The following is a 230,686-nucleotide window of genomic DNA, read 5'->3' on the forward strand; positions in this document are numbered from 1 at the left end:
TTTCAGACGCTGAAGAACCCCGTGCAACGGGGTTTATATATTTGTCAACTTCACGGTGTAGATGCCAAGCTAGAAACCAATACTGCAATGCCAGCTGCTTTTTTGATGAAGCAAATGGAATGGCGTGAAAATCTCGATGAGCAGGCTGAAGATCTGCCGGCCTTGGAAGAGCTGATGGATGAGGTGCAATCCTCTAAGCAAGATACCCTTTCTGAAATTGTTCAAGCAATCGATGGCGCCAAAAATTATCAACGTGCCGCTGAACTTCTCAGGGGCCTCCTTTTTATTGATAAGTTCGCTATTGAGCTTGATGATGCTATCGCGGCCTTGGTCTAGTCTGCGTCGAATTAAACTCTAACTCTTATGGCTTTATTACAAATCTCCGAACCCGGTAAATCACTAGCGCCCCATCAGCGCAGGATTGCTGTTGGCATTGATTTGGGAACCACAAACTCACTCGTTGCTATTGTGCGCGATGCTTTGCCAAAAGTGTTGCCTGATGCTCAAGGTAGAGAGCTGCTTCCTTCGGTAGTGCGCTACTTAGCAAATGGTAGAACGCAAGCTGGTTTTGAAGCACTTGAGAGCATAGTCATTGACCCAAAGAACACGATTGTTTCTGTCAAGCGTTTCATGGGCCGCGGAATTCAGGATGTGGAGCATATTGAGAGCGCTCCTTATGATTTTGTTGATCAGCCTGGGATGCTCAAACTCAGAACAGTTGCTGGCGACAAGAGTCCGATTGAGGTTTCTGCTGAAATCTTGGCGCGTTTGCGTCAGCTAGCAGAAGACTCTGTATCTGATGAGATTGTAGGTGCCGTCATTACAGTACCCGCTTATTTTGATGATGCTCAACGTCAAGCGACTAAAGATGCGGCTAAGTTAGCGGGCATTGAAGTGCTGAGATTGCTCAATGAGCCTACTGCTGCAGCGATTGCTTATGGTTTGGATAATGCTTCCGAAGGTGTTTATGCAGTTTATGACCTAGGCGGCGGCACTTTCGATATCTCTATTCTCCGAATGAGTAGAGGTGTATTTGAAGTGCTCTCTACTGGCGGTGATTCTGCTTTGGGTGGCGATGACTTTGACCACCGTTTATATTGCTGGGTCATTGAACAGGCTAAATTACCTCCACTCTCTATTCATGACCATCGCACGCTTTTACAAGCTTGCAAACATGCAAAAGAATTGCTTAGCCATAACCCTTTAGCTAGAGTTCACGAGACTCTGGCAGACGGTACCGTAGTCAATGTTGGGGTTAGTCAGGCGCAATTCTTTGAGATTACTCAGAACTTGGTTGCCAAGACTCTCGCCGCCTGCAAAAAAGCTTTGCGCGATGCAGGTTTAAAAGCCGAAGATATTAAAGGCGTAGTGATGGTGGGCGGCTCTACCCGTATGCCAAATGTTCAGCGTGCCGTCGGTGAGCTATTTGGAACACAACCACTCAATAATTTAAATCCAGACCAAGTGGTTGCTCTGGGTGCTGCTATGCAAGCCGATTTGCTGGCTGGCAATCAAAGTAAAGATGATGAGTGGCTCTTGTTAGACGTCATTCCACTTTCGCTTGGTATTGAAACCATGGGTGGCCTGGTTGAAAAGATTATTCCGCGCAATACGCCGATTCCGGTAGCAAGAGCGCAAGACTTCACCACCTTTAAAGATGGTCAAACTGCATTGGCAATTCAAGTGGTGCAAGGTGAGCGTGAACTTGCCCAAGACTGTCGTTCTTTAGGGAAGTTTGAGTTACGCGGTATCCCAGCAATGGCTGCAGGTGCTGCACGAATTCGGGTCACTTTCCAGGTAGATGCAGATGGCCTATTGTCTGTAAGCGCTATGGAGCAGGGCTCTGGTGTCCAAGCCTCAATTGATATCAAGCCTTCTTATGGTTTAACGGATGCTGAAATTACTCGTATGTTGCAAGATGGTTTTGCTTCTGCCAAAGAGGATTTGCTCTCGAGATCATTGCGCGAAGAACAAGTCAATGCACAGCGTTTATTAGATGCTGTACAAACTGCTCTAGCAAGTGATCGCAATCTCCTGGATGCGAAAGAGCAAGCTGCAATTGACCAAGAGATGGCATATCTACAAAAGATTTTGAATGAAGAAGTCGATAGCGACATAGTTCGCAAAGCAGTTGATCATGCTGCGAAGGCTACCGATGACTTTGCACAAATGCGCATGAATGCCAGTATTCAGAAAGCATTGTCTGGTAAAAATGTTGCAGAGATCTAAAATAATCAATATCAAACCAATAGAAAAGAATCATGACTCAAATCGTTGTCCTACCGCATAGTGAGTATTGCCCCGAAGGCGCAGTGGTTGAAGTGACGCCAGGTACATCGATTTGCGAAGCGCTGCTAGAAAATGACATTCCGATTGAACATGCCTGCGATATGGTTTGCGCTTGCACTACTTGTCACGTGATCGTGAAAGAGGGTTTTCAGAGCCTAAACCCCCCCGATGAGAATGAAGAAGATATGCTCGATCGCGCTTGGGGACTCAATCCTCAATCCCGGTTATCTTGCCAAGCCATTGTTGCTAAACAAGATTTGGTGATTGAAATACCCAAATATTCAATTAACCACGCCAAAGAGAATCATTAATGCACCAAGCTTGAGCATTATGGCTCTTAAAGAGGCAATCCCCACAAAAGTGAGATTTTGAGAGGGCTAATATGAACCTGTAGTTTGTTCTTTAAGCAGTACCTCCAAAAATCTCTTTTAAGCCATCCTTTGGGATGGCTTTTTCTTTATTGGGCTGTTGCCTCACGAATCATTCCAGCAGCAACAGTGTGATTGGTGCATTCATCAATGAGGATGAATGCACCAGTAGGCTGGGATTGATTAAACAGATCGGCTGCAATTGGTTTTTGCAACACAAAATCCACGCGACCGATTTCATTGGTGGTCAGTGCATGAGCATGGCTGGCATGCGAGAGGGTTTCGACATCTAGCACTGTTTGAATCACTTTTACTTTAGCCCCAACAGTATTGCTAGTGTGACGCAATGCATATTTACGACTTAGGGAGAGAGGCTCGCTATCTAACCAGCAAAGATCAGCAGAAATTTGCTTGCTAAGTGTTGGTATAGCAAGATCATCGGCGCTAACGAATAATGATCCACGAGATACATCAATGTCTTCTGCTAACTGAATAGCAACAGCTTCCCCGGTCTGTGCAGACTCAACAGCATTATTGCTACCTGCCTTAGATCGATTACTTAAATAGATCTCAGCAACTGTCGCCTCAACATTACCTGGTAAGACTCGAATCTTTTGACCCTTTCGAATGCTGCCAGACTCAATTTGGCCGAGATAGCCACGGAAGTCATCAGAGACGCTACCATCCTGACGTGCTACGTATTGCACGGGGAAGCGTAGGGCGAGTTTTTCAGACTCGGGGCTGGTGTCCAAACTCTCCAACCACTCCAGTAGGGTTGGGCCTTTGTACCAAGGCGTATGTTTACTGGCGGTAACTACGTTAGCACCAAGCAAAGCGGAGATTGGAATCGATGTTGGTTTAGGTAAGCCGATCTTTTGGGTTAAGTCTTCAATAGATTCTTTGATGGTGTTGAAAATCTTTTCATCAAACCCAAATAAGTCCAGCTTGTTAATCGCAAACACCACATGACGTAAACCCAATAAATGTACTATGGCTGCATGACGTTTGGTTTGTGCCAGCAAGGTAGCCGGGCTTGTATCGAGATCAACGCGGGTGGCATCCACTAAGATCACTGCTACATCTGATTGGGATGCGCCAGTAACCAAGTTACGGGTGTATTGCTCGTGGCCTGGCGCGTCAGCTACGATGAACTTGCGCTGAGGGGTCGAGAAATAACGATAGGCCACATCAATCGTGATACCTTGCTCACGCTCAGCCTCTAAGCCATCAGTTAGCAGGGCTAAATCAACACCAGCATCAGAAGAAGTGACGCGGGCATGCTTAGTTTTAGATAAAGATTCGAGTTGATCCACCAAAATCGATTTGGTGTCATATAGCAGGCGACCAATCAAGGTGCTCTTGCCATCATCAACGCTACCTGCGGTGATGAAGCGAACAACATTTTGATGAGTAGATGACATTAGAAGTAACCTTCTTTCTTGCGGCGCTCCATCGAGGCCTCATTGGTTTGATCATCCATACGGGTAGCCCCACGCTCAGTGATTTCAGTAATCGCAGTTTCTGCAATGATTTCGAGAGGAGTGGCGGCAGTACTCAGAACGGGGCAGGTACAACTAATATCGCCAACGGTACGAAAACGCACGCTGAGAATCTCGCTAATATCACTAGCTGCCTTAGGTGTCACATCAGTGACAGGCACTAGTAAATTATTTTTCTTCACTACTTCACGTTGATGTGTGTAGTAAATACTTGGTAAAGCCAGGTTTTCACGGGCAATGTATTGCCAGATATCAAGCTCTGTCCAATTTGAGATTGGGAATACGCGCATATTTTCGCCTTTAGCGATGCGGGCGTTATATAGATTCCATAGTTCTGGGCGTTGAGCCTTTGGGTCCCATTGGCCAAATTCGTCTCTGAAAGAGAAGATGCGCTCTTTAGCGCGAGCCTTCTCTTCATCACGGCGTGCGCCACCCATCAAGGCATCGAATTCATATTCAGCAATGGTTTCTAGCAGAGTCACGGCTTGTGCGGCATTGCGTGAGTCGGTTTCTTTACGCAAACGCACGGTACCTTTTTTGATCGAGTCTTCCACATGCCCAACAATCAATTTCACACCCGTTTTTTCAACTACAGAGTCACGGTAGCTAATGACTTCAGGATAGTTATGACCAGTATCGATATGCAAAATGGGGAAGGGCAGCTTCACGGGGCGATTGCCAAATTGAAAAGCCTTGCGAGCTAAGTGAAACATCACAATCGAGTCTTTACCACCGGAGAACAGCATGGCTGGGTTGGTGCACTGAGCTACCACTTCACGAATGATGTAGATCGATTCAGCCTCAAGCCAATCCAAGTGATCATCAAGCAATTTTTGTTCTGACATTCTGTAAGTTATTTCTACCAAGTTTTAATGATGAATTTGATTATTGATTAACGTGTAAGCCACATTCTTTGCTATCGCTTTGTAACCACCACCAGCGACCTGCGCGGATGTCTTCACCCTTCTTTACCTGACGGGTACACGGTTCGCAGCCAATACTAGGGTAGCCTTTGAGATGAAGTGGATGAATCGGAAGGTTTTCTTGTTTAATGTAAGCCCAGATATCTGCTTCACTCCAATCAAACAAAGGATTGAACTTGGCAATACCTCTCGCATCATCTAATTCTTCTAAATTAAGTTCAGTGCGCGTAGTTGATTGCTCGCGCCGTTGACCAGTAATCCAGGCATCAGCGCCAACTAATGCTGCATTGAGCGGTTTGATCTTGCGGGCGCCACAACAAGCCTTCTTAGGCTCTTCGCCGTCGTAAAATCCATTCATGCCATATTGACTTACAAAAGCCTGTACATCGGAATCCTGTGGATGGATCTTTTCAATCGCTACACCGTAATGATCTTCCGTAATCTTGACCATATCAATAGTTTCTTGGTGAAGACGGCCAGTAGCTAAAGTAAATAATTTGATATTCGCCTTGGCTTTAGAAATGGCATCAGTGATCACCATATCTTCTGCAGCCAAGCTAGTTGCAAAGCGCACATCAGAGAAACGATTAGAGATGTCGACTAAACGCTGCTTCAGAATACTGGACTTTGCAGCAAGCTCTACTGGTGTGAGCATGCTTGGTGGGATGGACCACAATTCTTGAGCAATCATGATGAAACTAATTTGATGCCAACTAGAAATAGAGTGCCAGCAAGTGTGGTTCGAGTAGCTTTTTCTGAAAGGGTGCTTGAGAGTTTTGCCCCCAACCATATTGCTGGTACTGAGCCAAGCAATAAGCCAAAGAGTAAGTCAAAGTGGACATTGCCTAGCCACCAATGACCTAATCCAGCTAGTGCTGTAAGTGGGACTGCATAAGCAATATCAGTGCCAGCAACTTGCGCGGGTTTGAGATGAGGGTAGAGCACTAATATCAAGGTTGCACCAATTGCGCCGGCACCAATTGAGGATACGGTGACTAAGACGCCAATAATGGCTCCAACAATAATGGTTGCGGCCTTCAAATTTGTCCCACTGGGTAAGAAGTTTGGATTTTCTTGTACCCACTTCAAAATCTTCACTCTAAAGAGTAAAGATGCGGCAGTTAATAACACGGAGATCCCGATTGAAACGCTAATTAAATGATTGAAATTTTTGGAAACTGGGCCAACATATTTCAAGGTGAGGATGGAGAGAATTGCAGTTGTTAGACTTCCAATGCAAAGTAGACGAACAATATCCCAGCGAACATTGCCATGGAGCCTATGAGCGACAGTACCAAAGCCTTTGGTAATGGCAGCAAATGCTAAATCAGTACCCACTGCAGTAGTTGGAGTCACACCAAAAATAATGGTGAGCAATGGCGTCATCAGAGAGCCACCACCAACACCAGTCATACCAACTAAGAGACCAACAAGTGCTCCAGAAATAATGAATTGAGATGAATCTAGAAAAAATTGCAGCATTACTTATCTCCGGTTAGTTTAAGCAAATGATTGCTCAAACTCTTCGAGCTTGATGGCGTTCATGAGGAAAAGAATTTGACGTTGGAAACTTTTGCGCTCTGCGACCTTGTCATGTGGCAGGCGATCATGTTCCCGCAATAGCTGAGTGATAACAGGGTTGAAATGCTCGCGGACGGGGGACATCGAATTTCCTTGGTAAATATCTCGTTAAAAGAGAATGTACCAAGGGGTCTATATATCTACAAGGAATATATAGCGATATCTAAATTACTTTTAGGTATAAAGAGATTGTCTACTTATTTCTCAACAAAAGCACGTTCGAAGACGTAGTCGCCTAATTGGCCAAGACTTGGAGATACTTTGAAGCCCTTGGCATCCAGCATCTCAGCGGTCTCTTTCAGCATAGAGGGGCTCCCGCAGATCATTGCTCTATCTACAGCTGGATCTAATGGAGGTAAGCCTATATCTTTGAAGAGTTGTCCAGATTCAATAGCAGTCGTAAGGCGGCCAGTATGTTTGAATGCCTCACGCGTTACGGTTGGGTAGTAGATGAGTTTTTCACGAATGATTTCGCCGATGTATTCATCTTGAGTGAGTTCATCTTTAATGTAATCACCATAAGCGAGTTCGCTCACCAAACGTACGCCATGAATCAAGACCACTTTCTCAAACTTCTCATAAGTATCTGGGTCACGAATGATGCTCATGAATGGCGCTAAGCCTGTGCCAGTGCTAAATAAGTAAAGATGTTTGCCAGGATTTAAGTCGTCGATGACCAGGGTGCCAACAGACTTCTCGCTGACAAGAATGGGATCGCCAACCTGAATTTTTTGTAAGCGCGATGTCAATGGACCGTCTTGAACCTTAATACTCAAGAATTCCAAATGTTCTTCATAATTTGGGCTGGCAACGCTGTACGCTCTGACTAAAGGCTTGCCTTCAACCTCAAGACCAATCATCAAGAAGTGACCACTACGAAAGCGCAGACCCTTATTGCGAGTGGTGGTAAAGCTAAAGAGAGTGTCGTTCCAGTGGTGAACGGTGAGAACGGTTTCGGTGTTGTATGCGGCCATAAATGCTTGTAATGAAAAAAACTCAGTTTTAAGGAATCGTTGATTATCCCATTCCTGGAGGCCAATTTCTGGGCAAATCCCTCATAAATAGGACTAAGTAGTGATATGCATCAAATTTTTGGTAATAAGTCCCGTTCTAAATTCAGGTTTATTGAAAAGGCTATGATGTCCTATGAGCTCAGTACGCTACTTATTTATTTCCCTATTCAGTCTTGGACTGGTTATTTTCGCAGTGATCCTCCAGCAGGTGGGGTACCAGGAAGTCAGTTTCTTGCCATGCCCTTTATGTATTTTACAAAGAGTCGGCTATCTTGGAGTTGCCATCTCCTGCTTTTTAGCGGTTGGCATTGCCCCTTTAAGAAAGTTGTTTCATGGTCTAGCAGCATTGTCTGCGGCATATGGCGTATCTGTGGCTGCCCATCAGGTTTGGCTTTTATCTCACCCGGAAACATCCTGCGGCATCGATCCACTAGAGACTTGGATTAATCAATTTCAATTAGCGCAAGGATTGCCTTGGTTATTTAAAGCAGACGGTCTTTGCTCAGCAAAGTTACCTGCAATTTTGGGGCTACAAGTACCTGAGTGGTCTTTATTCTGGTTTACTGTTTTATTTCTTCTTCTGACTGTTACCTTCTTTAAAAAACAACAGTGATCCCACTTGATCTTGGCGAATAAAAAAGGCACCCTAGGGTGCCTTTTGTTTATTTCGGAAATGATTGCTCTTCTTCTCGACGCAAATGAGGAAAGAGGATCACATCACGAATGTTTGGCGCATCTGTGAGCAGCATCACTAAACGGTCGATGCCAATACCGCAACCACCGGTTGGAGGCATACCATACTCGAGTGCGCGGATAAAGTCATGATCGAAGTACATTGCTTCTTCGTCGCCAGCTTCTTTTTGCTCTACTTGTTTGCGGAAACGATTAGCTTGGTCTTCAGCATCATTGAGCTCTGAGAAACCGTTGGCGATCTCTCGACCAGTAATAAAAAGTTCAAAGCGCTCAGTAATGCCTGGGCGGGAATCAGACTCTCTAGCGAGTGGACTTACTTCGATTGGGTAATCAATGATGTAAGTTGGCTCCCAGAGGTGTTCTTCAGCAACCAATTCAAATAAAGCTAATTGCAAAGCACCGATACCAGCATTCTTGAGTGTTGGGGCATCTGGATTTTCGCCACCTTTTTTCAATTCGGCGCGGATGAAATTGATATCGTCTAATTGTGTTGCTTCATAGTTTTTCCCGGATTGGCCACAATACTTCAGAATGGCTTCAGTAATCGTGAGGCGTTGGAATGGTTTGCTCAAATCCAATTCACGACCTTGATGAGTCAATACTGCCGTGCCTTGCGCATCCATTGCTGCTGCACGAATCAAGCCTTCAGTGAAGTCCATTAGCCAACGGTAATCCGTATAGGCCGCATAAAACTCCATCATCGTAAATTCTGGATTGTGGCGTGGACTGACACCTTCGTTACGGAAGTTGCGGTTAATTTCGAAGACGCGTTCAAAGCCACCAACTACTAGGCGCTTGAGATAGAGCTCAGGCGCAATACGCAAGAACATCTGCATATCGAGTGCGTTGTGATGGGTAATAAAGGGTTTAGCTGCTGCGCCACCAGGAATCGGGTGGAGCATTGGTGTTTCAACCTCCATGAAGTCAGCATCGAGCATGTGACGACGCAAGGAGGCGATTGCATTGCTACGTGCTTTGAAAGTATTGCGACTTTCTGGGTTAACAATGAGGTCTACATAGCGCTGACGATATTTAGTCTCAAGATCTGAGAGGCCATGGAACTTATCTGGCAAAGGACGTAAAGACTTGCTCAATAGACGTAAGTTGCTACTCTCTACTGAGAGCTCACCTTTGTTGGTCTTGAACAGATTGCCCTCGGCAGAGATAAAGTCGCCCATGTCCCAGTGCTTAAAGGCGCCATGGGTATCAGTACCACTGAGTTCATCGCTAATGTAGAACTGAATCTGACCGCTACGATCCTGAATGGTTGCAAAGCTCGCTTTACCCATCACGCGTTTGAGAACCATTCGGCCCGCAACCTTGACATGTACCTTCTTGGCGGCGAGCTCTTCTTTGGTGAGGCTATCGTAGTGGGCGTGAAGATCAGCAGCTAAATGGGTTGGAACAAAGTCATTTGGAAAAGCAATGCCGCCTTCGCGCAGCTTAGCGAGTTTTTCGCGGCGCTCCGCAATAATGTGGTTTTCATCAACCGCTTCGGTGGCTGGTACTGGCGTATTGCCTGAGTTGGTTTTATCGTTCATATTCGTGAGTAATTAAACGCCTTGCTTCAGGCTGGCTTCAATAAAGGCATCAAGATCTCCGTCTAATACTTTTTGAGTATTAGAGATCTCAACGTTAGTACGTAAATCTTTAATGCGGCTTTGATCTAAAACATAAGAGCGGATTTGATGACCCCAGCCCACATCCGTTTTGCTCGCCTCTAATTTATCCTGTTCTGCGCGACGCTTTTGCATCTCATGTTCGTAGAGGCGTGACTTGAGCATGGTCATGGCTTCCGCACGGTTGCGGTGTTGACTACGGTCATTTTGGCACTGGACCACAATACCTGTGGGTAGGTGGGTTAAACGAACCGCAGAGTCAGTCTTATTAATATGCTGACCGCCGGCACCAGAGGCGCGGTAGGTGTCTGTCCGAATATCAGCAGGATTGACATCAATCTCAATGGAGTCATCAATCTCTGGGTATACATAAATAGATGCAAACGAAGTGTGGCGACCATTGGAGGAGTCAAAAGGTGACTTGCGCACTAAGCGATGTACACCAGTCTCAGAGCGAAGGTGTCCGTAGGCATACTCACCGTCGACCTTGATAGTTGCACTCTTAATGCCAGCAACATCACCGTCAGATTCTTCGAGGATTTCTGTTTTATAGCCTTTGCGTTCACAGTATTTGAGATACTGACGATAAAGCATGCTTGCCCAATCGCAAGCCTCGGTACCACCGGCACCTGCTTGAATATCGATAAAGCAATTGCAAGAATCCATCTCATTGTGGAACATGCGACGGAACTCTAGATCGCCGATGACCTTGCTATAACTTTCCACGTCTTGTTCGATGGCAGAAATGGTTTCAAAATCACTTTCTTCTTTAGCCATATCGAATAGCTCAAGAGCACTGGTGATATTGGTATTTAAATCTGTGAGAGTGGCAACTACGCCGTCGAGCAATTTTTTCTCTTTGCCCAGCGCTTGCGCTTTCTTTTGATCATCCCAAATGGTGGGATCCTCAAGGATTGAGTTAACTTCAGTAAGGCGACGCGACTTTACTTCGAAGTCAAAGATACCCCCGAAGAGCTTGCTCGCGGGTGAGCAGATCGGACAAGGTATTAGAAATAGTGTTTAGTTGTTCAGCTTCCATCCCCTGATTATAAGGGGGTTATTGCTCTTTACCTTGAGGTCTCGGCACTCTCGTCATGGGCCTCAATCATCAGTTGGACGCGAGCTTGCCCTTGATAGCGATCTGTCACTAGGCGATAAGCCAATTTGGCTTTGGCGGGCAGGCTTTGGGTGCGATTGAACCAAACGCCAGTGATAGGCTTATTACCAGAGGCTGCCCCAACCGGAAGGAGCATCAGTCGCAAGTGCTTTTCTTTCATAAGGCTTTGCTGGGCAATCTCAAATTCCCCATAAAAGACTGGCTGTGGAAAGCCTTGACCCCAGATTTCTTCTGCAAGTAGGTCGCCAATTTCAGGGGTGAGCTCAGAGACTTCAAGAGTGCCATCGTGAGTATGACGACGCTCCAATAATTCATCCGTCAATAGACTATTAGCGACCTCCTGAAAGCAGGCATCAAACTTTTCAAAATCACTTTTACGAATCGTTAGGCCAGCTGCCATAGCGTGGCCGCCAAATTTGAGGATGAGTCCTGGCTCACGCTTAGAAACTAAATCTAAGGCATCTCTTAAATGAAATCCCGTCAATGATCTGCCGGAGCCGCGCAACTCTTCGCCAGTGTTGCCGTCAGGAGCAAAAACAATGGCGGGGCGATTAAAACGTTCTTTTAGGCGAGATGCCACAATTCCGACGACACCTTGATGCCATTCTGGATTCCACAGACAGATGCTCGTACGCTGCGCCATTGTTCCAGCCAGCTGATCTTCAGCCAGGTGAGCAAGGGCTGCTTCTTGCATACCTGTTTCAATCACGCGACGTTCACGATTAATGCGGTCGAGCTCTTGAGCAAGCGTCATCGCCTCATCTGTACTATCAGTTAATAGCAAACGAATGCCGAGCGTCATATCAGCCAGGCGCCCAGCAGCATTGAGGCGCGGGCCAATAGCAAAGCCTAAATCAAAAGTGTTTGCTTTACGAGGATCTCGTGCTGCCGCTTGAAATAAGGCCTGTATACCGGACTGAGAAATTCCGGCTCTAATACGTTTTAAGCCATTCGAAACAAGCACGCGATTATTGCGATCCAACTGCGCCACGTCTGCAACAGTTCCTAAAGCAACGAGGTCTAATAAGTTTTCTACTTTAGGTTGGGTCTCATTTGTAAACTTGCCACGCTGGCGCAACTCTGCCCGAAGTGCAACGAGTAGGTAGAACATCACACCAACACCAGCAAGCGCTTTGCTAGGAAAGCTGCAGCCAGCTTGATTGGGATTGACTATAGCAGTTGCCTTGGGAACTCGGTCGCCAGGGAGATGATGATCTGTAACAATCACTTCCATGCCAAGCTCACGGGCGCGATCTACACCAGCCTCACTCGCAATGCCGTTATCAACCGTAATGAGATATTTGGGTTTAGGGTTTTGTTCAGCAGCAAGCTCCACCACTTCAGGGGTAAGGCCGTACCCCATAGTGAATCGATTTGGAACCAGAAACTGAATGGGTGTCTCAGGGTCACCCAGCATACGTAAGCCCCGCAATCCAACAGCACAAGCGGTAGCGCCGTCGCAGTCATAGTCTGCAACGATGAGCATAGGCTCTTTACGCTCAAGAATGTCTGCTAATAAAGATGCCGTGCTGATGCAATTTTTTAGCTCTGTTGGCGAGAGTAATTGCTTTAAATCGAGTGAGAGTTCATCAGGTGTCTGAAGACCACGTGCTGCATATAGTCTTGCAAGCAACGGATGGAGGCCACTTTGCTGTAACCAGTTGGCAGTGCGTTCGGAAAAAGGGCGCTGAGAAAATAGACTCATGTGGAAATGATTTCTTTCCAGGTGAGGGGCTCTGTTTTTTTCCAGAGCATCCAGGATTTTTTATGTAAATGTTTGGCTCTGAAGATGCGCTCACGAGTTTTACCTTTGGGAAAGTCAATGATCATGACTTCATCTAACTCTTTCTTCATCAGTGCGGCACTCAATGTGGGCCATACCACCTCAGGGTTGTCTAGCCAAGCAAAAGATCCTGCTACGGGGGTGTTGAATTCTTTTGAATGGGGGGTATGGAGTAGTTTTGCCAACCCAGCCAGCAGGTGGTGTGATCCATAGAGGTGCTGCGACTGTTGAACTGCCAGTGGTACTTGCGCATCACTCAATTTACCAATACCACTAATCCACAAGGAGTTAATGCTTGGCATGCCGCGTTGTTGGCGCTCTTCATTAACAGAGCCGATATGCCAGAGCATCTGAATTTCATTCTGTAATTTACGCCAACGTTTTGCGATACCCTCCTCGCTGCTATCACGCGGCATCCACCAATCAATATTACGACCATGTGCTTGATCAACGCTATAGCTTGCCAGACTTGCAAATGGGCCTGCTGAAATGAACCAGTAGTGCTGTCCTTGAAACAGGATCGGATTTTGAAAATCCTCTTCGATATATGGCAGAGCAGTTTTTAGAAGTTCGGCAGATTCAGTTTGCGTCAGATCGATCTGGTTTTGCCCCATCAAAATAAGGTGATCGCGCGTAGCATGGAGATGAATGGGCTGTAAGCAGGCGATGACTTCAGAGGGATTTACCACTTGGGATGTTTGGCCTAACAGCAAGACTGGTGCCAGTGGCACTAGATTTCCTAATAAATAGCGTTCATGCGGGAGTCCCTTAACTGGACAATCACCCATTGCCTGCTCTTCCTCAGAGTCAAGGGCATCCTCGCCTGATAGCATCAGGGTAAAGCGCCGTAAGGTACTCTGGGCGCCTTGAAGGGAGGTGGGATTTGCAGACATTCCCCTGATTTTAGGTGGCATTTCAGTATTCCATCAGTTTGCCTTGGTAATTCACTAAACTGTGGCTATGTTGAGACTTCCTATAGAGCTAGAAATTGGCCTGCGCTACACCCGATCCAAGCGTCGCAAGACGGTGGGTAAGCGCGATGGTTTTCTATCCTTTATCTCCGGAATCTCAACCGCCGGCATTGCTCTAGGGGTTGCTTCTCTGATCGTGGTGCTCTCCGTCATGAATGGTTTCCAGAAGGAGGTTCGTGACCGTATGCTGTCTGTCCTCTCTCATGTGGAAATTACTGCGCCAGAAGGGTTGGCCAATTGGGAGCCGCTTGCTCTTAAAGTTGCTACGCAGTCGCATGTCGTTGGTGTTGCGCCAATGGTGAGCTCTCAAGGTTTACTCAGTCGCGAGAACGTGATGCGTGGCGTGGCTATTCGAGGCATCCTGCCTAGCGAAGAAGGAAAAGTTTCTGATCTACCAAAACAATTTGTTGCTGGCAGTATTAACGATCTCCAGCCAGGCGGATTTGGTGTTGCCTTAGGCGCTCAACTTGCAGCGCTGGTTGGTGCTCACGTAGGTGACCGTATTAATTTAATTGTTCCCGAGAGTGACTTAACGCCGGCTGGTGCAATGCCGCGGATGCGCACGCTACAGGTGGTCGGTATCGTGGATAGCGGGCATTATGAATATGACAGCTCCCTAGCGATTATGCATTGGAAAGATGCTGCTGCCTTACTACGCTTACGCGATCCATCTGGCTTGCGCGTTAAGGTAGATGATATGCAGCGCGCACCTGAGATCGCTAACCAACTAGCCGCTGTAGTACCTCAAGCCTTATGGGTCACTGACTGGTCACGCTCTAATCGCAATTGGTTTGCTGCGGTTCAAACTGAAAAGAAGATGATGTTCATCATTCTGACTCTGATTATTGCAGTGGCGGCATTCAATCTAGTCTCTACATTAGTGATGACTGTGAATGAGAAGCAAGCGGATATTGCAATTTTGAGAACAATGGGCGCGAGCCCCGGATTAATTCAGAGAATATTCTTAATTCAAGGTCTGGCAATCGGCATACTCGGTTCTTTAGCTGGTGTTGTCTTGGGTTTATTGATCGCGCTGAATATTGATGTCATCGTCCCTGCCATTGAGGCAGTCTTTCGCGTGCGCTTTCTGCCGCGTGAGGTGTACTTTATTAGTGAACTGCCTTCGGATGTCAGATTGAATGACGTGTTAACTGTGGGCTTCATGGCTTTTGGTTTATCCGTACTAGCCACCATCTACCCAAGTCGTCGTGCTGCCAAAGTGCAACCTGCGGAGGCCTTACGCTATGAATGAGCTTATGAAGAATCAAAGTAATGTAGTTCTCATGGCTAGAGATTTGGCTAAGACCTATGGTCAAGGCCTTACCGCAGTAGAAGTTCTTAAGGCAATTGACTTGGATGTCGCACCTTCAGAGAAGGTAGCTATTGTGGGCTCATCTGGCTCAGGCAAAAGCACCTTGCTACATTTGCTGGGTGGTTTAGACACCCCAAGTGCTGGCTCAGTAGTCCTTGCCGGATCGAATTTAAAGCAGTTATCTGTCAAAAAGTTAGATCAACTGCGTAATCAAAGTCTTGGTTTTATTTATCAGTTCCATCATCTCTTGGATGAATTTAGTGCTGTTGAGAATGTAGCCTTGCCCCTACGTATTCGTGGTTTGGGTAATGATGAATCCATGGATCGTGCCAGCAAAATATTGAAGGCGGTTGGTTTGACTGCGCGTGAGTTGCACACACCAGGTGAATTGTCTGGCGGCGAACGACAACGCGTGGCAGTAGCCAGAGCTTTGGTCGGTAACCCCGCATGTGTTTTAGCAGATGAGCCAACGGGTAATCTTGATACTGAAACTGCTGATGGTGTATTTGACTTGATGTTAGATATCGCGCGCGATCAGGGTACCGCCTTTGTTATCGTGACGCATGACCCGGTGCGCGCTAAACGTTGCGATCGTATTTTGCATTTAGAGCGCGGAGTACTAAAGACTTTTTCGCAATGATCATGGGAGTAACGCATCCCATGTGGATTGACACCCATTGCCATCTAGATGCGCCTGAGTTTGCCAAGACTTTGACTGAAGTCATTCAGGCTGCTGTCGATAAAAATGTGCAGGCAATCCTATTGCCTGCAGTCAAAGCGGGTGATTGCCAGCAAGTGCGTGAGCTTGCAAATCAATACGGCCAGCAAATTCCGGGGTTGGCCTATACGCTTGGTATTCATCCCCTGTATACCAATCAGGCTCAAGAGAGCGATATCGCCATTCTTGAACAAGCAATTACCCAATCTCTTTCTGATCCTCGCTTTGTTGGTGTTGGTGAGATTGGCCTTGATTATTTTGTAGAGGGCTTGGATCCCCATAAGCAAGAATATTTTTTGAATGCGCAATTGGATTTAGCGCAACAGTTTCAACTACCAGTGATTCTGCATGTGCGCCGTTCGCAAGATGCTATTTTGAAAGCACTGCGTCGTCGTAAAATACCGGGTGGGATTGCGCATGCATTTAATGGCAGCTTTCAGCAGGCCGAGCAATTTATTGAGCTAGGTTTTAAGTTGGGATTTGGTGGCGCCGCTACTTATGGGCGGGCTTTGCAAATACGAAGGCTCTTGGCTGAATTACCGCTTGATAGCATCATTACAGAAACTGATGCGCCCGATATACCTCCAGCATGGTTGAGAGAAGAGCATATTGCCTTCAATGAACCTGCTTTTTTGCCTCGTATTGCGAGGGAGCTGGCATCTATTCGGGGGATAAATGAGCTTGAGTTTGCTTCAGCAGTTTGGCGCAATGCCATGCAAGTATTACCGCGTTGGTCAGCACTCTGCGCTGGCTTCCCTCACTCTAAGCTAGCCTCTTAAACCCTTGCGCTTTGCAATTACGGCGTTCATCGCCGGGGGGTCACTTCTTTTCTTTTTACCAAACATTCCGCCTCACTGGATGTTGGGAAGTTTTTTTCTTGGCACAATCTGCTCTTGCATTATTTATATCAGTCTGCCATCGAGCCGAATTCGTCAATTAGCAATCATCATTTTGATGCTCACGCTTGGATTTGCCTGGAATGCACGTTATGCCGAGAATCGATTGGGAAATATCCTTCCGTCAGAAATGGAAGGTAAAGACTTAACCATAGAGGGCCGTATAGCAGCATTACCCCAAGGGAATTTTCTTGGCGCTAAGTTTGCATTTGAAGTGGATGATTCTGCAGCACAGCTTCCTCACCGAATTTATTTAAGTTGGCAACCTGCCTGGAGAAATCCACAGGAAATCCCTGAGATCTTTCCAGGACAACGTTGGAGGCTAAAGGTAAAGCTCAAACGACCTTACGGATCCCTTAATCCTTATACATTTGACTTTGAGCGATGGTCCTTTCATCAAGACTTTGGTGCTAGCGGCTCAGTGCGGTCAGGCGAACTTTTGCTGTCTCAAGATATTGGATTAGCAGAATTTGAGTTACGCATGGAGCTTGCCCGCTGGCATCTGCGCAACAAGATTCAAGCAATGTTGCCAACAGATGCTCGCTATGCTGGGGTAATTGTTGCCTTGGTAATGGGTGATCAAAATGCGATTGATCAAGATGACTGGCGAATATTTAATGCAACGGGTATTGGTCATTTGATTTCAATCTCAGGACTGCACGTCACCATGTTGGCCGGGGTTGGGGCATCCTTAGCTGCATTCATTTGGGGGCGTCGTTCTTTGCCATTATTGATTCCAGTTGGTAAGGTTGCTGCTAGCGTTGGATTTGTGACTGCATTTATCTACGCTTGGTTGGCGGGTTTTCAGATTCCAGCACAAAGAACGATGTATATGGTTGGTGTTGTTGCATTTGCACTGTGGTCTGGCAGAAATCCCAGATCATTCGATATATGGTGGTGGGCTTTAGCATTTATTTTGCTGGTTGATCCAATGGCGCCATACACCCCAGGATTTTGGTTATCGTTTGGCGCAGTCGCCGCAATCTTGTACGCCATGGGGGATTCAGCTGGTTTGTTAGGCATCCCCACTGGCAAAGCGTTCGAGGTTCATTGGACTCATCGTTTAATACAAGCCCTTCGTGAAGCTTGCCGAGTTCAGGCGGTTGTTACTATTGCCTTGCTACCATTTACTTTATATTGGTTTTATCAAGTATCGGTAGTTTCGCCATTGGCCAATGCTTTTGCTATTCCCTTGGTTAGTTATGTTGTTACTCCTCTAGCAATTGCGGGGGCATTGTTACCAGAATTTATTGGTAGGTGGCTGTTATTGCCCGCTCATTTGGCAATGGAATATTTGGCGATTGCCTTGGGCTGGATGGCTAGCTGGAACTGGTCAGTAGTTTGGGCGCGGCAACCCGAGTGGTGGATCGTGCTGTTATCTAGTGTTGGCATTGTTTACGCCATTCGTCCCGGAAGTGTGGTTCACGACTGGGGCTTACGCACTTTAGCGTTGTCCTTATCGACTCTTTTATTTGTACCGCAATTTGGTTTTGCTCACAAGCACTCTTTAGCTTTTGGTGAATTCAGGGCAACTGTTTTAGATATTGGTCAAGGTACCGCAGTGTTGCTTGAGACAGCAAATAGAAAATTACTCTATGACACTGGGCCTATACAGGGAAAAAAGGATGATGCAGGCCAGCGCGTGATCTTGCCTTATTTACGGGGCAGGGGCATTGATCAAATTGATCGAATGGTGATTAGTCATAGCGATAGCGACCATATTGGTGGGGCTGCTTCGCTCATAAAGCATATTCAGTTTGATTCAATGATGGGCTCATTACCCCGTAACAATCCTTTACTACAAAATCTCCAAGATAGAAAAGTTCCCAGCATTCCTTGTCGGTTTGGGCAGCATTGGATTTGGGATGGCGTTGAGTTCATGGTGTGGCATCCACATGAAGAAACGCTTTTTGAGAAGCAATATTCTAGAAAACCAAATGAAATGAGTTGTGTCCTTGAGGTGCGTAACCAGAACTCCTCTTTCTGGTTAACTGGCGATGTAGAAAAGCAGGGTGAGGCTGAGATGGTGGAGCGTCTAAATCAGACAAGACTGAGAGAGCTTGGTGATAAGCAATTAATTTTGATGGCACCACATCATGGAAGCAAAACCTCTTCGTCACTCGACTTACTTAGCAATTTAGAGCCTGATCAGGCGTTTGCACAGAATGGATATCGTAATCGCTATGGCCATCCACATCCCACTGTTAGCGCAAGATATCGCGATTTAAGAATCCCTTTTTATCAAACCCCTATAACGGGGGCGCAAATTTGGACGTTTAAAAATAAGTCTAATTTTTCAACTCAATTTTGGCGACATGATATAAATCGTTTATGGCATAGGGGTTTAGAGAATGATCCTTAAACCCCTGGTTAATTCAGTAGAAAGGTAATGAATATGAATAAGCTATTGGCATTATGTTCTTTAGTTGCTATTGCAGCAGTCGGCTGTGCGGGTGCTGATGTTCGTCCAATCGTGGATATGAAGGGCGTCAACGAAGCTGCTTATGAAAAGGATTTGCAAGAGTGTCAGACGTATGCCAAAGAGCAGTCAGGAATGGGTGAGACTGCTGCAAAAGGCGCAGGTGCGGGAGCGGTTATTGGCGGCTTATTAGGGCTGGTTACAGGCGGCAATAAGACTGGCATCGTTCAGGCTGCTGGTGCTGGCGCAGTGATTGGTGGTGCAGGTGGGGCATTTACTGGTAACCAAGCGCAAGAAGCGGTTGTTAAGCGCTGTTTAGGAGGCAGGGGTTATAAGGTTTTAAATTAAACCTTTAATATAGAGTAAAGCTAAAAATGGAGATGCTTATCGCAGGCTTTCTAGCGACATTAGATCCCTCTTTAGTCGGTCGATAGTATGATTTCCAGACTTAAGGGGATTTAGATATGTACAGAATCATTTTTTTACTCGTTGTGAGTTTTGGTTTACAAGCATGTAGGGGCAACGACAAAGTTGTTGGTGCTTGGGAAGTGAATGATGTTTACCGCTCAACCATCATTAGCACTAATCCGAGTGATGGTGGAAAGATCTATCAAGGCCCTCCGATTAATACAATGGATGCCGCTAATACCTATGAAATGTTTAGTCTCAGAGCTGAGCAAACTAACCAGGGCGCAAAAACATACGAACTATTGGTTTTATTGACTTACTTCTCCCCATGGCGTTATTACGAATCGGCGAATTTGCTCAATAAACCTGCGAGCACTTTTAAAGTGGTGTCCCGAGAGGCTGGCGTTTGTGAGCAGCAGGGATGTGTTTATAAGGAGTTGATGGCCATTCAAGTGACCGATACTTTCTTACGCGAGCACCTGGATAAGGGATTCCAGGTCACGATCTCTTCAAAAACTGGTGTGAGTAGTGATTTATTTGTACCAGCCCAGTACATCAAGGGTTATTTGCAGGCTGTTGACGGCCCTAAGAACTAATAAGCAGTGCTAAAAGCAAAAAGCCCTTAAAAATTAAGGGCTTAGTACTGAATTACTGGTTGCGGGGGCAGGATTTGAACCTACGACCTTCGGGTTATGAGCCCGACGAGCTGCCAGACTGCTCCACCCCGCGTCTGAGTCTTAGATTCTAGCATTTTTTGGGGGTCTCTGTCGAGGTATTCCTGCAAAAGGAATATAAAAAAGCGGTTTTTGAGGATGTAGTTCGTCATTTAAGAGGGGTTCATAAGGAGTAACATATTGCGACACAACATTGCAATAAGGTCTATTAATGTCGGTTAGTAATCCTGAGTTTTCCGAATCATCCTTGCTAAGGCCCGTTGAGATCTCTCGCGGTGATCACCCTCATAAAAAAGGCGCTTCAGTAGCCTTGATGTTTGCTGCGATTGGTGTGGTCTTTGGCGATATTGGCACCAGCCCTTTGTATGCGCTTAAAGAATGTTTTAGTGCAGAGCATGGCATTCCATTTTCCACTGATGCTGTTTACGGCGTTATTTCAATGGTCTTCTGGGCTTTTGCCGTTGTGGTTTCCTTAAAATATGTTTTGTTTGTGATGCGTGCAAATAATCATGGTGAGGGCGGAATCTTAGCGCTGATGGCGCTTGCATTGCGAACAGCGCCCTCTGGATCAAAGCGCTCTTATCTTATTGTAATGGCGGGTGTCTTTGGTGCCTGCATGTTTTATGGTGACGCCATCATTACCCCAGCCATCTCAGTGCTTTCTGCAGTTGAAGGTTTGGAAGTGATATCCCCCGATCTGGCCCGCTATGTCATGCCAATCACCATTTTTATTCTGGTAGCACTCTTTGTGATTCAGAAAACAGGCACCGATGTTGTGGGTAAACTGTTTGGCCCGATCATGATGGTCTGGTTTCTGACTATCGGGCTAATGGGTGCGTATCAAATTATTGAGAATCCCGCTATTTTTGCTGCGGTTAACCCAATTTATGCCATTCGATTTTTGATTGAGCATTCATTGCAAGGCTTCATTGTTTTGGGCGCTGTATTTCTAGTATTGACAGGTGCTGAGGCTTTATATGCCGACATGGGCCACTTTGGGCTGAAGCCCATTCGCATGGGTTGGTTCTTTATTGTCATGCCGAGTTTGCTCTTAAATTACTTTGGCCAAGGCGCTATGTTTTTGAGTAATCCAGAAACGATTGGCAACCCCTTCTTCTTGATGGTTCCAGAGGCATTTGTTTTCCCACTGGTTATTTTGGCTACCTTGGCAACAGTCATTGCCTCTCAAGCCGTTATCTCAGGTGCTTTTTCAATGACTAGTCAAGCTATTTTGCTTGGCTTTGTGCCGCGAATGAAAGTGCGTCACACTTCGGATCGAGAAATCGGTCAGATTTACATGCCCTTGGTTAACTGGGCCTTGTTGGTCTTGGTGATTGTTGTCGTTTTGGCATTCAAGAAATCCGAGAACTTGGCGGCCGCTTATGGCATTGCTGTGACCACCACAATGATCATTACTACCTTCTTAGCTGCGATTGTGATGCGTGTAGTGTGGCGTTGGAATACTTTCCTGGTTACTTTCGTCATCAGCGCTTTCTTGGTGGTTGACTTTGCTTTCTTGACTGCAAATCTGCTGAAGATTATGGAGGGTGGATGGTTCCCATTACTCTTAGGCGCCGTTTGCTTTATGTTCTTGATGACTTGGTATCAGGGTCGCAAAATATTGCGTCAGAATGCAATGAGCAATGGCATTGAACTCAAAGGCTTTATTGACGCCCTGATGATGCATCCACCGCATCGTGTGGAGGGCACAGCAATTTTTCTAACGGCGCACGTTGATTACGTCCCAGTTTCCTTCATGCATAACCTGAAGCACAACCATGTACTTCATGAAAGAGTCTTCTTCTTGAAGGTAAGCATTTGGGATGTGCCATACGTAAAAGATGAGGAGCGCATTACCTTGCGCGATCTTGGAAATGGCATCTATGTAGTGCGCGCAGTTTATGGTTTTAATGAAACGCCAGACATGGGTCAGATTATCGGGTTGATTGAAAAATCTTCCAGTCTGAAGTTTGACTTAATGAGTACCTCATTCTTCTTGTCTCGTGACACTATTGTTTCAACAGAAATTCCAGGTATGGCGATGTGGCGTGAGCGTTTGTTTTGTTGGATGTATCAAAATGCGGGTCGTCAATCAGACTTCTTTAAGATTCCTGCGAATCGCTTGGTTGAATTGGGCGCGAAGGTGGAAATTTGAGAAGTCTTGTTCTGCGCTCAAAAATATTCCTCGGAATTTTTCTAATAGTCTGCTCTTTCAGTGGCTTAGTCTTGGCGACCCCGGCTGAAGAGGCGGAGCTAGAGCAGCTGGACAAAATTGAGCAAGAACTGGAATTGCAGCGTGAGTGGGCTAAGTACCGCTGGGGTAAGGCATCCGCTGAGTGCTATCAAAACTACTGGGTCAACTATTGCTTAGGTAGTGCTAGAACTCAATATCGCAAAGAGATCGATCCCATTACCCAGCAAGAAGTTGCATTGCATGAAGTGCAAAGAAAATTACGTAAGAACTTAAAAGATCAAGAAGACATTAAGCGTGCTGCTGAGCGTGCCTCTCCTGAGAAGGCGGCTGAGCGAGCAGATAATCAGCGTGAGTTTACCGAGAAGCAACAAGATGCAGCTCAAAGGGCGGCGGATTTAGAGCAACGTCGTAAAGATGCACCTAAGCGTGCACAAGAAAATAAAGCTGGTACACAGCTCGATTAATTTCTGATTCATTACCTTTCAATTTAATTACTAGGCAACTCTTGGCTAAAGTCAAAACGGTTTATATCTGCCAGTCTTGTGGCGGCACTTCTGCAAAGTGGCAAGGACAATGCCCATCTTGCCAGGCGTGGAACACGATGGAAGAGGGCTTGCCTGAAACAACATCTAATTCTCGTTTTCAGGGGTTGGCGCAATCTTTGCCTAGGCAAAAACTTTCTGCTATTACTGCTGAGGACTTGCCAAGATTCAGTACCGGCGTTGAAGAGTTTGATCGCGTCTTGGGCGGCGGCTTAGTTCCTGGCGGCGTGGTTCTTTTGGGCGGCGATCCTGGTATTGGAAAATCAACCTTGTTATTGCAAGCCTTAGCAGAGATGAGTTCTGCCGGTATGAATGTGCTCTACAGTAGTGGTGAAGAATCGGCTGCCCAGATTGCCTTGCGTGCAAAACGAATTGCATTAGATGCTCCGCAATTGGAAGTCTTAGCAGAAATTCAGTTAGAAAAACTCATTTCGATTATGGATACCGTTAAGCCACAAGTATTGGTGGTGGATTCTATACAAACTTTGTACTCCGAAGTGCTCAGCTCTGCCCCTGGATCTGTAGCGCAAGTGCGTGAGTGTGCTGCGCAATTGACAAGAGCCGCTAAATCCAGTGGTATCTGCGTGCTGATGGTGGGTCACGTTACCAAAGATGGTCATCTAGCTGGTCCAAGGGTCCTAGAACATATTGTGGATACTGTTTTGTACTTTGAGGGTGATACCCATTCTTCGTTTCGACTGGTGCGCTCGATTAAGAATCGTTTTGGTGCCGTTAATGAGCTGGGTGTATTTGCAATGACCGAAAAAGGTTTGCGCGGCGTCACCAACCCTTCTGCAATTTTTCTCTCTCAGCACGAGCAGATGGTTCCAGGAGCATGCGTTTTAGTGACGCAAGAAGGTAGCAGACCATTGCTTGTAGAAATTCAGGCGCTAGTAGATACCGCTCACGTTCCTAATCCAAGGCGCTTGGCAGTTGGTTTAGAACAAGCTCGCTTAGCAATGCTCTTAGCTGTCTTGCATCGTCATGCGGGTATAGCTTGCTTTGATCAAGATGTATTCCTGAATGCGGTGGGCGGCGTCAAAATCTCTGAGCCTGCAGCTGACTTAGCGGTATTGCTAGCTATTCAGTCATCGATCCGAAATCGCGCTCTACCTAAAGAGTTGATTGTGTTTGGTGAGGTTGGCTTAGCAGGGGAGATTCGTCCATGCCCGCGTGGTCAAGAACGTTTAAAAGAAGCGGCCAAGCTGGGTTTTACAGTAGCCATTATTCCAAAAGCGAATATGCCTAAGGCTAAGATTCCAGGATTAAAGCTTATTCCGGTGGAGCGTATTGATCAGGCTATTGCTGCCGCAGCAGAATTGAACTGATTATTTTCTAACGCAGGTCTTCTGCCTGAATCAATAGGACTTGTTCTTCACCAGCAGAAACTTCCATCCAGATCACTGGAATTTGGGGAAAAGCTTTTTTGAAGTTCTCATATTCGTTACCAATCTCAATCAGAATAGCGCCACGCTCAGATAGATAATCAGGCGCATGCGCAATTATTCTTCTGATTAAATCCATACCATCATCTCCACCTGCCAGCGCCAGGACTGGCTCAGCATGATATTCAGTAGGAAGCGTACTCATTGAGTTGGCATTTACATACGGTGGGTTGCAAATGATCAGATCGAACAAATTGTCTTCATTGGGCTCAGGCAATGCGTTCCATAAATCGCCATCCATTAATTCCACTTGAGAGCTGAGGCCATGGCGATCTACATTACGCGCAGCAACAGATAAAGCTGGCATGCTGATGTCGCATGCACTCACATGAATATCGGGGCAAGAGAGTGCCAATAGAACCGCTAGTGAGCCATTGCCCGTACATAAATCAAGCGCTTTGCCGTCTGCAGGTAACCAAGGCTCCAAAGAGCCATCCACAATCAGTTCTGCAATCCATGATCGGGGAACAATGCTTTGCTCGCTGCAAAAAAAAGGCACACCCATTAGCCAAGCTTCACCCAAGATGTAGGCAAGTGGTTTGCGTGTGGAGATTCTTTCGTCAGCAACAGCAATCGCTTTTTGCTGTTGCTCGTTTGTGATGGAGTCTTCTAAGTGATCCAGTGTTTCAGTTGGACTTAACCCCAGTTGCTTGCTAACAAGCCACAAGGCTTCACTTTGTGCATCAATAGCGCCATGCCCATAATGCAAGTTTGCTGCTTCAAGTTTTTGTGCAATTTGATCAATGCACTGATTGACTGTAAGAGATTGCTGAGGCTCAGGGTCCATAATGAATTGGGTTGGTTAAAAAGAATCTATTCGCAATTAAGCAATAAGTTGCTCAAGTGTTTTGCGATAAATATTTTTGAGCGGCTCCACATCATCAACAATGACGCACTCGTCGATTTTGTGGCTAGTAGCATTAAGGGGGCCAAACTCGACAACTTCTTTGCAAATCTTTGCAATAAAACGACCATCGCTGGTGCCGCCAGTGGTTGATAGCTCTGTATCAATACTGGTCTCCGCTTTAATCGCTTTGCGTAAAGCGCCTGCTAGGTCACCATCACCCGTAATGAATGGACTACCACCCAATACCCAATCGATTTCAAAATCAAGACTAGCGTTACTTAAAACTCTCTCAAGGCGCTCACGCAATTGCTCTGGCTTACTCTCGGTAGAGAATCGGAAGTTGAAATCAATCGTCAGCTCACCAGGAATCACATTATTGGCACCAGTGCCAGCGTGAATATTGGAGATTTGAAAGCTGGTGGGTTGAAAATACTCATTACCCTTATCCCATTCGGTTTCTACTAACGCGGAAATTGCGGGGGCGGAGAGATGAATAGGGTTCTTGCCCAAGTGGGGATAGGCGATGTGCGCCTGAATACCTTTCACTTTTAGCTTTCCAGATAAGGAGCCACGACGACCGTTCTTAATCATGTCGCCGAGTTGATCTACAGAAGTGGGTTCGCCAATCACACAATAGTCCAGACGTTGTCCGTGTTTTTGTAAACGCTCGCACATAATGACCGTGCCATCATTCGCAGGGCCTTCTTCATCACTTGTGATTAAGAAGGCAATAGAGCCTTGATGATCTGGGTGAGCCGTGACAAACTCTTCAGCGGCAACCACAAAGCCAGCAAGAGAAGTTTTCATGTCTGCCGCGCCACGGCCATAAAGCATGCCATCACGGATTGTTGGTGAGAATGGGTTGCTGGTCCACTTTTCTAATGGCCCGGTTGGCACAACGTCAGTGTGACCTGCAAACATGAGTACTTTGCCCTGGTCACCAGCTTTACCTTTTTTAATAGCCCACAGATTGGTCACCTGAAAGTGATCGGGACCACTCACAACGCTCTCAGTATGAAAGCCGAGGGCTTGTAAGCGTTTTGCGATTAATTCTTGGCAGCCGCCGTCTGTCGGGGTAACCGAATGACAGGCAATCAGAGCTTCTGTGAGCTCAAGGGTGGCGCTCATCAATGTTTAGTCGCGAAGTAGTTCGTTGATGGCAGTCTTCGCTCTTGTTTGAGCATCAACCTTTTTCACGATGATTGCAGCATACAAACTGTATTTACCGCAAGCAGAGGGCAGGGAGCCTGGAACTACTACAGAACCTGCTGGAACGCGGCCGTAATGCACTTCACCAGTTTCACGGTCATAAATTTTTGTGCTTTGGCCAATATAGACGCCCATAGAGAGAACAGCATTCTCTTCTATGACCACGCCTTCAACCACTTCGGAGCGAGCTCCAATGAAGCAGTTATCTTCAATAATTACTGGACCAGCCTGGATGGGCTCCAAAACACCGCCGATACCTACTCCACCAGAAAGGTGAACGTTTTTGCCGATTTGTGCGCAAGAGCCTACGGTTGCCCAGGTGTCAACCATGGTGCCTTCCCCTACATAAGCGCCAATATTGACGTAAGAAGGCATTAAAACTGCATTTTTACCAATAAATGAGCCACGACGGGCTACAGCAGGGGGTACCACCCGAAAGCCGCCGGCAGCAAAGTCAGCCGCGGTGTAGTTCTGGAACTTGCTGGGTACCTTGTCGTAAAACTGGGTGTAGCCACCTGCGCCCATAGGGACGTTGTCCTCAAGTCGGAAGGAGAGCAAAACAGCCTTCTTAACCCACTGATTTACCTCCCATTTTCCAACGCTACGACGTTCAGCTACGCGAATAGTGCCGTTATTCAGGCCCTCTAGGACGGCATTGACGGCGCCGCGGACATCGCCCGGCACTCTATCTGGTGAGAGGTTTGCGCGGTTTTCCCAGGCTTGTTCGATGATGCTTTGTGGTGATTGGCTCATGCTTTTTAGTTAACTATCAGATTGTTAAGGGATTTTGCCCCTGGAGGTAGATTGATCATTATATCGGTGGGGAGAAAACACGTCTAAGAGGCTCCAAGCTTGCTATCATCTTCCCACTTCAGCTTTAATTAATACCCCCTATTTAAACCCCTTTTTTCCCTGCAAAGTACGCCGTGCAACTGAAATCGATCAAACTTTCCGGCTTCAAGTCTTTTGTTGACCCAACCCATTTTGAAATGCCTGGCCAATTGATTGGCGTTGTAGGTCCTAACGGTTGCGGAAAGTCGAACATTATTGACGCCGTCCGTTGGGTTTTGGGTGAATCCCGCGCGAGTGAACTGCGTGGCGAGTCTATGCAGGACGTTATTTTTAATGGTTCTGGTTTGCGCAAGCCCTCTGGTCGTGCCAGCGTGGAACTCCTTTTTGACAATTCAGACGGAAGAGCTCAGGGTCAATGGAGCGCATTTACTGAGTTGGGTGTGAAACGGGTTCTGACGCGTGATGGTAACTCTAGTTACTACGTCAACAATCAGGTGGTGCGTCGTAAGGATATTCAAGACATTTTCTTGGGTACTGGCATGGGCCCTAGAGGTTACGCCATTATTGGACAGGGTACGATCAATCGTATCTTGGAAGCAAAACCAGAAGAATTGCGCGTTTTCTTGGAAGAGGCTGCTGGTGTTTCTAAATATAAAGAGCGTCGCAAAGAAACTGCATCCCGTTTAGAAGACACTGTAGAAAACTTAACACGTGTTGAAGACATCTTGCGTGAGCTCGATCAGCAATTAACTCGCTTGGAGAAGCAGGCCACTGTTGCCGAACGTCATGCTGAGCTTTCCACTCAAATGAAATCGCAACAGCAGTTACTTTGGTTTGTTCGTCAGACCGAGGCTGGTAAAGAGCAAGAGCGTCATGCTAATGGTATTCGTGATACCCAGGTGAACTTGGAGGAGCAGACTGCCAAGCTGCGTCATGCTGAAGCCGAACTAGAGACTATGCGTACCCAGCAGTACGCCTTACAAGATAAGGTTTCTGAGGCGCAAGGTGATTTGTATCAAACTAACTCTGATGTTAGTCAAGTTGAATCACAGATTCATTATGTGCAAGAAGCGCGCCAGCGTTTGCAACAGCAAACTCAAGATTTACAAGCGCAGCTACAGCGTTGGACCGTTCAAGAGACGGATGCTGCCCAAGCGCAACGCACTACCGAGCATGAATTAAGTGAGGCAGAAGAAAAAGAACAATCCTTATTGACCAATCTAAATGGTTTGCAAGAGCAAATGCCAAGCCGTGAAGAGGTTTATCAAACATCTGCGCGCGAGCTAAACAATGTGCGTGAGAGTTTGGCGTCGATTGAGCAGCGCTTAGCAAGTTTGGGTGAGCGTATTCGTGCGATGTCTGCACAATCCGATGAATTAAAAGGGCGCGAGACTCGTCTCACTAGTGAGTTAGATGGTATGCGTAGACCTGATGCTGAGGCTTTGCAAATGGCAATTGATCGCCAAGCTATGGCTCAGCGCAAGGTTGATGAGGCTAAGCAGCGTGCAGCCGATACTCAACAACGCGTACCAGCTGCTGACGAGGCGCGGAATGCCGCTCAACAAAAGATTCAGTCTGCAAATCAGGATCTCGCACAAACTGAGGCGAAATTAACGGCGCTCACGGCGCTGCAAGCAAGCGTACAAGCCCAAGGCAAGATTGGCCCTTGGTTAGAAAGCAAGGGTCTAAAAGAGAGTAAGCGCCTTTGGCAAGAGTTGAAAGTTGAAAGTGGCTGGGAAGCTGCTTTGGAATCGGTATTGCGTGAGCGTTTAGCTGCAGTTACCGCAAAGAGTGTTCAAGAAACATTGGCCTTGGCTAATGACGCACCCCCAAGTCGTTTGGCAATTTTGCTAACCGAAGAAATTACGCCTGCTCATACGGTAGTTCCTGCAGATTTCACACCATTACTCACTCGTGTTCAAAGTTCTGGTGCAGCACGCCTGACTTCAGTACTGCAAGAGTGGTTAGATAATATTTACATTGCGAGCAGTCTTGAGGATGCTTTGCATCGTCGTGAGAAATTACCAGTTGGAGGCGCTTTCGTCACCCAGCAAGGCCATCTGGTTAGTCGTGTAAGTGTTCAGCTTTATGCCGCAGATTCTGAGCAAGCTGGCATGTTGGCTCGTGCGCAAGAAATGGAAAGTCTCGAGAAGCAATTGCGCGCTCAAAAACTAATGCAAAGCGAGTTGCAGGGCGATCTAGACCAATGTGTAGCGAATTATCAGGCAGCGCATCAAGCAGCAGAACAGGCTCGTATTCATGCTGAGCATGCTGTTCAAGAGGCGCATGGTTTTGAAGTTGAAAGAATGCAGCTGACTCAAGCTGAAGAACAATATAGCCAGCGTGCCGCACAAATTCAGAGTGAGCTGTCAGAGTTGCGTCAGCAAATGGAGCAACTCAGCACAAACCAAGAGCAGTCTGCTGCAGAGTTTGCGCAATCAGAGCAATCAAAACAGGGGCTTCAAGAGTCTCTTCAGTCAGCTCAAGAGAAATTAGAGCTTTCTACTCAAGAGCGTGATCGCTTGCGTGAATCTCTACGTGCTGCCGAGATGGCTGCGCAGGAAGCGGCATTTGCAACTCGCTCATTACAGCAGCGCATTGCTGATTTGCAACGCGATCAAAGCACAGCGCGTACTCAGATCATGGAGATTCAGGATAAACATGACTTGGCTTCCCAAGAATTAGCAACCTTAAGCGATGAAGAGGCGCAAGATAAATTGCAAGGTTTGCTGCTAGCGCGTAGCGCACGTGAAGCTGCTTTAGCAAATGCTCGCACAGAACAGGATGCTTTATTGCATCAACTGCGCGAGGCTGATGAGGCCCGCATGCAGGTTGAGCGTGGCTTGCAACCAATGCGCGATAAGGTGGTTGATTTGCAGTTGCGGGAACAGGCCGCACGCTTGAACTTCGAACAATTTGCAACTTTGTTATCAGATGCAGAGGCAGACCTGACTGCACTCGAGGCAAATTTCAGTCCAGACTTAAAAGTGGGCGCGCTTCAAACCGAAGTGAACCGTTTGAATGCTGAAATCCAATCCTTGGGCCCGGTGAACATGGCGGCTCTTGATGAGCTATCCAGCTCAAGAGAGCGTAAGCAGTTCTTGGATGCGCAATCTGCCGACTTGAATGAGGCCATGCAGACTCTGACTGATGCGATTGCGAAGATTGATGCTGAAACCCGTGATTTATTACAGGGTACTTTTGATCAAGTTAACGGTCACTTTGGCAAACTCTTCCCAGAATTGTTTGGTGGTGGTCACGCTGAGTTAGTAATGACAGGTGAAGAGATTTTAGATGCCGGCGTTCAAGTGATGGCTCAACCTCCTGGTAAGAAAAATAGCTCTATTTACCTTTTGTCAGGCGGCGAAAAAGCTTTGACTGCGATTGCCCTTGTATTCTCACTATTCCTTTTGAATCCGGCCCCATTCTGCTTGCTCGATGAGGTGGATGCACCATTGGATGATGCAAATACCTTGCGCTATGCTCAGCTAGTCGCGAAAATGTCAGATAAGACACAGTTTTTGTTTATCTCACATAACAAGATCACTATGGAAATTGCCCATCAATTGATTGGTGTGACCATGCAAGAGCAGGGCGTATCCAGAATTGTGGCTGTAGATATCTCATCTGCCGTATCGATGGTGGAGGCCGCTTAAGTGTACGTAGAACAAATCATGACGATGTTGGGCCTGTCTGATTTGCAATTCGCATTGGCTGTAATTGGGCTAATGATTTTGGTGCTAGTTGCCATCCTCAATTTTAAATACGCACGTGCACGTCGTAAAGCTAAAGAGCAATTTGAATTTTCAGATGATCGCTTGGGTCGTGATCCTGGTTTTGCCGATTCTGATTCGGGCCGTATAGAGCCAACCTTTAGAGTCACCTCGGTCGCAAACTCCACCGCCCCAGGAAAATTTTCCATTGATCCCCGCATTGATTGTGTAATCACACTCCGCTTTGACGAAGCGATTGCTGGAGCAGAGATTTTAGAAGAGATCAGCGAGTGGACGGATTCGCAAGTGCAAGCTACCGCAAGATGGATATGCGAAGGCTTAAATGCAGATCAGGATGCTGCAGAGGATTGGGAAGAACTTCAGCCGGGGTCTACTTATTCAGAGTTACAGCTAGCGATTCAGTTGGCGAGTCGCCGTGGGGCGATTGGCGTACTGGAGTTATCTGATTTCTGTTCACGCGCACAAGCGCTTGCCGATACTCTTGGGTCTCAAATTGATATGCCTAGCGTGAACACTATGCTAGAAAGCGCAAAGGACTTAGATGTGATGGCCGCTGATAGCGATATTCAGTTGAGTATTAATGTCTTATTCGATGAGTCATGCCCATGGGGTAACTTTGATGCTCTGATGCGTCAGCGTGGTTTCAAACTGGCTCGCAACGGCAGGCAATATGAATTCTATAGCAATGGAACGCTCATTTTTAATAGCGCTGATTTAGATCCAAATAAACCGGTATCGCAATTTACATTGTTACTTGAGGTTCCATTGGTTGCTCAAGGAGAGCGCGCTTTTGAAAGGATGCTGGGTGAGGGTGTTGAGCTTGCTCAGGCTTCACACGGTCGCTTGGTTGATGACAATGGTATTAATTTGAGTGAAGCCGCTGTCGTTAGTATTCGTCAGCATCTCGATGTCCTTTATGCCAATCTTGAGAAGTCTGGTATTCCTGCTGGATCTTCAACAGCTAATAGACTCTTTAGCTAGGAAATCATCTTGTCGTCCAATAGTCCGACAAATTTAGCGGAGCGTTACGCATTCTTGCAATCTGAGCTTGCTCGCCTAGAGCACGCTTACTATGTTCTTGACAACCCACTTCTTCCTGATATCGAGTATGACCGACTCTATCGCGAGCTCTTGGAGATTGAGGCGGCCCATCCTGAATGGATTACTCCAGAGTCTTTATCCCAAAGGGTGGGGGGCTCCGCTTTAAAAGAGTTTGATTCAGTTACTCATGAACTGCCGATGCTTTCCCTGAATAACGCATTCGAAGAGGCTGAGCTTGTCGCCTTTGATCGTCGTTGTCGCGAAGGCTTGCACTTAGATCATGTTAATTATGCCGGCGAGCTGAAGTTTGATGGCCTGGCGATCTCACTGCGTTATGAAAACGGCTCTTTAATCACGGCAGCAACTCGTGGTGATGGTGCCAGTGGTGAGGATGTCACAGCTAATATCAAAACCATTCGTACTATTCCGCTCAAGTTGACCGGAAAGAATATTCCTAAAGTATTAGAAGTACGTGGTGAAGTCTTTATGTATCTAAAAGACTTTCAAAAAATGAATCAACAAGCTGCAGTGAATGGCGAGAAAGAATTTGCCAACCCAAGAAATGCTGCGGCCGGTAGCTTGCGTCAATTAGATTCCAAGATCACAGCAAAAAGACCCCTTTCTTTCTTTGCTTATGGCTTAGGTGCTCTCGAGCCACAATCCTGGCTACCCAAAACCCATGAAGAATTACTTAATACCTATGTAGAGTTGGGTTTGCCTGTTTGCTCAGAGCGCCGACTGCTGAATTCAGTACAAGAAATTCTCAATTTCTATAACGAGATTGGTGAAAAACGGGATTCTCTCCCATATGACATTGATGGTGTTGTCTACAAGGTGAATTCATTTGCAGAGCAGGCTAAGCTCGGTTTTGTATCAAGAGCACCCCGATTTGCATTGGCTCACAAGTATCCGGCACAAGAAGCGCTCACCATGGTTTTAGGTATTGATGTGCAGGTGGGACGCACGGGCGCAATTACCCCAGTGGCCAGATTGGCGCCAGTTGAGGTAGGTGGGGTTACCGTTACGAATGCCACGCTTCATAATGAAGATGAAGTCAAGCGTAAGGATGTACGCATTGGCGATACAGTTTCAGTACGCAGAGCGGGTGACGTAATTCCAGAAGTAGTTTCTGTAATCAAAGATCGCAGACCTGCCAATGCAACAGAATTTGTGATGCCAACAAACTGCCCAGTATGCGATTCGCATATTGAGCGTTTGGCAGATGAGGCGGTAGCACGTTGTAGTGGTGGATTATTCTGCGGGGCACAGCGCAAGCAGGCATTAATTCACTTTGCCCACAGAAGAGCGCTCGATATCGAAGGTCTAGGAGAAAAGATAGTTGATCAATTGGTCGATCAAAATCTGGTGAGAACGCCTGCAGACCTGTATAAATTAGGATTTACAGCTCTCGCCAATCTTGAGCGCATGGGCGATAAGTCTGCTGATAACCTCATTCAGGCAATCAACCAATCCAGAAATACCACCCTAGCTAGATTTATCTTTGCTTTGGGTATCCGCCACGTTGGCGAGACCACGGCCAAAGATCTGGCTAATCATTATCAGTCTATGCATGCTCTCATGGGTGCTAGCGTGGAAGATCTGCTCGCCGTTAAAGACGTTGGGCCAGTAGTGGCTGATTCGATCATGAGCTTTATGCAAGAAGCGCATAACCGTGAGGTGATTGAACAGCTTCTCGCATCCGGAATGCAGCTTGCCGTAGAAGAAAAAATCATTAGTGCAGTAATAGTAGGGAAAACATTTGTTCTTACAGGTACCTTTCCAACGATGACCAGAGATGAGGCCAAAGATCTCCTAGAGAAGGCGGGAGCCAAGGTAGCCGGATCTGTTTCCAAGAAAACTGACTATGTTGTAGCGGGTACAGATGCTGGAAGCAAGCTTACTAAAGCTGAAGAGTTGGGTGTACCGGTCATTGATGAAGTTGAAATGTTGAGGTTACTGAAGTAGATTTTGAAAAATGTACGGGTTTCTTAAGCCCCTAAGGCCTCAAGTAACTCCGTCTCAAGCTGAATCTGTAGTTTCGGATTCTTGCCCAAGTTAGCCGCATCCAATAGTAGTACGTCTTCTACCCTTTCTCCTAGCGTATTAATTCTGGCGGTATGAATCGATACCTGATGCTTTGCTAGCACTCTAGAGATTGTGTAGAGAAGTCCCGTGCGGTCGCTAGCAGATAGTGCGAGTGTGTAATATCTGCCCCGATCGTCTGGAACCATGTGTACCCTGGGTTGAATTGGGAAGGTGCGCGACTGCCTTGAGAGTCTGCCCATACTTGGAGTTGGCAATGGCTCAGTGTTGGTGAGTGCTGATGTCAGTTCAAACTCCACTAGCTGAATGATGTCGCGATAGCTGCCGCCTTCATCTACTAAATTGCTACCAGCAATTTGGAAGGTATCTAAAGCGTAGCCATGTCGTGTAGTGTGAATGCGTGCATCCCATATTGAGAAACCATGCCTTTCAAAGTAGGCGCAGATTCTGGCGAAGAGATCTTCTTGGTCTTTAATGTAAACAGCAACTTGTAAACCTTCACCGATTGGTGACAGTCTCGCTCTCACGATAGGCTGATCATTATTCACCTTGTTATAGAGGTGGCGTGTGAGCCAAGCAATATCAGATGAGTCTTGCCTTAAAAAGAATGCAACATCTAACTGTCTCCAGAGATCTTCATAGGACTCATCATCAATGCCGTAAAGGCGCAATTTAGTTTTGGACTCCTCTTGATGCTGAGCTAACTCTGAAGAGGCATCGGGTTTAGCGCCACCTAGGACTCTCAGCGTTGCACGATAAAGGTCTTCGAGTAATTTGCCTTTCCAGGCATTCCAAACTTTGGGACTGGTGCCACGTACATCAGCTACAGTCAACAAGTAGAGTGCAGTGAGATGGCGTTCATCACCTACTTTTTTGGCAAATGCCCTCACAACATCTGGGTCAGTGATGTCTTGTTTCTGTGCTGTCTGGCTCATATTGAGATGCTCAGCAACTAACCAAATCAATAACTCAGTATCTTTTTTATCTAAACCATGGTCTTTAGCAAACTTACGCATGTCTGCTTTGCCAAGTTGCGAGTGATCGCCACCGCGCCCTTTGGCAATGTCATGAAATAAAGCGGCTATTACTAGCAGCCAAGGCTTTTCAAAGTGGGCAATGAGACTGCTGCAAAATGGAAACTCATGTGTGTGCTCGACCACCATGAACCGGCGGACATTTCGCAACACCATTAAGATATGTTGATCCACTGTGTAAACATGAAACAAATCATGCTGCATCTGGCCAACAATTCTTCTAAAGGCAGGCAGGTATCGGCCCAAGACGCTACTGCGATTCATTAGGTGGAATGCACGGCTCACACCTTCAGGTTGCTTTAGAAGCTCCATGAAGAGTGCTTTATTAACAGGATCTGCGCGCCATTTGCTATCCATCTTTTGGCGGGCGTTATACAGGGCTCTAAAAATAGTTGCCGAGAGACTCTTGACGTTCGCTGTTTGAGAAAACACCAAGAAGGTTCGCAAAATCTGCTCAGGATGTTTTTGGTAGAGCTGTGGATCAGTAATATCCAAAACACCTTGCCGCTCAATAAAATGCTCGTTACCTACTCCAGAAATTGGGCGTGTAGTTTTTGACTCCTGTGGAAAGAGAAGGGCTTCAATATTCTGCAACAGCACATCGTTTAGTTGGTTCACGGCCTTTGCTGCCCAGTAGTAGCGACGCATGATCGCTTCACTGGCTTGCCGCGAGGATTCTTCTTCAATACCCATCGTTTTTGCTAAAGCAGTTTGCAAATCAAAAGCTAAAACATCTTGCCTGCGCCCAGCCAGCAAATGTAAATTAGCCCTTAATGTTTCTAAAAAACGTTGATTACGGTTGAGCTCAGTGAGTTCACGTTGCGTGACCAAGCCCGCTTCATTTAAGTCTTTAAAGGTGTTACCAAGCAATGCCGCTTTACTGACCCAAGAGATGACTTGTAGATCCCGCAATCCACCGGGACTTTCCTTGCAGTTAGGCTCCAGAGAGTAGGGCGTATTTTGATATTTGTAATGCCGCTGAATTTGTTCGGCTTGCTTTGCCTGGAAGAATGCTTTCGGATCCATCGCAGCTTCGAAAGCCTTTGCAAATTCTGTAAAAAGTTGTTTTTTGCCGCACAGGAGACGTGACTCAAGCAAAGAGGTGCGGACTGTAATATCTTGCTCTGATTCTGAGATACACTCAGCAACCGTTCTCACGGATGAGCCGATCTCCAGTCCTGTATCCCAGCAACTGGCTACAAACTGCTCTACTTTTTTGGAAAGTGATGTCGCTATTTTTTCATCTGCTGGCATTAATATCAAGATATCAATGTCTGAATAGGGAAATAAAGCGCCCCTACCAAATCCGCCTACCGCAACTAGAGCTGCCTCATTATTTAAGCCGCAGCTATTCCAAAGATGCGTGAGTAGTTGATCGCTTAATTTACATAGTTGTTTTGTTAACTTTCTAACGGCTTGAGTTTTTTTAAACTCAGCGTAAGCGATTTCTCGTGCAGCACGCAGGCTTGCTGAATCAGTAATCTTATTTGGCGCTTGATGCAAGTCACTCATGGATTTAGATGCGAGCTAGCTCTGGTCTATAAGAAAGATCTTTTACGCAATCAGGTGGAGGATTGCTGCCTTCCGACCAGGTTAAGACTTCAACTCCCGTTTGCGTAACTAGGAGTGTATGTTCCCACTGCGCGGATAAGCTGCGATCCTTGGTTTTTACGGTCCACTGATCGGGCATCGTACGAATGTCACGTCGGCCAGCATTGATCATTGGCTCAATAGTGAATGTCATGCCTGCTACCAGTTTTTCACCGGTACCAGGTCTACCATAGTGAAGAATTTGTGGATCCTGATGAAACACTTTACCAATGCCATGGCCACAATACTCACGCACAACAGAGTAGCCTGCATTTTCAGCATGGGTTTGAATGACGTGACCAATATCACCAAGCGAGGCACCAGGTTTAACTTGGGCAATGCCAAGCCACATGCATTCGAAAGTAATTTGGGTAAGACGTTTTGCCATGACTGAAACCTCGCCAACCATAAACATGCGACTGGTGTCGCCATAGTAGCCATCAGGAGTGATGACGGTGATATCTAAATTAACAACATCACCAGCCTTTAGCACTTTGTCACCGGGAATACCATGACAAATCACATCATTCACTGAGGTGCAAATTGATGCTGGAAATGGTGGGTAGCCCGGAGGTTGATAGTTGAGTGGCGCAGGAATGGTTTTTTGGACATCACGCATGTATTCATGACAAATGCGGTCTAGCTCGCCGGTGGTTACACCAACTTTGACATGGGGCGCCACATGATCCAAAACCTCGCTGGCCAAACGACCGGCTTCTCGCATCCCAAGGATGTCTTTTTCTGCAGTAAATACACTATTCATGCCTTGATTATCAACGACTTGGACAGTTTTAGCTTGGTCTGGTTGCCTAAAAATTAGGCAACCTTCTTGTTTAGGGGGTCCCCAAGGGCGCTTTTCTGGATGCACCTCCTTTCTGAAGCGGGGGTAGGGCTAGCTAGATCATTGATATTTAAGCTATAATTTTGGTCTCAGGTCTGTTTTGGATCTGAAATCGCGAGTTGAGCCTTCCAGGGTGGCGCTTTTTAGCGCAGCTAGGATTCAACTTTAGAACCAACCCTTAGGAGAAGTTATGTCAGTAACCATGCGTCAAATGCTGGAAGCCGGTTGCCATTTTGGGCACCAAACACGCTTCTGGTCCCCAAAGATGGCCCCATTTATTTTCGGTCATCGCAATAAGATCCACATCATCAACTTGGAAAAAACATTGCCAATGTTTCAGGACGCCCTGAAATTTGCAAAACAGGTTGCTGCTAATCGTGGCACGATTTTGTTTGTTGGTACTAAGCGTCAATCACGCGAGATTATTGCCGAAGAAGCTGCTCGCGCTGGTATGCCTTACATCGACAGTCGTTGGTTGGGCGGTACGCTCACCAATTTCAAAACGGTTAAAGGTTCACTCAAGCGTTTGAAAGATATGGCAGTTGCTAAAGAAGCTGGCGACTGGGAAAAGCTTTCTAAGAAGGAAGCTTTGACTAATGACCGTGATCTCGATAAATTGCAAAAAGCACTTGGCGGTATTCAAGATTTGAATGGCGTTCCTGATGCGATTTTTGTGGTGGACGTTGGCTATCACAAGATTGCTATTACTGAAGCGAACAAGCTGGGCATTCCAGTAATCGCTGTTGTGGATACCAACCACTCACCAGAGGGTGTTGATTACATCATCCCTGGTAACGATGACTCTAGTAAGGCTGTAACCCTCTATGCACGTGGTATTGCTGATGCAATCCTCGAAGGCAAAGCAAATTCTGTTCAAGAAATCTTGACAGCGGTTAAAGAGGGTGAAGAAGAGTTCGTTGAAGAAGGGAAAGCTGAATAATGGCCGCTATTACCGCTGCAATGGTTGGCGAATTACGCGCCAAAACTGATGCTCCGATGATGGAGTGCAAAAAAGCCTTGACTGAGGCTGATGGTGATATGGCTCGTGCAGAAGAAATTCTGCGTGTAAAGCTTGGTAGTAAAGCTGGTAAAGCCGCTTCTCGTGTAACAGCTGAAGGTATTGTTGCCTCCTTTATCAATGGCACTAATGGCGCCTTGCTTGAAGTGAACTGCGAAACCGATTTCGTTTCTAAGAACGATGACTTCTTGGCATTCACAAACGAATGCGTGAAGTTGGTTGCTGAAAAGAACCCGGCTGACGTTGCTGCTTTGTTGGCATTGCCAATGAACGGTCAAACTGTTGATGAAGTTCGTAGCGCATTAATCGGTAAGATCGGCGAGAACATCATGCCGCGTCGCTTCAAACGCTTCGCAGATGGCAGTAAGTTGGTTTCTTACCTCCATGGCACTCGTATTGGTGTGATGGTTGAGTTCGAGGGTGATGAGACTGCTGCTAAAGATGTTGCAATGCACATTGCTGCGATGAAGCCTGTGGCTTTATCTACAGCCGATGTTCCTGCTGAATCTATTGCGATTGAGCGTAGCGTTGCTGTTCAAAAGGCTGCTGAATCTGGCAAGCCACCAGAGATCGTTGAAAAGATGGTCGAGGGTTCAATCCAGAAGTACCTTAAAGAGGTTTCTTTGTTGAACCAAACTTTCGTGAAGAACGACAAGCAAACTGTTGAGCAAATGCTCAAGGCTGCCAATACAACAATCAAGGGTTTCACTATGTTTGTTGTAGGTGAGGGCATTGAGAAGCGTCAAGACGACTTTGCAGCTGAAGTTGCTGCTCAGGTTGCGGCTGCCTCTAAAGCCACTGCCTAATTAGCGATTTTGGGGTTTGCCCCAGATAGTTGGTAATACCCAAAAGGGCATAGAAACCTGAGTTTCTATGCCCTTTTGTTTGATCTTTCCCAAGCCCTTTATAATTTGGCGAAGATATTAAAAAGTGCTTAAAGATCAATAAGCTAAGTAAGTAAATTACTTGGCAATTACGGAAAAATATAAATATGCCAGCCTACAAACGCGTCCTCCTCAAACTTTCTGGTGAAGCCCTGATGGGTGACGATGCTTTTGGCATTAATCCAGTCACCATTGATTCCATGGTTTCGGAAATCGCCCAGGTGGTCAGTAGCGGTATTGAGCTTGCTATCGTTATTGGTGGCGGGAATATTTTCCGCGGTGTTGCTGGTGGCGCTGCCGGTATGGATCGAGCTACCGCAGACTACATGGGTATGTTGGCAACAATGATGAACTCACTCGCATTGCAAGATGCTTTGCGCCAAAAGGGTGTTGAGGCGCGAGTGCAATCCGCACTGAGAATGGATCAAGTAGTTGAGCCGTATATTCGTCCGCGTGCGATTCGTGCGATGAGTGAGGGTAAGGTGGTGATCTTTGCAGCTGGAACAGGCAACCCTTTCTTTACGACTGATACAGCAGCCGCTCTCCGCGGGGCTGAGATGGGTGTTGATGTCATGCTCAAGGCAACCAAGGTCGATGGTATTTACAGTGCGGATCCAGTAAAAGATCCAACAGCCACTCTATACAAGACCATTACTTTTGATGAAGCAATTATTAAGAACTTACAGGTCATGGATGCAACTGCCTTTGCGTTGTGCCGTGATCGTAAATTACCGATCAAAGTATTTTCAATACTCAAGCCGGGCGCTTTGATGCGTGTAGTACAGGGTGAGTCTGAAGGTACTTTGGTACACGTTTAATAGGAGGCCCGATGTCTGCAGCAGAAATTAAATCTACAACCGATCAAAAGATGCAAAAGTCTCTCGAGTCTTTGAAGAGCAGTTTGGCAAAAATTCGTTCTGGACGTGCTAACCCCGGAATTTTGGAACATATTCAGGTGGACTACTACGGCAATCCAACCCCCTTGAGTCAGGTCGCTAGCTTGGGTTTGGCGGATGCGCGCACTATTAATGTTCAACCATTTGAGAAGACGATGGTTGCAGTCATTGAAAAAGCGATTCGGGATTCTGATTTGGGTTTAAATCCTGCATCTCAAGGTACGGTGATTCGTGTGCCAATGCCTGCTCTGACTGAAGAGCGTCGTCGCGAGCTTAGCAAAGTTGTCAAGAGTGAAGGTGAAGATGCCAAGATTGCCGTTCGTAATTTACGCCGCGATGCGAATGAGCATCTTAAGCGCCTAACAAAAGACAAAGAAATTTCTGAAGATGACGAGCGTCGTGCGACAGATGACATTCAGAAGATGACTGATAAAGCAGTTGTAGATATCGACAAAATTATTTCTGAAAAAGAAAAAGAGATCATGACGGTTTAAACACCCGATTGAATTTTTGCTTCTTATGACCCAACACCCTAGCTCAACCCAGGATATTCCAGAGGTAAGCGCTATTCCTCGCCACGTGGCAATCATTATGGATGGCAATGGTCGTTGGGCTAGTAAGCGCTTAATGCCTCGAGTAGCTGGTCACTCTGAAGGTTTGGGCGCTGTACGTAAAATTGTTCAAGAGTGTCGTCGCATTGGCGTTGAGTACTTAACGGTATTCGCTTTTAGTTCTGAGAATTGGCGCCGCCCACCAGAAGAGGTGGGCTTCTTAATGAAGCTGTTTCTAAAGTCTCTGAAGGGTGAGGTCTCACGCCTTGCTGAAAACGATATTTCATTACGCTTGATTGGCGACCTGAGTCGTTTTGACTCTGCCATTCAAGAGATGGTGCAATTCTCGGAAGAAAAAACTGCAGCTTGTAAGGCGCTTACTTTTACGATTGCCGCTAATTACGGCGGACGTTGGGATATCTTGCAGGCGATGCGCCGTTGTGTAGAGGCAAATCCTAATTTGAAGCCAGAGCAGGTTACCGAGGAGTTACTTCAACCCCATCTTTCGATGGCTTATGCTCCAGAGCCAGATTTGTTTATCCGAACTGGTGGTGAGCAGCGTGTGAGCAACTTCTTGTTGTGGCAGCTCGCATATACGGAGCTCTATTTCACTGATGTTTTATGGCCCGACTTTGATGAGGCTGAACTTCACAAAGCGTTTGATTGGTTTAGTCAGCGCGAGCGCCGTTTTGGGCGCACCAGTGCTCAGCTTGCTTCGCAAGCTATGAGTGACGCAGTCTGATTCTTTAAACACATCACTACATGCTCAAAACCCGAATAATTACTGCCCTTGTTCTTTTGGCAGTGCTTTTAGCCATCCTATTTTTATTGCCACCAGTTTACATAGGCGCATTCTTCTTGGTGGCCCTGTTGGCAGCTGCATGGGAGTGGAGTAGTTTACTTGCTCCACATGCTTCGCGCGCGGCTTATCTGTATGCATTGTTTTGCTTGGCAATCATTCTATTTTTGCTTGGCATGCAAAATACATCCTGGCAATTTGCATTATTACTCTTGGCAGTTATTTTTTGGTTCTTTGTGGCGCCATTCATTTTGGCAAAGGGCATGAATCTTTCTTTGCAAAAACTGCGCCCCTTTTATGTGGTACTTGGTTTAATTCTCTTGCCGGCAGCTTGGTTTTCCTTGGTATTCTTGCGCGAACTCGGTTTAGTATTTTTGTTAACAAGTATGGCTTTGGTTTGGGTTGCAGATATTGGTGCTTACTTTGTTGGTAAGGCATTTGGCAAACGCAAATTGGCAGTACAAATTAGTCCCGGTAAATCGGTTGAGGGTGCTATTGGTGGCCTTCTGCTTTGCTACGGCTACGCCTTGCTCTGCGTAATTTATTTGCCTTTTGAGTCCACCCTTTTTGGTGCTTGGGCAATTCGTTTTGGTTGGGTGCCAATGTTTTTGATGGTTACTGTGCTGACTTCTTTTAGTATCTTTGGCGATCTATTCGAGTCTCAGTTAAAACGTTTGGCTGGAGTGAAAGACAGTAGTCATTTATTGCCTGGTCATGGTGGCGTGCTTGATCGCGTTGATGCATTGATTCCAACAATGCCAATTGCAGCATTGTTGGCTGGATTTGTTTAATGGCTATTAAGCAAGTTGCCATTCTGGGTTCTACAGGCTCTATCGGAGTTAACACACTCGATGTTATTCGTTCACATCCAGAGCGATTTAAGGTTGTTGCGCTGACAGCCGGAAAACAAGTAGATCGCTTGGCGCAGCAGTGTGCAGAATTCAAGCCTGCCATCGCAGTTGTTTCTGATGCTGATGGCGCGGCGCGCCTAGAGCAGTTGTTGCGAGACCAAAAAGTCTTTACCCAAGTGCTCTATGGTCCGCAAGCCCTGGTAACTGCTGTTACAGACTCGGACTGTGACACTGTCATGGCTGCCATAGTAGGTGCAGCTGGCTTAGTCCCTACTTTGGCTGCAGCCAAGGCGGGTAAGAGAGTATTGCTGGCAAATAAAGAGGCTTTAGTGATGTCTGGCAATTTGTTTATGCAAGCTATGAAGCAGGGCGGTGGCGAGCTACTACCAATTGATAGTGAGCACAATGCAATTTTTCAATGTCTACCTAGTCAATTTACTAAAGCACCAATGCCTAGTCTGGGCGTTGAGGAGCTGTGGCTAACCGCTTCTGGCGGCCCATTCCGAGATGCCCCCTTGGACCAATTGAAAAGCATTACGCCTGAGCAAGCTTGCGCCCATCCAAATTGGGTGATGGGCAGAAAGATTTCGGTTGATTCGGCAACCATGATGAACAAGGGACTTGAAGTGATTGAGGCTTTTTGGTTATTTGGCTTGCCGCTGGAAAAAATTAGAGTATTGATTCATCCGCAAAGCGTGGTGCATTCGATGGTGCGCTACCGCGATGGTTCTGTCATTGCGCAATTGGGTCAGCCTGATATGCGTACACCTATTGCTTATGGCTTGGCTTGGCCAGAGCGAATTGAGGCAGGTGTTGCACCCTTAAGCTTGACTCAATTAACTTCACTCGGCTTTAGCGAGCCAGATTCGGATCGCTTTCCTTGTTTATCTTTGGCTTTCGCTGCCGCAAAAGCTGGGGGCACTGCACCTACAGTCTTGAATGCGGCTAATGAAATAGCGGTAGCGGCGTTCTTGGATGAGGGCATGCCTTATTTGCACATTCCTTTGGTGGTAGAGAAAGTGTTAAATGCGATGCCAACTGCCGCAGCGGACTCAATAGAATATATTTTAGAGGTTGATGCTCAAGCTAGAAAAGCGGCGCGTCAATATATTCAGACTCTCAACCTTTAATTTGTAAAAGTCATTAGGAATTTATTTGCAGGCACTTATTACTCTTGCTTCATTTTTAGCTACCCTGGGTATTCTCGTGAGCTTTCATGAGTTTGGACATTTTTTAGCTGCGCGCTTGTGTGGCGTACGCGTACTCCGATTTGCAATTGGATTTGGCAAGCCCTTATTTACTCATGTAGCGAGCAATAAAACAGAGTGGGTTATTGCCTCTATTCCCTTGGGCGGCTACGTAAAGCTCTTAGACGGTCGAGACCGTCAGCAAGCGATTGCCCTGGCGGATGAATCAGAGGCTTTTGATCACAAACCGCTCTGGCAACGCTCTTTGATTGTTGCAGCCGGCCCGTTTGCTAATTTTTTCCTGGCGGTTCTCCTGTTCGCTGTGATTTATGTTTCTGGTGCGCCGCAATTGCCTGCTGTGTTAAAGATGCCGCCTGAAAATTCAGTTGCTGCCAAATTAGGTGTACTCGAAGGGGATAGGGTTATTGGCTGGCAGGCTCTATCGAATTCAAATTCTGTGCCCCTTTCTAGTGAATTTGAGCCTATTCCAAGTTGGAATGCTTTGCGCTGGACTCTTTTGAATGCGCTTACTGCTGAGACTGGCTTCGCCCTGGAAATGCAGACTCCCTCAGGAAGTCGCTACATTAAGACCTTTTTGTCTAAAGATTTACCCCAATTAAGCCACGAAAGTGACCCCATGTTAGCCCTCGGCATTCTGCCAAAGCCAGTGCCGCTTGCGGAGTGGACTGAGCTGAAATTGGGCCCACTTGACGCGATCGGGTTTGCCTCAGATAGGGTATGGGTAATCACCAAGATCTCCGTACGGTTAATGGCTGGAATATTTACTGGAAACACCTCCTTGAAGCAGCTTGGAGGGCCATTGAGTATTGCGGATATGGCGGGCAAGTCTGCTCAGGTAGGTTGGCAGCCGTTTTTTGCGTTTTTAGCACTTATAAGTATTAGCATTGGCCTGTTGAATTTGCTGCCTTTTCCCATGCTTGATGGGGGTCAGCTACTGTATGATGCATGGGAGTTAGTCGCCGGTAAGCGGATATCGGTTTCGATACAGGAACAGTTCCAGAAAGTGGGCTTTCTTTTATTGATTTCCTTGTCTCTTCTGGCCTTGTTTAACGATTTACAACGCTATTTATCGCCTTGAATTTTCTGATCTCACCTTTCCGCATTTCTGCCCGTCTCACTGTTCATCTCTTGTTGGTGATGGCAGTTGCGCTGAGCCTCAACGCGCATGCGGCCGAGTCTTTTGTTGTCAAGGACATTCGCGTTGAAGGATTGCAGCGCGTCGAGCCCGGTACGGTATTTAGCTATCTACCCGTGCAAGTCGGGGATACCTTTACAGAAGAAAAGGGTGCAGAAGCGATTAAAGCTTTGTATAGCACCGGTTTTTTTAGGGACGTGCAAATTCAGGCTCAGGGCGATGTTCTCATCGTGATCATCGAAGAGCGCCCAACAATCTCTCGCATCGAATTTACGGGCATGAAAGAGTTTGATCAAGAGCTTGTGCGTAAGTCTTTGAAGGCCGTAGGTGTGGCTGAGGCACGCTTTTATGACAAGGCCATTATTGATAAGGCGGAGCAAGAGTTAAAGCGTCAGTACGTTGGCAAGGGCATGTATGCAGCTGAAGTGGTTGCTACCGTTACTCCAGTGGAGCGCAATCAGGTAGCAGTCTATTTCAATATTGATGAAGGCCCAGTTGCCAAAATTCAAGAAATTAACTTTATTGGCAATGAAGTCTTTAGTGAAAGCACCCTAAAAAGTGAGATGCAGCTAAAGACGGGCGGTTGGTTATCTTGGTATAGCAAAGATAATCTATATTCCAAGCAAAAGTTGACTGCTGACCTGGAAACCATTCGCTCTTATTATTTAAATCGTGGATATCTTGAGTTTGTTATTGAATCCACTCAGGTATCGATTACTCCTGATAAAAAAGGCGTTTACCTCACTATCAGCATTAATGAGGGTAAAAAGTTCACCGTTAAGGCTGTCCGTGTAGCGGGCGATACTTTGGGTAAAGAGGCTGAGTTGATGCAGCTGATTACCCTGAAGCCAGGCGACACCTTTTCTTCTGCCAAGTTGACAGAAAGTACTAAGGCTATTGCTGAAATATTGGGCTCTTATGGTTATGCTTTTGCTACCATTAACCCACAACCAGATGTGCGTCGCGAACTTGCTGAAGTCGACCTAACCTTGGTGGTTGATCCAGGGCGTCGTATCTATGTTCGCCAAGTAGCAATTTCTGGCAATGCAAAAACCCGTGACCTAGTTATTCGCCGTGAGATGCGTCAATTTGAGAGCTCATGGTTTGATAGTGACAAAATTGACTTATCTAAGAAGCGTTTGGGTCGTCTTGGATACTTTACCGAAACAGACATCACATCCGAGGATGTTCCGGGCTCACCCGATCAGGTGGATGTGAAGGTAAAGGTTACTGAAAAACCAACTGGCGCAGTAACGGTAGGTGCAGGCTTCTCCTCTACTGAAAAATTAATTTTGTCTGCCGGCATTAATCAAGACAATGCATTTGGAACCGGTACAGCAGTTGGCTTGAATTTTTCTTTAGGCAAGGTAAATCAAAACTTAACCCTATCGAACTATGACCCTTACTTTACAGAGGATGGTATTAGTCGCTACACCGACGTCTACTATCGCTCCTCCAAACCTTTGTATTACGCAGGTGATCCTGATTACCAAATTAAATCAGTGGGCTCAAGCATCAAGTTTGGCGTCCCTTACACCGAGGTGGATCGAGTCTTCTTTGGTTCTGGTATTGAGGCCTTCCGCATTAACACTACCGTCAATACGCCGCAGCCTTACTTAAATTATGCTGAAACCTATAATATTGCTGCCCCAGGCTATCCTGCAACTTTGACAACCTACAACGTGCCATTAACAGTGGGTTGGGCGCGCGATGGTCGTGATAGCGCGCTGATTCCATCGGAAGGTTCCCTGCAGCAATTATCTGGCGAGGTGGGAACACCGGTGGGTAATATGACTTTCTATCGCCTCTACGGCCAGTACCAGAAATATCACTCGTTTTCAAAGGGGAATATTCTTTCGTTTAACGGTGAGGTTGGCTATGGCGAGGCGTATGGCTCGCACTCCTTCCCAATTACTAAAAATTACTATGTTGGCGGCATTGGCTCGGTTCGTGGATATGCACCAGGCTCCCTGGGTCCTCAGTACTACAACAGTACTTATGGCACCTACCAGCCTACGGGTGGGCAGTCCAAGATTGTGACGAATGTGGAATACACGGTGCCAGTTCCTGGTTCTGGGACGGATAAGACCCTGCGTATGTTTACTTTCGTTGATGGCGGTAATGCTTACGGAACGAATATCAATTTGGTCTTAAAATATTCCTACGGCTTGGGTATATCATGGATCTCACCGTTAGGACCGTTAAAGTTCAGTTACGGCCTGCCGTATAAGGCGCAGCCGACGGATAACATCCAACGTTTGCAGTTCCAGGTGGGTACGGCGTTTTAATTGTTTAAGGAAAGTTTTATGAGGTTATATCAATCTTCAAAATGGATTCAGATGGGCTTAGTTGCTGTAATCACAACTATGTCTGCAACTCAGGCATTCGCACAAGATGCTGGCACTCGCGTAGCAGTGGTGAACTCAGAAAAAGTATTTAATGAGTCTAACCTGGCTAAAGCAATGCAAACCCGCCTGCAAAATGAATTTACTAAACGTCAAAATGATTTGCGCGATAGTGCGCAAAAGATTAAGACTGCCGCTGAAAAATTAGATCGTGATGCTGCTGTCATGAATGAGGCAGAACGTATTCGTCGTCAACGGGAGTTAGCTGACCAGGATCGTGAATTACAACGCAAGCAACGCGAGTTCACGGAAGATCTCAATCAGCGTACATTTGAAGAGCGCGCTAAGATTGCTGAAAAAGCAAATTCAGTGTTACGCCAAATTGCTGAGCAAAGAAAAATTGACGTCATTGTTCAAGAGGCGGCTTATGTTAGTCCTAAGGCTGATGTGACTGATGATGTCATCAAGGCTTTGAATAGTCTTAAGTAAGTTTTATGCCCACCGCCATCGAGCTGGCCGAACAGTTTCAAGCAAGCTTGGTGGGGGAGGCCTCCTCCGTATTAATTGGTCTTGCCCCATTAGAGCGGGCGCAAGTCAACCAAATATCCTTTTTATCGAATCCACTGTATCGTCAACAGGCTAGCGATAGTCTTGCAGGGGCACTGATTGTTGACGAGTCTGACTTAGCGTTTTTGCAGGCGAACCCAGGGGTTGGCATATCAAAGCGGGTTTACTTTGTCTCCAAAAATCCTTATGTCACTTTTGCCAAAATGGCTCAGCACTTTGCAAAAGCAAGTGCACCAAAATATGCCCCAGGTATACACTCAAGTGCCGCAATAGACTCATCAGCCATTATTCCGTCTTCATGCCATATTGGCCCTTTTGTGCAAATTGGTGCTGGAGTAAAGCTGGGTGAGCGTGTGACGATTTTAGGCAATACTAGTGTTGCGATGAATAGTCAGATTGGAAGCGATACCCTGCTTTACCCCTCCGTTTCTATTTATCATGACACCCACATTGGTGAGCGCTGCATTATTCATAGTAGTGCGGTGATAGGTGCGGATGGCTTTGGATTTGCACCAGATTTTTCTGCAACCGGAGGGGAGTGGGTCAAGATTCCACAAACTGGTCGTGTGGTGATTGCTAGTGATGTTGAAATTGGTGCCTCTACCACGATCGATCGTGGTGCTATGAGTGATACAGTGATTGGCGCGGGTACTAAAATTGATAATCAAGTACAAATCGCGCATAACGTCACTATTGGTAACTGCTGTGTAGTTGCGGGATGTGCCGCTATCTCAGGTAGTACAAAAATTGGTAATTTCTGCATCATCGGCGGGGCCGCCAATTTTGCCGGCCACCTCAGCATTGCCGATCGAACTACTGTTTCTGGCAACACTTCTATTATTCGCTCTATTACTGAGCCAGGACAGCATTTTACGGGGGTTTATCCCTCGATGCTGCATAGTGCTTGGGAGAAAAATGCTGCCATCTTGCGTGGTCTAGATAAAATACGCCAACGCTTGCGTTTGCTGGATAAAGGCAAGCGCTCAGAGTCTTAAAAGTCTTTGGCAATTTAATATTCACTTTTCAGTAGGTAATTTATGAGTAAAGCTAACGCGATCGATATCAATAAGATTCTGAAGTTATTGCCGCATCGCTATCCATTTTTGTTGGTTGATCGAGTGCTTGAAATTACGCCTCAAGAAAGTATTACCGCGCTCAAGAATGTGACGATGAATGAGCCATTCTTTCAAGGGCATTTTCCTGATTTCCCAGTGATGCCGGGTGTTCTGATTATTGAAGCCCTCGCTCAAACAGCAGCGTTGCTGACCTTCTCTGAAGAGCGTCCAGAAGATGCTGTCTACTATTTCGCGGGCATTGATGGGGCACGCTTTAAAAAGCCAGTCCTGCCGGGCGATCAATTAATCATGACTGCAAAGCTAGAGCGGGGTCGTGCTGGTATTTATAAGTTTTCAGTGCAAGCAACTGTCGATGGTGAAATTGCTGCAGAGGCAAATATTACCTGCGCAGTTCGTTCGAAAGGCGCGTAATGACTCGGATTCATGCATCCGCCGTGGTAGATAGCAAGGCTGAGCTTGCTAGTGATGTTGAGATTGGTCCTTTTTCTGTTATCGGCCCTAATGTGAAGATTGGTGCAGACACAAAGGTGGGCTCACATACTGTCATTGAAGGCTTCACGACCATCGGCAAAGAAAATAGTTTTGCGCATTTCGCCTCAGTTGGTGGAGCCCCACAGGATATGAAATACCGTGGCGAGCCTACTCAGTTGATTATTGGTGATCGCAATACTGTTCGTGAGTTCACAACCATTCACACAGGCACGTCGCAGGATGAAGGTATTACCCGAATTGGTAGTGATAACTGGATCATGTCTTATGTGCATATTGCGCACGATTGCAAGGTTGGTAACCACACTATCTTTTCTAGTAATGCCCAAATTGCTGGTCACGTACAAGTGGATGACTGGGCCATTATGGGTGGCATGTCTGGCGTTCATCAGTTTGTGCGAGTAGGACAGCACGCGATGTTGGGTGGTGGTTCGATCCTGGTGCAGGATGTCCCACCATTTGTTATTGCTGCTGGTGACAAAGCTGCTCCTCACGGAATGAACGTTGAGGGTCTGAAGCGCCGTGGATTTTCCAGCGAAACAATTTCTGCTCTACGTCAGGCATATAAGGTTCTTTATAAGGATGGCCTGAGCTTTGAGGATGCTAAAGTGGAGCTCAAAAATATGATCAGCGCAAATGCAGCTGATGCTGCTACCGCAGAAAAACTGACGCAGTTTCATGATTTTATTGCCGCCTCTACGCGCGGCATTATTCGGTAAGGCCTTGCTTTGCCTAAGTTAGCTTGTGTAGCTGGTGAACCTTCTGGTGATTTACTTGCTGCACCGGTGTTGAGTGCGTTAAATCAAATTCCAGAGATGGCTAACTTAGAGGTTTACGGTATCGGTGGCCCTCGTATGCAAGCTGAAGGTATGCGCTCTGATTGGCCTATGGAGACTTTGAGTGTTCGGGGTTACGTTGAAGCAATTAAACAGCTTCCCGCCATTCTGAAGGTGCGCAAGGAGCTCATCCAAAATCTTACTGGCGAAGGTCGCCCTGATGTTTATTTGGGGGTAGATGCACCAGATTTTAATTTAGGTGTTGAGCTCCATTTACGCAAAGCAGGCATTCCAACTTTGCATTTGGTTTCTCCATCCATTTGGGCGTGGAGAGCAGGGCGTATTCAGAAAATTTCCCAAGCGGTTGAGCGTATGCTCTGCATCTTTCCGTTTGAAACGGAAATCTATGATCGAGCAGGTGTAGCCTCAACTTATGTGGGCCACCCTTTGGCAAGTGAAATCCCGCTCGAACCAAATGTAAACCAAGCTCGAGAAAAAATCATTCAAGCTTTAAAGCTTTCCAAGAATTCGCTTCATGGAATTGTGATTGCAGTTTTGCCAGGTAGCCGTAGTTCAGAAATTGAACTCATAGCGCCAGTGTTCTTTGAGACGATGGAGCTTCTCTCCAAGCAGCTTCAGGGCCAAAAGCTTAGTTTTTTGATTCCAGTAGCCACGCCAAAGTTGCGCGCACCGCTTGAGGCACTTTTACTTAAAACTAGCAATGGTAATCCTGATGTTGAGATTCATTTACTCGATGGCATGGCCGATGAAGTGTTGGAAGCTTCTGATGTAGTCTTGATTGCCAGTGGCACCGCAACTTTACAGGCTGCCCTCTGGAAAAAGCCAATGGTAATTTCGTATAAGGTGCCTTGGCTGACTGCGCAAATCATGAAGCGTCAAGGTTATCTGCCTTATGTAGGTTTGCCCAATATCCTGTGTGGTGAATTTGTGGTTCCAGAGTTACTGCAAGACAATGCTACCCCTGATAAGTTGGCCAAGGCATTGCAAGAGTGGCTCAATAACCCTGGTAAAGTCGCTCAACTAAAGACGCGCTTTGCTCAAATGCATGAGACACTCCGCCGTCCAACTGGTCTTTTGGTTGCACAGGCAGTTGCACAAACGATTGCAAGTAGTCGTCAGAAAAGAGTCAATTTGTGAGCGTGATTTTGGTATGCGGCATTGATGAGGCAGGGCGTGGCCCACTGGTTGGTTCGGTAGTGGCTGGCGCAGTGGTGCTTGATCCCAATAATCCTATTGCGGGCTTAAAGGATTCTAAAAAGCTTACTGCAGCGCGCCGCGAGTTTCTGTTCGAGCAAATCATAGAAAAAGCCAAGGCCTGGGGTGTTGGTGAAGCCAGCCCTGCAGAAATTGATGATATGAATATTCTGCAAGCTACTATGTTAGCGATGCGTCGTGCCGTTGAAGATTTAACTGGCAGATTGGGTGCATGGCCAGATAAAGCGCTTGTAGATGGCAATCGTTGCCCTGAGCTGCCTATTCCTGCTCAAGCAATCATTAAGGGAGATGCTACAGAGCCAGCGATTTCAGCGGCATCCATCATCGCCAAGGTAACTCGTGATCGCCAGATGCAAGAATTAGACAAGAGACATCCACAGTATGGATTTGCGCAGCACATGGGTTATCCAACCGAAGCACATTTTGCAGCGCTAAAAAAATTTGGTGCGTGTGATGAGCATCGTAGAAGTTTTTCCCCTGTACGAAAAGTGCTAGAAGGCATTGCAGGCTAGCGATGAACTTTGACCTCATTACATCCAAAGAGAATTCACTTTTTAAAGAAATTCGTTTGCTACAAGCTGCTGGCTCTAAGGGGCAGAAGTCGAGGCTAGCGAGTGGTCGGGCTTTGCTGGAGGGCATTCATCTGGTGCAGACCTGGGTTGGCGATCCTGCATTAAAAATTCTGCTTACTTCTGAGCTTGGCCTCAAGAATGTGGAAATCTCACGGGCGGTCTACGAGCACATAGAAATATGTCCCGATACTAAGGTTTATCAGCTTGATAGCGCGCTCTGGAATTTGCTGAGCGATTTGGTGAATGCACCCCATATCACAGGACTACTCGATCTTCCAAAATCTTGTTTAACTTTGCCACAATCGATTGCTACTCTGAACGGAGATGTTGTGATCTTGGATTGTATTCAGGATGCGGGTAATGTGGGTTCGATATTACGCTCTGCGGCTGCCGCAGGTTTTACCCAAGTTATTGCGACAATAGGTTGCGCGCATTTGTGGTCTAGCAAAGTACTGCGTGCTGGTATGGGGGCACACCACTTATTGGATTTATATGAAGGTTGGTCTAATCAGCAGGTGCTAAGCGCAGTGACAGGCTCAATGCTGGCCGCCACCGCAGACGCAGACCAAGAACTGTTCTCTTTGGGTAAGGAGTTATTGCACCCCGTAGCTTGGATTATGGGTAGCGAAGGACAGGGGGTTTCAGAAGATCTTCTAGCTCAGGCTAAAGGAGTATCGATTCCGATTGATCCAAGAGTGGAGTCCCTGAATGTTTCTACGGCTGCTGCTATTTGCCTATTTGAGACGATGCGCGTCAGACGTAGTTAAGGAGCACTAGCCTAGGATTGTTTTATCGGATTTGATTCCTTGTAAAACAGTCGTCGCAATCTCTTCAATCGATTTACTCGTAGTCAAAATCCAGGGAATAGATTGCTTTTTCATCATTGCGGTGGCTTCGTTAATTTCGTAGCGACAGTTTTCCAGTTTGGCGTAATTGCTGCCTGGACGCCGTTCATTCCGAATCTCTGAAAGTCGTTCAGCATCAATCATGAGGCCAAAAATCTTTTGCCGATAAGGCATTAAGTCTTTGGGTAGCTGTCCCCGTTCAAAGTCTTCGGGAATGAGTGGGTAGTTTGCTGCCTTCAATCCATATTGCATTGCCAAGTAAAGGCTAGTCGGCGTTTTACCAACGCGGGAGATGCCAATCAGAATAACATCGGCTTCGGCAAGATTTTGGTTGGATTGCCCGTCATCATGAGCCAAGGAGTAGTTGATAGCCTCAATACGGTTCTTGTAGGCCTCGGTATCCGCATTGTGGTGCAGGCGATTCATGGCATGGGTGGATTTCATGCCCAAGGCAGCCTCAAGGGGTGCCACAAAGGTCTGGAACATATCCAAAATTAAGCCATTAGCCTTGGCGACAATGTTATTGAGCTCGGTATTCACCAAAGTAGTGAACACAATAGGCTGGACCCCATATTTACTGAATGCCTGGTTAATGCTGCTAACGGCCTCATGGGCTTTATCGACGCTATCCACGAAAGGGATGCGGATGTGCTTAAAAGTAGCCTCAAATTGGGCCAAAATTGATTGGCTGAAGTTCTCGGCGGTAATGCCGGTTCCATCAGAAACAATAAAAACTATACGGGTTTCGGTAGACATGGATTTGGCCTAAAAGTCAGGGTCAGCACTACAATATGCTTTATTGAAGTATGCCCCATTTTGAGGGGCCGCTTGACCAGTTTTCCTACCCTTAGAGAGTATTTTATGTCCAACCAACAGCAACAAAATAGCAGTATGGCAGATGCCTATGTTTTGCCTTTTGAGCAGCTTCGCATGACTGATGTTGAATCAGTCGGCGGTAAGAATGCATCACTCGGAGAAATGATTTCTCAACTGGCTTCCACGGGAGTTCGTGTACCAACGGGTTTTGCGACTACTGCCTTAGCTTTTCGTGATTTTCTGACGCACAATAATCTGACTGACCGTATTCAAAAGCGATTAGAGGGATTGAATATTGATGACGTGCGCGCATTGGCAGAAGCTGGTGCCGAGATTCGTCACTGGATTGAAACGGCGCCGTTTCAAGCAAAGCTTGATGAAGAGATTCGTAGAGCATTCGCTGTATTAGACGATTCTGGTAAAGGTTCTTTTGCTGTTCGTTCATCCGCCACTGCAGAAGACTTGCCGGATGCTTCTTTTGCTGGACAGCAAGAAACATTTTTGAATGTTGAGGGTATTGACGATGTTCTCAAGAAGATCCGTGAAGTATTCGCCTCCCTCTATAACGATCGTGCTATTTCCTACCGTGTTCACAAGGGCTTTGCCCATGCCGAAGTGGCTTTATCTGCGGGTATTCAGCGGATGGTGCGCTCTGACCTAGGTGCTGCTGGCGTAATGTTTACTTTAGATACGGAATCAGGTTTTGAGGATGTCGTTTTCATCACCTCAAGCTACGGTTTAGGTGAGACAGTGGTGCAGGGTGCCGTTAACCCGGATGAGTTCTATGTTTTTAAAACAACCTTGGCTCAAGATAAAAAAGCCATTATTCGTCGCTCTTTAGGCTCTAAATTAATTCAGATGCAATTTGCGCCAAAAGGTTCTGCTGACAAGGTGCAAACAGTGGATGTCACGCCAGAAAAGCGCAATCGTTTTTCTTTAGAGGACTCTGATATTACTGAGTTGGCTAAGTACGCAGTGATCATTGAAAAGCACTACGGTCGTCCAATGGATATTGAATGGGGTAAGGATGGTCAAGATGGCCGTATCTACATCCTGCAGGCTCGTCCTGAGACAGTAAAGAGCCAAGCTGCCGGTCAAGTCGAGATGCGCTACAAGCTGAAGGGTAGCTCTAAGGTGCTGGCCAAAGGTCGTGCGATTGGCCAAAAGATTGGTGCTGGCCCTGTCAGAATTATTCGTGACCCTAGCGAAATGGATCGCGTTCAGCCGGGCGACGTCTTGGTTGCTGATATGACTGATCCTAACTGGGAGCCCGTGATGAAGCGTGCTTCTGCGATTGTCACTAACCGTGGTGGACGCACTTGCCACGCAGCCATTATTGCGCGTGAGTTAGGTGTGCCTGCGGTAGTGGGTTGCGGTGATGCTACTGAGCATTTACAAGATGGCATGATGGTAACGGTTTCATGTGCAGAGGGCGATGAAGGTCACATCTATGATGGCTTGATCGAGACAGAAGTAACTGAAGTATCTCGTGGTGTATTGCCAGAAATTCCAGTGAAGATCACTATGAACATCGGCAATCCCCAGTTAGCGTTTGACTTCTGTCAGATTCCGAATGCTGGCGTCGGTTTAGCGCGTCTCGAGTTCATTATCAATAACTATATCGGCGTACATCCACGTGCAGTATTGGAGTATCCAAACGTTTATCCTGATCTGAAGCGTGCAGTAGAGAGTGTGGCTCGTGGTTACGCTAGCCCACGTCAGTTCTATGAAGATAAATTGGTTGAGGGTGTAGCAACGATTGCAGCTGCTTTTTATCCAAAACCAGTGATCGTGCGTTTATCTGACTTCAAGTCGAATGAGTACAAGAAGTTGATTGGCGGCTCACGCTATGAGCCCGATGAAGAAAACCCAATGTTGGGCTTCCGCGGGGCATCACGTTATGTATCTGAGGACTTTGGTGAAGCCTTTGCTCTTGAGTGCGCTGCGATGAAGCGTGTGCGCGAAGATATGGGTCTTGATAACGTAGAGATCATGGTGCCATTTGTGCGCACCATTAATCAAGCGAAGCGCGTGATCGATATGATGGAGAAGTTTGGTCTGAAGCGTGGTGTGAACGGCTTGCGTCTCATCATGATGTGCGAGATTCCATCCAATGCGATTCTGGCTGATCAATTCCTGGAGTATTTTGATGGCTTCTCCATCGGCTCTAACGATATGACTCAGCTAACCCTGGGCTTAGATCGTGACTCCGGTATGGAATTGTTGGCTATTGACTTTGATGAGCGCGATCCTGCGGTTGAGTTCATGATTGCACGTTCGATTGATGCCTGCCGCAAGCAGAACAAGTATGTTGGCATCTGCGGCCAAGGTCCATCAGATCACCCAGACTTTGCACGTTGGTTGGTAGAGAAGGGCATTACCTCGATCTCATTGAATCCAGACAGCGTAGTGGAAACTTGGGAAATGTTGGGTAAGAGCTTAAAAGCCTAAGTAAACAAAGCGGTACATAAAAAGCCTAGATTGACTCTAGGCTTTTTTGTATCTATCACTTTATTTTTTCTTGGCGACCACTTTTTTGCTTGCTAACTTCTTCACCGGCTTACTTGTCTTGCTGGCGGTTTTGAATTTAGCCATCTGTGCTCTTGAGGGGGGATGGTTGATTGGTACGGCCCCCATTTTTTTTGCTGGGACTGAGATATCGCTAGATTTATGAGCCCCGCTCCAACTTGGCTCGGCAATCGAGTTAAAGGCCTCGCGTAGCTTTTCTCCCCATGATTGATGAATCATGGCGAAATAAGGATTTGCATCATCTAAGGTCACTAACTTGCTAGCCTTGAGAGAGTTCTTTTCATAAACCAGCATGTCTAATGGCAGCCCAACTGAAATATTACTTTTTAAGGTCGAGTCCATTGAGATCAAGGCACACTTGGTGGCTAGATTGAGGGGTGTCGTGAAATTGAGCACTCGATCCAAAATCGGTTTGCCATATTTAGATTCTCCAATCTGGAAGTAGCAAGTCTCGGGGGTGGCTTCAATAAAGTTTCCGGCCGAGTAAATGTTGAAGAGGCGCGGGCTCTCACCCTTCACCTGTCCACCAAAAATCATATTGCAATTAAACTCAAGACCAGCTTTTTCAAGCGCCAAATGATCACGCTCATAAACTTGTTTGATGGCATCACCCACAACAACTGCGGCTTCATATGAGTTGTTGGCCGTCCAAAGATTCTTGCCCTTAAAAAGTTGCCCTTGAAGCAGGATCTCTTTAACAGACTGAGTAATGGCAAGATTGCCAGAGCTCATGACTGCAAAAAAACGGTCATGATCTTTTTGGAAAATACTCATTTTTCTGAAGGTGCCGATTTGATCTACGCCGGCATTTGTGCGGGTATCTGAGAGAAAAACCAGGCCGTCTTTGAGACAAAGTCCAACACAGTACGTCATACCCTAACCCCTATTCATCGTTTCCTGGAATTATCTCTTAATTATCCAGAATGGGCTGCTAGGGCAGTTGTTGGATGGAAATGCTTGCACTTAGCTCCTCGCCACCACCCCCTGAGCGCACCCCTTTAACAGGTGCCGCAGAGTAGTAGTCACGACCAATAGCTAAACGAATATGACGCGCATCAATGAGGCAGGCATGTGTAATGTCAACGCTGGTCCAGACCCCCTTGTCGATGTCACTACAAAAGTCTATCCAAGCATGGCTTGCAAGATTTGGGGATTCTTCGGCAAAGAAATAACCGCTCACATAGCGGGCCGGGATATTGGATGCACGACATAGCCCGAGCATGATATGGGCGTGATCTTGGCATACGCCAGATTTCATGGCAAATGATTGGGCTGCAGTGGTGGCAAAGTTAGTTTGTCCTGGTGAGTATGCAATCAAGCCTTGAATTGCTTCAGTTAATTTCAGTACTTGATCAACTGAATTTTTCTTTGGAAGGCTATATGCAAAATACTCCAGCATTTCTTCGTTGGGTTCGGTTAGATGAGTTTGCTGAAGTAGGTAATAGGGTGAAACGGATTTTGCATCATCCTTAAACTCAAAAGCATCTTGTGTATACACCTCGCCCTCTGCCTCAATCATCATAGAGGTGTATGGGCTCTCTTGAACAAAAACGTTGCAAACGTTACCGAAGGTATCGATTGAACTCGTTGCTTTAATAGGAGTGCTAACCTTCCATTTATGAATTTCTTGGCCTATAAGGGAGGGCGGCGTGAGGCGCAACTCCTGGATGGAGTAACGCACGGGAGTTTCATAGCGGTATTCGGTACGATGACGAATTTTTAAGCGCATATTGTTTACTAACTCTTAGTTAGTGGCTAAAGGTATGAGATAAGCGTTACTAAACTCATCGGCGATATGATTGATGCGCTCCAGGAAGACTTCGATAAACTCTTCCAGACCTTGCTGAAAAACTTCATCAATATCGGAGTAATCCAAGCTGGCCTTGAGTTTACCGAGTAAACGCTCAATTTCTTTCGATTGTTGATTCTTGACTTCAGAGATCAAAGGAATGAGCTCATTCACGCAGCAGATCAATGAGCGCGGCATTTGTTTATTAAAGATCAGCAGTTGAGCAACCTGCTTTGGTGTGACTTGATCAGAATAGATTTGACGATAAATTTCAAAAGCAGAAACTGAGCGCAGCAGTGCAGCCCAGTGATAAAAGTCAAAGAACTTGCCATCGGCGCCTTCATCAGAACCTTTGTGTCTGAAGCTTTTCAGTGCTGCTTGATCTTCATACTTAGTTTCAAGAATACGAGCGGTGTTATCTGCTCGCTCTAAAAGAGTTCCAACGTTGATAAAGTAGAAAGCTTCATTCTTTAACATCGTGCCGTGCAATACCCCCCTAAAGAGATGGCAACGGTGTTTCACCCACTCGAGTAGTCTGCTGGGATCAGCTTGATGTCTTGCCTCTAGAATGCGTTGCAACTCTAACCAAGTGGTATTTTGGGTTTCCCACACCTCGGAAGTGATCTTCCCGCGAATCACACGGGCATTTTCACGCGCAGCGTATAAGCAAGAAACGATACTCGATGGGTTGCTAGTCTCATAGATCATGAAATCCAAGACATTTTCACGATTCACTTCATCATATTGGCTCAAAAAGGCATCTTCAAGCTTTGAAATAGTAAGCAACTTCTTCCAGCTTTGCTCAAGAAACTCTTTGGGCTGCGGGAGTAGAGAGGTTTGATGATTGACGTCGAGCATGCGGGCAGTGTTCTCTGCGCGTTCGGTGTAGCGGGCCATCCAATAGAGACAATCAGCGGTACGACTTAACATTTTTTATCCCTTTTACTCTTCTAAGACCCAGGTGTCTTTAGTTCCACCGCCTTGGGAGGAGTTCACTACTAAAGAGCCCTCTTTGAGGGCCACCCTGGTTAGGCCGCCTGGCACCATCTTGATGGTTTTGCCGGAGAGCACAAAAGGTCGTAAATCAATATGTCTTGGAGCAACACCTGACTCAACAAATGTTGGGCAGGTTGATAGTGCCAAGGTTGGTTGGGCAATATATTTATCGGGATTAGCAATGAGATGTTTTCTGAATTCTTCGATTTCAGCTTTGGTGGAGGCTGGTCCAACCAGCATGCCGTAACCACCTGCACCATGAGTCAGCTTAACAACCAACTTATCTAAATTCGCTAAGGTATAGGCCAAATCATCAGTCTTGCGACATTGGAATGTGGGCACGTTATTAAGAATCGGCTTTTCACCAAGGTAAAACTCAATCATTTCTGGAACGTAGGGATAGATAGATTTGTCATCAGCAATGCCAGTGCCAATCGCATTGGCTAAGGTCACGTTACCAGCGCGATGCGCCGATAGGAGTCCCGCAACACCCAAGGTGGAGTCAGAGCGAAATGCTAATGGATCCAAGAAGTCATCATCTACGCGGCGATAAATCACATCTACCCGCTCAGGCCCTTGAGTCGTTCGCATGAAGACTTGCTCGTTTTTCACAAACAAATCTTTACCTTCTACGAGCTCAACACCCATCTGTTGGGCAAGATAGCTGTGTTCAAAGTATGCTGAGTTGTACATGCCCGGCGTCAACACCACTACGTTTGGCTTCTTGACATCGTCGGGCTTAACAGACTTCAGACATTCCAATAAAAGATCTGGGTAGTGCTCAACAGGCGCAATGCGATATTTTTGGAAGAGATCGGGAAAGAGGCGCATCATCATCTTGCGATCTTCAACCATGTAAGAGACGCCAGATGGAACACGCAAGTTGTCCTCCAGCACATAGAACTCACCTTCACCTGCACGCACAATATCAATACCAGCAATTTGTGCGTAAATATCGCGTGGCACACTCACATTCCGCATTTCTGGGCGATATTGTGCGTTGTTATAAATTTGCTCTGCAGGAACGATGCCTGCTTTGATAATTTCTTCGTCGTGATACACGTCGTAAATAAAGCGATTCAATGCTTTAACCCGTTGACGCAACCCTGCCTCAAGCTGCTCCCATTCTTTAGCAGTAAAGATGCGGGGTACTTGATCAAATGGAATCGTTCTCTCTGATCCGAGGTCATCTCCATATACGGCGAAAGTGATGCCTACTCGTCTAAAGATGAGGTCGGCTTCGGCGCGCTTCAGACCCATGAGGGTGTCGCTCTGCTGCTTTAACCAATGATGAAAAATTTGGTAGTGGGGGCGTGCTTTGCCAGCGTCGTCGAGCATTTCATCAAAAGGCAGTTTCATAGTTATAAAACTAATGCCTTTAAGAAAGCTGGTTATGGTGATTTGAAGCAGCTTGGTGCTGTATTGCACCATATAAGTGCAAAGAGCTGAGTTCTGACCTATTGGGGCAGTTTAGCTCAGTTTTTGGGCTACTAAGCGTTTAAGTCACCCCTAGCAATCCGTCCTTTTTGTACCTCCCACTCACGCTCTTTGGTGGCGGCACGTTTGTCATGTTGCTTTTTACCCCTGGCAAGCCCAATTTCGCATTTCACATTTCCTTTGGAGAAATGGAGATTGAGTGGAACCAAGGTATAGCCTTTTTGCTCTACCTTACCAATCAATTTGCGTATCTCAATGGCATTGAGTAGAAGTTTTCTGGTACGGGTGCTGTTGGGAACAATATGCGTCGAAGCTGAAAGCAAAGGGGTGATATGACAGCCGATCAGAAACAGCTCCGCTTGGCGAATGACGACATACGCTTCTTTGACGTGCACGCGACCTGCGCGGATGGCTTTGACCTCCCAGCCCTCCAGAACAAGCCCTGCTTCAAAGCGTTCCTCAATAAAATAATCAAAGAAGGCTTTTTTGTTATCGACGATACTCATAGTTATTTAGCTTCCAAGATCGATTATGGCAGACGTCTACAAGACCGTTTTAATTGGCCAATCAGCCGACCGAATGTATGGCTTGGTAACTGACGTAGCGCGTTATCCCGAGTTTTTGCCTTGGTGCGGCGGAGTTGAAATTTTTGAGCAGAATGAGACAGTTCTGGATGCCAAAATCAATATCCATTTCAAGGGTATTAATCAGTTCTTTCATACGCGCAATATCAATCACCGCCCAGAAACGATTGATATGGTCTTTGTGGATGGCCCCTTTAAGCATTTTTCAGGGCAGTGGAATTTTATTCCCTTACGTGAGGATGCTTGCAAGGTCGAATTTAAGCTCCATTGGGAATTTAAGAGTGCCATTCTAGATAAGATCATCGGCCCTGTTTTTAGTCATATAGCCGGTACTTTTGTGGATTGCTTTGTGAAAAGGGCGGAGGAGCTTGATGTCTAGTCCTAGCCTAAATCTATTGCTATGCGATGCCAGAGAGGGTGAACCTGTTTTAAGTATGTTTACCTTAGAGTTAAAAGAAGGTGAGCTTGCGACCGTGGGTTTGGTTTTGGTGAGGGCTGGAATTGCCACCGGTCAAGATGATCCGCTCATAGCCCAAAAAGGCTGTTTTGGAGTCTTTGGGAAGCGCAAAGACTGGGATAGCCCTATTTACCCAGGGGATCGTTTAGAGCTCTATTCCCCCCTCTTAATTGATCCTAAGAGCATTCGGCGTAAGAAGGCCAATCAGAATCAGGATGCCAAATTTCAGGCTGCCGCAGCTAAAAGAAAGGCTAGGAGGCTATAATCTGTTTTTGCGACTAGGGGTTTTGCATGCGACTCATTCAAAAAGCACTCACTTTTGACGATGTGCTCCTTGTACCGGCTTATTCTTCGGTACTTCCTCGAGATGCCAATCTGGCAAGTAAGTTAACTCGAGAAATTTCTCTCAACACACCACTGGTGTCTGCGGCTATGGATACCGTGACCGAAGGTCGTTTGGCAATTGCCATGGCCAGCGAGGGTGGTATTGGAATCATTCATAAAAACTTAACGCCAGCCGAGCAAGCCCGCGAAGTGGCCAAAGTGAAGCGTTATGAATCTGGCGTTCTGCGTGATCCAATCACCATTGCTCCAGAAGTCACGCTACGCCAAGTCATTCAGCTTTCTCGTGAACATGGCTTCTCTGGATTCCCGGTGTTGGTTGGTAAAGAGGTTGTGGGGATCATCACCAATCGCGATTTGCGTTTTGAAGAGGATTTAGATGCTCCGGTAAAAACCAAGATGACTCCACGCGAGCGTTTGATTACCGTTAAAGAGGGCTGCTCATTAGAGGAAGCAAAACGCTTAATGAGTCAGCATCGTTTGGAACGCGTATTGGTTGTCAACGACAAATTTGAATTACGCGGTCTGATTACTGTCAAAGATATTCTGAAAGCCACTGAACACCCCAACGCCTGTAAAGACGGCGAAGGTAAACTCCGCGTGGGCGCAGCGGTTGGTGTGGGCCCTGATAATGATGAACGAATTGAGCTTCTAGTTCGCGCAGGCGTTGATGTGATTGTGGTGGATACCGCTCATGGTCATAGTCAAGGTGTTTTAGATCGCGTTAAATGGGTTAAGAAAACTTTCCCTCATGTTCAAGTGATTGGCGGCAATATTGCTACTGGCGATGCTGCTAAAGCTTTGGCTGATCACGGTGCTGATGGTGTCAAAGTTGGTATCGGTCCTGGATCAATTTGTACAACCCGTATTGTTGCGGGTGTTGGTGTTCCTCAAATCTCTGCGATTGTTAACGTAGCTGCTGCGCTGAAGGGAACAGGTATTCCTCTCATCGCCGATGGCGGTGTTCGCTACTCTGGTGACGTTGCTAAAGCATTAGCGGCTGGTGCCAGTGCTGTAATGATGGGGGGCCTTTTTGCTGGTACTGAAGAAGCTCCTGGAGAGGTGTTCTTGTATCAAGGTCGCTCATATAAGAGTTACCGTGGCATGGGCTCATTGGGCGCGATGGCTGATGGCTCTGCAGACCGCTATTTCCAGAACGATATCGTTGCAAATGCAGAGAAGCTCGTTCCAGAGGGTATTGAAGGTCAGGTACCTTACAAGGGCAGCGTACTAGCAATCTTGCATCAACTCACCGGAGGTATCCGTTCCTCGATGGGTTACCTCGGCTGCAAAACAATTGACGAGTTACATGAAAAAGCCAATTTTGTGGAAATCACTTCAGCGGGTGTACGCGAGTCACACGTTCATGATGTGAAGATCACCAAGGAAGCGCCGAATTACCACATTGATTAAGGCTGTTTCTTTCGTGCACGACAAAATTCTGATTCTCGACTTTGGTTCACAAGTTACTCAATTAATTGCTAGGCGTGTGCGTGATGCACGGGTGTATTCAGAGATTCACCCTTTTGATTGCGATCCAGAATTTATTCGCAAATTTATTCAAGAGCAGGGCGGCAAGGGAATTATTCTCTCTGGTGGTCCAAGCTCTGTTACTGAAGATGGTAGTCCTCGTGCACCTCAAATTGTTTTTGAATTGGGCGTCCCAGTTCTTGGTATTTGCTATGGCATGCAAACTATGGCAACCCAGTTGGGTGGTGCGGTAGCTTCTGCAGAGTCATTGGGTAAAGCGCGAGAGTTTGGCTATTCAGAAGTGCGCGCTCATGGCCATACCAACTTACTCAAAGGCATTCAGGATTTTTCTACTAATGAAGGCCACGGCATTTTGAAGGTATGGATGAGTCATGGCGATTCTGTAACGACCTTGCCCCCGTCATTTAAGTTAATGGCCTCTACCGGATCTTGCCCGATTGCTGGTATGGCTGATGAAGAGCGTCGTTTTTACGCTTTCCAATTTCATCCAGAAGTGACTCATACCATCCAGGGCACCGCAATCATTGAGCGCTTTGTACATGAGATTTGCCAATGTAAGCCAGATTGGGTGATGGGCGATTACATCAGTGAGGCAGTTGAAAATATCCGTAAGCAAGTTGGGGATGAAGAGGTCATTCTTGGCTTATCTGGCGGGGTTGACTCTAGTGTTGCCGCAGCCTTGATTCATCGTGCGATTGGCGATCAACTCACTTGCGTGTTTGTTGACCATGGTCTGCTTCGCCTGAATGAAGGCGATATGGTCATGGAAATGTTTGCGCGTAATCTAGGTGTTAAGGTTATTCGTGTTGATGCTAAAGAGAAGTTCATGGGTGAGCTGGCTGGTGTTGCTGATCCAGAGGCAAAGCGCAAGATCATCGGCAAAGAATTCGTAGAAATTTTCCAAACTGAGTCTGGCAAGATTCAAAATGCTAAGTGGCTTGCACAAGGAACCATCTATCCGGATGTGATTGAGTCTGCTGGTAAGGGAAAAAAGGGCGCGCATACGATTAAGAGTCATCACAACGTTGGTGGCTTACCAGAGGATATGCACCTGAAGTTGCTTGAGCCCTTGCGTGAGTTGTTCAAAGACGAAGTGCGTGAGCTTGGCGTGGCATTAGGTTTGCCACGAGAGATGGTCTATCGCCATCCATTCCCAGGCCCAGGTCTAGGTGTGCGCATTCTGGGAGAGGTAAAAGCAGAGTTTGCAGAACTCTTGCAACGCGCCGATGCTATTTTTATTGAAGAATTGCGCAATACTATTGATGAGCCAAGTCAAAAATCATGGTATGACTTAACCAGTCAGGCCTTCGCAGTCTTTTTGCCTGTCAAATCCGTTGGTGTGATGGGTGATGGCAGAACCTATGAGTATGTTGTTGCCTTAAGAGCGGTGCAAACACAAGATTTTATGACTGCACATTGGGCACATTTGCCTCATGAGTTATTGGGCAAAGTCTCAAACCGAATTATTAATGAAGTACGCGGTATTAATCGCGTGGTTTATGACATCAGTGGAAAACCACCGGCTACGATTGAGTGGGAATAACATTTTGGTTTGCATATTAGATGCTGGAACTACGTCAAACCGCTCTTGAAATACTGGCAATCACTGATCCGAAAACAAAGGTTGATCGGGTTAAGCAGTTATTTTCTGATTATCATCAACAGAGTATTACTCTAGATGTATCAAGCACTCTAAATTCGGAAGACCTTGCGCTTCCAGGGCGTCCACAAAAGCCAGAGTTGGTACCGCCATTGACTGTTCCCAAAAGAAGAATGGATACCGTTGATGGCAGGCTTTCCTTGCTGCACTCACTCGCTCATATCGAATTCAATGCCATGAATCTTGCACTTGATGCAATCTGGCGATTTTCTGATATGCCTGCGCAATACTATGAAGATTGGTTAAAGGTTGCTAAAGAGGAGGCTTATCATTTCAGTTTGATAGAGACCCACCTTCAATCTGTTGGAGTTGCTTACGGCGATTTTCCTGCGCACAATAGTTTGTGGGAGATGGTTGAAAGAACTTCAGACGCCGTCATTGCCAGAATGGCGCTAGTGCCGAGAACAATGGAAGCCAGGGGCTTAGATGCGGTTCCTGCTATTCGGGATCGCTTTAAGCAAATTAAGGATGCTAAGGTGGTTGAGATATTGGAAGTTATTCTGAGAGACGAAGTAGGGCACGTACTGATTGGTAATCAATGGTTTAATTTCTTGTGTACTAAGGAGGGCTTATCTCCTACTAAAGTGTATAAAGAGTTAGCTCGAGCTTATCGCGCTCCAGTATTAAGAGGGCCATTCAATTTAGAAGCCCGCAGACAGGCCGGATTTACCGTAGAAGAGTTAAGCTTACTTGGAACATAACTATAAAACTGGGAAATTTATGAACCTAACACGTCGAACATTGATTACAGCTGCAGCTTTATCTCCTGTTGCTTGCGGTGTACCGCTTTCTTATGAGCGTGGGGTTCCGATTGCAGCTCCTAGGCCAACCCCTACAGTGCGACCTCCGCAATTTGGTCAAGAGTGGTCCTACATTAAAAAAGATATCTTTAATGGAAAAACACTTGGCTTAATTACGGAGCGTATTTCCAAGATTGGATCAAATATCGTCATTGAACGCAGTACTGAAGACGGTGGAATGTTGCCCAGTGAAATTCAAACCTCTTGGGGTATGGTCGCAACCGATACCCAATGGCCTCGTTTGCTGAACTTTAGCCCCTCATTACCCCTATGGCCTCTAGAACTCTCCACAGATTGGAGTAGGCAATTTAATACTAAGTACAGTGTTGCTGGCTACCCTGATTCAAGATTGAATTGGCAGGAATATATGAGTGTTCAGGGCTGGGAAAAAATTACCGTTCCTGCAGGTACTTTTATTGCATTGCGCTTTCAAAGTCTCATTAACTACGAGAACTCAGATCCAAATAAAGTCGACTGCATTCGCAAAGAAACAGTTTGGTTTGCTCCACAAATCGGTCGTTGGGTTGCTCGCGAAGCCTCTGGCTCCTATCAAATTCAAGGACAGATCGGAAACGAAAGCCTAGAAGGAAGCTATCAATGGCAACTTACTTCTTATAAGTAGGTCTCATGCGTAGGTTATTTCTATTTGCATTGCCAGCATTTTTGGTGATTGCTCTAACGGGATGCATTTCTTCCCAACCCTATCCTAAGGGAGTTGTTTTACCTTCGCCCGAGACTACCCCTAAGGTTAGAGCGCCCAAAGTAGGGCAGGAGTGGGTATATATCGTTCGCAATGTTTTTAATCAGGCTGTGGTCGACACGGTTACTGAAAGGGTTGTAGCAGTTAATAAAGAAATACTAATAGAGCGCACTGGTATCAAGGCGGGACGTTTGCCTGATGAAATTCAGTCCCCCTGGGGCTATGTGCTGCAGGACCCTCGTTGGAGTCCTCCGCAGTTATTTCAACAGGTAATGCCTTTATGGCCCGAGCAATTGATTCCAAATTGGACGGGCTTTTATCGAACCCGTTACCAAGTGCCAGGCTATCCAAGTTCTACTTACTACTGGGGCTTGAATATCACTGCAGTCCAGTGGGAGCAGATGTCTGTTCCGGCAGGGCAGTTTTTAACTTTTAAATATCAATATGAGGCGCCCTATTTTGAGAGCAACGATCTTTTTAGGGTAGCCAATTACCGGAAAGAAGAATTATGGCTGTTCCCGGAAATTGGTCGTTGGGTCATCCGCAGGGGATATGGTCGGTACATAACCCCTGGGGTCTTTTGGGGTGATGCTTACTGGGAAGACAATCTTGAGTGGGAGCTTATCTCCTGGAAGTAAGCAAAGCGCTTAAAATAAGTGCATTGCTATGTATATTGTTAAAGAACTCTTTCCTACGCTGCAAGGCGAAGGCACTCATGCTGGACGTGCTGCGGTATTCTGCCGTTTTGCTGGCTGCAACTTATGGAGTGGTCGCGAAGAAGATCGAGCAACTGCGGTTTGTAAATTTTGCGATACCGACTTTGTAGGTAGCGATGGCGATGGGGGTGGAAAGTTTGCCTCTGCTCAAGATTTAGCAAACGCTATCGAATCCTCCTGGAAAAGTACTTCAGCGGGCCCTCAACAGCGCTATGTTGTTTTTACTGGCGGTGAACCACTTTTACAGTTGGATGAAGAGTTGATTGCCGAATTGCATCAAAAAGGTTTCGAGGTCGCCATTGAAACAAATGGCACCATCAAAGTTCCCAAGGGTGTTGATTGGGTTTGCGTTAGCCCAAAAGCAGGCTCTGATTTGATTGTCCTTCAAGCAAATGAGCTTAAGCTAGTAATACCCCAAGAGGGGCATGATCCATTAGAGAAGTTATTGGCGCGTTTTGAAAAGATGGATTACCGTAATCGCTTCTTGCAGCCCATGGATGGGGCAAACCTTAAAATGAATACTGAACTAGCTGTAAGCCTCTGCCAGAGGCGCCCGCTTTGGCGATTAAGCCTCCAATCCCATAAATTGATAGGTATTCGATAAAGTATTCGATAATCTGGCTAATCCCAGCAATACTATTCATTAGATCTGAATGACAAGTAAACAACCCGCAATCTCTATTACCCGTCGTCTTGAATTTGATTCAGGACATCGCATTCCCAATCATGATGGGCAATGCAAGCACTTGCATGGGCATCGCTATGCTATTGAGGTTACTTTGACTGGTGAGGTCGCCGACCATCCAGGTAAGGCTGATGATGGCATGGTTCTCGACTTTGGAGATATCAAGCGCTTAACCAACGAATATATTGTTGATCTTTGGGATCATGCATTTTTAGTTGCTAAAGAGGATGAAGGTCTTGTTGCTTTCTTGGCAACGCTACCTAATCACAAAACGGTTGTTTTGGAGCAAGTCCCTACTGTGGAAAACTTAGCCAACACTGCCTTTGCTATTTTGCAGCCGGCGTTCAGTAAGGCCTTTGGCGGACGCCTTGAACTCTCTGCTCTGCGCTTATACGAGACACCCAATTGCTGGGCTGACGTGCATCACCTCTAAATGAAGCAAGCAGAGCTTGACCGCCAGTTTATGCAGCAGGCTCTAGAGCAAGCTCAACTAGCTGCTCTTGCTGGTGAAGTTCCAGTTGGTGCTGTAATCGTGCGTGATGGCGAGGTAATTGCTAGAGCGTTTAATAAGCCAATTACCAATCATGATCCTAGTGCACATGCAGAAATGCTGGTATTAAGACAGGCTGCTCTCTCTGAAGAGAATTACCGACTGCCCGGGACTACTTTGTATGTCACTTTAGAGCCTTGCACAATGTGTGCGGGTGCAATGCTCCATGCCAGAGTTGATCGTATTGTTTTTGGGGCCTCAGATCCAAAAACAGGTGCCGCTGGCAGCGTTTTGGATGTATTCTCATCAAAACAAATCAATCATCAAACCACTATTGAAGGCGGCATGATGGGCGAAGCGTGCGGTCAATTGCTGCGTGATTTCTTTAAGGAGCGACGTTGAAATCCATTCACTTGATTGCTCCTTCTGGAGCAAGCTTAGATGATAAAAGTCCTTTAGCTGGTATCGATTGGCTCAAGAGCCAAGGAATTGCAATTCAGAATGCAGAGTGTGTGCAGCGGGTTCATGAGCGTTTTGCTGGAAGTGATGAGGCACGCTTAAGTGAATTAAATTGCCTGGCTAGACTCAAATCTAAAACTATTGTGATGGCAATGCGGGGTGGTTATGGCATTCATCGTTTGCTTCCCGATATTGATTGGGCTGGTATTGCTCAATCCATTAGCAATGGTTTGCAAGTTTGTGGTCACAGTGATTTCACGGCCTTTCAACTGGGTTTATTGGCCAAGACTGGCGCCATCACTTTATCTGGGCCAATGCTAAATTATGATTTTGGCAGAGCGGATGAGAGCGGTAGAACAATCCCTCCCGATGAATTTATGTGGAGGCATTTTCAGACCGCCATTCAAGAGCAAACACTTGATTGCAGCGTATCTGCACCACAGTCGTATTTAGCTAAAGCGAGTTGCAATAAAATTATAGGGATTTTATGGGGTGGTAACTTGACCGTCCTAGCGGGCTTAGTCGGAACCCCCTATTTACCATCTGTGCACCAAACTAAAAATGGCATCTTCTTTTTAGAGGACGTAAATGAGCATCCGTATCGTATAGAGCGTATGTTGATGCAATTGCTAGATGCTGGAGTGCTCGAGAATCAAGCTGCGATTGTCTTAGGTGGATTTTCTGCCTATCGCCTCTATGATCACGACAAAGGGTACTCGTTGGATCGAGCTATCGAAGTTATTCGTAAGCGTTTGCCCGAGAACATTCCCATTTTGACGGACCTGCCTTTTGGTCATCAAGCCAATAAGCTAACTTTACCCGTGGGCGCTCAAGCTACTTTAGATTACAGTGCCTCCGGCTTTACCCTCAAAGCGAATTGGTAGATGTGTATAAGACCACTTCTTGTAAGAATCAGCATAGGGGTTGTTGCACTTACTTTTGCGGGGGCGTTAATGGCAACCGAAGAACCTAAATTTTCCATCTTAGAAAAAACGCCCCCATTTGAGCTGAGATCTTATGCGCCGATGATTTTGGCTGAGGTGCAGGTTGAGGGCGACTTAGACGAGGCCTCAAGTCAGGGTTTTCGACTGATTGCTGCTTATATTTTTGGGCAGAACCAGGTGAGCGAAAAGATTGCTATGACCGCACCTGTAGCTGTTGAGGAGCAATTACCTAAAAGCGCGAAGATTGCAATGACTGCCCCGGTCAATATTGAATCGAATTCTGGTAAATGGACTGTTTCATTTGTGATGCCTTCTGAGTACGCCATGGAAAGCTTGCCAAAGCCTCTGAATTCGAAAGTGCAACTTCGCCAGATTCCGGCAGTGAAACGAGCAGCCATCACTTTTTCCGGCTTTTACAATGAGAGCAAGGTTGCTGAAAGAACTCTAGAGCTAGAAGATTGGATGAGGACTAAAAATCTTCAGGCGGTTGGCTCACCAAAATTCGCTCGCTACAACCCACCCTGGACATTACCCTTTATGCGCCGTAATGAGATCATGATTGACGTTCGTGACTAGAAGTCCCTCGAGCTTAATTATTTAAGCCTCAAAACTTTTCAGTAAAAACTGAGCACCACCATCTATACCTAATGCCTTGGTAAGAATAGGTAAGGCTTCTGCTAAATGCTTCTCAAGAGTCCATGGCGGATTGATGATAAACATTCCGCTAGATTGTAAGCGTCGCTCCCCAGGAGCATTTTCAACGCGTAACTCTGCGTGTAACCATGAGCGTTTATGGTTTACGGCGATTTTCTTCATGCGATCTGGAAGTGCTGCTGATTCTCTTCTGGAGAGTGTTGGGTACCAAATCGCATAGCAACCAGTAGCAAAGCGTTGGAGGGCCTCTTCCATTGCCTCCTCAAGATATCGGTAGTCTTGTTTATCCTCATAAGAGGGATCGATCAACACTAGACCGCGTCTGCTAGGCGGAGGAAGCAAGCCCTTCAGTCTGTTAAAGCTATCTTCAGCATAAATATCAATTTGCTTGGCCTGTTTTAGTTCACCAATATTGTGTCGCAGAATATCGATCTCTTTAGGGTGGAGCTCAAAGAGTTTGAGGCGGTCTTGTGGTCTGAGTAGGCGAGCTAAGATAAAAGGGGAGCCAGGATAGGCGTCAAGCTGATCACCAGTATTTTCCGTCTGAACGATTTCCAAATACCTTTGGATGCCCTCTGAGATGGGCTTACCTTGTTTAATAAACTCCAAGAGACGAACTATTCCGCCTTCAGCTTCCTTGCTCACTGCGGCAAAGCCATCTTTGAGGCTGTAAATACCTGCTCCAGCATGAGTATCAACAATCGTTAATGCGCCAGGTTTTTCCTGTAGATATTCCACTAGATGAATTAGGGTAAGGTGTTTCAGAATATCGGCATGACTGCCGGCGTGAAACGCGTGTCGATAACTAAACATGGTGAATCACTCTGACTTTGAGGGTGATATATTCAATTGGGCTTTAATAAATAAAGCTAAGGTAATCAACAGAATCGCTATTGATGCGTACTGTAGTGGCAAATTGAATTCATGGTCCATGATTTGCGTGAGATGGGCATAAATTGCAGCTATACCGCCAATGGCTACAAGACGCAGCCAGATACCCTTAATTAAAAGGTATTGCTCTGGAATGCGATTGGCAAATACAGCCCCCAATATTCCGCACCAGATGCCAAATCCAGCTCCGCCTAATACATCAGTTAACCAATGGGCCCCAACTGCGCTGCGTGAGAGACCTACCAGGGCTGCAACAAAAAAGAGAAGCAACATGGGTGTACGTTTCTTTTTATCGCAGGAAAAGTACAAGGCAGTGGCGATTGCAAAAGCCGTTAGAGTGTGGCCAGATGGAAATGCTTTATGAAGTAAGGGCTCACCAAGACGATAAAAACTACCTTCTGCCAGAACACCGGCTGGTCTCGGTAGGTCAAAGTAATTTTTTAATATGGGACTAGTAATCGCAGACAGGGCACCAGCAATGATTCCGGCTGTTAATACACGGGGCGCTAGTAGGATGAGTGGAAATGCTATGGCGAAAGTGCCCCAACCATTACCTAGAAACGTTAGCCATGCCCAAAGTGTATTGGGCAATAAATGGGTAAGTTCATTAATAAATAAAAAACTACTCGTTTGTAGTTCTCCAAAATAAATTGCAAGTGCGAGCCCTAGCGGGGCCAGTGGAACAAACCAAGCGAATGTCGGAATGACTTTTTTGTTCATTACGCCTAGCGACCTTTGGTCTTATCTGCATCTTGTAGCTGGATGCTGACTTTTTCTAAGACCTGAGCAACGGTGATCGCTTGCATACAAACATTATCGTGACACGGTGTTTTGCGATGATTGGCTGCACTCACACAAGGAGAGCAGGCCAAGTTTGCAGTGATTGCAATCGAGTTTCCTACGGAGCCATAGAGTGCCGGCGTCTCTGGTCCAAAGAGAACAACAGTTCTTAATGGGGTCACAGCGGAGAAGTGGCCTGGCCCAGAGTCATTTGTCACCATGACGTCTGAGAGTGTGTAAAGGGGCGGTAGTTCTGCAAAACTGACTTGACCAGCAAAGTTCAAGGCATTTTTTATATTAGCTACAGCACGAACTTTTTCTACATAAGCAATTTCAGCAGGGGAGCCAGTAATCAGAATGAGATCGCTTGGATATTGTTGATGAACGCCCTGGATTAATTCAGAAAAGCGCTGCTGCGCCCAACGACGTTGCGGCAATAAATCGCTGGCATTGGGGTTAATCAAAATGAGGCGATTTTTGCCATGAACGTATTCAATACCAGCTTCTTTTGCCAGTTTTTCAATACGAGTACGTACTTTCTCAAGGGCCGCAGGATTAATGACGGCTTGCTCTAGGCGTACCTCAGAGTCTGGAATCTGAATTTTGCTAAATGGTACTTCAATCTTCTGAGCAAAAGCTGCATGAATCAGAGAGAGAAAGTTCTTGGTAATGTGGATGTGTGGGTTGTAATGCACCTTACGGGTCAGCATGAAGCCACGCCACAAGCCTTCACCGTGAAAGATGTGATAGCCCACGCGACGTCGAGCACCGCATAAACCTGTGAGTAAGGCTGTAAAGCGTGAGAAAAGCTCTAGATCAATAACGGTATCAATGCGATGACGGCGAGCAATGATCAGGAAACGTAAGGTATCTTTAATTAAGCCACTTAAGCTAGAGGAATCAATTGTAAAAACATTTTCTGGTTTGACAGTATTTAATAGTGTCAAACTGGCGCGATTACTTTTAAAGATAAGAAAGAACAGTTCGGCGCCACGAGCCTGCGCATTGCGCATTGCAGGGTCAACCAAAATCGCACTCCCCATTTCGGAGAGCTCAATAAAGAGTAATTTTTTTGGACTGCCTGGACCACGATTAAATATATTCTTTACTGCATCGAGTAGGGCTACCAATGGGCTGGCGATTGCGCAGAGCGGCACACCGACCCAATGATCAATGGCACGCATGGAATTGACGCTAATAGTCATAGTTTTGCTCTGAAGAAATTATTTTCGTTTTAGTAAAAAATATGCGCCAGGTAAAACTGATAGCACAGTGATTGCGCCGTAGCTGATAGATGCCAACACAGTTAAAGAAGGATTAACACCCCATAGCGCCAATACAGAAGATAAGGTGGCCTCACGTAATCCCCATCCTGAAATACTAATCGGCAACATAAGAAGTAGGCTAAGTGCCGGCAGGCCAATCATTAAACTTGCGATAGGTGCTTCGGCGCCATATGCTCTCAGGCAAAAGCTAAATGCCAAGATGATGCAGCTATGTATGCCAATTCCAAATAATGCTTGGGCGATATTGGTAGGCCAAGCAAAAGCAAGTTTCACGCCAGGCATCGCATGATTCATATTCAAACGATCCAACAGTTTTTGAAGTAGTTGGCGACTAGGGGCCCACGCCAAGACAAAGGCAATAGTGAGTCCTGCAAGTAGCATGACAGCCATTACGGTGTAGCCCAAATCTTGGCCCCAAACAGCCAGAGTTGCTCCGCCCAGGATCAAGCCAATGCCACCTAATAAATTGTTGCCAGCAAGGCCAAGAAGGCGATCTACTAGAGTGATTGCAAAGCTCAAGCGCAGTTTTGGGGTTGAGTGCCCTAGGTCTACTGAGTGATGAAGCTCTTCATCTAATTGCTTTGTCTCGCTGAGCTTATCCCCATTGGTAAAGTGGGTTGCAGTGATGGCGCGATAGCTATCGCCACCCAATGTACTTGGCAAGCCTTGGTTAATGAGGCCGCCTGCAAAATAAAGGGCAATATAGCTTTTGAGGCTACCCTCAAAGCCAACACTTCGCATTAAGAAGCCCCAGCGTAAACCGCCACATATAAATGCACAACATATTGCGATAGCTGCTGCGATTAACCAAATTGGCTCCATTTTGATTTCAGAATCTAGGAGCGTATGCCAATCGATTCCGCTGGTTGCTTTCCATAGCAGTGCAATCGACAGCAAAATACGAATAGTGGGCCATGCGCGTTTCAGAATTGATTTCCACCCGGAAGGGTTTTTGGGGGTGGCTTGGGGCGTTGAACTCATAGGCGTAAGGATAATGCCTTGGGCACCTAAGGTCCTGAATTTAGGTCAATTACTTGGCTTGGGTGGGCCCCTGCCAGTTACTGCAAAGGCTAAAGTCAAATTTTGACAATACTTGGCCAAAACGCTGGATTTCTAGAGTATCCAAGGGCTCGCAGCGCTCAAAGGCTGACTTGCCACCAACAGGGGGTGGGAAGGCCATACCAGACCAATTCATTAGGAGAATGTTTGCCCCTGGAGGAATTTGGCCAAACCAGAGATCAAATTGATCTTTTCTTTGATCAAGAACAAAGACTGGAATTGGTTTTGCATACCAAGCGGCACGACTACCTAGCGTCCAGTTTTGCACGGCGATCCCATTCGCTTTGGTGGCTTGAGTTAACTCAGCAGCTTTTTGCCCTGCAATTTTCCAGCCATAAAGATCAGCAATCGGATTTGATTTAATGGTTGCAGAAGAAATGCCACCAGATAAAACATATCCAAAGCCAATAATGCATAGCGCAATTTGAAAGATAAATAAAGCGCGTATAACGGATCGATGTTGAACGGACCAAGCCTTTGCTAAACCAATGCCAGCAAACGGAGCTAAGCAAAACCACGCTGGTGTTGTCCAATGAGGTAAACCACCGCCACCAGAAAGGCTTGCAAAAATGATGAACGGAATAAAAAAGAATCCAAGCAAGGACAATAAAGAAAGTTTTGTCGCATGCATGCAATCCTTGAGGAAGATATAGCTTCCCATGACAAGAAGGGGACCAAAGACGATAATCTGGATTCCAAGGAATGCGCCTAACCTGCGCCATGCCCATTCAGCGCCGCCTCCATGGGCAATTTGGTATTTAAAGGAAATCCAATCATTCACCCAATTCCAATAGAGCACCGGTCCAATCAGAACTAGGGCGAGTAGGGTTGCGCTCCAGAAACCTATTTTTCCAATCCAAGATTTTTTACGAGCACTTACAAAGACAAGCAGTAGAGCTAGGGCGGTAAAGATTGCAGTGTATTTACTCAAGCCCGCCAATCCAAGTAGGAGTCCAGTCAAAAGCCAATCACCCATCGTGAAGTGGTCTTGGATTAGCCAACGAAGTGCCATGAGCATTAAGCCAAGACTTAAGGGCGCTAACAGAGTGTCTGGTAATAATCCAATTGCGAGCACATGCGGCATTGGTGCTGCAATGATGGTTAGAACAGCCATCAGCCCACAAGTATTGGCTGAGGGCAATGCGCTGGTGAGGTATCCCGAGTTACGGCCTTGGATGAAACGGTGAATCTCCAGTGTCACTTGGTAAACCAAAAGGCAAGAGATAACCCAAAGTAGTTCAGGTATTAGACGAATCAAACCTTCTGAAGAGGTGAGTGCAACGAGGGGCCACTGAATCCAACCAACTAATGGCGGATGATCAAAATAGCTCCAAGCCAGGTGTTGGGCATATAGCGCATAGTGCGCTTCATCAACTGAAAATTCAATTGAAAAACCCAAGGCAAAATGCACTAAGGCTGCTATGCAAATGCAGATTGCGGCCCAGCTTGAGGGTGATTGATGGCGCATGTATCAATTTTAGACTTACTCGGGTCATTCTTTGGGACAATCATGCTTATGTTGAAACGTGTTTTACGCTCCTGGATTCTCATTGCGCTGATTGGACTAGCTGGCTGCGCTGGTTTTGGCGGGTCAGTCCAAGATGAGTCTGGCCAGGCTTTTGATCCTAGTAAGCTCCCAGCGCAGGATGAGTTGCCGAAATTTTCTGCTGAGACTGCACGCGATGGCATGCCTAATGGCTGGAATTTTTATCGCATTGCGCCCTATAAGAAAAATACGGTTTACCGCCTTGAGAACTACCAAGGTAGAACCGTCCTTAGTGCGAATTCTAAAATATCTGCTTCAGGCTTGGCGGTGAAGTTACGCCCAAGACAAGCAAACAATTTATGGTTACAGTGGGAATGGAAGGCATTGAGCGCTATTCCTGATGCTGATAATGCAGAGCGTTATCACGATGATGCACCACTGAGAATACTGGTGGCGTTTGATGGCAATAAATCAAAACTATCATTGAAAGAAAAGATGAACTTTGAGATGGCCAATCTCATTAGTGGCCAAGAGATGCCTTATGCAACCCTGATGTATATCTGGTCAGGCAAGTCTCCTGTTGATACGATTATCACTAATGCGCACACCTCGCGTATCAAAATGATTGTGGTTGATTCTGGCTGGGATAATTTAGATGCTTGGCACAAACATCAACGGAATCTTGCTGCTGATTATCAGCGCGCCTATGGTGAGGTTCCAGGTGAGGTCATTGGGATCGCCTTGTTAACTGATACGGACAACACTAAATCAGAAACACGCGCCATCTATGGCGATATTGAACTCATTCGTAAGAATCCTAAGTAAATAATGTTCAGGAATGGGAAGGGCGCCACCGCTTTAGAAGTAGAGCATTGCTGAGTACACAAAAGCTTGATAGTGCCATCGCACTACCCGCCAGCATGGGTGATAGATAGCCTAGGGCCGCTAGGGGAATCCCAGTTGAATTGAAGATGAAGGCCCAAAATAAGTTCTGTTGAATCTTTTTCCAGGTTCTCTTGGAGATATCAATGGCATCTGCAACTAAGGTAGGGTCTCCGCGCATCAAAGTAATGCCTGCAGCCTGCATGGCAACATCTGTGCCTGTAGACATGGCCATACCAACATCTGCTGTAGCGAGAGCGGGGGCATCATTGATACCGTCACCTACCATCGCAACCCAATGTCGGCCACCATCCTGATTGGATGATTGCAATTTGCGAATAATATCTGCTTTATTGTTTGGCATGACCTGCGAAAAGACTTCGTCGATACCAATGGTATGACCCACGCGATTTGCTGCTGCACTGTTATCACCAGAGAGCATGACAGTGCGTATCTGCAGTTGATGTAGGGAGGCAATAGCCGCTATTGCATTGCTTTTGAGTTCATCGCCAAAGGCAATGATCGCAATTGGTGACGACGTGGATTCATTTACGAGTACTGAAACAGTCTGCCCTGCGTCAAAACAAACTTGCGCTTTGCGAATAATGTCTTCTTGATGTGGGTTTGATTCGAGCGAAGCAATACTTTGCAGACAGAGATCAAGACCCATCCAAGCCCCAGTACTGGGTTTGCCTCTAATGCCGATTCCTGGCAATGCCCTACTCTCTAAAGGTGAAATTGGGCTAATGCCTTCTTGCTTGGCCGCATCCAGTAAAGCCTTAGCTAAAGGGTGCTCGCTACCCAATTGCAAGCCTGCTGCACTGGCTAAGATGCCATGCTCATCAGGTGAACTGGCAAATGAAATGATATTGAGAAGTCTGGGTTTGCCAATAGTAAGCGTCCCAGTTTTATCAAAGGCAACAATATTTAAGCGATGTGCCAACTCAAGTACTTGAGGATCTTTAATCAAAATACCAAAACGTGCTGCAATTCCAGTTCCCGCCATAATTGCCGCTGGGGTTGCTAAGCCAAGCGCGCAAGGGCAGGCGATCACTAATACGGACACTGCACGCAATATTGCGATTGAAGCAGAGTCCAAATAAAACCAATTAGCTAGTCCAGTGATTATGGCAATCACAATGACGCTTGGTACAAAGATTGCGCTCACCTGGTCTACCAATTTTTGAATGGGAGCCTTCTGAGTCTGTGCATCTTCTACTAAAGAAATGATTTGAGAAAGAACACTTTCAACGCCAACAGCTTGCGCCTCAATCACCAAAACACCTTCGCCATTCAGTGATCCCCCAATCACTTTTAGGCCAATGGATTTTTTAACTGGAGCGCTTTCTCCGGTCAGAAGCGATTCATCTATATGGCTAGCCCCAAGCAGGATTAAGCCATCCACAGGAATGCGCTCCCCAGGTAGAACCAATACACGGTCTTTAGGGAACACCTGCTCTAGTGGCAGATCGCGAAATTGATCTAATGGGGAACCTTCTGCGATAGTAATGCCGGGGTCAATGACTTTGGCATGCTCAGGCCACAGTTTTTGTAATGCGCGAATGGCTTCACTAGTTTGTTGCTTTGCACGAGCCTCCAACCATTTACCCAAGAGGACCATACAAATAATGACGGCAGATCCTTCGAAATAGAGTTCATGAACCGCATGAAATGAGGTCAACATTTGATATACGCTTAAACCATAAGCAGCACTTGTTCCAATGGCGATGAGTAAATCCATGTTGCCAACGCCGGACAAAAGCGCTTTAAAGCCAGACCTGTAGAATCGCCACCCAAGCAGAAATTGGACCGGACTTGCTAATAGAAGTTGCCATTTTGGTGAGAGCGCCCAGTCGATACCAAATGGCATGAGAAACATGGGTAAAAATAATGGAGCTGAAAGAGTAAAGCCTAGTAAAACTCTTCCCAAACCATCTCTACCCCAAAATGATTGTGAGGACTTTGCTTCAGTAATTGAGTGAGGGTTGCTTATTCGAGCTTCGTAACCCGTCTTTTTAACCGCTGCAATTACTTCATCAATTTTGGTAATGGAGGATGCATTGAGGCGAATTCTGGCTTGCTCTGTTGCTAAATTGACGCTGGCAGCTTCGACGCCGGGTATCTTATAAAGCACTTTTTCAACACGGCCAACGCAAGAGGCGCAGGTCATGCCACCAATATCCAGGGTAAATAGCTCAGAACTCATCTCTTTTGGGGCACTCATATAGAAGATAATCTACTGCATACAACCATATTTACTGCAAAAGGGCTGATATGTTGAGTTTAAAAGTATCTGGTATGACTTGTGGGGGCTGTATCAATGCCGTAACTCGGGCAATTCAAGCTCGGGATCCGCAGGCTAAGGTACAAGCTGATTTAGCTTCCCAGATGGTTAATCTTGAGACTTCCTTATCGATTGTTCAAGCGAGCCAAATTATTACGGACGCGGGCTTTCCTGTTGTTCAATGATCGTCAGACAATCCATCGGGACTCGTTCAGCAAAGATTTGCTTGTGCGGTTAATCTACCCGCTATTCATTAAAAATTAACAAAAGTAATTCTGAAGGTCCATTTGGAATTACTAGCTATAGGAGAAAGTAGTGTCAGTTACTGTAGAAGCTGTACAAGGGGCTCTCAAGAGTTTGCTTGATCCCAATACAAAGATTGACTTTGTAACAGCTAAAAATATCAAAAATTTACGTGTTGAAAATGGCGATGTTGCACTGGATATCGTTTTAGGTTATCCCGCTAAAAGCCAATTTGATGCGATACGTAAATCAGTTATTAATGCTGTGCGCGAATTGTCTGGCGTTAAGAATGTGAGTGTTAATGTCAGTAGCCAAATAGTTGCGCATGCTGTGCAACGTGGCGTGAAGTTACTTCCTGGTGTAAAAAATATTATTGCCGTTGCTAGTGGAAAAGGTGGTGTTGGTAAATCAACCACTGCTGTGAATTTGGCATTGGCTCTTGCGGCAGAAGGTGCGCAAGTAGGAATATTGGATGCTGATATCTATGGGCCAAGTCAGCCAATGATGTTGGGTATTACCGGTAGACCAGAATCCATTGAGGAAAATACGATCGAACCAATGGAAGGTCATGGCTTGCAAGCTAGCTCTATTGGTTTCTTGATTGAAGAGGATGCGCCAATGGTATGGCGAGGTCCAATGGTCACTTCTGCTTTAGAACAACTTTTACGTCAAACTCGTTGGCGTGATCTGGATTACTTAATTGTGGATATGCCACCAGGTACTGGCGATATTCAGTTGACTTTATCGCAGAAGGTACCCGTTACTGGCTCCGTAATTGTGACCACTCCACAGGACATTGCATTATTAGATGCCCGCAAAGGTTTGAAGATGTTTGAGAAGGTAGGCGTCCCTATCATTGGCATTATTGAAAACATGAGCACCTATATTTGCACTAATTGTGGCCATGAAGAGCATGTCTTTGGTAGTGGTGGCGGTGAAAAAATGTGTAAAGAGTACGGCGTAGATTTCTTGGGCTCATTACCTCTGAATTTATCAATCCGTGAGCAGGCGGATGCAGGGCGACCAACGGTAGCGGCTGACCCAGATGGCGCTATTAGTGCGATCTATAAAAACATCGCTAGACAGGTTGCGATTCGTGTTGCAACTTTGTCAAAAGACATGAGTAGCAAATTTCCAACTATTGTTGTGCAAAATACCTGAGGCTCTGAGGATTTATGCGCTTTGCTGTGTTAATGCGTAAGCAAAATCTAGACAACCCATGGGTTTCATATCGATGGGTTCCCCAGGAAGTGCTGCCTGATTTTGGACAATTCAATCCCCAGAGTCTCGAAAGCAATTCCATCTCGGGCCAATTCTTAGGGCGCGATACCGATGGAGAGTCTTGGTTATTTACTGGCTTTGAATTAAACCTTTTTCCAGATGAAGCTGAAGGCTACTACCTCAATGTCTCTGCAACAACACCTGCATGGTTTGTAATGTGGAGGTTGGAGGAGGATATTGAGCGTTACATCGATGAGCAATCCCTTCCCTTGGCTAAATCAGGAACTATGATGGCAGTGCCGCACCGAATTTGCGTGAGCTATAACGAGGCCGCTCGCTTGCTTGATGGTGGAGAGTCGGTTGATACAGTTCCTATGAGTGACGAGCACGCCTCTTGGCTGCAAGAGTATGTGAATGAAAACTATCGGCCTGAACCAAAAAAACGGCATAAGCCAGCCTCATTCAAAGGCGCTCAGCGCTCAGCGGAGGAATGATGGCGGATGGTTTCTTAAGTCGTTGGTCTAAGCGCAAAGCTGGCAATCAGGATGAGCCAGTGCAGCAGATAACAGAGGCTGCACCGAATCCTTCACCTGTTATTTCAGAAGTTCAAGCTCCGCCGCCAGCATCTCTGGAGGATGTGGAGAAGATCGACCGTTTTGATCCAGACTTTTCTGCATTTATGAAGCCAGATGTTGATCCGGCCGTTCAGCAGGCTGCGCTTAAAAAGATGTTTACTGATCCACATTTCAATGTGATGGATGGCTTGGACATTTATATAGATGATTACTCTAAACCTGATCCTTTGCCGCCCGGCATGCTCGAGCGAATGGTGCAGAGCGATATGCTCAATCTTTTCCGCAAGACTGCTGATGCTTCTCCAGCAGAACAAGCAGCATCAGCCCAATCGAATGAAAAGCTTTTGGATGCTCAAGGCCAAACTGATTTAACATCCACAGATTCCGTGGGGAAGACAAAATCCCCTCATTTGGATGAATTGCCAATAGAGTCCTCCCAGAAAAAAACCTAAGAAGATAGTGCATGAGTCAAAAACTAGTATGTAACTGTAATGGCACCATGCCTTTGGATGCAAAGGCGCTTGGCGTCCCAGTGCATCACTCTCTGTGCAGGCAAGAGGTCGGATCTTTTTTAAAAGCTCTCGATGGATCGGATTCATTAGTGATTGCCTGTACTCAAGAGGGCGCTCTATTTAGTGAACTAGCGGAGCAGTCAGAGAAACCTTTGGTTGCACCCCTACGTTTTGTGAATATCCGTGAAGTCGCAGGTTGGACTCAAGAAGCTAAAACTTCTGGACCGAAGATTGCCGCTTTGCTTGCTCTGGCAGATATGCCGGAAGCTGAACCTGTCCCGGTCGTAAATTATGAAAGCGAAGGCAGGCTCTTAATTGTTGGTGCAGGTTCTGTGGTTTTGCCTTGGGCGGAGAAGCTAAGCACTTCGTTAGATGTTTCGGTTTTATGTACTGAGCCCGGTGATTTGCCCTTGGTGCGTAACTATCCTATATATACCGGTTCAGTTACTAAGTTAGATGGCTATCTTGGTAATTTCTCCGTCAACTGGGATCTGCAGAATCCTATCGACCCAGAAATGTGCACGCGCTGTGGCGCTTGCGTTGAGGCTTGCCCAGAAAACGCTATTGATCTTTCTTTTCAGATTGATTTAGATAAATGTAAATCACATCGCTCATGCGTCACTGCGTGCGCAAGCATTGGCGCAATCTCGTTTGATCGCAAAGAGCGCGAGCGTAATGCAGAATTTGATTTGATTTTAGATCTACGTACTGATCCAAAAATGCGCATGAGTCAAACGCCACAGGGATATTTCGCTCCTGGTAAAGATCCACTGGATCAAGCATTGGCAGTCAATCAATTGCTCGAGATGGTGGGTGAGTTTGAGAAGCCAAAATATTTTGTCTATAACGAAAAAATCTGCGCACATGGCCGTAATGGAAAAGTAGGTTGCAGTTCCTGTATTGACACCTGCTCAACAGGTGCGATTAGTTCTTTATTCAAGAGTGGTCAGGGTAGCGTTGAGGTAAATCCCAATCTTTGCATGGGTTGTGGAGCATGTTCCACGGCCTGCCCATCGGGTGCAATGCGCTACAACTACCCTAGCGTGCCCCATCAAGGCAAAGAGTTAAAAACGATTGCTACCGTTTTTAGTGCTGAAGCCAAGAAATTAAATCAATCCACAGCGCCAAGTCTGCTTTTGCATACTTTGAGTGCCGGCACGCAAATAATAGATGGTTTAGGCCGCTCTGCTCATGTAATGCCTAAACAATTTGAAGGTTTGCCATCATTTGTTATTCCCTATGGCATTGAACATATCGCATCTACAGGTTTGGATTTATGGCTTGGTGCACTCACTTATGGATTTGCAGAAGTAGTCTTGCTCTTTAGTGGTGACGAGGATCCGGTTTATCGCGCGACGCTTGAGGAGCAGGCCGAGCTTGCCAATGCCATCTTGAAAGCGTACGGATTTGATGAGCGTATTCGTTTAATCATGGCCCAATCAGCTAATGATTTACAAACCGTTTCTAAAGCAATGGGTGCATTGCGTCAGCGCGGTGCTCTGAATACAATTTGTACGCCTGCTAGCTTTGGTTTATCGAATCAAAAGCGTGAGACTGTCGAGGCTGTTCTAGAGCATTTACAAAAACAGGCAAAGACCCCATTGCCAGAAGCGGGCGTTGCACTTCCAAAGTCTTCTCTATTGGGTGGTCTGGACATCAATAAAGATGCTTGCACTTTATGCATGTCTTGCGTGAGTAGCTGTCCTGAGGGCGCGCTTTTGGACAACCCGGACGAGCCAATACTTTCTTTTATTGAAAAGCAGTGCGTTCAATGCGGTATTTGTGCGCAGACTTGTCCCGAGCAAGCTCTGACCTTAAATCCCCGTTTACAGACGGTTGAGCGACGCAAACAAAGAGCGGTCCTCAATGAGACTCAGGCTTTTCATTGCATTAGCTGCGGGAAGCCATTTGGAACTTTAAAGATGGTTGATCTAATGCTGACAAAGCTGGGTGCTCATGGTGCTTTTGCAGGCGCTGCAATGGATAGACTCAAGATGTGTGGTGATTGTCGAGTGGTTGATATGGTGAAGAAAGAAACATGAGTGAAATAGAAAGAGAAGTAGTGAAAGATACTCAATCGACCGAAGTTGGGGATGTCGGTTTGCCAGAGGATTTGGCTAGAGCGGATCTTTATGGATTGATTGCTCGCTTTTTTCACTTACCACCAGATCAAGAGCTTCTCGATCAAATAGCGGCCACCGCCGATCAACAGGATGCTGCTGATGAAGCGCCTTTGGCGAAAGCTTGGATGGATGTGGTTGAGGTGGCTAAAAACAATCCAGCCAAAGTTTGGCATGATGAGTTCGATCTCAATTTCATTAGCGTTGGTAAGCCGAATGTTGTTCTTAATGGCTCCTTTTACATGGCAGGGCATCTGAATGAGAAGCCGCTAGTCAATATTCGTAAGGCGCTGGAAGAATTTGGTCTCGAGGCTGCAGAGGAGGTCACTGAGACCGAGGACCATATTTCAGCCCTATGCGAAGTGATGCGCTACTTAATTGCTGGGGATGATGTTGAGATATCAAACCTTACAAATCAAAGGGTCTTTTTTAATGAGCATATTCGACCTTGGTATGACCAGTTTTGCGACGTCATAGAGGGCGCTCCTGAGATGCATCTTTATCGTCCAATCGCCGCTCTAGCCCGAGAATTCCTAGCGATCGAAGGACAAGGCTTTGACATGATTTAATGTTGCGCCGCATCAAAGGGAAAGTCCTAACATTCCCTTGTGAATGAAATATGTCAAAAATGCAAATACGAATTACACTTGATGCATATCAAGAATAGTTAGATAGGAACCTACGATGAGCACAAAATCCAAGATTGCCACTGGCGAAGAAATGAAGACTACACGTCGCAAATTCTTTATTGGGGCTGGCGCTGCTGTTGGTGCTGTCGCTGTAGTTTCCCAAACCTCCGTTGGCAAAGCTGTTATTCAAGAAATTGGCAGCACCGTAAAAGGTAAAGGCGAAAGCCAAACAATTACCGCACACATGCGTAAGTACTACGAAAGCACCATGCTTTAAGTGCTCAATTATTAGACTTTGAATCAACTGTTATTAAATCAATAAAAAAACTTCACAGGGACAACATATGAGTCTGACTCGTAAATCAAATACCCCACAAAGCAGTCGCCCAACATCACGTTTGATTGGTAGCTTATCCCGCGGCTTAAAAGCAGCGGTTCCTACAATGGATCGCCGAACATTCTTAAAGCGTTCGGGGGTAGGCGTTGGTGCCGGTATTGCTGCTAGCCAACTGAGTTTGGTGCAAAAAGCTTCTGCAGAACCAAGCAAAGCAATGCTCGATGGCAAGGGAAAGATTGAAGTCAAGAGATCTATTTGTACGCACTGTTCAGTAGGTTGCGCGGTGGATGCTACCGTTGAGAATGGTGTCTGGGTGCGTCAAGATGCAGTATTCGATTCCCCAATTAATATGGGTGCCCACTGTGCCAAAGGTGCTGCCTTACGTGAGCACGGCCACGGTGACTATCGTTTACGCTACCCAATGAAGTTGGTTGATGGAAAGTATCAGCGTATTTCTTGGGATCAGGCCTTAACTGAAATTACTGCACAGATGAAGAGCATTCGAGAGAAGTACTCTCCAGATGCGATGTTCTTCATTGGTTCATCCAAACACAATAACGAACAAGCCTACTTACTCCGTAAGTGGGTTTCTTTCTTTGGCACAAACAATACAGACCATCAGGCTCGTATTTGTCACTCAACCACTGTTGCTGGTGTAGCAAACACCTGGGGCTATGGTGCAATGACCAATAGCTATAACGACATGATGAATGCTAAGGCTGCTTTGTACATTGGTTCAAATGCTGCTGAGGCTCATCCAGTTTCAATGTTGATGTTGTTGCATGCTAAAGAAAATGGTTGCAAAGTCATTGTGGTAGACCCGCGTTATACCCGTACTGCTGCTAAGTCGGATCAGTTTGTGCGCATTCGTTCAGGCACTGATATTCCTTTCTTGTTTGGTGTGCTGTATCACATTTTCAAAAATGGTTGGGAAGATAAAAAGTACATTAACGACCGCGTTTATGGCATGGAAGAAATCCGCAAAGAAGTGATGGAGAAGTGGACTCCTGCTGCAGTCGAAGAGGCTTGCGGTGTGCCAGAGGCGCAAATGTATAAAGTTGCTGAAACCATGGCTAAGAATCGTCCTAGTACTGTGGTTTGGTGTATGGGTCAAACCCAGCACACCATTGGTAACGCAATGGTTCGTGCCTCATGCATCTTGCAGTTGGCTTTAGGTAACGTTGGTAAATCAGGCGGCGGCACCAATATTTTCCGTGGTCACGATAACGTTCAAGGCGCTACTGACGTAGGTCCAAACCCAGACTCCTTGCCTGGTTACTACGGCTTGGCTGCGGGCTCATGGAAGCATTTCGCAACCGTTTGGGGCGTTGACTACGAATGGATTAAAGGTCGCTACGCACCAGACATGATGGAAAAGTCTGGTACTACAGTTTCTCGCTGGGTGGATGCTGTTCTTGAAAAGAACGACATGATTGATCAGCAAACCAACGTCAAAGGTTTGTTCTTCTGGGGTCATGCGCCTAACTCACAAACTCGTGGCTTGGATATGAAGCGCGCAATGGATAAGCTGGATCTCTTGGTAGTGGTTGATCCATATCCAAGTGCAACTGCTGCAATGGCTGCGATGCCTCCAGCAGAAGGACAAGCAATTAATAAGAATCGTAATGTCTATTTGCTTCCAGCCGCGACCCAGTTTGAGACATGCGGAACTGCAACTGCATCTAATCGTTCATTGCAATGGCGCGAGAAAGTAATCGATCCTCTTTTTGAGTCCGTGCCTGATCACGTCATCATGCAAGCATTTGCAGATCGCTTAGGCTTTGGCGAAGAATTGTCAAAGAACTACAAGATGCTAAGTTCTAAATTTGCGGGTAAGCAGTGGAAAGAGCCAGAGATTGAATCTATCCTTCGTGAGATTAATCGCTCTGTGTGGACTATTGGTTACACAGGTCAAACTCCAGAGCGCCTCAAAGCACATATGAGAATGGTCGGCACTTTCGATCCGAAGACTCTCAAGTCCCGTGGTGGTGTTGATCCAGTAACTGGTTATGACACTACTGGTGATTACTATGGTTTGCCTTGGCCATGTTATGGCACAGCAGCCATCAAGCACCCAGGTTCACCAAACCTCTATGACACTAGTAAGAGTGTGATGGAGGGTGGTGGTAACTTCCGTGCAAACTTTGGCGTTGAGCGTGAGGGCGTCAGTTTGTTGGCTGCAGATGGCTCACATTCCAAGGGCGCTGCAATTACGACTGGTTACCCTGAATTCGATCACGTATTTGTGAAGAAGCTCGGTTGGTGGGATCAGTTGACCGATGATGAGAAAAAACTCGCTGAAGGTAAGAACTGGAAGACCGACTTGTCGGGCGGTATCCAACGTGTGGTGATGAAGAATGGTTGTCATCCATTTGGTAATGCTAAGGCGCGTGCAGTTGTTTGGAACTTCCCAGACCCGGTGCCTATCCACCGTGAGGCGCTTTACAGTACCAATGCGCCGATGATGCGTAAATATCCAACCTCTGCGGACAAAAAGAATTTCTGGCGCTTGCCAACCCTCTATAAGACTGTTCAAGATCAAAACTTGAACAATAAGCTTTATGAGAAGTTCCCAATCATTCTGACCTCAGGTCGTTTGGTGGAGTACGAGGGTGGTGGTGATGAGACTCGTTCTAACCCATGGTTGGCGGAGCTCCAACAAGAAAACTTTGTGGAAATTAACCCTAAAGCTGCAGCAGACCGTGGCATTAAGAACTGGGATTATGTTTGGGTGAAGTCACCAACAGGTGCCAAGATCAAAGTACGCGCAATGGTTACTGAGCGTGTTGACCAGGGAACTGCTTTCGTGCCATTCCACTTTGCTGGCTGGTGGCAAGGCGAAGACATTCGCAAGTACTACCCAGAAGGTGCGGCTCCAGTAGTTCAAGGCGAGGCGGTCAATACTGCTACTACCTATGGTTATGACCAGGTGACTATGATGCAAGAGACTAAAACCACTATGTGTCAAATCGAAAAATTTGCCTAAGTTAAAAAATAAAGTCAGGAGAACACAATGGCAAGAATGAAATTTATTTGCGACACAGAGCGATGCATCGAATGCAACGGTTGTGTCACTGCCTGTAAAAACGATAACGAAGTGCCTTGGGGTATTAATCGTCGTCGTGTTGTAACGGTGAATGATGGAATTATTGGTCAGGAAAAATCAATCTCAGTCGCTTGTATGCACTGTACTGATGCGCCTTGTATGGCCGTATGCCCAGTAGATTGCTTCTACCGCACTGATGAGGGTGTAGTACTGCATGACAAGGACATTTGTATTGGTTGCGGCTATTGCTCCTTTGCCTGCCCATTTGGCGCACCACAATTTCTGAGTAAGGGCGCCTTTGGCTCTCGCAGCAAGATGGATAAGTGCACATTCTGTAGCGGCGGCCCAGAAGAAAACGGTAGCGTTGCCGAGTTTGAAAAGTATGGCCGCAATCGTTTAGCAGAAGGTAAGTTACCTTTGTGTGCTGAAATGTGTTCTACCAAAGCATTGATTGGTGGCGACAGTGACATTATTTCTGGGATCTTCAATAACCGCGTTGCTACTCGTGAAAAAAATGGGAAGTATCCTGGCTCTAAAGCTTTTGGTTGGACTACTGCTTATGGTGGACCGGACACTCCAGCACCAACACCAACGCCTGCTGCAAAAATTCCAGGAGCTAAATAATGAAATTCAATTTCAAAACTCTCGGTTTAGGTTTTGCAGCAGCAGCTCTGCTGGCCGCATGTTCTGAGCCACCAGAAATTGCAGCAAAAGCTGCCAAGCGTCCTGATGTTGCGCCATATATGGGCGCTAATAATGGATTCATGACAAAGAACTGGACTCCTGGAAATCAGGCCAGCTGGACTGAATCCACTGATAAGCGGACTCAGGGTCAAAACGAATACAGTCGCGTTAAGTGATCATCTAAATAACTATAAATAAAACGAAAACGTTTAAGGACATGTGTATGAAACGATCATTCTCTAAAGTTCTACGCACTTTGGTAGTGGCTGCTGGTTTTTCGCTGACTCTAGCAGGCGGGATGAGTTATGCAGAGCGCGCACCAATGGCGCCTTTGCCTTCCCCAAGTGGGGTAGATATTCCACCTTTATCGGTACCAGCTAACCCCAACAGCTTAGCTAACGGAACTCAGGCTCAGGCACAACCAGCAAACCCTTCTATCTTTACTTCTGCGAATAGCGATCCATACAACTTTGTTAGCATTCCTGATAAAGAGGCTAGCGTTTTGATTCAGCGCTCTGGTCAAGAGTGGCGCTTGATTCGTAACGGTGTGATTACGGTGTTCGGAGGCTGGATACTGGCGGTTGCTTTCTTTGGCATTGCGGCGCTTTTTATCGTCAAAGGCCCAATCAAATTGCATGCACCGCTGTCGGGACAAAAAATTAAACGGTTCAATGGCTTTGAGCGTTTTACTCACTGGGTGATGGCAGCTAGCTTTATTGGCCTTGCTTTCACTGGCTTGCTGATACTGTACGGCAAGTATTTTGCAATGCCCTTAATGGGCGGTGTTGCCTATGGGGCATTTCTGAATATCTGTAAGAATATTCACAACTACTCTGGCCCTTTGTTTACTCTGAGCGTAGTGATTTTCTTCCTACTCTTTGCAACTCGAAATATTCCTGGCGAAGGTGATCTCACTTGGATAAAGTCATTTGGCGGAATGTTTGGTGGCAAACATCCTCCTGCTGGTTTTTTCAATTTTGGAGAAAAGATTTGGTTCTGGTTTGGTATGACTTTCTTGGGCTTGGTGATTTCAGGTTCTGGCCTTGTGCTGGACATGATTGTGCCGTTTATGCAAGTTGAGTACATACGCGGAACGATGCAAATTGCCAATATTATTCATAGTAGCGCTGCAATCTTAATGACTGCGATGGCAATGGGGCATATTTATATAGGTTCTATTGGCATGCAAGGTTCTATTGATGGCATGAAGACTGGTTACGTTGATGCTACATGGGCTAAAGAGCACCATGAGATCTGGTACAACAAAGTTAACAAATAAGGATAAGCCATGAAAAAAATCATTGCTTTTGCATTCTGTGTATTTACAGCCACATCAGTTATCGCTGCATTGCCTCCGTTGACACCGGAAGCGCAAGAGGCGGCTAACTTGGCTAAAGCAAAAACGGCTTATGGAGATAAGGTGGGTGCTTATCAACTTTGCCAAGCTCAAAACCGCGTGGCTGATCGATTTAAGGTGTCTGGTGCACCGGCACCAGCTGCTTGCACTGCTCCACCACCATTTGTTCCACCCGTTGTTGCCGCTGCAGCTGCACCAGCTGTTCCGGTAGCTCCTGCTGCTAAGTAATTAATCCGTTAGCAATTCTTGATGTAGGTAGCGTTTAGCGGCCTGTGTTTGCGGATTGGAAAAGAAGGGGCCTACGGGTCCCTTTTCTTTTATTTCGCCATGATCGATAAAGATGATGTATTGCGCAAGTCTTTGCACCTGAGCAAGTTGGTGTGATGAAAAAATGACATCAGTGTTTTGCATATCAAAATCACGAATCATTTCTTCAACCTGCTCCGTGGTATTGGGGTCAAGGTTCGCGGTAGGCTCATCCAGTAAGACTAAGTTTGGCTTTTTTAAGATTGCCCGCCCAAGACAAAGCTTTTGTCTCTCGCCAGCAGATAACTTATGAGCAGGAGTGGAGGCCAGATTCTCCAAGCCAACCCGTTCGATCACTTGCTGTACCTCTGTATCGGTCACTGTAGAGTCTGCATCCTGGATCATCGCTAAATTGGCTCTAGCTGAAGCCTTAATCATTGGGGTGTGATGTAAAACTAATGCAGTCTTATTGGCAAATGAATAGCTCACTGTTCCAGTATCTGGTTTGATTAGTCCATCTAAGAGTTTTAATAGGGTGGTTTTGCCTGCACCATTGGGGCCAATGCAAGCGGTAATGCGGTCAGCCGGAATGATGGCATGCGGAATGCTGAGAATGGTGCGACCATTACTTTTAACTCTGATATCGCGCAGCTCGATAAATCTCGCAAATTGCTCAGTTGTATTAACCATAGCGACGCTCCGCCACTTGACGGATGACAAATGTAAAAAGGTTTGCTAACAGTACGATTCCCAACAAGACAATTCCAAGTGCAAGCGCAAGCGGGAGGTCTCCTTTGCTAGTTTCTAGAGCGATTGCAGTAGTCATAGTTCTAGTGGAGTGATCAATATTGCCACCGACGATCATGACGGCGCCAACCTCAGAAATTGCCCTTGCAAGTCCGGCAAGGATGGCAATCGTGAGGGAGAAGCGACAATCCCAAATGAGCCACTTAAAGCGCGCTAGCGGTGGCAATCTGAGGCTCAAAAAGGTATCGCGATGAATTCTCCAGGAATCTTCCAAAATTTGACGGCTTAGGGCAGCAATTAAAGGGGTTGTAAGGAGGATTTGAGCCAAGATCATACCCTTGACTGTAAATAGCCATCCCCATGCCCCTAAAGGCCCTGTGCGGGATAGCAGGAGGTAAATAATGACCCCAACAATTACCGTTGGAACCCCCATTAAGGTATTTAAGACCACGATGATCCACTTCTTGCCACTAAATTCCTCGGTTGCTAGTAGCGCCCCAATTGGCAGGCCAAACAGCGTGCCAAAGAGTAGAGCAGTTAGGCTTACTTGGAGTGAGACTAGGACGATTCCTAAAACCCCTCCGTTGAGATGGGCAAGGAGAGCGAGGGCGTCTTGAAAGGCGATCAACATGCACTTGATTCTATCAAGGCAATGGCAAAATGAGCTTAATGAGATCTAAAACCCTGTTTTCTGACTGATGGCCGAAATAATTTGCCTCTGCAACGAGGTTCTTGATGTGGACTTGCGAGAGTATCTCGACTCCCATCCTATCGACTCTATTGATGAGTTGCGGGAGCAGGCATCCATTTGCAATAAGTGCATGCAATGTCAGGAGTTGGTTGAGGGAGAGATTTATTTGGCGCGAATAAAACGCCAGCGAGCAGCAGGACAGTTTTGATGACTCAAAATAGAAGCGCTCGCTTTACCATCATGAGTATGAATGTGCATAAAGGGGTTTCTACCTTGCACAGGCATTCGACTATTTATCAGTTGCGGCAAAAAATGCGCAATCATCATCCGGATTTACTTTTTCTCCAAGAATTGCAGCAGGAGCATCGCGGTCGTATTAGACGATATGGGCAGTGGCCTCTTACGGAGTTAACCCACTTTCTATCGGAAGACTTTTGGCATGACTGGCATTACGGAAAAAATATGGAGTATCCCGATGGTCATCACGGCAATGCAATTCTGTCTAAGCAGCCATTGCACAAAGGTCTTAATTACGATATCTCTGCCTATCGCTTTGAAAGACGGGGCTTATTGCATAGCGTGACTCAACTGGATGGAGTGGGTCAACCTATTCATTGCTTCTGCGTGCACTTGGCTCTATTTGAGCGGGGTAGAGAGCGCCAGCTAGAGCAAATTATTGGATATATTGAAGATTTAGCGCAAGATTGCCCCACTATCGTGGCTGGAGACTTTAACGACTGGCGTAATCGAGTGGGAGCGCCGATGAAGAAGGCTGGCTTTGAGGAGGTGTTTGAGTTCTTGACGGGCAGCCCCGCTAAGACTTTCCCCAGCATCAAGCCTTTACTGGCAATGGATCGTATTTATGTGCGCGGTCTAAAAATTCATTCTGCAGAAATTTTGCATGAGTGGATGAGGCTGTCAGATCATTTGGGTATTACAGCAGAACTGGAATTGATATGAACGATCTACTGAGTGTTTTTTTAAGACATTTTTTTGAACTCAATATTAATTGGCTGTTATTTGTGCACTTTGCCTTAGTCACCTACTTTATTGGCGTCATTATTTCCGTTAGAAGACCAGTAGGAGTTGCATTTGCCTGGATTTTTATTGTGATGACCTTTCCTGTTTTTGGTATTAGTTTGTATGTATTGATTGGTGAACGTCCAGTCGGTCGAAGATTGACGCGAAAAATTACTCGTATGAACCGAGAGTACATGCGGATTACCGAAAAGATGCGTCAAGACTATGCGGGCGATAGGCAGGGAATGCCTGCTGAGGGTAGGGCATTAAGCCTCTTGGCAGAAGCCAATAACGGCTCACCGGTCATGGCTGGAAATAAGCTTGAGTTGTTCACCAACTCCCTAGAAATTTTGCAGCATTTTATTGATGAAATAAATCAAGCAAAGAAAAGTCTTCATCTAGAGTTTTATATCTGGGCACTTGGTGGTGATGCCGATCGGGTGGGGGAGGCTTTAATTGCAGCAGCTAAGCGCGGTGTAGCTTGTCGCGTCTTGCTGGATTCGTTGGGCAGTAAAGACTGGTTTAAGTCTAAGTGGCCAGCACGTTTTCGCAATGCTGGCATTCAGGTAACTGAGGCGTTGCCAATACAGGTCGGGCGCTTTCAGTTTCGAAGAGCCGATTTGCGTTTGCATAGAAAAATATTTGTAGTAGACGGTTCCGTTGTCTGGACGGGTAGTATGAATATGGTTGATCCGCGTACCTTCAAACAAGATTCAGGTGTGGGTGAGTGGGTTGATGCGATGGTAAGGGTGCAAGGTCCAGTTGCCTCTCAGTTTGAGCTCACCTTTTCGTTTGATTGGAGTGTTGATAACCCGAGCGTTACTCACTTTAATGATCGTAATCCATCGGCAGCACCTTATGAGGGTGCGGCGCTTGCCCAAGAGCTTGCATCAGGACCAGTCTATCGGGATGATATTTTGTATCAAGTGATGTTATCGGCCATTATCGATGCTCGTGAAGAGCTCACTATTACTACGCCTTATTTTGGCCCAGATGATGGATTGTTACAGGCTCTGATGGCATCAGCGAGGCGTGGAGTAAAGGTAACCCTCATCGTGCCTAAGCTCAACGATTCCACTTTAGTGGCTTGGAGTAGCAAAAGCTTCTATACGGATCTCATGGGTTCAGGAGTGAAAATTGCTGAATTTGATGGGGGTCTGTTGCACACCAAGAGTCTGTTGGTTGACAAGAGAATGGCAATCTTTGGATCAGTCAACTTTGATCAGCGCAGCTTGCGTTTGAATTTTGAGATTAGTTTAATTGTCTACAACGAAGCATTCTGCGCTAAGCTAGAGCAATTAATTGAATCCTATTTGAGTCAATCTGACTTTATTGACCCCCTCGTATGGGCGAAGCGGCCACGCTGGAATCATTATTTAGAAAATGCTGCGCACTTAGCTTCGCCGCTACTCTAAATTGCTCCGCTAGCGCGCATGCTGGCAATATCGGATTCTGGCAATCCTAGCTCTTTCAGAATGGTATCTGTATGTTCGCCCACAGCCGGAATGGGGTCCATGCGATAGTCATAACTATCATTTAGTCCAGGAGGGAGTAGTGCAGCGATTGGCCCATTGGGCGTGCCTACTTCTGCAAATCGATTGCGGGCTTTCAATTGTTCATGTTTCCAGAGGCCCTCCATATCGTTGAGGTGGGCATTGGCAATTTGAGCTTTATCTAATCTCGCAATAAGTTGGTCTGAGCTAAGCTTGCTAAAGCAGGTATTAATAATTTCGAGCAACTCGGAGCGTTTTTCATTGCGCTTGAAGTTGCGATCGAAGCGCTCATCTTTAGCAAGTGCAGGATTTTCCAATACAGTCTCGCAAAATTGAACCCATTCACGTTCATTCTGCAGGCCAAGCATGACAGTCTTGCCGTCGCCAGCCTTAAATGGACCATAAGGATAAATGGTGGCATGCGATGCGCCATTTCTGGGCGGTGGTTCTGCGCCTTTATAAGCGTAGTACATCGGAAAGCTCATCCACTCACTCAGCGACTCCAGCATCGAGATATCAATGACAGTGCCCTTGCCAGTTTTTCCTCTTTGCAAGAGTGCGGCGAGGATATTGGTGTAGGCGTACATACCTGCAGCGATATCAGCAATGGAGTTACCGGACTTGCTCGGTGTCTCTGGGGTGCCTGTGACGGATAAGAAGCCGGCCTCACTTTGGATTAAAAGGTCATAAGCTTTTTTATCGCGATAAGGCCCATCATTGCCGTATCCAGAAATGTCACACAAAATTAATCTGGGATTATCTTTCTGTAGCACATCCGCAGTCAGGCCCATGCGTGCGGCAGCTCCTGGTGCTAAGTTTTGCACTAAGACATCAGCAGTTTTCAGTAGCTGCTTGAGTGCCGCTATTGCAGATGGCTGTTTGAGATCCAGCGTGAGACTTTCCTTAGATCGATTGACCCAAACAAAGTGCGAGCAAAGCCCATCAACTTGGGTGTCATAGATTCTTGCAAAGTCACCACCACCAGGACGTTCCACTTTAATGACGCGAGCACCTAAGTCAGCTAATTGCCTAGTACAGAAGGGTGCGGCGATGGCATGCTCAAGTGAGACAACCGTAATTCCATCTAGCGGACGAATGCTCATATCAAATTTCTATCAAAAGGATCTAGGTAAACCGAGAACATGCTCGGCGATGTAAGAGTAGATCAAGTTTGTGGAGATTGGCGCCACTTGATAGAGACGTGTTTCCCTAAATTTACGTTCAACATCATATTCGTTGGCAAAGCCAAAGCCGCCATGAGTTTGCAAGCAGACATTGGCCGCTTCCCAGGACGCCTTCGCTGCCAAATATTTAGCCATATTAGCCTCAGGCCCACAGGGCGAGTGACTATCAAAAAGATCGCATGCCTTGAAGCGCATCAAGTTAGCAGCTTCAGTTTCAATATAGCTATCGGCAATCGGAAATTGAATACCTTGATTTTTGCCAATCGGGCGATCAAACACTACACGATCATTGGCATAACGTCTTGCGCGATCAATAAACCAATAAGCATCACCAATGCATTCGGCTGCAATCAGAACGCGTTCTGCATTCAGGCCATCCAAGATGTATTTAAACCCTTGACCTTCTGTGCCGATGATATTTTCTAAGGGGATTTCTAAATTATCAAAGAACACTTCATTGGTTTCATGGTTCACCATATTGGCAATGGGCCTGACTTCCATTCCTTTCCCAATCGCATCAGCAAGATTGACGATGAAGATGGACATGCCTTCAGATTTGCGCTGCACCTCATTAATTGGGGTGGTGCGAGCTAGCAAAATCATCAGATCAGAATGTTGAATACGAGAGATCCAAACCTTCTGACCATTCACAACATACTGATCCCCTTTTTTCACGGCAGTAGTTTTTAACTTCGTGGTGTCGGTGCCGGTAGTGGGCTCTGTCACAGCCATGCTTTGGAGGCGAAGTTCACCACTAGCAATTTTTGGCAAATACATTTTTTTCTGTGCTTCAGATCCATGGCGTAATAAAGTGCCCATGTTGTACATCTGCCCATGGCAAGAGCCAGCATTGCCGCCCGAAAAGTTAATCTCCTCCATGATGACGGAAGCTTCCGCTAAACCTAATCCAGAGCCACCATATTCTTCCGGTATTAATGCTGCTAACCAGCCGGCCTCAGTCATGGCTTTCACAAAAGCCTCAGGGTAGCTCCGTTCATGATCTACTTTTTGCCAGTAGGCTGAGTCGAAATTTCCACAGAGGTCTCGTAAGGCCTCGCGCATTTCCTGGTATTGGTCTGGCTTGGGTATGACTTGATTCATGAAAGTCTCGTTTTATAGGTTTTATGTGTTTCAAACGTTAGTTTAAGCAAGATTTGAAAATCCTGGAAAATGATGAAAATCAGGCGAAAATAGCCGATATAGCATTTAAAAAATCTATCTAAATGGATAAATAAGGGACAAGGACCTGCCAATGCAAAAGAATCACCGACAAATCCTTTCTGGAGTCAAAGTTCTTGAGTTGGGCCAGCTGCTTGCAGGCCCATTTGCAGCCAAAACTCTCGCGGATTTTGGTGCAGAAGTGATTAAGGTTGAGTCCCCAGGTCTGGGTGACCCTTTGCGCAAATGGCGAATGCTTCACGAGGGCACATCAGTTTGGTGGCAAGCCCAATCTCGCAATAAGCAATCGGTCTGTTTGGATCTGCGTGTAAAAGAAGGTCAGGAGATCGCCCGAAAGTTGGCACTCGAGGCTGATGTTGTGATTGAAAATTTTCGACCAGGTACATTAGAGAAGTGGGGCTTAGGTTGGGAGCAGCTGCATAAAGTAAACCCAAAGTTGATCATGTTGCGCATCTCTGGCTATGGTCAGGATGGACCCAGACGTGATGAGCCTGGTTTTGCAGCAATTGGTGAGGCAATGGCCGGTTTGCGTTACATCACAGGCCATCCAAATGAGGTTCCAGTGAGAGCAGGTGTATCTCTTGGCGACACGATTGCAGGTTTGCATGGTGCGCTGGGTGTATTACTGGCTTTATACGAGCGAGATGCTCGCGGAGGACAAGGTCAAATGATTGATGTGGCTTTGTATGAAGCGGTATTTAATTTGACCGAAAGCTTATTGCCGGAGTACTCAGCATTTGGCGCTATTCGTCAGCCGGCAGGCGGTGCTTTGCCCGGAATCGCCCCCTCCAACGCCTATCGTTGTGGCGACGGGCAGTATGTTTTGATCGCTGGAAATGGCGACTCCATCTACAAGCGTTTAATGACCTTGATTGGTAGAGTGGACTTAGGTGAAGATCCTGCATTGGCTCATAACGATGGCCGTGCTAAGCGAGTCAGTGAGATTGATGCAGCAATTAATGCTTGGACTGAATCCTTAACTCTGGATCAGGTGCTAAAGGGTCTGCTGGAAGCAGAAGTGCCTTCTGGCAAGATTTATACGGCCAAGGATATTGCAGAGGATCCTCACTATCAGGCTCGTGGCGTGATTGAGACTGTTCAGGCTGCGAGTGGCCTAAAAGTCCAGGTTCCCGGAATTATTCCTAAACTTTCTCAAAACCCTGGATCCATTCGTTATCGCGCTCCCACCTTAGGAGAGCATACTGACGAAGTGCTTAAATCCGCTGGCCTTACTGAAGAACAAATTACTATTCTCAAAAAATCTGGGGTCCTCGCTTAATGGACCATGCGCTCCAGCATTTTTTTGGATGGTTTGGTATGCCATCCGTTGGATTGCCGGCCGTATTTATCAGTGCCTTCGTTTCTGCAACATTGCTCCCTGTTGGCTCGGAACCAATTCTTTTTGGATACACTTCATTAAATCCAAATATGTACTGGCTTGCAATCTTCGTTGCAACAATCGGTAATACCATGGGCGGTATGTTTGATTGGTGGCTTGGGCTTATAGCGAGTAAAAGAATTAAGTCTGTCGAGGTAACGACCCAGGGTCGCTTGCGAGAATGGCTCAAAGAGTGGGGCCCTAAAATGCTACTCTTTTCTTGGTTGCCTGGTTTTGGTGATCCACTTTGCATTGCCGCAGGCTGGCTCCGTTTAGCCTGGTTCCCATGCCTTATCTATATGTTTATTGGTAAATTATTACGTTATCTCACGATGACTTGGTTGCTCACCTTGGTGCCCGATAGTTTTTGGCATCAATTGGGTCATTGGCTGCATTTGATCTAAATTCATTCGTTGTATCCTATGTTTTTAATCCCTATTTATCCCTTCACTTGTTGAGAATATTGATATGTCTTCTTTAAAAGGTAAAACAGCTTTAGTTACTGGCTCTACTAGTGGCATTGGTTTAGGAATGGCAATTGCTTTAGCTAAGCAAGGCGTCAACATTATGGCTAATGGCTTTGGCGAGAAAGACGAAGCTATTGCAAAAATCAAAGCGTACGGTGTAGAGGTGGATTACCACGGCGCTGATATGAGCAAGTCTGCTGAGATTGAAGATCTGATTAAGCAAACCGAAAAACGCTTTGGCTCTTTAGATGTTTTGATTAATAACGCAGGTATTCAGTACACGGCAAATATTGAAGACTTTCCAACAGACAAGTGGGATGCCATTATTGCTATCAATCTTACTGCTGCATTTCATACAACGCACCATGCATTGCCAGGCATGAAAAAACGGAACTGGGGCCGCATTATTAATATCGCCTCTGTTCATGGCTTGGTAGCCTCTACACAAAAATCAGCTTATGTTGCGGCTAAGCATGGCATTATTGGTTTGACTAAAGTCACTGCGCTTGAGAATGCGCATACTGGCATTACCTGTAACGCAATTTGCCCAGGCTGGGTATTGACCCCCTTGGTTCAAAAGCAGGTGGATGCGCGCGCAGAGCGTGAGGGCATCACAAATGATGCCGCTAAGATTGCCTTGGTTTCTGAAAAACAACCATCTGGAGAATTTGTTTCTCCAGAGCAGTTGGCTGCTTTAGCGGTATTCCTCTGTGGTCCAGATGCATCTGAAGTTCGCGGTGTTGCTTGGAATATGGATGGTGGCTGGGCTGCGCAGTAAATAGATTTAAGGAGCTCGATCTCCTTTTTTCTTTGCGGTTTTAGCTTTGGCAGGGCGCCTTATAGACACGGTCTACTTTGCCGGCCATTAAGAGTTGGCTCGGTAGTGTGCGTCCCATTAAAGATTGCAAATCTTTTGAGCATGCTAGCAGTGCATCGATCTCCATATGGGTATTAAAGCCCATTAGGTCAAACATATGAACAAGTTCTTCCGTGCAGATATTACCAGTGGCACCTGGGGCATAAGGGCAACCACCCAAGCCGCCTAGTGAAGAGTCAAAGCGATCGATGCCGCTATTGACCGCGGCAAGAGCGTTAGCGAGACCCATGCCGCGCGTATTGTGAAAATGTAATGTCCATTGCAGCTTAGGGTATTTGGCTTGTGCTGTTTCGCAAACAGCTTGAACTTGAGCTGGATTAGCCATACCTGTGGTGTCGCAAATTGTGATGCCGCGAACACCAGCAGCAGCAAAGCGATCTACCCAGTGCATAAGATCCGCCAAGGGGGTGATTCCTGACATTGGACAGCCAAAGCTGGTAGATAAAGAGATATTCACAGCGGTACTATTTGCATGCGCCAAATCAATTACTGATACCAGTCCTTTAAAAGAGTCTTCGCAACTCATTTTTAGATTGGCTAGATTGTGTGCCTCACTAACTGACATGACGAGATTGAATTCATCTACACCAACACTCAATGCTCGTTCAGCGCCTTTGAGGTTTGGAATAAGAACAGTGTATTCAACACCGGGCACTCGATCAATTCCCCTCATGACTGCTTCAGCATCTGCCAGCATTGGAATGGCTTTAGGGCTGGTAAAGGAGGTAACTTCAATCTTGGCATACCCAGCGCGACTCAAGCGGTTAATCAGGGCAATCTTTTCTTCGGTAGGAACAAATACACTTTCCGCCTGAAATCCATCCCGCGTGACCACTTCTTGGATATAGATTCTTTTTAAGTAGGGGGATGATGGGGTGCTTGTCATATTAATATGCAGATTTTGGGCGCCAAAATAGGCTAAGCCTCTATTTTAAATAAGATTTCTGTAATTTTGCAGGATCAAACAAAATCGCTAGAATCGTTTATAGTTAGACCCATTATTACTCATAGGAGATCCTTTCATGGCATCAATCTTGACCTCTTTGGGACGTACTGTTTTGGCTGGTTTCGTACTTCTCATTCTCATCATCCTCGCTTTGGGCGGTAACTTTAGTTCAGCCGAATTGCCTTTCGTATTCCGTTGGTTGCATGTAATGTTTGGTGTGATGTGGATTGGTTTGCTCTGGTACTTTAACTTTGTGCAAATTCCTTCTATGCCAAAAATCCCTGATGAGCAAAAGCCAGCGATTGGCAAGGTAATTGCTCCAGCTGCATTGTTCTGGTTCCGTTACGCAGCACTCTTCACGGTTCTCACTGGTTTGATTGTTGCTGCTCTAAATGGTTACTTGCATCAAGCATTCACATTACAAGCCCCATTCCGTGCAATCGGTTTAGGCATGTGGATCGCTTTGGTAATGGCATTCAACGTTTGGTTCATCATTTGGCCAAATCAAAAGCGCGCTCTTGGTATCGTTGCTGTAGAAGCTGATGTAAAAGCAAAATCTGCACGCGTTGCAATGTTGACTTCCCGTTTGAATACATTGCTATCTATCCCAATGTTGTTCTTGATGGTTGCTCAATCACACAACACTACTTGGTTTGTGATCGTTTCTTAATCACTCCAATAGCATTAAAGAAAAGGCCCGCAATGCGGGCCTTTTTGTTTGATCAGCACAGCAGGCCACCTTACTGAAGTAATGGTGGCAACTCTTTGCTTAGGGCTGCCCGCTGTGCGGTAGCGGTTCCCAGTAAAGCAAATCCCAGCAGCTTTCCATCGGGAGATTCAAAGCGCGCCTCAATGCCACCGTCAATGCCGGTGGTTTTCCATTGACCTTCAGAATCCTTGGCCGGTGGAGACACTACAGTTGGAAGTGCGGGGGTTTTAATCATCACAGGCATTGCTGGGTAACTTAAGGCCGTTACTTGTCCAAGCAATGTTGGGGCTAATGCTCTTGCAGCTTGCATGATGGGCATGACATAAGGTAGGACCAAGCCCTCAACTTCTGCGCAATCACCAAGCGAATAAATATTTTTTTCACTAGTCTCTAGCTCACGATTCACCTGAATGCCTACACCCGTCTTAATGCCAGCTGCCTTTGCCAAATCCAATCTCGGTTTTAGGCCAACAGCAGATAGAACAACATCGCAAGAAATCGCTTCACCATTGGCAAGACTAATTTGGATAGCATCACCATTGCGGTTAATGGCTTTAGCGGTAGTGGAGAAGTGCCAGCGCACCCCGGCATCACTCAGCTTGTCTTGCAATTCTTTTGCTGCAGCCTCAGGTAATAGGCGACCTAAGACTTGTGGGGCTAAATCAATTACATCTACTTCATAGTCGCCCAAGACAAGATCATTCGCAAACTCGCAGCCAATGAGACCTGCTCCCAGAATTGCCACTTTCTTTTTGCTTGCAATGGCATTTCGAAACTTGGCGTAGTCCTCTAAATCATTGACGGTCAGTACTTCGTCTGCAGCGTTGCCTTCTAGCGGTATCCGAATTTGATCGGCACCTAAGGTCAGAACTAGCTTTGCATAAGAGATTGCGCCCTTGCTTGTTTGTAGTGATTGTGCAGTGGTATCAATGGCGCTGACTTCAGTCTCAGAGAGAATGTTGATTGCTAATTGCGTTGCCATGCCTTCAGCAGTAGTAGAAATCAGTTGATCAGATTCCTTCTTGCTAGCAAGTGCAGTTGAGAGCATGGGTTTGGAATAAAAATAACCAGGCTCGCGTGTGATTAGGGTAATCGGTATTGCCTTATCAAGCTTGCGAATTTCACGAACTAGTGTGAACCCAGCCAGACCACTGCCAATAATGACAATGATGGAAGATTGGGGTGTGTTTTGAGTCAAAGCTGGGCTCCAGGTAGGTAGGGGTCAATCAGAATTGCGCTAGCTAAAAGGCTTAGCTTACCTGAACCATTTCAAAATCAGACTTAGATACGCCGCAATCTGGGCACTCCCAACTATCCGGGACGTCAGCCCATGCGGTTCCAGGTGCGATACCCTCTGTCAGCAAGCCTTGAGCCTCGTCATAAATAAAGCCACACACGATACATTGCCAAGTTTTCATGTTGATTCCTTCAATATCAGACCTCAATTTTAAATTTAATCTGATTTTTTTTCTTAAGGCGGCTCATTTGGCTTAATTCTGCAAAAGTCATCAATTCTTGTTACAGTGGTCGATCTTAATAATCGCTCACAAAAGGCTTCAGATGTCAGGTAAAGAAATTATGTTCACCCCAGTTAGTCTTGGTTCAATCCAATTAAAGAACCGTCTGGTAATGGCGCCATTAACGAGGATGCGCGCAATCGCTGGCGATGTACCAAGTCCTTTGGCAAAGACCTATTACGCACAACGTGCAAGTGCTGGTTTGATTATTACTGAGGCAACCCAAATTTCCCCCTTAGGCATGGGATACCCAGCCACTCCTGGTATTTACTCGCCAGAACAAACTGCTGCTTGGAAAGAAATTGTTGAGGCAGTTCATGCCAAAGGTGGATCGATTGTTGCCCAACTGTGGCATGTGGGCCGCATTTCCCATTCTTCTTTACATCCAGACCAGGGTGTACCAGAGGCACCGTCTGCTATTGCTGCTGCAGGGCAAACTTACGGGGCAGACTGGAAGTTACACGATTATGAGACTCCCAAAGCAATGAGTCTTGATGATATCGCGCGTTTGTTAAAAGAGTTTGAGGCTGCAGCACAAAACGCTAAAGCGGCAGGTTTTGATGGCATTGAGATTCACTCGGCCAACGGTTACTTGTTAGACCAATTCTTGCAAGATAAGACTAACCAACGTAACGATCAGTATGGTGGTTCAGTAGAAAATCGCTTACGCCTTTTAGGCGAAGTGATTGAGGCTGTTAGCAAGGTGTTCTCAAGCGATCGCGTAGGCGTTCGCCTTTCTCCTTATGGCACCTTTAACGATATTGCTGATAGTGATCCAATTGCATTATTCACTGCGGCAATCAAAAAATTGAATGGCTACAAATTAGCTTATGTCCATATGATTGAGCCACGCGCAACTAGCGCAGGTGGTGGTGATCAGGTAAATGAAGAGGCGCCCGTTACCTCAGAACTTTTCCGTGCAGCCTACCAGGGTAAATTTATTACTGCGGGTGGTTACGATCAGGCTCTAGGCGAAAAAGTGCTGGAAGCAGGTTTGGCTGATGCGGTGGCTTATGGCCGGATCTATATTGCCAATCCCGATTTAGCAGAACGCTTCCAGCAGAGCGCCCCGTTAAATGCTTATAACCGCGCTACTTTCTACGGCGGTCAAGAGGCTGGCTACACCGACTATCCAACACTCTAGGCTGATTTAAGTCTGACTCAATAAACCTCGCCCTTAGAAGCGGGGTTTATTTTTTGTCTTCAGGATCTTTTAGAAGATCATATTGATTGGCTACTAGCAGCAAGGCAATTGAAGCGCAGCCCATGGCAAAGAATTGCCACTGATGCAGCATTGCCGTACCTACCACCGTCATTAATACTGTCCAAGCAATAGCCATCTTGGCTTTTTTGGTGAGTGGTTTCATTATCTTGAGCCTCTAAGCTTGCGCCTTCACTTTATTTAACATGCGACGAAGTGTATCGTCCTTCAGGATGTAATGTTGCCACAAGCCAGCCAAAGCGTGAATGCCAATTAGGAAGTACAGCGAATTTCCTAAAAACTCATGAATTCCTTCGACCAGTTTTTTCATCTCTGGATTGGGGGTAAGCAGCTGAGGCCACACCAAGCCAAAGAAATGGATTTCTTTGCCGCCATATTGAAAATACAGAATTCCAAAGATGGGGGATATCAGTAGTAAGGCATACATGAGCCAATGCATGGCCTTGGCTAAAGAGATGAATAAGGGTTTGGGGTTTGTGGGCCTGGGAACACCATAAGCGAAGCGGACCATCAAGCGAAGGGCCATAGCTATAAAAATGAGCTGACCAAAGACGCCGTGAATGGTTTTGCAAAGCTCACGTGGCTCACTCCCTTTGGGGAATTGCCCCTTTAATTCGATGCTAATAAATGCTGCTATTACGAGTAAGAAGACTAGCCAGTGTAGAAAGACAGAGGCAGGGTGATAACGGTTTGTTGACATAGGGTGCTATTGAAATGAAGAAAGATTCATCATAAATGATAATGAATCTCATTAACAATAACAACCTTATGGGTAATTTCCCTTAATTTAGCCTGACTTTAGCGCTTAGCTCGTTAGCAGGACCCCTCTTATCAATCTGCGAAAGTCGTAGTGCTTCACTCTCAAAGTCGAGTTGACCAGGATGAAATTCATCATCATTTTGAAGGTCAATCACATAGGTCCAAACAAGCTCTCGGCCACGGTTCTTATAAACATCAACTACACGTTTCATATGTACCGCCTTTATGGTGATGCTGAATGACTGCCTGAGGATGGGCTTTGGGTATTTATCTGTGGATTTAAGATCTTCTTCAGTGTAATCAAGTTTCGCGGCTCAATGCGGATGATGCCACCTCTAGGACTATCGATATCTGCGATCAAGAAAAATGAGACGGCGATCACAAAAGGAAAAATCATAAAGAGGGCAATATTCTTTTTAAAGTTTCGCGCTCCAAACCCGACTAACAAGTTCGCACAAATCGCAATAGCCGTCATGAGAGTCCATGCAGTGCTAGGAATACGGTTCCACCAGGATGCCTGTACATAACCCTGAGAATTGAGAACATCATTCATGCCAGAGACAGTAAGCGCAATGGTTGCCGTTTGATTGCTGCGTGCAATTGGCAAAATTTCCTGCCATAAAGCATTTTGTAGGCGATCCGTTTTTAGATGGATATCGTGAATCTTTTCTTGATCTTGTTTTGAATAAAACAGAATACGTTGATCTAGGTATTGCATGAGTAAGTCTTTGGTGGCCAAGCTTGCTTTAGGGGGTAGCAAGTCTGCGCGAAGATATTCTGTGCCGATCGCATTGGCCTCCGCTTCCTCAAGGGCTTCCCGTTGGTCATGACGATCAATTGCCATCGAAAAGGTAAATCCAATGATGAGGGCTAGCAGAGTGAGCGTGGCTGTTTGAATAATTCCTAGATCTTCGGAGGTTTCAGTATCTTTAGTGCGGTAGCGACTCAGGATGACGCTACCAAACCAAACAGTAAATGCAAATACTAGGAATGAAATTCCAAAAACAAGCAGGGGATTATTGATGATGGATTTAATTTAAAAAGTTCCTGGATACAAAATATCTTTAGTGACATTTTGGATATCACGATGTCCAGTAAACGCCATGGTGATGTCCAATTCATTCTGAATAATTTCTAGGCACTTTGTAACCCCAGCTTCACCCATGGCGCCCAAGCCATATAAAAATGGTCGGCCAATCATGGTGCCGCGAGCGCCGAGGGCCCATGCTTTTAAAACATCCTGACCAGATCGAATGCCGCCATCCATCCAGACTTCAATATCTTTACCAACAGCCTCCACTATTCCTGGTAAAGCTTGAATACTAGAAATAGCGCCATCTAATTGACGGCCACCATGATTTGAAACTATCAAAGCATCTGCTCCAGAGTTTGCAGCGAAGCGTGCATCCTCTGCATCCAAAATGCCCTTGATGATGAGCTTTCCGCCCCAGAGTTTTTTAATCCATTCCACATCATCCCAACTGAGTCCTGGATCAAATTGCTCCGCAGTCCAGGAGGAGAGGGAGGACATATTTCCCACTCCAGTGGCGTGCCCAACAATATTGCGGAAGGTTCTGCGTGGTGTCATTGCCATTCCAAGGCACCAGCGTGGCTTAGTTGCCATGTTGATCATATTGGCTATGGTGAGTTTGGGTGGGGCGCTCAGACCATTCTTTAGGTCTTTATGACGCTGTCCCAAAATTTGCAGGTCAAGCGTCAGCACTAAGGCTGAGCACTTCGCAGCTTTGGCGCGTTCAATTAAGCGCTCAATAAAGCCGCGATCTTTCATCACGTAGAGCTGAAACCAAAATGGTTTGGTAGTTCTTTCAGCAACATCTTCGATGGAGCAGATGCTCATCGTAGATAAGCAAAAAGGCACGCCAAATTTTTCCGCTGCTTTAGCAGCCAAGATCTCACCATCGGCGTGTTGCATGCCTGTCAGTCCAGTAGGCGCGAGCGCTACAGGCATCGTCACTTCTTGACCAATCATCGTGGTTTTACTTGTGCGATTCGTCATATCAACAGCCACGCGTTGACGTAACTTTATTTTCTGAAAGTCGGATTCATTGGCGCGATAGGTAGATTCAGTCCAAGAACCAGAATCTGCATAGTCATAAAACATCTTGGGAGTACGTTTTTTATGGAGTACCCGTAGGTCTTCGATATTGGTAATGATTGCCACAATCTATCCTTCTATTGAATGCCTTATATATGAGGCATTTATCTAATTAAACTCTATCTTAGCAATACCAAGGATTTGTTTCTACAATGCTAGGGTATCCCGCCCTTGGAACCCCACAATAGCTTACTGTCGACATCCCTTCTGAATGCCTCAACTCAATCTTGCAACCATCTCTTATTTACTGATTGCGACCGCCTTATGGGCTGGTAATGCGATTGCAGGGCGTGTATTAGTGGGCAGTGGGGCGGTTTCACCCATTACATTAAGTGCGGTGCGTTGGGGTTTAGCAGCACTGTTATTGCTGCCTTTGGGTTGGCGTGTCTTTGCTTCTAATAGCGCCTTATGGCAGAACAAGAAGCGTTTTGTCTTGTTGGGTTTGTTTGGTGTCGGAAGCTATAACGTACTTTTGTATCTTGCACTAGAGACTTCAACGGCGATTAATGTCACCTTGATTGGGGCAAGCATGCCCATTTGGATGCTATTCATTGGCGCAGTTTTTTACCAAACCAAACCGGATCTATTGCAGTTAGTTGGCGCAGTTGTTTCGCTGCTGGGCGTTGCGATTGTTTTGACGAGAGGTGATTTATCCACTTTGCTTTCCATGCAAATGGTGCTTGGCGACTTATTAATTATGTTAGCTACGATTACATGGGCTTTCTACAGTTGGATGTTAAGTCGTCCAGGCTCTAGCACTGAACGACAATGGCCTTGGGCTCAATTTTTAATGGCGCAGGTTTTTGTTGGTCTATTGTGGACAGGATTCTTTGATGGATTTGAGATTGCTGCGGGACATGCTTATTTAGAGATTAATCTTTGGACTGCATCCTTGATTTTATTTGTTGCCATCGGCCCTTCATTGATTGCTTATCGTTGCTGGGGTCTTGGTGTCAACGGGGCAGGGCCTACTGTTGCAGCCTTTTTTGCCAATTTCATTCCTTTATTCACTGCAATCCTTTCTGCTGCGATGCTTGGTGAGCCGCCCCAGTTATTCCATGGTTTGGCATTTGCTTTGATCGTGACTGGAATTGTGGTTTCCTCGAGAGGAAATAAGCTGTAAAGCCCAGCAAAAGCCTCAAAAAGGCATCTTCATGGGGGTTTTAACAAGATCGCCCAAAAAAGCGCCTAAATCAGTATCATTTAGGGCTAATCACAGAATCCCTAGGAAATCGCTATGCCAGGCTTACTCCCCAACGTTGATCCAGATGGTTTATTAGAGTTCTCGGTCGTTTATACCGATCGATCCCTAAATCACATGTCTGAAGAATTCAAGCGTGTGATGGTTGATATTTCAGGAGTGCTGAAAGACGCTTATAACGCCAGTTCTGCAGTAATTGTTCCTGGCAGTGGCACTTTCGGTATGGAGGCTGTAGCACGTCAATTTGCCAATAAGCAAAAATGCTTGGTTTTGCGGAATGGCTGGTTTAGCTATCGCTGGACACAAATTTTTGATCTGGCCAATATTACGAGTGACGTTACAGTGATCAAAGGCCGTCAGTTGGAAGCTTCTACCCAGGGCGTTTTTGCACCTGCACCGATTGAAGAGGTAGTTGCTTTTATCAAAAAAGAAAAGCCAGCAGTTGTTTTTGCGCCGCATGTTGAAACTTCTGCAGGCATCATCCTGCCGGATGACTATCTCAAGGCAGTTGGTGAAGCTGTGCGCTCAGTGAACGGCTTGTTTGTTCTCGATTGCATTGCTTCAGGTGCCATGTGGGTGGATATGAAAGCCTGCAATGTGGATGTATTGATTACTGCACCTCAAAAAGGTTGGAGCAGTTCACCATGCTGTGCATTGATCGCCCTTGGTGAGAGAGCTCGTGAACGTATTGATGCAACACAAAGCAGTAGTTTTTCTATGGATCTCAAAAAATGGTGGCAAATTATGGAGGCTTATGAAAAAGGTGGTCACGTGTACCACACGACTATGCCTACTGATGCATTGAAGATCTTGCGCAACGTCATGAAAGAAACCCAATCTCTTGGCTTTGCGGCACTTAAGGCAAGGCAAGTAGAGTTGGGTGCCAAAGTGCGTGACTTATTAGTTTCGAAGGGCTATCACTCTGTATCTGCTAAAGGCTTTCAGGCTCCGGGTGTAGTAGTTAGTTACACCAAAGATCCTGACATCCAATCTGGCAAGAAGTTCATTGCTCTTGGCTTGCAAACTGCTGCGGGCGTGCCTTTGCAGTGCGATGAAAGGCCGGACTTCCGTACGTTCCGTATTGGCTTATTTGGCTTGGAGAAGTTGGCCAACGTAGATCGGACAGTAGGTCATCTCGAAGCAGCGTTAGAAAAAATTACTGAGGCAGAAGCTCAGCCTGCGTAATCCCTTGTTCTAGAGAAAATAAAGGCCATCTGATGATGGCCTTTTTCTTTACAAAATAAAGTATTCATGACCAATATTTAAGTATTATTGAAGCATCCACAAACCATCTTGGAGAATCTGATGATTTCTCGTCTTGCCCACCTTAGCGTGGCCACCTTTATTTCCTTAGCCATTGGCATTTCTCCTATTTCAGTGATGGCTGCTGATCCAGTTCCTGCAACAGCCCCAGCCGCTTCTCCAGCAGCAAGCTCAGAAGAGAAGGTGGTCGAGAAGAAAGTGAAGAAGGAAAAGAAAGCTGAGAAAAAAGTGAAAAAGAAATCGAAGAAGAAAGCTAAGGTAGTCACTCAGTAACACCACACCCACCCCTTAATGAAGGGGTTCGGCACCATCAAAGTCATTGAGTTCACTTGAGCTCGGTGGCTTTTTTCTTGGGCCATCATTACGCACTAATAGCCACATCGCAAAGATCACCAAACTCATGCCGCAAATTTGAATCCAGGTAACGGGTTCTGACAAAATAAAATAGCCCAAAAAGATCGTTGATACCGGACCCAATATTCCGGCCTGGGCTACCAAGGGCGAGCCAATGCGATTAATAGCAATCATAATGAGCAGCATCGGAATTACCGTGCACAAGCTTGCGTTTAAGAGGCTCAACCAGTAAATCCCTTGGGCTTGCTCGAAGATAGCGCTTGGGTTGTAGAGGGATGACTGTATGAAGCTAAGGACCGCAGAGGCGGTGCTTGCATAGACCACTAGCCGAACGCTACCAATGCGCTGAACCATTTCTCCCGAGCCAATCATATAGGTCGCATAGGAGCAGGCGCTAGCAAATACTAAAGCCATCCCAAGCCATGCGCTAATACCAGTGGAGCTAGCATCCTGAATAAAAACAATGAATACACCAAGGTAGCCCACTACTAGTGCATACCATTGCAAACGGGAAATGATCTTCTGCAATACAAAGTATGAGATAACGAGCACGATGGTTGGGGTGAGATACAGCACGATTCGCTCAAGGCCAACGGATATATATTGCAGCCCTAGAAAATCTAAATAGCTCGATAGAAAGTATCCTAGAAATCCTAAGAAAAATAATTTGAACCGATCGGACCAAGTGAGTGGGCTCATTGCTTTCCTTCGCGATTCCCACCAGTAGATTGCCCAAAACATCGGCAGCGCCATCAACATGCGTAAAGCTAAAAGCGTTTCTGCATTGGCGCCATAGCCAAAGGCAAGTTTAACGAGGATGGCTTTTCCGGAAAAGAGCATCGAGCCTACTCCGGCCATCAAGATGCCATAGAGGTAGTGACGTTGATGGTGCGCTGCGCTTACTGATTGCATAAGACTTTATAACAGCTTATTGAGCAAGCTTCTCATCTCTAGGATGGTTTCGGAGGGGGTTAAGCCAATGGGACCAATACCCTTGCTGACTAAGCTATCAGCTGCAGCTGCATGGAGTTGCACAGCAAGACTAGTAGATTGCCATAAGTTCAGTTGGTGGCGAATGCCTTGGGCTGTAATTGCAGCAATACTTCCCGTCAGAATATCTCCCATACCTCCAGTACCCATGCCAGGATTGCCTTCCTCACACTGTAGGGCGGAGTGTTGGGGCGAGCTGATCAAAGTATGTTGACCCTTTAAGATAGCAATGGATTGTGTGAGTGCGATCAATTGCTCTAGGGCGGAAAAGCGATCAGCTTGAACATCCTCTGCGCTGATGCCTAGTATTTTGGCTGCTTCACCTGGATGTGGTGTGAGTACAGTTTGCCCAGGAAATTGTTGATTCCGCTGTTGTAATAGTGCTAAAAGGTCTTTGGATTCTGCAATGAGATTGAGCGCATCTGCATCAATGATGAGGGGTGCATTAGGGTAGTGAAGCACGGCGTTGAGCCACGTAGACGCAAGTTCAGATTTACCAAGTCCTGGACCAATCGCAATCACATCGGGCTGAGCATCTATTAAGGCCGTATCAGCCTTTTGATGCGCTAATCGAATCATTAGCTCTGGAGTATCAATGCAGGCATGCGCAGATGCGGGATCGAGTATTTCCAAAATCGTCCAGCCTGCACCGAGATGAAGGCAGGCATTTCCGGCAAGTAATAGGGCGCCTGCCATTCCAGGTGCGCCACCGATTAACAGGGTTTTTCCAGCATTGCCTTTATGTTCATTAGCCCCGCGCCTTAAACGCTTGGCTAGCTCGAATGTTGCCAGTGGTGAGATCATCCCAATAGTATCGCTCCTATTTCCTGAACTTAGAGGCGGATTGATGAGGATCGATTTTTTAATCCGCTACTTTTGCGCCTTGAATATTGTGACGCTGCATGACATTAGCTACAAATCCAGATTGCTTTAGCTGGGTAATCACTTCGCTTAAGTAGGTAATGGTAATTTCAAAATTGGGCCTTGCTTTTGGAATACCAATCGCTTGGTCAATGACCATGAAACGTCCTGGCAACATACGCAATCCTTCATAACGTCTCGCATCACTTTCTAGCTGTTGCTTTACGCCAGCGGCAACATTACCCTTGCCAGACATAAAGTCATCGACTACGGTTTGTGAGCTAGCGGCTCGTAGTAGAGTCGCATGCTGTATTTCTCGCGTAAGGTAGAGGTCATAAGCACTACCTTTGCCAACGACGATTTCACTACCAGCCATATCTACCTCCTCATTGCTCTTGAAAGGGGAGGAGGTTTTAACCATATAGGCGCCTTCAATTTGGATATAGGCCGGGGTATAGCTGATATCAGCACCACGAACTGGATCGATCGCCACAAACACAAGATCAATGTCACCACTTTTGACACCATCTACGGTTGCGCTAGCGGTTTTAAAGGGTATTAGTTGCACTGGTAGATTAATGCGTTGGCCAATTTCGTGAGCGATATCAATAGTGATGCCACTGAGTTTTTTAGTGACAACATCTTCATAGGCTAAAACAGGATTACCTAAGTTAATTCCAACACGTAAGGTTCCGGTTGGTGCAAATGATTTGAGGGGGCTAGGGTCAATCGTTTTCATCGCTTGATAGGGTTGACTAAATGTCACCTGTGTAATAGAGAGTAAGACACAGCAGAGGAAGTATTTCATATGAGAGCCGGGATAAAAAAACCGCGGCGGACCGCGGTTTCATTTAATTGCAGAAAAACTTATTTCTTCGCATCTGCTGCTGGAGCTGCGGCCGGTGCCTCTGGAGCTGCTGCAGGAGCATCTTTCTTTGCTTCTTCAGCATGAGTAGCTTCAGCGCCATGCTTTTCGCCGCCCATATCAATATTGCCGTCGCCTTTGAGGAGTAAATAGGCGGTGGCACCAACTAATACCAGTACCATGATGATGATTGAACGGTTACTCATTGCTTTTCCTTCGGTTTGGTTGAAATTGAGCCAATATTAACCCTTGTTGAAGCCGGGGTAAATCCCAACTAGCCCTAGGGGTGACTTAGCAGCGTTCATTTAGGTATTAACACTAAGTTTTTCGCAAGGTGTTGCGGTCATATGTTTGCAAAACGTGAGGGGTAATATGCATTTGATACTGATATCAAAGGGAAAAATATGAGCCCAAAGCTCCCCGTTAATGATGCCCAGACCATTACGAATTTTTTGAGTCTTGAGCCACATCAAATTTCTGAAGAAAGCTCAGAGGAGTCATATAAGCTTGCGTTTGATGACGAAGCCTTTTTGGCTCGCCGAGAGACCATCGGAATTCGCTTCGAGCTTGAGCTTTTAAAGCCAGAAATTCTACTGAATGAGCATGGCATTGATCACACCATCACAGTCTTCGGATCAACACGTTTTGTTAGCCGTGATCAGGCGCTCGAGATGGAAAAGAATGCGCAGACTGTTGATGAACAGGTCAAAGCTAATCGGACCTTGCTCCATAGCCACTATTATGAATCTGCACGTCAGTTTGGCAATGTGGTTGCTCACTACAACAGAACTCAAGATGAAGCTTCTAACAAGCTGCACATTTGTACTGGTGGCGGTCCTGGCATTATGGAGGCAGCCAATCGTGGCGCCTTTGAGGCGGGGGATCTAACCATCGGGTTTAATATTAGCCTGCCAAGAGAGCAGCATCCCAACCCATACATTAGCCCTGGTTTAAGTTTTCGGTTTCACTACTTTGCCTTACGCAAGATGCATTTCATGTTGCGAGCAAGAGCAATCGTTGCGTTTCCCGGGGGCTTTGGTTCGTTTGATGAGCTCTTCGAAGTGCTTACCTTGATGCAGACCAAAAAGGTGACACGCTTTCCGGTGATTCTAGTCGGCAAAGAGTTTTGGACTGGCATGGTGAAGTTCCAGGAGATGATCGAGTTTGGTGTGATTGATGAAGAGGATATGAAGGTCATTCATTTTGTAGAGACGGCAGAAGAAGCCTGGGGAGTAATCAAAAATCACTATCAATTAGCTTAAGGAAAGCTTTCATCGCCTGGTTACTTCGCCTGTAAAATAAATAAAGCCCTATCATGACACCACAAGACGCCAGCATCGCCACCTCTCTAGATCTCCCCAGCTACTTTCTGGGTACCATCATGCTTTTGCTGGTGATGATCTTCCATGGCCTAATCGTGCTGCAAATTGCTAAGCGGTATGAAGTTAAATCTTTTTTATATTTAGCGGAAAAGAAATACTCTGAGGTTACGCTATGCTTTTATATTAGTGTTTTCTGTTTATTTCTAACTCATATCGCTGAAATTATTCTTTGGGGTATTGCGCTTTATGCTTTAAAACTGCTCCCCAACTTAGGTCAAAGTATTTTATTTAGTGGTAGCACCTACACAGCCATGGGGTTTATGGAAGACATCTTGCCTGACGGCTGGAAAATGTTGGCAGTAATTATCGCCTTCTCCGGAATGTTTGCTTTTGCTTGGACTGCTTCAGTGATGATCTCCATGACGAAAAATTTTCGCCAGGCCTATACCAAGCGCCACATGGAAAAACTGAATATTGCCTCCGAAATTATTGATCGATTTAAATAGAGCATGACTAAGACATGGGATGCCGTCATTATTGGCGGTGGTGCAGCCGGCTTATTTTGTGCCGGTGTTGCTGGTCAGTTAGGCAAAAAAGTTTTAGTCCTCGATCACGCTGCGGTATTGGGCGAAAAGATTCGCATTAGTGGGGGCGGGCGTTGTAACTTCACTAACTTACACAGCAGTCCGGCTAATTTTCTCTCGCTCAATCCCCATTTTGTAAAAAGTGCGCTTGCTAAATACCCATCAAAAGAATTTATTAAGTTAGTGGGTTCCTATGAGATTGCCTATCATGAGAAACATCAAGGGCAGCTTTTTTGTGATGACTCAGCCAAGCAAATTATTGACATGCTGATGTCAGAGTGCGCTAAGGGTAAGGCCACTATTCGCAATCCCGTTTCGGTCGAATCGATCGTTCAGCAAGAATCAGCTTGGGTAGTCCATACAAACACAGGTATTGAAAAAACCAAAGCAGTCGTCATGGCGACGGGTGGCCTGCCGGTGCCTGCAATTGGTGCCACTGCTTATTCTTTGGATATTGCAAAACAATTTGGGTTGAATGTAATTGACCCAAGGCCTGCATTGGTCCCTCTATCATTTACTGCTGACACCTTCGGCAATCTGAATGATCTCGCTGGTTTAAGCGTTCCCGTCAGAATTGCATCCGGCTCAAAAGGTCGGCGTTATGGCGCATGTCGATTCAACGAGGATTTACTCTTGACGCATAAAGGTTTATCAGGCCCAGCAGTTTTGCAGGCAAGTAGCTATTGGGTAGAAGGCGAGCCAATTCACATTGACTGGCTTGGTGCGGTTGAGGTACCTGGAGCATTTAATTGTGATGAGCTTTTTAACGATGAGGATAATCGCTTGAAACTCACAGAGACAATTTTGTCTTCTGTTTTGCCCCAGCGTTTGGCTAAAGCATTTACTGAACAGAAAAACATGGGCGGTCGTAAATGGACTGAAGTGTCTAAAAAAGATCGTCAAGCGCTTAAAGAGTTGCTTACCAATTGGGCTGTGAAGCCTGCTGGAACCTTGGGCTGGAAGAAGGCCGAGGTAATGCTCGGCGGTGTTGATACCAAAGATCTAGATGGGCAGACCATGATGTCACGCAATCATGCAGGATTATTTTTTATCGGTGAGTGCGTTGATGTTACTGGCCATTTGGGTGGCCATAACTTCCAATGGGCTTGGGCTAGCGGCTTTGCTTGCGCCCAAGCGCTTTAATACACCTCAATCTTTGTTCTTTTTCTTCTTTTCGCGAGAGCGAATATTGAGCAGCTCAACGGAGAGTGAGAAGCCCATTGCAACATATACGTAGCCTTTGGGAATATGAACGCCCATACCCTCAGCAATCAGCACTACACCAACGACGGTTAAAAATGATAGGGCAAGTACTTTAATTGAGGGGTGGCGATGGACAAAATCACCAATTGGTTTTGCGGCAATCAGCATTATTAAGACTGAAGCAAGTACTGCGGCAATCATGACGCTGATTTCATCAACCATACCAACAGCAGTAATCACGCTATCAAGCGAGAAGATGATATCCAGCAGGCCAATTTGCAGGACTGAACCAACAAATAAAGCAAACATTGATTTATTGGCGTTTTGACTATTTGGATTACTAGGATCATCACCATGTTCGCCAACTTCTACTTCAACATAGATCTCCTTGGATGCCTTCCAAATTAAGAAGAAGCCACCTAGCAATAAAATCAGATCCCTGCCGCTGATTGCATGATCATTAAAGCTAAGGAGTGGGTTGGTAAGGCCCATTACCCATGACAAGCTGAGCAATAACAGAATGCGGGTGATTAAAGCAAAAATTAAACCAAAACGCCGTACCTTTTCCCGGATCTCTAGGGGCAACCTATTCGCAATGACGCTGATAAAAATAATATTGTCTATGCCTAGAATAATTTCTAGCGCTGAAAGTGTTAAAAATGCCACCCATGCATTAGGGTCGCTAATCAGTTGCAAGAGACTTTCCATTATTTTTTATTTTCAGAGTGAACTTGGGCTTAGTTTATCTAAGTCAAATCAAATGGTAATAATGACGCTTAAGCCCACAAAAGCGATGAGGTCATCTGTGCCTTAATTGGCCTGATTTCTCATCCAATCGGCGGTATTAAAAAAAGATTCCTCAAGTTGCTTAGCGGCATTACCTTCTATATTGCAGTCTTCAAGCGCTTGATACATGCAGGCAAGCCATTGATTGCGCTCTTTGAGCCCAATTTTGAATGGTAAATGTTTAGCTCTCAGCATAGGGTGGCCATATTTTGGTGAGTAGATATCGGGGCCACCCATCCAGCCGGTCAGAAAGAATTTAAGCTTTTCACGGGAGCCGGAGAGATCTTGGGGGTGCATGGCACGCAAGTCGGAAAACTCTGGCTCTAGGGCCATTAAATCGTAAAAGCGGTCTACGAGCTCATCGACCTTATCAATGCCGCCTATTAGCTCATAAATGCTCTGCCTATCAGTCATATTGGCATTTTAATGCTTTAAATTAGGGGAAATTGGCAGTTTGCTAATTTCGGTATAGAGTTAATATGAAAATTTCATAAACACCTTCTTTATAGGAGCTTAAAAATGGATGCAAAAGAATTGCAAAATTGGCAACGAGAGAAAGCTAAAGAGCTGTTTGATTACTCACATACCCTATTAGAAGCCGCCAAGAAACTGAGCGAGCACCATCTTGCTGAGGTTGAGTGGGGCATGAAAAATGCTTTAGATAGTGCAAAGTCTGCCGCAAAGAACGACTTAGCAAAACTAAAGGATTTGCAGGAAGAGGCTGCTAAAGAGGCTGCTAAACGCGCTACGGCCTATCAGAAGAAGGTCAAATCGGTGCTGAAAGATCTTGGCGACAGTGCTGCCGATGAAACCGAGAAGCATCTTGAAAAAGTGCGCGCCTCCTTAGTTACTTGGCTTGAAGATGCTGAGAATAAATTGCCAGCGCATGCAGAGAAGTTATCCAAGGTAGTTCATGAAATGTCCACCACTGGTCAGAACATGTTTAAAGAAGGGCGCCGTATTGTGAATGAGGTTGCGGATACTGCAGAAAAAAATATCGATGAGTTGGTGAAGAAATCCTCGGGATCCAAAAAACCAGCGGATAAGAAGTCTGATTAGTATTGCGTTTGAATATTGAGCACTATCCAGAGCCGCCTCACATCCTGAGGCGGTTTTTTATTGCCAGCCCTGTATCCAGAGCTCACTATTCGTCAGATCTCGCCAAGAAATCAGCGAAACTTTTTTCGTATAGACCGCTTCAATTTCAACGAATTCAATTCGTTCATTTGGAGACTCTGGCAGAATTACCTTACTCACTAAAAAATGCTTTTGTTTGGCAATTGGTTTAACGGCTGTCCATTTGCTCAGCAAAAGTTTCTTAGGGTTTGCTTGGTTCATGACTTCAAAGTGCACTGCATTGATAATCTCGCTCTTGGCCGATGAGCACACCTGTAGAGGGGGTGAATGTGTAAGTTGATGCTTGGGTGAGTCCGGGGCATTGTTGATCAAAGTAGCTTTGGTTGCCAAGACTACCGCAATAGTTTAGCTTCAGACTCTTAAATTCCATTTGGGCTTTTCTAAGCACCATGGGAACTTTCGTCTCTGTCATTGAGTTGCAAGTCCAGCTGGTATAAGTTTCTCGCTCGCAGGCCGATAAGCAGAGGAGGGTGATGGTCAGGAGGATCAGCCGATTGAGGGGAAGGTGCATGGGTCTAGGATAGCTAATATTTCAAAGGCCCGCTGATGTAACTGTAAAAAGCACCCCAAAATTCCCCAAGCTTTTTGATTTGGTATTACTATTTACGTCAGATTGCTTAATTAAATGACTAATTAAACAACCAATAAAAATAGATATTAAAAATCTTTAAAGGAGACCTTGTGGATACAAATCGGAGAGACGCTCTTAAGTTGGGCGCTACCGCAGCTGTTAGTGGTATGTTTATTTCAAGTGCCATGGCTGCCCCTGGCGACCATCAAACTATTGTGGTTCAGCCAATGACTGGCAAAGCCGGCCTACGTATTGCTAATTATTTACCGAAGATGGGCGCAAGCTCGCGATTGGGTCTAGTGACAAATGATGGTCTCGTGGTGGATATCGCTACGGAAGCAAAGCGCCAGAAGATTGAGCTCTCTTTTGATCCAACCTCCATGATTTCTTTAGCAGCCTCTGGTAATCGTGGCTTGGTAGAGTTGGCAACTATTTTCAAAAACCGTGGCTCGAATTTAGTTAGCGTGAACAATGTAGTTTTTCTATCACCAATTCCTAAACCGCAAAGCAATATTTATTGCGTGGGCTGGAACTATTTAGACCATTTTGAAGAAGGTTTAAAGCACCGCGCTGATACTTCTGTAAAAGAGTACCCAAAAGTGCCTGTACTCTTTACTAAAGGTACGCAAACGATGAATGGTCCTTTTGATCCCATTCCTTATGATGGCAGCTACTCCACTATGATCGACTGGGAGGCGGAGTTGGCGGTTGTGATCGGCAAGAAGGGCAAAAACATAACCGAAGAAAATGCTATGGATTATGTTTTCGGCTACTCAGCCTATAACGATACGACTGCACGCGATGTTCAGCAAAAGCGTCACTCAGGTCAGTGGTTTAAAGGTAAGAGCTTGGATGGGCACGGACCAATGGGGCCATGGATTGTGACTGCTGGTGGCGTCAATTTAGAAGATACCCGCATTATTTGTCGTGTAAACGGCGTTGAAAAGCAAAACGCAAGTTACAAGCAAATGTATTTCAAGATCCCAGTAATTATTTCCGAGCTCTCTCGCAGCCTTACATTGTTACCAGGCGACATTATTGCGACGGGAACCCCTTCTGGAGTTGGTGCCGGAAGAACTCCTCAAGAGTTCCTGAAGCCAGGAGATGTCATGGAAACAGACATTACTGGTGTTGGCATCATTCGCAACAAGATTGCGTAAGCAATTGACCTTACAAGGCAGGGATTAGAGAACCCAGAAGTGATGGGTTCCATCCTTGCCTAGTTGTTCTACTAAGCCAAATTCCCAGTCTAAGTAAGCCTGCATGGCCGCAGGATCTGCGCTGGTACCCTCATAGGGGCGCTTGTAACGATCTAAGGGTGGCGAGGCAAGGCGACTAGGCCCTTTTTCAAGCTCAAGACCGGCGGCAGCCCAAGCCGCATTGCCCCCCTGCAGTACTAATACTTCTGCCTTCTTGAGGGATTGCAGCTCTTGTGCAACAAATATACTTAATTCAGTTGGTGTGCTAGTCAGTACATAGCGATCCACTTGCGGAATTTTCTTGAGCGCGTTCTCTAGTTGTGAGCGTAATGCATACCAGCTACCAGGAATATGTCCCTTCACATAATTGGCGTGGGTACTGAAATCTACGGCAATCGTATTGCTATCAGTCTTAAGCCACCGAGAGAGCGTATCAGCATCTACAAATTGAACTTGAGGAAGCGTAGGTAAGGGCGCCTTCCAGATTCCCTGTTCAGTGAGGTCGGATACCTGAATGTCATCTACTACATAAACATCCCAGGCCATCTGCGCTAACCAAGATGCTGGCATATTGGCTCTGACGCTGCTGCTGGGGTCGACCAAGACAATGCGGGCCCCACGGACTGGTGCAAGCATTTCAGTTTCTTGGACTAGTTGGCCGCCTGGTGCAGAACGAAAGCCTGGAAGATGGCCCACTTCATATTCTTCAGGAGTTCGGGTATCAAAAAAATAAGTCGTGCGCTCAGACTGAGATTTCCATCGCTCAATTTCAGCAAGGCTAGTGCGTTTAACTTTTGCTCTATCGGCAACGCTGCGAGCGCGACCCGATGCTTCGCTTGCCGTGCTCTCACTCACTTCTTTAAATCTACGACTCTGACCTTTATCTAACTCTTGCCCGGCAAGAGTCCAGCCAATGGTGCCATTACGCAGCGCATTGACTTCATTTGGAATGCCTGCATTAATCAAGGATTGGGTGCCAATAATGCTGCGTGTTCTACCGGCACAGTTCACAATAATTTTGGTTTTTGGGTTTGGTGCTAGCTCGGGGACACGCAGTACTAGCTCAGCTCCTGGTACGCTGATGCCGCTGGGAATGCTCATCGTGTTGTACTCATCAAAGCGACGCACATCAACCACCACTATATCTTCTTGATCATCTAGAAGTTTTTTCACTTCTTGGGCAGACAGAGAGGGGGTGTGGCGTTTAGATTCAACGAGCTCCCCAAAAGATTTACTAGGTACGTTCACATCCCGAAATAATTCACCACCGGCTGCTTTCCAAGCCTGAATCCCACCCTCGAAGATAGAGACATCGACATAGCCAAGAGTGATTAATCGCTGCGCCGCTAACTTAGCATCACCTTCACCATCATCAAGTGTCACGATAGGAACATTTTTTCTGGGTAGCTTGCCGTATGCATCTATCTCAATACGAGAGAGTGGTAGATTGGCGGCAAATAAAGGATGTTCTTGTGCGTGTGGATCTTCCTCGCGCACATCTAAAAAAGCAATTTCTTCTTTATTCAACAGTTTATTGCGAACAAACGCGTAGTTTTTAGTTGGAATACCCATATATTTTCTGATTCAGTTTCGTTGGTATAAATTTAGTCTAACTTGGCGCCGGATTTTTTGACCACTTCACTCCAACGCACAATCTCTTGGTTAATGTAGTTTACTAATTCAGGGCGCGTCATTTTGGGAACGCTTGCGCCTAATGTAGCCCAACGTTCTTTGATCTCTGGCGAGGCCAGAGCGATTTGTACTTCCGCACTCATCTTGTCGAGAATATCTTTGGATGTTCCCTTAATTCCCCACAAGGCATACCAGCTAAATACTACGAAATTGTTGATCCCTAGCTCTTGTGCAGTGGGTACATTTGGAAATGCTTCGCTACGTTTATTGCTGGCTACTGCAACAGCAATGAGCTGACCACTCCGGATAAAAGGGGCTGCACCTGCCAGGGTATCAAACATCATATCCACTTGTCCGGCAACTAGGTCTTGAAGGGCAGGGCCAGTTCCACGATAAGGAATATGGGTAATAAATAATTTGTTTTGCATCTTGAATAACTCACCAGTTAAGTGCTGTGAAGTGCCATTACCGGTAGATGCATAGTTATATTTTCCTGGGTTTTTGCGGATTTCTTCAATGATCGATTTCAAATCATTTTTAGGAAATTTTGTTGGATTAACAACGATGACATGGGGAACGCTGCCAATAATAGCGATTGGTTCAAAGTCCTTTGTGATGTCGTAAGGTAGGTTGATATACATACTTGGTGCAATAGAGTGATGTACTGCACCAAGAAGCCAGGTATAGCCGTCCGGGGCCATTTTTGCTGCAGCTGCAGCACCTACGGTGCCGCCTGCACCCCCGCGGTTGTCGACCAGGATAGAGTCATTGAGCTGACTAGAGAGCTGCTTGGCTAATGGGCGCCCAAAAGCATCGACGGCCCCGCCAGGCGGAAAGGGGTTAATGAACGTGATTGGCTTAGTAGAGGACGGCCAAGGGTTAGATTGGGCACCAGCAGACAGGGAGAGCCCAGCAGCTACAAGCAAAAGCAGGATATTTTTGAGCATTTTGATCATTTCTCGCCTAATTTCTGTAATTAAAACATTTTGGCTGAAGTGCTGTTTCTAAGCGTTATCCCTGATGAAAGTGGCCATTTCCTGCTGTTTTTATGGGGATATACTGACTTCGTTGTTGGTATGAATATTTATTTGATTAATGGGAGACAAGATGTCACAACACGATACATTGTTGGCTGCTTTTGAAGCATATAAAGCTGAAAACGAAAAATTCATTGAAAAAGGTATTAAGGCATCTGCAGCACGCGCTCGTAAAGCTTTGCAAGAAATTGCTGGTGCATGCAAAGAGCGTCGTAAGGAAATTACTGCTACAAAAGAGGCGATGGAAGCTAAGAAGTAAGTCGCAAGCAAATTCATCTGCAAGCCTAGTCTAAAAAACTAGGCTTCTTTTTTTATAGATTAGCAATTCAAACAGCTTCATGCTGAAAGGTATGGACCTACTGGATTAATCTATTTTTCTTCAGGACACTACTAAAAGTTTGTCTTGCCGCTTACTCATTTGACCAATAACCCGAGCACCTAAAAAATGGTGTTGATTAAAGATATCTAAAACTTCCTTAACGCAATCTGGGCTACAAGAAACCAGCAGACCACCACTCGTTTGGGGGTCAGTTAATAAAGCAAGTTGCGCTGGAGTGAAGTCTTTAGGAAGCCTTACATCAGATCCATAGCTTTGCCAATTTCGATTGGAAGCCCCAGTAATAATTCCATCATCAGCTAGGGCCTGCACATTAGAAAGCAGGGGTACTTGACTCCAGTCAATATGAGCCGTGCAATTGGAGCCCCGGGCTAGTTCGAGCATATGACCAGCCAATCCAAAGCCAGTGACATCCGTTAGTGCATGAACACCTGCAAGCTTTGCCAAATCAGGGCCTGCGATATTGAGCTTGGTGGTGTTAGAAATCATTTCGCGATAGCCATCAGGCCCTAGTAAATCTTTTTTCAATGCTGCGGACAAAATGCCTACGCCCAGTGGCTTACCCAATATTAAGACGTCGCCAGGTTTTGCGCTCGCATTACTTTTCACGTGTTTTGGATCAACGATGCCAATCGCAACCAAACCATAAATTGGTTCAACTGAATCTATCGTATGACCGCCGGCAATAGGAATGCCAGCACTACGGCAGGCTTCAGCCCCGCCTTCCAAAATTCGGGCGATCGTCTTATTGGATAAAACTTGGATTGGCATGCCTACCAAGGCAAGTGCAAATAGGGGTGTAGCACCCATTGCGTAGATATCGCTGATGGCATTGGTGGCGGCAATTTTTCCGAAGTCAAATGGATCATCCACAATCGGCATGAAGAAATCAGTCGTTGCAACAATTGCTTGCGACTCACTAATTTGATAAACAGCAGCATCATCTGAGGTCTCAATGCCAATCAGCAACTCTTTTGGGAAGGGCAGTTGTGGAACTTGCTTGAGAATTTCAGAAAGAACGCCAGGCGCAATTTTGCAACCGCAACCACCACCATGAGATAGGGAGGTGAGGCGGGGTTCGGTGGCTGTCGTATCTTGAGTCATGAAAATATTTTATATCTGAGGCGGATTTATCTATTAAAGCTTCTTTTGGGCGGGCTCGAGCGCTTAGCTGGAGCTTTGCTAGCCCCACCGGTATTGCTTGAGCCTGCAGCCTTGGGCTTTCTAGATTGCTGATGTTGTTGGCTGCGCAACTGAATGGGTTGAGCAACGGCGTTGGGATCTGGCTCAAAACCGGCAATGACTTCTTGCGGCAGTTTTTGTTTGATGAGTTTTTCGATATCTCTGAGCATTTGGTGTTCATCAACGCAAACCAAAGAAACTGCAACACCATTTGATCCTGCACGTCCGGTTCGTCCAATGCGATGTACATAATCTTCAGAAACGTTAGGCAAGTCATAGTTCACTACGTGAGGTAGTTGGTCGATATCAATGCCGCGAGCAGCAATATCCGTGGCAACTAAAGCGGTTAACTTACCAGCCTTGAAATCTGCCAATGCTTTTGTTCTAGCGGATTGACTCTTGTTGCCATGAATAGCCATGCTAGTAATACCATCTTTTTCTAGTTGAGTGACAAGTTTGTTAGCGCCATGCTTAGTGCGAGTAAAAACGAGGACCTGTTTCCAGTCATTCGTTTTAATCAAGTGTGCTAACAGGGGGTGCTTCTTGGTTCTATCAACCGGATGAATCAACTGTGCAATGGCTTCATTCGTGCTATTGCTACGCGCAACTTCAATCAGGGCGGGTGAGTTTAATAAGCCATCTGCGAGTGCTTTAATTTCAGCGGAGAAAGTGGCCGAGAATAGAAGATTCTGGCGTTGCTTAGGCAGAGCAGCTAGGATCTTTTTGATATCTCGCAAGAAGCCCATATCGAGCATGCGATCAGCTTCATCTAGAACCAGAATTTCAATATCATTGAGTGAGACGCATTTTTGTGACATCAAATCGAGTAAGCGGCCCGGTGTGGCAACCAAAATATCTAAGCCGCTAGCAATTGCTTTAATTTGCGGGTTGGCACCGACACCACCAAAGATGACAGTGGACTTCAAGCCAGTGTATTTGCCATACGTGACAACCGACTCTTGAACTTGGGCTGCTAACTCGCGAGTGGGAGTCAGAATGAGTACACGTAAGAGGCGTTTGCCAGAATTGGCCTTTGAACTGCTAAGGCGCTGCAAAATCGGGAGTGTGAAACCAGCGGTTTTACCGGTACCTGTTTGTGCGGCGGCTAAAAGATCCCCGCCTTTCAGTACTGCCGGAATCGACTTCGCTTGAATCGGTGTGGGGCTGGTGTAGCCTTCTTCTGCAATAGCGCGAAGAATGGGTTCGGATAAACCGAGGTCTGTAAATAACATAAGGGCCAATAAAGTATTGACCCGTATTCAATTAAAAGACTATCCCGGTCAATGGGGTGAGCTGCCACGCTAAAGCGTTTGCAGTAAGAGCCTCTATTTTAAAGCATCAGGCCTCATTAGCCAAAAAGAGCCAATCAGGTAAGGCTTTAGGCTTCAGAGTGCTAGTGTCTACGCAAACAATATGCAAAGTAGCGCTCGCGATGACTTGCATCTCTTTAGTATCGTTACCCTGAATTTTTCTTTGTGCATTTTGTTTTACGACAACCTGTGTACGGCCACGATGTTCAATCACTTGATCAATATATAAAAGATCATCTAAGCGACCTGGCTTGTAGAAATGCATGGAGAGTTCTCGGACGGGAAGCAGGATCCCAAATTCATTGATGAGTTTTGTTGGGGTCAGGTCACGCTGCGCCAACCATTCTGCACGACTGCGCTCAAAGATTTCAAGGTAGCGGCCGTGGTAAACAAAGCCAGCAGCATCGGTATCGGAGTAGCACACACGATGGATGTATGGAAATTGGGAGTGAGCAGTGGTCATAAACAGTGAATGGTTATTAAATAGTATTTACTAATGAGAGCATCATATTACGATGGGCAATCCCTGCTTCGTCATAGATGGCTCCTTCTGGGAGAAATCCGAGCTTTGCATAAAAAGGAATTGCAGATACCTGAGCATGTAGTGTCAAAACAGAAATTTCTTCTGCTTTGGCTTGGCCAATGAAATTGATCAATATTGCTTTGCCAATACCCTGATTGCGGAAAGCGCTTAAGACGGCCATACGCCCAATTTGTGCGTGATTGCTATCCACCATGACTAAACGCCCAGTGCCTACACACAAAGGGCCTTGATAGGCTAGAGCATGTTTAGCAAGAGGGTCAAATTCATCAAGCTCCATATCCAATGGAACCCCTTGTTCCTCGATGAATACTTGCCTGCGTATGAGGTAAGCATCTTGGGATGCCTCCTGCCAAGGTTTGATAAAAATTTCTAAGGTATTCAACGGGTTTGCTAATTAATAGTAAGTTTTAGTAGGGTTATTGGCTTAATTTACCAAATAAGCTCAGGAAACTACATATGTCGTGGTTACAATGATTTGGAGCTCTAATTCGGACTCAATCCCACCTACTTACTTGCCTAGGAGTTATTTTGAAAAAATCTTTACTTGCTGGTTTATTCGCCGCAGTTGGACTTGCTTTTGCAGGCTCTTCTTTCGCTCAGGCGCCTGCAAAAATGCTGCCATTAGCGGCTGAAGTCATTGTTCTTACTGCTACCGTTGATTCTGTTGATGTAAAGAAGCGCATTGTTGTGCTCAAAGATGCAAATGGTAATTTAGCGCAAATGAACGTTGCTAAATCAATCAATGATTTGGATAAAGTTAAAAAAGGTGATGTTTTTGTAGTTGAGCATGCACAAGCGATTGCTGTTGGCTTAACAGCTGTTACTAAAGATGCTAAGCCAGGTGTTTCTGGTGTTCGCTCTGTAACAGTAGCAGGCAAGGGCTCTGCTAAGCCATTTGAAGAAACTACCGATACCATTTATGCAACTGTAAAGATTTCAACAATCGATGCAAAAACCCGTATCGTTACTTTTACACTTCCAAGTGGTGAGAAGCAAAAGGTTAAGGTTGACCCAGCTGTTTTGGGTCTTGAGAAATTCAAAGCTGGTGACGACGTCATGGTTGAATTTGTTGACGATACAGCCATTGGCTTCGTAACACCTAAGAAGTAATCAAGCATCTCTGGCTAGGCGCCAGAAGCTAGTAGAAAGCCCGCATCTGCGGGCTTTTTCTTTGATCGCTACTTCTTGGCGTTCGGGAAGAAGAGTTGCTCACCACCAATTTGGTAACTTGCAATCACATCTTGACCGTTCTTGGAGATGAGCCAATCAATAAATGCTTGCCCCTCAGCTTTTTTCACGTGAGGAAACTTCGTTGGATTCACAAGCATTACGCCATATTGGTTGAAAAGTTTGGGGTCACCTTGCACGAGGATTGCTAAATCACCGCGATTCTTGAAGCTCAGCCAGGTAGCTCTGTCTGCCAGGATGTAGCCATTCATAGCAGAAGCGGTGTTCAGAGCGGGGCCCATACCAGAGCCAGTTTCTTTATACCAAGAGGTGCCAGGCGCCACAGTAATGCCAGCACCTTTCCAGTAGCGCAGTTCTGCAGCATGTGTGCCACTCTTGTCGCCACGAGAGATAAAAGGAGCTTGCGCAATAGAGATTTTCTGTAAGGCTGCTTGGATATCTTTGCCACCACCGACTTTTGCGGGGTCTGACTTAGGTCCAATCAGCACAAAGTCGTTGTACATCACCTCATATCTTTTAGTGGAGTAGCCCTCCTCAATAAACTTTTCTTCAGCCGGCTTATCGTGCACGAACACAACATCGGCATCGCCGCGGCGCCCAATATCGAGAGCCTGACCAGTACCTACCGCAACAACTTTGACTGTAATCCCCGTTTTCATCTGAAAGATTGGGAGAATGAATTCAAATAGCCCGGATTGTTCGGTGGAAGTGGTAGATGAAACCACAATGCTTTTCTCTTGGGAGGCGGCTGGGAAAGCGAAGAAGCTCAGATTAACTAGAGCAATCACAATCAAACGAGTGGAAATCAATCTCATTAAATACTTTCAGGCTGTTTTAATATTAAATAGGTCTGTTCTGGGTACTTATTGCTTAGTTTAAGCCTACTTGGCTTGATATAAACTGAAGCTAAGTTATTTGCCTGAAATCACATTGCGCCCATTTATCTTCTCCCTCTTTTTGCTTGTATCACAGAGTGTTTTTGCTCAACAGGCTATCGTTGCAGTTGCTGCCAATATGAAAGATGCTTTTGGCGAGATTAATACAGCATTTAAGTCTGAAGGCAACCGTGATGTACGCGTCGTATATGGCTCCTCTGGAAACTTCACGGCACAGATTATGAATGGCGCACCATTTAACTTATTGATTTCTGCAGATGAACATTTTCCGATTGAATTGTATAGACAAGGGAAGTCGATTGATGAAGGTGTTGTGTACGCTATTGGCCAATTGGTAATCATCTCTAAAAATTCTGCTGGCATACGGCTATCAGACAGCAAGACTGAGCTTATTAAGGCAATTAACAAAGCCAATAAGATCGCCATTGCTAAGCCTGACTTAGCCCCCTATGGAAAAGCCGCTATTGAGTATCTGAAGGCAGAAGGGCTTTGGAATATTGCAAAAGACAAATTGATCTATGCGGACAATGTTGGTATTGCAACGATGTATGTGGTAACAGGCGCCGCGGATTTAGGTTTCACCGCCATCTCTTTGGCCAAGTCTGCGGAGGTCTCTAAGGAGACCAATTTCATGCTCGTTGATAGCAAACTCTATGAGCCAATTAAGCAAAGAATGGTTTTAATGAAAGGCGCCCCCCAAGAGGCCCTGAGTTTTTATCGCTTCATGCAAGGTGCTCAGGCTAAATCGATTCTCCAGAAGTACGGTTACAGCACACCTTAATCCCCCCTTTTTTTACCCTTATCCTTTTTGCGTTGGATCAAGCTGCTAAGGCTCTCATTGGCTCATTATTGCCAGGTGGAGGAGGGTTCCCCACGAATGATATTCATTCTCATTTGGGGATATAATTCCCTTACAATTCACCTAGAAAATCTTATTAAATGAATTTGGACCAAGTCGAACTGGGCAATCTTTACCGAGTTAGTGAGGTAAACGTCCCCAAAGGTGCCCCGCAAATTAAAGGGCAGCTGGAAGATATTGGCTTTTTGCCGGGTGAGCAGGTTACCGTCCTGCGCAAGGGCTTGCTTGGTAAGGGGCCATACATGGTTCGCGTGGGCGCCTCTACTTTTGCTTTACGTCAATCTGAGGCACGCATGATTGAAGTTGAATCGGTAGCGCATGTCTGAATCTAAAGTTCATTTTTTCTCCAACGAACCCGTCGTTGCATTGCTCGGTAATCCCAACTGCGGTAAAACTGCTCTATTCAATTTGCTGACTGGTAGCCGTCAGAAAGTGGCCAACTATTCTGGTGTCACGGTAGAGCGTAAAGAAGGGCGTCTTGCACTGGAGTCCGGTAAGAATATTCGTATTCTGGATTTGCCTGGCGCATATAGTCTTTATCCAAGATCATTAGATGAGCGTGTTACCTGCAATGTTTTATTAGGTAGGGCAGAGGGCGAGAAGCGCCCCGATTTAGTTGTCTGTGTATTGAGTGCCATAAACTTGCGCCGTAATCTGCGCTTAGTCTTGGCTGCCAAGCGCTTGGGTTTACCCTGCGTAGTTGTCCTGAACATGTTGGATCTCGCAAAACGTCAAGGCTTGCATATTAATACCACTGCACTCTCGCGTGAGTTGGGGTTGCCAGTAGTCACTACTATTGGTATTCAGGCGAATGGTGCTGATGATCTTAAACATTTCTTATCGGATTTGGATTGGCGTAACTTGGGCGCGTTACAAACGGGCACGAGTGATGCAACCCTGGAAAATGTCGCCTCTCATATTGCCCATACAGAATCTGACAATGTTCAGGTCCAGAAAATTCTACAGAACCTCAAGCTAGATCAAATCATGCCTGATCACTTAAGCGATCGCTTGGATGGCATCTTGCTCCATCCCTTTTTTGGCCCGCTCATTTTGCTTGGCCTATTGTTTTTCATTTTCCAGGCGGTATTTAGTTGGGCAACTTTGCCGATGGAGATCATTAAGACTGTGATTGAGTTCTTAGGTGCTCAAATTACTGAGCTATTGCCTGACAATTGGGTGCGCAGTTTATTGATCAACGGTATTTTGGCTGGACTGGGTGGCGTTGTCATCTTCTTACCCCAAATCTTGATCCTCTTCTTTTTTATCCTCTTGCTAGAGGAGTTTGGCTATCTGCCCAGAGCTGCCTATTTGCTGGATCGGGTGATGGGATCAGTCGGACTCTCTGGCCGCTCATTTATTCCTCTGCTATCGAGCTTTGCATGTGCCATACCCGGCATTATGGCGACCAGAAGTATTTCAAATTCCCGTGATCGCTTGGTAACGATCTTAATTGCACCAATGATGACTTGCTCAGCCCGTTTGCCTGTGTATGCCTTATTGATCTCTGCTTTTATTCCAGAGAGAAAGCTTTGGGCGAGCATTGATTTGCAGGGCTTAGTTTTATTCTTACTGTATCTAGCAGGCATTTTGGGCGCAATGGGGGTTGCTTGGATTCTGAAGCGCTTCACCAGCGAGCAGTTTCGGATGAATACCCTGATGATGGAGTTACCTAGCTATCACTTACCACGCCTGGGTAATTTAGCTATTAGCTTATGGCAGCGCGCAGAGATTTTCATGCGTCGCGTGGGCGGCATTATTCTGATCATGACGGTTGCGCTATGGGCTCTATCCAGCTTTCCACTTCCGCCTGAAGGTGCGATAGGATCGCCCATTCAATATAGCTTTGCCGGCATGATAGGGCAGGCATTAGCGCATGTATTCTCGCCCATTGGATTTAATTGGCAGATCAGTATTGCTTTAGTTCCAGGTATGGCGGCGCGTGAAGTAGTGGTGAGTTCCCTGGCTACTGTCTATGCCTTATCAAGCTCTAGTGCCGATGCAGCAGAAGCGCTCATTCCACTAATCTCCTCAGGGTGGTCTTTAGCTACTGCACTTTCATTATTGGCTTGGTTTGTATTTGCACCACAGTGTTTATCGACCATTGCTGCAGTGAAGCGGGAAACGGGGGGCTGGAAGATTCCCATCATCATGCTAAGTTACTTATTTGGCTTAGCCTATTTGGCTTCCTTTATTACCTATAGGATTGCCAGCGCTTTTGGTTTGGCTTAAGCCTCACCAGCAGGACTCTAGAGCAGCTTTTCTCAATCTAGGCTACATTGTTATACATTCGATTGTTTAAGAGAGCATCTTTATGAGTCATAAATCCGCCGCATTTCTCCTATTTAGTTTTCTCGGCCTTTTCTTTTCTGGCGCAGCCTTTGCTCAGTCTGGTGAAGCCACATACAAACAAGTTTGTGTAAGCTGTCATGGCACTGGCGTGTTAAATGCGCCTAAGTTTGGCGATAAAGCCAAGTGGGCGCCGCTGATTGCTGAAGGACAGGTTACTCTGACTGCGCATGCATACTTTGGTGTACGTGCTATGCCTCCAAAAGGCGGTAACCCAAATTTAAGTATTGAGGGATTTTCTGACGCCTTGGTTTACATGGTGAATAACTCCGGCGGCAACTGGAAATCACCCGATGCACAAACCATCGCTGCTATCAATAAAGAAGTTGAAGCTCGTAGAGTGGGCGCCAATAAGAAGCGGTAATAAGCTGCAATGAGCTTTTCAGCGCTAAGAACCTTTCTTAGCGCTGAACTCAATTACTTAGTCCGCCTTAATTCCGGCATCCTTAATCACTTTGCCCCACATGCTTAATTCTCTTTGAATACGCTTCGCTGATTCAGCAGGCGTAAGGTAGTTGACGTAGACACCAGCAGCCAGCATGCGTTCTTGTACATCTGGGCGCTGCAAAATCACTTTGATGTCCGCATTGAGTTTGTCCATGATCGGCTTTGGCGTTCCTGCTGGGGCCAAAATTCCGAACATACTCACAACATCAAAGTTTGGTAAGCCTGTGGCCTCAGTCACAGTGGGTACATCAGGTAATTGGCTAACGCGTTTCGCAGTAGTCACTGCTAATGCTCTTAATTGACCAGCCTGAATAAACTGCAACGCCGCTGGGACTGTTTCAGACATACTGAGCACTTGGCCGCCAACCAGGTCTGTCATTGCGGGGCCGCTACCTTTGTATGGCACATGCAAAAGATCTAAGCCCAGTTGCGCACGAAACATTTCCATGGCCAAACGTTGTGGTGCTCCAGCACCCGATGAGGCAAAAGTGAGTTTGCCAGGATTGGCTTTGGCATAAGCAATAAATTCCTTCATATTCTTTACAGGAACAGAAGGGTTCACCACGAACACTAAAGGTACGACACCCACCACTCCTACGGGTGTGAAATCTTTTTCTAAGTTGTATTTAATGCCATCTTTGTTTAAGTCAGTATTGATGGCATGCGATGTCAGTGCGCCCATCAGAAGTGTGTAGCCATCAGCCGGTGATTTAGCAACCAAGTCTGCGCCAATATTGCCGCTGTCCCCAGATCGGTTATCAGGCACCACTTGCTGACCTAAGGATTTGGATAGCTCTTGCGCCATGATGCGACCAATGACATCCGTTGCGCCACCAGGAGGAAAGGGAATCACTAGGCGAACTTGTTTGTCTGGATAGTTCTTAATTGTTGCATTGGTTTGGGCATGGGCATTGCTCAAAGCAGTAGTTGCGCATAGTGCAATAAAGAGGGATTTTTGGATTAGTTGTCTCATGTTTTTTTTGGTATGGATTGAAAATGCGAGTTTGTATTATCACCAGAATTAAGATTCCTGTGCTAGATCAAGGAATTGTTGATTGCACTAATTACAATGGACCAATGAACCTTGAGTCCCACCAGATCGAGATCATTGGTTATTGCGCTGCATTCTTAACCACGATCGCCTTTTTGACCCAGGCAATGCAGTCTTGGCGCACCCGGGATTTATCGGGGGTGTCCTTGGGCATGTACTCCCTGTTTACTGCTGGAGTAGGGCTCTGGTTGATTTACGGCCTCATTATTGAGAAGTGGCCCCTGATACTAGCGAATGCTTTGACCTTTGCCTTTGCTTTAAGTATCTTGTTACTCAAATTGCGTCATACTTCTAAACATCAGAAATAGACACCCATCCTCCGCATTTCATTGAAAGGGTTTTATGAATTCAGCATTTGTGATTGATCCACCAGCAGTGATTTCTCTACCAGTGACTGGCGACACTCGCCGTTTTGCAGTCAATCGTATTTACTGCGTTGGCCGTAACTATGCAGATCATGCGCGTGAGATGGGTCATGATCCAGATCGTGAACCACCATTCTTTTTCATGAAGCCGGCCAACTCTATCGTGAGCGATGGAAAAGATATGGCTTATCCAAACTTATCAAAAGACGTGCATCACGAAATTGAGATGGTTGTCGCTATCGGTAAGGGTGGAGCAAATATTCCCGCTGATAAAGCCCTTGATCATGTTTATGGCTATGGCATCGGTTTGGATATGACCAGACGTGATTTACAAGGTGAAGCGAAGAAGATGGGGCGTCCCTGGGATACAGGCAAGGCTTTTGATCAAGCAGCTCCCTGTGGTGAAATAACTCCGGTAACTCAGTGCGGTCACCCAGCAAAAGGCCTTGTCAAACTTCTAGTGAATGGTGAAGTACGTCAAGAAGGCGACTTAAACCAGTTGATCTGGAATGTGCCTGACACTATTGCCTATCTTTCAACTTTGTTTACATTAGAGTCAGGCGATCTCATCTTCTCTGGTACACCTGCGGGCGTTGGCCCAGTGAAGAAGGGTGATGTACTTGAGGGAAGTGTTGAGGGCTTAGTTAATCTCAAAACCAAAATTCTGTAATTGATATGTCTGCAACGAAGCTGCTACTTAGAACCATTGCTGTAGTTTGTACTGCCGCACTATTGTTGGCTAGTTGTGCAAGCCCAGAGCAGTCAATTGTTAGTACTCCAGCTCCCGTGAGCTTGTATAGCAACGCAGCTCCATTAGATTTGCGTTTAAGCAATTGGCCTTATCCATATCCCACTAAGGAATTCAAGACTAGTTTGCAGGGCCAAGCTGCCAGTATGGTTTACATGGATGTGTCGGCCATTGGTAAGCAAAAGGGCGTAGTACTTCTGTTTCATGGCAAGAACTTCTCTAGCGATTATTGGGCTCTTACGATAGGTGGCTTAACTCAAGCAGGATATCGCGTGATTGCCCCAGACCAAATTGGCTTTGGTAAGTCTTCTAAGCCAGATGTGGCATATCACTTCGACGATTTAGCTGCCAATACCAAAGCTTTATTGCAGTCTTTAAATATTAAACAGGTTTCAGTCATTGCAAATTCAATGGGCGGTATGGTTGGCGTTCGTTTTGCCCGCCTGTATCCTAATGCTGTGCAAAAACTTGTCCTTGAAAACCCTTTGGGACTTGAGGATTACAGCAAAGATATCCCGCCGCAGAAAAATGACGATCTGCTCAAGCTAGAAATGGCGCAAACAGAAGCGAGCTATCGTCGTTTCTTGCAAAGCTACTTTCCTAATTGGCAGCCGGGTTATGAAAAGTTTGTAGAGGTATACGTACGCGTGCAAAAAGGGTCTGACTATCCTGCGTACGCTAAGACCTCTGTCCTAACTTATCAAATGATTGCAGAAAAACCCGTCGTCAATGATTTGCCGCTATTAAAGATGCCAGTGTTGTTGGTAATTGGCCAAAAAGATAGGACCGTTTTTGGTCGTCGCTTTGCTCCACCAGAGGCTGTGAAGTCTTTGGGTAATTTCCCAGAGCTTGGCAAAAAAGCACAAGCTGCAATACCCAACGCAAAACTGGTGCCTATAGATGGTGTGGGTCATGTACCTCACGTCGAAGTGCCAGATTTATTTGTAAAGACGGTGGTGGAGTTTCTAAACTCTAAGGACTGAGATTCGCCTTAATCCTTGCTCAAAATAGGCTAATTTCGTTCAATCTTGAGCCTCCTGCGCTAGAATTCTCCTATGTATATGTTCCTGCCTTTTCTGACAGCGCTGATCGGACTGTTTTTGGTCTGGTTTGAGAGGCGTCTTGCAGGTTTATTTGTCTTGGCCATCACCGTTGGCATATTAGTTGTCTGGTTCCATTCCCATGCAACTACTCATCTCAATATCAGTCTGTGAGTAAGACTTCCTTTCCCTCCCTAGCTGCGCTTGGTAATCAACTAGCATTGCTCGCTGTGGTTGGTGTCCTGTCGTACGCCTTTATTGATCAGCTCTACTTCGGTGAATTGCCTTGCCCACTCTGTTTAATGCAGCGTATCGGATTTGTGATCATTGGCTTTGCTTTGGTTCTCAATATTCGCTGTGGTTCACATGCTGCCCATTATGGTTGGGGCATTATTGGCGGCCTAGTGGGGATGATGGTTTCATTACGCCAAGTGCTGTTGCATGTTTTGCCCGGTGATAAAGGCTTTGGCGCTACTTTTCTGGAGCTACATTTTTATACTTGGGCCTTTGTAGGTTACATGGGCCTTTTAATGGGCTTTGCAATTTTATTGATGTTGCCGAATCGCGATGTTCGCTCTCGCTCGATGTTTGCCAATGCCTTAGTGATCATCTTTATCTTGTTAGTGGCAGGAAATTTGATCTCTACCTTATTCGAGTGTGGTGTTGGCCCCTGCGCCGATGATCCAGTGCGATATGAGGGTTGGCTCTGGTTGCGCAATCGATTTGGTTTTTAATAGGCGGTAATGACCTTATTTTTAAGGCTAACCAAGAGCATTTTAGTTCTCGGCTTATTGTGGTTTGCTACTGCTCACGCACAATTCAATAATAAAGCGGATACCTCTTGGCCCAAGCAAGCGATCCGCATCATTGTCAGCTTTCCCCCAGGCGGTGCGCCTGATATCTTGGCGCGAGTCTTGGCTGAACACTGGCAACAAAATCTTGGTGTGCCAGTACTTGTAGAAAATCGTCCCGGTTACGGCGGCAACATTGGCGCCGATCTCGTAGCTAAAAGTGATCCTGATGGCTATACCTTATTGATTGGAACTGTGGGCATTCATGCGATCAATAGTGCGCTTTATGAAAAAATGCCTTTTGATCCGGTGAAGGACTTCACGTCCATTAGTTTCTTGGCGAGCACTCCTAATGTATTGGTTGTGAGCAAGCAGTTGGGTGTTAGCAATGTTCATGAGTTAATTGAGATTGCAAAAGCCAAGCCAAATCAACTTACTTTTGGATCATCGGGGGTTGGCACTTCTTTGCATATGTCTGGCGAGCTTTTTAAAGAAATGGCGGGGATTCAGATTCGACATATTCCCTACAAGGGCCGTGCTCAGTCCTTGCCAGATTTAGTGAGCGGACGGATTTCGATGCTCTTTGATAATTTATCCTCTTCATTGCCCTTAATTAAAGCAGGGGAAGTGCAAGCCTTGGGAGTGACAAGCTTAAAGCGCTCTCATGCCGCCCCAGAAATTCCCACATTAGCCGAGCAAGGGTTGCCTGGTTTTGAAGCTGTTTCTTGGTTTTCTTTAATGGCCCCAGCAAATTTGCCAACCGCTATTCAAAGACGGCTCAATCAATTGACTAAGAGGGCGCTCTACAACCCAGAAGTGAAAAGTAGGCTCTTGGCGGGCGGTTTAGATCCATCCCCTGGCAGCCCACAGGAGCTTTCTAAATTGATTGCAGCAGAGTCTCGCAAGTGGAGTAAAGTCATTAAGCAGTCTGGCGCCAAAGTAGAGCCCTAAATTCTCTTTTCCTGTCAGCCTATGTCTATTTAGCGCGTTATATGGGTAAGAAACAGCTTAGTCGTTGCGACCCCAGTATATTTGATTGAAGCCTAAGAAATTACACCCTATTCATCGACCAAATTGCTTAAATTTTCAGCATTAAACTTCTCTAAATTCGGCTTGATCATTTCTGTTCTCGGCATTCTTCTTTTGGCGGGATGCGCAACTCAGAATCAACAAATCAAGATGAACCAGTCTAAGGATCTATTCAAGAATGGTGATATTCAGAGCACTGCAGCAACCATTCAGAGTGTTTTTAAAGATAAAAATACACTCTATTACCTGGAGTTAGGTGAGGTTCAGAGACTGCAGGGCGCTAGTCAAATTCCAAATAGTACGCAAAACTTATTAATAGCAGATCAATTGGTGGAGCAATGGGAAGTCACGACAAGGGATAAGCTCAAGCGCTCATTTACCGATATGAGTTCTTATATCCTGTCAGAGGGATTTAGCGGTAATTATGATCCGAAGCCCTATGAGGTAAGCCTCTTAAGTCAGACCATTGCATTAAATCATCTGGCGCAAGGTCGCTGGAATGATGCTATGGTCGAAGCAAAAAAAATGGCTCAACGAGAAAAGGTGATTGAGGAGCTCATACAAAGTAAGGTGGCTGCGGTCTCTAAAGTAGAGCAAGAGCAACAAAATAATCAAAGCACCAGAGGCGCCACTAGTCGTATCCAAGATATCAATGGCTATCCCGTTGATTTACTGGACGATGATGAAACGCGTAATCTAAAAAATTCCTATCAAAATCCTGCGGCGTATTATTTATCTGGCTTTATTCATGAATCGCAAGGGGAGTCCAGCTTGGCGGCCCCAGGATACCGCCTTGCAATTGAACTGCGCCCATCAGTGAATTTTTTCAAGACTAGTATTGCAAAGCTAGATTCCAATATTGCCAACCAAGGCAAAAAAAGTCTTGCAGATACTCTCATCATGATTGATACAGGCTATATCCCAAAAATTAGCCCCCATCAAATTAGTCAGTCGATTACCTTTGGGGGGAATTCAAAATTAGTAACCCTCACTTTCCCTGTTATAGAAAAATCAAGCGATCGTTTCACGCCTTATTTCGTGCAACTTGGTGATCGCATCGCTAACCCAGAATTGGTGAGCAATATTGATGCTATGGCAAGGAAGAATTTGAAGGACGAGATGCCAGGCTATGTTCTCAGGGCAAGCTCGAGAGCCCTTGTGTCACTAGCAGCACAATATGCAGCTGATCAAGCTGCGCAACAAGCGGCCAGAAGAAATAACCAAAATAACCAAAATAACCAAAACAACCAGAACAACCAAAACAATACCGCCGCCATTATTGGTGCTATCGCAGGAATGATCACTGGCTATGGCCTGCAAGCGATCAATGTGACGGACGTGCGTCATTGGTCAACCTTGCCGGCTCAAACCTATATGGCCAGAATGGGCTTGCCGATTGGGCCCACCGTTCTCAAATTTACCCTACCAAACGGAGTTATCCAAAGCCAAACAGTAAATCTAGTGGGTGGCTACAACGTAGTCTACATTCGTATGTTCAGAAATAAAGCAACGGTCTTGATTTCCAATGATCCGGCAGCGCTTCCTCCTAAGTCACAGGTAATTGCATCACCTGCTATTGAAGAGGCCAAGCCTAAAGAGAGTAGCTTTACTGGATTAAAGAAAATACTTGGGTTTGAGGGTACAAAGCCAGAAGAGTTAACTGCGCCGGTAGAGGCTGTATCTCAAGCCGCACCCCCAGCTACAAGCCCCACGCCTAGTCCCGCAAGCGTTAATATGGAAGGGTTGAAGCCTTATGAGCCACCCAGCCTTCTCAACAGCCTTCAGCAGCTTTTTAATTAAGAAAGACCCAGAATGAAAAAATACCTATTGATCTTATTGGCAGCAATTGCATTGGTTGCCTGCAGCTCAACGCCTTCCATGAAGGAGATGACGGTGCGTATGGGTGACACAGACAGTATTCAGATTACTGATATGCGCAGTTTGATGCGCAATGGTGTACTGACAGCGCAGGTCACGATTCAGAATGACAGTACATCCAACTTAGTTTCTTACCGCTTCAAGTGGATTGGAAAAAATGGCATGGCGGTGACCGATGAAGAGGCTTGGAAGCCGGTAACTATTGCTAAAGGCCAGTCGACCGTTATCATGGGTATTGCGCCAACACCAGATGCCACTGACTTTCGATTCGAGTTAAATCAATATAAGTAAACCTCAGAGTAAACCTTATTAATTAAAAAATGATTATGAAAATTCACACTAAAACTATGTACTTATCCGCATTTGCAATGTCTGTACTTTTATTGACAGCTTGCTCAGGACCGCAAGTGCGCTATGGCGATGCCAAGGCTGTTGAGACTGTCAATGCCAATTACGGTTCAACTGATCTGCAAATGATTGCTGAAGCCATGACGAGATCGCTCCTTCAATCAAAAGCCATCTCTGGAAGTAAGGATGCGCCGATCGTGACTTTGGCCGACGTGAAAAACAAGACCTCTGAATACATAGATACGCGTGTGATTACCGACAAGATCCGGACGCAATTGATGAAGAGTGGCCAGGTACGTTTTGCAGTGAGCATTACCGAAATGCAAAACCAAACCGATGAGTTAAAACGTCAGAATCAATCGGGCCTGTACAAGAACAGTGCCATTGCTAAAACTGGCAATATGCAGGGCGCCCAGTACCGTATTGAAGGCTCAATTGCATCTATCGTGAAAAATACTAAAGACGTAAAGGATGTTTACTATGTCTTTAACTTAAATCTCATCAATAATGAATCAGGTCTGCTTGAGTGGGCTGATGAAAAAGAGATTCGTAAGACTGCAACTCGCTAACTAAGGATGTCAATTAATGCAATTGCTTAAAAAATCGTTTCTAGTTTGTGCGGGCTTTGGGCTGGTCTTATTGACTGGCTGCGCCTCTAAGCCACCTGTAGCAGTTCCAGAGCAGGCGATTGTTGGAAGGGTTCCGGCTGATCCACCTAAAAATCCAGTGATTGATGCTGAGGTTCTAAAGGCGGAATCCAAGTCAATTGCAGTAACGGATATTTACTTTAAAAAAGAAGGTAAGAACTTAGTCTTCATTGAAGAGACTCGTCATAAGACTAATAACAATGTCACTTCAACCATCACCCCTAAGACAATTGAGGTCGATGCAGATAAGGCTGATGCTTCTGCTTTAACTGGTGGAGCCAATTCTGCACAATTTCCAGTGAAGTTCACTAACTTGGCGGATCCAAAGTTAACTGCCTCAGGGGCTACTCCTCCTGCAGTAGTGACCCCTACAGATCCTCAAACATCGAGCAATAGCTCTGATTCTGAAACCCAAACTTCTAAGAAGTCTGGTTATGAGAGCAAGATGGAATATGGCGAGTTGCGCTACTTAGCAAACCCCATACGGGGCTTGTTAATTCAATCTGGCTACAAGGTAGTCCAGGCAAAGCCGACAGTAGCGATGCCCAATCAAGGTGATGAGTACTTTGATATCGTTAAACGCATTAAGGCTGGTGATTTTACAGATGCCAACTATGTGCTCTATGGTGTGTTGGCAGAAGTATCAATAACCGATAACGTAGACGATATCCCGGGCACTAAATCTAGCGCCCAACAAGTGATCTTAGAAGTGGTGGTCGACTTTAATGTGGTTGACACCCAAACCAATCAGATCGTTGCTTCATTTATTGCCTCCGGTGATGGCAAAGAAGTGCGCATTGATGGCAAAGACAATAGCTTTAAGCCTAGCATGGCAAAACTGATGAAGTTGGCTTCTTTGGATTTGGCGGAAGATGTTCGCAAAAACTTAGCGGCACAAAACTTTATTACCAATAATCCAGGATCTGCTGGTTACGAGCGCAATCTCAAGCGCCGTCTAGACGACGATGCTTCTACTCTTAAGGTTTATAAGTAAGCAGCAATTAAGCAGCAAGTAGGCGGACTGCTATACCTCAAGCGGCGGATGCGTTTTTTCATAGCGCTCCGCTGTTTTTCTAAAGAGGTAGAGTAAAAGACACGCCGCCAAGCCAAGGCTGATGCTGTTCCCAGCCCAGAAACCATTGGCGCCTTGTAAGAAGGTGGGCACATTGCCAAAAACATTGAAGCCCATGAGGTAGCCGCCACCAAGGCCAACGCCCCACAATGATCCTGCGTAGATGAGCATTGGCCAAAAGGCAATACGATAGGCACGCAAAATAAATGCCGCAGTGATTTGTAGGGCATCAAAGACTTGGTAGAACGCAATAAACAAAAAGAGTGGAATCGAAAAGGCCCTCACTTCTGATGGCGGATCATATAAATCCAATAACTGCATTCTGAAAACCCAGACTGCGATACCAATCGTGATGCACGTAGCGGTTGTAAAGACCACTGAGGACCAACCAATTTCTTCGGCGCGCTCTGGCCTGTTAGCCCCAATTGATTGCGATACCAATGTCATGGTTGCAATCGAAAGGGATAGTGGCACCATATAAATTACGGTACCCATGTTGGCCACAATTTGATGCCCTGCAAGCGCAGTAGTTCCTAAGCGAGCAATGAAGAGTGACATAAAGGTAAATGAAGTGACCTCAATTAAGTAGCTAAAGCCAATTGGCGCACCAAGTTTTAACAATATCCAAATTCGATGCCAATCAGGCAGACTGAAACGTGCAAAGATCGCAAAAGGTTTATAGAAGCGATCAAACATTACAAAGCCTAGAGTTAAGAGCATCCAAGTCCAGTTAATGATCACAGTAGCTACTGCGCATCCTGGGCCGCCCATGCCTTCAATCCCAAACCCGCCATAAATAAAGAGTAGGTTCAAAGGTAGCTTGAGGCCTAGGCCAATGAGTTGAGCGATAGTAATGATGGCGGGGCGAGAGACGGCATTGTGTAAGGCCATTAATACGCGCATCACCATGCTGGCAGGTAATCCAATTGCCAGGATATTGAGATACAACTTTGCCTTGTCTTCGATATCCGGGCTCAGGTGAGAAATATCGAGCACATGATCTGCATTGGTCAAAATCAAACAGCCAAGAATAGTCAGGCCAAGTGCAAGCCAAGTAGCTTGTCTGACCTCTTCGCCGATTTCGGAATAGCGTTTAGCGCCAAAGAGTTGTCCAGCAATTGGTGCAAGAGCAGACACCACGCCGGTGAGACCAACATAAATACTGATGAATATTGCTGAGGCCATCGCCAGGGCGGCAAGGTCCTCGGCAGAGTAGCGTGCTGTCATGGCGGTATCTAATACGCCAAAGGTAATGACTGCCAATTGACCAATGAGTAAGGGGCCGGCAAGCTTGAGTAAGGCGGGAATATCCTCGCGCAGGCGCGATAGTTTGAAGTGCAGCACTATTTATTCCGGAATAACTTCGTAAAGACGCAGGCGCTCATCGCGGTCAGCAGCGCGACGATCTTCCCAAAGTAAATGCAGTTTTTTATTATTCAATTTGGCATAAGCTTTAGCTTCGGATTGGTTGTGAGTCAACATCCAGGGGCAGTCAGAGTCATCGCGTAGAGAAAGTGTAGTGAAGTAGCTAAAAGAGGCAAGCTGGGAATCACCAATATTGCTGGTGTTAATGCAGCCAGCCCCAGCTGGAACTACCTGAGCTAAACGAGCCGATACCTGGCGATAGGTTTTGGCATAGTTAATGGTTGGCAACCATAGGGTCATCAATAAAACCCACATCAAAGTTGTGCCAGATGCCGAGATGATAAGGCAGCGCCAGATTTCTTTAGGGGCCCGAGAGGTTCTCCAGCGCACAACTGCAAGCCATAAACCAGTAATGATGAGCGCTATCACAAAAGCAAACCAATTAAATTGAAATGTAAAGCCAGGTAAAAGTCTAGCCAGGTTCGCGGCAGTCGATTCTGGGTAGCCGGTCACTTTTGCCAGCCAAATAATCCAAATGGCGATAGCAATGATGGTGAAGCTGAACATTGCGAACCAATCAATAAAGCTAATCAGGCTGCGTTTTAAAACAGGCAGACTGAAGGCGGCAATGATTGCAAGACTTGGAATCAAAATCATCAAGTCATGCTCATTCGCCTCTGAGCGAAACAAGACATAAATGAAGCTACCAATAAATAAACTAAGGGGAATACAAAGATGTGGAGCGCGCCATGCGCCAGCCTTCTTCGCTCTGCCCCAGTGAGCAAGTGAGATGATTGCTAGTGGCCAAACAGGCCACGCATAGGCCCAGAAGTTGATGCTTAAGAAGCCCAATGATTCAATTGAGGGAGTAGCTTTCATTTCCGGAAGATTCCGCCAGCCTTCTTCGGCAATGTGACGCCAATAAACCGGAAGATCTGCCAGGTACCAAATCATGGGCCAAATCGCAAATCCAATAAGACCCAGCACAGTACTAGTAAACGTCCAACGAAAACGTAGCTTCGCATTGCTCGCTAAAACGGCGATGATAGTTGAACTAACAATGATTAAGCTTAGGGTGAGATTGCTAGAGAGCGCAACAATGGCAATCCCAAGACCAGTCCAGAGACCGCCTTGCCATGGTTTATCGAGACCGCGTACTGTGCCGTAGAGTACGATGCTGATGCCCATGAGTTGCGCCATCATCGGCGTGGTTTCGTGGGCGCGTTGAGCTAAACCAACGCAAGCCAGGAAGATGAGGAGTGCACCGTCTGCCAAGGTCATGCCGTAACTCTTTAAATCAGGCTGCCCACCAACAGCAAGTGCCATTGGCTGGACTTCACGACGGCGACCTAAGAGATAGGTGGCATACCAAATCGCTAAGGCAGCAGAGAAAAAGCAAACGGCAGAGTAAAGGCGAGCTGCATTAGCGGCGCCAATGAGCCAGCCAAACAAATCAATAAAGGTGGCGCCAATCCAGTAGGGCAGCGGTGCGCCCAGCGAAACATCGCGACCAGCTAAGTGCGGAACTATCCAGTCGATTGAATTGCCACGAAATAAGGTCCACATACCGCCAAAGCCGATGGCATCTTCATTCTTCCAGGGATCACGAAAGAACAGGCCTACAAAACCATAAACCAAAGTCAGCGCAAAAATAATAATGCGCGGAATCGATTTAGTAGCGGCGGCAGTAAGTTTGACCATGAGCTCTATTTAAGTAAAAACAAGCAATAAAAAAGGCAGCAAACGCTGCCTTGATTATCTCGCAGAGCAGGTATTTCAAATACCCTGCGAATTGAAGTGATTTAAGCCTTCTTCTTAGCTGGCTTTTCAGCAGCTTTAGCTTCTGCAGCAGCAGCTTTTTTCTCAGCTGTTTTAGCAGCGCCATCACCGGTAGCTTTAGCAACAGCCTTAGTACCGAATTTCTGACGGAATTTCTCAACACGACCGGCGGTATCCATGATTTTTTGGGTGCCAGTGTAGAAAGGGTGTGACTCAGATGAAGTCTCGATTTTTGCCAATGGATATTCATTGCCATCTTCCCACTTGATTTTCTCTTTAGTGGACATGGTGGAGCGAGTCTTAAAGCTGAAGTTGTTTGAAACGTCTACAAAGACGATTTCACGATATTCGGGGTGAATGCCAGGTTTCATTTTGAGTCCTATTAGCGGGTAGCCGTTTAAGTTAAAACAACCTAAATACTTTCCCAAGTTAAAAGCAGTAAAGGCGAAATTATGCCATGAAATCAACAACAAAGCTCACTTTTGGGGTCTAAAAGGGGCTAAATGGCCCCCGGGACGCCTAAATTAGCCTCCGCGACGCATTAGATCGAAGAATTCACCGTTGTTTTTAGTCGATTTGAGCTTATCTACGATGAAGTTCATTGCTTCAATATCGTCCATATCAGCCAGCAATTTGCGCAATACCCAGATCTTCTGGAGGTTCTCAGCTTTAACCAGAAGCTCCTCACGACGAGTGCCAGACTTGTTAAGGTTGATTGATGGGTAAACGCGACGCTCAGCCAAGCGACGCTCTAGGTGAACCTCCATATTGCCAGTTCCCTTGAATTCCTCGTAAATAAGGTCATCCATACGACTACCCGTTTCAATCAAGGCAGTAGCAATGATGGTTAATGAGCCGCCTTCTTCAATATTACGAGCAGCACCAAAGAAACGTTTTGGACGTTGCAAAGCGTTTGCATCCACACCGCCAGAGAGTACTTTGCCTGATGAGGGAACAACCGTGTTGTAGGCGCGAGCAAGACGGGTAATCGAGTCAAGCAAGATGATTACATCTTTACCCATTTCTACTAAACGTTTCGCTTTTTCAATCACCATCTCAGCAACTTGAACGTGACGCACTGCTGGCTCATCAAAAGTGGAGGCCACAACTTCACCGCGAACGGAGCGTTGCATTTCAGTAACCTCTTCAGGGCGCTCATCAACGAGCAAGACGATCAAAATGGCTTCAGGATTATTGGCTGCAATTGCGTGTGCAATGTGCTGCATCATTACAGTCTTACCAGACTTCGGTGATGCCACGATCAGACCACGTTGGCCGTAACCAATCGGGGAGATCATATCGATAATGCGGCCAGTCAAATTTTCTTCGGCCTTGATATCTCGCTCGAGGCTAATCACACGGTTTGGATGCAATGGCGTTAAGTTTTCAAACATGATGCGGTTTTTGAGGGCTTCTGGAGCCAAACCGTTGATCTTGTCTACTTTTACTAACGCAAAGTAACGCTCACCATCTTTAGGGGTGCGTACTTCGCCTTCAACGCTGTCGCCAGTATGTAAGTTAAAGCGGCGAATCTGTGCGGGGGAGATATAAATGTCGTCAGGAGAAGCCATATAAGAGGCTTCAGGGGAACGCAAGAACCCAAAGCCGTCGGGTAAAACTTCCAAAGTACCGTCACCAAATACTGTTTCACCAGCCTTCGCGCGTTTTTTGAGAATGGCGAACATCAATTCTTGTTTGCGCATCCGTTGGGTGTTTTCAATCTCCAGGCTGGCTGCCATTTCAAGCAGGGCGGATACGTGGAGGACTTTAAGTTCAGTTAATTGCATGTGGTTCTCAGGTGTTGATAAAGATAAAAATGAATAAGGGAAATTTGTTTTGGGATATAGCCGCGCTGATTTAGATCACGCAGATGTGGAAAAACAGAATTTTGGGGATTTGCTTAAGAAAGGGGAGGGGATAAATTGCTGGAAATGAACGCTGTTGTGAAAGCGCTGGACTACTCTTAGATGTAATACTACACTAAAAAACGGGCCTTACAAGTACTTGATGCATGTAAAAACCACAGGCTCAGGGTGTGAACCCGTGGTTTGAGACTATTTACAGATGACTATCAATAAAGGCAGACAGCTGAGATTTGGCCAAAGCGCCTACTTTTTGAGCAGCTACAGTGCCATTTTTAAATAGGATCAAGGTCGGAATACCGCGAATGTTGAATTGGGCTGGAACACCTTGGTTCTCATCCACATTCATTTTTGCGATCTGTAATTTTTCGCCATATTCGCCAGCGAGTTCTTCTAGGATTGGCCCGATCATTTTGCAAGGACCACACCATTCAGCCCAGAAGTCGAGCAGAACAGGTTTATCGGACTTGAGGACGTCTTGCTCGAAAGAAGCGTCAGTTACATGTTTAATGCCGGCACTCATGAAAATTCCTTATTTAGACTTATTTAGCGAGTTATTTAATTATGGCGTTACAACGCTTATATTAGCAATAAGCAGAACGTTCTGCTCAAAATAGATAAATTACTCCATTAATGCCTCAGCCTTTCCCCACTATTGCAAAGCAAAAGCATCCGCTTGATTGGAGCATTACGCCCAATAGCCAAGCGCTGACCGAGCTGGCTAAAGGTATTTGGGATTGTGCAGTGCAAACCAATCAACGCCCTTTGGTGCTGCTGAGTACTGCTGGTCCACTCATTGGGGTAAGAGCAGCCTTAGAACAACACCGACCAAAAGAGCTGCCTAGCAAGATTGCCTTCTTGCCGCAAGTCATTAGTTTTGCTGATTGGTTAGAAGCAGCGCCAGGTGCATGGAAGTTTCCGAAAAAACAAAGCGATCTAGAAAGATGGTTATCGGTCTATATCAATCTGCGCAAACATCCCAAGCTCAAAGCTTGGTTTAAAGCGGAGAGCGATTCGGGTGCGTGGGGATTGGCTCAAGCAGTTATTGATGCATGTGATGCCTTGTCTGAATTAGTGGTTCCCCAGTTGCAAGACGAGCTCAATACCTTATTAGAGACGCACTCGCTAGATGCTCAAGCTTGGCTTAAAAAAGTGGAGCTTGTACTAGATCAGGCAGTTGCAAAAGCTTACGTAGGTCTCTCGCGTAATATCGTAGATGAAGAGTCTGCGGTCCTCTTAACATTCTGGCGCTACCTCACCAGCATTGGCGATCCTATTATTCGTAAGCATTTGGCCATGGCTACTCACCTGCAAGCAGCAAAAGAAAATGCAAAAAATAGTCCAGGCACAGCACGCCCATTTATCTGGGTGCAAACTGCAGACCCAAAGCCTGTAGATCAGGAGTTAATCGATAGCTACCTACGTGAGTACGCTCAATATGCGACAGTAGTACGCGTCAGTCTTGATTGGCAAACCGTTGCTTTATGGCCAGAGGCGCTTTGCGGGCAAGACGCCGAGGGCGAAATCGTTATTGCAGATACATCAGAAGAACAGCAGGTTGAGCGCAATATCAACTCAAGTCGTCATGAAGGCTGGCGCTTGCTAGCAGCAAGACGTTTTGAGGAGTTGGCATGGGTAGCGGCAAAATCAATCGAGTCGCATTTAGTCGATAAGAAGAAAAATATTGCGCTAGTAGCGCAAGATCGTTTGGCAGCACGCCGTGCACGTGCACTTCTAAGCCGCCTTGGGAATTCTCTTCGTATCCGTGATGAAACGGGGTGGAAGTTATCAACTACAAGAGCGGCAGCAGCATTTGATAGTTTGCTGGAGTTGATCCGTGCGCCTAAGGAAGGTCCTAGTGCGAACGTCTTACTCGAGTTTTTGCAAAACCCTTATTTTGATTTAGCGCGCAGCCTGCAAAAGAGCTCCCAGGTTTGTGTTGACCTCATTACGCAGCTCGAAGATATCTTGCTTGCTAGTCAAGCAAAGTCTGGCTGGGAAACATTTATTGCTGCAATTGATAAGGCTAATGGATATGCCAGTACGCATGGCGGTTCACCAAATGAGCAGCTCATAAAATTAATCCAGTTTGCTAAAAAACTGCATTTAGCTTGGCAGTCACCGCTTCTTGAATGCTCAAGTGCCTATGCCCAGCTTCAAAATAGCCTTGAGGAGGCTGGCATGGCTCAGCGACTTGAGAAAGATGCTGCCGGTAAGCAGCTTTTAGAGGTTCTTAAACGCTTCGATCTGAGTGGTGGGCCATACAAAGATCTGAAGATGCGATTACCAGAGTGGTTGAGTCTTCTCAAAACGGTGATCGAAGAAGCTGCTTATGAGGAGGCCGGCAAAGAAGCAGAGGCTACTTTGAGTATTTTGCCTCTCAGTTCAACACGCCTACGTGAATTTGATGCTGTAGTTGTCATAGGTTGCGATGAGCAACAATTGCCAGCATTTTCTGAGCCACCATTGTTTTTTTCGGATGCGCTTAATCGTTATCTAAAGTCATCGACTATTACTGCGCAATACATTCAACAAGCTCGAGATCTTTCTCAACTATTAGTAACCTGTAAGAGCGTAGATTTAATTTGGCAAAGCAAGAGTAAAAGTGGTGAACCCTTAAGGCCATCTGCTTGGATTCAACGCTTACAAGTCGTGCTCAAAAAGAAAATTCCATGGGAAGCGGTGGAAGTAAAACTCAAGCCATTTGAAGGACAATCACAGCCTATTCAAAAATCGGTAAGTATTCCAGATTTAGATTTGAGAATCCCAACTACGGTTTCGCCAAGTGCCTATAAGGCTTTGAGAGATTGTCCTTATCGTTACTACGTAAGTAATTTATTGGGTTTGCGTAAGGTAAAAGAATTCGAAGAGGGCTTTGATGCCTCTTTGGCTGGCCAGACTTTACATGCCCTATTGAGAAACTTTTTTCAGGCACTTAAAACGGAAGAAAAAAAATCGCACTCAACTATTCATGGCGGTTCGGATGCAAGACGTCAATGGATGATTGAGCATCTCATGAAGTTTTCTGACAAAGAATTCGAGAAGCTAATTGCTGGTGATGCCAGAATATTGGGAACTTTACGGGATTGGCAAAAACAGATACCCAGTTTTGTCGATTGGCAACTAAAGCGTGAGAATGAAGGTTGGCGCTACCATGATGCTGAGTTGTCTGTTGGTTTTACTTTGTCGATTACCGATCCCAACGGAATCAAGCAAGATATCCGGATTGCCGGGCGTGCTGATCGATTTGATATTCATGAGTCCGATGCCAGTGCAGCTGCGGTGATCGACTATAAAAACCAGAAGATAAAGAAAATTACTCAACGTGCAGAGAATATTCTGGACGATCCACAGTTATTGATTTATGCCAGGGGCGCAACCGAGAACCCTGTTGAAGCTCGCATTCCAGGGCGAGAGGTAGAGCAGGCCGAATGGGTCACTCTGAGAGCTGACGTGAAGGACGCAGAAAAGATTGTTCGAGTTCATCCAGTTGAGGATATGCCTGCAGTAATGGCGGAATTTTCCGAACAGGTAGTTAATGACTTGAATGATTTATGGGCGCGCAAACCCATGAAGGCATTCGCCCCCGATAGCGTATGTCAATACTGTGAAGCAAGAGGCGTTTGCAGAAAGGGAATGTGGTGAGCGATAAGTTAGAAACCGCCATAGCCTGCAATCCCGCTGAATCGGTAATTGTTTCCGCTTGCGCTGGAAGTGGCAAAACATGGCTATTGGTGTCACGCATGATTCGTTTGCTACTAGCCGGCGCAAAACCACAGCAAATCTTGGCACTGACATTTACTCGCAAAGCTGCGCAGGAGATGCGCGATCGCCTTTATAAATTGCTAGAGGAGTTTTCTACCTGCGATGATGCTACCTTGATCAGTGAGTTGGTAGAGCGAGGTTTAGATGGAAAAGATGCCATTGCATTACTCCCACAGGCAAGAGCGCTGTACTTAAATGTATTAGCAAGCCCGCAGGCAGTTGTTATAGACACTTTCCATGGCTGGTTTGGCCGCCTATTGGGGGCTGCGCCTGTATCTGCGGAGGTTCAGCCAGGCTTTAGCTTGCGTGAGGATGCCAAGCGCTTGCAAGAAGAATGTATGGCGGATTGGTGGGGCGATTTACCTGATGATCTACAAAAGCACTACGACGTTTTGTTGGAAGAGTTTGGTGCGGTAGAGACTCAAAAATTCTTGATGGGTAACTATAGTCTTTTCAAGCAAAGAGGCGCATGGACATTTTTCCAAGAGTCTTGCAAGAAACAGCACATTAAACCGATTGAGTGCTTAGAAAGAATACTGCCGCACTTGGGAACCTTAAACCCCCTTGAGGCACTTTGGAGGCAACCCCAGACAAAAACGAATTTAGAGTTTCTCTATAAATGTTTTTGTAACGGAACTCCAACCCAAATAGGAAGCGCCCCCTATATTGAGGAGGTCATCAAGCACCATATGGCAGGTGGATCCGTGATGGATATTGCTGATCAATGGGAGACATACTTTTTTACCCAAAAACGTACTCCATTAGCTACTATTGCAAAGCCCTCCGCTCCTATGACTAAGTATCTCAAGAGTATCGGTGGGGATCCTGATGAATTTACTGCGATTTGTCAGGGGTGGGTAGATGCCTATGAAGCCCTATTTGCGTGGCAGGGCGAGCATTTGATGCATACTTTAAATGATGCATGGTTTGCTATGAGTGAAGCAATGCTTGCTCATATGGGAAAAACTAAAGAAGCCATGCGCGTTCGGGACTTTGATGATTTAGAAATTGGCGTAAGCCAATTAATGGCGAGCCCCGATAATGCTGCCTATCTACAGGCCAGATTAGATGCTAGATATAAACATATTCTGATTGATGAGTTTCAGGATACCAATCCACTACAGTGGCAGATTTTGCGCGCTTGGTTAGCGGGATATGGCGATGATGGCTCAATGCCAAGCATTTTTATCGTGGGTGATCCAAAGCAATCGATTTATCGCTTCCGCCGTGCGGACCCAAGATTATTTGAGAGTGCCCGCATATTTTTAGAGACTAAGCTTAAGGCTAAAGCCCAAAATAAAAATACGACACGCCGTAATGCGCTTGCTATAAATGAAGCAGTGAATAAGATTTTCTTGGCAGGGCCTTTGCCTGATACCTATCGGTATACAAAACAGGAAACTGCCTGGAAACCTTTATTAGAAGGCATTTCGGAGCACGACTACGCTGCAACTGGTGAAGCTTATCTATTGCCTTTGATAGAGCGCAAAGATCCGTCGATAGTAGAACGAAATGGTACGGCGTTTGATGGCCCTATTGAGGATGCCGGGAGCACTACAAGTGTTCAGCAACGCTATGAAGAAGGGGAAGTCGTTGCTCGTTTGATTCATCACATCATAGCTACTCGCAAAGTGATGGATAAAAAAGATGGAAAACACTTCTGGCGTGAGGCTAGGGGGAGCGATTTCATTTTATTGGTGAAGCGACGCCAATTTTTACCCCAATATGAAAAGGCTTTGCGTGATGCAGGCCTTGCTTATGACAGTTCGCGCTTAGGTGGTTTGTTAAATACTCTTGAGATCGATGATCTGATTGCATTGTTAACGGTATTAGTTTCGCCAAGACATGATTTGCCTTTAGCGCAAGTATTGCGTAGTCCTATTTTTAGTTTTACTGAAGAGCAAATGCAAGAGCTCCGTAAGAGCATGGCTGACGGATTTTCATCATGGTGGGATGCTTTGCAGGCTAGCCAGAATCCACCAATACAAAAGGCTGCGCGGTATTTAGAACATTGGCGTGGTCTGGGCGAGGTATTGCCTGTGCATGACTTGTTAGATTTGATTTATCACGAGAGTAATTTACGAGTGAGTTACGCCATTTCTGCGCATAATCTAGCTCGTGCACAGATGTTAGCTAATTTAGACGCCTTTTTAGAGCTCGCTTTAAATCAGGATGGTGGACGCTATCCTAGTTTGAGTCGCTTTATTGATGAAATGAATGCGATGCGGCGTGGTGATGATGATGAAACGCCGGATGAGGGAGATGTAGAAGCGGAAACTGAGACTGATGCTGATGATGATATTGGCGAGGTAGATCTAGATAGTGAGATGTCAGATGAGGAGCGGCATCGACGTGTGCGCTTAATGACAATTCATGGTGCAAAGGGATTGGAGGCGCCGTTTGTTTTCATCCTTGATGCCAATAATACGGAGTGGAAAGCGCCGCACCGAGGGGTGTTGTTAGATTGGCCACCAGAGCAGAATAGTCCAACCCATCTTTCTATGTATACCGCTAAAACTCTAACAGGCGAACGTAGCGTGGTATTTAAAAAAGAGGGTGAAGTCAGTCAGAATGAAAACTGGAATTTGCTCTATGTGGCAATGACCAGATCTAAACAAGGCTTATGGATTAGCGGTGTCGCAGCGAAGTCAAAATCTGGAATTAAAGAGCGCTCTTGGTATGGCAGGGCCTTGGCAGCAGGTATACCTACATTAGATATTGATGCACTCAACCTTCCAAGTGTTGCAATAGATACAAAAGAGATTGAAGTTGAGCGTGGCAGCATGCCATTTAAGATTGATCACTTTCAAGTTGAGTGGGGTAGTGCAATCACTACCCATCAAGAGCATCTTGCCAAGATTGAGAGTGGTGCATTAGCTCAAGAGTTGAGGGCGAAAGCTTTGGAGCAAGCAAAAGAAGAGCCGGATCCAGAAACCTTAGAAGAGGGTACAAACTTCCACAAGCTGCTCGAGTTCATTACCCCAGACTCCGCCAATCAAAACAAGCCAGCTATGCCAAGTGAGCAAGAGCTCATGAACTGGCTTGGTGTTGATCAGGGGGGCGCAAACAAACTTATTGCACACGTCCAAAAAGTACTCACAACCCCAAAGTTAAAATACTATCTGACCTCAGGCGAGTGGGTGCAGGCTTGGAATGAGTTGGATATCGCTAGTGAACAAGGCAAGAGCTACCGCATGGATAGATTGGTTGAGTTTGATGATCACTTGGCCATCATCGATTACAAGCTCACCATCCCAGAAGTAGGTGGTGAGAAGTATGAAAAGTATCGCAAGCAGTTACAGGGCTACCAGGCTGAACTCACGCGCATCAGAAAAGACAAAACAAACAAGGCTTACTTGATTTCATCTAAGGGCGAGATGGTTGAGGTGAAGTAAGGCATAAAGCGCTATTATTGAATCATGGAACGCTTCCCCATCATTATCGAACTAGTAGAAACTGTGCAGCCTTGGATCTTCCGGGCCAGCGTTTATCTCTCCAATGCCTTTCTAGATGATCCGGCAATTCTGGCATTTGCTTTTTGCTAAAACAGAAAGCAGGCGCCCAAATAAAAAACCACCGCATCGGTGGTTTTTTATTTGGGGCTAAAGAATTACCTTACTTAATCATCCCTGCATTCTTGGCATCGTCCATCGCTTGAGCTGTTTTCTCTTTCATGAATGCTGGCATCTTTGCCAAAGGAACATCCACAATTACAAAGCCAGCATCCTCTAATTTCTTCTTGGTTTCAGGATCGGCATTGAGCTTTGCAAAGTAGTCAGACATCTTTTGTTGTAGCACCAGTGGAGTGGCTTTAGGAACCGCTACACCACGATACGCACCGTCCACCCAGTTCAGACCCAGCTCTTTGAACGTTGGTACATCCGGTAGAGCGGGGTTACGCTTCTCAGTCGCAATCGCCAGCGTACGCACCTTGCCTTTTTGCTGAATGGCTAATGGTAGATATCCCATGGCGCCATCCACGTGCATTCCAATCAAAGCAGTAATTAAATCACCCGTACCTTTAAAAGGAACGTAATTGATTTTGACACCAGCCAACTTATTGAGACGCTCAACAGCCATATGATTGGCCGAGAACTGGGCCGAGCCCGCTAAAGATAGCTTACCCGGTTCTTTCTTCGCTGCAGCAATAAATTCTTGATAGGTTTTGTAAGGGCTATCCGCAGAAACCATCAAAGCATCTGGAGTGAAGTGGTAATAGTAGATCGCATTAATGTCCTCAGTTTTGTACTGAATACCCTCCTGAAGAGGCTGCAAAATCGTATGGGGAATATTGACGCCCACCACTGTTGTGCCATCAGCGGGGTAGGTATTGAGGGCACTCCATACCAAGGCGCCACCAGCACCAGCGCGATTCATGACCACCATGGGCTGCTTAAATTTCTTGGCAGAGATGTCGGCTTGGTAGCGTGCTACTAAATCAGATTCACCGGCAGCAGGAAAAGGAATGATGTACTGAATGGTTCTATCAGGGAAGGGCTGGGCACTTGCTCCCGATAGTAAGCCGCAAGAAATTAAACAGGTGCCCAGTAAAACGCGAAGCAATGGAAATAGTTTCATTTAGAAATCTCCTCAATCACTGCGTTGGTGACATCACTCATCATGGCTGTGCCGCCTAAATCACGGGTATGCAACTTCGGATTGGCCGTGACTTTTTCAATCGCGGCCATGAGTTTTGCTCCGAGAGCTTTCTCGCCCAAGAAGTCGAGCATCATCACTGCAGACCAGAAAGTGCCAATTGGATTAGCGAGGCCTTTACCCATGATGTCAAATGCAGAACCGTGAATCGGTTCAAACATCGATGGATAGCGGCGCTCTGGATCAAGGTTGGCAGTTGGCGCAATACCTAAACTACCTGCTAGTGCTGCAGCCAAATCACTCAACACATCTGCATGCAAGTTGGTCGCCACAATGGTGTCTAAAGATTCTGGGCGATTCACCATGCGCGCCGTTGCCGCATCAACCAATTCTTTGTCCCAAGTAACATCTGGAAAATCTTTAGCAACGATATTGGCGATTTCATCCCACATCACCATGCCATGGCGCTGCGCATTCGATTTAGTAATGACGGTAAGATGTTTACGGGGGCGTGATTGCGCTAACTTAAAGGCAAAGCGCTGTACACGTTCCACGCCAACGCGGGTCATGATGCTCATATCAGAAGCCACTTCAATCGGGTGACCTTGATGTGCCCTACCACCCACGCCAGAGTATTCGCCTTCGGAGTTCTCGCGCACGATCACCCAATCCAGTTGGCCAGGCTTGCAGTTGCGTAGCGGTGTTTCAATACCAGGAAGAATGCGAGTAGGACGCACGTTTGCATACTGATCAAAGCCTTGGCAGATTTTGAGGCGCAAGCCCCACAAAGTAATGTGGTCCGCAATGTTGGGATCACCAGCCGAGCCAAACAAGATGGCATCTTTAGAGCGTAAAGGCTCAAGGCCATCGTCGGGCATCATAATGCCGTGCTTGCGGTAGTAATCACCACCCCAATCAAAGTGCTCAAACTCAAAAGCGACTTCAGGATGTTTTTTGCTTAAGGCGGTTAAAACCTTTTCGCACTCAGGAATTACTTCTTTGCCAATTCCGTCGCCCGGAATGGACGCTATCTTGTACGTCTTCATGTGTCTCCTACTGTTTTTATATGGGCTATTTCAGTAATAGCCTCTAGAGCCATTATGCAATCCCTTGCCCCCTAAAGGCATCAAAACAACAAAAACAGCCTCATTTTTACGGTTTTTACATATACTGTATAAACATACAGTATATTAATGACTATGACACATCAAATGAATCCTGCCAAAGTAAGTCTTAGTCAAGAACCACAAGCCTTGGCGGGGCATTTTGCCGTCTATGAGCTCAAGCTCTTGAGTCACCGGATTTCAGCTGGATTCCCTAGTCCGGCAGCAGATTACGCCGAAGACGGCCTAGATCTGAACCATTATCTGGTCCAAAACAAGCCAGCCACCTTTATGTTCACCGTGAAGGGTGACTCGATGCTGGGTGCTGGGATTTGTGATGGTGACAAGGTAGTGGTTGATAAAGCCCTGAAACCAAAACACAAAGATATCGTGGTGGCGGTGGTTGATAGCGAATACACCATTAAGCGTTTGTATCAATTGCGTGGTCGTATTGAGCTTCAAGCGGAAAACCCCAACTATCAAGCCATCACCTTTAATGAGGGTAGTGAGTTACAAATTTGGGGAGTGGTAGTTGGGGTGGTACGCAAGTACAGTAACGCGAGTACGAGATATAGCAAAGGTACACAGTGATGAGCGCACGTTCTGAAGATTCGCTAAGCCCACTTTTTGCACTCGTTGATGTGAATAACTTCTATGTTTCTTGCGAGCGCGTGTTCCAGCCGAAGTTAGAAGAGGTGCCAATGGTGGTGCTCTCGAATAATGATGGTTGTGCAGTAGCACGTAGTGCTGAAGTCAAAGCACTGGGCGTGAAGATGGGAGCGCCTTGGTTTCAGATGCAAGAGCTGGCTAAAAAGCATGGTATCAAGGCTTACTCATCCAACTACACCTTATACGGCGATATGAGTAGCCGTGTAGTGCAAGTGCTCAGAGCCTTTACGCCAAATTTAGAGGTTTACAGTATCGATGAGAGTTTTCTGCAAATTGAAACTGTCCTAAAGCAATACCAGGACACAGTTGAATTGGGTCAAAGGATTAAGCAGCAAGTCAAAGACATGACTGGCTTACCAGTCTGCGTTGGTATTGGCGCTAGTAAGACCTTAGCAAAGCTTGCCAATCATTTGGCCAAAAAACATCAGCAGTTCGCTGGCGTATGTGATGTGAATGCCATGACAAAACCAGAGCGCTATCAATGGATGAGCGAGACCGAAGTTGGCGAAGTGTGGGGTGTTGGTAGACAAATTGCCAAAAAACTCAAAGCCCAAAATATTCATACCGTATTTGATCTCTTGCAGGCTTCACCACAGGCAATGCGTCAACAGTTTGGGGTCGTGATGGAGCGCCTTTGCTATGAGCTACGCGGCACCTCTTGTCTGCAACTCGAAGAGGTAGCGCCAGCCAAGCAACAAATTATTGCCTCACGTAGCTTTGGAAAACCAGTTACCAGTCAAGCGGAGCTTGCTGAAGCGGTTGCCACCCACGTAGCACGAGCAGCCGAAAAATTGAGAACTCAAAATAGCATTACGGGCGCGCTCACAGTATTTATTCAGACTAACCCGTTTAAACAAAACGAGCCACAGTACTACCAAAGCGTCACTATTCCGCTCGCAGATGCAACAGACAACACGCTAGCATTAACCAACGCAGCGCTGGCAGGTCTTAAGAAAATATATCAACCTCACTTTCGTTACAAGAAAGCGGGCGTCATTCTGAATCTGATTGGCGATAAGCCAAGCGTACAGCAATCCTTATTTGAGGATATCGAAAGTAAAGGAAAGTCAGCACATCTCATGAAAGCCATGGATGAGATCAACAATCGCTTTGGTAATGCAGCAATCCGATCTGCGGCTGCAGGAACAAATAGCAGTAAACAAGAGTGGCAAATGAGATCGAGCAATAAATCGCCGAACTACACCACCAAGTGGGATGAGTTACCAGTAGCTAGATAAATGTAATAAAAAACAATACACAAAGGAGAAGCAAATGGACTTACTAAATAACTTTAATGGAATCTCTCTCGCCGTGATCATGGTTCTGTCATATTGGGCGGTATTGAAAAACACCAAGCGGCATGCAGGTGAAACGAAGCAAGTATTAAACGGTACTTATCGGTAAAGTAGTAGCCAGAAAAGAGGCGGTAGGTAGAGGGGGAATAAGGAAATCACGGATTCCTTATTCCCTTGTTATTGTTCGTTCCCGACAACTGAATATCTTCGGTATCAGAGTTTTCTTGTAGCGAAATCATCTCCTACCTCTTTCACTTATTTACTCAAACTTCTACGCTGAGCTCTTCAATATGGAGGAGGGCTTGTTTTGCGAGTTTCTATTGAGTGTTCTCATAAGCAGTTGCAACTATTCAGAGTTTCATTAGACGCAAGAACTGTCCTAGTTTTGGCAATTATTTGGATGATTTGGGGAATTTTCAGGATTGTGAAGATCTTCTGAAGATCTGCTTTTAATATGGGGGAGGGTGGATGAGCCAAACCCCCGGCACTGGCAGAAAATGGGTTTGGCTGCTTCGTTCCCGACCTGACCAGGTTATCCAACCCACCATGCGGGGAGGCCCATCCAATTCCATTTTAGCTTGTTAGAATGTAAGACATGACAGCATTGGCATTAGCCCGTTCGTGGCGCCCCAAAACATTCTCTGAGTTGGTAGGACAAGACCATGTGGTTAAGGCCTTAACCCATGCCTTAGATCAAGGGCGCTTACATCATGCGTGGCTCTTTACGGGCACTCGTGGGGTAGGTAAGACCACAATCGCTCGCATTATGGCTAAAGCACTTAATTGCACTGGAGCCGATGGCTCAGGCAAGATGACTTCAGAGCCTTGCGGAAAATGCCCAGCTTGCCTAGAGATTGATGCTGGTCGTTTTGTTGACTATATCGAGATGGATGCTGCAAGCAATCGTGGTGTTGACGATATTGCCGCTCTCCTTGAAAAAGCAGCATATGCACCAAGCAACGCTCGCTATAAGGTATACATGATTGACGAGGTGCATATGCTCACCAATCATGCCTTCAATGCCATGCTGAAAACTCTGGAAGAGCCACCAGAGCACGTCAAATTTATTCTGGCAACCACGGATCCACAAAAGATCCCAGTCACCATTTTGTCTCGTTGCTTGCAGTTCAATCTCAAGCAAATGCCAGTACCGCTCATCGTTGAGCATTTGGAAAAAGTACTCGCAGCAGAAAAAGTTGAATATGAAGTTAATGCATTAAGAGTCCTCGCTAAAGCGGCCCAAGGTTCCATGCGTGATGCCTTATCACTTGCTGACCAGGCAATTGCTTATGCTGCTGGAAAAGTAAGCGAAGAGTCTGTGCGTGGCATGCTCGGCACATTAGATGATGCTTATCTCATTCGTATTCTGGATTGCCTAATTGCTAAAGACGGTGCAAGCCTCCTTGCTGTTGCTAACGAGATGGGTGAGCGCAGCATGTCTTTCTCATTAGCGCTGCAAGACTTATCAAGCCTCTTGCAAAAAATTGCAGCAGCGCAAGTTGTCCCAGAATCCGTATTGGATGATTGGCCAGAAGCAGGCGAGATTCGTCGCTTAGCTACGCAACTCACTAAAGAAGAAGCACAACTCTTCTACCAAATCACCATTACTAGCCGTCCTGACTTGTCACTCGCGCCAGACGAGCAGACTGGCTTCGCCATGACGCTCTTGCGTATGTTGGCTTTTCGTCCAGGCAATGGTGGAGGTAGCTCCGCCCCAACTCCATCAGCTCCGCCAGTAAATACAGTACGTCCGGCTGCTGCAACAGCTCCAGCGGCTAGAGCCCCTGCAGCTAAAACAGCGGCACCCCCTGCTAGCAAGCCTGTTGCTCCTACTCCAGCGCCTGCTGCCGCAGCTGCTCCGGTTGGCAATTCAGCAGAGCGCCCTGATTGGCATGGCTTGATGCGTCAATTACCAGTTAAAGGCTTGGTGCAACAGTTGGCATTTCAGACAGAGTTACAAGATTGGAATGATTCAGCAGCGGGTGTGCGTGCAACTATCGTTACACCAATGCCACAGCTAGCTTCCGAGGCTTCTGTTGCAAGATTGGCTGATGCACTGACTGCATATTTTGGTAAGCCAGTGAAGATCGTGATTGAAAAAGGTGAGGTGGAGGGCAAGACAGTTGCTAAGGTTGATGCCCAGATTCATCAAGAAAAAAGAATGAATGCTGAGCAAATGATTGCTGCCGACCCATTTATTCAACAATTAGAAAAAGAGTTTGGGGCTAAGGTAGTTGGCGGCTCAGTGAAGCCCCTGTAATTTAAATTCAGTAACTCATAAGTACTCAACATAAGCACTAAGGAATAAAGCGATGATGAAAGGTGGACTTGCCGGCCTCATGAAACAGGCTCAGCAGATGCAAGAGAAAATGAAAACTGCGCAAGCCGAGTTGGCTGCGCTAGAGGTGACTGGCCAAGCTGCTGGCGGCTTAGTTAAAGTCACTATCTCTGGCAAATACGAACTGAAGCGTGTGCAAATTGATCCAGGTGCGATGGATGATCGTGAGATGTTAGAAGATTTGATCGTTACGGCTTATACAGAAGCATTTAAGCAAGTAGAGGCGGCTAGTGCGCAAATGATGTCTGGTGCGACTGCTGGTATGCCAATGCCCCCTGGCTTTAAGTTACCTTTCTAATTTCATTGATTTAATTCACTTATGGCACGCATAGAGGCACCTGTTGATGCACTCGGTCGTTTGATCGAGGCATTGCGTGTGCTGCCAGGTGTTGGCCCTAAGTCTGCTCAGCGCATGGCCTTTTATCTTTTGCAACATGATCGCAATGGCGCTGCAGTACTGGCCCAATCATTGGGTGAAGCGGTAGAGACTGTCGGCCACTGCGCGCGTTGCAATACTTTTTCTGAAACGCAGATTTGTAGCACTTGCGCAGATGAGCGTCGTGATCCATCCTTACTTTGCATAGTGGAGACGCCTGCTGATCAAGTGATGGTGGAGCAAACCTTAAGTTTTAAAGGCAACTACTTCGTTCTCATGGGTCGTCTCTCGCCACTCGATGGTATGGGGCCTAATGAAATTCATTTTGATCGTTTACTCACTCGTATTGAAAATCCAGATACTGGCGTACCCATACGGGAAGTAGTATTAGCGACTAATTTCACGAGTGAAGGTGAGGCTACTGCTCATTACATTGGGGAAGTGCTTAAAGCTAAAGGTATCAAAGTCACCCGTATTGCAAGAGGCATTCCCGTAGGCGGCGAACTCGAGTATGTTGATGCGGGAACTCTGGCTAGGGCTTTAATGGATCGCCGCTAATTTGCTGGTTTCTATTGAGTTGTCATAGTCATTCATTGATGATGCGAATTCTGCCTCGGGTATTGCAAAAAGAACCATCTATGTGAAGGCAATCCTGATCTACAAGTCAATATGCTCCAGGATATTTTGGCAAGTAGAGCAGAGATGAATCTCAATAAGTTAAGTCAATTTCGTTTTGGGCAGCCTAGCTAAATATCCCTTGAGTGCCCAGTAAGTTGTTTTCAGAGCACGGTGCCATCCCCTGTGCACCAAGCTCTAATCACCAATCTGTCATTCCTTTGCCATAAAGACTAGGTAAATTGCTTATTTTTGGGGATAATTTGCCTGCAGCATCCTTGGTCTTCAATTTCAAGCTTGCCCGGCTTTCCCCTGTCGGTGTATTTACTTTTGCTTTGATTGAGCCGGCATCCTAATTAGAAGTTGTGAATGACCCGCAAGTTTTACTTACTCCTCCTGTTGAGCATTTTGTGTACTTCTGCATTTGCGCAAAAAGCAGGGTCAGGCGCTGACCAAATCGCGAGTTTTGCTGATGACGTTTCATGGCTGTCAACAGAAGGTGAGATTTTTGGCCTGCCTGTAAACGTACACGGTCAAACAACCTATATTAATCAGCGTTACAACAATTTCACATCTTCATACTCTGGCCAAAATAGTATGAGTGAGCTGAAATCCATGAGCTATACCTGGTCTGGTACTTTGTTTTTGGGTTCTCGCTTAGCGCCAAACACAGATGTGTATTTCAATCCAGAAGTCGTTTCTGGCGTACCTTTTTCTGGCTTAGTTGGTCTAGGTGGTTTTACGAACGGCGAAGCAACAAAGGCGGGCGGCGCTCAGGCCAAGTTTTATTCTGCACGCGCATTTCTGCGTCACACTATTAATCAAGAGGGTGATAAGGTTTTGCTGGAGAATGATGCAAACCAAATTACGCAAACGGTAAGCAGCAATCGCATTGTGGTAACTGCTGGACAGTTTTCCACTTTAGATATTTTTGACGATAGTCGTTATGCTAAAGATCCTCGAGTTCAATTTATGAACTGGGGCAATATGACCTACCTTGCGTATGACTACTCTGCTGATGCACGTGGCTACAGCACTGGCTTAGCAGGTGAGTGGTATCTTGAGAATTGGGTCTTGCGCGCCTCTCGCATGCTCGCACCTAAGAACCCCAATGGTCGTGATTTGAACTGGCAAATCTTCAATACTTATGGCGATCAAGTTGAGGTTGAGCGACAACACAATATTGCTGACTTGCCTGGAAAGCTCAGCGTACTGGCGTATCGCAACAGAATGATCTTGGCACGCTTTCAGGATGCGACCAACTATGTCAACGCAAACAATGCGCAAGGTACACAGGCAATTAATAATGTTCGCACTAACTACCAATACAAAACAGGTATTGGTATCAATGGTGAACAAGCCTTGACCAAAGATCTCGGTATCTATGGTCGCGCATTTACCTCCGATGGGCATACAGAAACCATGTCATTTACTGAGGCAGATAACTCGCTTTCAGTTGGTATGGGTCTGAATGGAACAAGTTGGAAACGGCCGAGTGACAGTATCGGAATCTCGATGATGCAAAACGGCCTCTCGAGTTTTAGAAGAGGCTATTTGCAAGCTGGTGGCGTGTCTTACTTTATTGGTGACTATGCAGGTCCTTCACAAACGATCTCGTATCGCCCAGAAAGAATTGGTGAGGTGTACTACAACGCCCTAGTGGTCAAAAATGTATTGGCGGGATTGAACTTTCAGCACATTAGTAATCCAGCCTACAACTCAGCCCGCGGCCCTGTAAATATTGTGTCTTTCAGGATCCATGCCGAGTTTTAAAGGTTTTGTAGATCATGAGCTTAATTATTATCTTTAGAATCAATAAGATAGAAATTTTCAATAATTCGACTTTTGCCTTTTGTACCCTATAATCCTTTAAACCCCCTTTAGTAGGCATTGCAAGCCATAAATGTGTACCAGGGGCTATAAAAACAGCATTTTTATTGATTTAGAGGCAGCTGCATTTGTTTATTCTCAGTACACGTAAAACGAGCGTAGCAAATCTACTCAAAAGTATTGCACTCTTTGCAATAACTGCTTTTGCTTTCTCGGTATTTGCGCAAACATCCGCTGATAACGCCCCTGCTAGCGTCACTGTGCAATCAGGCGATTCTTCTTTAGCATCGCCACCATCGATCGGCGCGCAACTGAGTGCCCAAGACCAGAGTTCAAAGGCGGCAGAATTATTTGCGCCGGTAACCAAAGCCAATACGCCTAAGATTTATACGAAGCCTGCTTCAAATGGCCCAATGGAGATGGACTTACGCCAACTGTGGAGTGAGCTCAAACTCAATAACCCACAATTGTCTTCATTGCGTGAATCTTATCTCTCTGCTAAGGCAACGGTACCTCAGATTGCAGCACCAGCAAATCCACAGGTCGGCTTGGTGTGGTCTGGTATGCCAGTCAATTCACCATTTGCATTGGGTGGTGCGAATACGCCTTCAGCAGCAAATCCCAATGGAATCAGCAGTAATAATGCAATTTCTGTAGCACAACCTTTTCAGTTTCCAGGCAAGAAAAGTCTTGCGGCAGACATTGCTGATACCAATGCAGAGGCACTCTTAGCCAGCTCTGAGTCGACTTACTTGCAATTGGGGGCACAGCTTTCTACTTTGTATTACAACGCACTGGCGGCTCAGAAGCAGTTGCAGGTTTTGAAAGAGTCTGTCATGCGCCTGGAGATGGTGAAGAATGTTGCTAAAGCACGCTACGCTAATAATGCTGCGGCTTATGTTGAATATCTCAATGCTCAGGTCGCACAAAGTGCAGCACAAGCAGATCAGTTCAATGTTGAGCGCCAATTACAAGTTGGACTGAATAACATCAATACTTTGGTAGGTCGCCACTCACGTGAGAAATTGGTGCTGCGCGGTGATGTGCGCCGCGCTATGAATAGTGTGCCCACACTAGTTGAGTTAGAGGACTACGCAGAATCAAGCCATCCCTCCTTAAAGAGCTCAGCATTGCAATTAGATGCTGCACGCAAGGGTGTTGCACTTGCAAAGAAGGCATATTTGCCAGACTTTCAGGTAATCGGGTCTTCTTACACGCCACGCGGACCATTTGCTGCTAACAATGGCGCGATGTTCTATCAGTTCGAATTGGATCTAATAATTCCCTTATATTTCTTTACTAAAGAAAAGTATGGTGTAGAGCAGGCGCAGCGTAATCAAGCGGCTGCTGAAGCAGGTAACATTTCCAATCGACAGCAAATTGTGCTGGCGGTAAACACTGCTTATGCTGCTTACGAGCAGGCTAAGACCCAAACCCAATTTTTGAGGGAGCGTCAAGTGCCCCAAGCGGATGCTGCTTATAAAGTAGGATTAATACAGTATTCCAATAATGGTCAAGGTTTTAATGATTTGTTGACAGCGCAAACCCAATTGCGTAGCTTGGAAGTTCAGTTAGCTTTGGCTGAGGCAAATTTACTGCAGGCTCAGGCGGTATTGCTCGTCTCTGCAGGTAAAGAACCTTTTTAAGGAGTTGTTTTGAAGGACAAGTTAATTAAAATTCTGAGCCGAACTTCTGAGGAGTTGAAGAAGTTAAAGGCTAAGTTTATTGCTCGAATTGAGGCCAATACGAATGAAATACATCGTTCTTATTGGGCTCTCCCACTGGAAACCCGTGCTCGACTTCGTTTGGCCATTATTTGCGCATCCATTCTGATGCTTGGTATTGTCATCGGATTATTTGTAAACGTGAATCGCCCCGTCAAGTTAGATAAAACAGTAAAGTCTGTGAGCGTTGAGGGTACGGGCGCTATGGAATTAAAGCTTCCAGGGATTCAGCTTAATCCCAGTATTTATGTTTTTCAAGATGCTACTGTGGTTAAGGTTCCTGTAGAGCTTAAGGTTCCTGGGCGCTTAGCATTTAATGCTGAAAAAGCAAAAGTGCTTTCTGCAAGAGCGCCGGGTAGAGTTGAGAGGATCTATGCCTTTGATGGGGCTCCTGTAGAGGTTGGCACGCCAGTGATAGAACTTTATAGCCCTGAATTTTTGTCTGCTCAGCAGGAATACCTTTTGTCATCCAAGACCGCAAAGATCTTGGAGGTTAATAAAACAATGAGCGATCTTTTGGGTGATGCGCAAATCACGCAACAAGCTGCAGGGAATCGCATGCGCAACTTGGGTGCAAGTGAAGGCGACATTAAATCGCTTGAAAAAACTGGCAAGACCCAGACTAATCTCATCATGCGTTCACCGCTGCAGGGTGTTGTGGTGAAGCGTGCTGTTGAGCCTGGTTCGATTGTGAGTGCTGGCGACGTATTAGTCTCTCTCGCTAATCCAAAAGAACTTTGGTTCTTGGGCAATATATACGAGCAAGATATTCGCAAGATCCAAAAAGGGCAGACGATGATTCTTCGATCAGAGTCTTATCCAGACAAAGAGTTTATCGCTACAGCCAATTACATTGCGCCAGCGATTGATCCAGAAACGCATGCTTTGCTGATTCGCTGTGATGTTGAGAATACCGACGGACTTCTGCGTCCTGATATGTACGTTAGTGCACGCTTAAAGACCGCCGAAACTGAGGCAGTAGTTGTGCCTCAATCTGCCATTGTGCGTGTACGTGAAATGCGTTACGCCATTATCAAAACAGGACCCGATACTTATCGGAGATTCCTAGTAAAGGGTTATGACCTGGATGGTAAAAAGTTTGCTGTAACCGAGGGCTTGGAGCCTGGCATGAAAGTTTTAACTGATGGCGCGGTCTTATTAAACGACCGCTTTGCCAAGCAGGAGGAATAAGTGAGTTTCGTTACCTCCTTCATTCGGGGAGTTTTAGAAAAGCGCGTCATTATTCTTGCGGCTGCAGTAGTGCTATTGATTTTTGGCGCATTTAGTTTAAAGCAGTTACCAATTCAGCCATATCCTGGCGTTGCTCCGCTGACAATTCAAGCGATTTCACAGTGGCCTGGCAGGAGTACCACTGAGGTAGAGCAGCAAGTTACGATCCCTGTGGAAAATGCCTTGGCCGGTATTCCGGGGGTAAAAACTTTTCGCTCCGTATCTTTGTTTGGCTTGTCAGTTGTAACCTTAAAGTTCAACGACAATGTGGATCCATTTAAAGTCCGCCAAATTTTTTCAACCAATTTAGGTAATGTAGCTTTTCCACCAGGCGTTAGCTCCAGCGTTAGCCCTGACTCAGATGCTACTGGCGAGATCTTGCGCTATCAGGTGATTTCTGATTACGCTTCACCTACACGTTTAAAGACATTGCAAAACTATGAAATCTATAAAGAGTTAAAGCAAACTCCGGGTATTGCAGACGTTTCCTCATTTGGCGGCAAGATCCGACAGTATCAAGTCATCGTAAGCCCCGAGAGCCTGCAGTCCAAAGGGGTTACTGTTGCGCAATTAATTGAAGCGCTCTCTAGGGCGAATGACAATACTGGCGGTGGTGTTCTGCCAAGCGGTGAACAACAGTTTGTAGTACGTGGCGTTGGTCTATTGCGCAATATTGATGACATCAAACAGGTTGTCATTGCTGTGAACAAGGGTATTCCTGTTCGTATTGGTGATGTAGCTACGGTAGAAATTGGTAATGCGCCCCGCTTGGGGCTATTCCAGTTTGACAACAATCCTGATTCAGTAGAAGGAATTGTTTTTTTGCGTCGCGGTGAAAATGCTTCTGAAGTATTGGCTAGAGTGCGCGAACGAATCGATAACATTAACAGTCATATATTGCCCCCTGGCATTCAGATTAAACCTTTCTATGATCGTCAAGTACTCCTAGACATCACAGTGGGTACTGTAAAGCACACCATGTTCTTTGGTATCACGATGGTACTTGCCTTACTCTACGTTTTCTTGGGAAATTTGCGCGCTGCTGCAATTGTTGCTGCGGTGATTCCGCTCGCTCTATGTTTCTCCTTCATCATGATGTATCTCTTTAATGTGCCAGCTAACCTTATCTCTTTGGGTGCAATTGATTTTGGTGTGATTGTGGATGCGGCCGTAATCATTACAGAGAACGTCATGCGCCATCTAGAAGAAGGCGGTAAGCGTGTAAATCAAAGTATTATTTTGGCTACTAGCGAAGTCCAGCGCGCGATGGTCTATTCCACAAGCATCATTATTGTTGCGTATTCACCATTGTTCTTAATGGGCGGCGTTGAAGGCATTATCTTTAAGCCAATGGCTTTCACTATGGGTTTTGCTCTGGTAGCCTCGATTATTCTCAGTCTGACATTCCTACCTGCATCGATGTCATACGTCTTCGGTAACAATTTTAGTCATACGCCACCAAAATTTATAGGTTGGATGTTAGCTCACTACCGTCCTTTATTAAGGAAATGGATGGATCATCCACGCCATGTCATTACGGTTTCTATTTTCATTTTGGGCGTGACGCTATTGAGCGCTACCAGACTGGGAACAGCGTTCTTGCCAACCTTAGAAGAAAACAATATCTGGTTACGCGTAACACTACCAAATACAGTAGATCTTAATTACTCTATTAAGGTGGCTAATCAGTTGCGTGAAATTTTCTTAAAGCAGCCTGAGTTGGAGAAGGTTGCAGTCCAGATTGGGCGCCCCGATGATGGCACTGACTCTACGGGTGTCTTTAATCAAGAATATGGCTTGTATTTGAAATCTCCCGAAGAAATGCCAAAGGGAACAAGTAAGCATTTGCTAGTTCAGCATCTTCAGGCCGAGCTTGGAAAGATTCCTGGAATTAACTTTAGTTTTTCTCAATACATTCAAGATAACGTCAATGAGGCTTTATCTGGCGTTAAGGGCGAGAATTCAGTCAAAATCTATGGGGCAGATCTAGATGTCTTGGCAGATAAGGCGCACGATGTAGTTGCACAATTAAAGAAGGTGCGCGGTATCGAGGATGAGAACGTTCTTAAAGAATTAGGGCAACCTACCTTAAACATTCAAATTGATCGTGAGAAGTCTGCGCGCTATGGTGTGAATGTCGCAGACATTCAAACTGTTGTTGCCAATGCTATTGGTGGTGCGCCAGTAACCAACTTCCTTGAAGATGAAAAAACATTTGGGATTGCCGTGCGCTTGAACGAGGCTAGTCGAAATGATATTCCCGATGTCACCAACTTGTTAGTTGATGCACCAAATGGGCAAAAAGTACCTTTGGGAATGGTGGCCAACGTCAGGCTGACAGATGGACCTTTCTTTATCTATCGTGAATCAGGAAAGCGCTACATTGCAGTGATTTTCAGCGTACGCGGCCGAGATTTGGGTAGTGCTGTCGAAGACGCTAAGTATTTGGTTGAAAAGAATGTCAGTTTGCCAGCCAACTATATGATTTCTTGGGATGGCCAGTTCAATCAAATGAAAGCCGCTCAACAAAAGTTGATGGTCATCATTCCATTAACTTTAGTGGCAATTTTCTTGCTCTTAGTTGCTGCTCTGGGCAACTTCCGAGATGCTGTCATTGTTTTGATTAATGTTCCTTTTGCCGCCATTGGGGGAATCATTGCACTTCACTTGGGTGGTGAGACCTTGAGTATCTCCGCACTATTTGGCTTTCTCTCATTATTCGGTATCGCGATTCAGGATGGCGTAATTCTAGTCTCTTATATCAATAAGACGGTAGCTGAAGAACATGGTGCCATGAAAGATGCCATGGTAGATGGCGCTGCCTTACGTGTTCGCCCTGTCATGATGACTGCGATGTTGGCTGGCCTAGGTCTATTACCTGCAGCTCTCTCTCATGCTATTGGATCTGAAGCGCAGCGCCCATTAGCCTTGGTAATTGTCGGCGGCATGGTCACCACCACCATCTTGACGCTCTTGGTATTGCCGGTGATTTACGCAGCTATGAAATCACGCGGTAAGCATTCTCCTGGGCTGGTGTGATGTCAAGACTACCGCACATTCTGGTTTCTAACGATGATGGCTACCTCGCTCCTGGCTTATTGGCTTTGGTAAACGCCGTACGTCCACTAGGCCGCATTACCGTGATTGCGCCTGAGCAAAATCACAGTGGAGCCTCAAATTCATTAACCTTATCTCGACCGCTATCGATTCACCGAGTAGCGGGTGGCGACCGAGATGGCTTCTTCTTTATCAATGGCACGCCAACGGATTGCGTGCATGTGGCCATGACTGGTTTCTTAGATGAAAAGCCTGACTTAGTAATTTCAGGCATTAACCAGGGCGAGAATATGGGCGAAGATGTGCTTTATTCTGGTACGGTTGCAGCAGCAATTGAAGGGGTGATGTTTGGTGTTCCTGGCATTGCTTTCTCGCAAATTGATCGTGGCTGGAATCGTATTGATGATGCCGCTCAAGCTGCGCATGATGTTGTGGCGCAAATGCTAGTTTCGACTCTTGCTAGAGCTGAGGGCACGGCGACACTGCTCAACGTCAATATTCCCAATCGCCCCTATGCTGATTTATACCGCTGGCGCGTGACCCGTTTGGGTAACCGCCACCACTCTCAGCCAGTGGTTGTGCAAGATAGCCCCCGTGGCGATAAGATTTATTGGATTGGTGCGGCTGGGCATGTAAAAGATAATTCTGAAGGCACTGATTTCCATGCAATTGATGAGGGTTGTATTTCAATTACCCCAATGCAATTGGATTTGAGTCATCACGCACGCTTGGCGGCGATGCGTTCTAACGGTTGGGATCGCGGTTGAAGGCTCCAACTGAAAGATTTGCCGCCTATCGTCAAGCACTGGCAGCCAAAGTACATGATGCTGGCGTGAAGCACGGAAAAACTCTAGAGGCTATTGCTACAGTTCCGCGTCACGCATTCATTGATGCTGGTTTACATGCGCAAGCGTATGAAGATACGGCGCTGCCAATTGGTCAAGAGCAAACTATTTCTAAGCCATCGGTAGTAGCTCGCATGATCGAGCTATTGCATAAGCCCAGGCATAAACTTGGAAAAGTACTCGAGATCGGCACAGGTTGTGGTTACCAAGCCGCAGTTCTAAGCTTATTAGCAGATGAGGTGTATTCAATAGAGCGCATACGTCCGCTGCATGATCTGGCTAGAGCAAAGTTACGCCCATTTCGTATTAATAATTTGCGCCTGATCTACGGTGACGGTATCTTGGGTTTGCCGCAAGCCGCCCCTTTTGATGGAATCATTTTGGCGGCCGCAGGTTTGGGCATTCCGGATGCCTTATTGGACCAATTGGCTATCGGAGGGCGTTTAGTTGCCCCTGTAGCTAAAAATGAAAAAGAGCAGCAGCTGATTATGGTTGAAAGAATGAGCTCTCAGCGTTATGAAAGAACTGTTCTGGACGAGGTCTTTTTTGTCCCCTTACAATCAGGGGTAGTATGAAATCGAATCAGAATTCAATATCGAATATGCCTAATAGCTTATCCAAAAGCTTCTTGATTGCAGCCCTCTCTGCATCATTGCTGTTGACTGTCGGGTGCTCTACGCCGCGGACCAAGCCTGCCAGTGTGACTGATCGTAGCGGGGGGTCGTATGAGCCAGCGCCTGCTGGTTACTATCGCGTGAAGAGGGGTGACACCTTAGCGCGCATTGCCTTGGATCATGGGCAGGCACCACGTGATGTGGCGCAGTGGAATGCTTCAGTCAATCCAAGCTTTAATCCAAATGTAATTGAAGTTGGCGACTTGGTGTTAATTAAAGCGCCTGCAGGCTTAAAGTCTGCTAAAGCAGTTGATAAAAAACCAGAGGGCGATAAATTAGATGCATTGCCCACAGAAGCTACCAAGCCAGAAGTGGTGGCTGAGCCTGGCATTCGTTTGTCTTGGCCGGCTAAAGGTAAGCTTACTGGTGAATTTAACGAAACTAATAAAGGGATCGATATCGCCGGTAAAGTTGGCGAGCCGATATTGGCTGCCTCGGATGGCAAAGTTGTTTACGCTGGGAATAGCTTGCGTGGTTACGGTAACTTGGTAATTGTTAAACATGACAATACTTATCTCACTGCTTATGCACATAACAGCAAGCTTTTGGTGAAAGAGGGTGATGCTGTTCGCAAGGGGCAGAAGATTGCTGAAATGGGCGACACAGATACCACCGCTGCCAAGCTCCATTTCGAATTACGAGTAAACGGTAAGCCTGTAAATCCAACGCCGTACCTCCAGTAAGTTTTCGGCAAGAGCGTATGGCCACCGTACTCGTATTTGATATTGAAACTATTCCCGATGTATCTGGATTGCGTCGTCTGGAAGAGTATCCAGCCCCTATGAGCGATGCTGAAGTAGCAGCTAAGGCTATGTCCGATAGGGCCACTAAAACTGGTAGCGAATTTCTGCCGCTGTATCTGCAAAAGATTATTGCCATCTCTTGTGTGATTCGGAGAAGTACTAAAGAAGGCGCTCCTCAAATTAAAGTAGGCACGCTAGGTACGCCACAAGATGATGAGAAGGTATTAATTCAAGCCTTCTTCGATTTAATTGAAAAATACACTCCACAATTGGTTTCCTGGAACGGAAGTGGTTTTGATTTACCAGTGTTGCATTACCGAGCACTTGCCAATCATGTTCAGGCACCACGTTATTGGGAGATGGGTGAGAGTCAAGAGACAGATAGCCGTGACTTTAAGTGGAATAACTATATTAGCCGCTATCACATGCGTCATCTCGACATGATGGACCTTTTGGCAAAGTTCAATGGCAGAGCCAATGCGCCCTTGGATGGTTTAGCAAAACTCTGTGGCTTCCCGGGTAAGATGGGAATGGATGGTAGTCAAGTTTGGCCTGCTTATCAGGATGGCAAGATCGATGACATTCGTCGCTATTGCGAGACTGATGTGGTCAATACTTATTTAATGTACTGCCGCTTTCAGTTGCTGCGTGGCGGCTTCTCTTTAGATGAATACAAAGAAGAAATTGATTTTGTCAAAGCCTATCTAGCAAAAGAAGCAAAAGAGCCTAACGGTAGCCAGTGGAAAGAATATCTCCAAGGTTTCGCAGCGGATGCGTAGAGGGGATAAGCCTGTCAATATCGAAGTGACTGAGCCGATAAGAGTTGAAGCCCTCGATCTAGATGCCCAAGGTATCGCCCGCTTAAGGCCAAATGAAGAAGAAGTTCTCCAGGGTCAAAGCGGCAAAGTCATATTTATCAAAGGCGCACTGCCTACAGAGCTCGTAACTTACACCATCACCAGCGATAAAGCACGTTTTAGCAAAGCCAAAGTGCGCGAGATCTTAAGGCCTGCAGTATTTAGAGCGGAGCCCAAGTGTGCAGCCTTTGGTGTCTGCGGGGGCTGTACGATGCAGCACTTAGATATTCGGGCACAGGTTGCGATGAAGCAGCGCGTGCTTGAAGATGATTTGCAACATATTGCCAAGACCAAGCCACAAGAAATTTTGCGACCAATGGGTGGCCCAACCTGGGAATACCGTCACCGTGCACGCTTGAGTGCTGTGAATCGCTCGATTAAAAAAGGCACAGTACTCATTGGCTTTCATGAGGGTAAGAGTGGCTATGTAGCTGATATGCTTGCCTGCGAGATTTTACCCAAATACGTTTCTAATTTACTGCCTGAGATGCGCAAGTTGATAATGGGTTTATCCATCGTGGATCGCATGCCACAGATTGAAATCGCGGTAGGGGAGCCCGAGGATCCAAGCTCAAATGATCTGAAGAAAAATATTCCTGTGACCGCATTGGTACTTCGTAATCTCCTGCCATTAACCAATGCTGATGAGCAATTGCTGCGTGCATTTGCAGATCAACATCAAGTATGGATCTGGCTGCAGCCCAAAGGAATTGAGACTGTAGCCCCGTTTTACCCTGAGACTGGCAAGCTTTGCTATCGCCTACCCGAGTTTGAAATCGAGATGCCTTTTAAGCCGACTGATTTCACGCAAGTGAATCACATGATGAACCGTGCGCTGGTGAGTAGAGCAATTCGTCTTCTAGAAGTTAAAGTAACTGATCGTGTGCTTGATCTATTTTGCGGTCTTGGGAACTTCACATTACCACTTGCTAGGAAAGCAAAACAGGTCTTAGGTATCGAGGGATTGGAGACTTTAACAACGCGCGCCAAGGAGAATGCGCTACATAATGGCCTTGCAGATAAAGTCAATTTCATGAAAAGCGACTTATTTGAAGTCACTCCAGAAACGATTGCATCGTGGGCTAAAGCTGAGCGTTGGCTGATGGATCCACCACGCGAAGGCGCAATGGAAATCTGTAAAGCGCTTGCTGAACTCCATACTCAGGATAGCGAGTTACTGCCACAGAGGATTGTGTATGTTTCCTGTAATCCCAAAACATTGGCTAGAGATGTAGAGATTTTGTGTCATCACGCAGGCTATACACTCAGTAGCGCGGGGATCATCAATATGTTCCCGCATACTTCCCACGTGGAATCCATGGCGGTCTTTGATCGCCCTAAACCACTATAAATCCCTGCTTCAGAGTCATTTTCAGCAATTTCAGCTTCAAATTAGTGCATCAGGCTATATTGCGGTGCAATATTCCAAGGGGTTAGTCTTATAGAAGAGTAGATTGAAGTTGTGCAGCGATGTCTGGCTGCTAACAATTTCATCAACCACTGGGAGTGTGTCATGAAAGCCTCAGATAGTTTTGCAATCATTTTGATTTTGATTGCGCTGTCTTATGCGGTCAGCATGTTTGTGGCGAATTAATAGTTCACCTACAAAAGAGCTAAGACAAAAAAAGGCGCCAGCAGGCGCCTTTAGGGAACAACACACTAAGGATATTAGTGAGGATTCATCTCTCTTAGTCTCGATTACCGCCAACAATACCCAAGAGAGCAAGTAGGTTAGTGAAAACGTTGTACACATCTAGGTAAATAGCCAGAGTAGCCATGATGTAGTTTGTCTCACCACCATTGATCACACGCTGCACGTCAACCAAGATGAAGGCGGAGAAGATAGCGATTGCAAGAACCATCACAGTCAACATCAAAGCTGGCAACTGTAACCAAATGTTTGCCAATGAGGCAACGATCAAGAGCAGTACACCAACCATTAACCATTTACCCATGCCAGCAAAATCACTCTTACTTACAGTGGCAATCGTTGCCATGACGGCAAAGATGGCCGCTGTGCCGCCGAAGGACAGCATGATCAGGGATGCGCCGTTGCTATAGCTATTGAGGGTATAACCGATCAAGCGGGACATCATGATGCCCATGAAGAAGGTGAAGCCTAGCAAGAGCAGAACGCCTACGCCAGTTTCTTTATTCTTTTCAATTGCCCAAAAGAAGCCAAAGGCAACCGCCATGAAAACAATGAAACCAATAAATGGACTTCCAGAGAATAGGTCAAGCCCCGTTGCCACACCAAGCCAGGCACCAATCACTGTTGGAACCATGGATAGTGCTAAGAGAGCATAGGTATTGCGTAGTACGCGGTTGCGTACCTGAACAGTGCTTACTGAGCCAGTTTGGCCAAAGCCGTAAGAGTTAAGATCACTCATAGGGACTCCTTTTTCGTAGTTGTTACATGAGCCCACGAAGGGCTGTTACCAGTAAGTATAGACAAAACACCTCAATTTCAAGCCCCACAAGAAAAGACCTGCAAATTAAGGGCTTATGCCCTGTAAATTCAAAGGCTTAGCCCTACTTCTATAGGGGTAAATACTGTCAAGCAATGTATAATTCGGGGGTCGTTGAGCTGGGGAGGGCTATTTAGTCCGTTTTTGACCTTAGCTAACAAATATCTTTGAAATCACTATTGGAGTATTGCATGGCAATTGAACGCACCCTTTCTATTATCAAACCTGATGCTGTCGCTAAAAACGTCATCGGCAAAATCTATGACCGTTTTGAATCCGCTGGTTTGAAGATCGTTGCTTCCAGAATGGCGCACCTGTCACAAGTTGAGGCTGAGCAATTCTATGGCGTTCATAAAGATCGTCCTTTCTTCAAAGATTTGGTGAACTTCATGATTTCTGGCCCTGTGATGATTCAGGTATTGCAAGGCGAAGGCGCTATTGCTAAGAATCGTGATTTGATGGGTGCTACCGATCCTAAGAAAGCAGACAAAGGCACAATCCGTGCTGATTTTGCTGACAGCATTGATGCAAATGCTGTTCACGGTTCGGATGCTCCTGAAACAGCTGCTGTGGAAGTTGCTTTCTTCTTCCCTGGTATGAATGTTTTCAATCGTTAATCACTTATTAATCGATTAGCTATTTATTTATAAGTAAACGCATTGACCTCCCCGCGCGTAAATCTCTTAGATTTTGACGCTGACCAAATGGCGGCGTATGTCGCGGGGTTGAATGAAAAGCCCTTTAGGGCAAAGCAGCTCATGCAATGGATACACCAACGTGGCGTATCCGACATTAACGACATGAGTGATTTGGCAAAAAGCTTCAGAGCGACCTTGTTGGACAAGGCTGAAGTACTTTCTCTTCCCATTATCAAAGATGAGCACGCGCATGATGGTACCCGCAAGTGGTTGCTAGACGTGGGCGCTGGTAATGCGGTGGAGTCCGTTTTTATTCCAGAAGATGATCGAGGCACATTGTGCATCTCTTCACAGGCAGGATGTGCAGTTAATTGCCGTTTTTGCTCTACGGGACATCAAGGCTTTTCACGCAATCTCACTTCCGGTGAAATCATTGGTCAATTGTGGTTTGCTGAGCATCTCTTGCGTAATGATCCGGAAGCTGTACGTAGAATCGAAAAATATCCAACACCAGGTTGGGAGCACACAGGCCGTGTGATCTCCAATGTAGTAATGATGGGTATGGGTGAGCCACTGCTTAACTATGACAACGTTGTAACTGCCTTGCGTTTAATGCTGGATGACAGGGCATATGGCTTGTCACGTCGTCGGGTTACGGTATCCACTTCGGGCGTAGTACCGATGATTGATCGTTTGGCGCAAGATTGCCCAGTGGCATTAGCGGTTTCATTGCACGCACCAAATGATGCATTGCGCGATCAACTGGTGCCACTCAATCAAAAATACCCCTTACATGAATTACTCGATGCTTGTGAGCGCTACTTGCCATTTGCACCAAGAGATTTTTTGACCTTTGAATACTGCATGCTCGATGGCGTGAATGATTCCGACATTCAGGCAAAAGAATTGGTGCGCTTACTCAAGAATATTAAGTGCAAGATCAACCTTATTCCTTTTAACCCGTTCCCAGAGTCAGGCCTTAAGCGCTCACCAGCCCAAAGAGTACATGCCTTTGCTAGCATCCTATTAGATGCGGGCATGGTGGCAACAGTGCGCAAGACCCGTGGCGATGATATTGCCGCTGCCTGTGGTCAGCTTGCCGGTGATGTTGTAGATCGCACCCGAGTGCGTGAACGTGCGGTGCACGATGCAGAAATTATCACAGAGATACAAGAGCAGCCAATCGAGTGGCTGAAAAAATTAAATTAACCATTAGATCCCAATCAATAGATCACAATGCGCTCTCATCATTCATTGCCACCATTACCGCTAGGTCCATCTCCTAAGCGTGTAACGCGTCAAGCAAATGTTGCTTGGAAAACCAACATCATTACTGTGGGTGGTGATGCGCCAGTGCGGGTACAGTCAATGACGAATACTGATACTGCAGATGCAGTAGGGACGGCGATTCAAGTAAAAGAGTTAGCGCGTGCTGGTTCAGAGATGGTGCGCATTACTGTGAATACGCCTGAAGCTGCGGCAGCCGTTCCCTATATTCGAGAGCAGTTGGATAAGATGGATGTGTTGGTGCCATTGATTGGCGACTTCCATTACAACGGCCATACTTTATTAAATGATTTTCCTGATTGCGCCAAAGCACTCTCCAAGTACCGTATTAATCCAGGCAATGTGGGTAAAGGCGCTAAGCGTGATCCACAGTTTGCGCAAATGATTGAAGCAGCCTGTAAATACGATAAGCCAATACGCATTGGTGTGAATTGGGGAAGCTTAGATCAAGATCTCTTGGCATCTATTATGGATAGCAATGCTGCTTTAGAGGCTCCAAAAACTGCTCAAGAAGTGATGATTGAGGCTCTGATTCAATCTGCACTGCAATCTGCAGAAAAAGCAGTTGAGTTGGGTATGAATCCCGATCAAATTTTACTTTCTTGTAAAGTCAGCAATGTGCAGGACTTAGTAGCTGTCTATCGCGATCTCTCGCGCCGCTCTGACTATCCGCTGCACTTAGGATTAACTGAGGCGGGTATGGGTAGCAAAGGCATTGTGTCTTCAACTGCGGCAATGGGTATTTTGTTGCAAGAAGGCATTGGCGACACGATTCGAGTTTCTTTAACTCCTGATCCAGGTGCACCGCGTGAGAACGAGGTCATTGTTGCCCAAGAAATTTTGCAAACGATGGGTCTGCGTAACTTTACGCCCATGGTGATTGCATGCCCTGGATGCGGCAGAACAACTAGTACCACCTTCCAAGAATTAGCGGCCAATATTCAATCCTATTTGCGTCAACAAATGCCGGTGTGGAAGAAAACCCATCCCGGTGTAGAGAATATGAATGTAGCGGTGATGGGTTGTATTGTGAATGGCCCAGGCGAGAGTAAGCACGCTAATATTGGTATTTCACTACCAGGAACAGGCGAAACTCCAGCTGCACCAGTGTTTGTGGATGGCGTTAAGGTGAAAACTCTGCGAGGTGAGAAAATCGCTGAAGAGTTTCAGGTCATCGTAGATGAGTACGTTAAACAGAATTACGCAACAAAAGCGTAACAGAGCCAAATTCGTAGAACAAGAATAAAAATGACTGATCAGAACAAAGACCAAAAAGCAGAAGCTAAAGTCCAGAAGACTCAAAAGATCAACGGCGTACGCGGTATGAATGATTTGCTGCCAGCTGATGCTGCGCAATGGGCCCACCTTGAGCATGTTCTGCGTGATTTAACCCGTGCTTATGGTTATGAGTTTTTGCGCACACCAATTGTGGAAGCAACTGCAGTGTTTCAGCGCGGTATTGGCGAGGTGACCGATATTGTTGAAAAAGAAATGTATTCCTTTGAGGATCGTTTAAATGGCGAGCAACTTACTTTGCGTCCTGAAGGTACTGCTGCATTAGTGCGTTCTGTTATTGAAAACAATTTACTGTACGAGGGACCTAAGCGTCTTTGGTACACCGGACCTATGTTCCGTCATGAGCGTCCACAGCGCGGCCGTTATCGCCAGTTCCACCAGTTTGGTATCGAGGCATTAGGCTTCGCTGGCCCTGATATTGATGCAGAGATTATTCTCATGGGTCAACGCCTTTGGGACGAGTTGGGATTAAAAGGCGTGCGCCTGGAGATCAATTCTTTAGGGCAGGCCAATGAGCGTGCTGAGCATCGTGCTGCCTTGGTAATGTACTTTGAGAAAAATATATCGCAACTTGATGAAGACTCACAACGACGCCTCATCAGCAATCCTTTGCGTATTTTGGATTCTAAAAATCCAGAGATGCAGGCATTGATTGAAGATGCTCCAAAGTTATTGGATTTCTTGGGTGAAGAATCTCTTGCGCACTTTAATGCAGTGCAGGCTTTGATCAAAGCCAATAACATCCCTTGCAAAATTAATCCTCGCCTGGTGCGCGGTTTAGATTATTACAACCTCACCGTTTTCGAGTGGGTGACTGATGAGTTGGGCGCACAGGGCACCATTGCTGGCGGTGGCCGCTATGATCCGTTAATTGAACGTATGGGCGGCAAGGCTGCACCAGCTTGTGGTTGGGCTATGGGGATGGAGCGTGTTCTAGAGCTTATGAAAGTTTCTGGCTCGCTTCCAGAGGCGCAGTCCCAATGCGATATCTTTGTATTGCATCAAGGCGGTGAGACTTTGACTGCTGCCATGATTATTGCTGAGCGTTTACGTAGCGCCGGCATCGATACGATTCTTTTCTGCCCTCCTGATGGTCAATCCGCCAGCTTTAAGTCCCAAATGAAGAAGGCTGACAGCAGTGGAGCTGCTTTTGCAGTCATTATTGGCCCAGATGAATTGGCCAAGAATGAGGCTCAGATCAAAGACTTACGTTCTAGCGGCGAGCAAAAGGCCGTTCCTTTGGAAGGGGTGCTGGAGGCTGTAATTGATGTCTTGGTGGGCAGCTCCGAATAGAATGAGTCTATTCATTACATTTAATAGCAATAAAACCCTTATTAATTAGCTTGGATTCACATGCCTTTAGATCTAGAAGAACAAGAACAGTTAGACCAACTTAAAGCGTTTTGGCAAAAGTATCGTAATTTAATTACGGGAGTGTTGACGGCTGTCTTGTTTGCCTATGCTGCATATAGTGGTTATGGGTGGTGGCGTAATACTCAAGCTTTGGAAGCCTCTAAACTCTATGAAACGATGGTCAGCGCTGTTGCTAAAGGTGACAAAGAGCTGACCTTGCGTGCTGCGGATGATTTAGAAAAAGATTTTGCTCGTACACCTTATGCAGCGATGTCTAGTTTAATTGCTGCGCGTATTGCGTCGGATGCTGGTGATAGTGCCAAGGCGCTGGACTATTTGCGTTGGACTGCTAAAAATGCTTCCAATGATGGTTATTTGGCTTTAGCAAAATTACGCTTGGTGACTCAGTTAATTGAGCAGGGTGGTGAAAAAGATTTTGCTGAGGCTGATCAAGTTCTTAAAGAAACACCGATTGCTGGCTTTGAAGCTTTGTGGTTAGAACGTCGTGGCGACTGGTATTTAGCGCAAAAGAAAAATGCTGAAGCTAAAAAAAGCTATGAAGATGCCTGGAAAAAAATAGACGAAGTTAAAGAATTCCCTGAAGAGGCGCGTCGCCTCTTGAAGGTGAAGCTGGATGCAGTTGGAGGAGTGGCACAGTGATGACAGTAAAAATCGATGCAATACAACGCTTAGCAAGGGTTGCTAGTACTACTATTTTATTGAGTGTGGTGACTACAGCACTGCTTGGATGTTCTGGTAGTTCTCGTGTTCGCAAACCTTCCGAGTTGGCAACAGTCACCAATCAGTTTGATATGCAACAGGTGTGGTCTACCAGTGTTGGCTCTTCTGAAGGCTTTAACTTTCATCCGGTAGTCGCAGGTGACGCCGTATATGCAGCTTCACAACGCGGTAATTTGGCAAAGATTGATTTGGCCACTGGCAATAAAGTTTGGGAGGCATCCGTTCCGGAGCGCTTATCTATTGGGCCTGGATCTGACGGCCGCACTACGGTTGCTGTGAGTACTCGCGGTACTGTCTATGCCTATGACGACACTGGTAAGCAGATCTGGAAAGTCAGTGTTAGTAGCGAGGTTTTGAGTGAGCCAATTGTTGCTGGTGGCATTGTGGTTGTGCGAGCGCTTGACAATCGTTTTATTGGTTTGGATGCACAAACAGGTGCCCGCAAGTGGACTTATCAGCGCCAACAGTCTGCCTTGTCATTGCGCGTTGGTTACGGCATGCTGGCTATCGGCAATGAAGTCATTGTGACTGGCTTTGCAGGTGGACGTTTTGGGATGATTGCCATTGCCAATGGTGGTTTGGTTTGGGAAACCCCAGTGTCATTCCCTAAAGGCTTTTCAGAAATTGAGCGCTTAAATGATGTGACTGCTAAACCTAGCATGGAAGGCGAGATCATTTGCGCAGTTTCATACCAAGGCCGCATTGGCTGCGGACAAGCTCGTACTGGAAATCTCTTATGGTTTAAGGATTACTCAAGCTATACGGGTACTGCGCAAAGCGCAGAATTGGTTTTCTCAGCCAATGAAAAATCCTATGTAACCGCATTTGCCACCAAAGACGGTACGCAGGTTTGGGAAAACACCCAACTCACATACCGAGATTTAGGTGAGTCCCTAGCCGTTGGCAGAGTGTTGCTCATGGGTGATGCTCAAGGCTATGTTCATGCACTCTCACAGGCGAATGGCGAGATGATCGCGCGTATTCGTCACGATAGTAATCCAATCACCGCTGCTCCAATTGCAGTAGGCGGGCTCATCCTGATTCAATCTCAGGGTGGAAAAATTGCGGCGTACAGTCCCAAATGAACCCAGTCATCACTATCGTCGGCCGCCCCAATGTTGGGAAGTCGACACTCTTTAATCGTTTGACCCGTTCACGCGATGCCTTGGTAGCAGATTTTTCTGGTTTAACAAGAGATCGTCACTACGGCAAAGGTCGTATTGGTGAGCGCGCGTTTATTTGCGTAGACACTGGTGGCTTTGAGCCCGTTGCTAAAACCGGCATCGTTGCTGAGATGGCTAAACAGACCAAGCAAGCTGTAGCTGAGTCTGACATTGTGATTTTCTTGGTGGATGGTCGCCTGGGTATGGCGCCACAAGATCGGGTCATTGCTGATTTCTTGCGTAAGACGGGTCGGCCAATTATTTTGGCGGTGAATAAAACAGAAGGCATGCAAGCAGGCGTTGTTACTGCTGACTTTCATGAACTCGGTTTAGGTGAACCGTTCCCCATCTCTTCAGCACATGGCGACGGCGTTCGTGGACTGATTGATGACGCCTTGGATTCCCTCGGTATTGCAGAGCCCGACGAAGATGAATTGGCAGGTGATCCAAATCGCCCAATGAAGATTGCGGTAGTGGGTCGTCCAAATGTTGGGAAGTCGACCTTAATCAATAAGCTCATTGGTGAGGAGCGGGTCATTGCGTTTGACATGCCTGGTACTACCCGTGATGCGATTGAGGTTCCTTTTGAGCGTAATGGCAAACCGTATATCTTGGTTGATACGGCGGGATTGCGTCGTCGTGGCAAAGTATTTGAGGCAATTGAGAAGTTCTCAGTTGTTAAAACATTGCAAGCAATTGCGGACTGCAATGTGGTGATCTTGATGCTTGATGCGCAACAAGACATCTCTGAGCAAGATGCACATATTGCGGGATTTATTGTTGAAGCTGGACGTGCATTAGTGGTTGCGGTGAATAAGTGGGACGGACTTGATTCTTACGTTAAAGAACGTGCTCGTTTAGAGATTGCCCAAAAATTGCGCTTCTTGGATTTTGCAAACGTACATCCGATCTCTGCGAAAAAAGGTACAGGCTTAAAAGAGTTGTTTAAGGATGTAGACGCCGCCTATGCAGCTGCGATGGCGAAGTTGCCAACGCCACGCCTGACTCGTATTTTGCAAGAAGCCATTGAGCATCAACAGCCAAAACGCGTGGGTATGGGTCGTCCAAAATTACGCTATGCACACCAAGGGGGCATGAATCCCCCAATCGTGGTGATTCATGGAACATCATTGAGCGGTGTAACGGATAGCTATAAGCGATACTTGGAAGGGCGCTTTAGGGATGTATTCAAATTACGTGGAACACCTTTAAGAATCCAGATGAATACTGCTAAGAATCCTTATGTGGACGAAGATAAGGGTAAAAAAGGTAAAAAGCGGTGATTTTGGGCTTGATTTTTTTATAATTGAGCTCAATATAGAAGGTTCAGTAGCAGTAATTTATAAAAGCTTTTATTAAAAAAGCAAGACTCCCTAATTACAAAACCAATAAGGAGCAGTATGAATAACAACAAAATCCAATTACTTCAGGATCCTTTTCTGAATGCTTTGCGCAAAGAGCATATTCCTGTTTCGATCTATCTCGTCAATGGCATTAAGTTGCAAGGCAATATTGAATCTTTCGATCAATACGTTGTGTTGCTGCGCAACACGGTGACGCAGATGGTTTACAAACACGCAATCTCTACGATCGTTCCAGCTCGTGCGATTGATTTCCGCATAGAAGAAGCTAGCCCTGTATAAAACTGGAGTAGATGCGGCCCGCGCCGTCCTCGTTGGTGTTGATACGGGGCGCGAAGATTTTGCAGACAGCATGGCCGAGCTCAGTCTCTTGGCTGATAGTGCTGGCTCTATACCCACAGCTAGTGTGATTGCCCGCAAGGGTAGAACAGATCCTGCTTTGTTTATTGGGTCTGGTAAAGCGAATGAGCTTAAGCGTGTGATGGAAGAGCAGGGCGCAGAGCTGGCTATCTTTAATCATCCACTTTCTCCAACGCAGCAGCGCAATTTAGAGCGTCATCTTGAGCGTCATGTGATGGATCGCACGGGCTTGATTCTGGATATCTTTAGTCAAAGAGCCCAAAGCCACATTGGTAAGACGCAAGTGGAGTTGGCGCAAGTACGCTATCGCATGTCTCGCTTGGTGCGAGCTTGGAGTCACTTGGAACGTCAGCGCGGCGGTATTGGTGTAAGGGGTGGTCCTGGTGAAACGCAGATGGAGTTGGACCGTCGGATGCTAGCAACGCAAGCGAAGCGTTTAGAAAACGAGCTTGAGAAGCTTCAGCGCCAACAACGAACCCAGAGAAGGGCACGCAATCGTAAGAGTGTGTTTTCAGTTTCTTTGGTTGGGTATACCAATGCTGGCAAGTCGACTTTATTTAATGCCCTAACCAAGGCAGGGACTTACGCCGCCGACCAACTTTTCGCCACTTTGGATACCACTTCCAGAAAGGTGCATTTAGAGGGTGTGGGCTCTATTGTGGTCTCTGATACCGTAGGATTTATCCGAGATTTGCCCCACCAGCTAGTTGAGGCCTTTAGGGCCACTTTGGATGAAACCATTCATGCAGACCTGATTTTGCATGTAATAGATGCCTGCAGCCCCGTTGCCAGAGAGCAAAAAGCCGAAGTAGAAGCGGTTTTGGAGGAAATTGGGGCAAATGAGATCCCTCGAATTGAGGTGATGAACAAAATTGACCAGATGCCCCAAACCTTTAACCGTGGGGCGGTTTTAGAGCGGGATAGCCAGGGTTTGCCGAGCCAGGTTTTCCTCTCCGCCAAGACAGGCTTGGGCCTTGATTTGCTCCGCCTAGCCTTGGCCGAATGCTCTCAAATGACTGATAGAATAAGGGTCGAGCACAACCGTGCCAAGAAGCAATTGGCCCCGGACGAGTTTTTAGAACCCTTACCCGAACGACCAGAAACTTCTGAATTTAATCCGATTCCTACCCGAAGCTATTTTTCTAATGATGCGTAAATTTCTCGACCTCTTTTCGGTCAATGATCCAGGTTGGGGCAACAGCCACAGTGGTGGACCTAAAGATGTCAAAGATGGGCAGGGAGGTGACCAAGCTCCAAAAGTGGAGCCGGATACTAATAAGCCAACAGACACTCAGCCAGTCAATTCGCCTGCGAAGCCGGATGGCCCCCCAGATTTGGATGAACTCTGGCGCGACTTTAATGACAGAATTGCCGGCATCTTTGGCGGTAAGAAAAAGCCAGGAGCAGCAAGCAGTAAGCCAGCTAATAAACCTAGCAGTACCGATATTCCTCCACCTTCACAGCGTGGTGGCAGTGGAGGCGGAAGCGGCAATGGTGCACCAAACTTCAATTTCACTAATCCATTTGGATCTAGGGCCAGCGTGCTGATTGCCGCTGGAGCCGTATTCTTCATTTGGATTTGCAGTGGCTTTTTCATCATTCAAGAAGGCCAGGCTGGTGTCATTCTGACCTTTGGTAAGTACGATTACACCGCTAAGCCAGGCATTAACTGGCGCATGCCTTGGCCAATTCAGTCGGATGAAACAGTGAATCTTTCTGGTGTTCGCTCTGTAGAAGTGGGTCGCCCGGTGCTGATTAAGGCAACCAATCAAAAAGATTCCTCCATGCTTACCGAAGATGAAAACATCATCGACGTGCGCTTTGCTGTGCAATATCGCTTAAAGGATCCAACCGATTATTTATTTAACAATCGTGATCCAGACGCTACAGTAGTTCAGGCTGCTGAAACTGCTGTTCGCGAAATCGTAGCGCGTAGCAAGATGGATACCGTTCTCTACGAGGGACGTGAAAAGATTGGTATTGATTTGGCGAACTCGATTCAGAAGATCTTAGATAGCTACAAAAGTGGCATTTTCGTTACCAGTGTGACTGTGCAAAACGTGCAGCCGCCTGAGCAAGTACAAGCTGCATTTGACGATGCAGTGAAGGCTGGCCAAGACCAAGAGCGCTTAAAGAGTGAGGGCCAAGCCTATGCCAATGACATTATTCCGCGCGCTAAGGGTACCGCAGCTCGCTTGATTCAGGAGGCTGAAGGTTATAAGGCTAGAGTGGTGGCTACCGCAGAAGGTGATGCCACTCGCTTCAAGCAAATTTTGGTTGAATATTCCAAGGCGCCGCAGGTCACTCGTGATCGTATGTACATCGATAGCATGCGCGAGATGTATAACAATGTGACCAAGATCTTAGTAGATACAACCAAGAGTAATAGTCTCTTGTATTTACCGCTTGATAAGATTGTTGCTCAAGTGAGTGCTGAGAGTGCTCAGGCCGCTAGCACTCAAGTAAATCAAACGAGCGCTTCCACCCCAACGGGAAGTGTGACAGTGGGTGGCGCAACCGGAACGAATAATCCAAGTCTAGCTTCAGGTAGCGGTGCAACAAACCCAGCACCAGCTGTGAATAATGCGAACGATCGTACTCTTGATAAGCGTGATAGCTTTCGAAGTCGTGATCGGGAGGCTAGATAATGAATGCAAATCGTTTGATTGCTGCTGGCATTGCGTTCATTGCTGTGATCTATGTGCTGTCATCTAGCATTTTTATTGTTGATCAACGGAAATTTGCAGTTGTTTTTTCTTTTGGTCAGATCGTGCGCGTGATTGAAGAGCCTGGCTTGCGTGTGAAACTGCCGGCCCCATTTGAAAGTGTGCGTTTCTTTGATCGCCGCATTCTGACAATTGACAATCCAGAGGCAGAGCGCTTTATCACTGCAGAGAAGAAGAATCTCCTGGTGGATTCTTATGTGAAATGGCGCATTGTGGATCCCCGAAAGTTTTTTATTAGCTTTAAGGGTGACGAGCGCTTAGCTCAAGACCGCCTCACGCAATTAGTTCGCTCTGCCCTTAATGAAGAGTTTACAAAGCGTACTGTCCGCGAGTTGATTTCGGATCAGCGCGAAGAAGTCATGCAGGGCATTCGCAAAAAAGTGGCTGATGATGCGGCGGATATTGGTGTTGAAATTGTTGACGTACGCTTAAAGCGCGTAGATCTCTTAGCTGAAATCAGCGACTCAGTTTATCGCCGTATGGAGGCAGAGCGTAAGCGTGTCGCAAATGAATTGCGCTCAATGGGGGCAGCTGAATCCGACAAGATTCGTGCCAATGCTGAACGTCAGCGCGATACGATTTTGGCTGAAGCTTATCGAGATGCTCAAAAGATTAAAGGTGCGGGAGATGCCAAGGCAACCGCTCTCTATGCAGAAGCATTTGGACGCGATCCTCAATTTGCTCAGTTCTATCAAAGCTTGGAAGCCTACCGCAGTTCTTTCAAGGATAAGAAGGACATTATGGTTGTTGAGCCCAATGGTGAGTTCTTTAAGTTTCTGCATAAAAAATAAGAAGGTGAATAATTCAGATCATGAATCGTTGGTTACTTCCTGAAGATATTGCAGATGTTTTGCCAGCCGAGGCTCGTAAGGTGGAGGCTTTGCGTCGCGCCATCTTGGATCTCTATCAGTCTTATGGTTATGAGCTAGTTGCCCCTCCTATTTTGGAGTTCTTAGACTCCCTATTGACTGGTACTGGTTCAGATCTCAATCTTCAAACTTTTAAGTTGGTAGATCAGATGTCAGGACGCACGCTAGGTTTGCGTGCCGATATTACTCCGCAAGTGGCGCGCATCGATGCGCACTTACTGAATCGTGCCGGCGTTACCCGTCTTTGTTATGCCGGATCTGTTGCGCACGCCCGCACGCCCGTCGGCAGTTCTGCCCGTGAAGATTTGCAACTGGGCGCAGAGATGTATGGTTGCGCTACTTGGGAAGCAGATTTTGAGGCAATTACCTTGCTCCTCAAAACACTCTCGATTGCTGGCCTTGACAAGGTCTATCTCGATTTATCGCACGCCGGGATCTTGACTGGCATCTTAGCTGACCAGGTCTTGGATAAAGAGACGACTGAGACTTTATATGGCTTGCTGCAGACTAAAGATCGTCCGCGCCTTAGTCAGTGGGCTGCATGCTTACCAGTCACAACAGCCGAAGCGCTGATGGCACTCACTGAGCTCAATGGGCCTTGTGCGCAAGTACTTGCAAAAGCAAAGAAAGTACTGCCTAAACATGCTGCCATCGATCTGGCATTAGCAGATCTCGAGCGTTTAGTTGCCGCAGTTACTGCATCCAGTGGCCTAGAACTGAGTATTGATTTAGCAGACTTACGTGGCTATCAATATCACAGCGGCGTAATGTTTGCTGCCTATGTAGAAAAGTTACCGCAACCAATTGCTAGAGGTGGACGTTATGACCATGTAGGTCAGGCCTTTGGCCGTTCACGTCCTGCTACCGGATTCTCACTAGATCTGTTAACTCTGGCTAATCTCTCATCATTGAAAGTACGCAAGTTGGCAATCGTAGCGCCTTGGCTTGAAGATACGGCCTTGAATAAAACAATTGCAGCTTTACGAGATTCCGGTGAAGTGGTCATTCAGGTGATGGCTGGAGAAAAAGTTGAAGCTACCGAATATGAATGTGATCGAGAGCTGGTAAAGCAGGGCAGTTCCTGGGAAGTAAAGAAAAAATAAAGTAAGCAATTAACCCCATTTGTAATTATCTTTTTGGATTTCAATATGTCTTCAAAGCAGCAAGCTAAAGGTCGTAACGTAGTTGTCATTGGCACCCAGTGGGGTGATGAGGGCAAGGGTAAAGTGGTCGACTGGTTAACGGACCATGCAAAAGCGGTAGTTCGCTTTCAGGGCGGTCACAATGCGGGCCACACACTCATCATTGGCGATAAGAAGACTATTCTGCGCTTGATCCCATCTGGAATCATGCATAAGGAAGTGATCTGCTATATCGGCAACGGTGTAGTTCTATCACCAGAAGCGCTCTTTAAAGAAATTGGCGAACTCGAAGCTGCTGGCTTGGATGTTCAATCCCGCTTGAAGATTTCTGAAGCTACTACATTGATCCTGCCTTATCACGTTGCAATTGATCATGCCCGTGAGAAGAAGCGTGGTGAAGCGAAGATTGGTACAACTGGTCGCGGTATTGGACCAGCATACGAAGATAAAGTGGCGCGTCGTGCACTGCGCGTACAAGATTTATTCTACCCAGAGAAGTTTGCCGAGCAATTGCGTGAGAACTTGGAGTATCACAACTTCATGCTCACTAATTACTACGGTGCTGAGCCTGTAAATTATGAAAAGACTCTTGCCGAAGCAATGTCTTATGCAGAGCGCATCAAACCAATGGTGGTGGATGTTTCTAGCGCACTCTATGCCGCTGAGCAAGCGGGACAAAACCTCTTGTTTGAAGGTGCACAGGGCACTCTATTAGATATCGATCATGGCACCTATCCCTATGTCACTTCCAGCAACTGTGTGGCAGGTAATGCCGCTGCTGGTTCTGGCGTTGGTCCAGATTCTTTGCAGTACATCCTGGGTATCACCAAAGCCTATTGCACGCGTGTTGGTGCCGGCCCATTCCCAAGTGAACTCTATGATCATGACAATCCAGCGAAGCAAGATCCAATTGGTATTCGCTTGGCTGAAGTCGGCAAGGAGTTTGGTTCTGTAACGGGTCGTCCACGCCGCACTGGTTGGTTGGATGCCGCTGCATTGAAGCGCTCTATTCAGATTAATGGACTTTCTGGATTGTGTATCACTAAATTAGATGTTCTTGATGGTTTAGAGACGATTCGCTTGTGTGTTGGCTACAACTTAGATAGTAAAAAACTCGATGTGTTACCACGTGGCGCTGAATCTGTTGCTCGTTGCGAACCAATTTACGAAGATTTTCCGGGCTGGAGGGGTACAACCTTCGGTATTCGGGAGTGGGGCAAGCTTCCAAGCGAGGCCCAAAACTTCCTACGTCGCATCGAGGAAGTAGCTGGAAAACCGATTGCGATGGTTTCTACAGGCCCAGAACGCGATGAGACCATCTTGCTGCAGCATCCTTTCCAGGATTGATGGAAAATAATTGACTAACTATATTTATTAACTAACGCATTAGAGACAAAGGTTTACAAAATGACTGCACGTACCACTTGCAATAGCCTTCAAGTAGCAACTCCTCTTTACCGCTTTATCGAAGACAAGGTTCTTCCAGGTACCGGTATTAAGAGCGCTGACTTTTGGAAGGGCTTTGATGAAATCGTCAAGGACTTAAGTCCAAAAAATGAAGCCTTACTTGCCAAGCGTGATCGTCTTCAATTGGATTTGGATAAATGGCACCAAGCTAATCCAGGCCCAATTAAAGATATGCCTGCTTATCGCAAATTCTTAAAAGAAATTGGCTACTTGGATGATGTCCCAGGAAAAGTAGTTGGCACAACGCAGAATGTCGATGATGAGTTGGCGCTGCAAGCTGGCCCACAGTTGGTAGTTCCAGTTCTTAATGCACGCTATGCATTAAATGCAGCCAATGCGCGTTGGGGATCTTTGTATGATGCTCTCTACGGTACAGACGTTCTCTCTGAAGAAGATGGCGCTACCAAAGCGGGAGCTTATAACCCGATTCGTGGTGCAAAGGTAGTAGCTTATGCACGTAACTTCTTGGATCAATCTGCTCCATTGGCTAAAGGCTCACATAAAGATTCAGTGGCTTATACAGTTGATGGCAACCAATTGGCCGTTAAGCTCAAAGATGGCAGTATGACTGGCTTAGCTGATGAGAAGCAGTTTGTGGGCTACCAAGGCGATGCTACTGCACCAAGCGCTATCTTGTTACGTAACAACGGCATCCATATCGATATCGAAATTAACAAGAGCAAGACTATTGGCGCTAGCGATCCTGCTGGCATCAATGATGTCGTATTAGAGGCTGCACTTTCTACCATTTTGGACTTGGAAGACTCTATTGCTGCAGTGGATGGCGATGATAAGGTGCTTGCCTATGAAAACTGGCTGGGTATCTTGAAGGGCACTTTAGTTGAGGAAGTAAAAAAAGGTGACAAGACAATTACGCGCGCACTTAATCCAGATCGCAAGTACACAGCGGGTATCGGTGCGGTGAATGCTAAGGATGGCGTAGTGACTTTGCACGGTCGCTCACTCCTATTCCTTCGTAACGTTGGTCATTTGATGACTAACCCAGCCATCATTACTGGTGAAGGCAAAGAGATCTACGAGGGTATCTTGGATGCAGTAGTCACCGTATTGATTGCCCTATATGACATCAATCGTCCAGCGACTCAGGCTATCGGTAATACACGCAAAGGCTCTGTTTACATCGTCAAGCCAAAAATGCACAGTCCTGAAGAAGTTGCTTTTGCAGGTGAGCTCTTTGGTCGCGTTGAAAAATTACTCGGCTTGCCAGCAGATACAGTCAAGCTCGGTATCATGGACGAAGAGCGTCGTATGAGTGCCAATATCAAAGCAGCAATTGCTGCTGCTGGTGCACGTGTTGCGTTTATTAATACTGGCTTCCTGGACCGCACTGGCGATGAAATGCACACAGCAATGTATGCAGGTCCTATGATGCGCAAAGGTGATATGAAAGCCAGTAAATGGTTGTCTGCTTATGAGCGTCGTAACGTATTTGCGGGTTTAGATTGCGGCTTGCGTGGTCGCGCTCAAATCGGCAAGGGTATGTGGGCAATGCCAGACTTGATGAAGGCAATGGTTGAGCAGAAGATCGTACATCCTAAAGCGGGTGCAAATACTGCATGGGTACCTTCTCCAACAGCTGCTACCTTGCACGCATTGCACTATCACCAGGTGAACGTAGCTGATCTCCAAAAAGAAATGGAAAAGCTCGATACTGCCGCTGAAGCAGAAGCGCTGATCAATGACTTATTAACGATTCCGGTAGTTGAGAAGGCGAATTGGTCTAAAGAAGAGATTCAGCAGGAGTTAGAAAATAACTGCCAAGGTATCTTGGGTTATGTAGTGCGTTGGATTGATCAAGGTGTTGGTTGCTCCAAGGTTCCTGATATTCATAATGTAGGCCTGATGGAAGACCGCGCTACTTTACGTATCTCCAGTCAACATATTGCGAACTGGTTGCTAAACGGTATCGTTACAGCCGATCAAGTGAATGAAACATTGCAACGTATGGCCAAGGTAGTTGATGGCCAGAATGCTGGCGATGCTTTGTACAAGCCAATGATGCCGAACTATAAAGATTCCTATGCTTATAAAGCCGCTAGTGATTTGATCTTTAAAGGCCTTGAGCAGCCGAACGGCTACACCGAGCCACTGCTGCACGCTTGGCGTTTGGAAGTGAAGAAAGCTGGCGCTAAGTAATTTAGGCTAAGCCTCAGTAAGGATGGATTTGCCCACAAAGCAAATCCATTTTTTATTGGGGGCATCCAAATGTTCAGCTTTCTAAATCTATTTTCCAAGTCTAGGCAGACTTTTCCTTTCCAGCTAAATGATGGTGGCAGGGAAAAAGCGGGCTTTAAGGGCGGCGCTGGAGATTGTGTAGTCAGGTCGATCGCGATTGCTGCCAAGCTGCCCTATATTCAGGTCTATGAGGATCTCAGAAAAGCTAACGCGAGTTATGCTGAACTGCGGAGCGATCGTTTGGCAAGGCGGCTTAATAGCAAGGGATCATCACCTCGTAACGGAAACCATCGAAATGTGTTTCATGACTACATCCTTGGGCTTGATTTTGAGTGGGTTCCAACGATGAAGATCGGTGCAGGCTGCCAGGTTCACCTGAGGTCTGATGAACTACCGAATGGCATATTAATTGTGAAGGTTTCCAAGCACTTAACCGCCATAGTTGATGGGGTTATACTAGATACGCACGATCCATCACGCGGCGGAACTCGCTGTGTTTATGGCTATTACATTCAAAAATAGACCCATCAACAGCCAATAAAAAAGCCCCAGAGCAGTGCTCAAGGGCTTTATCAAAATTGACTGAAAATAGTCAAATTTGGCGTTAAACCAGTAAAAAATTACCAATTTGCGCTATTTTTATGGCTTTTTTGCTCCATTACTTTAGCCTCTGCCCATGCAGCTGCGATGAGGGCAAAAAAGTCGCGAATCGCAAACAAAGGCTTGAAACTAAAGAGTGGTGCTTGGTGAAACTGTACTGAGTTTGAATGTGCCATTTTAGAGCTCCTTTAAGGGTATACCCTAATAATACCCTAAACTACAGAGAAATGGTGCGAGGCAGCAAATAAATCTTTTTAGACCTTATGGTGATGGTTTTTTAGCTTCCAAGTCTCTCGGTAGGTACTTGTCATACCAATCATGATGGAAGTGGTCCAGGCAAGTGAAAAAAGCCCGCTAAAGGAGATGAAAAAAGCCAAACTCTTCCAGCCGTCAGGCAAGATGTCCTGAATAAATCCAAGGGTCGTATAGCAGCTACCTGCAAAGAGGATTGCATCAATGCCGCTATTTAATAACTGAGCCTGATAAACGAAGGTTGCCCAAATCAGCACTTCTGCAATATGTATGAGGGCAATAAAACAGAACGAGAGATAGAAGTGGAGAAAGACCCAGTGATACTCTTTTTTGGCAAGATTGGCTGTGGTCATTCTTTCGAAGCGCATCAAGACGGTATTAATCGAGATTCCGTGGAATATCAAAATCAGAACTATCCCAGCCACACCCAACAGGATGTCTTGTAAGAGTGCTAAGTAGGTAAATTGGTAGGTCACTGGGGGCATCTTATCGGCGCTTGTGTAAATATCAAATTTCTCATCAGCGTTGATAATGTCATACGGCACCATTCAAGTAAAGCGCGCATTGAACAATATTACCCATAGTCCAGAAACCCAAAAACGAGAATGTTTGTTCTTGTTTTCTTTAGCGGGCATACAGTTCACCCACATTTTGGACTTCATGATCATGATGCCGCTTGGGCCAGAGTTCATTCGGGTCTTGAATATTAATACCCATCAGTTTGGGCTTTTACTTTCTTCCTATACCTTTGCTGCTGCCGCGGCAGGAATTTTTGCTACCTATTATGTGGACCGCTTTGAGCGTAGGCAGTTGCTCTTAAGTCTTTACGTAATTTTTATCATTGCTACTCTAGCTTGCGGCTTGGCGCAAAATTATGAAACCTTATTCATTGCACGAGCATTCGCAGGTGCCTTTGGGGGCATTCTTGGTTCTCTGGTGCAAACCATTGTGGCAGATTCAATTCCATTTGAGCGCCGAGGTAAAGCCTTGGGAACAGTCATGGCTGCATTCTCAGTGTCCACTGTAGCAGGCGTGCCCCTCAGCTTGTTTCTAGCGCATCACATCTCTTATTTAGGGTGGCGCGCACCATTTATCTTTATTGGCGCAATCTCAACCTTGGTTTTTTATGTAGGCTACTTGCATATCCCCAAGATTGCGGGGCACTTAGATCATGTGCATGAGGGTAGTCGACTGAGTCAAATTCTGAAGATTATGATTGCGCCTCAACATATCAAGGCCTTTATATTTATGGGACTCATTATGATGACGGGATTTTCCGTCATTCCATATATCGCCGTTTATCTCACTACAAATGTAGGAATTAATAATTCGTATATTTCTCTAATCTATTTGTGCGGTGGGGTGGCAACGCTTATGAGCTCGCGGTTGATTGGTCATTTAGCTGATCGATATGGGAAGGTAAAGGTCTTTAGAGTGCTTGCCATCATTAGCTTAGTTCCTTTGCTTGTCACCACTAATCTTCCGGTGACGCCATTGTGGATTGTGCTGTTGAATTCCACCACATTCTTTATCTTAATTTCTGGACGAATGATTCCGGCAATGGCAATGGTAAGCCAAGTGGTTGAAAGCAAAATTCGTGGAACCTTTATGAGTCTGATTGGTTCAGTGCAGATGTTGGCATCCGGAATTGCTTCGGTAGTTGCTGGTATGGTAGTGACGATTAATGCGGATGGCATGATGCAACACTACAACCTGGTTGGTTATGGGGCTGCAGTATGTGGCCTACTTACTTTTTGGCTGGTAGGATATATTCACGCAGATGCAAAAAAGCATTTAGAAAAGACTTGATGAAACACATGGCACACAAGGAGACCACATGATTCAGTTTAAAAGACCCGACGGTAACTCTGTTGAAGGCTACTTGGTAGAGCCTGCAGATAAAGCCAATGCTCCGGGCGTTGTGGTCATTCAGGAGTGGTGGGGCTTGGATGATGAGGTGAAGTCAGTGGCAGATCGTTTGGCAAAAGCCGGCTATCGTGCTCTAGTCCCCGATCTCTATCGCGGTAAGTTAGCCCTTGAAGCAAACGAGGCCGAGCATTTAATGAATGGCTTGAACTTTGGCGATGCTGCTACTCAAGATATTCGTGGCGCAGTTCAATATTTAAAAGCGACTGGTAGTCAGAAGGTTGCTGTTACTGGATTTTGTATGGGCGGTGCCCTGACGGTACTTTCCGCCTGTAATGTTCCTGAGCTTGATGGCACGATTGTTTGGTACGGCTATCCTCCTTTGGAATATGTAGATGCTGCAGCTATTCAGAAGCCGATGTTGGCACACTGGGCTTTGCATGATGAGTTCTTTTCCATTACAGGCGTTGATCAGCTAGAGGAGAAGTTAAAACAAGCTGGCGCTAGCTATGAATTTTATCGCTACGATACTAAGCATGCTTTTGCTAATCCAAAGTCGGCTGTCCGTGGCTTGCCACCTTTAGAATACAACGCCGAGGCAGCGACATTGGCTTGGGATAGAACCCTAGAATTCTTGAAAAAGAATTTAGCTTAATTACCTATCAAGGTCTGCATCATGCATTTATTCACCGAAAACCTTGCTGTAGAAATTGCTGCTTACTATCGCAATCTCGCCTTAGCGCATGGCGTTGTGCCAAAAGTATTTACCTTAGTTAACGGTGAGGGAGATCAATTTTTATTCTTCATCGATGATTTGGGCATGGAGAAGGAAGAGGAGGATCAGTTTTTGGCATATATCGTTAAAGAACATGATGCTGTCTCTTATGCGCGTGGCACCTTAGTGATCGTTGAAAAGAATCAGCAATATATCGAGTTTGCAATTGTGGATCGTGATGATGAAGAGGCAATCGTTTGCTCTGCAGAGTTAACGCGAGATATGGACGATAAGCCAATTGCTCTTACCGAGTTTGATAAAACGCTAGTCAAGAAAACATCAATTGTTTTTGGAAAACTCTTTGAGTCGGTCAAGCTATCGGAGGCAAAGCTAGAAGATTTTGAAAGTCTTTGGGAAGAAATGAAACCCAAGATTTTGCATCGATCCATGGGCATCTAGTCCTCTCAAATGACGCCGGCACAACAGCGGGAATTTATTCATGGCTTTAAGGAGATGTCGCATTCTGCTGTGACGATCTTGACGTGGAGTTTGGTGACTGGCATTGCTATGGCAAAGTCCACCTTAACTGTTCAGCAAGCCATTGCAATGAGTCTGCTGGTATACGCAGGCTCAGCTCAACTCGCTGCACTACCTCTAATTGCGGTGGGCGCACCTATTTGGGTGATATTGCTCACTTCTTTTATGGTGAACTTACGCTTTGTTATTTTCAGTCTCGGATTGCAAGCCCATTTTGCCTATCTATCTACTTGGCGCAGAATTGTGTTGGGCTATTTCACTACGGACTTTTCATATCTATCGCACATTAAGCGCTTCCCAAAACCGGAGACAAAAGAAGAATTGGCTGCCGATAAAGAGCACCTGCGCCTGTATTCCATGATGGGCTTTCAAGCTGCCAACTGGCTTGCTTGGCAGGTCAGCTCTATCACTGGAATTTTGCTTGCCAGTCAAATTCCAAAGGACTGGGGCTTGGAGTTTGCTGGTGCCGTTGCTTTGGTTGTCATTATTGGACCAATGTTGGATCGCGCTTCGGCAAGATGGGCTGCAGTCACTGCCGGGGTTGTTGCGGTCATGACCTACGGCATTACGTTTCGACTCAATATTATTTTAGCCATTGGTGCTGCTGTATTTGTGGGGATGGTTTTAGATAAATCTCCAAAAGAAGGGGTGATCTCATGAGTATTGCTTATCTCATTATTGGCATGATCATTGTTACTGTAGTGGCACGCAGTTTCTTTATTCTGCTGGGCGATCGCATCAAGATTTCAGAATGGGGTCTAGAGACCATTCGTTATGCACCTTTGGCTGCATTGATTGCAATTTTGGCACCTGAAATCTTTTTACCAGTCAGCGCCTCCAGCATTGCTGAATTTAACCTAAGACTTCCCAATATTTGGGGAGGAATTGCGGCAATGATTGCCTTTTATTTCAGCAAGAAAATGATTCCAACCCTCGTGATAGGAATGGCAGTTTATACAGCTGTTCGGTTTTGGTTCGCGTAAGTAGGTGAGATGGTGGCTTGCAATATGCCAATTTGACCCCATATAAGGTCAAGTAGGAGTGTTTGGTGCCCAGGAAGGGACTCGAACCCCCACAACCTTACGATCGCCAGCACCTGAAGCTGGTGCGTCTACCAATTTCGCCACCTGGGCATGCCTCTATTATAGAGGGATGGCTATTCCAGGGGCTTTTCTGGGCTAATTTGTCTTTTTTCCTACAGACTCGATGGTTTGATACAGTAGCCTTATTCATAACAAAAATAGATATCAATAGATATATAGCAAGGGCATGTATTGCCGAAGGAATTAAATGCGTAAAGCAAAAGACTTGGTGCCGCGTGAGGCTGATCGTTTAGGAACAGTCCAGGGTCACCGAGATGGATTTGGATTTGTCATTCCCGATGATGGTGGTGAAGATATTTTTCTCTCTGAGCGAGAGATGTCTCGTGTCATGCATGGCGATAGAGTCAATGTCAGGGTGTTAGGAACAGACCGACGTGGTCGGCCAGAAGGGCAGATTGTTGAGGTGGTTCTGCATGCCAACAAAGTTGTCATTGGTCGCCTGTTAAATGAAAACGGCGTTCTCATTGTTGCGCCTGAAGATAATCGAATTGGTCATGACATTTTGATTCCGCCGAAGGGGCAAGGACAGGCTAAATTAGGTCAGGTGGTCAGTGTCGAGATTATTGACTACCCCGATAGTTATCGCCAAGCTGTTGGTCGAGTGGTTGAGGTTTTGGGCGAGATTGATGATCCCGGCATGGAGATCGAAATCGCTGTCCGTAAGTATGGTGTGCCTCACGAGTTCTCGGCTGCAGCGATGAAAGAGGCTGCAGCACTCCCAGACTCAGTTCAGCAAGAGGACTTAGAGGGGCGCGTAGATTTGCGCGATATCCCTTTGGTTACCATTGATGGCGCAGATGCTAGAGACTTCGACGATGCGGTGTATTGCGAACCCATCATGTACGGCAAGACCAAAGCTTGGCGCTTGATTGTAGGTATTGCCGACGTGTCGCATTACGTTAAACCAGGCCATCCATTAGATGACGAAGGTTTGTTGCGCGCTACTTCAGTCTATTTTCCAAGGCGCGTTATTCCAATGTTGCCCGAGAAGATCTCCAATGGTCTGTGCTCCCTCAATCCTGGAGTAGATCGTTTGTGTATGGTCTGTGACTCTGTGGTGGATAACAACGGTATTGTCTTGGCCTATCAGTTCTACCCTGCGGTAATGCATTCTGCGCAACGTTTCACTTATGACACGGTTTGGGAGATTCTATCGAATAGTAAGGGGCCTGAGGCTGCTCGATTTGCCCAGTTCCGCCCACTGCTTGGTAACCTCTACTCTTTATTCAAGATCTTGTTATCTGCGCGTGAGAAGCGGGGTGCCATCGAGTTCGAGACTACCGAGACTCAGATCATTAGTAATGAGCTTGGTAAGATTTTGCGGATTGAGCCGCGCCTGCGCAATGATGCCCACCGCTTAATTGAAGAGTGCATGTTGACAGCAAACGTTTGTGCTGCTGATTTCATCGACAAGAATAAGCACTTGAGTCTGTATCGCGTGCATGGCGAGCCTTCTGAAGAGAAGTTGGTGACCTTGCGCCAGGTATTAAGAACCTCAGGCCTTTCTTTGGATGGCGGTGAGAAACCAAAACCTCGTGATTTTGCAAAATTGATGCGTGAGATCAAAGATCGCCCTGATGCCAATATGTTGCAGTCAGTGGTGTTGCGCTCTATGCAGCAGGCTATGTATCAGCCAGATAATGAAGGTCACTTTGGCTTGTCATATCCAGCGTACTCTCATTTCACCAGTCCGATTCGTCGCTATCCAGACTTACTTACACATCGTGTGATTAAGTCGATACTGCAGAAGAAGCCTTACGCTCCCGTGCTCCCAGCAACTGTGCCTCTAAATCTGACGCTACCACGCAAAGGCAAAGGTCGCGAGAATGCAGTAAATGCTAAGAAGTCTCATAGTGACGCTAAAGCAGTCGCCGCCAAAGGCGCTAGACCACCCAAAGGTGCTAATGCCGCTTTGCCAATTTGGGGTCAATTGGGCGTGCATTGCTCATCCAATGAGCGTCGCGCCGATGAAGCCTCACGCGATGTTGAGGCATGGCTCAAGTGTTACTACATGCGTGATCATTTAGGCCAAGAATATGCCGGCACCGTAACGAGTGTTGCTAACTTTGGATTATTTATTCAGCTCGAGAACCTGTTTGTCGAAGGTATGGTTCACGTTACTGAATTGGGTGGTGATTACTTTCAGTATGACGAGGCTCGTCAAGAGTTGCGCGGAGAAAGAACGGGCATTCGTTATCGTTTAGGTGATCGCTTGCATGTTTTAGTTAGTCGTGTTGATTTAGATGCACGTAAGATTGAATTTAGTCTCGTCAAATCGATAGGTGCAGAGATAAGTGGCGCATCTAGTCGCCGTCAATTGCTATTGGCTGCTGATACTGGTAGGCCAAATAAGAAAGCTGCATCTAAAAAGAGTAGGCCAGAAAGCAAAACCCCACAAAAGCCTAGCGGCATAAATGTGAATGCTGCAAAGTCTGCTGGAACACTCAGTGCCAACCAATCTAAGAGCAAAGCCAGCCGCAAGAATGGTAAATCAAATCCTGGAAGAACTCCTGGTAAACCTGCTGGCACAAAACCACCAGTACGAAACACTAGAGCTACCCGCCGTAAATAAAAAGCGCACAAAATAGATGAAACAAATATTAGTTGGTTTTCATGCGGTTCAGGCACGCTTACGCGTTGACCCAGATAGTTTGAAAGCGGTTTACTTTGATCCCAGTCGTCGCGATAGGCGCATGGGGGATTTTTTAAAGCAAGCTGAAGAGGTATTGGGTGAGCGTTTGCATGCTGCTGATGCCGAGCGTTTACATAAGCTTACTGGGCATGATCGTCACCAAGGCGTCGTTGCTTTGGCTGAAAAAATGACCATCGCACGGACCATTACTGAAGTAGTAGAAGATGCAGAGAGCGCTCAGAAGCAACCATTGTTCTTGGTTTTAGATGGTGTTACTGATCCACATAACTTTGGTGCTTGCCTGCGTGTGGCTGACGGGGCAGGTGTTGATGCGGTAGTGATTCCAAAAGATCGTTCCGCCTCTATTAATGCGACCGTCAGCAAGGTGTCGAGTGGGGCATCTGAAGTCATGCCCGTAATTACTGTGACCAATCTTGTGCGTAGCATGAAGGAGATGCAGGAAGCAGGCGTCTGGTTAATTGGCACAGACGATGAGGCTGAAAAATCAATCTATGACCTCGATCTCACTGGCCCCATTGCAATAGTGATGGGAGCTGAAGGCGAGGGCATGCGTCGCCTTACAAAAGAAACCTGTGATGAGCTCGTACGCATACCCATGCAAGGTGTAGTAGAAAGTTTGAATGTTTCTGTTGCAAGTGGCGTATGCCTGTATGAGGCATTAAGACAGCGCCTAGCGAAAGCTGCCAAGAATTAATAGGTAGAAACTGCTAGCGACTTACTTCGCTAGCAGTGCTTCAAGTTTTTCTGTATCAATACAGAAATTACGAATACCTTCGGCCAATTTCTCGGTCGCCATTGGGTCATTATTGAGTTGCAGACGGAAGCTAGACTCATCTAGCTTTAGCGGAGTAATTTTTTCCGCATGAGCGCTATCTGCATCCAACTTTTTAATAACAGGTGAGGTGCTACTTTGCAGTTCAGCTAAAAGCTCCGGGCTAATTGTTAGCAAATCACAGCCCGCTAACTCGAGGATCTGAGTAGTATTCCGAAAACTGGCACCCATGATCTCGGTAGAGATGCCAAAGTGTTTGTAATAGGTAAATATTTTCTTGACTGAAGTCACGCCAGGATCATTGGCGCCCCCATTCATTTCATCACTCCAATTGCTACCCAACTTGGACTTATTCCAATCGGTAATGCGGCCCACAAATGGGGAGATCAGCTTTGCGTTTGCTGCGCCACAAGCAGCCGCCTGAATGAGTGAGAAGAGTAAAGTGATATTGCAATGAATGCCTTCAGCTTCTAATTCTTTTGCAGCAGCAATACCTTCCCAGGTGCCAGCAAGCTTGATCAAAATACGTTTGCGCTCAATCCCATGCGACTCATATAAAGCAATAATATGCTTGGCCTTAGCAACCGTTGCCTTGGTATCAAAAGAGAGTCGGGCATCGACTTCAGTAGAAACGCGCCCTGGAACAATTTTCAGAATCTCCAAACCAAACGCTACCAAGATATAGTCAACCAAGTCAGTGGGACTCATTCCGCGATGGGCATCTTTTACTGACTGCACTAAGCTTTGATAATTGCTTTGTTGGGCTGCTTTGAGGATGAGCGACGGGTTAGTCGTGGCATCCTGTGGTTGAAATACTTGCATGCGCTCAAAATCACCAGTATCGGCAACGACCGTAGTGAGCTTTTTAAGTTGCTCTAGTTGGTTTGGGGCTGAAGAAGTGTTATTCATGGCTAGATTGGTCTAAATAAGGGGTCTACAGTAGTCGGTTTTTGATGAATATCATATGATAGATGTATTAATGACTCAGTTTCAATAAAGGCATTTAGCAGGCTTATGAACCAAGATCAACTCAAACAAATGGTAGGCGAGGCGGCTCGTGATGAAGTCTTAAAGTTGCCAGCAGGGCAAATTTTAGGGGTTGGTACAGGCTCAACTGTTAACTGCTTTATTGATGCCTTAGCTCCACACAAAAATCATTTCGTAGGGGCGGTATCGAGTTCAAATGCAACAACAGAGCGTTTACTCAAACATGGCTTCCAGGTTTTAGATCCCAATGATGTCACTGGCTTACCCGCCTATGTCGATGGTGCTGATGAAATCGATCCAACGGGCCACATGATCAAAGGTGGTGGTGGTGCGCTAACCCGAGAAAAAATTATTGCTTCCATGGCCAAGCAATTTATCTGCATCTGTGATTCATCTAAACAAGTTCCAGTGCTGGGTAACTTTGCGTTACCAGTAGAAATCATTCCACTTGCCAAAGGTGTCGTAAGCAGGGAATTAGAAAAATTCGGTGGCAAGGTCACGCTGCGTCTGGCAAAAAATACCCGTGCAGATTTAAATCAAACCCTAAGCGAACCTTTTGTTACTGATAATGGTGGGTGGATATTGGATGTGGCGGGTCTACAGATTGCTGACCCTATTCAAATGGAAGCACAACTAAATCAGATCGCTGGCGTGATTACGGTTGGATTGTTTGCTAAAGAAAAAGCAAACATTCTGCTGGTGAGTAATGCCTCTGGTGTAGAAAGAATCCTGCTCTAGATAATAAAAAACCCGACGGGGTATGCCCATCGGGTTGTTTGCCATGGTTTGCATGGCGCAGGCACTCGGAAGAGATTTAGTTCCTTAGCCTATGAGCATATAGATACGCTCATTCTGAATGGCTTTCGCCAATGTAGTGGAGCACAATCACTGCCTCACTACGATTACATCCTATGCCTGCATAGATAGAGTGTCAACAGCTGGGAACAAGTTTTATTAATTTACTAATGCTGTGCCGCAATACTGCAGATGTAGCGCTTTATTCCGCTGGTGGAACGTAGCCTTGCGCCATATCCGCACCACCTTCAAAGAAGTATTTCTCAACTTGCTTTAAAAGGTACTGGCGCGCGCGGGGATCAGCCATATTGAGGCGGTTTTCGTTAATCAACATAGTTTGCTGCTTTAACCAAGCAGCCCAAGCCTCTTTGGATACTTGATTCCAAATCTTTTTACCAAGCTCACCGGGTAGCGGAGCAAAATCCATTCCTTCAGCCTCTTTGTTGAGCTTGATACATTGAACCATCCGTGCCATCTGTAATGCCTTTCTTATAGATCTTTAGTTAAAACCATGGACTTACGGTCCCAGTTATAAATTTGTTTTCTTTCTCCAGGCAGGTCTTCAACACTTGCCCTTTTAAAGCCGCGCTTTAAGAACCAATGCTCTGTTCTAGTGGTGAGCACAAATAATTTTTTAATACCTTCTTGTTTGGCACGCATCTCTACACGCTTTAGAAGACGCTCGCCATCACCTGAACCTTGAACGTCTGGATCAACTGCCAGGCATGCGAGTTCACCAACGCCGTTGGGAAATGGAAAGAGGGCAGCACAGCCGAATAGAACGCGATCATGCTCAATGACTGAGAAGCGCTGAATATCACGCTCAATCACATCTTGACCACGAGCAGCCAGGATACCTTCTTCTTCTAGAGGCATGGTCAACTGCAAAATACCGCCCACATCATCCTGATTGGCTTCACGCAAGTTCTCAATATCAGATGAAGCAAGCATCATGCCGATGCCATCATGGGTAAAGAGCTCTTCAAGCAAAGCACCATCTTGATTGCAAGGTAAGAAATGAACGCGACTTACGCCTGCTCTGATCGCTCTGCCGGAAATGTTGAGTAGACTCTTCATGCCAACATCTAAATCCTTGTTGCCTGCCATATAGTCTTGGAGCTGTGGCAGGGATAACTCTGTAATCAGATCGCCTTCTGCATCATGCAAGCCTTCATAAGGGCTTAAGAAAATCAACTTGTCAGCCTTAAGAGAGGCAGCAGTAGAGGCGGCCACATCCTCATAAGCCAGATTGAATGCCTGTCCGGTTGGCGAGAAGCCCAAAGGTGAGAGCAAGACAATCTTATTGCTATCTAAAGAGAGTTTGATAGAAGTAGAGTCGACCTTACGCACTAAGCCTGTATGGATGTAATCAATACCCTCCACAACACCTACAGGCATCGCAGTAATAAAGTTACCAGAGATCACGGAGATACGTGATCCCGCCATTGGGGTGTTAGGTAAACCACGACTAAAGGCTGCTTCAATATCGAGACGCAATTCACCAGCGGCTTCTTTGACGCACTCGAGTGCGGCAGCATCAGTAATACGGTAGCTATGAATAGAGCTTTTGCCAAACTTACTCTTGATTTTGCGCAACATGAGTTGCTCTTCAATTTGTGGACGAATGCCGTGAACTAAAACAATGCGCATCCCCATGGCATGCAACATGGCAATGTCCTCAATGAGATTCTCAAGACCAATTTCTTGGACGAGCTCACCAGCAAAAGCAATTACAAAGGTCTTTTCACGGAAGCTGTGAATGTAGGGCGCAACATCGCGCAACCACCCTACAAAGGGGAAGTTGGAGGTAGATTCTTCGGCACTTGAGGCCTGATTCGGTGCATTTGTTGGCATAGTGAGAAAATTATAGGGTGCAAGAGCCCATAAACCAACAAAAACCCAAAGCAATGCCAAAGCCTGTGCCTGCTTCCAACACCACTCGCAGGCTCGAAATCCGCTTTCCGGAAGAATTGCCGGTCTCTAGTCAGAGGCAAATCATCAAGGATGCCTTGCAGAGCCACCAGGTGGTAATTGTCTGTGGTGAGACCGGCTCGGGTAAGACTACTCAGCTACCCAAGATCTGTTTAGACCTTGGTAGAGGCACCATCAACGGCGGTAAATTAATTGGCCATACCCAACCCCGCCGAATAGCAGCTACAGCGACTGCCAAGCGAATTGCTCAAGAGCTTGGCTCTCCCATTGGTCAAGATGTTGGCTATCAAGTGCGCTTCGCTGACAAGAGTAGTCAAACGGCCTCGGTCAAGCTCATGACAGACGGCATCCTCTTGGCAGAGACTCAGCGCGACCCCCAGCTCAAAGCTTATGACACGCTCATCATCGATGAAGCACATGAGCGTAGCCTAAATATTGACTTCCTCTTGGGTTACCTAAGACAGCTACTTCCAAAGAGGCCCGATCTCAAACTTATCATCACTTCGGCAACAATAGATGCCCAAAGGTTTGCAGAACACTTTGCAATCAACGGTAAAGCAGCCCCAGTGATTGAAGTTAGCGGCCGACTCTTTCCAGTGGAGCAGCGGTATTCACCGCTGGAGCCAGATTCCAAGCCTGATGGAAAAAAGGAATCCAAGGCTGCAAAAGAAATTCCAGATGCTGTCGCAGAAGAAATTGCTAACGTTTGGCGCGAGGGTACATCAGGTGCTGGAGATGTGTTGGTCTTTTTACCAGGTGAGCGCGAGATTCGGGATTGTGCAGAGACGCTGCGCAAGGATCATGTACTGCAACAACGCTTTCATCCAGAAATTCTGAGTTTGTTCGCTCGTCAATCGGTAGCCGAACAAGAAAGAGTCTTTGGTCCAGGTAATGGTCGTCGCATTATTCTGACAACGAATGTGGCCGAGACTTCTTTAACCGTACCCAATATTCGTTATGTGATTGATAGTGGCTTGGCGAGAGTAAAGCGCTACTCTTATCGTAATAAGGTAGAGCAACTACAGATTGAGCCTATTTCGCAAGCGGCTGCCAATCAACGGGCCGGGCGTTGCGGCCGTGTCTCAGACGGCATCTGCATTCGTTTGTATAGCGAGCTTGATTATCAAAACCGCCCTAAATTTACCGACCCAGAAATTCTCCGAAGCTCATTGGCAGCAGTGCTACTGCGCATGAGTGCATTGCGCCTGCCAAAGATTCAGCACTTCCCCTTTATTGATAAACCACTAGGCAGAGCGATTGCTGATGGCGTGCAGCTTCTTGATGAATTGGGTGCAATTGAATTTGATGAATCAGATGCTACCGATGGAAAAGATATCAACAATAGCTTTAAGCTCACAGCGATTGGTAAGCAGTTAGCAGACTTACCGCTGGATCCTCGTATTGGCAGAATGCTGCTAGCTGCAAAAGAGCACAATGCTTTAAAAGAAGTCACTATCATCGCTTCGGCTTTAGCAACCCAAGACCCCCGTGAGCGACCCATGGATCAGGGTGCTGCTGCTGATCAAGCGCATCTCCAGTTTGCTGATGAGCGCTCTGAGTTTCTCAGTTTCGTAAAACTCTGGAATTGGTACCAGGATGCCTTGCAACACAAACACAGCAATCGCCAATTAGAAAATGTATGCAGAAGTAAATTCTTATCGCCACGCCGCTTACGGGAGTGGCGAGATGTGCATGGTCAATTGCATACTATGCTGGGTGAAAAGGGTTGGAAAGAAAATGCTCTTGCTGCAACATATGAGCAAGTCCATTTATCGCTTCTCACAGGCCTACTCGGTTATGTTGCCAAAAAAGAAGAAGACGAAAAGTCTCAAGATCGTAATAGTAAGTCGGGTGGCTATGTTGGTGCTCGAGGTATTCGGCCATTCATTTGGCCAGGCTCAACCATTGGTAAAAAAGCGGGGGCCTGGATCCTGGCTGGGGAGTTAGTAGAAACCAATCGCATGTATGCACGAACGATTGCCAAGATTGAGCCGCAGTGGGTGGAGAAGGTTGCAGCCCATCGCCTCATTCAGACTCTGAGTGACCCATTTTGGGATCACCGTCAGGGTGAAGTCTTGGCGTTTGAGCGTGGCACTTTATATGGTTTGCCTATCTATCATGGTCGACGAGTTCGTTATGAGCCGCATGATCCAGAAGCGGCAAGAGCGTTATTTATCCGCCAAGCCTTAGTTCAGGAAGAAATGTTTGGTCGCATGGATACACCAGCCCTCTACCGTGAAACTGAATCTGATGCCAAGAAAAAATACCCCGGTCTTTTTAGTTTCTTCTGGCATAACTGTCGCCTGATCAGAGAAATTGAAGCACTTGAGCATCGTTCACGCCGCCCTGATGTTTTAGTTGATGATGATCTACTCTTTGCTTTTTATGACTCGCGCATTCCGAGAGAAGTCTGCAATCGCGAAGGTCTCAAAGCATGGTTCAAGAAAGAACCTGGGCTTGACAGCCAGTTGAGACTCGAGAAGGCCGACCTGATGCGCCACGAGGCTGCAGGTATTACGGTCGATCGCTATCCTAAGATAATGATGGTTGGTGGAGCGGAGCTCAATCTCACATATCACTTTGAGCCCGGAAGTCCAAAAGACGGTGTCACCTTGGTTGTGCCATTAACGCAACTTAATCAAGTAGATGGACGTCGATGTGAATGGTTGGTTCCTGGTATGTGTGAAGAGAAGGTGCTGCTGCTACTCAAATCCTTGCCACAGAAGTTGCGGCGTCACTGTGTGCCACTTCCCGACTATGCAAAGTCATTCTTAGAGCGTACTTTGGAAGGTAAGCAATTTGGGGTGGGCGACTTTTTAGACAGTCTAATTAACGATATACGTCAAGAACGCGGCCTTGAAATTAAGCGGACCGACTTTAGACCTGAAGCGTTACCTTTGCACTCATCGATGAATTTTAGGTTGATTGACGAACATGGTCGTCAGCTTGAAGTAGAAAGAAATCTTGCTCGCTTACGTTCCGAGTATGGAGAAACTGCCCGCAGCGCTTTTCAGGCGATTGCGCAAGAGGCTGCACAAGCAGAGTTGGGGGTAGAGGCGCCTAAGGCTGGCTCCAAACTTGATGAGAAGGCACGTACAGTAGAGCAGGGGGGCTATCGTTCTTGGGAGTTTGGTGAGCTACCAGAAACTCTAGAGATTCAGAAGGGAAATAAAACTTTATTCGGCTACCCAGCTTTGGTGGATCGTGGCGACTACTGCGATTTAGAAGTCTTTGATGATTTGCTGGAAGCCAGAAAGCAACATCACTTAGGATTACGTCGTCTCTTCGCGCTTAACAATAAAGACACACTGAAGTCCTTGCAAAAACAATTGCCAGGTATTCGCGAGCTAGGATTGCTATTTATTAATGTGGGTTCTGTAGAAGAATTGATTGAGCAAATTCTGAATGTAGCACTTGAGCGCGCATTTGTCTCCGAAACGCTGCCAGTCAATGCTGAGCAATTTGCCATGCAATTACAAGCCGGTAAACCGCGATTGGCTCTCATCGCCCAAGAAATTTCCCGGCACGCCTTAAATGCCCTTCAAGCCCACGCTGATTTGCAGAAGAAGGTAGCTAGTGCAAAAGCGGCTTCACCTACTGCTTATGCAGATATACAAACGCAAATGCAAGGATTGATCTTTCCTCGGTTTGTTGCTGAAATTCCTTATGGGCAACTGGTACATTTACCGCGCTACTTAAAAGCGATTGCCATGAGGATTGATAAGTTACGCGCCAACCCTAGCCGTGATGCCCAATGTCAAAAAGACTGGGAGTCGGTTGCCAGACCCTGGCAAAAGTTGCTACAAGGAGGCAGGGGTTCAGCTTCTTATGCCATGACCGAGGACCAGGCTTTGCAGGATTTTCGGTGGCAACTCGAGGAGTTGAGGGTCGCTTTGTATGCTCAAGAGCTCAAAACTCCAACCCCAATGTCCCTAAAGAGACTGGAAAAGGTTTTGGCTAGTTTGCGCTAGGTCAAATCCAATGTGCTTGAGAGGGGGATTTGTGAGCCCTCGATTGCTTACAATGGAGGGATGTACACATTTATCACGATTAGAGGTTTTCGCAATATTGCGGGATCTGCAATATTGGCACTTCTCTCACATGCTTATCCTGTATTTGCCGAGGCTATAGCATCAACCGAACCAAAAGTCGCCATCATCTTAAATTCTGGCGCTGCCTCAGTCAGTTTGATTGATATGCAAAGTCGCCAAGTGATGAAAACGATGACGGTTGGTAAGGAACCTCATCACTTGATGATGACCCCCGATCAAAAAACATTATTGGTTGCCAATGCAGCCGGTAATGATGTTGTATTAATGAACCCAAGCACTGGTGAGTTAACAGGCAGAATACCGAACATCATTGATCCTTACCAAATTGGCTATTCACCAAATCACAAATGGTTTGTGGCAAATGGCAATCGCTTAGACCGTGTGGATATTTATGCTGCTAATGGCGCTGATCTGAAATTGGCTGGAACGGTGAAGTTAGCAAAGACACCAAGTCACATTGCATTCACCTCGGATAGCAAAATTGCATTTATCACCTTGCAAGATTCCAGCGAGCTTGCAGCAATCGATTTGGAAACCCAAAAAATTCTTTGGGTGATGCCTACAGGTAAGGTGCCTGCTGGCCTGTGGATGACCCCTGGAGATCAGTATTTATTGGTTGGTATTACTGGTGAAGATAATGTGCAAGTAATTGATTGGAAGAATCGCAAGGAGGTAAAGCGCATCCTGACGGGTAAGGGCGCCCATAACTTCCGTCCCTTAGGCGATAAGAAGCAGGTATTTGTGAGCAACCGTATTGCATCCACTATCAGCCTCATCAATATGCAAACTCTGGAGAAGGTGGGCGATATTACTGGCCTGCCATCTGGTCCAGATGATATGGAAATCACCCCTGATGGTAAAACCTTATGGGTCACCTTTCGTTTTTCTAAAAAGGTTGGTGTGATTGATATTCCCTCTATGAAATTATTGACCGTGATTCCGGTGGGCAAATCACCACACGGCGTATTTTTCTATCCTAGAGCATCCTGGGAATAAGTTTTCATCATGAAGTGCAAACAAATGATTTATTTAACAGCCGCCTTCATACTCGGCTGTTTTGCATTTGGCGCACACGCTCAAACTGCAAGTTGTAATAAAACGGTTTACCTCACGTTTGATACTGGTAATATGTCGGTCGCTGAAAAAGTTGCTGAAACTCTGAAGCGACACAATGTCAAAGCTACCTTTTTCCTTTCTAATGAAAAAACTTTCCGAGGTGACTTTGCTTTAGACGATTCATGGAGAGCCTATTGGCAGGAGCGGCTTAAAGAGGGCCATCACTTCGGTAGCCACACTTATGACCATACTTATTTTGTCAAAGATGGACCCAAAGGGCAGGTCTTTGAGAGGCCTCAATTTGGACCAAAAGCAGGAGAGACTATTCTGTATAACGAAGCGGCAATGTGTAAAGAGATTCGTAAGGTAGATCAGCGCTTCCAGGAATTAACCAGCCAGCCTTTGCAAAAGATCTGGCGTGCCCCGGGTGGAAAAACTTCACCGACATTAATTCGGATGGGGGATATGTGTGGCTATGAACACATTGGCTGGGCGCCGGCAGGTTTTCTGGGGGATGAACTCAACTCCGATAAGCATCCCAATGACCAACTTCTAGAAAAGGCTAGTCGCGATATTAAAGACGGCGATATTGCGATGGCTCACCTGGGTATCTGGTCCAGAAAGGATCCTTGGGCGCCTGCTGTATTGGAGCAATTGATCGTCAACCTCAAAGCTCGTGGATTCTGCTTTGCTACTTTGCCCAAGGCGCACAAAAATTTGGCAGATCAGTCAAAATAAGACATGGATTTAAGTTCAATCACTTCAGCAATCTCTAGCGCTTACGGCAGCGTCCAGGAGTTTTTATTTGCCAATATTGTTGGACCACTTTTGTACCAATTCGATTTGATGTCTTGGGCGGAAGATGTATTTGATGGTATCGATTGGTTTTTATTTGGCTGCATACAGATTTTCTTGATTATTGTTGTGCTCAGAACTTGGGAGCGTATTGCGCCCGCCGAGAAACAAGAGCGTTTTGCTAAGACTAGTAGGGCGGATGTGGTCTATACCTTGTTCCATCGTCTTGGTATTTTTCATGGCCTGATCTTTATTGCGCTGTCAGGATTCTTCTTTGAGATTGACTCCGTCTTGCACGATTTCCGCTTTGATCGTTTTAATGTGGAGTCTTGGTGGCCCGGGGTGACCTCAATACCCGTGGTCAGTTTTTTGGTTTATTTGGTGCTGCTCGACTTCGTAGAGTATCTCTATCACCGCGCATCCCATGCGTTTAATTGGTGGTGGCAGTTGCATGCGCTGCACCACAGTCAAACGGTCATGACTGCTTGGTCTGATAATCGCAATCACATACTAGATGACAGCATGCGTGCTGTAGTAATGGCACTATTTGCTCTTCTATTTGGAGTTTCCCCAGGACAATTCATCATCTTGATTGCATTGAGTCAATTTATTCAGAGTTGGCAGCATGCCAATATCAAAGTCCACTTGGGTAAGGCGCAATATCTTTTGATATCGCCGATGTTTCATCGTATGCACCATGCAGTGGGCTATGGCCATGAAGCGATCGGTAAACCTGGTGTGCTTGGAGGTTGTAATTTTGGTATTTTGTTTCCTTGGTGGGATATGTTGTTTAAAACTGCTATCTTCCCGAAAGAGGTCTATCCTACAGGGGTCAGATACTTGGAGGTATCGCAAAATATTCTGACCCAGCAATGGCAAGGTCTTGCGCGCTCAGTTAAAGAGCTCATGCCAAAGTAAATCAATGAAGTCAGGCATGCGAAGAAGCATGCAATAGGAGTTTTATGGTTGGACTGCCGCAAGTATTTAAATCATTTGGATTGGCTCTAGTGGGGACGATTCATCCAAGGATGTTGTGGCTTAGCTTGCGACCATTCTTCATTGTATCGATTCTCTGGGGTTGCCTTATTTGGCTGACGTGGACTCCAGCGCTAGCGGTACTTAGCGAGTTTCTGACTCACTCCCTGTTTACGAATTGGATTCAAGAAGGTTTGATCTGGGCTGGTTTTGAAAACGCTAGAGCATGGATTGCCCCGTTATTTTTTGTGATGCTCATTATTCCGCTAATCACGATTAGCTTATTGGTACTGATTGCATTTTCAACTGTACCCACCATCGTAAAGATGGTAGTCAGGCAAGCGCACTACCAAGATTTAGCGTGCAAGCGGGGCGGCGGTTTATTTGGCGGCATGGTTTACACCTTGTGGTCAGCGCTCATTTGCCTTGCTTTAGTCATGCTGACATTGCCGGTGTGGTGGGTGCCTCCATTGGTAGCAGTGTTACCACCACTTCTTTGGGGGTGGTTAACCATGCGTCTCATGTCGTATGACGTCTTGGCTAAACACGCGAGCGTTGAAGAACGTGATCAGCTATTGGAAAAATATCGTTGGCCATTACTCACGATGGGTATTGTTTCTGGGATGCTTGGTGCTGTTCCTACCTTTTTCTGGGCTACATCTGCATTAGCCTTAGTTCTATTCCCAATTGTTAGCTTTATTGCTCTTTGGATTTATTCTTTGATCTTTGTGTTTGCCGGCCTTTGGTTCAGCCATTTCTTATTAGATGCCTTAAAAGAGTTACGACAAGAAGAATTGGATCAAGCCTTAACAGTGCAAGCGCATGTAGTGGATATGGAACTTCCCTATCATGGCCAATGAGATGGTTGATGAAATGAAAAAAGTGGAAATAGATCTAGCAAAAGATGCGCCAACTGGGGCACAACGTCGCTTTGGCTTAATTGTGATTGGTGATGAGATTCTCTCTGGCCGTCGTCAAGATAAACATATGGCGACCTTGATTGAGCTTCTCAATGAGCGCGGCTTAAGCTTGGCATGGGCAAAATATGTCGCCGATGATCCTGAGCAAATTACTGCAACACTCAAAGAAAGTTTTGCCAGTGGCGATGTGGTGTTTAGTACCGGCGGTATTGGTGCAACACCGGATGATCACACACGTCAATGCGCTGCATTAGCGCTCGGCACTACAACGCAATTGCATCCCACTGCACAAGAGTTGATAGCAGGCCGCATTCAGTCTATGGCAGAAGGCGATCCCATCAAAGCAGATTTAAATACACCTGAGAACCAACATCGTTTCAAGATGGGTGAGTTTCCGATTGGTAGCGACATCATTCCTAATCCTTATAACCAGATTCCAGGTTTCCGAATTAAAGAGCATCACTTTGTTCCTGGCTTTCCGGTGATGGCTGCACCGATGATGGCGTGGTGTTTGGATACACACTACAAAGATCTTTTTCATCAAGAGAACTGGGCAGAGCAGAGTTTCATTGTTCCTAAGGGCATTGAATCAACCTTAACCCCCTTAATGGAGCGTATAGAGGCCAATTTCCCGGGGGTAAAGGTCTTCAGCCTTCCTTCGGTTGGAGACCCTAGCAAGGGCGGTGTTTATGCCCAGCGCCACATTGAGTTAGGCATTAAAGGTAATGCCAATCTGCTAGAAAGCGCCTGGATCGCTCTCAGGACGGGCACCCAAGCGCTCGGTTACGACATCCACGATATCAGTTGAGTATCAACCATTCATACTTGCACCAAATAAGTGCATTTAGGGGGTTTTTACACTCTTGAAGAGGAAATTGAGCACTTAATTAGTGCAATAATAAGTGTTCCCATTTGTTTGCTTCAGTAAATTACATACATCCATTAGGCATGTTTGATGCCTGGAATAAACAAGGGTGTATGCCTTGATTTTGAATTCCGAATTTAGTTAATAGAGGAGATTTGCATGACGAAGACCGTCGCTGATGTGATGAAGTTAGTTAAAGAGAAAGAATGTACTTTCGTTGATTTCCGCTTTGTGGATACAAAGGGTAAAGAACAACACACGACTGTACCTATTTCTGCTTTTGACGAAGATAAATTTGAGAGCGGTCATGCATTTGACGGTTCTTCTATCGCTGGCTGGAAGGGTATTGAAGCTTCTGACATGTTGCTCAAACCAGATCCAACCGCTGCTTACATCGACCCATTCTATGAAGAGCCAACATTGGTATTGACTTGCGACGTGATCGAGCCAGCTGACGGTAAAGGTTACGACCGTGACCCACGCTCTATTGCAAAACGCGCTGAGGCGTACTTGAAGAGCACCGGTTTAGGTGATGCTGCTTACTTTGGCCCAGAGCCAGAGTTCTTTATTTTTGATGGCGTTCGTTGGGGTGCCGACATGCAGGGTTGCTTCGTGAAGATTGATTCCGAAGAGGCTCCATGGTCTTCTGCTCTTGAAGTTGAAGGTGGTAATACAGGTCACCGTCCAGGTAAAAAAGGCGGCTACTTCCCAGTTGCTCCTGTAGATACATTCCAAGACATGCGCTCTGAGATGTGTTTGATTCTTGAATCATTGGGTATTCCAGTGGAAGTTCATCACCATGAGGTTGCTGGCCAAGGTCAAAATGAATTGGGCACCAAGTTCAGCACATTGGTACAACGCGCTGACTGGACTATCTGGCAAAAATATGTTGTTCAAAACGTTGCCCATGCTTATGGCAAAACAGCAACTTTCATGCCTAAGCCAGTAGTTGGTGATAACGGTTCTGGTATGCACGTTCACCAATCTGTTTGGAAGAATGGCGAGAACTTGTTTGCTGGCAATGGTTATGCTGGTTTGTCAGAGTTTGCTCTCTACTACATCGGCGGCATCATCAAGCATGCTAAAGCATTGAACGCGATTACAAACCCAGGTACAAATTCATACAAGCGTTTGGTTCCAGGCTTTGAAGCTCCAGTGAAATTGGCTTACTCAGCACGTAACCGTTCTGCTTCTATCCGTATTCCACACGTTTCAAGTCCTAAGGGCCGTCGTATCGAAACGCGCTTCCCTGATCCATTGGCTAACCCATACTTGGCATTCTCTGCCTTGTTGATGGCTGGTTTGGATGGCGTTCAGAACAAGATTCATCCGGGCGAAGCTGCTGATAAGAACTTGTATGACTTGCCGCCAGAAGAAGATGCAAAGATTCCAACCGTTTGCGCAAGCTTGGAAGAGGCATTGGATGCACTGAAGAAAGATCATGAGTTCTTGACTCGTGGTGGTGTATTTACTGAGTCTATGCTTGATGCCTATATCAATTTGAAGATGGAAGATGTCACACGTTTCCGTATGACAACTCATCCAATCGAATTTGATATGTATTACTCCCTGTAAGCGAAGGAGAGAACTTGAGCGCAGGTCTGTTGCGCAATTCGTTCAAGGGAGCAGCTACGGCTGCTCCTTTTTTTCCGACATTGCTTGATCAGATGCCCAATGCCATCGTGGTATTTGAGGCCGAGAACCAACAATTGATTTATGTGAATCCAGCTGCAGAGTCAGCACTGGACCTCTCCCGTAAATCACTTGAGGGTCAGTCTGTGCATGATTTATTTGGCGGCAATGAAGCATTGAACAAGATGATTTCTGAGGTGAAGCTAGGTCATTTTGTGGCCCAGCGCCAAGAGGTGGTTTTGCATTCGATGCCAGGTAGTATTCATCAGGAATTCATTCAGGCGCACATTGTGGTTGCTGCTCTAGAGGATCCAGATCTTTTGATGATGGAATGGTTTCCTATCGATCAGCAGTTACGCAGTGAGCGTGATGAGCGCGTCACGCAACAAGTCGAAGCGAATAAGCAATTAATGCGTAATTTGGCGCATGAGATAAAAAATCCATTGGGCGGAATACGTGGGGCAGCTCAATTATTAGAGTTTGAGTTAGCTGAAAAAGGTTTGCGGGAGTACACGCAAGTCATTATTAAAGAGTCTGATCGTTTGCAGACTCTGGTAGATCGACTGCTGGCACCGCATCGTAAGGCTCATGTGATTGAAGCATTCAATGTGCATGAAGCGCTTGAACGGGTGCGCAGCCTCGTGTTGGCAGAGTTCCCTCAGGGCTTAAAGATTATCCGTAACTACGATACTAGTCTGCCTGATGTGATGGGTGATCGTGAGCAACTTATTCAGGCAACACTCAATATTGTGCACAACGCGGCACAGGCCTTATCTGAAGAGATCAGTGCTGGTATTGCTCAAATTGAATTAAAAACACGGGTGGCACGTTCTGTCACGATTGCAAAGCAACGCTATAAGTTGGCGATGGATTTACATGTGATTGATAACGGCCCCGGTATTCCAGAAGAAATTATTGAGCGCATTTTCTTTCCCTTGGTCTCTGGGAGAGAAGGGGGTAGCGGCCTGGGTCTGACTTTGGCACAAACCTTCGTTCAGCAGCATCAGGGCTTTATTGCTTGCGATAGCCGCCCTGGACGTACCGATTTCCACATTCAAATACCATACCGTAGGCAGGAGAGAGCATCATGAAACCAATTTGGATCGTCGACGATGACCAATCAATACGCTGGGTTCTAGAAAAAGCCTTGGCGCGAGAGAATATCCCGCACAAGAGCTTCTCTAATCCCAATGATGTGCTTAATGCCCTCGAGAAAGAATCTCCCCAGGTTCTCATCTCCGATATCCGCATGCCTCGTGGTAATGGCTTAGATTTGTTGCAACATGTAAAGGCCAGCCATCCTCATTTGCCTGTCATTATCATGACGGCCTATTCAGATTTGGATTCTGCGGTGTCATCCTTTCAGGGTGGTGCATTTGAGTACCTCACAAAACCCTTTGATGTCGAAAAAGCAGTTGAGTTAATTCATCGTGCAGTGGAGCAGGGAATCCGGAATGATTCTGGCGCTAAAGAGCTGACTGCGTGGAGACAAGATGCTACAGAAATTATTGGCCAAGCACCTGCGATGCAAGAGATCTTCCGTGCGATTGGCCGTTTGGCTCAATCTCATGCAACTGTGCTGATTACTGGTGAGTCTGGTACTGGCAAAGAGCTGGTGGCGCATGCTTTGCATAAGCACAGCCCAAGAGCCAAAGGTCCATTTGTGTCACTGAGTACTTCAGCTGTTCCTAAGGATCTTCTTGAGTCAGAACTCTTTGGTCATGAGCGTGGCGCCTTCCCAGGTGCGCAGACATTACGTCGGGGTCGTTTTGAGCAAGCCGATGGCGGAACTTTATTTTTAGGTGAAATTGGCGACCTGCCGTTTGATTTGCAAACCCGTCTCCTGCGCGTTTTATCTGATGGTCATTTTTATCGTATTGGTGGTCAAGATCCAATTAAAGCAAACGTGCGCATGATCGCCTCTACACATCAAAATTTGGATACTAGGGTGGCCGCAGGATTCTTCCGTGAAGACTTATTGCATCGCTTGAATGTGATTCGCCTGCGCATGCCTTCATTGCGCGAGCGCAGTGAAGATATTCCGATGTTGGCAAGACACTTCATGCTGATCTGCGCTAAATCATTGGCTGTAGAGCCTAAAAAACTTTCTGATGAAGTTTTAAAAGAAATGAGCACAATGCCATTTCCAGGTAATGTTCGTCAATTAGAAAACTTATGCCATTGGCTTACAGTAATGACACCTGCCAATATCATCGGTGTGAGTGATTTACCCGCTGATATCGTTGCTGAAGCAAGCGAGCAGCCAATCATCTTGCATGGTGAATCCTCTCCGACAAACCCGGCTACTGCAAAAATAGCTGCAGGCGATTGGGAAAGTGGGCTTGGACGTCTAGCAGCGAAGATGCTGCAAGATGGCGATAAAGAGGTTTACGATGCGCTATGCTCACGGTTTGAGAAGGCAGTATTGCAAGCAGCCTTAGAGGTAACGCGTGGACGTAGAGTAGAGGCTGCGCAACGCCTTGGCATTGGGCGCAATACGATTACACGTAAATTACAGGAACTGGGGATAGATGACTGATTCAATCCGAATTGCGGCGTGGAATGTGAATTCCCTAAAGGTTCGCCTTCCACACGTACTTCGTTGGTTGCAAGACCAGGAGAAAAAGAATCAGCCGATTGATGCCTTATGCTTGCAAGAACTCAAGCTTACGGATGATAAGTATCCCCACCAAGAGCTGGAAGCAGCCGGCTACCTGAGTATCGCTGCTGGGCAGAAAACTTATAACGGTGTTGCTATCATCGTTCGCAAAGCAGCGCTAGCAGCAATTGCTTCTGACACAACAACGTCTTTTCTAAAACCCACCAGAAATATCCCAAACTACCAAGATGAGCAGCAGCGCATATTGGCTGCAACCATTCCGTTTGTAGGCACTAAACCTATTCGATTGGTCTCAGCCTACTTCCCAAACGGGCAGTCACCTGATAGCGATAAGTTCATTTACAAACTGGATTGGTTAAGCAAACTTCAAACCTGGTTAACAGAGGAGTTACAACAAAACCAGCGGCTAGCCCTTTTAGGCGACTTTAATATTGCGCCAGAAGACCAAGATGTGCATGACCCCAAAGCGTGGGAGGGGCAGAATCTGGTTTCGCCACCAGAAAGAAATGCTTTCCAAGATTTAATGAATCTTGGATTACATGATTCCTTCAGGATGTTTGAGCAAGCACCCAAAACTTACAGTTGGTGGGACTATCGCATGATGGGCTTTAGAAGAAATGCCGGTATGCGCATTGACCACATTCTCTTAAGTGAAGCGCTTAAGGAAAAGTGCAGTGCCAGCATAGTCGACAAAGAGCCTAGAGCCTGGGAGCAACCATCGGACCATGCCCCGGTGATTGCCACTATTAAAAAAGCTTAAGGCAAACCTACTTAAGTTAATCTTGCATCCATGATGCCAATTCTGTATTCCTATCGAAGATGTCCGTATGCCATGAGGGCGCGTATGGCATTAAAGTATGCAGGCATAGAACTTGAGCATCGAGAGATTGCCCTAAGAGAAAAGCCGAAAGCGATGCTCCTAGCATCATCTAAAGGCACTGTTCCTGTACTGTGTATCGATGGACAAGTCATTGACCAAAGCTTAGACATCATCCATTGGGCATTGGATAAATCGGATCCCGATGGCTGGAAGAATGTTGATGAGAGTATGGCCAACTGCTGGATCGAGAAAAATGACGGCCAGTTCAAAATACTGCTTGATCAATACAAATATCCCAATCGGTACCCAGGGCTTAATCAAGATGAGGTCCTCAACACCACGTTAGAGTTGATGCTTAAACCCATTGAGATTGCATTACAGGCAAATCCATATTTAATGGGTAATAAGCTGTCTTGGGTAGATGTAGCTATCTTTCCATTCATCCGACAGTTTGCTGGCGTCAACCCACCAAGATTTGCAGCGCTGCCACTTACCGCAACAAGGAGGTGGCTTACTCAACATATCGAATCACAGTTATTTCAGTCGGTGATGGAGAAACATCCCACCTGGATAGATTAGGTAAACTCCAAAGGATTACTAAGCCAAACCACCATGCCGAAGTAGCGCATCAATACTGGGTTCTCTGCCCCGGAATGCTTTAAAGGATTCAGCAGCTGGACGACTTCCACCCACTTCCAGAATCTCCTCTCGGTAACGTGTTCCGGTCTTGACATCCAGCACGCTGCCAGTTAGCTTGGAGGCTTCCTCGAAGGCTGAGTAGGCATCAGCAGATAAAACCTCGGCCCATTTATAGCTGTAATAACCAGCGGCGTAGCCACCAGCAAAGATATGACTGAAAGAATTAATCCAGCGAGAGACTTCAGGCTGCGGAATGATGTTGTACTCATCAGCAATAGACCTAGAAACATCGAGTACTGCATGCCCTTTGGCTGCTTTTGCATCAAAGCTGGAATGTAATCGCCAGTCTGTTAAAGACATCACAATTTGACGTAAGGTCGCTAAACCATTTTGGAAATTCTTGGCAGCGAGGATTTTGTCAAAGAGCTCACGTGGTAGTGGCTTGCCTGTTTGTGCATGCGCAGTCATTTTCTCGAGCACTTCCCATTCCCAGCAGAAGTTTTCCATAAACTGACTTGGTAATTCCACAGCATCCCACTCAACCCCATTGATGCCTGATACACCTAGGGCACTCACTTGTGTCAGGAGATGATGTAAACCATGACCACTTTCATGGAAGAGGGTAATGACATCATCATGAGTAATGGTCGGTTGGCGTAATACGCCATCCACTTTGACTGGTGGCGCAAAGTTACATACCAAATAAGCTACTGGTATCTGGATTTCTCCATTGGGCAATTCTCTACGTCCACGAGCGTCATCCATCCAGGCTCCGCCACGTTTACCAGGCCGAGCATAGGGATCTAAATAAAAGTAAGCCCGGATCTTTCCAGTCTGGTCTTTAACAGCAAAGGATTGCACGTCAGCATGCCAGGTTGGTAGGTCTGTGGCTTCAATCTTGACGTTAAACAATGTCTGAATAACTTGGAATAAACCATCTAGGACTTTTGGTAATGGGAAGTATTGCTTAAGTTCATTCTCGGAGAATGAATAACGCGCTTGCTTTAAGTGTTCAGCAGCAAATGGAATATCCCAAGGCTCTAGCCCATCTGCGAATCCTAATTCTGCTTTAGCAAACTCACAAAGTTCTTGCCAATCTTTCTGAGCAAAAGGTTTTGATTTGATGGCAAAGTTGGTTAGAAAGAGATCTACCTCATCAACGGTATTGGCCATCTTTGGCGCCAAACTTAAGGCTGCGTAATTTGCAAACCCCAGCATGCGCGCCTCTTCATCGCGTAGACGTAATTGATCTAACATGTTCTGCGTGTTATCCCAGTCGAGCTTACCTTTGCCGTATTGCGGCGCTAACTCTGATGAGCGGGTCACATAGGCTTGATACATCAGGCGACGCAGCTCTCGGTTCTCGGAATACTGCATTACTGGATAGTAGGAAGGAAAGTGCAAGGTAAAAGCCCAGCCTTGCAGATCTTTCTGCTGCGCAGTATCTGCCGCTGCAGCGATAGCATCCTCTGGTAGTCCAGCAAGATCAGATTTATCGGTAACTAAATGAACAAAGCCATCGGTCGCATCTAAAACATGATCTGAAAATGCTTTGCCTAGTACAGCTTGTTCATCTTGGATTGCAGAGAAGCGCGGCTTATCAGCATCGCTCAACTCTGCGCCGCCTAGACGAAAATCCCGTAAAGAATTTTCAATCACTTTCTTCTGAGCACGATTGAGCTTTGCAAAATCAGGACTATTTTTGAGCTCTTTAAATTTCTGATAGAGCGCTAAGTTTTGTCCAAGACTAGAAAAGAATGCAGTGACCTCTGGTAGTATTTCTCCATAGGCGGCTCGCAACTCTGCTGTATCGGCTACGCTATTGAGGTGAGAGATAACGCCCCATGATCTACCCAACGCTTCAGTTGCATCTTCTAAAGGCTCTGCCAGATTGCTCCAGCTTGACGGCGTCTTGGGATCGGTCGCAGTATTTACAGCATTCTGCGCATGCTGGAGCAAAAACTGAATGGCAGGTGCGATGTGCTCTGGTTTTACTTCCGAGTAGGCGGCAATGCCACGACCAAAAGTCAGAAGCGGGTTATTCTGTAATGCGGCGGGTAGGGTAAAGAGGGCTGTAGTCATACCCTCTAGCTTAATGGATCTAAGGCCTGGCTGCTTTTTCTGCTGCTTCTAAAGTATTCATGAGGAGCATGGTGATCGTCATTGGGCCAACACCGCCAGGAACTGGGGTAATCCAGCCGGCGATATATTTAGCGGCATCAAAATCCACATCCCCGCAGAGTTTGCCATCCGGCATACGGTTGATGCCTACATCGATCACAACAGCACCGGTTTTCACCATATCACCAGAAATCATCTTGGGTTTGCCAGTAGCAACTACTAGGATGTCAGCATCTTTGGTATGGTGGGCTAGGTCACGAGTCTTGCTATTACAAATAGTGACTGTGGCACCAGCTTGCAGCAGCAACATAGCCATTGGCTTGCCCACAATATTAGAGGCGCCAACGATCACTGCGCGAGCACCGCGAATCGGGTAATCAATGCTTTCTAAAATCTTCATGCAACCGTAGGGGGTACAGGGCTTAAATTCTGGTTGGCCAACCATTAAGGCGCCAGCATTGGCCACATGAAAACCATCCACATCTTTTTGAGGGGCAATCGCCTCAAGCACACGCTCAGCAGCAATATGTTCTGGTAGCGGCAATTGCACCAAGATCCCATGAATTGATGGATCAGCATTGAGAGTGGCAATGCGAGCAAGCAATTCTTCTTCGCCAAGCTCAACTGAGTAACGCTCTAGTACAGAGTGAAAGCCAACATCCTCACAGGCTTTGACTTTATTGCGAACATAGACTTGGCTGGCAGGATTTTCACCAACGACGATGACTGCTAAGCCAGGACGAACTCCTTTAGCCGTAACAATAGCGCCACGGGCGGCTATTTCAGCACGTATTTTTTTGGAGAGCGCGTTACCGTCTAGTAATTGTGCAGGCATTTCAAGAGTATTAATTGGATTAACTGCGGGTTAATTGGGTTGAGGATCAGATAAGGCTAAACGGAGCAAGTCCGCTACGGTATTGACGTTCAGCTTTTCCATAATGTTGGCACGGTGAGCCTCAACAGTCTTAATAGAGATACCAAGATCATCTGCTATTTGCTTATTTAAACGTCCGGCAACAATACGCTCTAATACTTGGCGCTCGCGACCAGTAAGTTTGCTCAGCAAGCTCTGGGTAATTTTGCGTTGACTTGCTTGTGAGTAATCCACTCTTGCTTTAGCAAGCATGCGATCAACTAAGCCACAGAGATCATTCTCTTTAAATGGCTTCTCAATAAAATCAACGGCGCCACGTTTCATGGTGGAGACTGCCATCGATACATCTCCATGACCCGTAATAAATGCCACTGGCATTGGGAGGTTTTCGCTTATCAAACGCTCTTGCAATTCGAGACCAGACATACCAGGCATGCGAACATCCAAAATAGCGCAAGATATGGTGGACTTATCTGTGCTTTGTAGGGATTGTAAAAAGCGCTCCGCACTTGCATGGCAACGCACTACATAACCATTGCTCTCTAAGAGCCAAGTGAGAGAGTCTCGAACAGCTTCATCATCATCAACGACATAGACGACTTCAGCTTGGTTTGGTTTAGTAGCAGCTACGTTCATATTGGGTCTCGCAAGGTAAACCTAAAAATAGGATATTCATCCATTTTCCTTCGAATCAGAAGATTCAAGGGGTAGAAGTATTGTAAAGGTGCAGCCGGCCAGTTTGGTGCGTTCGGAGTCCATGACATTGGAGGCCCAGAGGCGTCCGTGATGGGATTCAATAATGGAGCGGCAAATATTGAGCCCCATGCCCATTCCATCGGTCTTAGTGCTAAAAAAGGGCTCAAACATGCGGTTTAGGACTGATTCAGGAATGCCACCCCCAGAATCAGTCACCCGAATGCGTAGCATGGCTGGAAAAGTGTTGGTATCCAAATCGGCACTAATGCTAACTGGCGGTGCTGACCAGCGGGAGGAGAGGGGGTAGGCTTCTCGTACGCTATCTAGGGCATTTTTGAGGAGATTGACCAGAACCTGCAGGATGAGCACTGGATCCACGTTGACCTCGGGCAAATTGTCTGCAAGGTCAGAGGTAATGCTTAAGCGATGGCGATGGGCTTCGATTTCAACAAGGCCAACAGCGTCGTTAATGATCTCGGCGATTGACGAGGATTTGCGCTGAGGCTCACTGCGTTTTACAAAGCCTCGAATGCGTTGGATGATGGTGCCAGCACGGTGAGCCTGGTCAGAGGCTTTTTCAAGGGCAGGCAAAATTTCTTTGTTTAATTCTGAATCAATGTTTCCGTCCAGACGTTTTGCAACGCCCATACAGTAATTGGAGATTGCAGCGAGCGGTTGATTTAACTCATGCGCAAGAGAGGAGGCCATCTCACCCATAGTAGTCAAGCGACTTGTAAATTGCATGCGCTCTTCTTGTTGGCGCGCTAGGTCATCTGCCTCTTTGCGGATCGTAATATCCGTTGCAATTAAGAGTTGGGCTAAGTGGCCATCCACCCAAGGAATAAAGCGGCGGCGAACCTCAAACCATTTATTACTACCATCATCTAGTTGAACTTCTTCTGACTCAGACTCTTGGTATAAAAAGGAGGTCGGAATACCTGGAGGGGAGTCTTGTAAATCTTCTGCAACATTGTGCAAGGTCTCCAAGTTATTGGTACTGCCAGCCAGCTTAAAGTGGCCCTTGGAATCATCGCCAAAGTTTTCTTTATAGAAGCGATTAGCAAATAATAGCTTGTCGTTTTCCAGGTCAACCACAGACACTGCAGCATCTAGGCCTTCCAGCACGGTAACAAATCGCTCTTGTGATGCGGCCAATTCTTCGCGAATCTTTTTTGGCTCAGAGATATCAATTAAGGAGGTAACCCAACCGGTTTGTTTGCCCTTTTCATTGATGAGCGGAGCAATAAAGGTGCGAGTTTGTATCAGTGTACCGTCGCGGCGCAGAATGGCCCCCTCGATCCCTGCTTTCGATCCCGTTTCTGAATTCAAAGCCCGATTCATTTTCTCAACTAGTTCATCACGCCTGGAGTCCGGCCAGAAGGGGAATGGAGGTGTTAGTCCAACAAGCTCTTTTGCTGACCAGCCTGTCATTTCGCAAAAAGCTCGGTTCACATAAGTGATGCGCTTTTGCATATCGTGTGCTCGAATACCAACTGGAGTCGAATTCTCCATGGCGTTTCGGAAACTGGTTTCAGTACGTAAACTTGCTTCCGCCTCTTGGCGAACTTGCATTTGTTTTAGAACAGACCACAAGCTCCAAATCACGAAGGCGCACAATCCAAGGACCACACCAATCAACATCCTGAAGGTGAGATTGGTAGGAGGAGGGTAGGTATCAATGCGCAAAGTCAGGTTGGGACTGAGAACGCCAATGTCAAGACTAGTCTGATTACTAAAGGCTCTCTTGGGCGTATCTTGGTCCGATGAAATTGCCAATACTCTTTCATTGTCTGTTACGAGGGTAAAGCGGTAATGGGCTTTGAGTTCGGCTGGCACTACATCTAAGATGCCCTGGGTTGTGTAAAGCGCCGCCAGATATCCGGTGATGTCACCACTGACAATATTAGGAACTACTTGCCAAAAAACGATCTTTCTTTCTTTTGCAAGAGGATCATCGCTTGGCAAATTTAAGTTTACAAACTGGCTAAAGGCAGCCCTGCTGGTGACTCTACTTAATTCAATGGTGCTGGCAAGTGCATCATTGGCCGACTGATCATTTTGTGTTTTGCTAATCCAGTCGGATTTGGTATTGCTTGGTGGAACAGACCATTGCCCCTGATTTTGATTATTGACCCAAATGATTTTGACAATCTCATGATTGTTGATGACTAAGTCATCAGCCTGCTCATAAGCAATTTTTTTTAATCTAGCCTGGTCTTCGCTGGCAGTAATTTCGCGGTTAATAGTGACTAGAGTATCTAAATTATTTGCAAAGCGAAGTTGAATGCGCTGTTTGGCAAATGAGAGCTCTCTAAATAATGCGGACTCTTGTTGATTTTTTTCCTGTAAGTGCAAGGTGCCCAAAATCACGCCCATGACTGCGGTGAATAGGATGATGGCCAAGAGAGGGGTGTATACGAGCCTAAATCCCCGGATTTTTCGGAGCCATTTAAATGGACTGAGGAGTAAGCTAAAAAAAGCCGTAAATTTCATGAATGAGAGTCATTTTGCCTCATTGCGCTCTCCAAATCGCTTTTTTGCATATAAATCGACATCTTATTTGCACTGCAATAAAATACCACATTATGAGAAATATTATCATTATGTGGAAAATTGCTTGTTTACACCCATATACCTTCCTAGAATGTTGCCTATAAAGTGAATAGCTAATTGCGAAGTACTTATTGGAGACAAGTTATGGCCGCAGTTCCAGAGCAGGTATTAGGTAAACAGAATTCACAGGACGTAGATCCTGGTGAGACCCAAGAATGGTTGCAAGCCCTTGATGGCGTCATCCACAACGAGGGCCCAGAGCGCGCTGCCTTTTTAATAGACCAACAAATTTCTCATGCGCGGGTGAACGGAGTAGTTCAACCTTTCCATGCTGAGACACCGTATATCAATACGATTCCAGTTGAAGGCCAGGCACGTTTGCCTGGTGATCAGAATGTCGAGCATCGCATTCGTTCATATACACGCTGGAATGCAATGGCGATGGTTCTGCGCGCCAACAAGGACACCAACGTTGGTGGACACATTTCTTCTTTCCAGTCGGCGGCAACTTTATACGACGTAGGTTTCAATCATTTTTGGCATGCGCCATCACCAGAGCATGGCGGCGACCTGATTTTTGTGCAAGGCCACTCAGCACCAGGTGTGTATGCACGTGCTTATATGTTGGGCCGTCTCTCTGATGAGCAACTGAATAACTTCCGCCAAGAAGTTGGTGGAAAAGGGATTTCTAGTTACCCACATCCATGGTTGATGCCAGATTTTTGGCAGTTCCCAACAGTCTCTATGGGCTTAGGTCCAATCATGGCGATTTACCAAGCGCGCTTCATGCGCTACATGCAGGATCGCGGTTTTATTAAGAGCGAAGGTCGTAAGGTATGGGCGTTCTTGGGTGATGGCGAAACTGACGAGCCGGAGTCATTGGGTGCAATTGGTATGGCAGGCCGTGAAAAACTCGACAACCTGATTTTTGTAATTAACTGTAACTTGCAACGCCTTGATGGACCAGTGCGCGGTAACGGCAGCATTATTCAAGAGCTTGAGAGCGAGTTCCGCGGTGCTGGCTGGAATGTCATCAAAGTAGTCTGGGGCGGTCAGTGGGATGCCTTATTTGCGCGTGACAAAAAAGGCATTTTGATGCAACGCCTAGGCGAGATCGTAGATGGTCAGTATCAGACCATGAAGTCTAAGAATGGTGCCTATGTTCGCGAGATCGTGTTCAACACGCCAGAATTAAAAGCGCTAGTAAGCGACTGGAGTGATGATGAAATTTGGCAACTCAATCGTGGCGGCCATGACCCCCATAAAGTTTATGCAGCGTTCCACTCTGCGGTAAATCATAAGAATCAACCTACCGTAATCCTGGCTCACACTATTAAGGGCTATGGCATGGGTGGTTCTGGTGAGGCGATGAATATTGCTCACCAAGCGAAGAAGATGAACGATGACGACGTGCGTCGTTTCCGCGATCGGTTTGAGATTCCAGTAAAAGATGAGGATCTCGATGACATGCCTTTGGTGAAGTTTGCTGATGGCAGCCCTGAGCTGGAGTACATGAAGGCTCGTCGCCAAGAGTTGGGCGGTTATTTGCCACAGCGTCGCACTAAAGCAGAAAGCTTGCCTGTGCCAGCATTGGACGTATTTGCGCCATTGCTGGAAGCAACTGCAGAAGGCCGTGAGATTTCGACAACGATGGCATTTGTGCGCATGCTCAACACGATTGTGCGCGATAAGGTTTTAGGTAAACGGGTTGTTCCAATCGTTCCTGATGAGTCCCGTACCTTCGGTATGGAGGGTATGTTCCGTCAGTTGGGCATTTGGAATCAGTTGGGACAGCTTTACACCCCGGAAGATCATGATCAATTGATGTTCTATAAAGAGGACAAGACTGGTCAGATTTTGCAAGAGGGCATTAATGAAGCCGGCGGTATGTGTGACTGGATTGCTGCTGCAACTTCTTACTCCACTCATGGCGTGCCGATGTTGCCTTTCTACATCTTCTACTCAATGTTTGGTTTCCAACGTATTGGCGACTTGGCCTGGGCGGCAGGGGATATGCGCAGCCGTGGCTTCTTGCTCGGTGGTACTGCTGGAAGAACCACGCTGAATGGTGAGGGCTTGCAACACGAGGATGGCCACAGCCACCTTTGGAGTGGATCTGTTCCAAACTGTATTAGCTATGATCCAACGTTCTCGTTTGAATTGGCAGTAGTGATTCAGGATGGTATGCGCCGTATGTTGGAAGTTCAGGAAGACGTGTATTACTACGTGACTTTGATGAACGAGAACTACACCCATCCAGCAATGCCAAAGGGCGCTGAGAAGGACATCATTAAGGGCATGTATAAGCTTAAGTCTGTTGGTGATGTTAAGGCTAAGTTGCGTGTTCAGCTTCTCGGCTCAGGAACCATCTTCCGCGAAGTGATTGAAGCTGCAGAAATGCTACAAAAAGATTGGGGTGTTGCTTCTGATTTGTGGGGCTGCCCAAGCTTTACTGAATTGGGTCGTGATTGGAATGCTGTTCACCGCGCCAACCTCTTAAACCCAACAGCAACGCCATCACTTTCTCACGTAGAAAAGTGTTTGAAAGATACTTCAGGCCCGATCATTGCAGCTACTGACTATGTTCGTTTGTTTGCTGAGCAGATTCGTCCGGCGATTCAGCACATCGGGCGTCGCTATGAGGTATTGGGGACTGATGGATTTGGCCGTTCTGATACCCGTGAAAAACTCCGTGACTTCTTTGAGGTAGATCGCCGCTGGGTAGTAGTTACTGCCTTGAGATCATTGGTAGATGCAGGCCAGATGGATCGTCAAAAACTTGCTGAGGCCATTAAAAAGTATGGCATCGATACTACTAAACCAAACCCGATGACGGTTTAAGCGAGATTAATTCATGAGTCAAATAATCGACATTAAAGTCCCAGACATTGGCGACTATAAAGATGTGCCAGTCATCGAGGTCTTAGTCAAAGCAGGCGACAAGGTTGAAAAAGAACAATCAATTGTTGTTCTTGAGTCTGACAAAGCAACCATGGACGTTCCTTCATCACACTCCGGTGTTGTAAAGGAAGTCAAAGTGAAGATTGGTGACAATCTTTCTCAAGGCTCAATAGTGATCACCTTGGAAGAAGGTGCAGCTACTGCGGTTCCAGCAGCCCAGGCCAGTCCTGCAACGGTTCCAGCAGCGACATCCTCAAGTTCGGGCGGCGCTCTAATCGACATTAAAGTCCCAGACATTGGCGACTATAAAGATGTGCCAGTGATCGAGGTCTTAGTCAAAGCAGGCGACAAGGTTGAAAAAGAACAATCAATTGTTGTTCTTGAGTCTGACAAAGCAACCATGGACGTTCCTTCATCACACTCCGGGGTTGTAAAGGAAGTCAAAGTGAAGATTGGTGACAATCTTTCTGAAGGATCGCTTGTGCTGATTCTGGAAAGCGGATCTTCTGGGGCAGCAGCACCAGTAGTTGCGGCGGCACCAGTACCAGCAAGTAAGCCGGCTGCAGTGGAGCCTCCAATTGCACGTGCTCCAGCGCCTCCTCCAGTTATCAATACGGCCCCAGCAGTAGACCCAACACTGAGTCATGCAAGCCCATCAGTGCGTAAATTTGCGCGTGAACTCGGTGTCACGATCAACCAGGTTAAAGGATCTGGTCTGAAAGGTCGTATTACTCAGGAAGATGTACAAGCATTTGTTAAAGCGGCAATGAGTGGTGGTGCTGGTAGTCCAGCAGTAGCCTCAAGTGGCGGCAGCTTAGGTGGCCTCAACTTGATTCCTTGGCCAAAAGTTGATTTCACGAAGTTTGGTGAGATTGAGCGTCAGCCACTGAATCGTATTAAGAAAATGACTGCCGCCAATCTTGGCCGTAACTGGGTCATGATTCCAGCGGTGACGTATCACGAGGATGCAGATATCACTGACTTAGAGGCATTCCGCGTACAAACGAACAAAGACAATGAGAAGAAGGGCGTCAAGATTACGATGCTCGCATTCCTCATGAAGGCTGCGGTAGCTGCTTTGAAGAAGCACCCAGAGTTCAATAGCTCACTCGATGGCGATGATTTGATTCTCAAGAAATACTTCAATATCGGCTTTGCAGCTGATACGCCAACTGGTCTGGTAGTGCCAGTTATCAAAAATGTGGACAAGAAGGGCATCTTTGAAATCGCTCAGGAAACTTCTGAGTTGGCAGCTTTAGCTCGTGATGGCAAACTGAAGCCAGACCAAATGCAGGGCGCGAGTTTCACGATTTCATCTTTAGGCGGCATTGGTGGAACTTACTTCTCACCCATTGTGAATGCGCCAGAAGTTGCAATTTTAGGTGTGAGCAAAGCTGCTATGAAGCCAGTATGGGATGGTAAACAATTTGTGCCACGTCTGATCTGCCCATTGTCTCTCTCTGCAGATCACCGCGTGATTGATGGTGCCTTAGCTACGCGTTTCAATTTGTATATCGCGCAACTGTTAGCCGACTTCCGTCGCGCTACTCTGTAAAGGGGTTCTATGGCTAAGCAAATGATCCTCGTGCCAGATATTGGTGACTATTCCGATGTGCCGGTGATTGAAGTGCTGGTAAAGGTTGGTGATGTCGTTGAAAAAGAGCAGCCACTATTAGTGCTCGAATCAGATAAAGCAACCATGGAAGTGCCAGCAGATGCTGCCGGAAAGATTACTAGTATTGCTGTAAAGCTCGGCGATAAAGTGAGCAAGGGTTCTGTTATCGCTGAGATCGAGGCAAGCGCTGCTGCACCTGCTCCAGTAGCAATTACAGCGCCAGCAGTTCCAGCGGCAAAGGCTCCCACTCCCATTGCCGGTCAATACAGCGGCAAAGTGGATCACGAGTGCGAGCTATTGGTGCTTGGCGCTGGCCCTGGTGGCTATAGTGCCGCATTCCGCAGTGCGGATTTGAGTATGAATACTGTTCTCGTAGAGCGTTACGCAACTTTAGGTGGCGTCTGTCTTAACGTAGGCTGTATTCCCTCTAAAGCACTGCTGCATACCACCTCTGTAATGGATGAAGTCAAAACCATGTCTAAGCATGGCATTACTTTTGGTGCGCCAAAGATAGAGATCGATCAATTGCGCGGCTACAAAGATTCGGTGATTGCAAAATTGACTGGCGGTTTAGCTGGTATGGCAAAAGCGCGCAAAGTCAAAACAGTGCGTGGCCTAGGGCGCTTCTTAGATGCTAATCACGTTGAAGTTGAAATCACTAGTGGTGCTGGGCAAGATTTGACAGGCCAAAAAGAAGTAGTGCGTTTTCAGAAAGCGATCATTGCTGCTGGTAGTCAGCCTGTGAAATTACCTTTTTTACCTGAAGACCCACGTATCGTGGATAGTACTGGCGCCTTATTGCTTAAGAGTATTCCAAAACGAATGCTGGTGATTGGTGGCGGCATTATTGGTTTAGAGATGGCCACGGTTTACAGCACTCTTGGCTCACGCATTGATATTGCCGAGATGATGGATGGCCTCATGGCTGGTGCCGACCGTGATCTGGAAAAGGTCTGGGAGAAGTTCAATGCCGGACGTTTTGAAAAGGTCATGCTCAAGACGCGTGCTGCTAAAGCTGAAGTGAAGCCTGATGGCATTCAAGTGACCTTTGAAGGCGAGAATGCGCCTGCAGAACCGCAAACCTATGACTTAGTCTTGGTTGCGGTTGGCCGCACCCCAAATGGCAAGAAGATTGATGCAGGTAAAGCGGGTGTGCAAGTAGATGAGCGTGGCTTTATTCCCGTTGATAAGCAAATGCGCACCAATGTTCAAAATATCTTCGCCATTGGCGATATCGTTGGTCAGCCGATGTTGGCCCACAAAGCTGTGCATGAGGGCCATGTGGCTGCTGAGGCTGCATTCGGTGAAAAGTCTTACTTTGATGCGAAGCAAATCCCATCCGTTGCCTATACTGATCCAGAAGTGGCGTGGGCTGGCTTAACCGAAGAGCAGTGCAAAGCACAAGGTATCGCCTATGAAAAAGGCTTATTCCCCTGGGCTGCTAGTGGACGTGCTATTGCTAATGGGCGCGATGAAGGTTTCACAAAATTGATCTTTGACGCAAGCACTCATCGGATTATTGGAGGCGGTATTGTTGGTACACATGCTGGCGATTTAATTGGCGAGGTTTGCTTAGCGATTGAGATGGGTGCTGATGCTATCGATATGGGCAAGACCATTCATCCGCATCCAACCTTAGGCGAGTCTGTTGGTCTGGCTGCGGAAGCGGTACATGGCCATTGCACCGATCTGCCACCGGTCAAGAAGAAGTCTTAGGTAGATAACTGTCTTAGAAGCTAAAAATATAAAAGCCCCGAGTAATCGGGGCTTTTATATTCAAGAAACTCTTTATTTCTTCTTAGCCGCTTTACTGGCAGTTTCAGCGGTTTTCATTACCGTGTCAGTAGCGCTGTTCAGGTTTGTCTGCGCAACATTGACTGCGTGCTTCACAGCCTTTTGGCTAGATTCATAAACATTGTTAGCAGAAGCAATGGCTTGTTTCATTGCTTGAACAGCGGCGTCAGAACCAGCTGGGGCATTCTTAGTCCACTCTTCAACCAATGCATTGATCTTTTGTTGGCCTGCCTGAAATTCTTTTTCAGCAGATTTTGTAAAGTTGTTTTGAGTTTCATGAGCCAGGTCATATAAGTGACGGCTGTAAGCCATGATCTTTTCAGCCATTGGTTGAACCGCTTCTGCTTGATGGGCGAGGAGCTGTTGAATGTCTTTCACTTCCAAAGCTTTCTTAGCGCTGGTCATGCTGTCACTCAAACTTTGTTTGGCAATATGCATATTGAGCTCAACTAATTTTTCAATGCTTTGCAGCGCTTGATTCGTGAGGCTGCTTAACGTTTCTAAATTGGCCTTTTGTGCTGCAGCCAATTGCTCTGGTGTTAGATTCATCTCAATCCCTTTCGTGTAGATTCACGATTTGTTTTTACTCTTGCTGATGGCTCACTCTATTCCTTCTTGTGCCATTTTACAGCACTTATATTGCATCGCAGCATAAAGAATCATTTCAGTATGGATATTGAAGGGCAGGGAAGGAAGCCAAAAAAGCCTAAAATCAATGATTCAATCAAAAAGTGACCCATGAAGCTCAGGCTAGATAACGCAATTGCACCTATTTTTGTGCTGATTTGGAGTACTGGATTTGTCATTGCAAGACTTGCGATGCCTTATGTTGAGCCAGCAACGTTCTTGTTTTGGCGCTTTGCAGGTGTTTTGGCAGCCATGGCAGCCTTAAGTCTGATCTGGCGTATTACTTGGCCAAGTTGGTCGCAAATAAAGCATATTGCTATCGCTGGAATCTTGCTTCAATTTGGCTATCTATTGGGCGTGTGGTTTGCTGTCCGCTTAGGTATGACAGCCGGCTTGGTTGCGATCATCGTTGGTTTGCAGCCGATTTTGACTGCTTGGTTTGCGGCCTGGATCTCAGAGAAAGTTTCACCCCGTCAATGGATCGGCTTAGGGTTTGGTTTTGCTGGTGTTGCCTTGGTGGTAATGGAAAAAATTAGCTTTGCTCATATCCCATTTGCTAGCTACGTTTTAGCGTTCATTGCTTTGCTTTCCATTACCTTTGGAACGCTGTATCAGAAAAAATATTGCCCCGTATTTGACTTGCGAGCTGGCTCCTCGATTCAGTTCAGTGTTTCTGCGGTTCTTTGTTTCTTTTGCATGTATTTCTTTGAGACGGGTGTCATGGTCTGGAATGCATCTGTCATCGGGGCCTTGTTGTGGGCGATCTTTCCTCTATCCATTGGCTCAATTAGCTTATTATTTATGATGATTCGCAAGGGTGCTGCAACCAAGGTAACGAGTTTTCTTTACCTCACGCCTCCAACCACTGCGCTGCTAGCCTGGTTCTTTTTTGATGAGCCGTTTAACGCAATGATGGCCGTAGGGCTTGGTTTGACGATGACGGGGGTCGTTTTGGTAAATGCCCGCCAAGCCAACACGGTAGCGACCATTGCTGAGTAGGGTGCCAGCGAATGTCCAAGTTGGGGCCAATAAATCCATGTCGACTTGTGAAATTAATTATCATTCCGTATGTTGAAAGTTTTGGAAGGTATTTTGGGATGTATTTGAATCGATTTTGGCTCTTTGCCTTCATTGCGGTATTTGCCTGTGGCGCTCTGGTAAACACACCAGTAATTGCTGCCAGCAAGGATAAAGACAAGCAAGTCAAGACTAGTAAAGTAGTGATTAAAACTGCTCGATCACCCAAAAAGCCAAAAACAGTTCGAGTAACGGTGACTCGCTCATCTGAGCCCCTTGTTTCTTCTCATCCATCATTTGCGACAGCGCTTGGTCTCCGCGGCCAACATGACGAGCTGAGCTTGAAGTCGAGCGTAGCGATGGTGGTTAATCAAGATACCAAAGAAGTCTATTTTGAAAAAAATTCTTCTGTCAGTCTGCCAATCGCATCAATCACTAAGTTAATGACAGCTATGGTTGTTTTGGATTCCAGACTACCCCTGGATGAGACGATTGTGATCAATGCGGATGATGTCCGTATCTACCCAAATTCTCGTCTAGCTGGTGGCACAGCTATGACGCGTGAAGAAGCCCTGTTGCTAGCTTTAATGTCTTCTGAGAACCGCGCTGCATATACCTTGGGTAGAAATTATCCGGGCGGTATTTCTGCATTTGTGGATGCCATGAACCGTAAAGCCAGAGATTTGGGAAT

General features: G+C 46.3%; 217 protein-coding genes, 2 tRNA genes, 1 other RNA gene and 1 pseudogene (2 of these 221 cut by a window edge). 146 read left to right on the forward strand and 75 right to left on the reverse strand.

Features of this window, described 5'->3' with window-relative positions; all coding sequences use genetic code 11:
* The 3 genes in view from hscB to fdx are tightly spaced (at most 32 nt apart) and all read left to right on the forward strand, a layout consistent with a single transcriptional unit that may run on beyond the window.
* Positions 1-336 carry the 3' portion of a Fe-S protein assembly co-chaperone HscB gene (gene hscB / locus C2740_RS02440; protein WP_371818578.1) on the forward strand. It extends 192 nt beyond the left edge of the window, so the window shows 336 of its 528 coding nt (coding positions 193-528); its start codon lies off the left edge, out of view; its stop codon occupies positions 334-336.
* Between the two features lie 27 nt (positions 337-363).
* Positions 364-2,229, forward strand: a complete 1,866-nt coding sequence (gene hscA / locus C2740_RS02445) for a Fe-S protein assembly chaperone HscA (protein WP_215293832.1) — start codon at positions 364-366, stop codon at positions 2,227-2,229.
* Positions 2,230-2,261: 32 nt separating this feature from the next.
* Complete coding sequence (fdx, locus tag C2740_RS02450) at positions 2,262-2,600, forward strand: ISC system 2Fe-2S type ferredoxin (RefSeq protein WP_215293833.1); 339 nt, start codon at positions 2,262-2,264, stop codon at positions 2,598-2,600.
* Between the two features lie 146 nt (positions 2,601-2,746).
* On the opposite strand, the gene C2740_RS02455 is transcribed toward fdx, so the two are convergent.
* The 6 genes from C2740_RS02455 to C2740_RS02480 form a co-directional block, all read right to left on the reverse strand.
* Positions 2,747-4,078 carry a sulfate adenylyltransferase subunit 1 gene (locus tag C2740_RS02455; protein WP_215293834.1) on the reverse strand — a complete coding sequence of 444 codons (1,332 nt, stop codon included), beginning with the start codon at positions 4,076-4,078 and terminating at the stop codon, positions 2,747-2,749.
* Positions 4,078-5,001 carry a sulfate adenylyltransferase subunit CysD gene (gene cysD, locus C2740_RS02460; protein ID WP_215293835.1) on the reverse strand — a complete coding sequence of 308 codons (924 nt, stop codon included), beginning with the start codon at positions 4,999-5,001 and terminating at the stop codon, positions 4,078-4,080. Before cysD ends, C2740_RS02455 begins: the two co-directional genes overlap by 1 nt.
* Positions 5,002-5,041: 40 nt before the next feature.
* A complete protein-coding gene (locus C2740_RS02465; protein WP_215293836.1) occupies positions 5,042-5,770 on the reverse strand; it encodes a phosphoadenylyl-sulfate reductase in 729 nt (242 codons plus the stop codon).
* Positions 5,767-6,561, reverse strand: a complete 795-nt coding sequence (locus tag C2740_RS02470) for a sulfite exporter TauE/SafE family protein (protein WP_215293837.1) — start codon at positions 6,559-6,561, stop codon at positions 5,767-5,769. Before C2740_RS02470 ends, C2740_RS02465 begins: the two co-directional genes overlap by 4 nt.
* Before the next feature lie 18 nt (positions 6,562-6,579).
* Entirely contained in the window at positions 6,580-6,744 is a 165-nt protein-coding gene (locus tag C2740_RS02475; RefSeq protein ID WP_215294385.1) for a hypothetical protein, read from the reverse strand.
* A 113-nt stretch (positions 6,745-6,857) separates the two neighbouring features.
* Positions 6,858-7,634: a ferredoxin--NADP reductase gene (locus C2740_RS02480; protein WP_215293838.1), complete on the reverse strand. Its 777-nt coding sequence runs from the start codon at positions 7,632-7,634 to the stop codon at positions 6,858-6,860.
* Positions 7,635-7,806: 172 nt separating this feature from the next.
* On the opposite strand from C2740_RS02480, the gene C2740_RS02485 reads away from it, so the two are divergent.
* Entirely contained in the window at positions 7,807-8,286 is a 480-nt protein-coding gene (locus C2740_RS02485; protein ID WP_215293839.1) for a disulfide bond formation protein B, read from the forward strand.
* A 49-nt stretch (positions 8,287-8,335) separates the two neighbouring features.
* Here C2740_RS02485 and lysS read toward each other — a convergent pair whose 3' ends face one another.
* The 4 genes from lysS to C2740_RS02505 all read right to left on the reverse strand — a co-directional run bounded on the left by lysS (position 8,336) and on the right by C2740_RS02505 (position 13,778).
* The gene (gene lysS, locus C2740_RS02490; protein ID WP_215293840.1) at positions 8,336-9,907 is read right to left on the reverse strand and encodes a lysine--tRNA ligase; all 1,572 of its coding nucleotides are present in this window, start codon (positions 9,905-9,907) and stop codon (positions 8,336-8,338) included.
* Between the two features lie 12 nt (positions 9,908-9,919).
* A protein-coding gene (prfB, locus tag C2740_RS02495; protein ID WP_215293841.1) for a peptide chain release factor 2 occupies positions 9,920-11,024 on the reverse strand; the annotation gives its coding sequence in 2 pieces (ribosomal slippage) (positions 9,920-10,951 and positions 10,953-11,024; 1,104 coding nt in all).
* A 28-nt stretch (positions 11,025-11,052) separates the two neighbouring features.
* Complete coding sequence (gene recJ / locus C2740_RS02500) at positions 11,053-12,807, reverse strand: single-stranded-DNA-specific exonuclease RecJ (RefSeq protein WP_215293842.1); 1,755 nt, start codon at positions 12,805-12,807, stop codon at positions 11,053-11,055.
* Positions 12,804-13,778, reverse strand: coding sequence for a hypothetical protein (locus C2740_RS02505; RefSeq protein ID WP_251369673.1), 975 nt, complete (start codon positions 13,776-13,778; stop codon positions 12,804-12,806). Before C2740_RS02505 ends, recJ begins: the two co-directional genes overlap by 4 nt.
* 67 nt (positions 13,779-13,845) lie before the next feature.
* Between C2740_RS02505 and C2740_RS02510 the strand changes: the two genes are divergently transcribed.
* The 6 genes from C2740_RS02510 to C2740_RS02535 all read left to right on the forward strand — a co-directional run bounded on the left by C2740_RS02510 (position 13,846) and on the right by C2740_RS02535 (position 20,205).
* Entirely contained in the window at positions 13,846-15,108 is a 1,263-nt protein-coding gene (locus C2740_RS02510; protein WP_215293844.1) for a lipoprotein-releasing ABC transporter permease subunit, read from the forward strand.
* Positions 15,101-15,808, forward strand: a complete 708-nt coding sequence (locus C2740_RS02515; RefSeq protein WP_215293845.1) for an ABC transporter ATP-binding protein — start codon at positions 15,101-15,103, stop codon at positions 15,806-15,808. The genes C2740_RS02510 and C2740_RS02515 overlap by 8 nt, the downstream gene beginning before the upstream one ends.
* Before the next feature lie 20 nt (positions 15,809-15,828).
* On the forward strand, positions 15,829-16,665 hold the full coding sequence (locus C2740_RS02520; RefSeq protein ID WP_215294277.1) for a TatD family hydrolase: 837 nt from the start codon (positions 15,829-15,831) through the stop codon (positions 16,663-16,665).
* 4 nt (positions 16,666-16,669) lie between these two features.
* The gene (locus C2740_RS02525) at positions 16,670-19,144 is read left to right on the forward strand and encodes a DNA internalization-related competence protein ComEC/Rec2 (protein ID WP_251369674.1); all 2,475 of its coding nucleotides are present in this window, start codon (positions 16,670-16,672) and stop codon (positions 19,142-19,144) included.
* A 27-nt stretch (positions 19,145-19,171) separates the two neighbouring features.
* Positions 19,172-19,549, forward strand: a complete 378-nt coding sequence (locus C2740_RS02530) for a glycine zipper family protein (protein ID WP_251369675.1) — start codon at positions 19,172-19,174, stop codon at positions 19,547-19,549.
* Between the two features lie 116 nt (positions 19,550-19,665).
* Positions 19,666-20,205, forward strand: a complete 540-nt coding sequence (locus C2740_RS02535) for a hypothetical protein (RefSeq protein WP_215293846.1) — start codon at positions 19,666-19,668, stop codon at positions 20,203-20,205.
* A gap of 56 nt (positions 20,206-20,261) precedes the next feature.
* Here the strand turns inward: C2740_RS02535 and C2740_RS02540 are convergent.
* A tRNA-Met gene (locus C2740_RS02540) sits at positions 20,262-20,338 on the reverse strand.
* 156 nt (positions 20,339-20,494) lie between these two features.
* Between C2740_RS02540 and C2740_RS02545 the strand changes: the two genes are divergently transcribed.
* Genes C2740_RS02545 through radA form a run of 3 tightly spaced genes read left to right on the forward strand, consistent with a single transcriptional unit; the run spans position 20,495 to position 24,347 of the window.
* The gene (locus C2740_RS02545) at positions 20,495-22,438 is read left to right on the forward strand and encodes a potassium transporter Kup (RefSeq protein ID WP_215293847.1); all 1,944 of its coding nucleotides are present in this window, start codon (positions 20,495-20,497) and stop codon (positions 22,436-22,438) included.
* A complete protein-coding gene (locus C2740_RS02550) occupies positions 22,435-22,941 on the forward strand; it encodes a hypothetical protein (RefSeq protein WP_215293848.1) in 507 nt (168 codons plus the stop codon). Before C2740_RS02545 ends, C2740_RS02550 begins: the two co-directional genes overlap by 4 nt.
* A gap of 41 nt (positions 22,942-22,982) precedes the next feature.
* Entirely contained in the window at positions 22,983-24,347 is a 1,365-nt protein-coding gene (gene radA / locus C2740_RS02555; RefSeq protein ID WP_215293849.1) for a DNA repair protein RadA, read from the forward strand.
* 7 nt (positions 24,348-24,354) lie between these two features.
* On the opposite strand, the gene prmB is transcribed toward radA, so the two are convergent.
* The 3 genes from prmB to dapD are packed head-to-tail and all read right to left on the reverse strand — an operon-like array spanning position 24,355 to position 27,273.
* A complete protein-coding gene (gene prmB, locus C2740_RS02560) occupies positions 24,355-25,251 on the reverse strand; it encodes a 50S ribosomal protein L3 N(5)-glutamine methyltransferase (RefSeq protein ID WP_215293850.1) in 897 nt (298 codons plus the stop codon).
* Positions 25,252-25,287: 36 nt separating this feature from the next.
* The gene (gene dapE, locus C2740_RS02565) at positions 25,288-26,439 is read right to left on the reverse strand and encodes a succinyl-diaminopimelate desuccinylase (protein WP_215293851.1); all 1,152 of its coding nucleotides are present in this window, start codon (positions 26,437-26,439) and stop codon (positions 25,288-25,290) included.
* A 6-nt stretch (positions 26,440-26,445) separates the two neighbouring features.
* On the reverse strand, positions 26,446-27,273 hold the full coding sequence (dapD, locus tag C2740_RS02570; RefSeq protein ID WP_215293852.1) for a 2,3,4,5-tetrahydropyridine-2,6-dicarboxylate N-succinyltransferase: 828 nt from the start codon (positions 27,271-27,273) through the stop codon (positions 26,446-26,448).
* Positions 27,274-27,446: 173 nt separating this feature from the next.
* On the opposite strand from dapD, the gene smc reads away from it, so the two are divergent.
* The 3 genes from smc to ligA are packed head-to-tail and all read left to right on the forward strand — an operon-like array spanning position 27,447 to position 34,052.
* Positions 27,447-30,968 carry a chromosome segregation protein SMC gene (gene smc / locus C2740_RS02575; protein ID WP_215293853.1) on the forward strand — a complete coding sequence of 1,174 codons (3,522 nt, stop codon included), beginning with the start codon at positions 27,447-27,449 and terminating at the stop codon, positions 30,966-30,968.
* Positions 30,969-32,027, forward strand: coding sequence for a cell division protein ZipA C-terminal FtsZ-binding domain-containing protein (locus tag C2740_RS02580; RefSeq protein WP_251369676.1), 1,059 nt, complete (start codon positions 30,969-30,971; stop codon positions 32,025-32,027).
* A 9-nt stretch (positions 32,028-32,036) separates the two neighbouring features.
* Positions 32,037-34,052, forward strand: coding sequence for an NAD-dependent DNA ligase LigA (ligA, locus tag C2740_RS02585; RefSeq protein ID WP_215293854.1), 2,016 nt, complete (start codon positions 32,037-32,039; stop codon positions 34,050-34,052).
* Between the two features lie 23 nt (positions 34,053-34,075).
* Here ligA and C2740_RS02590 read toward each other — a convergent pair whose 3' ends face one another.
* Entirely contained in the window at positions 34,076-36,676 is a 2,601-nt protein-coding gene (locus C2740_RS02590) for a [protein-PII] uridylyltransferase (RefSeq protein ID WP_215293855.1), read from the reverse strand.
* 4 nt (positions 36,677-36,680) lie between these two features.
* Positions 36,681-37,517 carry a type I methionyl aminopeptidase gene (map, locus tag C2740_RS02595; protein WP_215293856.1) on the reverse strand — a complete coding sequence of 279 codons (837 nt, stop codon included), beginning with the start codon at positions 37,515-37,517 and terminating at the stop codon, positions 36,681-36,683.
* 268 nt (positions 37,518-37,785) lie between these two features.
* Between map and rpsB the strand changes: the two genes are divergently transcribed.
* The 16 genes from rpsB (at position 37,786) to C2740_RS02675 (ending at position 52,765) form a co-directional block, all read left to right on the forward strand.
* Entirely contained in the window at positions 37,786-38,535 is a 750-nt protein-coding gene (gene rpsB / locus C2740_RS02600) for a 30S ribosomal protein S2 (protein WP_215293857.1), read from the forward strand.
* Positions 38,535-39,419, forward strand: coding sequence for a translation elongation factor Ts (gene tsf / locus C2740_RS02605; protein WP_215293858.1), 885 nt, complete (start codon positions 38,535-38,537; stop codon positions 39,417-39,419). Before rpsB ends, tsf begins: the two co-directional genes overlap by 1 nt.
* A gap of 185 nt (positions 39,420-39,604) precedes the next feature.
* The gene (gene pyrH / locus C2740_RS02610) at positions 39,605-40,315 is read left to right on the forward strand and encodes a UMP kinase (protein ID WP_215293859.1); all 711 of its coding nucleotides are present in this window, start codon (positions 39,605-39,607) and stop codon (positions 40,313-40,315) included.
* 11 nt (positions 40,316-40,326) lie between these two features.
* Entirely contained in the window at positions 40,327-40,887 is a 561-nt protein-coding gene (gene frr / locus C2740_RS02615) for a ribosome recycling factor (RefSeq protein ID WP_215293860.1), read from the forward strand.
* Between the two features lie 25 nt (positions 40,888-40,912).
* Positions 40,913-41,686 (forward strand): polyprenyl diphosphate synthase, encoded by a 774-nt coding sequence (gene uppS / locus C2740_RS02620; RefSeq protein WP_215293861.1) that lies wholly within the window; start codon positions 40,913-40,915, stop codon positions 41,684-41,686.
* A gap of 20 nt (positions 41,687-41,706) precedes the next feature.
* A complete protein-coding gene (locus C2740_RS02625) occupies positions 41,707-42,534 on the forward strand; it encodes a phosphatidate cytidylyltransferase (RefSeq protein WP_215293862.1) in 828 nt (275 codons plus the stop codon).
* A 5-nt stretch (positions 42,535-42,539) separates the two neighbouring features.
* Positions 42,540-43,724, forward strand: a complete 1,185-nt coding sequence (ispC, locus tag C2740_RS02630; RefSeq protein ID WP_215294281.1) for a 1-deoxy-D-xylulose-5-phosphate reductoisomerase — start codon at positions 42,540-42,542, stop codon at positions 43,722-43,724.
* A 25-nt stretch (positions 43,725-43,749) separates the two neighbouring features.
* Positions 43,750-44,880: an RIP metalloprotease gene (locus C2740_RS02635; protein WP_215293863.1), complete on the forward strand. Its 1,131-nt coding sequence runs from the start codon at positions 43,750-43,752 to the stop codon at positions 44,878-44,880.
* A gap of 5 nt (positions 44,881-44,885) precedes the next feature.
* Positions 44,886-47,225: an outer membrane protein assembly factor BamA gene (gene bamA / locus C2740_RS02640; RefSeq protein WP_371818584.1), complete on the forward strand. Its 2,340-nt coding sequence runs from the start codon at positions 44,886-44,888 to the stop codon at positions 47,223-47,225.
* Positions 47,226-47,243: 18 nt separating this feature from the next.
* Positions 47,244-47,771, forward strand: coding sequence for an OmpH family outer membrane protein (locus tag C2740_RS02645; RefSeq protein WP_215293864.1), 528 nt, complete (start codon positions 47,244-47,246; stop codon positions 47,769-47,771).
* A gap of 5 nt (positions 47,772-47,776) precedes the next feature.
* On the forward strand, positions 47,777-48,844 hold the full coding sequence (gene lpxD / locus C2740_RS02650; RefSeq protein WP_215293865.1) for a UDP-3-O-(3-hydroxymyristoyl)glucosamine N-acyltransferase: 1,068 nt from the start codon (positions 47,777-47,779) through the stop codon (positions 48,842-48,844).
* Positions 48,845-48,886: 42 nt separating this feature from the next.
* A complete protein-coding gene (fabZ, locus tag C2740_RS02655; protein ID WP_215293866.1) occupies positions 48,887-49,336 on the forward strand; it encodes a 3-hydroxyacyl-ACP dehydratase FabZ in 450 nt (149 codons plus the stop codon).
* Complete coding sequence (gene lpxA, locus C2740_RS02660) at positions 49,336-50,133, forward strand: acyl-ACP--UDP-N-acetylglucosamine O-acyltransferase (RefSeq protein ID WP_215293867.1); 798 nt, start codon at positions 49,336-49,338, stop codon at positions 50,131-50,133. Before fabZ ends, lpxA begins: the two co-directional genes overlap by 1 nt.
* A 9-nt stretch (positions 50,134-50,142) precedes the next feature.
* A complete protein-coding gene (gene lpxB, locus C2740_RS02665; RefSeq protein WP_215293868.1) occupies positions 50,143-51,348 on the forward strand; it encodes a lipid-A-disaccharide synthase in 1,206 nt (401 codons plus the stop codon).
* Positions 51,345-51,938, forward strand: coding sequence for a ribonuclease HII (rnhB, locus tag C2740_RS02670; RefSeq protein ID WP_215293869.1), 594 nt, complete (start codon positions 51,345-51,347; stop codon positions 51,936-51,938). Before lpxB ends, rnhB begins: the two co-directional genes overlap by 4 nt.
* A gap of 2 nt (positions 51,939-51,940) precedes the next feature.
* Positions 51,941-52,765: an RNA methyltransferase gene (locus C2740_RS02675; protein WP_215293870.1), complete on the forward strand. Its 825-nt coding sequence runs from the start codon at positions 51,941-51,943 to the stop codon at positions 52,763-52,765.
* A gap of 6 nt (positions 52,766-52,771) precedes the next feature.
* Here C2740_RS02675 and C2740_RS02680 read toward each other — a convergent pair whose 3' ends face one another.
* Complete coding sequence (locus C2740_RS02680) at positions 52,772-53,599, reverse strand: pyruvate, water dikinase regulatory protein (protein WP_215293871.1); 828 nt, start codon at positions 53,597-53,599, stop codon at positions 52,772-52,774.
* Positions 53,600-53,704: 105 nt separating this feature from the next.
* Here C2740_RS02680 and ppsA point away from each other — a divergent pair, with 105 nt between their 5' ends.
* Positions 53,705-56,110, forward strand: coding sequence for a phosphoenolpyruvate synthase (ppsA, locus tag C2740_RS02685; protein ID WP_215293872.1), 2,406 nt, complete (start codon positions 53,705-53,707; stop codon positions 56,108-56,110).
* A gap of 60 nt (positions 56,111-56,170) precedes the next feature.
* Here the strand turns inward: ppsA and C2740_RS02690 are convergent, their stop codons facing one another.
* From C2740_RS02690 to smpB, 5 genes are all read right to left on the reverse strand, one after another.
* Positions 56,171-57,061, reverse strand: a complete 891-nt coding sequence (locus C2740_RS02690; RefSeq protein WP_215293873.1) for a peptidase — start codon at positions 57,059-57,061, stop codon at positions 56,171-56,173.
* Positions 57,062-57,119: 58 nt separating this feature from the next.
* Positions 57,120-57,917, reverse strand: a complete 798-nt coding sequence (locus C2740_RS02695) for a transglutaminase family protein (protein WP_215293874.1) — start codon at positions 57,915-57,917, stop codon at positions 57,120-57,122.
* A gap of 15 nt (positions 57,918-57,932) precedes the next feature.
* Positions 57,933-58,907, reverse strand: coding sequence for an alpha-E domain-containing protein (locus C2740_RS02700; protein WP_215293875.1), 975 nt, complete (start codon positions 58,905-58,907; stop codon positions 57,933-57,935).
* Between the two features lie 12 nt (positions 58,908-58,919).
* Entirely contained in the window at positions 58,920-60,332 is a 1,413-nt protein-coding gene (locus C2740_RS02705; protein ID WP_215293876.1) for a circularly permuted type 2 ATP-grasp protein, read from the reverse strand.
* A gap of 131 nt (positions 60,333-60,463) precedes the next feature.
* Complete coding sequence (gene smpB / locus C2740_RS02710; protein ID WP_215293877.1) at positions 60,464-60,916, reverse strand: SsrA-binding protein SmpB; 453 nt, start codon at positions 60,914-60,916, stop codon at positions 60,464-60,466.
* Positions 60,917-60,941: 25 nt separating this feature from the next.
* Between smpB and C2740_RS02715 the strand changes: the two genes are divergently transcribed.
* The 12 genes from C2740_RS02715 (at position 60,942) to C2740_RS02770 (ending at position 70,314) form a co-directional block, all read left to right on the forward strand.
* Positions 60,942-61,373, forward strand: coding sequence for a type II toxin-antitoxin system RatA family toxin (locus C2740_RS02715; RefSeq protein ID WP_215293878.1), 432 nt, complete (start codon positions 60,942-60,944; stop codon positions 61,371-61,373).
* Complete coding sequence (locus tag C2740_RS02720; RefSeq protein ID WP_215293879.1) at positions 61,366-61,716, forward strand: RnfH family protein; 351 nt, start codon at positions 61,366-61,368, stop codon at positions 61,714-61,716. Before C2740_RS02715 ends, C2740_RS02720 begins: the two co-directional genes overlap by 8 nt.
* A gap of 26 nt (positions 61,717-61,742) precedes the next feature.
* Positions 61,743-63,206, forward strand: a complete 1,464-nt coding sequence (gene guaB, locus C2740_RS02725) for an IMP dehydrogenase (protein WP_215293880.1) — start codon at positions 61,743-61,745, stop codon at positions 63,204-63,206.
* Between the two features lie 13 nt (positions 63,207-63,219).
* A complete protein-coding gene (guaA, locus tag C2740_RS02730) occupies positions 63,220-64,827 on the forward strand; it encodes a glutamine-hydrolyzing GMP synthase (RefSeq protein WP_215294283.1) in 1,608 nt (535 codons plus the stop codon).
* Positions 64,828-64,847: 20 nt separating this feature from the next.
* Positions 64,848-65,645, forward strand: coding sequence for a ferritin-like domain-containing protein (locus C2740_RS02735; RefSeq protein WP_215293881.1), 798 nt, complete (start codon positions 64,848-64,850; stop codon positions 65,643-65,645).
* 19 nt (positions 65,646-65,664) lie between these two features.
* The gene (locus C2740_RS02740) at positions 65,665-66,366 is read left to right on the forward strand and encodes a hypothetical protein (protein ID WP_215293882.1); all 702 of its coding nucleotides are present in this window, start codon (positions 65,665-65,667) and stop codon (positions 66,364-66,366) included.
* Positions 66,367-66,371: 5 nt separating this feature from the next.
* A complete protein-coding gene (locus C2740_RS02745; RefSeq protein WP_215293883.1) occupies positions 66,372-67,082 on the forward strand; it encodes a hypothetical protein in 711 nt (236 codons plus the stop codon).
* Between the two features lie 28 nt (positions 67,083-67,110).
* A complete protein-coding gene (gene queE / locus C2740_RS02750) occupies positions 67,111-67,764 on the forward strand; it encodes a 7-carboxy-7-deazaguanine synthase (protein ID WP_215293884.1) in 654 nt (217 codons plus the stop codon).
* Between the two features lie 49 nt (positions 67,765-67,813).
* A complete protein-coding gene (gene queD / locus C2740_RS02755) occupies positions 67,814-68,278 on the forward strand; it encodes a 6-carboxytetrahydropterin synthase QueD (RefSeq protein ID WP_215293885.1) in 465 nt (154 codons plus the stop codon).
* Complete coding sequence (tadA, locus tag C2740_RS02760; protein WP_215293886.1) at positions 68,279-68,737, forward strand: tRNA adenosine(34) deaminase TadA; 459 nt, start codon at positions 68,279-68,281, stop codon at positions 68,735-68,737.
* Positions 68,734-69,678: an LD-carboxypeptidase gene (locus tag C2740_RS02765; protein ID WP_215293887.1), complete on the forward strand. Its 945-nt coding sequence runs from the start codon at positions 68,734-68,736 to the stop codon at positions 69,676-69,678. The genes tadA and C2740_RS02765 overlap by 4 nt, the downstream gene beginning before the upstream one ends.
* 69 nt (positions 69,679-69,747) lie before the next feature.
* The gene (locus C2740_RS02770; RefSeq protein WP_215293888.1) at positions 69,748-70,314 is read left to right on the forward strand and encodes a heme-binding protein; all 567 of its coding nucleotides are present in this window, start codon (positions 69,748-69,750) and stop codon (positions 70,312-70,314) included.
* 21 nt (positions 70,315-70,335) lie between these two features.
* On the opposite strand, the gene C2740_RS02775 is transcribed toward C2740_RS02770, so the two are convergent.
* The 5 genes from C2740_RS02775 to C2740_RS02795 are packed head-to-tail and all read right to left on the reverse strand — an operon-like array spanning position 70,336 to position 75,876.
* Positions 70,336-71,205 carry a 23S rRNA (adenine(2030)-N(6))-methyltransferase RlmJ gene (locus C2740_RS02775; protein ID WP_215293889.1) on the reverse strand — a complete coding sequence of 290 codons (870 nt, stop codon included), beginning with the start codon at positions 71,203-71,205 and terminating at the stop codon, positions 70,336-70,338.
* A gap of 6 nt (positions 71,206-71,211) precedes the next feature.
* Entirely contained in the window at positions 71,212-72,003 is a 792-nt protein-coding gene (locus C2740_RS02780; RefSeq protein ID WP_215293890.1) for a phosphatase PAP2 family protein, read from the reverse strand.
* A gap of 5 nt (positions 72,004-72,008) precedes the next feature.
* Complete coding sequence (locus C2740_RS02785) at positions 72,009-73,268, reverse strand: glycosyltransferase family 9 protein (protein ID WP_215293891.1); 1,260 nt, start codon at positions 73,266-73,268, stop codon at positions 72,009-72,011.
* An 18-nt stretch (positions 73,269-73,286) separates the two neighbouring features.
* Positions 73,287-74,330, reverse strand: coding sequence for a lysylphosphatidylglycerol synthase transmembrane domain-containing protein (locus tag C2740_RS02790; protein ID WP_215293892.1), 1,044 nt, complete (start codon positions 74,328-74,330; stop codon positions 73,287-73,289).
* Positions 74,331-74,379: 49 nt separating this feature from the next.
* A complete protein-coding gene (locus tag C2740_RS02795) occupies positions 74,380-75,876 on the reverse strand; it encodes a glycosyltransferase family 39 protein (protein WP_215293893.1) in 1,497 nt (498 codons plus the stop codon).
* A 48-nt stretch (positions 75,877-75,924) separates the two neighbouring features.
* Here C2740_RS02795 and C2740_RS02800 point away from each other — a divergent pair, with 48 nt between their 5' ends.
* The gene (locus C2740_RS02800; RefSeq protein WP_215293894.1) at positions 75,925-76,719 is read left to right on the forward strand and encodes a DUF3047 domain-containing protein; all 795 of its coding nucleotides are present in this window, start codon (positions 75,925-75,927) and stop codon (positions 76,717-76,719) included.
* 7 nt (positions 76,720-76,726) lie between these two features.
* On the opposite strand, the gene C2740_RS02805 is transcribed toward C2740_RS02800, so the two are convergent.
* A complete protein-coding gene (locus C2740_RS02805) occupies positions 76,727-79,000 on the reverse strand; it encodes a cation-translocating P-type ATPase (RefSeq protein WP_215293895.1) in 2,274 nt (757 codons plus the stop codon).
* Positions 79,001-79,050: 50 nt separating this feature from the next.
* Between C2740_RS02805 and C2740_RS02810 the strand changes: the two genes are divergently transcribed.
* From C2740_RS02810 to C2740_RS02865, 12 genes are all read left to right on the forward strand, one after another.
* Entirely contained in the window at positions 79,051-79,245 is a 195-nt protein-coding gene (locus tag C2740_RS02810; protein WP_215293896.1) for a heavy-metal-associated domain-containing protein, read from the forward strand.
* 130 nt (positions 79,246-79,375) lie between these two features.
* On the forward strand, positions 79,376-80,464 hold the full coding sequence (gene apbC, locus C2740_RS02815) for an iron-sulfur cluster carrier protein ApbC (RefSeq protein WP_215293897.1): 1,089 nt from the start codon (positions 79,376-79,378) through the stop codon (positions 80,462-80,464).
* Positions 80,465-80,478: 14 nt separating this feature from the next.
* Positions 80,479-81,018 carry a DUF3305 domain-containing protein gene (locus C2740_RS02820; RefSeq protein WP_215293898.1) on the forward strand — a complete coding sequence of 180 codons (540 nt, stop codon included), beginning with the start codon at positions 80,479-80,481 and terminating at the stop codon, positions 81,016-81,018.
* Positions 81,015-81,551, forward strand: a complete 537-nt coding sequence (locus C2740_RS02825) for a DUF3306 domain-containing protein (RefSeq protein WP_251369677.1) — start codon at positions 81,015-81,017, stop codon at positions 81,549-81,551. The genes C2740_RS02820 and C2740_RS02825 overlap by 4 nt, the downstream gene beginning before the upstream one ends.
* Before the next feature lie 11 nt (positions 81,552-81,562).
* Positions 81,563-83,653: a 4Fe-4S binding protein gene (locus C2740_RS02830; RefSeq protein ID WP_215293899.1), complete on the forward strand. Its 2,091-nt coding sequence runs from the start codon at positions 81,563-81,565 to the stop codon at positions 83,651-83,653.
* Positions 83,650-84,300: a molecular chaperone gene (locus C2740_RS02835; RefSeq protein WP_215293900.1), complete on the forward strand. Its 651-nt coding sequence runs from the start codon at positions 83,650-83,652 to the stop codon at positions 84,298-84,300. Before C2740_RS02830 ends, C2740_RS02835 begins: the two co-directional genes overlap by 4 nt.
* Before the next feature lie 115 nt (positions 84,301-84,415).
* Positions 84,416-84,637, forward strand: coding sequence for a hypothetical protein (locus C2740_RS02840; protein WP_215293901.1), 222 nt, complete (start codon positions 84,416-84,418; stop codon positions 84,635-84,637).
* Between the two features lie 67 nt (positions 84,638-84,704).
* Positions 84,705-87,683, forward strand: coding sequence for a formate dehydrogenase subunit alpha (locus C2740_RS02845; RefSeq protein WP_215293902.1), 2,979 nt, complete (start codon positions 84,705-84,707; stop codon positions 87,681-87,683).
* Between the two features lie 27 nt (positions 87,684-87,710).
* A complete protein-coding gene (gene fdh3B, locus C2740_RS02850) occupies positions 87,711-88,367 on the forward strand; it encodes a formate dehydrogenase FDH3 subunit beta (protein ID WP_215293903.1) in 657 nt (218 codons plus the stop codon).
* Positions 88,367-88,603: a hypothetical protein gene (locus C2740_RS02855; protein WP_215293904.1), complete on the forward strand. Its 237-nt coding sequence runs from the start codon at positions 88,367-88,369 to the stop codon at positions 88,601-88,603. Before fdh3B ends, C2740_RS02855 begins: the two co-directional genes overlap by 1 nt.
* A 47-nt stretch (positions 88,604-88,650) precedes the next feature.
* Complete coding sequence (locus C2740_RS02860; RefSeq protein WP_215293905.1) at positions 88,651-89,706, forward strand: formate dehydrogenase subunit gamma; 1,056 nt, start codon at positions 88,651-88,653, stop codon at positions 89,704-89,706.
* Between the two features lie 9 nt (positions 89,707-89,715).
* Positions 89,716-90,012, forward strand: coding sequence for a hypothetical protein (locus C2740_RS02865; protein WP_215293906.1), 297 nt, complete (start codon positions 89,716-89,718; stop codon positions 90,010-90,012).
* Here the strand turns inward: C2740_RS02865 and C2740_RS02870 are convergent, their stop codons facing one another.
* Together C2740_RS02870 and C2740_RS02875 are read right to left on the reverse strand one after the other, a co-directional pair.
* Positions 90,013-90,720, reverse strand: a complete 708-nt coding sequence (locus C2740_RS02870; protein ID WP_215293907.1) for an ATP-binding cassette domain-containing protein — start codon at positions 90,718-90,720, stop codon at positions 90,013-90,015.
* Complete coding sequence (locus tag C2740_RS02875) at positions 90,713-91,408, reverse strand: ABC transporter permease (protein WP_215293908.1); 696 nt, start codon at positions 91,406-91,408, stop codon at positions 90,713-90,715. The genes C2740_RS02870 and C2740_RS02875 overlap by 8 nt, the downstream gene beginning before the upstream one ends.
* Before the next feature lie 267 nt (positions 91,409-91,675).
* Here C2740_RS02875 and C2740_RS02880 point away from each other — a divergent pair, with 267 nt between their 5' ends.
* Together C2740_RS02880 and cls are read left to right on the forward strand one after the other, a co-directional pair.
* Entirely contained in the window at positions 91,676-92,428 is a 753-nt protein-coding gene (locus C2740_RS02880; protein ID WP_215293909.1) for an endonuclease/exonuclease/phosphatase family protein, read from the forward strand.
* Positions 92,425-93,903 carry a cardiolipin synthase gene (gene cls, locus C2740_RS02885; RefSeq protein ID WP_215293910.1) on the forward strand — a complete coding sequence of 493 codons (1,479 nt, stop codon included), beginning with the start codon at positions 92,425-92,427 and terminating at the stop codon, positions 93,901-93,903. Before C2740_RS02880 ends, cls begins: the two co-directional genes overlap by 4 nt.
* On the opposite strand, the gene C2740_RS02890 is transcribed toward cls, so the two are convergent.
* Positions 93,900-95,084, reverse strand: coding sequence for a CaiB/BaiF CoA-transferase family protein (locus C2740_RS02890; protein ID WP_215293911.1), 1,185 nt, complete (start codon positions 95,082-95,084; stop codon positions 93,900-93,902). The two genes, cls and C2740_RS02890, sit on opposite strands and share 4 nt — an antisense overlap.
* Positions 95,085-95,096: 12 nt before the next feature.
* On the reverse strand, positions 95,097-96,266 hold the full coding sequence (locus tag C2740_RS02895; protein ID WP_215293912.1) for an acyl-CoA dehydrogenase family protein: 1,170 nt from the start codon (positions 96,264-96,266) through the stop codon (positions 95,097-95,099).
* A 151-nt stretch (positions 96,267-96,417) separates the two neighbouring features.
* On the opposite strand from C2740_RS02895, the gene C2740_RS02900 reads away from it, so the two are divergent.
* From C2740_RS02900 to C2740_RS02910, 3 genes are all read left to right on the forward strand, one after another.
* Positions 96,418-97,623, forward strand: a complete 1,206-nt coding sequence (locus C2740_RS02900; protein ID WP_215293913.1) for a CaiB/BaiF CoA-transferase family protein — start codon at positions 96,418-96,420, stop codon at positions 97,621-97,623.
* On the forward strand, positions 97,623-98,126 hold the full coding sequence (locus C2740_RS02905) for a YqaA family protein (protein ID WP_215293914.1): 504 nt from the start codon (positions 97,623-97,625) through the stop codon (positions 98,124-98,126). The genes C2740_RS02900 and C2740_RS02905 overlap by 1 nt, the downstream gene beginning before the upstream one ends.
* A 64-nt stretch (positions 98,127-98,190) precedes the next feature.
* On the forward strand, positions 98,191-98,967 hold the full coding sequence (locus tag C2740_RS02910; RefSeq protein WP_215293915.1) for a 3-hydroxybutyrate dehydrogenase: 777 nt from the start codon (positions 98,191-98,193) through the stop codon (positions 98,965-98,967).
* A 40-nt stretch (positions 98,968-99,007) separates the two neighbouring features.
* Here C2740_RS02910 and C2740_RS02915 read toward each other — a convergent pair whose 3' ends face one another.
* Positions 99,008-99,952, reverse strand: a complete 945-nt coding sequence (locus C2740_RS02915) for a hydroxymethylglutaryl-CoA lyase (protein WP_215293916.1) — start codon at positions 99,950-99,952, stop codon at positions 99,008-99,010.
* A 136-nt stretch (positions 99,953-100,088) separates the two neighbouring features.
* Between C2740_RS02915 and C2740_RS02920 the strand changes: the two genes are divergently transcribed.
* Positions 100,089-100,682, forward strand: a complete 594-nt coding sequence (locus C2740_RS02920; RefSeq protein ID WP_215293917.1) for a urate hydroxylase PuuD — start codon at positions 100,089-100,091, stop codon at positions 100,680-100,682.
* 70 nt (positions 100,683-100,752) lie between these two features.
* Here C2740_RS02920 and C2740_RS02925 read toward each other — a convergent pair whose 3' ends face one another.
* On the reverse strand, positions 100,753-101,919 hold the full coding sequence (locus C2740_RS02925) for an NAD(P)/FAD-dependent oxidoreductase (protein WP_215293918.1): 1,167 nt from the start codon (positions 101,917-101,919) through the stop codon (positions 100,753-100,755).
* A gap of 52 nt (positions 101,920-101,971) precedes the next feature.
* The gene (locus C2740_RS02930) at positions 101,972-102,139 is read right to left on the reverse strand and encodes a rubredoxin (protein ID WP_215293919.1); all 168 of its coding nucleotides are present in this window, start codon (positions 102,137-102,139) and stop codon (positions 101,972-101,974) included.
* A 142-nt stretch (positions 102,140-102,281) separates the two neighbouring features.
* On the opposite strand from C2740_RS02930, the gene C2740_RS02935 reads away from it, so the two are divergent.
* Positions 102,282-103,382 (forward strand): alkene reductase, encoded by a 1,101-nt coding sequence (locus C2740_RS02935; RefSeq protein WP_215293920.1) that lies wholly within the window; start codon positions 102,282-102,284, stop codon positions 103,380-103,382.
* 46 nt (positions 103,383-103,428) lie between these two features.
* On the opposite strand, the gene C2740_RS02940 is transcribed toward C2740_RS02935, so the two are convergent.
* The 5 genes from C2740_RS02940 to C2740_RS02960 all read right to left on the reverse strand — a co-directional run bounded on the left by C2740_RS02940 (position 103,429) and on the right by C2740_RS02960 (position 106,401).
* Positions 103,429-103,605 (reverse strand): hypothetical protein, encoded by a 177-nt coding sequence (locus C2740_RS02940; protein WP_215293921.1) that lies wholly within the window; start codon positions 103,603-103,605, stop codon positions 103,429-103,431.
* A gap of 12 nt (positions 103,606-103,617) precedes the next feature.
* Positions 103,618-104,160 carry a cytochrome b gene (locus tag C2740_RS02945; RefSeq protein ID WP_215293922.1) on the reverse strand — a complete coding sequence of 181 codons (543 nt, stop codon included), beginning with the start codon at positions 104,158-104,160 and terminating at the stop codon, positions 103,618-103,620.
* Positions 104,161-104,242: 82 nt separating this feature from the next.
* Positions 104,243-104,431 carry a hypothetical protein gene (locus C2740_RS02950; protein ID WP_215293923.1) on the reverse strand — a complete coding sequence of 63 codons (189 nt, stop codon included), beginning with the start codon at positions 104,429-104,431 and terminating at the stop codon, positions 104,243-104,245.
* Positions 104,432-104,442: 11 nt separating this feature from the next.
* Positions 104,443-105,063: a hypothetical protein gene (locus C2740_RS02955; protein WP_251369678.1), complete on the reverse strand. Its 621-nt coding sequence runs from the start codon at positions 105,061-105,063 to the stop codon at positions 104,443-104,445.
* A 192-nt stretch (positions 105,064-105,255) separates the two neighbouring features.
* The gene (locus C2740_RS02960) at positions 105,256-106,401 is read right to left on the reverse strand and encodes an alpha-hydroxy acid oxidase (protein WP_215293924.1); all 1,146 of its coding nucleotides are present in this window, start codon (positions 106,399-106,401) and stop codon (positions 105,256-105,258) included.
* Positions 106,402-106,546: 145 nt separating this feature from the next.
* On the opposite strand from C2740_RS02960, the gene C2740_RS02965 reads away from it, so the two are divergent.
* From C2740_RS02965 to C2740_RS02975, 3 genes are all read left to right on the forward strand, one after another.
* Entirely contained in the window at positions 106,547-107,458 is a 912-nt protein-coding gene (locus C2740_RS02965; protein WP_215293925.1) for a DMT family transporter, read from the forward strand.
* 114 nt (positions 107,459-107,572) lie between these two features.
* Positions 107,573-108,721: an aminotransferase class V-fold PLP-dependent enzyme gene (locus C2740_RS02970; protein ID WP_215293926.1), complete on the forward strand. Its 1,149-nt coding sequence runs from the start codon at positions 107,573-107,575 to the stop codon at positions 108,719-108,721.
* Positions 108,722-108,841: 120 nt separating this feature from the next.
* A complete protein-coding gene (locus C2740_RS02975; protein WP_215293927.1) occupies positions 108,842-109,072 on the forward strand; it encodes a protein tyrosine phosphatase in 231 nt (76 codons plus the stop codon).
* A gap of 15 nt (positions 109,073-109,087) precedes the next feature.
* Here the strand turns inward: C2740_RS02975 and C2740_RS02980 are convergent, their stop codons facing one another.
* The 4 genes from C2740_RS02980 to C2740_RS02995 all read right to left on the reverse strand — a co-directional run bounded on the left by C2740_RS02980 (position 109,088) and on the right by C2740_RS02995 (position 112,075).
* Entirely contained in the window at positions 109,088-110,065 is a 978-nt protein-coding gene (locus tag C2740_RS02980) for a DMT family transporter (RefSeq protein ID WP_215293928.1), read from the reverse strand.
* A 6-nt stretch (positions 110,066-110,071) separates the two neighbouring features.
* Positions 110,072-110,947 carry an NAD(P)H-hydrate dehydratase gene (locus C2740_RS02985; RefSeq protein ID WP_215293929.1) on the reverse strand — a complete coding sequence of 292 codons (876 nt, stop codon included), beginning with the start codon at positions 110,945-110,947 and terminating at the stop codon, positions 110,072-110,074.
* A 58-nt stretch (positions 110,948-111,005) separates the two neighbouring features.
* Positions 111,006-111,743 (reverse strand): ABC transporter substrate-binding protein, encoded by a 738-nt coding sequence (locus C2740_RS02990; RefSeq protein WP_215294286.1) that lies wholly within the window; start codon positions 111,741-111,743, stop codon positions 111,006-111,008.
* A 128-nt stretch (positions 111,744-111,871) separates the two neighbouring features.
* Positions 111,872-112,075, reverse strand: coding sequence for a hypothetical protein (locus tag C2740_RS02995; RefSeq protein ID WP_215293930.1), 204 nt, complete (start codon positions 112,073-112,075; stop codon positions 111,872-111,874).
* Between the two features lie 198 nt (positions 112,076-112,273).
* Between C2740_RS02995 and C2740_RS03000 the strand changes: the two genes are divergently transcribed.
* Genes C2740_RS03000 through C2740_RS03010 form a run of 3 tightly spaced genes read left to right on the forward strand, consistent with a single transcriptional unit; the run spans position 112,274 to position 114,918 of the window.
* Positions 112,274-113,131, forward strand: coding sequence for an LOG family protein (locus C2740_RS03000; RefSeq protein WP_215293931.1), 858 nt, complete (start codon positions 112,274-112,276; stop codon positions 113,129-113,131).
* A 53-nt stretch (positions 113,132-113,184) separates the two neighbouring features.
* Positions 113,185-113,697: an ion channel gene (locus C2740_RS03005; protein WP_215293932.1), complete on the forward strand. Its 513-nt coding sequence runs from the start codon at positions 113,185-113,187 to the stop codon at positions 113,695-113,697.
* 3 nt (positions 113,698-113,700) lie between these two features.
* Positions 113,701-114,918, forward strand: coding sequence for an aminoacetone oxidase family FAD-binding enzyme (locus C2740_RS03010; RefSeq protein ID WP_215293933.1), 1,218 nt, complete (start codon positions 113,701-113,703; stop codon positions 114,916-114,918).
* 6 nt (positions 114,919-114,924) lie between these two features.
* On the opposite strand, the gene C2740_RS03015 is transcribed toward C2740_RS03010, so the two are convergent.
* Positions 114,925-115,686 carry a TerC family protein gene (locus tag C2740_RS03015; RefSeq protein ID WP_215293934.1) on the reverse strand — a complete coding sequence of 254 codons (762 nt, stop codon included), beginning with the start codon at positions 115,684-115,686 and terminating at the stop codon, positions 114,925-114,927.
* 102 nt (positions 115,687-115,788) lie between these two features.
* Positions 115,789-116,178: a group II truncated hemoglobin gene (locus C2740_RS03020; RefSeq protein ID WP_215293935.1), complete on the reverse strand. Its 390-nt coding sequence runs from the start codon at positions 116,176-116,178 to the stop codon at positions 115,789-115,791.
* A gap of 105 nt (positions 116,179-116,283) precedes the next feature.
* On the opposite strand from C2740_RS03020, the gene C2740_RS03025 reads away from it, so the two are divergent.
* A complete protein-coding gene (locus C2740_RS03025; protein WP_215293936.1) occupies positions 116,284-116,823 on the forward strand; it encodes a phasin family protein in 540 nt (179 codons plus the stop codon).
* 57 nt (positions 116,824-116,880) lie between these two features.
* Here C2740_RS03025 and C2740_RS03030 read toward each other — a convergent pair whose 3' ends face one another.
* Entirely contained in the window at positions 116,881-117,102 is a 222-nt protein-coding gene (locus tag C2740_RS03030) for a TIGR02450 family Trp-rich protein (protein WP_215293937.1), read from the reverse strand.
* A 480-nt stretch (positions 117,103-117,582) separates the two neighbouring features.
* Between C2740_RS03030 and C2740_RS03035 the strand changes: the two genes are divergently transcribed.
* Complete coding sequence (locus C2740_RS03035; protein ID WP_215293946.1) at positions 117,583-118,632, forward strand: fumarylacetoacetate hydrolase family protein; 1,050 nt, start codon at positions 117,583-117,585, stop codon at positions 118,630-118,632.
* A 24-nt stretch (positions 118,633-118,656) separates the two neighbouring features.
* Here the strand turns inward: C2740_RS03035 and C2740_RS03040 are convergent, their stop codons facing one another.
* Positions 118,657-120,243: a rhodanese-like domain-containing protein gene (locus C2740_RS03040; RefSeq protein WP_215293947.1), complete on the reverse strand. Its 1,587-nt coding sequence runs from the start codon at positions 120,241-120,243 to the stop codon at positions 118,657-118,659.
* A gap of 32 nt (positions 120,244-120,275) precedes the next feature.
* Complete coding sequence (locus tag C2740_RS03045; protein ID WP_215293949.1) at positions 120,276-121,250, reverse strand: tripartite tricarboxylate transporter substrate binding protein; 975 nt, start codon at positions 121,248-121,250, stop codon at positions 120,276-120,278.
* A 160-nt stretch (positions 121,251-121,410) separates the two neighbouring features.
* On the opposite strand from C2740_RS03045, the gene C2740_RS03050 reads away from it, so the two are divergent.
* Positions 121,411-121,599, forward strand: coding sequence for a hypothetical protein (locus C2740_RS03050; RefSeq protein WP_011903187.1), 189 nt, complete (start codon positions 121,411-121,413; stop codon positions 121,597-121,599).
* Positions 121,600-121,719: 120 nt separating this feature from the next.
* Here the strand turns inward: C2740_RS03050 and selD are convergent, their stop codons facing one another.
* From selD to C2740_RS03070, 4 genes are all read right to left on the reverse strand, one after another.
* Complete coding sequence (gene selD, locus C2740_RS03055) at positions 121,720-122,781, reverse strand: selenide, water dikinase SelD (RefSeq protein ID WP_215293950.1); 1,062 nt, start codon at positions 122,779-122,781, stop codon at positions 121,720-121,722.
* Positions 122,782-122,807: 26 nt separating this feature from the next.
* On the reverse strand, positions 122,808-124,091 hold the full coding sequence (locus tag C2740_RS03060) for a DEAD/DEAH box helicase (RefSeq protein ID WP_215294287.1): 1,284 nt from the start codon (positions 124,089-124,091) through the stop codon (positions 122,808-122,810).
* Positions 124,092-124,197: 106 nt separating this feature from the next.
* The gene (locus tag C2740_RS03065) at positions 124,198-124,632 is read right to left on the reverse strand and encodes a YbgC/FadM family acyl-CoA thioesterase (protein WP_215293952.1); all 435 of its coding nucleotides are present in this window, start codon (positions 124,630-124,632) and stop codon (positions 124,198-124,200) included.
* 16 nt (positions 124,633-124,648) lie between these two features.
* Entirely contained in the window at positions 124,649-125,095 is a 447-nt protein-coding gene (locus C2740_RS03070; protein ID WP_215293953.1) for a GNAT family N-acetyltransferase, read from the reverse strand.
* Positions 125,096-125,241: 146 nt separating this feature from the next.
* Between C2740_RS03070 and C2740_RS03075 the strand changes: the two genes are divergently transcribed.
* Entirely contained in the window at positions 125,242-125,823 is a 582-nt protein-coding gene (locus tag C2740_RS03075; protein WP_251369679.1) for a hypothetical protein, read from the forward strand.
* Positions 125,824-125,891: 68 nt separating this feature from the next.
* Here C2740_RS03075 and C2740_RS03080 read toward each other — a convergent pair whose 3' ends face one another.
* Complete coding sequence (locus tag C2740_RS03080) at positions 125,892-126,716, reverse strand: substrate-binding domain-containing protein (protein ID WP_215293954.1); 825 nt, start codon at positions 126,714-126,716, stop codon at positions 125,892-125,894.
* 100 nt (positions 126,717-126,816) lie between these two features.
* Between C2740_RS03080 and modA the strand changes: the two genes are divergently transcribed.
* From modA to C2740_RS03100, 4 genes are all read left to right on the forward strand, one after another.
* Positions 126,817-127,578, forward strand: coding sequence for a molybdate ABC transporter substrate-binding protein (gene modA / locus C2740_RS03085; protein ID WP_251369680.1), 762 nt, complete (start codon positions 126,817-126,819; stop codon positions 127,576-127,578).
* A 158-nt stretch (positions 127,579-127,736) separates the two neighbouring features.
* Positions 127,737-127,982, forward strand: coding sequence for a FeoA family protein (locus C2740_RS03090; protein ID WP_215293955.1), 246 nt, complete (start codon positions 127,737-127,739; stop codon positions 127,980-127,982).
* Positions 127,975-129,888 carry a ferrous iron transporter B gene (locus C2740_RS03095; protein WP_215293956.1) on the forward strand — a complete coding sequence of 638 codons (1,914 nt, stop codon included), beginning with the start codon at positions 127,975-127,977 and terminating at the stop codon, positions 129,886-129,888. Before C2740_RS03090 ends, C2740_RS03095 begins: the two co-directional genes overlap by 8 nt.
* 82 nt (positions 129,889-129,970) lie before the next feature.
* Complete coding sequence (locus tag C2740_RS03100; RefSeq protein WP_215293957.1) at positions 129,971-130,369, forward strand: cytochrome c5 family protein; 399 nt, start codon at positions 129,971-129,973, stop codon at positions 130,367-130,369.
* Positions 130,370-130,426: 57 nt separating this feature from the next.
* Here the strand turns inward: C2740_RS03100 and C2740_RS03105 are convergent, their stop codons facing one another.
* Entirely contained in the window at positions 130,427-131,425 is a 999-nt protein-coding gene (locus tag C2740_RS03105) for a tripartite tricarboxylate transporter substrate binding protein (RefSeq protein ID WP_215293958.1), read from the reverse strand.
* A 104-nt stretch (positions 131,426-131,529) separates the two neighbouring features.
* Here C2740_RS03105 and C2740_RS03110 point away from each other — a divergent pair, with 104 nt between their 5' ends.
* The 10 genes from C2740_RS03110 to C2740_RS03150 all read left to right on the forward strand — a co-directional run bounded on the left by C2740_RS03110 (position 131,530) and on the right by C2740_RS03150 (position 139,343).
* The gene (locus C2740_RS03110; protein ID WP_215293959.1) at positions 131,530-131,811 is read left to right on the forward strand and encodes a SemiSWEET transporter; all 282 of its coding nucleotides are present in this window, start codon (positions 131,530-131,532) and stop codon (positions 131,809-131,811) included.
* A gap of 34 nt (positions 131,812-131,845) precedes the next feature.
* Positions 131,846-132,538, forward strand: a complete 693-nt coding sequence (locus C2740_RS03115) for a fumarylacetoacetate hydrolase family protein (RefSeq protein ID WP_215293960.1) — start codon at positions 131,846-131,848, stop codon at positions 132,536-132,538.
* A 5-nt stretch (positions 132,539-132,543) separates the two neighbouring features.
* Positions 132,544-133,599 (forward strand): alpha/beta fold hydrolase, encoded by a 1,056-nt coding sequence (locus tag C2740_RS03120; RefSeq protein WP_215293961.1) that lies wholly within the window; start codon positions 132,544-132,546, stop codon positions 133,597-133,599.
* Positions 133,600-133,677: 78 nt separating this feature from the next.
* The gene (locus C2740_RS09375) at positions 133,678-133,830 is read left to right on the forward strand and encodes a DUF5993 family protein (protein WP_251369681.1); all 153 of its coding nucleotides are present in this window, start codon (positions 133,678-133,680) and stop codon (positions 133,828-133,830) included.
* Entirely contained in the window at positions 133,827-134,390 is a 564-nt protein-coding gene (locus C2740_RS03125) for a disulfide bond formation protein B (protein ID WP_215293962.1), read from the forward strand. The genes C2740_RS09375 and C2740_RS03125 overlap by 4 nt, the downstream gene beginning before the upstream one ends.
* 9 nt (positions 134,391-134,399) lie before the next feature.
* On the forward strand, positions 134,400-135,398 hold the full coding sequence (locus C2740_RS03130; protein WP_215293963.1) for a tripartite tricarboxylate transporter substrate binding protein: 999 nt from the start codon (positions 134,400-134,402) through the stop codon (positions 135,396-135,398).
* Between the two features lie 228 nt (positions 135,399-135,626).
* Positions 135,627-137,276: a hypothetical protein gene (locus C2740_RS03135; RefSeq protein WP_251369682.1), complete on the forward strand. Its 1,650-nt coding sequence runs from the start codon at positions 135,627-135,629 to the stop codon at positions 137,274-137,276.
* A 12-nt stretch (positions 137,277-137,288) separates the two neighbouring features.
* On the forward strand, positions 137,289-137,645 hold the full coding sequence (locus C2740_RS03140; RefSeq protein WP_215293964.1) for a YcfL family protein: 357 nt from the start codon (positions 137,289-137,291) through the stop codon (positions 137,643-137,645).
* A 35-nt stretch (positions 137,646-137,680) separates the two neighbouring features.
* Entirely contained in the window at positions 137,681-138,271 is a 591-nt protein-coding gene (lpoB, locus tag C2740_RS03145; protein WP_215294291.1) for a penicillin-binding protein activator LpoB, read from the forward strand.
* A gap of 16 nt (positions 138,272-138,287) precedes the next feature.
* Positions 138,288-139,343, forward strand: a complete 1,056-nt coding sequence (locus tag C2740_RS03150; RefSeq protein ID WP_215293965.1) for a hypothetical protein — start codon at positions 138,288-138,290, stop codon at positions 139,341-139,343.
* Positions 139,344-139,373: 30 nt separating this feature from the next.
* Here the strand turns inward: C2740_RS03150 and C2740_RS03155 are convergent, their stop codons facing one another.
* The 5 genes from C2740_RS03155 to trxA all read right to left on the reverse strand — a co-directional run bounded on the left by C2740_RS03155 (position 139,374) and on the right by trxA (position 144,950).
* The gene (locus C2740_RS03155) at positions 139,374-140,765 is read right to left on the reverse strand and encodes an MATE family efflux transporter (protein ID WP_215293966.1); all 1,392 of its coding nucleotides are present in this window, start codon (positions 140,763-140,765) and stop codon (positions 139,374-139,376) included.
* Between the two features lie 3 nt (positions 140,766-140,768).
* Positions 140,769-142,487, reverse strand: coding sequence for a glycosyltransferase family 39 protein (locus C2740_RS03160; RefSeq protein WP_215293967.1), 1,719 nt, complete (start codon positions 142,485-142,487; stop codon positions 140,769-140,771).
* 101 nt (positions 142,488-142,588) lie between these two features.
* A complete protein-coding gene (locus C2740_RS03165) occupies positions 142,589-142,936 on the reverse strand; it encodes a type B 50S ribosomal protein L31 (RefSeq protein WP_215293968.1) in 348 nt (115 codons plus the stop codon).
* A gap of 153 nt (positions 142,937-143,089) precedes the next feature.
* The gene (gene rho / locus C2740_RS03170; RefSeq protein ID WP_011903147.1) at positions 143,090-144,352 is read right to left on the reverse strand and encodes a transcription termination factor Rho; all 1,263 of its coding nucleotides are present in this window, start codon (positions 144,350-144,352) and stop codon (positions 143,090-143,092) included.
* A 271-nt stretch (positions 144,353-144,623) separates the two neighbouring features.
* On the reverse strand, positions 144,624-144,950 hold the full coding sequence (trxA, locus tag C2740_RS03175; RefSeq protein ID WP_215293969.1) for a thioredoxin TrxA: 327 nt from the start codon (positions 144,948-144,950) through the stop codon (positions 144,624-144,626).
* A 110-nt stretch (positions 144,951-145,060) separates the two neighbouring features.
* Here trxA and C2740_RS03180 point away from each other — a divergent pair, with 110 nt between their 5' ends.
* The 3 genes from C2740_RS03180 to C2740_RS09430 are packed head-to-tail and all read left to right on the forward strand — an operon-like array spanning position 145,061 to position 151,737.
* A complete protein-coding gene (locus C2740_RS03180) occupies positions 145,061-148,072 on the forward strand; it encodes a PD-(D/E)XK nuclease family protein (protein WP_215293970.1) in 3,012 nt (1,003 codons plus the stop codon).
* Complete coding sequence (locus C2740_RS03185; protein ID WP_251369683.1) at positions 148,069-151,587, forward strand: exodeoxyribonuclease V subunit beta; 3,519 nt, start codon at positions 148,069-148,071, stop codon at positions 151,585-151,587. Before C2740_RS03180 ends, C2740_RS03185 begins: the two co-directional genes overlap by 4 nt.
* 24 nt (positions 151,588-151,611) lie before the next feature.
* Positions 151,612-151,737 (forward strand): hypothetical protein, encoded by a 126-nt coding sequence (locus C2740_RS09430; protein ID WP_256437852.1) that lies wholly within the window; start codon positions 151,612-151,614, stop codon positions 151,735-151,737.
* 70 nt (positions 151,738-151,807) lie between these two features.
* Here C2740_RS09430 and C2740_RS03190 read toward each other — a convergent pair whose 3' ends face one another.
* Positions 151,808-152,770 carry a tripartite tricarboxylate transporter substrate binding protein gene (locus C2740_RS03190; RefSeq protein WP_215293971.1) on the reverse strand — a complete coding sequence of 321 codons (963 nt, stop codon included), beginning with the start codon at positions 152,768-152,770 and terminating at the stop codon, positions 151,808-151,810.
* Positions 152,767-153,834 (reverse strand): tartrate dehydrogenase, encoded by a 1,068-nt coding sequence (locus C2740_RS03195; protein ID WP_215293972.1) that lies wholly within the window; start codon positions 153,832-153,834, stop codon positions 152,767-152,769. Before C2740_RS03195 ends, C2740_RS03190 begins: the two co-directional genes overlap by 4 nt.
* Before the next feature lie 147 nt (positions 153,835-153,981).
* Here C2740_RS03195 and C2740_RS03200 point away from each other — a divergent pair, with 147 nt between their 5' ends.
* From C2740_RS03200 to C2740_RS09435, 3 genes are read left to right on the forward strand one after another with little or no spacing between them, the layout of a single operon-like run.
* The gene (locus tag C2740_RS03200) at positions 153,982-154,482 is read left to right on the forward strand and encodes a LexA family transcriptional regulator (protein ID WP_215293973.1); all 501 of its coding nucleotides are present in this window, start codon (positions 153,982-153,984) and stop codon (positions 154,480-154,482) included.
* Positions 154,482-155,798: a Y-family DNA polymerase gene (locus C2740_RS03205; protein ID WP_215293974.1), complete on the forward strand. Its 1,317-nt coding sequence runs from the start codon at positions 154,482-154,484 to the stop codon at positions 155,796-155,798. Before C2740_RS03200 ends, C2740_RS03205 begins: the two co-directional genes overlap by 1 nt.
* Before the next feature lie 34 nt (positions 155,799-155,832).
* Positions 155,833-155,964, forward strand: a complete 132-nt coding sequence (locus tag C2740_RS09435; protein WP_256437853.1) for a hypothetical protein — start codon at positions 155,833-155,835, stop codon at positions 155,962-155,964.
* 355 nt (positions 155,965-156,319) lie between these two features.
* Here C2740_RS09435 and ffs read toward each other — a convergent pair.
* Positions 156,320-156,418, reverse strand: an RNA gene (gene ffs, locus C2740_RS03210) — signal recognition particle sRNA small type.
* A gap of 32 nt (positions 156,419-156,450) precedes the next feature.
* Between ffs and dnaX the strand changes: the two genes are divergently transcribed.
* The 12 genes and pseudogenes from dnaX to rlmD all read left to right on the forward strand — a co-directional run bounded on the left by dnaX (position 156,451) and on the right by rlmD (position 171,495).
* Complete coding sequence (gene dnaX / locus C2740_RS03215; RefSeq protein ID WP_215293975.1) at positions 156,451-158,115, forward strand: DNA polymerase III subunit gamma/tau; 1,665 nt, start codon at positions 156,451-156,453, stop codon at positions 158,113-158,115.
* A 52-nt stretch (positions 158,116-158,167) separates the two neighbouring features.
* Positions 158,168-158,491 (forward strand): YbaB/EbfC family nucleoid-associated protein, encoded by a 324-nt coding sequence (locus tag C2740_RS03220; RefSeq protein ID WP_072582156.1) that lies wholly within the window; start codon positions 158,168-158,170, stop codon positions 158,489-158,491.
* A gap of 21 nt (positions 158,492-158,512) precedes the next feature.
* Entirely contained in the window at positions 158,513-159,127 is a 615-nt protein-coding gene (gene recR, locus C2740_RS03225) for a recombination mediator RecR (RefSeq protein ID WP_215293976.1), read from the forward strand.
* A gap of 426 nt (positions 159,128-159,553) precedes the next feature.
* Complete coding sequence (locus C2740_RS03230) at positions 159,554-160,957, forward strand: carbohydrate porin (RefSeq protein WP_215293977.1); 1,404 nt, start codon at positions 159,554-159,556, stop codon at positions 160,955-160,957.
* A 185-nt stretch (positions 160,958-161,142) separates the two neighbouring features.
* On the forward strand, positions 161,143-162,660 hold the full coding sequence (locus tag C2740_RS03235; RefSeq protein WP_215293978.1) for a TolC family protein: 1,518 nt from the start codon (positions 161,143-161,145) through the stop codon (positions 162,658-162,660).
* A 9-nt stretch (positions 162,661-162,669) separates the two neighbouring features.
* Positions 162,670-163,929, forward strand: a complete 1,260-nt coding sequence (locus tag C2740_RS03240) for an efflux RND transporter periplasmic adaptor subunit (protein ID WP_215293979.1) — start codon at positions 162,670-162,672, stop codon at positions 163,927-163,929.
* Positions 163,930-167,007, forward strand: a complete 3,078-nt coding sequence (locus tag C2740_RS03245) for an efflux RND transporter permease subunit (protein ID WP_215293980.1) — start codon at positions 163,930-163,932, stop codon at positions 167,005-167,007.
* Positions 167,007-167,792, forward strand: coding sequence for a 5'/3'-nucleotidase SurE (surE, locus tag C2740_RS03250; RefSeq protein ID WP_215293981.1), 786 nt, complete (start codon positions 167,007-167,009; stop codon positions 167,790-167,792). Before C2740_RS03245 ends, surE begins: the two co-directional genes overlap by 1 nt.
* A gap of 29 nt (positions 167,793-167,821) precedes the next feature.
* Positions 167,822-168,445 (forward strand): annotated as a pseudogene (locus C2740_RS03255) (protein-L-isoaspartate(D-aspartate) O-methyltransferase); the annotation flags it as partial.
* 26 nt (positions 168,446-168,471) lie between these two features.
* Positions 168,472-169,227 carry a peptidoglycan DD-metalloendopeptidase family protein gene (locus tag C2740_RS03260; RefSeq protein WP_251369684.1) on the forward strand — a complete coding sequence of 252 codons (756 nt, stop codon included), beginning with the start codon at positions 168,472-168,474 and terminating at the stop codon, positions 169,225-169,227.
* A 17-nt stretch (positions 169,228-169,244) separates the two neighbouring features.
* Entirely contained in the window at positions 169,245-170,066 is an 822-nt protein-coding gene (locus C2740_RS03265; RefSeq protein ID WP_215293984.1) for a 3'-5' exonuclease, read from the forward strand.
* A complete protein-coding gene (rlmD, locus tag C2740_RS03270; RefSeq protein ID WP_215293985.1) occupies positions 170,059-171,495 on the forward strand; it encodes a 23S rRNA (uracil(1939)-C(5))-methyltransferase RlmD in 1,437 nt (478 codons plus the stop codon). The genes C2740_RS03265 and rlmD overlap by 8 nt, the downstream gene beginning before the upstream one ends.
* A gap of 337 nt (positions 171,496-171,832) precedes the next feature.
* On the opposite strand, the gene C2740_RS03275 is transcribed toward rlmD, so the two are convergent.
* Positions 171,833-172,534, reverse strand: a complete 702-nt coding sequence (locus tag C2740_RS03275) for a Bax inhibitor-1 family protein (protein ID WP_215293986.1) — start codon at positions 172,532-172,534, stop codon at positions 171,833-171,835.
* A gap of 269 nt (positions 172,535-172,803) precedes the next feature.
* On the opposite strand from C2740_RS03275, the gene ndk reads away from it, so the two are divergent.
* The 15 genes from ndk (at position 172,804) to C2740_RS03350 (ending at position 189,733) form a co-directional block, all read left to right on the forward strand.
* Entirely contained in the window at positions 172,804-173,229 is a 426-nt protein-coding gene (ndk, locus tag C2740_RS03280) for a nucleoside-diphosphate kinase (protein ID WP_215293987.1), read from the forward strand.
* Between the two features lie 87 nt (positions 173,230-173,316).
* Complete coding sequence (rlmN, locus tag C2740_RS03285) at positions 173,317-174,459, forward strand: 23S rRNA (adenine(2503)-C(2))-methyltransferase RlmN (protein ID WP_251369710.1); 1,143 nt, start codon at positions 173,317-173,319, stop codon at positions 174,457-174,459.
* 27 nt (positions 174,460-174,486) lie between these two features.
* The gene (gene ispG / locus C2740_RS03290) at positions 174,487-175,755 is read left to right on the forward strand and encodes a flavodoxin-dependent (E)-4-hydroxy-3-methylbut-2-enyl-diphosphate synthase (RefSeq protein ID WP_215293989.1); all 1,269 of its coding nucleotides are present in this window, start codon (positions 174,487-174,489) and stop codon (positions 175,753-175,755) included.
* 30 nt (positions 175,756-175,785) lie between these two features.
* Complete coding sequence (gene hisS, locus C2740_RS03295; RefSeq protein ID WP_215293990.1) at positions 175,786-177,126, forward strand: histidine--tRNA ligase; 1,341 nt, start codon at positions 175,786-175,788, stop codon at positions 177,124-177,126.
* 60 nt (positions 177,127-177,186) lie between these two features.
* Positions 177,187-177,846 carry a tetratricopeptide repeat protein gene (locus tag C2740_RS03300; RefSeq protein WP_215293991.1) on the forward strand — a complete coding sequence of 220 codons (660 nt, stop codon included), beginning with the start codon at positions 177,187-177,189 and terminating at the stop codon, positions 177,844-177,846.
* Entirely contained in the window at positions 177,846-179,012 is a 1,167-nt protein-coding gene (gene bamB, locus C2740_RS03305; RefSeq protein WP_215293992.1) for an outer membrane protein assembly factor BamB, read from the forward strand. Before C2740_RS03300 ends, bamB begins: the two co-directional genes overlap by 1 nt.
* On the forward strand, positions 179,009-180,373 hold the full coding sequence (gene der / locus C2740_RS03310) for a ribosome biogenesis GTPase Der (protein ID WP_215293993.1): 1,365 nt from the start codon (positions 179,009-179,011) through the stop codon (positions 180,371-180,373). Before bamB ends, der begins: the two co-directional genes overlap by 4 nt.
* A 117-nt stretch (positions 180,374-180,490) precedes the next feature.
* Positions 180,491-180,733 (forward strand): RNA chaperone Hfq, encoded by a 243-nt coding sequence (gene hfq, locus C2740_RS03315; RefSeq protein ID WP_215293994.1) that lies wholly within the window; start codon positions 180,491-180,493, stop codon positions 180,731-180,733.
* Positions 180,726-181,967: a GTPase HflX gene (gene hflX, locus C2740_RS03320; RefSeq protein WP_215294292.1), complete on the forward strand. Its 1,242-nt coding sequence runs from the start codon at positions 180,726-180,728 to the stop codon at positions 181,965-181,967. Before hfq ends, hflX begins: the two co-directional genes overlap by 8 nt.
* Complete coding sequence (hflK, locus tag C2740_RS03325) at positions 181,957-183,459, forward strand: FtsH protease activity modulator HflK (protein ID WP_215293995.1); 1,503 nt, start codon at positions 181,957-181,959, stop codon at positions 183,457-183,459. Before hflX ends, hflK begins: the two co-directional genes overlap by 11 nt.
* The gene (gene hflC / locus C2740_RS03330; protein WP_215293996.1) at positions 183,459-184,328 is read left to right on the forward strand and encodes a protease modulator HflC; all 870 of its coding nucleotides are present in this window, start codon (positions 183,459-183,461) and stop codon (positions 184,326-184,328) included. The genes hflK and hflC overlap by 1 nt, the downstream gene beginning before the upstream one ends.
* A gap of 20 nt (positions 184,329-184,348) precedes the next feature.
* A complete protein-coding gene (locus C2740_RS03335) occupies positions 184,349-185,509 on the forward strand; it encodes an ATP phosphoribosyltransferase regulatory subunit (RefSeq protein WP_215293997.1) in 1,161 nt (386 codons plus the stop codon).
* Positions 185,510-185,554: 45 nt separating this feature from the next.
* Positions 185,555-186,895: an adenylosuccinate synthase gene (locus C2740_RS03340; protein ID WP_215293998.1), complete on the forward strand. Its 1,341-nt coding sequence runs from the start codon at positions 185,555-185,557 to the stop codon at positions 186,893-186,895.
* Positions 186,896-186,955: 60 nt separating this feature from the next.
* Positions 186,956-189,172, forward strand: coding sequence for a malate synthase G (locus C2740_RS03345; protein WP_215293999.1), 2,217 nt, complete (start codon positions 186,956-186,958; stop codon positions 189,170-189,172).
* A 69-nt stretch (positions 189,173-189,241) separates the two neighbouring features.
* On the forward strand, positions 189,242-189,733 hold the full coding sequence (locus C2740_RS03350) for a hypothetical protein (RefSeq protein WP_215294000.1): 492 nt from the start codon (positions 189,242-189,244) through the stop codon (positions 189,731-189,733).
* A gap of 98 nt (positions 189,734-189,831) precedes the next feature.
* Here C2740_RS03350 and C2740_RS03355 read toward each other — a convergent pair whose 3' ends face one another.
* Together C2740_RS03355 and C2740_RS03360 are read right to left on the reverse strand one after the other, a co-directional pair.
* Positions 189,832-189,987, reverse strand: a complete 156-nt coding sequence (locus C2740_RS03355) for a hypothetical protein (RefSeq protein ID WP_215294001.1) — start codon at positions 189,985-189,987, stop codon at positions 189,832-189,834.
* A gap of 78 nt (positions 189,988-190,065) precedes the next feature.
* Positions 190,066-190,611: a hypothetical protein gene (locus C2740_RS03360; protein ID WP_251369686.1), complete on the reverse strand. Its 546-nt coding sequence runs from the start codon at positions 190,609-190,611 to the stop codon at positions 190,066-190,068.
* On the opposite strand from C2740_RS03360, the gene C2740_RS03365 reads away from it, so the two are divergent.
* From C2740_RS03365 to C2740_RS03385, 5 genes are read left to right on the forward strand one after another with little or no spacing between them, the layout of a single operon-like run.
* On the forward strand, positions 190,595-191,872 hold the full coding sequence (locus tag C2740_RS03365; protein ID WP_215294002.1) for an MFS transporter: 1,278 nt from the start codon (positions 190,595-190,597) through the stop codon (positions 191,870-191,872). The genes C2740_RS03360 and C2740_RS03365 overlap by 17 nt on opposite strands.
* Positions 191,873-191,900: 28 nt before the next feature.
* A complete protein-coding gene (locus C2740_RS03370; RefSeq protein ID WP_215294003.1) occupies positions 191,901-192,584 on the forward strand; it encodes a dienelactone hydrolase family protein in 684 nt (227 codons plus the stop codon).
* A gap of 21 nt (positions 192,585-192,605) precedes the next feature.
* Positions 192,606-193,103: a hypothetical protein gene (locus tag C2740_RS03375; protein WP_215294004.1), complete on the forward strand. Its 498-nt coding sequence runs from the start codon at positions 192,606-192,608 to the stop codon at positions 193,101-193,103.
* Between the two features lie 9 nt (positions 193,104-193,112).
* The gene (locus C2740_RS03380) at positions 193,113-193,841 is read left to right on the forward strand and encodes an AzlC family ABC transporter permease (RefSeq protein ID WP_215294005.1); all 729 of its coding nucleotides are present in this window, start codon (positions 193,113-193,115) and stop codon (positions 193,839-193,841) included.
* Positions 193,838-194,164 carry an AzlD domain-containing protein gene (locus C2740_RS03385; RefSeq protein WP_215294006.1) on the forward strand — a complete coding sequence of 109 codons (327 nt, stop codon included), beginning with the start codon at positions 193,838-193,840 and terminating at the stop codon, positions 194,162-194,164. The genes C2740_RS03380 and C2740_RS03385 overlap by 4 nt, the downstream gene beginning before the upstream one ends.
* Positions 194,165-194,227: 63 nt before the next feature.
* Here the strand turns inward: C2740_RS03385 and C2740_RS03390 are convergent.
* Positions 194,228-194,314 (reverse strand) — tRNA-Leu (locus C2740_RS03390).
* Positions 194,315-194,471: 157 nt separating this feature from the next.
* Here C2740_RS03390 and rnr point away from each other — a divergent pair.
* Entirely contained in the window at positions 194,472-196,856 is a 2,385-nt protein-coding gene (gene rnr / locus C2740_RS03395; RefSeq protein WP_215294007.1) for a ribonuclease R, read from the forward strand.
* A 16-nt stretch (positions 196,857-196,872) separates the two neighbouring features.
* The gene (gene rlmB / locus C2740_RS03400) at positions 196,873-197,631 is read left to right on the forward strand and encodes a 23S rRNA (guanosine(2251)-2'-O)-methyltransferase RlmB (protein ID WP_215294008.1); all 759 of its coding nucleotides are present in this window, start codon (positions 196,873-196,875) and stop codon (positions 197,629-197,631) included.
* Positions 197,632-197,652: 21 nt separating this feature from the next.
* Here rlmB and tal read toward each other — a convergent pair whose 3' ends face one another.
* Positions 197,653-198,618, reverse strand: coding sequence for a transaldolase (gene tal / locus C2740_RS03405; protein WP_215294009.1), 966 nt, complete (start codon positions 198,616-198,618; stop codon positions 197,653-197,655).
* Between the two features lie 105 nt (positions 198,619-198,723).
* Here tal and rpiA point away from each other — a divergent pair, with 105 nt between their 5' ends.
* Complete coding sequence (rpiA, locus tag C2740_RS03410) at positions 198,724-199,434, forward strand: ribose-5-phosphate isomerase RpiA (RefSeq protein WP_215294010.1); 711 nt, start codon at positions 198,724-198,726, stop codon at positions 199,432-199,434.
* Positions 199,435-199,693: 259 nt separating this feature from the next.
* On the opposite strand, the gene C2740_RS03415 is transcribed toward rpiA, so the two are convergent.
* A complete protein-coding gene (locus C2740_RS03415; RefSeq protein WP_062308940.1) occupies positions 199,694-199,966 on the reverse strand; it encodes an oxidative damage protection protein in 273 nt (90 codons plus the stop codon).
* A 14-nt stretch (positions 199,967-199,980) separates the two neighbouring features.
* On the reverse strand, positions 199,981-201,345 hold the full coding sequence (argA, locus tag C2740_RS03420; protein ID WP_215294011.1) for an amino-acid N-acetyltransferase: 1,365 nt from the start codon (positions 201,343-201,345) through the stop codon (positions 199,981-199,983).
* Positions 201,346-201,398: 53 nt separating this feature from the next.
* On the opposite strand from argA, the gene hrpA reads away from it, so the two are divergent.
* From hrpA to C2740_RS03475, 11 genes are all read left to right on the forward strand, one after another.
* Positions 201,399-205,394 (forward strand): ATP-dependent RNA helicase HrpA, encoded by a 3,996-nt coding sequence (gene hrpA, locus C2740_RS03425; RefSeq protein ID WP_251369687.1) that lies wholly within the window; start codon positions 201,399-201,401, stop codon positions 205,392-205,394.
* A 60-nt stretch (positions 205,395-205,454) separates the two neighbouring features.
* Positions 205,455-206,471, forward strand: coding sequence for a cytochrome D1 domain-containing protein (locus tag C2740_RS03430; protein ID WP_215294012.1), 1,017 nt, complete (start codon positions 205,455-205,457; stop codon positions 206,469-206,471).
* Positions 206,472-206,480: 9 nt separating this feature from the next.
* Complete coding sequence (locus tag C2740_RS03435; protein WP_215294013.1) at positions 206,481-207,269, forward strand: polysaccharide deacetylase family protein; 789 nt, start codon at positions 206,481-206,483, stop codon at positions 207,267-207,269.
* 3 nt (positions 207,270-207,272) lie between these two features.
* Positions 207,273-208,244, forward strand: coding sequence for a sterol desaturase family protein (locus C2740_RS03440; protein ID WP_215294014.1), 972 nt, complete (start codon positions 207,273-207,275; stop codon positions 208,242-208,244).
* A 44-nt stretch (positions 208,245-208,288) separates the two neighbouring features.
* A complete protein-coding gene (locus C2740_RS03445; RefSeq protein ID WP_215294015.1) occupies positions 208,289-209,161 on the forward strand; it encodes an EI24 domain-containing protein in 873 nt (290 codons plus the stop codon).
* Positions 209,162-209,174: 13 nt separating this feature from the next.
* Positions 209,175-210,029 carry a molybdopterin-binding protein gene (locus C2740_RS03450; protein WP_215294295.1) on the forward strand — a complete coding sequence of 285 codons (855 nt, stop codon included), beginning with the start codon at positions 209,175-209,177 and terminating at the stop codon, positions 210,027-210,029.
* A 216-nt stretch (positions 210,030-210,245) separates the two neighbouring features.
* On the forward strand, positions 210,246-211,661 hold the full coding sequence (gene glnA / locus C2740_RS03455) for a type I glutamate--ammonia ligase (protein ID WP_215294016.1): 1,416 nt from the start codon (positions 210,246-210,248) through the stop codon (positions 211,659-211,661).
* Positions 211,662-211,687: 26 nt separating this feature from the next.
* Complete coding sequence (gene glnL, locus C2740_RS03460; protein WP_371816730.1) at positions 211,688-212,809, forward strand: nitrogen regulation protein NR(II); 1,122 nt, start codon at positions 211,688-211,690, stop codon at positions 212,807-212,809.
* The gene (ntrC, locus tag C2740_RS03465) at positions 212,806-214,257 is read left to right on the forward strand and encodes a nitrogen regulation protein NR(I) (RefSeq protein ID WP_215294017.1); all 1,452 of its coding nucleotides are present in this window, start codon (positions 212,806-212,808) and stop codon (positions 214,255-214,257) included. Before glnL ends, ntrC begins: the two co-directional genes overlap by 4 nt.
* Positions 214,250-215,098, forward strand: a complete 849-nt coding sequence (gene xth / locus C2740_RS03470; protein ID WP_215294018.1) for an exodeoxyribonuclease III — start codon at positions 214,250-214,252, stop codon at positions 215,096-215,098. The genes ntrC and xth overlap by 8 nt, the downstream gene beginning before the upstream one ends.
* Before the next feature lie 33 nt (positions 215,099-215,131).
* Complete coding sequence (locus tag C2740_RS03475) at positions 215,132-215,737, forward strand: glutathione S-transferase (RefSeq protein ID WP_256440748.1); 606 nt, start codon at positions 215,132-215,134, stop codon at positions 215,735-215,737.
* 18 nt (positions 215,738-215,755) lie between these two features.
* Here C2740_RS03475 and C2740_RS03480 read toward each other — a convergent pair whose 3' ends face one another.
* Genes C2740_RS03480 through C2740_RS03495 form a run of 4 tightly spaced genes read right to left on the reverse strand, consistent with a single transcriptional unit; the run spans position 215,756 to position 221,891 of the window.
* Positions 215,756-217,879: a M3 family metallopeptidase gene (locus C2740_RS03480; RefSeq protein WP_215294020.1), complete on the reverse strand. Its 2,124-nt coding sequence runs from the start codon at positions 217,877-217,879 to the stop codon at positions 215,756-215,758.
* 19 nt (positions 217,880-217,898) lie between these two features.
* Complete coding sequence (gene folD, locus C2740_RS03485; RefSeq protein ID WP_215294021.1) at positions 217,899-218,753, reverse strand: bifunctional methylenetetrahydrofolate dehydrogenase/methenyltetrahydrofolate cyclohydrolase FolD; 855 nt, start codon at positions 218,751-218,753, stop codon at positions 217,899-217,901.
* A gap of 30 nt (positions 218,754-218,783) precedes the next feature.
* On the reverse strand, positions 218,784-219,428 hold the full coding sequence (locus tag C2740_RS03490) for a response regulator transcription factor (protein ID WP_215294022.1): 645 nt from the start codon (positions 219,426-219,428) through the stop codon (positions 218,784-218,786).
* Between the two features lie 36 nt (positions 219,429-219,464).
* Complete coding sequence (locus tag C2740_RS03495) at positions 219,465-221,891, reverse strand: PAS domain-containing sensor histidine kinase (protein WP_251369689.1); 2,427 nt, start codon at positions 221,889-221,891, stop codon at positions 219,465-219,467.
* Between the two features lie 294 nt (positions 221,892-222,185).
* Between C2740_RS03495 and aceE the strand changes: the two genes are divergently transcribed.
* The 3 genes from aceE to lpdA are packed head-to-tail and all read left to right on the forward strand — an operon-like array spanning position 222,186 to position 228,273.
* Positions 222,186-224,882, forward strand: coding sequence for a pyruvate dehydrogenase (acetyl-transferring), homodimeric type (gene aceE, locus C2740_RS03500; RefSeq protein ID WP_215294024.1), 2,697 nt, complete (start codon positions 222,186-222,188; stop codon positions 224,880-224,882).
* 13 nt (positions 224,883-224,895) lie between these two features.
* Complete coding sequence (gene aceF, locus C2740_RS03505; RefSeq protein ID WP_215294025.1) at positions 224,896-226,497, forward strand: dihydrolipoyllysine-residue acetyltransferase; 1,602 nt, start codon at positions 224,896-224,898, stop codon at positions 226,495-226,497.
* Between the two features lie 9 nt (positions 226,498-226,506).
* Positions 226,507-228,273: a dihydrolipoyl dehydrogenase gene (gene lpdA, locus C2740_RS03510; protein WP_215294026.1), complete on the forward strand. Its 1,767-nt coding sequence runs from the start codon at positions 226,507-226,509 to the stop codon at positions 228,271-228,273.
* Positions 228,274-228,345: 72 nt separating this feature from the next.
* Here lpdA and C2740_RS03515 read toward each other — a convergent pair whose 3' ends face one another.
* Entirely contained in the window at positions 228,346-228,900 is a 555-nt protein-coding gene (locus tag C2740_RS03515; RefSeq protein ID WP_215294027.1) for a phasin family protein, read from the reverse strand.
* Positions 228,901-229,089: 189 nt separating this feature from the next.
* Here C2740_RS03515 and C2740_RS03520 point away from each other — a divergent pair, with 189 nt between their 5' ends.
* Both C2740_RS03520 and C2740_RS03525 read left to right on the forward strand, forming a co-directional pair.
* Positions 229,090-229,977 (forward strand): DMT family transporter, encoded by an 888-nt coding sequence (locus tag C2740_RS03520; protein ID WP_215294028.1) that lies wholly within the window; start codon positions 229,090-229,092, stop codon positions 229,975-229,977.
* A gap of 47 nt (positions 229,978-230,024) precedes the next feature.
* Positions 230,025-230,686, forward strand: partial view of a serine hydrolase gene (locus C2740_RS03525; protein ID WP_251369690.1) — the 5' portion only. It continues 403 nt past the right edge of the window; 662 of the gene's 1,065 nt are visible here — the first part of the coding sequence; it begins with the start codon at positions 230,025-230,027; its stop codon lies off the right edge, out of view.

This window comes from Polynucleobacter sp. MG-5-Ahmo-C2, from assembly GCF_018687735.1.
In the GTDB taxonomy this organism is placed as follows: Bacteria; Pseudomonadota; Gammaproteobacteria; order Burkholderiales; family Burkholderiaceae; genus Polynucleobacter.

What these genes read in the sequence shown, in the direction of transcription:
- C2740_RS02905 (WP_215293914.1), top strand. Translation starts at nt 97,623, where the DNA reads ATGGACCATGCGCTCCAGCATTTTTTTGGATGGTTTGGTATGCCATCC.
- C2740_RS02745 (WP_215293883.1), top strand. Translation starts at nt 66,372, where the DNA reads ATGCGTAGGTTATTTCTATTTGCATTGCCAGCATTTTTGGTGATTGCT.
- C2740_RS02930 (WP_215293919.1), bottom strand. Translation starts at nt 102,139, where the DNA reads ATGAAAACTTGGCAATGTATCGTGTGTGGCTTTATTTATGACGAGGCT.
- C2740_RS03195 (WP_215293972.1), bottom strand. Translation starts at nt 153,834, where the DNA reads ATGAAGACGTACAAGATAGCGTCCATTCCGGGCGACGGAATTGGCAAA.
- C2740_RS02845 (WP_215293902.1), top strand. Translation starts at nt 84,705, where the DNA reads ATGAGTCTGACTCGTAAATCAAATACCCCACAAAGCAGTCGCCCAACA.
- C2740_RS03515 (WP_215294027.1), bottom strand. Translation starts at nt 228,900, where the DNA reads ATGAATCTAACACCAGAGCAATTGGCTGCAGCACAAAAGGCCAATTTA.
- C2740_RS02890 (WP_215293911.1), bottom strand. Translation starts at nt 95,084, where the DNA reads ATGAGCATTCGTCCGCTAGATGGAATTACGGTTGTCTCACTTGAGCAT.
- C2740_RS02465 (WP_215293836.1), bottom strand. Translation starts at nt 5,770, where the DNA reads ATGATTGCTCAAGAATTGTGGTCCATCCCACCAAGCATGCTCACACCA.
- C2740_RS02740 (WP_215293882.1), top strand. Translation starts at nt 65,665, where the DNA reads ATGAACCTAACACGTCGAACATTGATTACAGCTGCAGCTTTATCTCCT.
- C2740_RS03060 (WP_215294287.1), bottom strand. Translation starts at nt 124,091, where the DNA reads ATGTTATTTACAGACCTCGGTTTATCCGAACCCATTCTTCGCGCTATT.
- trxA (WP_215293969.1), bottom strand. Translation starts at nt 144,950, where the DNA reads ATGAGTGCCGGCATTAAACATGTAACTGACGCTTCTTTCGAGCAAGAC.
- C2740_RS03360 (WP_251369686.1), bottom strand. Translation starts at nt 190,611, where the DNA reads ATGGTGCCGTATGACATTATCAACGCTGATGAGAAATTTGATATTTAC.
- C2740_RS03220 (WP_072582156.1), top strand. Translation starts at nt 158,168, where the DNA reads ATGATGAAAGGTGGACTTGCCGGCCTCATGAAACAGGCTCAGCAGATG.
- C2740_RS03105 (WP_215293958.1), bottom strand. Translation starts at nt 131,425, where the DNA reads ATGAGACAACTAATCCAAAAATCCCTCTTTATTGCACTATGCGCAACT.
- C2740_RS03065 (WP_215293952.1), bottom strand. Translation starts at nt 124,632, where the DNA reads ATGACCACTGCTCACTCCCAATTTCCATACATCCATCGTGTGTGCTAC.
- C2740_RS02920 (WP_215293917.1), top strand. Translation starts at nt 100,089, where the DNA reads ATGGCATCAATCTTGACCTCTTTGGGACGTACTGTTTTGGCTGGTTTC.
- map (WP_215293856.1), bottom strand. Translation starts at nt 37,517, where the DNA reads ATGAATAGTGTATTTACTGCAGAAAAAGACATCCTTGGGATGCGAGAA.
- C2740_RS03160 (WP_215293967.1), bottom strand. Translation starts at nt 142,487, where the DNA reads ATGGTCAAACTTACTGCCGCCGCTACTAAATCGATTCCGCGCATTATT.
- C2740_RS03445 (WP_215294015.1), top strand. Translation starts at nt 208,289, where the DNA reads ATGGTTGGACTGCCGCAAGTATTTAAATCATTTGGATTGGCTCTAGTG.
- C2740_RS02880 (WP_215293909.1), top strand. Translation starts at nt 91,676, where the DNA reads ATGACTCAAAATAGAAGCGCTCGCTTTACCATCATGAGTATGAATGTG.
- C2740_RS02860 (WP_215293905.1), top strand. Translation starts at nt 88,651, where the DNA reads ATGAAACGATCATTCTCTAAAGTTCTACGCACTTTGGTAGTGGCTGCT.
- surE (WP_215293981.1), top strand. Translation starts at nt 167,007, where the DNA reads ATGTCAAGACTACCGCACATTCTGGTTTCTAACGATGATGGCTACCTC.
- C2740_RS02840 (WP_215293901.1), top strand. Translation starts at nt 84,416, where the DNA reads ATGAGCACAAAATCCAAGATTGCCACTGGCGAAGAAATGAAGACTACA.
- C2740_RS03450 (WP_215294295.1), top strand. Translation starts at nt 209,175, where the DNA reads ATGAAAAAAGTGGAAATAGATCTAGCAAAAGATGCGCCAACTGGGGCA.
- C2740_RS09435 (WP_256437853.1), top strand. Translation starts at nt 155,833, where the DNA reads ATGGACTTACTAAATAACTTTAATGGAATCTCTCTCGCCGTGATCATG.
- C2740_RS02895 (WP_215293912.1), bottom strand. Translation starts at nt 96,266, where the DNA reads ATGAATCAAGTCATACCCAAGCCAGACCAATACCAGGAAATGCGCGAG.
- hrpA (WP_251369687.1), top strand. Translation starts at nt 201,399, where the DNA reads ATGCCAAAGCCTGTGCCTGCTTCCAACACCACTCGCAGGCTCGAAATC.
- C2740_RS02470 (WP_215293837.1), bottom strand. Translation starts at nt 6,561, where the DNA reads ATGCTGCAATTTTTTCTAGATTCATCTCAATTCATTATTTCTGGAGCA.
- C2740_RS03115 (WP_215293960.1), top strand. Translation starts at nt 131,846, where the DNA reads ATGAATTCAGCATTTGTGATTGATCCACCAGCAGTGATTTCTCTACCA.
- C2740_RS03440 (WP_215294014.1), top strand. Translation starts at nt 207,273, where the DNA reads ATGGATTTAAGTTCAATCACTTCAGCAATCTCTAGCGCTTACGGCAGC.
- C2740_RS03135 (WP_251369682.1), top strand. Translation starts at nt 135,627, where the DNA reads ATGAACCAGTCTAAGGATCTATTCAAGAATGGTGATATTCAGAGCACT.
- C2740_RS02770 (WP_215293888.1), top strand. Translation starts at nt 69,748, where the DNA reads ATGGCAACCGAAGAACCTAAATTTTCCATCTTAGAAAAAACGCCCCCA.
- C2740_RS03480 (WP_215294020.1), bottom strand. Translation starts at nt 217,879, where the DNA reads ATGACTACAGCCCTCTTTACCCTACCCGCCGCATTACAGAATAACCCG.
- der (WP_215293993.1), top strand. Translation starts at nt 179,009, where the DNA reads ATGAACCCAGTCATCACTATCGTCGGCCGCCCCAATGTTGGGAAGTCG.
- C2740_RS02695 (WP_215293874.1), bottom strand. Translation starts at nt 57,917, where the DNA reads ATGCGCTTAAAAATTCGTCATCGTACCGAATACCGCTATGAAACTCCC.
- lpxA (WP_215293867.1), top strand. Translation starts at nt 49,336, where the DNA reads ATGACTCGGATTCATGCATCCGCCGTGGTAGATAGCAAGGCTGAGCTT.
- C2740_RS02910 (WP_215293915.1), top strand. Translation starts at nt 98,191, where the DNA reads ATGTCTTCTTTAAAAGGTAAAACAGCTTTAGTTACTGGCTCTACTAGT.
- C2740_RS02505 (WP_251369673.1), bottom strand. Translation starts at nt 13,778, where the DNA reads ATGTCTGCAAATCCCACCTCCCTTCAAGGCGCCCAGAGTACCTTACGG.
- C2740_RS03340 (WP_215293998.1), top strand. Translation starts at nt 185,555, where the DNA reads ATGTCTTCAAAGCAGCAAGCTAAAGGTCGTAACGTAGTTGTCATTGGC.
- C2740_RS02645 (WP_215293864.1), top strand. Translation starts at nt 47,244, where the DNA reads ATGAGGTTATATCAATCTTCAAAATGGATTCAGATGGGCTTAGTTGCT.
- rlmB (WP_215294008.1), top strand. Translation starts at nt 196,873, where the DNA reads ATGAAACAAATATTAGTTGGTTTTCATGCGGTTCAGGCACGCTTACGC.
- rho (WP_011903147.1), bottom strand. Translation starts at nt 144,352, where the DNA reads ATGCAATTAACTGAACTTAAAGTCCTCCACGTATCCGCCCTGCTTGAA.
- C2740_RS02785 (WP_215293891.1), bottom strand. Translation starts at nt 73,268, where the DNA reads ATGACTATTAGCGTCAATTCCATGCGTGCCATTGATCATTGGGTCGGT.
- C2740_RS02900 (WP_215293913.1), top strand. Translation starts at nt 96,418, where the DNA reads ATGCAAAAGAATCACCGACAAATCCTTTCTGGAGTCAAAGTTCTTGAG.
- C2740_RS02800 (WP_215293894.1), top strand. Translation starts at nt 75,925, where the DNA reads ATGTTGAAACGTGTTTTACGCTCCTGGATTCTCATTGCGCTGATTGGA.
- C2740_RS03345 (WP_215293999.1), top strand. Translation starts at nt 186,956, where the DNA reads ATGACTGCACGTACCACTTGCAATAGCCTTCAAGTAGCAACTCCTCTT.
- C2740_RS02625 (WP_215293862.1), top strand. Translation starts at nt 41,707, where the DNA reads ATGCTCAAAACCCGAATAATTACTGCCCTTGTTCTTTTGGCAGTGCTT.
- C2740_RS02475 (WP_215294385.1), bottom strand. Translation starts at nt 6,744, where the DNA reads ATGTCCCCCGTCCGCGAGCATTTCAACCCTGTTATCACTCAGCTATTG.
- pyrH (WP_215293859.1), top strand. Translation starts at nt 39,605, where the DNA reads ATGCCAGCCTACAAACGCGTCCTCCTCAAACTTTCTGGTGAAGCCCTG.
- C2740_RS03335 (WP_215293997.1), top strand. Translation starts at nt 184,349, where the DNA reads ATGAATCGTTGGTTACTTCCTGAAGATATTGCAGATGTTTTGCCAGCC.
- lpxD (WP_215293865.1), top strand. Translation starts at nt 47,777, where the DNA reads ATGCCCACCGCCATCGAGCTGGCCGAACAGTTTCAAGCAAGCTTGGTG.
- fabZ (WP_215293866.1), top strand. Translation starts at nt 48,887, where the DNA reads ATGAGTAAAGCTAACGCGATCGATATCAATAAGATTCTGAAGTTATTG.
- C2740_RS02535 (WP_215293846.1), top strand. Translation starts at nt 19,666, where the DNA reads ATGTACAGAATCATTTTTTTACTCGTTGTGAGTTTTGGTTTACAAGCA.
- C2740_RS02855 (WP_215293904.1), top strand. Translation starts at nt 88,367, where the DNA reads ATGAAATTCAATTTCAAAACTCTCGGTTTAGGTTTTGCAGCAGCAGCT.
- folD (WP_215294021.1), bottom strand. Translation starts at nt 218,753, where the DNA reads ATGCCTGCACAATTACTAGACGGTAACGCGCTCTCCAAAAAAATACGT.
- lpdA (WP_215294026.1), top strand. Translation starts at nt 226,507, where the DNA reads ATGGCTAAGCAAATGATCCTCGTGCCAGATATTGGTGACTATTCCGAT.
- C2740_RS02955 (WP_251369678.1), bottom strand. Translation starts at nt 105,063, where the DNA reads ATGGCAATTGATCGTCATGACCAACGGGAAGCCCTTGAGGAAGCGGAG.
- argA (WP_215294011.1), bottom strand. Translation starts at nt 201,345, where the DNA reads ATGCCAACAAATGCACCGAATCAGGCCTCAAGTGCCGAAGAATCTACC.
- C2740_RS03230 (WP_215293977.1), top strand. Translation starts at nt 159,554, where the DNA reads ATGACCCGCAAGTTTTACTTACTCCTCCTGTTGAGCATTTTGTGTACT.
- C2740_RS02795 (WP_215293893.1), bottom strand. Translation starts at nt 75,876, where the DNA reads ATGCGCCATCAATCACCCTCAAGCTGGGCCGCAATCTGCATTTGCATA.
- C2740_RS03030 (WP_215293937.1), bottom strand. Translation starts at nt 117,102, where the DNA reads ATGAACCAAGCAAACCCTAAGAAACTTTTGCTGAGCAAATGGACAGCC.
- prmB (WP_215293850.1), bottom strand. Translation starts at nt 25,251, where the DNA reads ATGGACCCTGAGCCTCAGCAATCTCTTACAGTCAATCAGTGCATTGAT.
- C2740_RS03010 (WP_215293933.1), top strand. Translation starts at nt 113,701, where the DNA reads ATGACTAAGACATGGGATGCCGTCATTATTGGCGGTGGTGCAGCCGGC.
- C2740_RS02995 (WP_215293930.1), bottom strand. Translation starts at nt 112,075, where the DNA reads ATGAGTAACCGTTCAATCATCATCATGGTACTGGTATTAGTTGGTGCC.
- C2740_RS02975 (WP_215293927.1), top strand. Translation starts at nt 108,842, where the DNA reads ATGATTTCTCGTCTTGCCCACCTTAGCGTGGCCACCTTTATTTCCTTA.
- C2740_RS03025 (WP_215293936.1), top strand. Translation starts at nt 116,284, where the DNA reads ATGGATGCAAAAGAATTGCAAAATTGGCAACGAGAGAAAGCTAAAGAG.
- C2740_RS03015 (WP_215293934.1), bottom strand. Translation starts at nt 115,686, where the DNA reads ATGGAAAGTCTCTTGCAACTGATTAGCGACCCTAATGCATGGGTGGCA.
- C2740_RS02875 (WP_215293908.1), bottom strand. Translation starts at nt 91,408, where the DNA reads ATGTTGATCGCCTTTCAAGACGCCCTCGCTCTCCTTGCCCATCTCAAC.
- C2740_RS02775 (WP_215293889.1), bottom strand. Translation starts at nt 71,205, where the DNA reads ATGTTTAGTTATCGACACGCGTTTCACGCCGGCAGTCATGCCGATATT.
- tadA (WP_215293886.1), top strand. Translation starts at nt 68,279, where the DNA reads ATGAAGCAAGCAGAGCTTGACCGCCAGTTTATGCAGCAGGCTCTAGAG.
- C2740_RS02690 (WP_215293873.1), bottom strand. Translation starts at nt 57,061, where the DNA reads ATGACGTACTGTGTTGGACTTTGTCTCAAAGACGGCCTGGTTTTTCTC.
- C2740_RS03050 (WP_011903187.1), top strand. Translation starts at nt 121,411, where the DNA reads ATGTCACAACACGATACATTGTTGGCTGCTTTTGAAGCATATAAAGCT.
- C2740_RS03260 (WP_251369684.1), top strand. Translation starts at nt 168,472, where the DNA reads ATGCCTAATAGCTTATCCAAAAGCTTCTTGATTGCAGCCCTCTCTGCA.
- C2740_RS02970 (WP_215293926.1), top strand. Translation starts at nt 107,573, where the DNA reads ATGCCAGGCTTACTCCCCAACGTTGATCCAGATGGTTTATTAGAGTTC.
- C2740_RS03080 (WP_215293954.1), bottom strand. Translation starts at nt 126,716, where the DNA reads ATGAGATTGATTTCCACTCGTTTGATTGTGATTGCTCTAGTTAATCTG.
- C2740_RS02720 (WP_215293879.1), top strand. Translation starts at nt 61,366, where the DNA reads ATGTCTAGTCCTAGCCTAAATCTATTGCTATGCGATGCCAGAGAGGGT.
- C2740_RS03100 (WP_215293957.1), top strand. Translation starts at nt 129,971, where the DNA reads ATGAGTCATAAATCCGCCGCATTTCTCCTATTTAGTTTTCTCGGCCTT.
- rlmD (WP_215293985.1), top strand. Translation starts at nt 170,059, where the DNA reads ATGCGTAGAGGGGATAAGCCTGTCAATATCGAAGTGACTGAGCCGATA.
- C2740_RS03430 (WP_215294012.1), top strand. Translation starts at nt 205,455, where the DNA reads ATGTACACATTTATCACGATTAGAGGTTTTCGCAATATTGCGGGATCT.
- C2740_RS03205 (WP_215293974.1), top strand. Translation starts at nt 154,482, where the DNA reads ATGAGCGCACGTTCTGAAGATTCGCTAAGCCCACTTTTTGCACTCGTT.
- rpsB (WP_215293857.1), top strand. Translation starts at nt 37,786, where the DNA reads ATGTCAGTAACCATGCGTCAAATGCTGGAAGCCGGTTGCCATTTTGGG.
- C2740_RS02675 (WP_215293870.1), top strand. Translation starts at nt 51,941, where the DNA reads ATGAACTTTGACCTCATTACATCCAAAGAGAATTCACTTTTTAAAGAA.
- C2740_RS02485 (WP_215293839.1), top strand. Translation starts at nt 7,807, where the DNA reads ATGAGCTCAGTACGCTACTTATTTATTTCCCTATTCAGTCTTGGACTG.
- C2740_RS02545 (WP_215293847.1), top strand. Translation starts at nt 20,495, where the DNA reads ATGTCGGTTAGTAATCCTGAGTTTTCCGAATCATCCTTGCTAAGGCCC.
- C2740_RS02715 (WP_215293878.1), top strand. Translation starts at nt 60,942, where the DNA reads ATGGCAGACGTCTACAAGACCGTTTTAATTGGCCAATCAGCCGACCGA.
- C2740_RS02480 (WP_215293838.1), bottom strand. Translation starts at nt 7,634, where the DNA reads ATGGCCGCATACAACACCGAAACCGTTCTCACCGTTCACCACTGGAAC.
- aceE (WP_215294024.1), top strand. Translation starts at nt 222,186, where the DNA reads ATGGCCGCAGTTCCAGAGCAGGTATTAGGTAAACAGAATTCACAGGAC.
- ppsA (WP_215293872.1), top strand. Translation starts at nt 53,705, where the DNA reads ATGTCCAACCAACAGCAACAAAATAGCAGTATGGCAGATGCCTATGTT.
- C2740_RS02865 (WP_215293906.1), top strand. Translation starts at nt 89,716, where the DNA reads ATGAAAAAAATCATTGCTTTTGCATTCTGTGTATTTACAGCCACATCA.
- ndk (WP_215293987.1), top strand. Translation starts at nt 172,804, where the DNA reads ATGGCAATTGAACGCACCCTTTCTATTATCAAACCTGATGCTGTCGCT.
- C2740_RS03265 (WP_215293984.1), top strand. Translation starts at nt 169,245, where the DNA reads ATGGCCACCGTACTCGTATTTGATATTGAAACTATTCCCGATGTATCT.
- selD (WP_215293950.1), bottom strand. Translation starts at nt 122,781, where the DNA reads ATGACTCAAGATACGACAGCCACCGAACCCCGCCTCACCTCCCTATCT.
- C2740_RS02705 (WP_215293876.1), bottom strand. Translation starts at nt 60,332, where the DNA reads ATGAAACTGCCTTTTGATGAAATGCTCGACGACGCTGGCAAAGCACGC.
- rpiA (WP_215294010.1), top strand. Translation starts at nt 198,724, where the DNA reads ATGAACCAAGATCAACTCAAACAAATGGTAGGCGAGGCGGCTCGTGAT.
- C2740_RS02530 (WP_251369675.1), top strand. Translation starts at nt 19,172, where the DNA reads ATGAATATGAATAAGCTATTGGCATTATGTTCTTTAGTTGCTATTGCA.
- C2740_RS03375 (WP_215294004.1), top strand. Translation starts at nt 192,606, where the DNA reads ATGCATTTATTCACCGAAAACCTTGCTGTAGAAATTGCTGCTTACTAT.
- C2740_RS03365 (WP_215294002.1), top strand. Translation starts at nt 190,595, where the DNA reads ATGTCATACGGCACCATTCAAGTAAAGCGCGCATTGAACAATATTACC.
- C2740_RS02515 (WP_215293845.1), top strand. Translation starts at nt 15,101, where the DNA reads ATGAATGAGCTTATGAAGAATCAAAGTAATGTAGTTCTCATGGCTAGA.
- C2740_RS03130 (WP_215293963.1), top strand. Translation starts at nt 134,400, where the DNA reads ATGACCTTATTTTTAAGGCTAACCAAGAGCATTTTAGTTCTCGGCTTA.
- C2740_RS02990 (WP_215294286.1), bottom strand. Translation starts at nt 111,743, where the DNA reads ATGAAAACGATTGACCCTAGCCCCCTCAAATCATTTGCACCAACCGGA.
- C2740_RS02870 (WP_215293907.1), bottom strand. Translation starts at nt 90,720, where the DNA reads ATGGTTAATACAACTGAGCAATTTGCGAGATTTATCGAGCTGCGCGAT.
- C2740_RS02810 (WP_215293896.1), top strand. Translation starts at nt 79,051, where the DNA reads ATGTTGAGTTTAAAAGTATCTGGTATGACTTGTGGGGGCTGTATCAAT.
- C2740_RS03140 (WP_215293964.1), top strand. Translation starts at nt 137,289, where the DNA reads ATGAAAAAATACCTATTGATCTTATTGGCAGCAATTGCATTGGTTGCC.
- cls (WP_215293910.1), top strand. Translation starts at nt 92,425, where the DNA reads ATGAACGATCTACTGAGTGTTTTTTTAAGACATTTTTTTGAACTCAAT.
- C2740_RS03355 (WP_215294001.1), bottom strand. Translation starts at nt 189,987, where the DNA reads ATGGCACATTCAAACTCAGTACAGTTTCACCAAGCACCACTCTTTAGT.
- C2740_RS02985 (WP_215293929.1), bottom strand. Translation starts at nt 110,947, where the DNA reads ATGATCTCACCACTGGCAACATTCGAGCTAGCCAAGCGTTTAAGGCGC.
- C2740_RS03490 (WP_215294022.1), bottom strand. Translation starts at nt 219,428, where the DNA reads ATGAACGTAGCTGCTACTAAACCAAACCAAGCTGAAGTCGTCTATGTC.
- dapD (WP_215293852.1), bottom strand. Translation starts at nt 27,273, where the DNA reads ATGAGCCAATCACCACAAAGCATCATCGAACAAGCCTGGGAAAACCGC.
- C2740_RS03005 (WP_215293932.1), top strand. Translation starts at nt 113,185, where the DNA reads ATGACACCACAAGACGCCAGCATCGCCACCTCTCTAGATCTCCCCAGC.
- C2740_RS02805 (WP_215293895.1), bottom strand. Translation starts at nt 79,000, where the DNA reads ATGAGTGCCCCAAAAGAGATGAGTTCTGAGCTATTTACCCTGGATATT.
- rnr (WP_215294007.1), top strand. Translation starts at nt 194,472, where the DNA reads ATGCGTAAAGCAAAAGACTTGGTGCCGCGTGAGGCTGATCGTTTAGGA.
- C2740_RS02790 (WP_215293892.1), bottom strand. Translation starts at nt 74,330, where the DNA reads ATGAGTTCAACGCCCCAAGCCACCCCCAAAAACCCTTCCGGGTGGAAA.
- hflK (WP_215293995.1), top strand. Translation starts at nt 181,957, where the DNA reads ATGATGCGTAAATTTCTCGACCTCTTTTCGGTCAATGATCCAGGTTGG.
- C2740_RS03110 (WP_215293959.1), top strand. Translation starts at nt 131,530, where the DNA reads ATGAACCTTGAGTCCCACCAGATCGAGATCATTGGTTATTGCGCTGCA.
- C2740_RS09375 (WP_251369681.1), top strand. Translation starts at nt 133,678, where the DNA reads ATGTTCCTGCCTTTTCTGACAGCGCTGATCGGACTGTTTTTGGTCTGG.
- C2740_RS02940 (WP_215293921.1), bottom strand. Translation starts at nt 103,605, where the DNA reads ATGAAACCACTCACCAAAAAAGCCAAGATGGCTATTGCTTGGACAGTA.
- tal (WP_215294009.1), bottom strand. Translation starts at nt 198,618, where the DNA reads ATGAATAACACTTCTTCAGCCCCAAACCAACTAGAGCAACTTAAAAAG.
- C2740_RS03385 (WP_215294006.1), top strand. Translation starts at nt 193,838, where the DNA reads ATGAGTATTGCTTATCTCATTATTGGCATGATCATTGTTACTGTAGTG.
- aceF (WP_215294025.1), top strand. Translation starts at nt 224,896, where the DNA reads ATGAGTCAAATAATCGACATTAAAGTCCCAGACATTGGCGACTATAAA.
- C2740_RS03435 (WP_215294013.1), top strand. Translation starts at nt 206,481, where the DNA reads ATGAAGTGCAAACAAATGATTTATTTAACAGCCGCCTTCATACTCGGC.
- C2740_RS03475 (WP_256440748.1), top strand. Translation starts at nt 215,132, where the DNA reads ATGCCAATTCTGTATTCCTATCGAAGATGTCCGTATGCCATGAGGGCG.
- C2740_RS03180 (WP_215293970.1), top strand. Translation starts at nt 145,061, where the DNA reads ATGCCTCAGCCTTTCCCCACTATTGCAAAGCAAAAGCATCCGCTTGAT.
- queE (WP_215293884.1), top strand. Translation starts at nt 67,111, where the DNA reads ATGTATATTGTTAAAGAACTCTTTCCTACGCTGCAAGGCGAAGGCACT.
- C2740_RS03275 (WP_215293986.1), bottom strand. Translation starts at nt 172,534, where the DNA reads ATGAGTGATCTTAACTCTTACGGCTTTGGCCAAACTGGCTCAGTAAGC.
- rlmN (WP_251369710.1), top strand. Translation starts at nt 173,317, where the DNA reads ATGGCGGCGTATGTCGCGGGGTTGAATGAAAAGCCCTTTAGGGCAAAG.
- C2740_RS02825 (WP_251369677.1), top strand. Translation starts at nt 81,015, where the DNA reads ATGATGGCGGATGGTTTCTTAAGTCGTTGGTCTAAGCGCAAAGCTGGC.
- C2740_RS02735 (WP_215293881.1), top strand. Translation starts at nt 64,848, where the DNA reads ATGCTGGAACTACGTCAAACCGCTCTTGAAATACTGGCAATCACTGAT.
- C2740_RS03020 (WP_215293935.1), bottom strand. Translation starts at nt 116,178, where the DNA reads ATGACTGATAGGCAGAGCATTTATGAGCTAATAGGCGGCATTGATAAG.
- C2740_RS03000 (WP_215293931.1), top strand. Translation starts at nt 112,274, where the DNA reads ATGAGCCCAAAGCTCCCCGTTAATGATGCCCAGACCATTACGAATTTT.
- C2740_RS03200 (WP_215293973.1), top strand. Translation starts at nt 153,982, where the DNA reads ATGACTATGACACATCAAATGAATCCTGCCAAAGTAAGTCTTAGTCAA.
- uppS (WP_215293861.1), top strand. Translation starts at nt 40,913, where the DNA reads ATGACCCAACACCCTAGCTCAACCCAGGATATTCCAGAGGTAAGCGCT.
- frr (WP_215293860.1), top strand. Translation starts at nt 40,327, where the DNA reads ATGTCTGCAGCAGAAATTAAATCTACAACCGATCAAAAGATGCAAAAG.
- guaB (WP_215293880.1), top strand. Translation starts at nt 61,743, where the DNA reads ATGCGACTCATTCAAAAAGCACTCACTTTTGACGATGTGCTCCTTGTA.
- C2740_RS03520 (WP_215294028.1), top strand. Translation starts at nt 229,090, where the DNA reads ATGAAGCTCAGGCTAGATAACGCAATTGCACCTATTTTTGTGCTGATT.
- C2740_RS03095 (WP_215293956.1), top strand. Translation starts at nt 127,975, where the DNA reads ATGTCTGAATCTAAAGTTCATTTTTTCTCCAACGAACCCGTCGTTGCA.
- C2740_RS03350 (WP_215294000.1), top strand. Translation starts at nt 189,242, where the DNA reads ATGTTCAGCTTTCTAAATCTATTTTCCAAGTCTAGGCAGACTTTTCCT.
- C2740_RS02820 (WP_215293898.1), top strand. Translation starts at nt 80,479, where the DNA reads ATGCGCTTTGCTGTGTTAATGCGTAAGCAAAATCTAGACAACCCATGG.
- C2740_RS02590 (WP_215293855.1), bottom strand. Translation starts at nt 36,676, where the DNA reads ATGAGTGACTTGCATCAAGCGCCAAATAAGATTACTGATTCAGCAAGC.
- C2740_RS02980 (WP_215293928.1), bottom strand. Translation starts at nt 110,065, where the DNA reads ATGCAATCAGTAAGCGCAGCGCACCATCAACGTCACTACCTCTATGGC.
- C2740_RS02965 (WP_215293925.1), top strand. Translation starts at nt 106,547, where the DNA reads ATGCCTCAACTCAATCTTGCAACCATCTCTTATTTACTGATTGCGACC.
- lpoB (WP_215294291.1), top strand. Translation starts at nt 137,681, where the DNA reads ATGAAAATTCACACTAAAACTATGTACTTATCCGCATTTGCAATGTCT.
- C2740_RS03165 (WP_215293968.1), bottom strand. Translation starts at nt 142,936, where the DNA reads ATGAAACCTGGCATTCACCCCGAATATCGTGAAATCGTCTTTGTAGAC.
- xth (WP_215294018.1), top strand. Translation starts at nt 214,250, where the DNA reads ATGACTGATTCAATCCGAATTGCGGCGTGGAATGTGAATTCCCTAAAG.
- C2740_RS03300 (WP_215293991.1), top strand. Translation starts at nt 177,187, where the DNA reads ATGCCTTTAGATCTAGAAGAACAAGAACAGTTAGACCAACTTAAAGCG.
- C2740_RS02520 (WP_215294277.1), top strand. Translation starts at nt 15,829, where the DNA reads ATGTGGATTGACACCCATTGCCATCTAGATGCGCCTGAGTTTGCCAAG.
- ntrC (WP_215294017.1), top strand. Translation starts at nt 212,806, where the DNA reads ATGAAACCAATTTGGATCGTCGACGATGACCAATCAATACGCTGGGTT.
- C2740_RS02510 (WP_215293844.1), top strand. Translation starts at nt 13,846, where the DNA reads ATGTTGAGACTTCCTATAGAGCTAGAAATTGGCCTGCGCTACACCCGA.
- bamB (WP_215293992.1), top strand. Translation starts at nt 177,846, where the DNA reads ATGACAGTAAAAATCGATGCAATACAACGCTTAGCAAGGGTTGCTAGT.
- C2740_RS03150 (WP_215293965.1), top strand. Translation starts at nt 138,288, where the DNA reads ATGCAATTGCTTAAAAAATCGTTTCTAGTTTGTGCGGGCTTTGGGCTG.
- dapE (WP_215293851.1), bottom strand. Translation starts at nt 26,439, where the DNA reads ATGAGCGCCACCCTTGAGCTCACAGAAGCTCTGATTGCCTGTCATTCG.
- C2740_RS02945 (WP_215293922.1), bottom strand. Translation starts at nt 104,160, where the DNA reads ATGTCAACAAACCGTTATCACCCTGCCTCTGTCTTTCTACACTGGCTA.
- C2740_RS02680 (WP_215293871.1), bottom strand. Translation starts at nt 53,599, where the DNA reads ATGTCTACCGAAACCCGTATAGTTTTTATTGTTTCTGATGGAACCGGC.
- hflC (WP_215293996.1), top strand. Translation starts at nt 183,459, where the DNA reads ATGAATGCAAATCGTTTGATTGCTGCTGGCATTGCGTTCATTGCTGTG.
- dnaX (WP_215293975.1), top strand. Translation starts at nt 156,451, where the DNA reads ATGACAGCATTGGCATTAGCCCGTTCGTGGCGCCCCAAAACATTCTCT.
- C2740_RS02455 (WP_215293834.1), bottom strand. Translation starts at nt 4,078, where the DNA reads ATGTCATCTACTCATCAAAATGTTGTTCGCTTCATCACCGCAGGTAGC.
- smpB (WP_215293877.1), bottom strand. Translation starts at nt 60,916, where the DNA reads ATGAGTATCGTCGATAACAAAAAAGCCTTCTTTGATTATTTTATTGAG.
- C2740_RS02915 (WP_215293916.1), bottom strand. Translation starts at nt 99,952, where the DNA reads ATGACAAGCACCCCATCATCCCCCTACTTAAAAAGAATCTATATCCAA.
- C2740_RS02835 (WP_215293900.1), top strand. Translation starts at nt 83,650, where the DNA reads ATGAGTGAAATAGAAAGAGAAGTAGTGAAAGATACTCAATCGACCGAA.
- C2740_RS03045 (WP_215293949.1), bottom strand. Translation starts at nt 121,250, where the DNA reads ATGCTCAAAAATATCCTGCTTTTGCTTGTAGCTGCTGGGCTCTCCCTG.
- C2740_RS09430 (WP_256437852.1), top strand. Translation starts at nt 151,612, where the DNA reads ATGGAACGCTTCCCCATCATTATCGAACTAGTAGAAACTGTGCAGCCT.
- C2740_RS02935 (WP_215293920.1), top strand. Translation starts at nt 102,282, where the DNA reads ATGTCAGGTAAAGAAATTATGTTCACCCCAGTTAGTCTTGGTTCAATC.
- hisS (WP_215293990.1), top strand. Translation starts at nt 175,786, where the DNA reads ATGACTGATCAGAACAAAGACCAAAAAGCAGAAGCTAAAGTCCAGAAG.
- C2740_RS02700 (WP_215293875.1), bottom strand. Translation starts at nt 58,907, where the DNA reads ATGTTAAGTCGTACCGCTGATTGTCTCTATTGGATGGCCCGCTACACC.
- hfq (WP_215293994.1), top strand. Translation starts at nt 180,491, where the DNA reads ATGAATAACAACAAAATCCAATTACTTCAGGATCCTTTTCTGAATGCT.
- fdx (WP_215293833.1), top strand. Translation starts at nt 2,262, where the DNA reads ATGACTCAAATCGTTGTCCTACCGCATAGTGAGTATTGCCCCGAAGGC.
- recJ (WP_215293842.1), bottom strand. Translation starts at nt 12,807, where the DNA reads ATGAGTCTATTTTCTCAGCGCCCTTTTTCCGAACGCACTGCCAACTGG.
- cysD (WP_215293835.1), bottom strand. Translation starts at nt 5,001, where the DNA reads ATGTCAGAACAAAAATTGCTTGATGATCACTTGGATTGGCTTGAGGCT.
- C2740_RS03040 (WP_215293947.1), bottom strand. Translation starts at nt 120,243, where the DNA reads ATGGGTATTCCAACTAAAAACTACGCGTTTGTTCGCAATAAACTGTTG.
- C2740_RS03415 (WP_062308940.1), bottom strand. Translation starts at nt 199,966, where the DNA reads ATGGCACGGATGGTTCAATGTATCAAGCTCAACAAAGAGGCTGAAGGA.
- C2740_RS03370 (WP_215294003.1), top strand. Translation starts at nt 191,901, where the DNA reads ATGATTCAGTTTAAAAGACCCGACGGTAACTCTGTTGAAGGCTACTTG.
- C2740_RS02780 (WP_215293890.1), bottom strand. Translation starts at nt 72,003, where the DNA reads ATGAACAAAAAAGTCATTCCGACATTCGCTTGGTTTGTTCCACTGGCC.
- C2740_RS03190 (WP_215293971.1), bottom strand. Translation starts at nt 152,770, where the DNA reads ATGAAACTATTTCCATTGCTTCGCGTTTTACTGGGCACCTGTTTAATT.
- C2740_RS03090 (WP_215293955.1), top strand. Translation starts at nt 127,737, where the DNA reads ATGAATTTGGACCAAGTCGAACTGGGCAATCTTTACCGAGTTAGTGAG.
- C2740_RS03120 (WP_215293961.1), top strand. Translation starts at nt 132,544, where the DNA reads ATGTCTGCAACGAAGCTGCTACTTAGAACCATTGCTGTAGTTTGTACT.
- C2740_RS02830 (WP_215293899.1), top strand. Translation starts at nt 81,563, where the DNA reads ATGAGTCAAAAACTAGTATGTAACTGTAATGGCACCATGCCTTTGGAT.
- tsf (WP_215293858.1), top strand. Translation starts at nt 38,535, where the DNA reads ATGGCCGCTATTACCGCTGCAATGGTTGGCGAATTACGCGCCAAAACT.
- ispG (WP_215293989.1), top strand. Translation starts at nt 174,487, where the DNA reads ATGCGCTCTCATCATTCATTGCCACCATTACCGCTAGGTCCATCTCCT.
- queD (WP_215293885.1), top strand. Translation starts at nt 67,814, where the DNA reads ATGACAAGTAAACAACCCGCAATCTCTATTACCCGTCGTCTTGAATTT.
- C2740_RS03380 (WP_215294005.1), top strand. Translation starts at nt 193,113, where the DNA reads ATGACGCCGGCACAACAGCGGGAATTTATTCATGGCTTTAAGGAGATG.
- lysS (WP_215293840.1), bottom strand. Translation starts at nt 9,907, where the DNA reads ATGAACGATAAAACCAACTCAGGCAATACGCCAGTACCAGCCACCGAA.
- hscA (WP_215293832.1), top strand. Translation starts at nt 364, where the DNA reads ATGGCTTTATTACAAATCTCCGAACCCGGTAAATCACTAGCGCCCCAT.
- fdh3B (WP_215293903.1), top strand. Translation starts at nt 87,711, where the DNA reads ATGGCAAGAATGAAATTTATTTGCGACACAGAGCGATGCATCGAATGC.
- recR (WP_215293976.1), top strand. Translation starts at nt 158,513, where the DNA reads ATGGCACGCATAGAGGCACCTGTTGATGCACTCGGTCGTTTGATCGAG.
- glnA (WP_215294016.1), top strand. Translation starts at nt 210,246, where the DNA reads ATGACGAAGACCGTCGCTGATGTGATGAAGTTAGTTAAAGAGAAAGAA.
- C2740_RS02950 (WP_215293923.1), bottom strand. Translation starts at nt 104,431, where the DNA reads ATGAAACGTGTAGTTGATGTTTATAAGAACCGTGGCCGAGAGCTTGTT.